Genomic DNA, 230686 nt, shown 5'->3' with positions numbered 1-230686 from the left:
TAATTTTATCGAAGATAAAATCTTTGCGCCTTAAAAAAGTATTTTTCTCATTAACTTGCGTCTTTGCGAAAAACCAACAAATAATTTAAAATAAATAGATATGAAGCAGAATATCGTAAAAACATTAGCATTAGGAACACTCCTCACATTCGGATTTTCCAATGCCCAAAACAAACCGAAAGTCGTCTTAGACAACTTTTTCAACAACGAAAAAAAGGAAAATAAAGAAACCAAAGTCCTTGAATCTTGGCATTACACGTGGAACGACTCTTCCAATGGCGGATTCTATTTGTTGGGCGAAATTTTCCAGAAACAAGGTGCAGAAATCAGTACTTTGACGACGGCTCCTTCCAAAAAAGACTTGAAAAACGCTAATATTTACATCATTGTTGATCCCGATATCGACAAAGAAGCGTACGGAGGAAAAGCGAATCTTATTGATGTCAATTCCATCAAAAACCTTACAGAATGGGTGAAAAAAGGCGGTGTTTTGGTTTTGATGAGCAACGACAATGGCAATTCTGAGTTTGAACATTTCAACAAATTAGCGGGAGAATTCGGGATTCATTTTAATGATGACAGTTACAACCGCGTTCAGAAAAGGGAATTTGAGCAGGGAAAAGTAATGGTTCCGGCTGGAAATGAGATTTTCTCCGAGCAAAAATTATATATGAAAGAAGTAAGTTCGATGGACGTAAAAGCTCCTGCCAAAGCCATTTTGACGGCAGAAGGCAAGAACATTGGAGCGATTGCAAAAGTTGGCAAAGGAACCGTTTTCGCATTGGGAGATCCGTGGTGCTACAACGAGTATATCGACGGCAAAAAACTTACCGAAGATTTTTCTAATTATGAAGGAACTGAAGAGTGGGTAAAGTGGTTGTTGAAGCAGGTTTCTAAAAAATAATTGAATTTATGCAATCGATTGAATTTATTATTTGGGCAGCTATGAACTTCGTTCGTAAATTTCGATAAAAGCCTTCGCTTTTTCTCATTTATGCCTTCCGCTCCCAATCTTTTTTGCAAAGAAATTTCAGTCTAAATAACTTAAAGAATACGCAAAAAAGGATTTCCGCTCAAGTCGGGCTGCGAGAGATTCAACGTTTCAGATATTATTGATAAAGTGTTTGTCATTCTGAACGAAATGAAATGTAGTGAAGAATCTCAAATAAACTAAGGAGATTCTTCCTTCGTCAGAATGACATTGTGAAAATATTAGTTTATAAAAGCATTTAGCCAAAACATAAAAATAATCAGATATTGGTATAGAATTATGAAAATCAAATATATCTTCATTACATCCGCCATTTTTCTTTCGCAAACATTCTTTGCCCAAAGACAAATGGAATACCTGAAAAGAGGAATTGTCGCAATTCCCGCCGAATCAGGCGTTTTTATAAGTTGGCGATTGTTAGGAGCGGAAGCTCAGAATACTCATTTTGATTTATATCGCACAGAAAATAATCAGACCAAAAAGCTGAACGAAAAACCTTTGCTCAACGAGACCAATTTTTTAGATAAAACCGCTGACAAAGGGAAGAATTACACTTATTTCGTAAAATCAAATACGCAACATCAGGACGTTGACCAAGATTTTGCAAAGTACACAGCGAATCAAAAATCTTATTTTTCAATTCCTTTAAAAACACCTGAAGGTTACACTCCGAATGACGCTTCAGTTGCCGATTTGGATGGCGACGGAGAATACGAAATCATCCTTCATCAAACCGGAAGATCCCACGACAACAGTCAGAAAGGAGAAACAGACCCGCCGATTATTCAGGCGTATAAAATGGATGGAACATTTTTGTGGGAAATTAATTTAGGCAAAAATATCAGGGAAGGAGCGCATTATACGCAGTTTTTGGTATATGATTTAGATCAAGATGGGAAAGCGGAAATCGTTATGAAAACCGCCGACGGAAGCAAAGACGGAAAAGGAAAATTCATTGGAGATCCAACTAAAAATTATGTCAACGAAAACGGAATGATTCTTTCCGGTCCGGAATTTCTAACGGTTTTTAATGGAGAAACAGGTGAAGAAATAAACACAGTCAATTATCAGGTTCCCAGATTTGCAGGCAGTTTAAATCCTACCAATGAAGAAATGACCGAAACTTGGGGCGATGCCAAAGGAAACCGTATCGACCGGTTTTTGGGAGCTGTTGCGTATCTCGACGGAAAAACGCCGAGTGTGATTATGTCGAGAGGCTATTACACAAGAACTGCGATTGCAGCCTGGGATTTTAAAGATAGAAAACTCAGTCTCCGTTGGCTTTTTGATACGGAAAGTTCGGAGGAAAACAAACAATACCGCGGGCAGGGGAATCATAATCTGAGCATTGCCGATGTTGATAATGACGGAAAAGATGAAATTATTTTTGGAGCGATGACGGTTGATGATGATGGAAAAGTGTTGAACAGTACAGGTTATGGTCACGGAGACGCTTTACACGTTGGAGATTTAGATCCATCCAATCCGGGATTGGAAATTTTTGATATTCAGGAGAGATTTGATGATGCAGGAGCCCATTTCAGGGATGGAAAAACGGGAAAAGTACTATGGAAATTACCTTCATTGGAATATAGTTCAAAAAGTAAGTTTCAGGGACCTGGAAGGGGGGTGTCTTTAAATATTGATCCCCGTTATGAAGGTTCGGAATGTTGGGCTGCAGGAGCCGGAGTGAAAGGTCTTTACGATGCTAAAGGAAATAAAATCGATGAAAAAAGTCCGGCCTGTAATATGGGAGCTTATTGGGACGGTGATTTTTTAAGCGAAATTTTAGACGGAACTGTTGTTTCGAAATGGGACTGGAAAAACTCGAAGTCAAATGTCATCTTTGATGCTAAAAAGTTTCAATGTGAATCGAATAACGGAACGAAGAAAAATCCGTCTTTGGTTGCCGACTTATTTGGAGACTGGCGTGAAGAAGTGATGTACAGAACCGCCGACAATCAGGAATTGAGAATTTTCAGTACGACTATTCCGACGAAACATCGATTGTATACTCTGATGCATAATCCACAGTATCGGCTGAGTATTGTCTGGCAAAATGTAGGATATAACCAACCGCCACATACGGATTATTATCTAGATGAATCGGTGAAAGAAATTCCGAAGCCAAATATTTATATAGTAAATCCCAAAAAATAAAATCATTTTATGAAAATCAAATTAATTATTCCGTTTGTTATATTGATTGTGCTTTTAGGAGTTTCATTTCAAAAGATTCAGGACAAACCTGTTTTGTATATTATCGGAGATTCTACTGTACAGAACGGTTCAGGAAAAGGTGCGGATTCACTTTGGGGATGGGGAAGTTTTATGGATTTGTTTTTAAATACGGATAAAATTGAAATTGAAAATCACGCAAAAGGCGGACGAAGCAGCCGAACTTTTTTAACGGAAGGAAGATGGGATTCCATTATGAAAACTATTAAAAAAGGTGATTATGTTTTGATGCAGTTCGGCCACAATGATGGAGGCGAATTGGCAGATACTTTAAGAGCAAGGGGAACTATTAAAGGTATCGGAGAAGAGTCTAAAGACATCTACAATCCGATCCGGAAAGTAAACGAAACGGTGTATACTTATGGGTATTACATGAGAAAATATGCAAATGAAGCTAAAGAGAAAGGAGCCATTCCAATTATTGTTTCACCGATTCCAAGAAATATTTTTGACAAAGACGGGAAAATAGAAAAAGATAAATATGGTGTTTGGGCAAAAGAAGTTGCAGAGCAAACCGGAGCCTATTTTATTGACCTGAATGAAATGGTTATTGAAAGATATCAGAAAATGGGACCGGAAAAAGTGAAAATTTTCTTTCCAAAAGATCATACGCATACCAATAAGGAAGGAGCAATCTTAAATGCAGAGTTGGTAACAAAAGGAATTAGGCAACTGAAAAAATGTGAATTAAAAAAATATATAAAATAAAATATTATGAAAAAACTATTAACGGCAAGCTTTTTTGTGATGATGATCGGAGGCTTCTCTTCGTGTTCCGCTCAAAAACAAAAAATGGCTCTTCCAAATAAAAAAGAAGTTTTGGAAGTTGCAGAACGTGCCAATCGATATTTTATGAACAAATGGCCTGATCCGGGAAAAGAGATTGTGGGAAAAAAAGTATGGCCGAGTAATCTCTGGACGCGTGCTGTTTATTATGAAGGATTAATAGCTTTATACAAAGTAGATCCTAAAAAAGAATATTATAACTATGCCATGGATTGGTCGCAAAAGCACAACTGGGATTTGATGCGCGGAACATATACACGAAATGCAGACCATCAGGCTTGTGGACAGACTTATATTGATCTTTATGAAATTGATGGGAAGAAAAACCCTGAAAGAATTAAAGCCGTAAAAGCTTCTATCGACAGTATGATTGCAACCAAGCAGGTTGATGACTGGTGGTGGATTGATGCTTTGCAAATGTCGATGCCTATTTTTACGAAGTTGGGAAGAATTACGGGTGACAAAAAGTATTTTGACAGAAATTATGAAATGTATGCCTTTACAAAATACAAGCATGGCGGAAATGGTTTGTACAATGCAAAAGATAAACTTTGGTGGAGGGATAAAAGTTTTGTACCACCCTATAAAGAGCCTAATGGGGAAGACTGCTACTGGAGCCGCGGTAATGGCTGGGTAGTAGCAGCATTAGCCCGTACTTTAGAAGATACGCCAAAATCTGATCCTCATTATAAGGAATATTTACAGGATTATAAAGATCTTTTATCAGCATTAGTTCCTCTTCAGAGAGAAGATGGTTTCTGGAATGTAAGTCTTCATGATCCAACCAATTTTGGTGGGAAAGAAACAACAGGAACGGCTTTATTTGTTTACGGAATGGCGCATGGGATTAACAAAGGTTTAATTGATAAAAAAACATATTTGCCTGTTCTGATCAAAGCATGGAACGCGATTGTAAAAGATTCTGTCCAGCCGAACGGATTTCTGGGTTGGGTTCAGGGAACCGGAAAAGAACCCAAAGACGGACAGCCTTTAGCTATAGACAAAGTTCCGGATTTTGAAGACTACGGATTGGGTTGTTTATTGCTTGCAGCTAGTGAAGTTTATAAATTGAAATAATACAATTACATGATTAATAAGGGTTTAATTAAAATTAAAGAAAATTTTAGTTAAGCCCTTATTTTTTTTGTATAAGATTAATATTCTCAACTCCAATTTTATCATTTCAGATGTGAAAATGGTAAAAGTATTTTGAAAATTTTTGCTTAAAAGAATGAAATTATTCACTCTTTATTCATTTAGTTAATGATTTATTGTATTGAAAACCTGTGTATTAAATAAGATTTAGGAATTCTGAAACGACCTTATTCAACTAATATAACAGAATTGATAAAAAATCTTAGTTTTATTACCGAAAAGAAAATAATAAAATCAGGTGCATGACACTACAAGATGCGCAATCGATTCCATAGTATTAATTTTCAAATTCAATCATAAGCTAAAAATATGAATGCATTATTAGGAGTTTTTTTCCATTTTTTAGGTGGGTTTTCGTCGGGGAGTTTTTATCTGCCCTATAAAAAAGTAAAAGGCTGGTCTTGGGAAACGTATTGGCTGATAGGAGGAATATTCTCTTGGATTATTGTACCACCACTGGCTGCTTTTATGACGATACCGAATTTTTGGGAGATCATCCAGAATGAAAGTTCATCAATATTGGGATTAACGTTTTTGTTCGGTGCTTTGTGGGGGATTGGAGGTTTTACTTATGGTTTAGGTGTCCGATATTTAGGCGTTGCATTAGGAAGCAGCATTATTTTGGGGCTATGTATGATTTTCGGGTCATTGGTTCCTTCTATTTATTATGAATTTTCTCCACAAGGAGGAAAAGATAATATAGGCTTAATGTTTTCCAATACATGGGGACAATTTGTTTTACTAGGGCTTCTGGTCTGCGTAGTAGGTATTATTATCAGTGGAAAAGCCGGAATGATGAAGGAAAAGGAATTGCAAACCGATTCTTTAGATCCTCACGGAACAGAAGTAAAAACAGAATATAAATTCGGATTAGGTTTATTGGTTTCTATTATTTCAGGAATTTTAAGTGCCTGTTTTAATTTTGGTCTGGAAGCCGGAAAACCAATGGCAATTATTGCTAACGATCTGTGGAAAGCTGCAAATCCGGGACAGGGAGAATTCCTTTTTCAGAATAATGTAACCTATGTTGTAGTGCTTTGGGGAGGAATGGCAACTAACCTGATTGGCTGTCTTTATCTTTCATTTAAAAATAAATCGTATACTGATTATAAGAAAAAAAATGTACCTGTTTTAGCAAATATTATCTTTTGTGCATTGGCAGGAACGATGTGGTTTCTACAGTTTTTCTTTTATGGTATGGGAGAAAGTAAAATGGGGAATGGTCCGAGTTCATGGATTTTACATATGGCATTTATCATCTTGATCGCTAATCTATGGGGCGTCATCATTAAAGAATGGAAAGGCGTTTCCAAAAAAACGATTTCTACCATTGTTATGGGGATGACTGTAATGTTTATTTCTATCTTAATTGTAGGATACGGGAATTCTTTGCGATAGATGGCTGGTAAATTTAATATACTTTTTATTATTCATATAGTTTCTGGGTTAGTTGATAACTCTTTTAAGGTACTGATTTTTCAGTACCTTTTTATGTAAGGAATAACTTTTCGGGGGGAGTACTACAGTTTTTGGTAATACTATTTCTTGCGAATTTTAAATTTAATTCAATGTAATGTGATTAAATTTTTAATATTTGTGATTAATGTTTGTGGTTTTCGTATTTATTTGAGTTAAAATATGAATATTTTGATGCAGGATATGGCAGGATGCCGGAATTTCTGTAACGATGTATTTTGGTAAGATAAAAATTGATATATGTCTATTAAAATCAAACAGAAGAATTTTAAGCCGCTTATTGCACCGCTATTTTTGCTGGCATCTGGCTTTGTATTCGGACAAAAGACAGTAAATGACACTGTAAAAAACAAGACTAAAGATATTGAAGAAGTTGTGGTGATCGGTTATGGTAAAGTGAAGAAATCAGACTTAACAGGATCAGTATCTTCAGTTTCAGCAAAAGACTTAGCAGCTACGCCGGCTATGAATGCTTTACAGGCATTACAGGGAAGAGCAGCCGGTTTGAATATTGTGACAGCGGGTGGAGCTCCGGGAGCAGGTGCCAACGTTACAGTAAGAGGAGGTTCTTCAATTACGCAAAGTTCGGATCCGCTTTATATTGTTGACGGTTTTCAGTTAGATAATGCATTAAATGTTATTAATCCAAATGATATTGAAAGTATTGACATTTTGAAAGGAGCTTCTGCAATTGCAATTTACGGAGCGCGCGGTTCTAACGGGATTATCGTGATTAAAACCAAGAACGGTAAAAAAGGAAGAACGGTGATTAACTACAATACGTTTATGTCCTTTGATATGCTTTCGAAAAAGCTTGATATGGTTTCCAATCCGGAGCAATATGTGAAATATCAGTACGAATTGGCGCAGCTTCAGTCAAAAGCATCACAATGGAGTAATGTTTTTGATAATGGTTTAGGAACAGATACACCGGGATTCTATTCCGGAGCATTCCAGAGAATTGCCAATCGTTACGGATCTGCAGCAGCAGTAGACTGGCAGGATAAAATGTTGGGAGGAACAGGAGTAACTCAAAGCCACAATGTAAATGTTTCTGCAGGAAACGATAAAACACAAGCATTCATCAGTTATAATTATAATAAGCAGGATGGTTTGCTTCAAAATTTCAGTGAAACAAGAAACTCACTTCGTGCCAACATCAATTCGGAACTGTATAAAGGAGTAAGAGTAGATTTCAACACTATGTTTACGAATAATTCTTTGAATGGAGGAGGGGCTTATTCAGGAATGAAAAAAATTCTTCTTCAGCCTATTAACGGAGGAACATTGTTTACAACGGACCAGCTATTCAACATTCAGACTTTTCCTGATTTTTCATCTTTAGATTCTGGATTTGATACAGAAAATCCATATATTGAAACCCAGGCATCAACTTCTAACAAACGTACCAGAACTTTCGTCGCTAATGCAGGTATTGAATTTGACTTCTTGAAAAACTTCACATGGAGAACTGCAGGGCAATATAGCTGGACAAACAGTAAAGCAACTTCGTTTTCAGACCGAAATTCCCGTGCCTACCTTACGGATCCTGTAAATACAGGAATTAACGGAAGCATTTCCAATGCAGAGTCATTCCGTTATCAGATCACCAATACTTTAAATTATAATAAAACTTTTGGCGAAAAACATAAAGTAAATGCTTTAATTGGAAATGAAATATGGTATGAAGAATCTGAGGGGAGCAGCATGAGACTGATTAAATTCCCTTATCCTAACTTTGGATTGGATGATATTTCAAATGCAACGGTCTCGGATAAAAATACAGACAGATCAAGCAATAGCTTACTTTCATATTTCGGACGTGTAAATTATAGCTATGACAACCGTTACTTAATTACAGGAACAATACGTGCCGATGGTTCTTCAAAATTTGCTAGAGATGTTCGTTGGGGATATTTTCCTTCCGTAGCGGGAGCATGGCGTGTTTCTCAGGAAAGCTTCTGGCAGGATCACAAAATCAATAACTTTATCAATGATTTTAAATTAAGAATTGAATACGGGGTAACGGGAAATAATGGGGTTTCCAATAATTTATGGAGAACCAATGTTTTACTAACAGATTATCCGATAAATAATACTCAGGGATATCCGGCTTATGTTACAAGTACAAACTGGGGAAATCCTACTCTTCAATGGGAAGAGCTGAGAACGACGAATATTGGGGTGGATCTTGCGTTTTTCAACAATAGAATTAAATTAACATCCGAATGGTACAATAATAACGTCAACAAAATGTTGCTGGAAAGTTTACTTCCGGTTTCTACAGGATACTCAAGACAATATCAGAATATCGGCTCCATGAGAAACAGAGGGATGGAATTTACGTTAAATACGGTGAACTTAAAATCAGAAAGTTTCAGATGGACAACAGATCTAAATATTTCTTTCAACAAATCACGTGTGCTTTCTCTTGAAGATGGACAATTGAATAAAACATTCAGTGTTGGAGGTAGCAGAACAGGGATGGTAACTTATTATGCAACTGTTGGGCAGGAGTTAGGAGATATGTATGGCTACGTTTACCAAGGAATTTATACAACTGATGATTTTATACAGAATGCTGATGGATCATTAACTTTAAAGCCCGGGGTTGTAAAACCTTCTTCCGGAACCCCAAAACCAGGTGATATGAAGTTTGCAGCAGATAATGCAGCCGGAGATCAGTTTACAAGAAAAATGCAGAAAATCGGAAATGGTACCCCTGATTTTATCGGAGGAATAAGCAATAACTTCTCCTACAAAGGTTTTGATCTGGGAATATTTATGAAATTTAGCGTTGGGAATGATATTTATAATGCTACAAAACAAAGTTTGAGCCCCTATGCCATGTTCCAGAATGTTCCTTCAGAATTCGGAAACAATTACTATCATTTAATTGATCCCAATACAGGACTGGCAACAACAAACTTGGTGAGATTAAAAGAACTTAATCCCGATGAAGGTTCCAGACTTTGGAGTTTAAGCAATACCAATACAGCGAATATCGCTTATCCGTCATCATATTATGTAGAAGACGGTTCATATTTGAGAATTGCTCAGATCACATTAGGATATTCTTTCCCTAAAGATTTTTTGAGCAAAGTAATGTTAACCAATGCCCGCATTTATTTTACAGTTAATAACGTAGCAACCATTACAGGATATTCAGGCTATGATCCTGAAGTTTCTGCAGCGAGTGGGGTGACAGTTACCCCTGGATATGACAGTTCTACTTATCCACGTTCAAGAAGTTATGTTCTTGGGCTTAATTTAACTTTCTAATATGTAATATTTAAATCATGAAAAAAATATATAATTCTCCCGGATTTTTAAAAAAAATAATCATATTTCCCTCGGTTTTTGTTGGGGCTCTATTGATGAATTCATGCAGCAATGATTTTCTGGATCAGCCTGCTTATAATTCTTTGGATACGGAATCGGTATTTAATAATATAGATACGGCAGAAATGTTTGTATTAGGCTGCTACAGAGGTTTGATTCCAACAGAAATGTATTATCAGCTGGGAGCCGGAGACACAGTTATTCACTCTTCTGAAGACGGTTCAACAAATAATTCAAAATATAATATTTGCAATTACCAATTTGATGCCTACACTCCCAATACAGTAACAGGAGTTTATTCTGCAATGTACGCCGTTATTGAAAGAACCAATATTGCCGTGAGCGGATTGAGCAAAATGGAAGCAAGTACAAAACGTGATGCTTTATTAGCAGAAGTTAAAGCGATTCGTGCATTTTGTTATTATAACTTAATCCGTGTTTACGGAGATGTTCCTTCAGTTTTTAAACCATTGGATGAGATGGATCCGAATGATCCAAGTACACTATACCCTAAACGCTCTTCACGCGATGAAATTTACGATCGTATCATTGGTGATCTCCAGGAAGCTGTGTCGTTAATGCCAAGTTTTGCACAAAGCGGATATTCTACTACAGAACGTTTAACTAAACAATCTGTTAATGCTTTATTGGCGAGAATAGCCTTATATGCGGCAGGATATTCTCTTCGTTGGGATCTTAATACAGGAAGTGGTGCAATGATGTCTCGTCGCAGCGATAATAATAGAGTTCAGCAGCTGTATCAGATTGCAGATAATGCCTGTGCAGCTATTATTAACGGAGGAACTAATTCTTTAGTTCAGGCCCAAAGTGGTAAAAGTGGCTTCGAGGCATTATGGTTCAATTTCTGCCAGAGAAAATTTTCAGTAACCAATCCGGAGATCATGTGGCAAATCGCTGAGTATGGAGCTAACACCAATTCTGCTTTTGGAGTATATGCTAATGAAGGCTCTCGTGGAGGAACCTATGGTTCCAGAAAAGCATTGCAATTTGTACTTCCTAGTTATTATTTGTCTTTTAATCAGGGAGATACGAGAAGGGATGTGTCTTGTACCTCATACAGTATATATTTCCTAAACAACGGTACGGCAAGTGATACCTGGGTAAATGCAGGAACTACATTCTCCTGCATCATGGCTGGTAAATTCAGAATGGGATGGTGTGTGGCACCTCAGGCGGCAGATGCACGTAACTTGAATATTCCTATTCTAAGATATGCAGATGTTTTATTGATGTATGCAGAAACACAAAACTACTTAAATGGGGGACCTACTGCGGCAGGAACAGCTGCTTTACAACAAGTGAGAACTCGTGCTGGAATAGGTTCACTGCCTATACCAAGCGGTCAGCAGGCATTTGAAAATGCAATTGTTCAGGAGCGTAAATGGGAATTTGCAGGAGAGTTTAATCTTCGTACAGATTTAATAAGAATGAATCGTTTGGCAAGTGAAATTGAAGCCACAAAACAGGCAATGAAAAACTTATCAAACAAAACAGGACCATATGCCAGTACTCCCGTTTACCGTTTGTATAAACTTGAAAAGAATGCGCAAGTGTATGGGGATCCATTTTTAGCTTTAAAATATATTGATATTACAAGTCCTTCAGAAATTGCAACAATTACAAATGTTCCAACAAGTTCTACAGGTTTCGATGCTTATCAGACTGCATTAAGAGCTATTGTAACAGCACATGGACAAACTACAACAATAAATGACAAATGGTATCCTACCAATATGTTCCAGGCTTATAACAGTACATTTAATACCAACGCTAAAAAAACGGCAGGTTTTATAGGCGGTTCTGCAGGACAGCTCCAGATAGGAAATATCATTTATACCAAACCAACAGGCTCGGCAGAAAATGGAGGAACCTATCCAAACTGGATCGAAGGTGGAGGAGACGGTCTTTTCTATGGATTTGTACAAAACAAAACAGAATTACTTCCTTTCGCCGCAGCATCTGCAGGTCATCCTTTGGTTGATAACCCCAATCTGACCCAGCTTCCTGGATATTAATCAATACCACATAGAAAATTTAAACATTAAGAGAATTCAGTTTTTCTTAATGTTTAAGTTTTAAAAATCAACAAATCATAAAATACGAATCATAATAATCCAATAATATTGATACAAAGTAAATTAAGCTAAAAAAAATCAAACGTTAATTTATCTTTAAAATCAGTATTTACCAGTATAGTACGGGATGCTGTAACAAATATTACCATCTACTTTTGGGTTATAATTTAGAAATATAAGAGACAAACAATGGAAAAAGTAAAAACATTCAAATACGTAGACTATCTATGGGATGAAAATAAGGCGGCGGCTTTAGGAGATGATCAAGTTGCTTTATTTTTATATCGTTCAAACATTCTGGGAGCTGATTTAAGAATCACGAATTATGGAGGAGGAAATACAAGTTGCAAAACCATAGAAAAAGACCCGCTAACTAATGAAAATGTTGAGGTAATGTGGGTGAAGGGTTCAGGCGGTGACATCGGAACTCTGACAAGAAAAGGAATTGCAGGTTTGTATACCGAAAGGCTACGAAACTTAAAAAATGTTTATCAGGGTTTAGCAGACGAAGACAGAATGGTAGGTCTATTCAACCATTGTATTTTTGATCTGGACAGCAAAGCGCCTTCTATTGATACACCTCTTCACGGACTTCTTCCATTCAAACATATTGATCATCTTCACCCGGATGCTTTAATTGCAGTAGCTGCAGCAAAAGACAGTGAGAAAATCACAAAAGAAATCTGGGGAGATACAATGGGATGGGTTCCTTGGCAACGTCCCGGTTTCGATTTAGGATTACAACTTGAAAAATGTTTAAATGATAATCCGGGGATCAGAGGAATCGTTTTAGGAAGCCACGGTTTGTTTACCTGGGGAGATACTTCTTATGAATGCTACATCAACAGCTTGGAAGTTATTGAAATGGCTTCTGAGTATATTGCCAAAAAAATTGAAGAAAACGGACAGGTTTTTGGTGGTCAGAAAGTAGAATCTCTTTCTCCGGTTGACCGTAAGATCAAAGCGGCTCAGATCATGCCATTGCTGCGTGGTTTGGCTTCTTCGGAAAACAGGATGGTAGGTCATTTTACAGACAGCGATACCGTTTTAGAATTTATTAACAGCAACGATTTGGATCGTTTGGCTCCATTGGGAACTTCATGTCCTGATCATTTTTTAAGAACGAAGATTCAGCCGTTGATTTTAAGTCTCTCTCCAAATGAAGATTTGACAGATTCAGCTGCAGTTTTAAATAAACTGACTCCTCTTTTCGAACAATACAGAGAAGAATACAAAGAATATTACGAAACGTGTAAACATCCGAACAGCCCTGCAATGCGCGATCCGAATCCGGTGATCATCATTTATCCTGGAGTGGGAATGTTCAGTTTCTCAAAAGATAAGCAGACAACGCGGGTTGCAAGTGAATTTTATGTAAACGCAATTAATGTAATGCGTGGTGCTGAAGCAATTTCAGAATACACATCTTTGCCAAGACAGGAAGCTTTCGACATCGAATATTGGCTGCTGGAAGAAGCTAAACTTCAGAGAATGCCAAAAGAAAAACCATTGTCAAGAAAAATCGCTGTTGTAACCGGAGCCGGAGGCGGAATCGGGCAGGCAATTGCTGATAAAATGGTTCAGGAAGGGGCAGTGGTAGTATTCACAGATTTAAATCAGGAAGTTTTGGATTCCGTAACGGCGAAATACAACAAAGATCAGGCTGTAGGGGTTCCGTGTGATGTAACGAACGAACAGGCAATCGCAAACGCCTTCAAAGAAACGGTTTTAGCTTTCGGTGGAGTAGATATCATCGTTCATTCCGCAGGTTTGGCAATTTCTAAATCATTAGAAGATACTACCACAAAGGACTGGGATTTATTAGAAGACGTTTTGGTTAAAGGCCAGTTTTTAATGATTAAAAATGGTGTTGAGATCATCAAAAAACAAGGTTTAGGAGGAGATATTGTCAATATTGCAAGTAAAAATGGTTTAGTTGCAGGGCCAAATAACGTGGCATACGGAACGGCAAAAGCGGCGCAACAACACATGACAAGATTATTGGCCGCAGAATTGGCGACTGATAAGATCAGAGTAAACGTTGTAAATCCGGACGGAGTTATCGTTGGAAGCAAAATCTGGGAAGGTTCTTGGGCAGAAGGCAGAGCAAAAGCAAACGGAATTTCTGTTGAAGAATTACCTGCATTTTATGCAAAAAGAAACTTATTAAATGAAATTATTCTTCCTGAAGATATCGCCAATGGAGTTTTTGCTTGTGTTGCCATTTTAGATAAGAGTACAGGAAACATCATCAATGTAGACGGCGGAATGGCAAATGCTTTCCCAAGATAAATTGCAAAACAGATAATTATTAAATTGCTGATTAATTTATGTTGAAAATAAATAAAATTAAACCATTAAGAATGATTTAGGAATTAATTAAGAGTAAGGATTTGCTGGCAAATTTAAGTAAGGATCTTAAGAAATTTATTTCTCTTAATTATCCTTAAAAACTTAAAAATCTTAATGGTTAAATTAATTTTAGTCTGTAATAAAATCTTCAGTTTAAAAATTTAAAAAATCAAATCATGATTATAGAAAAAGGAATACTTGAACAGTACAATAAAAATGAAGTTGAAAATTTTAATATAGATTTTGATTTTCTACAAAATAAACTAACAAAAACAGGAGTAAATGTTGCTGAAATCGTCAATAAGATTGCCGATTTTCAGGTAGCTATTCCGAGTTGGGCATTAGGAGCAGGAGGAACCCGTTTCGGAAGATTTTCTTACGGTGGCGAACCTGCAACTTTAGAACAAAAGCTTGATGATGTTGGATTAATTCATGCTTTAACGCATTCTGCAGGAGCCGTTTCATTGCATATTCCATGGGATATTCCGAGTGATGTGAAAGCAATCAAAGAAAAAGCCGCTTTTCACGGACTTGTTTTTGATGCGATGAATTCTAACACGTTCCAGGATCAGCCGGATGCAAAACATTCCTATAAATTTGGATCGTTAAATTCCGTAAATGAAGATTCAAGAGCGTATGCTGTGGAACATAATAAAGAAGTGATCAGAATTGGAAAAGAATTAGACTCAAAAAGCTTAACCGTTTGGTTAGCGGACGGAGCAAGTTTTCCGGGACAGTTGAATTTCCAGAATGCTTTGTCAAAAACAGAACAGAGTTTAAAAGAAATCTATGCAGGAATGCCGGAAGACTGGAAATTATTCATCGAATATAAGCCTTACGAGCCTAATTTCTATTCAACAACCATTCAGGATTGGGGAACGTCTTTCATGTTGGCGAATGCTTGCGGTGAAAGAGCATATACATTGGTAGATTTAGGGCATCATTTACCCAATTCAAACATTGAGCAAATTGTTGCGACATTGATGTATAAAGGAAAACTAGGAGGTTTCCATTTTAACGACAGTAAATATGGAGATGACGATTTAACGGTAGGATCTATCAAGCCTTATGCGTTATTCTTAATCTTTAACGAATTGGTATACGGAATCGAGAATAACCCTCAAAACCCTTACCCGGCTTGGATGATCGACGCAAGTCATAACATCAAAGATCCGTTGGAAGACCTGATCCAGTCTTTAGAAGCGATTTTAATTGCTTATGCGCAGGCACTTTTAGTAGATCAGAAAGCATTGAAAGATGCTCAATTGAATAATGACGTTGTTCGTGCGCAGGAGATTTTACAAAACGCGTACAGAACAGACGTTCGTCCGTTACTAAGAGCTGCAAGACTACAGACAGGTGCAGCACTGGATCCGATCGCAGTTTACAGAAACCTTAGAGTAAGGGAACATTTAATCTCTGAAAGAGGGCTGAATGTAAAAGCGACGGGATTATAATCTGTTTAAAATTGATAATTTGAACTTTCAGGTGCAATCGAAAGTTTTCAATTATATGTATCCTTATTTTTTTAATCATTAAGGTTGAAAGTGTTTAGATTATTGGGATTTTAGGTATAACGCCTCAGAAAATAGTGGATTTTTCTTAATAAATTTTAATATCTGAACACTCCTTAATGGTGTAAAATGAAATACACATGTAAAACCAATCTGAAAAGAAATTATTTCGTTTCATCATATACAATTTAATTCATCTCAGGAATGTCTAAAAAAAAGGTAACCATCGTATTTGATATTGGAAAGACCAATAAAAAATTCTTTTTATTTGATAAAAATTATAAAGAGGTCGTTCGCGAGTACACAGAACTGCCGCTCACAACAGATGAAGATGGCTATCCTACAGAAGACCTTGCTGCCTTACAAAACTGGATTAAAGATAATTTTAATGCCATTTTGGATGATGAAAATTATGAAGTAAAAGCCATAAATTTCTCTACCTATGGAGCAAGTTTTGTACATCTGGACCAGAAAGGAAATGTTCTGACACCATTGTACAATTATACCAAACCGATGGATCAGGAAATTCTTGATCTGTTTTACGAAAAACACGGCAGCAAACTGAAAATTGCCCGTGAAACGGCTTCTCCTCAGGCCGGAATGCTGAACTCTGGTTTGCAATTATTCTGGTTAAAATATAAACATCCTGAAGTATTTAAAAAGATCCGTTACAGTCTTCATTTACCTCAGTATTTATCCTATTTGTTTACCGGAATTTGTGTGTCGGAATTTACTTCCATAGGCTGCCACACCAATTTGTGGGATTATGACAAAGCCGATTATCATGACTGGGTATACGAAGAAGAAATCGATGCCTTATTGCCACCGATTGTACCGACTTCTGCGAGCATCAATACTTCTTACAGAAACAAGAAAATTAAAATAGGTGTTGGAATTCACGACAGTTCTTCAGCACTTTTACCTTATATTTTAAGTAAAAAAGAACCGTTTTTATTGCTTTCCACAGGAACCTGGAGCATTTCCTTAAATCCGTTTAATGATGAAAGCTTAACTGATGAAGACATCGAAAACAACTGTCTGAATTATATGCGGATAGATGGGAAACGGGTGAAAGCCTCCCGGTTTTTCATGGGAAATGAGTACAAAATTCAGGTTGAAAAACTATGTGCTCATTATGGAAAAGAATATGGTTTCCACAGAGAAGTTCAGTTCGATCAGGAGTTGTATCTTCGTTTAATGAAACACAAAGCGGTATATTTCCGTTTTGAAGGCATTATTTTAAAAAGAAAAATGATCAGCGCAACAGATTTAAATTCTTTTGCTACTTTTGAAGAAGCCTATCATCAATTAATGATCGAATTAATGGATTTACAGATTCATACCATTAAAAATGCGATTGGAAACTCAGAGATTAAAACCATTTATATTGATGGCGGATTCACCGATAATGATGTATTCATGAAGCTGATGTCTCACCATTTCCAGGATTATCATGTGATGTCTACGCATTCTCCTTTGGGTTCTGCACTGGGGGCTTCCATGGTGATTTCAAATAAGAAAATCGATGATACTTTTTTGCAGCAGCATTATCAGATGAAAGTACTTCAGCCTTTAATTCTTAATGTATAAAATATTTTAGTTGTTGGTTATCAGGTGATGGCAAAATCTCAAAAACTAACAACTATTAACAAACAATCAACAACTAATTATGTCATTTCCATTCGATACCCGTTACGCTTCTCTTGAATTATTGATTGAAAGAGCAAAAAAAAGAATGCCTCGTTTTGCCTTCGAATATCTGGATGGAGGCTGTAATGAAAACATCAACAGAGATCGTAATACAAGCGAATTGAGAGACGTTTTGCTTCGTCCTCGTTATTTGAATAATACGTATGCAGAAGCGAATATGGAAACCGAATTATTCGGGGTAAAATATTCGGCACCTTTCGGAATTTCTCCCGTTGGCTTGCAAGGTCTGATGTGGCCAAACGCTCCGGAAATTTTAGCAAAAGCAGCTTTTAAACATAATATTCCTTTTATTCTAAGTACCGTTACAACAAGCAGTATCGAAAGAATTGCAGAACTGACGGAAGGAAAAGCTTGGTATCAATTGTATCACCCGAGAGAAGAGTGGTTGAGAGATGATATTCTCGATCGTTGTGAAGCTTCCGGTTATGATGTATTGTGTGTGTTGTCGGATGTTCCTACTTTCGGATACAGAGCAAAAGAGATCAGAAATGGTTTGGCAATGCCTCCTCAATTGAATTTCAGAAATGTTTCTCAGGCGTTGGCAAAACCTCAATGGTGTTTGGAAATGCTTAAACACGGTGTTCCGAGTTTTAAAACTATGGAAAAATACATGGATAAAAACATGAATGTGAAACAATTGGGACAGTTCATGAACTCCACTTTTTCAGGTAGATTAAATTCAGATAGAATCAAAGCAATTCGTGATAAATGGAAAGGAAAATTGGTTATTAAAGGTGTTGCTTCTGATGAAGATGCAGAAGAAGCGGTACGTTTAGGATTTGATGGGATGATTATTTCCAATCATGGAGGAAGACAGCTTGATGCCGGTGAATCTACAATTGCTGTGGTAAAAGAAATCAGTGAAAAGTATAAAAATCAGATTAAAATTATGATGGACAGTGGAGTAAGAACCGGTCCTGATGTTGCCCGTGCTTTGAGTTGCGGTGCTGAATTTACCTTTATGGGAAGAACTTTTATGTATGCAGTCGGAGCTTTAGGAGATAAAGGGGGAGATCACATTATTGAAATGCTGAAAATGCAGTTCAGACAGGTGATGGAACAGGTATGTTGTGAAAAGCCGGAAGAGCTGCAAAACTTTAGAGTAAAAAAGTAATACAGTCTGTCATTCTGACGAAGGAAGAATCTTAAACTTTTTAAAGATTCTTTCTTCGTCAGAATGACAAAAACCACAAAGCTAACTTTGTGGTTTTTTATTTTTAGAATCTTGAGATTACTTTTTCTTTTCAGATTTCACCGCCTGTCTTGCCAACAATTTCCAGTCGTTCTTTACTTTAGCCCAAACTAATAAAATATCCAGTGTCACATCACCCGGAGCTTTTCCTTCATCAGCAGTCGTTGCATAAAAATGATGACGTACAATTGCCGTATTTCCAATAATATTTACCGTTTGATTCGTAATATCAATAGTTAAAAAATCAGATTTTTTGCTGACTAATTTTTCTACAAATTCTTTTGCATCATCAATATGACCTCCGGAATGGCCATAAGTTAATTCCGGTAGAATTAAAGATTCTAGCTCAGATTTTTCTCCACTGATCATGGCTAATCTTAATTTTTCAGCAACGGCATTCACTGCATCTTTATCATTGATTTTTTGCGCTGAAACGGTAATTGCCAATATAAAGCTTATGGCAAAAATTAATTTTTTAATCATAATTGAATATAGTTTTAAAGGTATTTATTGTTAGAGCATATTATGCAATCGATTGCGCTTTAGAATGAATTTATGTAAGGAATTACATTTTAAAGAGAATCCCTCTGAATAAATTTAAATACATTATTCACAGACTCCTTTTTATTTTTTAAGATCATGTACGCTGCAGATTCTCCCATCGCTTTAAAATCTGTTGTAATTACAGTAATTCCCAACAATTCTTTCAAAGGGGTTTCGTTGTAGGAAATAATTCCGATATCCTCGCCTAATTTTAAATTATTTTGTCTTACCTGCTTTACCAGATTCACCAAATCGCGTTCACGAATGATAATGAAAATATCTTTCTGTAATTCCATATCAGGATAGATTTCATCCAGAATTTCATAGTCCAGTTTAAAATCCCTGCAAAAATTCTCAAAACCACGTACAATACGGAAAGGATAGGGATGAATCGATTTATCAGGATATACCAAGATAATTTTTTCGTATTTCCTGATTTTATCCAGACCTTCCTTCAAAGCGTCATAAATATCATGTTCAAAGTCCTGAAAAATGGAGCCGTATTCCCCTGAAATATTAGGTTTGGTATTATCCAGTATCAGCAGTTTATTCTTCGGAATTTTTTCGATCATATTAATCACTTCCTGTGTGGAGCTCGTATGTTTTGACTGTTCATCGCGGAAGTGAGGCATGATGACATAATAATCAAAACCGCCAAGATTCTTCTTTAATGAATTGATAAAAAGCGTTTCATCACAATGGTAAATATACATCTCTACATTGCCTTTGGAACCGATTGCATTGACGAAATAATTATAGATCATCATTTTATAGGTACTCGGTTTGTTGATCAGAAAGAAGATATTGATGATATCATTTTTATTCACACGGGAAATGTAATATCCTTTGCCTTTTACAGATTCGATAATTTGCCTTTTCCTCAGCTCTTTGTAGGCTTTTTCTACTGTATCTCGTGAAAGAAAACAGGATTCACTAAGCTCATTGATGGAAGGGATTTTTTCTCCGATCTGGATCTCTCCGCCATCAATTCCATTCAGAATAGAGTCTACAATCTGCTTGTATTTCGGCACTCTTGAATGTTCATTAATGTAAATTTCGAATGTTTCTGCCATGGCTTTAAATAAAAGGAATTTAGCATCAAATTAAGAAATAACTCTAAAATTTGACTTACAATCATGGGAGACAAGTTACGAATTTTTTATAAGTTATTCTTTAGGTATGTTGAATTAATAACGATACAATTATTCAACTAAAATTAATGTAAGAAATATGTTTATTTAAGAAGGGAATCAATGGATTTTAATTATCAGTTTTAAACCTTTGAATTGATACAAATGAAAAAGCCTGCTCTTTTCAGAACAGACTTTGAACTATATGAATGTGAAAAAAATTAAGGCATTTTCTTAAAACCTTCTGCTTTTATTTTCCAGGAACCATCCTTTGGAAAGCCCGGAAATTCACCGGTAGAATTGTCCCAGCCTTCCAGCATCATTGCAACCGTGGTTAAAACGCCGCCGTTTCCGGGAAGATAAATTCTCAGTCTTCCATCCTGAAAATTATGTCCGTTTTTCAGATACATATTGGTTTGAATATCCATAAATAGAGCATCCAGAGCTTTGTTAGGAAGACCTAATCTTGCTGCCGTCATTGCCGTCATTGGGAAATCCCAACCCCATGTATGTTCCCAGTTCCATCTTTCCCAGACGATATCCAACGTATTTTTCATAATCTTTTTATCCAGTTTCGGAGATTCAGGGACCATTCCTAATGCACCCAAAACCGCAGGATGATCGGTCATCCATTTCGGAAATGTGAATGAATCTTTTGCGGATTCTGTAGATAAATAAACCCCGTCCTGAACCGGAAGCGGAGCCAGTTTTGAAATAATGTCATCCCATTTTTTATCTCTCGATTCACCCAATCTTTCTTTCCATTGCTGAGCGACTTTCAAAGCCCAATCCCAATATGCTACTTCGTAAGTCGGGTTATAAGTATCTTTCGCAGGAAAAACCTCCTGTGCTGGAATTACTCCTTTTCCTAAGTTATAACGATTTTTTTCTTTGTCATACGTGGCAAAATCAGCCATAAATTCTGCTGTTGCAAAAACCAGATCCTTATATTTTTCCAACACTTTTTTGTCTTTGTTATGACGGTACAAAAGTTCGGTCATGTAAATCAAATGCGGTTGTTCCCAGATCAGAAATGCGGCTACGGAAGACGGGCTTTCATTACCATCATTATCCGACATTTTAATCCAGCGAACTCCTTTGTAGCCTTGTCTTTCCGCTAATTTTTTAGCTTTATCAAATGACCTGAAATAATAATCCAATTGTTTTTCCAAAATTTCCGGTCTTCCCCACAAAGCAAAGTGAACGCCGTGCCACCAATGCATTTCGGTGTGTGGTTTTCCGTACCAGCTGTTAAATGTCAACCCTGTTTCCTGCGGTGGATTGCTTCCTCCACACTGAACCTTGGTTAAATATTCAGACAGAATAATTCTGCGTTCCAGTTCGTTGGCTCTTTTATCCGTACTTCCTTCAAAATCAACGGCTGCACCGCTTTCCCAGAAGTTTTTCCAACCTGAAATACTTTCTTTTTCAGCATCAGCAAATAAACTTTTACTTAATTTTTGATTTTTCTCTGAAAACTCCACAGTCAATTCAACCGTTTTGTTTGCTGAAGAAGGTTCGTAAACGAAATAATGTTTTCCTGCTTCACTTAATTTTCCATCGGTAAAATACATTTGCGTAAAATAATCCGCAGTCTGCAACTGATGCTCAATTAATCCCTGTGTTGAGTTTGATGAAACAATTCTTGTCGAATGTTTATCAGCGTTTCCGTAAAAAGCCGCTTCATCCAAAAACTGTCCGCTTGGATAAGGATATTTTACAAAAACTTTGAGTCTCTTCTGCTTTACCAAATCCGATTCGATTTTAACACCGATTTTATCTGAATTCTGGAAAGAAGCCGTCCAGACTTTTACAGGAGTTCCTTCCAAAGTAAATTCACTTGTAATAATTCCCGTCCACAAATCAATTTTCTGATTGATGTTTTGAATATCTGAAACCTGTGCTTTTTGACCGTTCTTTTTAATCAGTTCAATCCCAACATTTCCCAACTGCAAACGATGTTGATTGACTCTAAAATATTCAACGGCTTTTTTGTTACGTTCAGGTTCTTTAATTTGAACGCTGTACAACGCTTTTCGACCGTCATTATTAAAATCATAAGGTTTTAAAGTTTCCTCAAATTTATAATTTTCGGTATTCGGAAAACTGTTCCAGCCCCATTCTGACTGCGTTCCAAGAGAAATCCCATTCTTATAATATTCAGGAAATGACTGCATTCCGGTGATGTCAACAGTGTAGGCAAATTTTCCGTTTCCAACCGTTAAAGTTGATAAAGTATCTGCTTTTACATTAACGATATTATGTCGCTGAACGACTTTTTTACGGTCGATTTTCTGGGCATTCAGGGACGAAAACCCGATGCAGAAAAGACTTAGATATATTGCAATTTTTTTCATTTTTAAATTTTTATTTTATGTTTTCACGTTTGTCATTCTGAACATAAACTGAAGGTTTACGAACGTAGTTCAGAAGTGCAGTGAAGAATCTCAATTTTCTAATAGATTCCTCGTTCCTCGGAATGACAAATCGTCAGTTATATTTTTATTTACAATTATTTTAAAACCGTCGCACTTATCATTCCAATCACCACATCATTGCTCACGGCTGTTAATTTCACAGATTTCAATTCTTTATTTTGGTCAATCGGCAAATCCAGAATTGTTGCAGCCCCACCATCAACCTGACGGTCTGTAAATCCTTTGATGCTCGAATATTTACTCAAAGTTCCGCCTTTGTACAATTCTCCAGTCTTCAGTTTTACACGGTACGGAATTTTATCATCCGGAATCTCAAAAGCGAAATTATCATCAAACAAATCTTGCTCAATCGGCCACCAGTTCACAGGATTTTTCAGTTCCAATTCGGAAGTTGAATCATCAACATACTGAACGGTAATTTTCCCGTTAATGATTTGCGACTGCATAGGATTCGTAGAACCTGCCACCAGGAAATAGATTTTCTTTCCTTTACCTGAAACAGGGATTTCAACCGATTTCGGATAATTATCCCATTGACTTGTAAAAACAATATTTTTATCTGCTTTATCAATAAGGAAAGGAATTCCAAGGAAATCAACCTTCCCGTTTTTTCTTTTATTCATCAATCCGTTATCGTCGATTTGAGTCGTGATTAATGGATAACACCAGTTTCCGATTCCTTGCCAAGGAAGCTGCAGAGTAGGGACTTTCAATCTTGGTGAAAGATATTTCTGATTAAAAATCTCAGTGACTTTTTCATTATATTTTGAGGCTAATGAGATCGTGTTGAACTGACCTTGATTTTCAATTTTCCAGTCTGTAATTTCAATATTTTGTTTAATTTCATTGTATTCTAGTTCGATGGAGTTAGTTCCTTTGCTTAAATAATTAGGAGGAATTTCAATCGATACACTTTGATTTTTTTGAATATTGAAAGTTTTATTTAAACCATTAATATTCAATTTTCCATTAATTGGATTCGATGATTTAGATTGAATCTGCAGCTTTTTATTGGCCCATTTTGTTTCCAAAGGAAAACGGATATCTACATTTATAGGTTGCCACCAAGTCGTTCCGTTTTGCTCGATTTGTACGAAAAAAGTTCCTTTTCTTTCTTTGTCGTCTAAATTGATTGTGTGGTTAACCACCCCGTCTTCTCCCTTTGGTCGAATCCACCCCTCCAGAGGAGGGGAATTTTTAATTAGTCCTTGTGGGTCGTAAACCTGTTTTATTTTCTTTTTTGAATCAAAATTTAATTGGAGATTTTCAGAAATATAATTGATATAATCTGTTTGTTCGTTTTTCAATTTTTCTCCGGAATAATTGATTTCAATTTTAAAATTTTTTCCTTTCGGAGTTTCAAACTGAATAATTGGCTGTAAAATAGAATTAGGTTTAACTTTCCAATTCACATTTTTGCCATTTACTTGTACCGATTTGATATTAGGCTGATTAACAGGAATCTGCATTTCCAACGTTACAGGATTCTGATATTTTGATTTAAATAAATATTCCGTTTTTTTCGAACTTCTTTTAAACTGATATTCCCAATCCGGAAGTTTCAGTTCGGCAGAATTCCAGTCTTTTGGAAAACCAGGTTTGATGCTGATTTTATTTTCTAATAAATTCGGATTAACTCCGAAAAGTCCTTCTGTCAACGTTCTGGAAGCAACGCCAATAGGGTCTGCAAAATCTCTGTATAATTCTCCACGAAATGCATCGTAATGTGAAAGCTGTTCGAAATTCCCCGGACTAATGCCGTAATACATCGATTCAAACAGATTTCCTTTCCAAAGCTGGTAGGCATCTTCATTTCTTCCCGCTTGCCAATACGCCAAAGCGGTCTGTAAATTCTCCGCCAAAGCAACATTATTAATCGACCAGTCGTAAGGTTGCCAATTTGTGGTCGCTAAAGTAAAATAGTCTTTATTGTCCGCACCTTTTACCGTAATCGGAATTTTCGGTGTGTGATTATTGATGTATTGTAAATTCTGATAGTCCTCAAATTCATTCAAAATAAACGCGTCCGAAACGTGATAAATCGACCAGATTCCCGGCTTGTCGTGAACGATTTGATTACCTAAAGCATCTTTATATTCTGAAAAATAGCCTTTGTTTTTAATCCAAAGTTCGTTTTTCATTGCTTTTGAAATCGCATCAGCTTCCTTTTGGTAAGGTTGAGGATTTTCGCCAATGATTTTCGCCAGTTTCGCCATTTCACGGTTGGCTCTGTAATTATATGCCGAAGTATGCGTCACTTTTCCACCGGAATATTGAAGCGCATCGCTTGCCCAAATCGCTGCATACGCATCATACAAATCATCACGCTTGAAGTTTCGTTTTTCCCAATCCATATGACGAACCATCGTCGGCCACATTTTCTTTAGAAATTCTTTGTCTCCCGTATAATTGAAATGCGAAAATAGTTGGTCAAAAAACACCAGATTCATATCGTAATGATGTGGTTTGGTGTTGTCATTCGGGTTTCTGGAAATATATCCGCTTGAAAAAACCGAAGTTCCCATTTTCTCCGCACTTCTCGCCAAATGGAGCAAAGTATCCATTTCTACAGGCGCAGAATCGGGTTTCAAAACCTGCGAATTGGCATAACTTTCAAAATGTTCTTTCGCTCTGTCGTGCCAACTCAACGCATCAGCTGTGTAAGCGCCACGCCAAGCATTCAGTCGCATTCTCCAGGCAACAGCGCCGTGAAGAAAAGTCGGACTTTCCCAGATTCCGTCTGCGGCAACGGCTAAATTGGCTCCGAAATTATTTAAATCTGCATCCGGAGTTTTTAATTGAATTCTGTTGGTTAATGATATACGGGCTTTCTCCGCTTCATTGAAAATGCTTTTTAATTCTTCATCTGAAAAGTTTTTACCCGATTTTCCTTTCGCAACCTGAATAAAAATAGGTTGTTGTTGCGAAGAATAAGTAGCGTAAATAATCGGTGATTTGTCTATTTTATTTTGAGTAAAAGCAGGAAGGTTTTCCAATGTTTTTGCATCGGTCATCTGCAAAAAAGGAACATTTGAAAAGTTCCCGTTTACCATTTGAGTTTCCTTTTTTTTATTTAAATAATTCAACTGAAACTGGTTCTTTAAAGCCTGAAACTGATTATTCAGACAATACTCAGGTAACAGATAAAATCCGGATTCCGGGTCTGCACCAATGTCGCCGTTTCTGCTGAATGTCGTTCCGCTCGCTCCGCCGTAAATTGCATAGATTTTTGTTGACGAATCTATATTGACAGTTTCCATTTTCACCACCAAACCTTCTTCTTTAGCTTGAGCCAAAACGGTCAGTTTTAAAATTCCGGTCCCAAGAATTGGGTCTTTGATTTCATACAGCATCGAACCCGGTCGATAACGGGTTTCAATCTTATCAGCATTAATTAATTTTTTAATTGAATTTCCTTTCTGAATGATAAACTGAAGATTTCCGCCCATCCCCGGAAGATAGAGTGCAAATTCCGGCAAATCTCCCGCTTCAACTCTGGAAGCGCGGTTATCTCCGTATAATGCACGATTGAAACGATATTTTCCGTTGACCAATAAAAAATCACCTTTGTCTTCTTTATAATGCAATTCACGCTCGTTATTCTGCCAATGTTTCAACTGGGAATAAGAATGTGAAATTGCCGATAAAACGATCAGTCCGGCGAATAGGGTTTTTCTGCGCATTTTAATTCTCTAAAATAATTTTACGGGTCTTTTTAGTAATAATAGAACTAGATATATAAAATTGATAACTAATATATTTAAAGGCACTTCGACAGGCTCAGTGTGACATCTCTAATACTAACCGTTTTTATAATGTGGCAGTCTGAGTTTGTCGATGACTTTTAATAACCAGAATAATATGAATTAAAAATGTGTTTAATTTATATTAAGGTTTTAGCTCAGTTAATGGTTGTCCGTTAATGGTTACATTTTTTAATGTTACGTTTTTCAGATAATCCACTTTGTAAGGAATCTGAACGCCTACCATTTTAGCATTAATCATTGTGAAATCCGTTACCGGAGAAGATTCGTAGGCGTCAGAGAACACCGCGTATTTTCCGCCTTTGTCAACAGTTAAATTCTCAACCCAGATATTTCTGATGGTCGGAATGTGATTTCCCGGCTTTTCGTAATGCATATTGAAACGAACCGCAGCTTCTTTGTAAGCCCCAACTTTGGTGTTGTAGAAAAACACGTTTTCGATGATTCCACCACGGCTTGAGCTAGTTTTAATTCTTAAAGCTCTGTCAAGATTTTTACTGTCCATTATATTTCCGATGGCATAAATGTTTTTAGCACCTCCTGCAATCTCGCTTCCAATTACAACTCCTCCGTGACCGTCTTTCATTTCACAGTTTTCGATGATGTGATTTTCGGCAGGTCTTCCGATATCTCTTCCATCTTCGTCTCTTCCGGATTTGATAGCAATACAGTCATCTCCAGTATCAAAGTATGAATCTTTAATCCAGACATTTTTACAGGCTTCAGGGTCGAAACCGTCGTTGTTTGGTCCGTGACTGATGACTTTTACTCTTTCGATTAAAACATTTTCACACAAAACAGGATTCAGGTTCCACATTGGAGAATTTTTAACCAAAACGTCCGCCATATAGAAGTTTTTCGACTTGTAAGGCTGAACGAAATTGGGTCTTAAATACCATCCATCCCCGAAAATTCTTTCTCTTGCAGGCTTTCTCTGCGCCATATATTCGTGAAGTTTTGCACGGGCTGGATTTTGTCTTCCCGGACGGTTTTCGTTGTAACCATATTTTGTGGCACCACACCAAAACCACCAGTTGTCCAAATCAGCATTTCCATCCAAAGTTCCTTTTCCGGTAATGGCGATATTTTCTTCTTCGTAAGCATAGATTAAAGATGAATAATTCATGCATTCTATTCCCTCCCAACGGGTGAAAACGATAGGGTAGTCGTTGCTGTCCTGACTGAATAAAATGGTAGAACCGTCATTTAAATGAAGTTCGACATTGCTTTTCAGATAAATGGCGCCTGTTAAGAATACTCCTTTAGGAACGATCACTCTTCCTCCACCTTCTGCATTACATTTTTCAATCGCTTTTTTGAAAGCTTCCGTATTTTTTGTTTTTCCGTCGCCAATGGCTCCAAAATCAGTAATCAGGTAATCAACCTTTCTGAATTCCGGTTTTTTAATTTGCTTTTTTAAGGCTTTGATTTCCTTTAAAGGCTGTTTTGCTGAGGTCCAAGGCTTATACTGAGCCGGAATTTTAGCTGATAACAGAAAAACGATAAAGAATAAAATGTATTTTTTCATAATGTCTGACTTGAAAGAATGTACTTCAGATATTTTCCTTTATTTATCGCAATCTAAGATAATTGTCCTTAAAAATTATCCTGCACTGTCTGCATATTAAATTGACTGATCAATTTTGTAATCGATTGCATTGTTTCAAAGATAAATGAATTACAGGTATTCTTATCATAAAGATAAGTCTTAGTCTATTTAATAAATCTTAAACAGTATATGATGTTAAATATTGCTTTAAAACGATTATATGAAAAGGCTTCCCGAAAAATGGCTACCGTGTCTTGGCAGACCGTTGTGGCTGAGAGGACTCTCTAAAGATAAAGCGGAGATTGATGAATGGAACAAGAATCTTGCTCCGTCTACGGAATTAAGAACTTGGTTTCATCATGATCCGGATCTGTGGCTGGAGTTTTCAGAAAAATATCTGCAGGAGCTCCAAAGCAATGATGAGAACAAAAAGTTTCTCGAACACCATAAAAATCAGGAAAAAATCACATTGGTATACGCGGCAAAAGATGAAAAACACTGCCATCCTATTATCCTGAAACGTTACCTGGAATCTTTAAAATAGTTTTACTTTCTTGTTAAAGCAAAATAGATGACATAGACCCAGCTTAATAATCCGTGAATGATGGCCCACAAAATAGAACGGTTTCTGTCCCAGGAAGCAACTACAGCTATTACAGATCCTAATCCGATTCCGCCTTGAGTGATCGTAGTAGTTACGGAATCAGTATTCTCGGGAGTATTGGTTATTTGAGCGGATAAAAGAGTGATGCAGCAAATAAGGAATGCGAAACTTAGTACTTTTTTATTCATTGGTCTTTTTTGTGAAGTGCCAAAAGTAAGTAAAAAATTCAATGTTGGCTCAGGTTTTGAGTGCATTTATTTGAGTTTTTACTTTTTTTGAGCAATTTTATGGATTAAATATTAATTTTTTTTAATCAGACTAGGCTACATCCGCCTGAAAGCCTATATTTGCAGCCTAAAATTTTAAATACATGAAAGAACTAATTGAAAAAATCAACGCAGAATTCGAAACTTTTACAACTGAAGCTAACCAACAAGCTGAGAAAGGAAACAAGGCAGCTGGAACTAGAGCTCGTAAAGCAGCTTTGGAATTGAGCAAATTGTTCAAAGATTTCAGAAAAGTTTCTGTTGAAGAATCTAAAAAATAAAAATTTCTTTACCGGCTTATTTGAGCCGGTTTTTTATTCATGAATAATAAAACAATGAGCGGCTTAATCAATAAGCCGCTCATTGTTTTTTCTTTCTTTAATTTCCGATATTTTCACGCTGCAATAGTTTATAGTATCATACTCAGCTGCACTCTTTTTCTCGTCTCATCCACATCTGTTACTTTTACCTGGACATGCTGATGCAGTTTTACCACTTCGTTAACATCCGAAACAAAGCCGTCTTTCAGCTGGGAGATATGAACCAGTCCGCTTTCTTTAATTCCTAAATCTACGAAACAGCCGAAAGCCGTAATATTATTTACGATTCCCGGTAAGATCATTCCGGTTCTCAGATCTTTAATACTTTTAACATTCGGATCAAATTCAAAGACTTTGGCTGCTTTTCTCGGGTCTAACCCCGGTTTTTCAAGCTCTTTCAGAATGTCTTTAATACCCAGGATTCCAATATCTTCTGTAATATATTTTTCAGGATGTACTAAAGCAATCTTTTCTTTATTCGCAATAAGTTCATGTGTTTTAATTCCCAGATCTTTAGCCATTTTTTCAACAATTCCGTAGGCTTCAGGATGCACGGCAGAATTATCCAGCGGATTTTTAGCATTATGAATTCTCACAAATGCTGCCGCCTGCTGAAAGGCTTTTTCACCTAATCTAGGAACTTTTTTCAGCTGTTTTCTGTCTTCAAAAGCACCGTTTTCAGTACGATAGTTAACGATGTTTTCCGCCATCTTTTCTCCGATTCCCGAGACGTAACTTAATAATGACTTACTTGCTGTATTCAGGTTGATCCCCACAGAGTTTACGCATTTCATTACTGTAGAATCCAATTCGTTTTTCAGTTGAGTCTGGTCCACGTCGTGCTGATACTGTCCGACTCCGATAGATTTCGGATCAATCTTTACAAGCTCAGCCAGCGGATCAGCCAGTCTCCTCCCGATGGAAACAGAACCACGAACGGTCACATCATAAGTGGGGAATTCATCCCTTGCGATTTTACTTGCAGAATATACCGAGGCTCCGGCTTCTGAAACGACAAAAACCTGTAACGGCTTATCAAACGCAATTTTTTTAATAAAAAACTCGGTTTCACGGCTTGCAGTTCCGTTTCCGATCGAGATTGCTTCAATATTATAGGCGTTTACCATCGAACGGATCTTTTTCATCGCCATTCCACTTTCATTCTGGGGCGCGTGAGGATAAATGGTTTCATTATGAAGAAGATCTCCTTTTTCATCCAGACAGACTACCTTGCAGCCACTTTTATACCCCGGATCGATCGCCAGAATTCTTTTTTCTCCCAAAGGCGGAGCGAGTAGGAGCTGCGTTAAGTTTTCAGAGAAAATCTCAATCGCTTTTTTATCCGCTTTTTCTTTCGCTTCCTGTAGGGTTTCATTAGAAATAGCAGGTTCCAATAACCTTTTGTAGCTGTCTTTTATGGCTAATGAAATCTGTTCACCAGCTTCATTATTAGATTTGATAATAGCATTCTCAATAAAATCGATAGCTTCCTCTTTGTCGATTCCTACATTGGTCTTCACAAAACCTTCCGTTTCCGCTCTCAGCATAGCCAACAATCGGTGAGAAGGGGTTCTGCTGAGGTTTTCTTCCCATTCGAAGTACTGAGAGAATTTTTGAGCATCCTCTTCATCCTTTTTCGCTTTTACGACTTTTGAAGTTACCACAGCTTTTCTCTGGAACATCCGGCGAAGATTTTTTCTGACATACATATTTTCGTTGATCCATTCTGCCATGATGTCCCTCGCTCCCTGTAAAGCTTCCTCTTCAGAAGGAACCTGATCATTGATGTATTTTGAAGCTAAAAACAATACATCGTTGTTTTTCTGGCTCATGATGATTTTGGCTAAAGGTTCCAGTCCTTTTTCCTTTGCAGCATCGGCTTTGGTTTTCTTTCTTTTCTTAAAGGGCAGGTACAAATCTTCAAGCTCCTGAATATCGAAACTTTCTTCTATTCTTTGCTTCAGTTCGGGAGACAAGGCATTTTGTTCTTCAATAGATTTTAAAATGCTTTCCTTTCTTTTAAGAATTTCTTCAAACTGTTTGCTAAGCTTTGAAATCTGCTCGATCTGCGTTTCATCCAGATTTCCGGTCTTATCTTTCCGGTAACGCGAAATAAACGGAATGGTGCAGTCTTCTGCTAATAATTCTAAAGTGGCATTGATGTTTTTTTCAGGTATAGTAAGAATTTGCTGTATATAGCGTGTCGTGTTCATTTTAATTTTTTGAATGGCTAAAATACAGACTTTTTTATAAAAGAATAATGATCTTATAAACAAAAAAGCAGTACGAATGGTATTGTGTTCTGCTTAGCACAGGTTTTATTTTAACTATGCTTTTTTGTAATAATGTCGCCCTTGATAAACAATTTATTAAGAGTAAATTTTTCTGATTTCGTTTCCTAAAATTTATATTTTAAAATATTAAACACGACACGATTTGTCGCTGCACCATAATACCTTTGTTTTAGCGTTATCAGGGATAAATTAACACTAAAATAAGATGTTGAATTTCCGAAATATTTCAATACAAATCCTCTCCATATGAAGTAAAAATGATATTTTTGCAACGTTTTTAAATTAATAACAAATAAACTCAACATAAACACGAGATGAAAAAACTCTATATCGGTGCATACTTTCTATGCACAGTTCTGAGCCTATTCGCTCAGGAGGTCCTATGGCAGAAAGACATCAAATCCACCACTCAGGATTTTCTAAGCCAGGTGACTCCAACCGTAGACCTTCAATATTTAATTACCGGAAGCTCTATTCAATCACAGAAACTTTCGACAGAAAACAAGCAGAACAACGGCTACGATTTCCATTTAGTGAAACTCAATCAACAGGGCGAAGAAGTCTGGGAAAAATACTTTGCAGGTAAGAACCATGATTACCTTTCCGCGTCCCTTTCTACACAGGACGGAGGCTTTGTTCTGGCAGGAACCACTTACTCAGGCAAAGGCCTTGATAAAAAAGACGATTCCAAAGGAGGCTCCGATATCTGGCTCATCAGGATCAATGAATTCGGCGATGAAGTATGGCAGAAAACCATAGGCAGTATTTCCGATGAAGAAGCCAGAGCCGTCATTCAAACCACTGACTTAGGCTTCGTTGTCGCAGGAAATGTTCAAAACTCTGCGCAAGGTTATGGCTCCAAAGATGTTCTTGTTACCAAATTAGACAAGAACGGCAAAGAGCTTTCCCAACTCATTTTAGGCGGAAAAGGTTTGGATGAAATAGAAAAAATGATTCCCACCAGAGAGGGAGGAGTTTTATTAGGAATCTATTCCCGAAGTTCCGAGGTTCGTGGTTCGAGCTCCGGAACTACCACCCCGAATCCCGTATCCCGCTACCCAAAATCTACAAATAACTTCGGCGAAGGCGACTACTGGATCATTAAACTCAACAAAGACGGCAAAGTAGAATGGGAAAAGAACTATGGAGGAACAGGAGACGATCACTTAAGAACTTTAGCCATGACCACTTCAGGCTTTATCATCGGAGGCGAAAGCCGTTCCGAAAGATCAGGCAATAAAACCGTAGGCGTAGAAGAAGGTACCGACCTTTGGCTCATTTCCTTAAATGAAAAAGGCGAAGAAATCTGGCAGAAATCCTACAACTTTAAGAACAGAGATGTTTTAATGGGAATGCATGTGATCTTAGGACACAACGAAAGAGAAAAAAATAAAGACTTAACCAAAGGAATCTTACTCGGAGGCTATACCCAGGCAGAAGGCAGAATAGAAGCTGATGATGAAACCTTTTGGATGCTGTATGCAGATGAAAACGGCAATGAACAGTGGCGAAAACACGTAAAAGGAGAATCCAGAAAAAGAGAGGAAAGACTGGCAGACATTAAGCTGAACAGAGATGGTTCCATTATTCTGGCAGGAACCAGCGCGGAAGAACTAGGCAAGGAGAACTGGAAGATCGTAAAGCTGGGAGATCAGCAGGTAGATCAATTGATCGAGAAGCAGGATATCAAGATCTATCCGAATCCCGTATCGGATTATGCGTATGTAGAGATTGGTTTTGATTTCAAGGAAGCGGATATTGTGATGTATGATATGTCGGGAAGACAGCTTCAGAGTTTAAAAACCAAGAACAAGGTCACAAAGATCAATACACAGCCTTTGATTCAGGGTGCTTACCTTATTACGATAAAAACAGATACGAATAAAACTGCAAATGCGAAACTGATTAAGAAATAATGAAAAGAATGAGATCAATACAATTTTTAATACTCTTTTTTCTAGTGATTATCACGGGAAAAGGATATGCACAGATAGGAATAGGAGATGTAGTGACTACATCAGTAGCATCACCCTCTATGGCGGCCATGTCCCAATATACTGATGTTCCCATGTCGTTGTCTACAGGATATCCTGAGATAGGGGTGTCGCTTATGAGTGCCCCGGTTTCCGGTGGAATCAATTGGCCTATGAGCTTAAGCTATAATATAAGAGGTGTTGATAATCAGGAAACAGCAAGTGATGTAGGAAATGGATGGTCATTCTTCGGAGCGGGGGTTATTTATAAAAAAGTAATCAATTATCTGGATGAGTGTTATGATAATTCTGGAGCAACCTCTTATAAAAAGAATGAATTTGATGACCTGTATTATTATAATATTCCCGGTTTGTCAGGAAAATTTAAGATCAAACGAGATACGGTGAATAACACCTTTCAATTATTGAATCTTACGCCGAATCATGCCAGGATAGAATATGTGAGAAACAGCAATACCGCCACCTTTAAGGCAGACAGCTTTACAGTGACTTCGGACAATGGTTATAAATACATTTTTGATAAGACCGATCTGGGAAAGTATGATTGTGGAGACCTCTGGACTGGAAAAGAGTACAAGACGGCTTATTATCTTTCGAAAATCCTGAACCCGATCGGAGTAGAAATAGTGACCATGGAATATGATGAGAAAAAAAAGTATAAAGGAACAAGTACCACCAATCTGCTTTCTCTTCAGAATAAACTTAAAACCATTACCAGCAGAAACGGGCAGGTAGCATTCAGCTATACCTATGATGAGACGCTGGAGCCTACCGATGGAGAGGACGCCATAAGTGATCCTTATAGCCTACAGAAGATCAGCCTTAAAGATCCGGCGGGAAATGAGATATTTTCTTATGTTTTTAATTATACGATGGTTTCAAAAGGAGCAGAAGCATACAAGAAGCTGAGAGTCCTTAATTCGGTGGTGAAAAACGATAAGAACGGAACCTTACTGGAGAACAACCGCTTTTTGTATCAATCTTCTACAGGAGAAGGAATTCTTACCAAAATGATTTCGCCTACGGGAGGAATCACAGAATACAATTATGGAGGAGGTGAAATCTACCGTAATTTTAATGATCCTGCTTTCCTGGCATCGTTGGTGGGAACTAATTATATTACTTATCCGGAAATGCAGTATTGGGCCGGGATAGCTGATGGAACTATTGATACAACACAGAGCCTTTCATATCCTATTACGATTTCAGGAAATACCTCTGAAATGAAAAACTTCAGATTCATTCTTAATCTGGAAGAATATTTGTTCCCGGAACCTCTTCCCGGATTTCCTGTAAAACCCAATAATCTGAAAATTACCTTAAAAAGAGGAACTGAAGTTATTATTCCTACTATTACTGCTACCGGTGATTTCTATAATGAATATTTACTGAACAATTATCCGGGAATATATACCCTTGAAATTACTTCTACAGGAGGCGCTACCGGAACAGGAAGTTTTAATGCATCGGAAATAAAAGTTTATCCCGGTCCATTTAGAAATGCTGTTGATGCTCCGGGGCGAAGAATAAAAAATATCAAAACCTATAAAAACATTAATGATGCTTCTGCCTTCAGAACGGTTAATTACGAATATGATTCCTTTGATTTACCGAACAGTTCCAGCGGGTATTCATATTATAATGAACGGGACTCTGATAATGACCCCATATCAGATTATATTTTATACAAAAATGTAAAAGAATCTGAAACCGGAAAAGGTTCGGTACGCTATTCTTTCAAGACGCCCGATGATTACCCTAAACAGCAGAATGGAGGTACTGCATTGGAACCTGAATATTTCTGGCCATATTACAGCATTACAAAAGGGGGGCTTATATCTAAAAAAGAAGTCTATGATGAACAGAATGTGCTATTGACCACTGAGCTGTATGACTATGAGTTAGATACTTATTCTGATGAGGAATATAGCTTCACAGGAAGCTATAAAATTACTTCAAAGCCTTCATACATTAAGAAAAATACAGTAACCAACAAAGCATACTTCTCGAATAACGGAATGCTGGAATCAGGTTCTGAAACCTGGATCAGCCCTTCCAATATGAAGCCTTATTATGTGAAAAGTACGGCCGACGGAGATGTCTCTGAAAAATTGATCACATATGCCGTAGGACAACCCGGATATACCCATCTTGAAAATGCTTTTATGACGGGGATTCCTGTTATACAGGAAGAAAAGAAGAACGGAAAAACCCTTTCAAAATCCGTTACTAAATTTGAGAACTCTTCTCTGCTTCCGACCTCAATATGGGCAGCAAATATCCTCGACGGGAATATGAAACTCAAAGGAAGAATGGATGCCTATGACGATAAAGGAAATGCGGTTCAAATCTCTTCGGAAGTAGGAATTCCTACGGCTTTTATATATGGGTATAATAAGACCCAATTGATTGCTAAAGTAGTGGGAGCAAAATATGATGATATCAAAACCAATGCACTCGTTCTTGCTGCCGTAAACGCATCAGACAGTGATAATACCAACCCTTCAACGGAAAGTGCTCTTATTGCCGCACTGGAAAGCCTTCGTGCTGATTCTTCCATGGCAGGCTATCAGATCACAACCTATACCTATGATCCGTTGGTGGGGCTTACAACGATGACATCTCCAAATGGTCAGAGAGAAATCTACGAATATGACAGCGCAGGAAGGCTGAAAAAGGTGAAAGCTGTGGAAAAGAACAATGCCGGAAGTATCGTAGAGAAGACCCTGAAAGAATACCAATACCACTATAAACCTTAAAGGTTGGATCTTTTAAGTTATTTAAATGATAAAAGAATGAAAAAAATATTAAGCATATTGGGGATCTTATTTTTGATAACGGTCTCCGCTCAAAATAATCTTACTCCCACCGAAAACTATATATACAGTAAATCATGTCTGAATGGAGACTGCACCAAAGCGGCTGAAAGTGTACAGTATTTTGACAGTTTCGGAAAACCGTTTCAGACCATAAACATCAAATCAACCCCATCAGGAAAAGATGTGGTGCAGCATATCCCCTATGACAGCTTCGGGAGAAGTGTTGACAGCTGGATGCCTGTACCGGTGAATACTTCAGGAGGTGCTGTACAGGATACCAGTGCCGTAAAAAATACTGCGCTGTCGGTCTACGGAGACAGTCGCCCTTTTTCCCATACCGTATTGGAAAAGTCCCCCCTTGGCCGTCCGGTAAGCAGCATTTCGGTAGGACAGGACTGGCAAAACCATCCCGTAACGATGGGATATAATGCCAATAAAGCGAATGAAGTAAAGAAATATACGGTATCAACAAGCTGGATAGAAGGAAGAACAAAGGATGCATTATCCCAATCCGGATATTATCCTGCCAATACCCTGGTGAAAACTTCGGTAACCGATGAGGACGGAAATACAAGCATAGAATATAAAAACAAAGCGGGGCGGGTACTGCTTGTTAAAAAAGGAGCGGGAACTGCTGAGGAAACCGATACGTATTATGTATATAATGAGTACAACCAATTGGCTATGGTCATACCTCCATTGGCAGTCAATGCACCCATGAATCAGACGACTTATGATAATCTCTGTTATCAGTACCATTATGACGGCTGGAACCGCCTGGTTGAAAAAAAACTCCCGGGAAAAGGCTGGGAATATATGATCTATGATCAGCAGGACAGACTGATTATGAGCCAGGATGCTAATTTGCGGGCAGCTGACAATACATTTGGAGCCAAAGGCTGGTTAGTAACCAAATACGATAAGTGGGGAAGAATTGCTTATACAGGCTTTGTTGCCAGTACAGATTCCAGAGCAACCTTACAGAATAATGTGAGCAATCTGACGGTAAATGCTGAAAATAATGAGGCCAGAAGCACTACCTCCTTTATAGCGAACGGGCTAGAAGTATATTATACACAAAATGCTTTCCCTGCCGGAAATATGACGGTACTCACGGTGAACTACTATGATACCTATCCTTCCTACAGCTTTAATCCTGCAGCTCCGGCTTCCGTGTTCGGGCAGGAAATTATGACAGATACTCAAAATGCCCCGGTGAGCACCAGAGGATTACCGACTCTAAGTCTGGTAAAAAACATTGAAGATAACAGCTGGACGAAAAATTATGTGTACTATGATACCAAAGGCAGATCTGTGGCTACCTATTCCATCAATCATTTGGGTGGCTATACCAAAACGGAAATGGAACTGGATTTTGCCGGGATGATGCAGCAAACGAAAACCTATCATAAAAGATTAGCTGCAGATACGGAAAAAATAATTACCCAGTCTTTTGAATATGATGCGCAGAACCGTCTGAAAAAACAATGGCATACTATAAATGGTCTGTCAACCGAGCTATTGGCAGAGAATACCTATAATGAACTTTCCCAACTTGCCAACAAAAAAGTAGGAGCCTCTGTCATTCCGACGACAGGAGGAATCTCTTCTCCGTTACAGAGTATCGATTATACCTACAACGCTCGCGGGGCTATTACCAAAGTAAATGATCCTGCCAATCTGGGATTGCACTTGTTTGGCTATGAACTGAAAACCTTCAATCCCCAGAACACAGGAAGCAGTAGCGGAAAATACAACGGGAATATTACAGAAGTAGACTGGAAAACCTCTACCGATAATATCCTGAGAAGATACAGCTACCAGTATGATCCTTTGAACCGACTGAAAAAAGGTATATTCTCAGAGCCCGGCACGTCAGTACCCCAGAATGATTTTTACAATGAAATGGCGAGCTACGACCTGAACGGGAATATCACTTCGCTGCAAAGAAATGCTAAGGGAGGCTCCGGAATGAAAGAACAGATTGACAACCTGGTGTATACTTATGATGGCAATAAGCTTCAGACGGTGGTTGACGGATCAGGCAATTATGCCGGCTATCCGGATACTTCAGGAGCTGTAATCTCTTATGATGATAATGGCAATATGATCAGCCACACAGATAAAGGGGTTTTAAATATTAAGTACAATTACCTGAGCCTTCCGGGAGAAATAAAGTTCAGTGCTACCTATACCATCAGAAATTATACTACGGGAGAAGATGAGATAAGAAATGTAAGAACCAACTATACCTACCGTGCAGACGGAACTAAGCTTAGAAAGAAATATACGACTTTCTTCATCAAAAATGCTACCGAACGCACTACTACTACCGACTACTTAGAAGGTTTTCAATATACGGTTAATTATGCGGGAGCTGTTTCTTTAGACTTTGTTCCGACCTCGGAAGGCTATTATGATTTTAAAAATAATCGGTATATTTACAGCTATACAGACCATTTAGGAAATGTGCGTCTAAGCTATTTCAGAAATGTTAATGGCAGCGCAGAAGTTCATGAAGAAAACAATTATTATCCTTTTGGATTAAAGCATCAGGGCTATAACAGACTGGAAGGAAATCCTGCCTATAAATACCAATATAATGGTAAAGAACTACAAGAAGAAACCGGCTGGAATGACTATGGGGCAAGGATGTATATGCCTGATATCGGAAGATGGGGTGTGATCGATCCATTAACAGAACAGATGAGAAGGTATTCCCCTTATAATTATGCGTTTAATAATCCTATCAGCTATATAGACCCGGATGGTAGAAAATCAATGATTTACAGTGACGGAGGAGTTATGCGTTGGGAATTTGATCCTATGACTACTATATATGGTACTTCATGGTTTGAAGATTCCATAATTAAATATGGCAGTTTTGGAGGATCAGGCTTTTTAGCTCAAGGCTTCACTGGCGGTGGCGGAGATGGTTCGCAAGATACTGGTACTCCTGCGTCAGGTACTACCTATTCTGGACAAGAAGCATATGACGTCTTACAACAGATGTTAAATCCAACCTACGATTTCTCCCAATTTGATTTTTCTCAGCTCGACGATGATGTAACGATCGGAAAGAACGGCAGAGTGGTTTGTATAAATCCAAAAAATAGTTCCAATAGATTTTTTGATGAAATGGGCAAAGAATTGTTTTTTAATGATCCACAAGGTGTAAATAAGAATTGGATGACTCGAAAGTTTCAAATGGGAGAGCAAATATATTATCCTGTAAGCATAGAAGAGATGTATGGTGCAATTAATAGTGTCGGGTCTAATAGTGCAATAAAATTTCTTAGATATACATCAGGAACTGGAGCTGCTTATGGATTAATATGGAGTTCATCTACTATGGGTGAAGCTGATTTTTCGGCTCATTTTCTATCTCGTAAGATTGGAGAAGATGGAAGATATGTTAATCAAAATGACTCTTCTTATAATATTCGATTTGGTAATTCTAATAGAATGTTTAGCCTGATGGATGCTGGAAATGCAATGTGGGGGCTTTGGATGCGGTCTCTAGGTGTTACAAATCTAGAGATAAAGAAAGCGTCTAATTGGTACGAGAGAATTTATAATGGAGTTCCAGATACTGCTGCTGATCAAAGAGCTATGTTTTATTTTCTTAACATTTTAGATAAAAATAAATAATATGAAAAAAATATTTAAAAAACTTCTTGAGCCATATACTGTCTTAATATTATTTTTAGTATTTGTAATCAGTACAATTTTCTTTTTTGAAATGTTCGATTATAAATATAAAAAACTCAAAGCTTTAATGACATTACTTTATTTTGTACCAGGGTTATTATTTTTTATTATATCATCAATTTATAATTTGGTAATATATAAAAATAAAAACTTGGTAATTAAATTAATTATTTTGACCCCATTGATAATAATAAGTATTTATTTTATTTATCTCATCATATTATTATTCATTTCCTAATATTTTTTTTGGTAGTGTTTCAGAGTTAGTGAGCCTTTTTTGAAAATTAAATCCTTGATTTTCAATGTTAATTAAAAAAGATAATCTTAGAACAAGGGTAGGGTAATATCTGCTCTTGCTTATTTTTGAAGAAAAAATCATAGTTAATTGATTAAAGATCATTCCTGGTGTATCAGGGTTAGTGATGGATTAATTTGAGGTAATAATAAATGGCAGCGCAGAAGTTCTTGAAGAAAACAATTATTATCCTTTTGGATTAAAGCATCAGGGCTATAACGGACTGGAAGGAAATCCTGCTTACAAATACCAGTACAATGGTAAGGAACTACAGGAAGAAACCGGCTGGAATGACTACGGGGCAAGGATGTATATGCCTGATATCGGAAGATGGGGTGTGATCGATCCATTAACAGAACAGATGAGAAGGTATTCTCCTTATAATTATGCGTTTAATAATCCTATCAGCTATATAGATCCGGATGGAAGAAAATCGATGATCTACAGTGACGGAGGAGTAATGCGTTGGGAATTTGACCCAATTACTACTGTCAATGGAGTTTCATGGTTTGCTGATTATATCATTAAATTTAGTGGCTTTGGAGGTTCACAGATTTTGGCGCAAGGTTTTACAGGAGGCAGCGGTGATACTTCTAAGGACAAGAGTGATCCCCAGAAAGAAGAAGATCCTATGAAGATTTTATTGGGGATTATTACAGATTGGTTTGAAAAAGCAAAAGTGGATCCAGATGGGAAACCGGGGTCTGATAAAAATTCAATTCTTGAGCTTCTAAAACAAGTGCCTGAACTGCAACATCTTTATGAGACCAGTGGAAGCTTTGAAATAATTGTCGATTTAACAAAAGAAAAACCTGTAACTGCTCCATATAGTGCTAGGTCTAATACAGGAACAATTACTTTTGGCGCAGGTTCTTTTAAAAGTAATTTGCAACTAGGAATTGATATTATTCACGAAACATGGCATGCATGGGATATTTTAAAGGGCAATAATATTTCTATTTTTGAGTTCTCAAAACAGGTAGATTTTAATGAAAGAAGGAAAATTCATGATAATATCATGGAACTAAGAGGTTATGATTTTGAACTACGTTATGCTCCTAGAAGTATTAATAAGGAAGGGTTTAATATATATTTAAAATATTTTGAAGCAATCAGGTCTTATTTTTATCCGTCAGATCCTAATCAATTTATAAATAAATGGTAATATGAAATATTTAATTATTATATGTCTTGTGATTGGAAATACTTTATTCTCACAGGAAATTTCAAAGGACGAATATATAATCTATGCACAGGTATTAAATGAGTTAAATTTTCCTTCGGATAAATTTCACCTTGGACTTTCTAATAATGAAAAAGCAAGTCTTTTAATTAGTAAGGATCCTATTGAAAGTAAGATTGGTGAATTAAATTCAGAAAAAACATTTAACCTTTCCCGGCTTGATTCATGTATTTTGAAGTTTCGGCAAGACAGGTCTTTGAATTATCATAAAAAAGATAAATGGAAAGATTATAAGATAAAATTAACTTGTAGCGATATTTACTTTAAAAGTGATTCAGAGGCCTATGTCTATGGTATTGATGAATTTAGAGACTTAAAACCTATGCAATTCTTATTTAAAGCTACAAAAGAAAAAGATGGATACTGGCATTTTGAGGATTATACTTTCTATTACTAAAAGATAATTCGGATTATTTAAAAGTAGTTAGATGAAATATTTAATTATTATATGTCTTGTGATGGGCAATACTTTATTCTCACAGGAAATTTCAAAGGACGAATATAAAATTTATGCATAATTATTATATAAGCAAGGTTATTCTTCGGATAAATTTCACTTGGGACTTTCTAATAATGAAAAAGAAAGTCTTTTAGGAAGAAAAAACCCAATTGAAAGTAAGATTGGTGAGTTAAATTCAGAAAAAACATTTGACCATGCCCAACTTGATTCCTGTATTTTAAAGTTTCGGCAAGACAGGTCTTTGAATTATGATAAAATAGATAAATGGAAAGATTATAAGATGAAATTAACGTGCAGCAATATTTACTTTAAAAGTGATTCAGAGGCTTATATATATGGTATTGATGAATTTAGAGACTTAAAACCTAGGCAATTCTTATATAAAGCTACAAAAGACCCAGATGGCTATTGGTGTTTTGAAAACTATATGTTATATTATTAAGAGATAATCAAGATTATTTAAAAGTAATAATAATATGAAATATTTAATTATTATATGTCTTGTGATTGGAAATACTTTGTTCTCACAGGAAATTTCAAAGGACGAATATATAATCTATGCACAGGTATTAGATAGATTATCATTTCCTGTTAATCAATTTCACATGGGGTTATCCCCTAATGAAAAAGCAAGTCTTTTAATTAGTAAGGATCCAATTGAAAGTAAGATTGGTGAATTAAATTCAGAAAAAACATTTGACCATGCCCGACTTGATTCCTGTATTTTGAAGTTTCGGCAAGACAGGTCTTTGAATTATCATAAAAAAGATAAATGGAAAGATTCTAAAACTAGAATAATTTGTAGTAATATTTATTTTAAGAATGATAGAGAAGCTTACATTTATATTATTACTGAATATAAGGTTATTAATCCAATGCAGTTCTTATTTAAAGCTACAAAAGACCCAGATGGCTATTGGTGTTTTGAAAACTATATGTTATATTATTAAGAGATAATCAAGATTATTTAAAAGTAATAATAATATGAAATATTTAATTATTATATGTCTTGTGATTGGAAATACTTTATTCTCACAGGAAATTGGTAGTGTTTCAGAGTTAGTGATGGGCCTTTTTTGAAAGTTAAATCATTGATTTTCAATATCCATTAAAGAATATAATTTTAAAACAAGGGTAGGGTAATACCTGCTCTTGTTTATTTTTGAAGGAAAAAGCATATGTAAGTGACTGAAGATCATTCCTGGTGTATCAGAGTTAGTGATGGATTATTTGGGAAACAATAATATACCAAAATATACAGACCACTTAGGCAATGTTCGTTTAAGTTACTTTAAAAACACTACCAGTGGCAGCGCAGAAGTTCTTGAAGAAAACAATTATTATCCATTTGGATTAAAGCATCAGGGCTATAACGGACTGGAAGGAAATCCTGCTTACAAATACCAGTACAATGGCAAAGAATTACAGGAAGAAACAGGGTGGAATGACTATGGAGCTAGAATGTATATGGCAGATATCGGAAGATGGAGTGTGATCGATCCATTAACAGAACAGATGAGAAGGTATTCTCCTTATAACTATGCCTATAATAATCCGATCGCATTTATAGATCCGGATGGAAGGGAGCCTTTTAATGCTGTAGGCTATTATGGTTCAAATTCGGCATTTAATTGGGAGTTTGATCCCAGAACCAGTTTTTATGAAACTGTTTTTAATCCTGCTACAAGCACGAAAGGGCATTGCTCCGAACTTCATTACTAGACCAATGGCTTTATGGAGGAGGTGACGGTTCTAGGGATAAAGGATCGCCAGGAAAGCCTTTTATAGAAACACAAGCCTATAAAGATTTGATGGCAGCAGCATATTCTGGCGGTGAAGGAAGTCTTATAAATGAAAATGGGTGGTTGAAATGGTGGACTAACTTGGGAGATGAAGGTGAGGGAAATGTGGGAACTTTTAATTTGATGAAATTGAAAGGTAATGGGGATGTATCATGGAATGCTTATAAAGGTTGAGCGGACAAAAGTTCTATGGCCTTAGAGAGTATGTATAGTCTCGTAGCTGAACAGCGTTCAGCTCTTTACAATAGGGGCTATTGGATTGATAATTTAGGGAATCAACGAAGTGCTAATTATGCTGGGAGAACTAGAGGGTCTTTAATAGGTTTAAGAAGTGATTATCTTAGAACGACTGCTAAATTTACAAAATATGCAGATAGAGCAGGAATGGTAGGTAATATAATTTCAGCAGGAGAAGTTAGCTATGGAATATATGAAGACGGTTGGAAATTTGGAAAAAATGCACAAGTTGCAACAGCGGGAGCTATTTCTAATTATTGTAGTTATGAGTTTGATACTCATATTGGGAATATTTTTTATTATGAGTCCAATTAAATATACTAGTTTTGTTTACCGAAATGGACTGATTATATTCATAGTAGGAATTATAAGTATCATCCTTTCGCTGTTTTGTATTTATGAATTTTGTAGAAAATTATTTAATAAAAAAGCAATGTTTTCTATTAATAATAAAGGTATTTGGGATGGAGTTAATATTTTAGATTACCCCTTCATAAATTGGGAAAACGTCATAAGAATAGAAGAATGCAATGTCAATAATGTTCCTCACCTTAAAGTTTTAGTTAATAACCCAGAACAATATATTAATCAAAAAAAAGGCCTGAAAAAATGGGTTCTAAATTTTAATTTTAAAAAATATCAAACACCCATATTATTAAATAAAACTTATTTATCAGGTTCATTTGATGAGTTTAGGAAAATTATTTTAGATTCATATAATGAGTATAAATAATTAATACTCTAACTTAAGAGTTATTTTATAAAAATAGGGTATTACAAATACCCTATTTTCGTAATAAGTTGGTAGTGTTTCAAAGTTAGTGATGCACATTTTTCAAAAATTAAATCATTGATTTTCAATATCCATTAAAGAACATAATCTTAAAACAAGAGTGGGGAACACCTACTCTTGTTTATTTTTAAAGAAAAAACATACACAAATGATTGAAGATCATTCCTCGTGTATCAGAGTTAGTGATACAAAAATATGCTGTTCATGCTATTCAAAACATATTATTAAAAATGGGACTACAAGAACAGGAAAACAACAGTATTTCTGCAAAAACTGTCATAAAAGATTTATAGAATATTACACATATAATGCTTATCGGAGAACTACCAATTCAAATATTATTCAGCTGACAAAGGAAGGCTTAGGAATAAGAAGTACAGCAAGGATATTAAAAATTTCTCCAACAACCTTGCTTAAAAGAATTATCCGCATTGCCGGTAAGATTTATCAACCTAAAAACTATACTCATCAGCAGTATGAACTTGATGAAATGAGAATCTTTATCAGGAAAAAAGCAAATCCTCAATGGCTGGTGTATGCCATTAATAAAAATACCAAAACCATCGCAGCATTCTATATTGGAAAAAGAACAAACAAGACCCTAAATGCTGTTATAAAAACTGTAATGCATTCAAAGCCGCAAAAGATTTATACCGAATTATCAATATCTGATTCCAAAAGAAATTCATGATACTAAAAGATTTGGAACCAATTCCATAGAAAGAAAAAATTTAAGTATCAGAACCCACCTTAAAAGACTGAACAGAAAAACAATTTGCTTCAGTAGAAGTAGTGTAATACTTAGCTGTATTTTAAAAATATATTTCTGGTTATAATCATAAAGTTTCAAAAAAAAAGAGGCTGTCTCAAAAGTGTCATTCTGAACGAAATAAAATGTAGTGAAGAATCTCATGTATTTGGCTATCAATAAGATTATTCCTTCGTCAGAATGACAAAAAGCCAATTATTTGACTTTTGAGACAGCCTCTTTTCTCTTAACACTAGACTTTATTTCATCGTTTCGCTGTAGTATACAGGAGCGAAGTTTTTCTCATCAAATCCCATAATAATAACCTTGTAGCTTTTCGCGTTATCGTTATTGAAGAACTGCACGGTCGTCGGTTCTTTGGGTTGTACCTGCAGATAAGGATTCCAGTAAAGCGTACTTCTGAGATCCTGCGAAATGCTGTTGAAATTGTCATTCCCATAAATAGGGCTCACCAATGGGGTTTCTTTATCGAAGCCGTTCAGTGTTATTTGTTTCAGTTTTGAAGGGATGCTGGAATTGCTTACAGAGCCCGTAATGCCACCTCTTCGGGTATAGATGGCTATGGCGCCGCTTCCGCCAAATCCACCAGCGAAGAAATCTTTAATTACTTTTACCATGGCGATATCTGATGTGGAGATGGTATTTACCTGTGAAGGATCGATCCTCATTTCATCCAGGTAGATGTTTACCGTACTTCCTCTCATTTTCGGAACGTAATTTCCCATATCCATCTCCAGAGTCAGTCCGGCAACCCTTCCCTGCAGCCACTGCAGGATGTTCATAGATCCCTGTGCAGAATTATTGTTATCATTCACAAAATCAAAGATGGTTTCATTCGCTCCCTGGAATAAAGGACCACTTAGTTTTTCATTAAGCTCACGGGTTTTATCTTTTTTAGACTGGATCAGCTTTACTTCCTCAATCAGCGTTGCCTTCTCGTTGATGCTGTTTTGGGTGCTCTTGGTTACCATATACCTTTTGATTTCAGGGGCAGGCTGCTCTTCGCCGGTACGCTGTACCAGGTTATAAGTATGGGCAGGAAGATTTCCTTTTAAAGGAACAAAAGAAAAATCAGGCTGAAAAATAACCTGTACCTGCTCTTTGGGAATTTTGGGATCATTGAGCTGATAAGAAAACTTGATGGCCTCTTCAAAGATCAGACCTCTTAAAGAAAAGAAGCCTTTTGAATCTGTTTTAACCTGGTAGATTTTCATTCCTTTATCCGGCATGCTGAACAATAAATTCATATCCGTATCAGGAGCGGGTTTACCCTGGATGGTTACTTTTCCTTTATAAGAAATGTAAGGTTGAGGCTGGTAACTGATAATAGGGTAGGTTCCTGCCATGATGGTGGCCCAGTCAAATCTTTTCCATTTTTCGGTGATTAAAAGGGCATCCAATGCTTCAGAATTGTGATTGGGGGCAAAATATTGAGCCGGAGAATATATTTTTGAAGGAATATCACCGGTAAGCCATAAGGTGCTCAGTAAACTGTTTTCATCTTCCGGGTTTTCAGAATTCCCATCGAGAACCAGTACGGCATAACCTTCCTGATCAGGATTTTGTGCGATGGTGAAAGAATTGGAAGCTCTTGGGGATTCATTAAGGGATAAAGATTCAAGTGCCGGCTTTTTGATTTTTAACTGATCAGGCTGTACAAAACAAAGCCTTTGTGCGACTACATTTTCCTTGGCATCAAATACGGTAAGCTGCAATATACCATTGATGAGCTGGCTGGTAGGAATAGAATAGCTCTTTTCCAGTATTTTTTCTGAATTTACCTTGAAAACCAGCTGATTGTTGATCATGGCAATGACTTTATACAACGTTCCCGGAGCAATGTTTTTAGATGCTAAAGAGAATTTTATGGCATCATTACCGCTCGTTACTTTAAGGTGAATTCCGGAATCAGCAACAGGAGGTAAATCTATCGTTTGTTTATTCCCCTTTGAGTCAGTGACGATAAGCTGGTATTTTTTTCCGGTTTGTGGAGTGATTGAAAATGCTCCGACATTCTGGTCAAATCCTTTAAAAGAAGTTATTTTTACATCCGGTTTCTCAGCATTTACCACATAGCCGCTCCAGTCAGACGGAGTGAGGCCTTTAGACTGTAATCGGACAGCAAATTTGGTACTGATTCCGTCTATAAAAGTTCCGCTTTCCGGAAATGCAGCGGCAGTCCATTTCGAATCGGTATTGAGCACAAGTTTTTGGGGCGAAGAAGGATTATAGACAATGAAAGGTTTTACGGCCTGAAAGTCTTCATTGAAATTGGCCATCCAGGTGGTGTAGGCACGAACATAATAAATCCCTTCTTTCAGGCTTTCGGGTAAGGTAAAATTACCGCTGCCCTGCCCATTGATTAATGGGACAATTTTTTTGTCGATCTGTACTTTGTTGCTGTCGTACAGTTCTACAAACAAAGATGTGGAAATGTCTGAAATATCATAACCGTCGAAAACAAAAGACTTGAACCAAAGATTTTCTCCGGCGATAAAGCTGTTTTTATTAAATACCAGATGCACTTTTTCCTGCGGATATTTTTCTGAAAACAGTTCCAGCACTTTTTCTGCCTTATCCTGTGCCCGGAAACAGGTTGCTGCCACTATCATAAACAGAAAGGAGATGAGTTTTTTTGACATACCAACAAAAATATCTGTTTGAAATATTTAAGGATAAAAGTACGCGATTTGATGCTTTACTACAATGGCAATCAGTCTAAAGGATATTAAAATATTATTAAAAATGAGGTCAGTTTATAGGCGGTTAAGTATTTGAATGAGAAAAATAAACAGCATTGGTATCATTTATTGATGTATGTTAATAAAAGCAATGGAAGATGGACTTATCTTTGGGTCCTCAATAATTCAGGAAATGGAATACTTTCAGGATATTTCATTTTGCTTATATTTAGAACATAAACTTTTAAACAATAGAATAATATGAAAAAAATCAGTGTAATTGCATTAGTAGGAGTAGGATTGCTTTTGGCATCTTGTAACAAAAACAAATCAGCTGAAGCAGCAGCTACGGGAACGGAGCAGGCAGTAGCAGAAAGCAAAGGAGAAGTATTGGCAGTAGATACAGTAGCTTCTGTAGTGAACTGGAAAGCGTTCCACAAAGGAGGAATGGCTCCTCGTTGGGGAACTTTGACGGTAAAGTCCGGAGATCTTAGCATCGAAAACGGGAATGTAGCAGCTGGGAACTTTGTGATCGATATGAACTCTCTTAAAGTAGATCCGGCTTCAGTTACTGAAAAAGATAAAAAACCGGCTGACCTTGAAGCTCACTTGAAAAACCCTGACTTCTTCGATACAGCAAAAAATCCAACTTCTGACTTTAAAATCACCAGCGTAACAGATCTTAAAGAAGCACCGAAAGATGCTGTAGCAGGAGCTAACAAAACGGTAAGCGGAAACCTTACTCTATCCGGAAAAACAATGAACGTTACCTTCCCGGCTAAAGTAGACGTTGCAGAAGGTACTGCAGCTATCCAGGCTAAATTTACAGTAAACAGAGCAGACTGGGGAATCAAATTCGGAACTTCTGAAGCAGATCCTGCAGAATGGATGATCAGCAAAGACATCGAAATTGCAGTAGACGTGAAAGCTAAGAAATAATATTGTTAGACTATAAAATCTTTGAAGCTGTCTTTTTATAAGGCAGCTTTTTTTATGCTCCGAATCATCCTGAGACTGCCGTTTTTTTATTCCGGATCCGAAAATTCCGTCACATTCCCTACGTTAAAATCGGAGAAAAATATTTTATCCCAAACCGTTTTTCAAAAATATCTATAAAAAATAAAGGATTTTTAAGGGGCATTATTTAGAGGATTTGAAATTAAGGAGATCTAAAATGTTTCTAAAAACATCATGGATGGACAGATAATATGAAATGTTTTCTAAAATTTATTGATTAAACACGACATACTTTGTCGCTAGGCAGCTATACCTTTGTTTTATGATGATCATAAGCAAGTTCACTTTATGATAAGCTAATGAATTCCGGAAATACTTCATTATAAATCTAAATAGTGTGAACTAAAAACTATATTTTTGCAAAAATTTTAAGAACTATTAACAAAAATAAACACGAGATGAAAAAACTCTATATCGGTGCATACTTTCTATGCACAGTTCTGAGCCTATCCGCTCAGGAGGTCCTATGGCAGAAAGACATCAAATCCACCACTCAGGATTTTCTAAGCCAGGTGACTCCAACCGTAGACCTTCAATATTTAATTACCGGAAGCTCTATTCAATCACAGAAACTTTCGACAGAAAACAAGCAGAACAACGGCTACGATTTCCATTTAGTGAAACTCAATCAACAGGGCGAAGAAGTCTGGGAAAAATACTTTGCAGGTAAGAACCATGATTACCTTTCCGCGTCCCTTTCTACACAGGACGGAGGCTTTGTTCTGGCAGGAACCACTTACTCAGGCAAAGGCCTTGATAAAAAAGACGATTCCAAAGGAGGCTCCGATATCTGGCTCATCAGGATCAATGAATTCGGCGATGAAGTATGGCAGAAAACCATAGGCAGTATTTCCGATGAAGAAGCCAGAGCCGTCATTCAAAACCACTGACTTAGGCTTCGTTGTCGCAGGAAATGTTCAAAACTCTGCGCAAGGTTATGGCTCCAAAGATGTTCTTGTTACCAAATTAGACAAGAACGGCAAAGAGCTTTCCCAACTCATTTTAGGCGGAAAAGGTTTGGATGAAATAGAAAAAATGATTCCCACCAGAGAGGGAGGAGTTTTATTAGGAATCTATTCCCGAAGTTCCGAGGTTCGTGGTTCGAGCTCCGGAACTACCACCCCGAATCCCGTATCCCGCTACCCAAAATCTACAAATAACTTCGGCGAAGGCGACTACTGGATCATTAAACTCAACAAAGACGGCAAAGTAGAATGGGAAAAGAACTATGGAGGAACAGGAGACGATCACTTAAGAACTTTAGCCATGACCACTTCAGGCTTTATCATCGGAGGCGAAAGCCGTTCCGAAAGATCAGGCAATAAAACCGTAGGCGTAGAAGAAGGTACCGACCTTTGGCTCATTTCCTTAAATGAAAAAGGCGAAGAAATCTGGCAGAAATCCTACAACTTTAAGAACAGAGATGTTTTAATGGGAATGCATGTGATCTTAGGACACAACGAAAGAGAAAAAAATAAAGACTTAACCAAAGGAATCTTACTCGGAGGCTATACCCAGGCAGAAGGCAGAATAGAAGCTGATGATGAAACCTTTTGGATGCTGTATGCAGATGAAAACGGCAATGAACAGTGGCGAAAACACGTAAAAGGAGAATCCAGAAAAAGAGAGGAAAGACTGGCAGACATTAAGCTGAACAGAGATGGTTCCATTATTCTGGCAGGAACCAGCGCGGAAGAACTAGGCAAGGAGAACTGGAAGATCGTAAAGCTGGGAGATCAGCAGGTAGATCAATTGATCGAGAAGCAGGATATCAAGATCTATCCGAATCCCGTATCGGATTATGCGTATGTAGAGATTGGTTTTGATTTCAAGGAAGCGGATATTGTGATGTATGATATGTCGGGAAGACAGCTTCAGAGTTTAAAAACCAAGAACAAGGTCACAAAGATCAATACACAGCCTTTGATTCAGGGTGCTTACCTTATTACGATAAAAACAGATACGAATAAAACTGCAAATGCGAAACTGATTAAGAAATAATGAAAAGAATGAGATCAATACAATTTTTAATACTCTTTTTTCTAGTGATTATCACGGGAAAAGGATATGCACAGATAGGAATAGGAGATGTAGTGACTACATCAGTAGCATCACCCTCTATGGCGGCCATGTCCCAATATACTGATGTTCCCATGTCGTTGTCTACAGGATATCCTGAGATAGGGGTGTCGCTTATGAGTGCCCCGGTTTCCGGTGGAATCAATTGGCCTATGAGCTTAAGCTATAATATAAGAGGTGTTGATAATCAGGAAACAGCAAGTGATGTAGGAAATGGATGGTCATTCTTCGGAGCGGGGGTTATTTATAAAAAAGTAATCAATTATCTGGATGAGTGTTATGATAATTCTGGAGCAACCTCTTATAAAAAGAATGAATTTGATGACCTGTATTATTATAATATTCCCGGTTTGTCAGGAAAATTTAAGATCAAACGAGATACGGTGAATAACACCTTTCAATTATTGAATCTTACGCCGAATCATGCCAGGATAGAATATGTGAGAAACAGCAATACCGCCACCTTTAAGGCAGACAGCTTTACAGTGACTTCGGACAATGGTTATAAATACATTTTTGATAAGACCGATCTGGGAAAGTATGATTGTGGAGACCTCTGGACTGGAAAAGAGTACAAGACGGCTTATTATCTTTCGAAAATCCTGAACCCGATCGGAGTAGAAATAGTGACCATGGAATATGATGAGAAAAAAAAGTATAAAGGAACAAGTACCACCAATCTGCTTTCTCTTCAGAATAAACTTAAAACCATTACCAGCAGAAACGGGCAGGTAGCATTCAGCTATACCTATGATGAGACGCTGGAGCCTACCGATGGAGAGGACGCCATAAGTGATCCTTATAGCCTACAGAAGATCAGCCTTAAAGATCCGGCGGGAAATGAGATATTTTCTTATGTTTTTAATTATACGATGGTTTCAAAAGGAGCAGAAGCATACAAGAAGCTGAGAGTCCTTAATTCGGTGGTGAAAAACGATAAGAACGGAACCTTACTGGAGAACAACCGCTTTTTGTATCAATCTTCTACAGGAGAAGGAATTCTTACCAAAATGATTTCGCCTACGGGAGGAATCACAGAATACAATTATGGAGGAGGTGAAATCTACCGTAATTTTAATGATCCTGCTTTCCTGGCATCGTTGGTGGGAACTAATTATATTACTTATCCGGAAATGCAGTATTGGGCCGGGATAGCTGATGGAACTATTGATACAACACAGAGCCTTTCATATCCTATTACGATTTCAGGAAATACCTCTGAAATGAAAAACTTCAGATTCATTCTTAATCTGGAAGAATATTTGTTCCCGGAACCTCTTCCCGGATTTCCTGTAAAACCCAATAATCTGAAAATTACCTTAAAAAGAGGAACTGAAGTTATTATTCCTACTATTACTGCTACCGGTGATTTCTATAATGAATATTTACTGAACAATTATCCGGGAATATATACCCTTGAAATTACTTCTACAGGAGGCGCTACCGGAACAGGAAGTTTTAATGCATCGGAAATAAAAGTTTATCCCGGTCCATTTAGAAATGCTGTTGATGCTCCGGGGCGAAGAATAAAAAATATCAAAACCTATAAAAACATTAATGATGCTTCTGCCTTCAGAACGGTTAATTACGAATATGATTCCTTTGATTTACCGAACAGTTCCAGCGGGTATTCATATTATAATGAACGGGACTCTGATAATGACCCCATATCAGATTATATTTTATACAAAAATGTAAAAGAATCTGAAACCGGAAAAGGTTCGGTACGCTATTCTTTCAAGACGCCCGATGATTACCCTAAACAGCAGAATGGAGGTACTGCATTGGAACCTGAATATTTCTGGCCATATTACAGCATTACAAAAGGGGGGCTTATATCTAAAAAAGAAGTCTATGATGAACAGAATGTGCTATTGACCACTGAGCTGTATGACTATGAGTTAGATACTTATTCTGATGAGGAATATAGCTTCACAGGAAGCTATAAAATTACTTCAAAGCCTTCATACATTAAGAAAAATACAGTAACCAACAAAGCATACTTCTCGAATAACGGAATGCTGGAATCAGGTTCTGAAACCTGGATCAGCCCTTCCAATATGAAGCCTTATTATGTGAAAAGTACGGCCGACGGAGATGTCTCTGAAAAATTGATCACATATGCCGTAGGACAACCCGGATATACCCATCTTGAAAATGCTTTTATGACGGGGATTCCTGTTATACAGGAAGAAAAGAAGAACGGAAAAACCCTTTCAAAATCCGTTACTAAATTTGAGAACTCTTCTCTGCTTCCGACCTCAATATGGGCAGCAAATATCCTCGACGGGAATATGAAACTCAAAGGAAGAATGGATGCCTATGACGATAAAGGAAATGCGGTTCAAATCTCTTCGGAAGTAGGAATTCCTACGGCTTTTATATATGGGTATAATAAGACCCAATTGATTGCTAAAGTAGTGGGAGCAAAATATGATGATATCAAAACCAATGCACTCGTTCTTGCTGCCGTAAACGCATCAGACAGTGATAATACCAACCCTTCAACGGAAAGTGCTCTTATTGCCGCACTGGAAAGCCTTCGTGCTGATTCTTCCATGGCAGGCTATCAGATCACAACCTATACCTATGATCCGTTGGTGGGGCTTACAACGATGACATCTCCAAATGGTCAGAGAGAAATCTACGAATATGACAGCGCAGGAAGGCTGAAAAAGGTGAAAGCTGTGGAAAAGAACAATGCCGGAAGTATCGTAGAGAAGACCCTGAAAGAATACCAATACCACTATAAACCTTAAAGGTTGGATCTTTTAAGTTATTTAAATGATAAAAGAATGAAAAAAATATTAAGCATATTGGGGATCTTATTTTTGATAACGGTCTCCGCTCAAAATAATCTTACTCCCACCGAAAACTATATATACAGTAAATCATGTCTGAATGGAGACTGCACCAAAGCGGCTGAAAGTGTACAGTATTTTGACAGTTTCGGAAAACCGTTTCAGACCATAAACATCAAATCAACCCCATCAGGAAAAGATGTGGTGCAGCATATCCCCTATGACAGCTTCGGGAGAAGTGTTGACAGCTGGATGCCTGTACCGGTGAATACTTCAGGAGGTGCTGTACAGGATACCAGTGCCGTAAAAAATACTGCGCTGTCGGTCTACGGAGACAGTCGCCCTTTTTCCCATACCGTATTGGAAAAGTCCCCCCTTGGCCGTCCGGTAAGCAGCATTTCGGTAGGACAGGACTGGCAAAACCATCCCGTAACGATGGGATATAATGCCAATAAAGCGAATGAAGTAAAGAAATATACGGTATCAACAAGCTGGATAGAAGGAAGAACAAAGGATGCATTATCCCAATCCGGATATTATCCTGCCAATACCCTGGTGAAAACTTCGGTAACCGATGAGGACGGAAATACAAGCATAGAATATAAAAACAAAGCGGGGCGGGTACTGCTTGTTAAAAAAGGAGCGGGAACTGCTGAGGAAACCGATACGTATTATGTATATAATGAGTACAACCAATTGGCTATGGTCATACCTCCATTGGCAGTCAATGCACCCATGAATCAGACGACTTATGATAATCTCTGTTATCAGTACCATTATGACGGCTGGAACCGCCTGGTTGAAAAAAAACTCCCGGGAAAAGGCTGGGAATATATGATCTATGATCAGCAGGACAGACTGATTATGAGCCAGGATGCTAATTTGCGGGCAGCTGACAATACATTTGGAGCCAAAGGCTGGTTAGTAACCAAATACGATAAGTGGGGAAGAATTGCTTATACAGGCTTTGTTGCCAGTACAGATTCCAGAGCAACCTTACAGAATAATGTGAGCAATCTGACGGTAAATGCTGAAAATAATGAGGCCAGAAGCACTACCTCCTTTATAGCGAACGGGCTAGAAGTATATTATACACAAAATGCTTTCCCTGCCGGAAATATGACGGTACTCACGGTGAACTACTATGATACCTATCCTTCCTACAGCTTTAATCCTGCAGCTCCGGCTTCCGTGTTCGGGCAGGAAATTATGACAGATACTCAAAATGCCCCGGTGAGCACCAGAGGATTACCGACTCTAAGTCTGGTAAAAAACATTGAAGATAACAGCTGGACGAAAAATTATGTGTACTATGATACCAAAGGCAGATCTGTGGCTACCTATTCCATCAATCATTTGGGTGGCTATACCAAAACGGAAATGGAACTGGATTTTGCCGGGATGATGCAGCAAACGAAAACCTATCATAAAAGATTAGCTGCAGATACGGAAAAAATAATTACCCAGTCTTTTGAATATGATGCCCAGAACCGCCTGAAAAAACAGTGGCATACTGTAAATGGGCTGTCAGCGGAATTATTGGCAGAGAACACTTACAATGAACTTTCCCAGCTTATCAACAAAAAAGCAGGAGCCTCTGTCATTCCCGCAACAGGAGGAATCTCTTCTCCGTTACAGAGTATCGACTATACCTATAACGTTCGTGGCGCTGTTACCAAAGTAAATGATCCGGCCAATTTAGGACTGAAGCTTTTTGGCTATGGATTGAAATCGTTCAATCCTCAGAACACAGGAAGCGCTACCGGAAAATACAACGGAAATATTACCGAAGTAGACTGGAAAACTGCTACCGATAATATCCTGAGAAGATACAATTACCAGTATGATCATTTAAACCGCTTGAAAAAAGGAATATTCTCGGAACCCGGGACATCGGTTCCCCAGAATGATTTTTACAACGAAATGGCGAGCTACGACCTGAACGGAAATATCACTTCACTGCAAAGAAACACCAAAGGAGCTTCCGGGATAAAAGAGCAGATAGATGACCTTGTGTATACCTATGATGGGAATAAGCTTCAGACGGTGGTTGACGGATCAGGAAATTATGCCGGCTATCCGGATACTTCGGGAACTGTAATTTCGTATGATGATAATGGCAATATGACCAGTCAGGCGGATAAAGGTATTGTCAGCATCCTATACAATTACCTGGATCTTCCGGGAGAGATCAAATTCAATTCTACCTATACTGTCAGAAACGTTAATACAGGAGAAGATGAAGTAAGATATGTTAGAACCAATTACATCTATAGAGCAGATGGAACAAAGCTCAGGAAGAAATATACTGGTTATTTCAGCAAATTTAAATCTGAACGTACAACGACTACAGATTATTTAGACGGATTTCAGTACACGATTGATTATTTAGGAGCTGTTTCTCTAGACTTTGTTCCGACCTCCGAAGGCTATTACGATTTTAAAAATAATCGGTACATTTACAACTATGCCGACCATTTAGGAAATATACGTCTCAGCTATTTTAGAAATGGCACCAATGGCAGTGCCGAAGTTCTTGAAGAAAACAATTATTACCCGTTTGGATTAAAGCATCAGGGATATAACGGACTACAAGGAAACCCTGCTTACAAATACCAATACAATGGTAAAGAACTGCAGGAGGAGACAGGTTGGAATGACTACGGAGCAAGGATGTATATGCCTGATATCGGAAGATGGGGTGTGATCGATCCATTAACAGAACAGATGAGAAGGTATTCCCCTTATAATTATGCGTTTAATAATCCTATCAGCTATATAGACCCGGATGGTAGAAAATCAATGATTTATAGTGATGGAGGGGTCATGCGTTGGGATTTCGATCCTAATTCAACATTAACAGGGATTGCATGGTTCGAAGAATCTTTTAAATACCTTAGTTTTGGGGGATCTCAGATTTTGGCACAAGGGTTGTCAGGTGGTGGTGGATATGCTCAGGATGGAGAAAGCTCTGTACCAGGCGCAACTACATATTCTGGACAGGAGGCTTATGATGTATTACAGCAAATGTTAAATCCTACTTATGATTTCTCAAAGTTTGATTTTTCTCAATTTGGTGCAGATCCAATAGATAATAATAAATTTACTGAAAAAAGTAATCCGTTTGAATTTTCTATAAATAGTATGGATATTGTTTATGAACAAAAATATATTGGAACAAAATCTACAAAATGGGTAGATTACAAGCCAGATTCTTTTATTCTTGGACATTCTACCAATATTGCTACTGGTATTGTTTTGGGAAGCTTCATAAAAAGTCCAATTTCAAGTGGAATAGCAGGAGAATCTGTTGGATTATTTAACCAAACGGAGGTTCAGTATAAAGCTACATATGCATTATACCAGCAAAAATCATATTCAGCAAAAATCACATTTAATTTACTAGGAGAAATAACAAATATTAGTAATCTTCAAATCAAAACACAAATAAGCGGGTACTTAATGAACTTAGATCAGCGAATTTATTATCCTTTAGGAAAATCTTATATTGATGGAGGAAGTTTTAACAGACATAAAATTCAACAAAACTTTAAAAATTCCTTACCAAAAGTAGGAGGATATATATTTGACTATTAAATATAATAAAATGAAAAATAATATATATTACTATTTTTTAATTCTATTAATAGGATGTATCCTTATTTATAGAAATTTACATGACAATGACTCATTATATTTAATAGTTAGCACATTTTTTTTAATGATTTTATTATTTTATTTTACTTTAAAAAAAAATAATCTAAAATTAAATTTTGATATTATTACGAGTTATCAATTTATCCTTTTACTTACCATTAATAGAATAGTGGTTTCTCATATTTGGCTTAATAGTCTTTTAGTTGTATATATTTTGTTTTATTTTTTAATTGAATATAAAGCTTACAGAGATAAGACATTTACTCTAAAAACTACTGCTTTCTTTTATTCATTGAGTTTGCTGTTATTTTTAATTTGTGGCTTTTTTATAAAAGAAAAGGTTGTAATAATTAATTTTTTTAAAGATGGGACTATATTTTCCTTCTATAAAAATATAATAGCAAATATTTTGATTATTTCCTATTTACCATTATTGGCTAGAAATATTTTTATTGAAAGAAAAGTAAAATCTACTACAAATATTGAGAGTAAGTGATAATTATTGTAGTGTTTCAGAGTTAGTGATGCCCATTTTATAAAATTTAAATCATTTATCTTCAATATTTACTAAAAAGATAATTATGAAACAAGAGTGGGGTAAATCCCCGCTCTTGTTTATTTTGAAGAAAAAATATACGTAAATGACTGAAGATCATTTCTTGTGTATCAGAATTTGTGATACAAAAATATTTTGTTTATGTTATTTTAAATGGATTAATTAAATTTGATAATTTGAGGCTGGATGATCCAGATCAATAACCCTGCAAACTTAGGAAATGACTTCTTTGGATATGAAATAAGATATACCAATCCTCAATATACTTCACTTATTTCTTTCAAAATTTAAAAAGTTAAAATAGAAAGTATAATGATTGTAACTCTAAGATGTCTAGCCATTTTTTCATCAAATATAATTTTTTTAATACCAAACAATAAATTTAATTCCCTTACGTTTGAAATATAGCACAAAAACTTGATTCCTTTAATCTAAAAAAAACACAATATGAAAAAGAAATCAGGTACATCTATGTATGATGATGAAATGTTGAACACTATTTTGGCAGTCTTTGAAGAAATGGTAAACATTTTAAAGGAGAATCAGAACAATGATTCATTGTTCTATGACAGCGCCGATGTGAAAAGGCTTTTGAACATCAGTGACAGCACCTTATTCCGGATCAGGAAATCCCAACACATTCCCTATGTTAAAATCGGACGGAAAATCTTTTATCCCAAATCGTTTTTCATCAATACACTCAAAAAATAAGAATGTTTTTTGAACTGAAATTCTTTTATTTGAACCCCAAAAGGTTCAGGCTTTAGAGCTGTGTATAAAACCATTAAGAGACATAAAGCAATGAAGATAATTAAGAAATCTTCCGGCTTTATGTATTTGCCATTTCTTACTCTTTCTTAATTTCTTAATGGTTCAAAAAGATACTATGAAATTTTTTGCGACTCTATACAATTTTGCACCATTGTCATTCTGATACAGCCTGAAGGGATGCGAATGTAGTTCAAAGAATCTCATGATCGCTCAGATTCTTCATTTCACTTCTGAACTTTGTTCGTAACCCTTCAGTTTATATTCGGAATGACAGCGTCATCATCATGAAGAGAGCAGAACTAATATAAAAATTGTATATAATGACCAATTTTTTATTGGAATTACTAAAAGTATGAACTTAAGAGTTGCAAAAATCATCCATAAAATTAAAATCACCTCAATTTTGTATAGTAATCCTTCGGGTCTTCTTCGGAAGCTCTTCGGAAAAAGTACCGTTTTTCCGAAGCCGACCCGAAGGTGATCCGAAGAAGACCCGAAGAAGTGTGGGGCCATACCGGTCAAAATCGGTCAAAACTATCCAAAGCCGGTCATTATTTTCATAAGCGATTGAAAATGAGAATTTTTGGTATACCTTCGTCTCAGTTAACCCATAAAACACAAAAAAATGGCAAGAATAACAAAAGGAATCCTGGGTGGATTTTCAGGAAAAGTAGGAACAGTAGTAGGCGCCAACTGGCGCGGAAAAGACATCATCAGAAGTACTCCCAAACCCAGCAGCAGACCTCCAAGCGACAAACAGCTTGTACAGCAGACGAAGTTTAAGCTGGTGATCAGTTTTCTGCAGCCCGTTAAGAATATCCAGACGAAGTACTTCGGATCGGGAAGCGGTTCAAAATCAAGAATAAACCTGGCGGTTTCCTACACCATCAATGAAGCGGTACAGATGGTAGGAGACGTTGCCGAACTGGTATATAACAAAGTGCTGATCACAAAAGGCGACCTGGCAGGATTTCAGAACGTAACTGCAGCGCCGCAAGCCGGAAACGGAATCAGCCTGAACTGGGAAGATAATTCGGCACAGGGCAATGCAGATGCCACAGACCTGGCCAATGCAGTATGCTACTGCGAAGAGCTTGGAAGCTTCGAAATTTTCGAATCGGTAGCAGAAAGAAGTGTATTGACGGCAGATCTCACGCTTCCGGCCTATTATGCAGGAAAAGAAATTCAGCTCTGGGTCTTCTTTAATAACGCGAAAGAGACGGTTGCCTGCAACAGTGCCTATCTCGGAAGCCTGACTTTGATTTAAGTGTAATCTCTGCCCGAAAGGGTGGAGATTTTTTGAATATTTTCTGATTTTATAAATAAAAAATCCCTCGAATGAGGGATGTATTTTATGGATTGGGAATAATAGGAAAACAATAGCAGTTGCAGGCTGCGTCTTCTTCGGGACCACAAATACCTACAGCATCGCAAACATACATGTATCCTGGTCTGCAAATGCCGTCTCTATTATCTCCGCCCCTTACTTTTTTTAATTGATCTCTTGAAATTTTCTTTAAATGTTTCATGGATTTAATTTTAATTAGATCCTAAAGATAATATTATTTCCCTATTAAATGATTTAACATAAAAATAATTTCATTAATTTTATTTTGCTTTTAAAAGAAAGGAATTGATAACGATTAAAGAACTGCCTGAGTAGGAAAGGGGGTTACGGATAATCACCAACCAAAAGAATGGAATACTATCTGAAGTTTAAAAAATATTTAGACTTTCAATTATGATAACAGTCAATAAGCTATAAGGTTGAATTAAAATAATTTCTTTTTGTATTCTAATTCATATTGCTTATCAATTCAAATAAAAAAGGCGAGTTGCCCCGCCTTAAATGTTTTGTTGATGATTATTTATTGCTTTAAATGAATTCACGAAACACTTAGAAATAAAAATACCCCGCAGATAGGCGAGGTGCTAAATTTTTTCACAACGGAATAATCCTTATTGTGAATTGCTTTCGGTTACAAATCTAAAAATTATTTTTTTAACTGTTTTATGGTTTTCCGTAAAATATTTATTTTTTTTCTCTTTATTTTTATGCTTTATCAAAAACTGAAATAGCTATGACTAAAAATATACTTGGATTGGACTTGGGAACAAACTCAATTGGATGGGCATTAATCAAACAAGACTTTGAAAACAAACATGGCGAAATCCTTGGAATGGGAAGCCGGATTATTCCGATGGGAGCAGAATTGAGTAAGTTTGAACAAGGACAGGCTCAAACTAAAAATGCGAACAGGAGAATTGCCAGAGGAACTAGAAAACTTAATAAGAGATATAAGCAAAGAAGAAATAAGCTGATTTATATTTTACAACAGCTTAGTATGTTGCCTGATCAAATTAAGTTGATAAACAAATTTTCTGACCCCAATAGATTAGATAAAATTTCAATACTTCCAATTTCTAAAAATCAGCAACAGTTGACGGCTTTTGATTTAATAGAATTACGTGTAAAAGCCCTGACTGAGAAGATTGAATTACAAGAATTAGGTAAAATTATTTATAAATATAATCAACTTAGAGGGTATTCTGGAGGAAATTCGGAACCGGAAAAAGAAGATAATAACGATGATGAAAGTGAAGAAAAAGATAAAAGAAATGAGAGTTTTGTGGTTTTTTCTAAAGTTCTCTCATTAGGATTGCCAGAAGAGGTTATTATAAATAAGAAAAAACTAAATAAAAGAAAAATTACAATTGAAACTGAAGATGGAATTGTTGAAGCTGAAACTTTTTTAGATAGTTTAAAAGAAAATGATTCTTTAGAACTTCATGTTAATATTCGACGTGCCAAATCCGGAGATACAATTACCATCAAGCTTCCAAATAAAACAAGTTGGAGGAAGAAAATGGAAAATATTGAAAAACAATTAGTGGATAAATCAAAAGAAATAGGTAGGGAATATTTTATCTCAGAACTGTTATTTGATGTTCTTAGAGAAAACAAGTGGGCAAAAATTCGCAATAATGTGATTTTGCGTTCTAGATATGAATCGGAATTTGAAGCAGTTTGGAATGAGCAAGCTAAATATTATCCGTTTCTTGAAAGTTTAGAAAAGGATAAACTACAAAAAATATTAGAATTTATTTTTCCCGGACAAAAAGAAAGTCAGGAAAAACTAAGACAGACAGGATTTGAAAAGGGATTGAAATATGTAATTAAGAATCAGGTTGTTTTTTATCAAAGAGAATTAAAAGATCAATCGGATTTAATTTCTAACTGTCGTTTTGAACCTACAGAAAAAGTTGTTGCAAAAAACCATCCTATATTTCAGGAATATAAAATTTGGGAGCAAATAAACAAGTTGGTCATTAATACCAAAACGGAAAATGGCCTAAACCGAAAAGGCGAAATCAGATATAAATACATTGATAAACCAATTCCTACTGCTTTAAAAGAATGGTTGTATGAAGAATTACAGAGTAAAAAAGAATTTTCTTTTGGTCCTATTTTAGCTAAACTAAAAAAAGAATTTAACCTGAGAGAGAATATAGATTTTCTTAACGGTATGAATGCCAAAGACAAGTTGAAAGGAAATGATACAAAAGCAATATTGCAAAAAAACTTGGGTGAACTGTGGAATGTATTTGGTTTAGATGATGCGAAAAGACAGATTGAGCTTTGGGATATACTTTATAATGGAAAAGGTAATGAATATGATTTAACAAGTGACAGAACCTCTAAAATATTAGCTTTTATCGAAAAATATTCACCTGAATTAGAAAAGAAAGAGGTTGTTGCAATTAAAATTTCCAAAATAAAATTCAGTAGAAACTACTCGAATTTAAGTTTAAAGGCAATTGAAAATATTTTACCTTTAGTAAGAGTAGGGAAGTTTTTTGACAAAAAATTTTCAGATACATTAAATGATAAAATTATCAAGCTCTTGAATGAAAATGTGGAAGATCCTTTTGAAAAGTCTGCTCAGGAGTTTTTAGACAAAAACCAAGATGTTTTGTCGAATGGAGGAATTGTAAATGCTATTGCAACTATATTAGTTTATGATAAACATACAGCTAAAGAATATTCTAAAGATGAATTGATAAAAGAATTCACTCAGATTTCAAGATTAAAACAAGGAGAATTAAGAAATCCTTTAGCGGAGCAAATCATAAATGAAGCTTTGATCATTGTCAGAGAGATTTGGCAAAAATATGGCTTCAAGCCTGATGAAATAAGAGTAGAATTAGCAAGGGAACTTAAGAATAATGCAATCGAACGTGGTAAAATGTATTCGGCTAATTTAAAAAGTCAGAAACATAATGCAGAAATAAGAAATAAACTCATTGAGCTTAAACAAGAAATATCCATTGCAAATATTGAAAAATATAAATTATGGGATTCTCAGGAAAACTTGCAGGAAGCTTATCTCAAAAATTATAACGACCCTTCAAAATCTGAAATAGAAAAATTAAAACTTTGGGAATCTCAAGGCCATATATCGCCTTATACAGGGCAACCAATTCCTCTCTCGGAATTATTTAATCGTGAAAGATATGATGTTGATCACATCATTCCTCAATCAAGATATTTTGATGATTCTTTAGCAAATAAAATTATTTGTGAGAAATCTATAAATAACGAAAAAGGAAACAGAACTTCTATGGAGTATTTTGAAGCGGGTTCTGTAAATTATCAAATCTATACTAAAGAACAATTCATTGATCACGCCAACAGATATTTTTCAGGAAAGAAAAGAAAAAATCTTTTGGCAACATCTATTCCTGAAGATCCAATCCAGAGACAGATTAAAGATACACAGTATATTTCTATCCGAATCCGTGAAGAATTGAACAGAATTGTTGGTAATGAAAATGTTAAAACGACAACGGGAGGTGTGACGGATTATCTAAGAAATCATTGGGGCTTAACTGATAAGTTTAAAGTTCTATTGAAAGAACGATATGAAACTGTATTGCCAAAATTGGCGGAATTGGAATATGATAAATATAAGAGAGAAACAGAAAATAAAGCTAAAGAATACGAAAAGGCTGGAGTAGAATTTAATGAACCTATTCTGGATAAGGAAGTTTATATTCAAAAATTCAAAAGTGAATTTATTAGAAAGAAAAACAACAAACTGATTATAAAGGGTTGGAGTAAAAGAATAGATCATAGGCATCACGCAATGGATGCTCTCGTAATTGCTTGTACACAACCTGCACATATCAAAAGATTAAATGATCTTAATCAGGTTCTGAAAGAATGGTTAGATAAAAATAAAGACAAATTCTTTCCCGGTTTCACTGGTAGCCAAACTGAGTTGCTTGATGAAGTTTTGAATTTAGGACAAGAAAAGAGAAGAGAAATATTTAATCAACTGGAAAAATTCAGAGCCATTGAAATGCCTTGGAATGGCTTCCCTGAAGAAGCCGAGCAAAAAATAAAGGAAATAATCGTCTCCCATAAACCAAAAGATAAACTTTTGTTGCAATATGATATTAAAGGAATTAAGCAAATTAAATTAAAAGGACAATTACACGAAGGAACTTTGTACGGACTTTCTGATGGAAAAGAGGTATACAGAATCCCAATTAGTAAACTTGCAGGGAAAGCATTTGCAACTGAGAAAACAATAGAAAAGATTGTAAATCCATTTTTAAAGAAAATAATAGAGGAACACCTAAAATCTTATGGAAAAAAAGAAGAGGCTTTTTCAGCAGAAGGAATTTTAGATTTAAATAAGAAACTAGTGGAGCGAAAAGATGAACAAGGAAACCTAAAATCTCATCCACCTATTTCAACAATTAAAATTTACTATAAAGATCCAGCAAAATCCAAAAAGAAATCTGATGATGAAGATGATATTTCTTTACAAAAATTAGACAGACAAAAGTCTTTTAATAATTCTTTATATGTCAAAACAGGAGATAATTATCTGTTTGCAGTAATGGAAAAAGAAGTTTTCAATAAAAAGCTAAAAGAAAATAAAACAGAACGTCATTATGATCTGATTACTTTTTTTAATGCTGCCAATCTTTTAAAATCTGAATTCAATGCTTCGGATGACAAGAAAAATTTCAGTAAAGAGGAGGTATTTAAAAGATATTTTGAAGAAAAAAATCAAGCACGTTTACTCTTTACTTTAAAACAAGGCGATTTTGTATATCTGCCTCAAGATACAGAAGAAGTAATTTTTGATGAAATGAGCCCTTTATTTACTGACTATTGGAAAAACATATCAGAGAGAAGCAAAAATATTTATGTAGTACAGAAATTCAGTAAAAAGCAAATTTATTTTTTAAAACACACCATTGCTGATACGATTGCAAAAAAAGTAGAATTTGGTTCACAAGATTGCTACGAAAAAATTGGAGAAAAATCTATTAAAGAGTTTTGTTTTAAAATTAATTCAGACCGTTTAGGTAACATTTCAAAAGCATAAAAAATGATTACCCGTTCCATCTACATCGGCAATCCCGCTTATCTCAAACTCAAAGATGAGCAGATGAAAATCCTTTGTCCAGAAACCAAAACGGAAAAGGGGAGTGTTACTGTGGAAGATTTGGGACTTTTGATGCTGGATCATTATCAGATCACAATTTCACACAATCTGATCCAGAAAATGATGGGAAATAATGTGGTGGTTGTGAGTTGTGATGCGCATCATCTTCCACACGGAATTATGCTGCCGTTATATGGTCATACAGAACATTCGGATAGGGTAAAAGACCAGTTGGAAGCCAGCGAGCCGCTTAAAAAACAACTTTGGAAACTGACTGTAGAATGTAAGATTGAAAATCAGAAAAACGTTTTGATGAGGTTGGGAAATTATTATGAACCCATGATTGAATATCAAAGAAATGTAAAGTCTGGTGACGTGACCAACATGGAGGGGATTGCAGCTCAACATTATTGGAAATATTTGATTAGTCTTGATTTTCTAAGACAGCGTTTTGGAGATTCACCCAATCAGTTTTTTAATTTTGGATATGCTGTTCTGAGAAGTATTGTAGCGAGAGCTATCGTGGAAACGGGATTATTACCTGTTCTTGGTATTTTTCATAAAAATAAATACAATCCGTATTGCCTTGCAGATGATTTGATGGAGCCTTACCGTCCTTTTGTTGATTTGTTGGTCATGCAGTGGCTGAAAGTGAACCCCGAGACTGAAGAATTAACAAAAGAATTCAAAGCACATATTCTCCAGATTGCAACTAAAGATGTGCTTATTGATAATAAAACAAGGCCTCTATTGGTAGCTATAAAAACAACAGCTTCATCGTTGTATAAATGTTATACGGGAGAAAAACGGTTGATCTCTTATCCTGAACTGATATGAATGCCGAAAGGTTTAATGCATACCGAATTATGTGGGTTTTAGTATTATATGATCTTCCGACTGAGACTAAAGCGAACATGAAAGATGCGAACCGCTTTCGGAAAGCATTAATTGATGATGGTTTTACATTATTTCAGTTTTCCATGTATGTTCGCCACTGTCCGAGCCGTGAAAATGCTGAGGTTCATATTAAGAGAGTCAAATTTATGCTGCCTAAAGCGGGGAAAGTCGCCATTATGTGCATTACTGATAAGCAGTTTGGAGACATTGAAATCTTTTTTGCCAGAAATAAAGAAGAGCCACCACCGACCTTCCAACAGCTTGAATTATTCTGATTTTTTTAATCCTAAATAATAAATAAACCCACTGAATTACAGTGGGTTAAATTTTGAGGTTGTGTTGTATCTCAAAGATACGGTAAAATGAAAGCAATTCACAACACTCAATGATAGGAAGATAATCTTCCTTTTGTTGTGTTGTATCTCAAAGATACGGTAAAATGAAAGCAATTCACAACACTTGATGCATTAAATACCTGTGAACCGTTGTTGTGTTGTATCTCAAAGATACGGTAAAATGAAAGCAATTCACAACGCCATTGGTTATATGCTGCATCGATATAAGGTTGTGTTGTATCTCAAAGATACGGTAAAATGAAAGCAATTCACAACAAAATGATCTATTGTACCATGCAACACTCTGTTGTGTTGTATCTCAAAGATACGGTAAAATGAAAGCAATTCACAACTACCTGCATGATACAAGAACAATCTTACTGGTTGTGTTGTATCTCAAAGATACGGTAAAATGAAAGCAATTCACAACCGCGTTAATTCGATGTCATACAGCGCGTCGGTTGTGTTGTATCTCAAAGATACGGTAAAATGAAAGCAATTCACAACAAACAATGAAAACAGTTTCACAATATATTTGTTGTGTTGTATCTCAAAGATACGGTAAAATGAAAGCAATTCACAACCAAAGTCTTGATAATTCATTTTATCCTCTTGTTGTGTTGTATCTCAAAGATACGGTAAAATGAAAGCAATTCACAACGCAACAGTTGTAAGTGACAAAGGTTGTAAGGTTGTGTTGTATCTCAAAGATACGGTAAAATGAAAGCAATTCACAACTTTGATTATCAACTTGAAGATGTTGAGAATGTTGTGTTGTATCTCAAAGATACGGTAAAATGAAAGCAATTCACAACGCAATAGAAGCTAAAGATTTTTATTGGCAAGTTGTGTTGTATCTCAAAGATACGGTAAAATGAAAGCAATTCACAACAAGGTGCATCTGAAGGAGCCAAAACAGCTAGTTGTGTTGTATCTCAAAGATACGGTAAAATGAAAGCAATTCACAACTCAGGAAGCCAAGCCGTTTTTACATCCATGGTTGTGTTGTATCTCAAAGATACGGTAAAATGAAAGCAATTCACAACGCACCTTCTACTTCTAATAATGCCGAGGACGTTGTGTTGTATCTCAAAGATACGGTAAAATGAAAGCAATTCACAACCTAACGGTGTATCAGCTTTATTTCCTATTGGTTGTGTTGTATCTCAAAGATACGGTAAAATGAAAGCAATTCACAACACATTCGCATTTTCTCCAAACTTCATGATTGTTGTGTTGTATCTCAAAGATACGGTAAAATGAAAGCAATTCACAACAGAGATAGGAAACGACGGGATCGCAGGGGTGTTGTGTTGTATCTCAAAGATACGGTAAAATGAAAGCAATTCACAACAGATTTGCGAGCCCGTTAATTTTTTGGAATGTTGTGTTGTATCTCAAAGATACGGTAAAATGAAAGCAATTCACAACACTGTGTCGCTGTTCTTCCTTGGGGTTATTGTTGTGTTGTATCTCAAAGATACGGTAAAATGAAAGCAATTCACAACAGGTGCGGTAAGTTGCTGAACCATAACATCGTTGTGTTGTATCTCAAAGATACGGTAAAATGAAAGCAATTCACAACAACCATTGACGGTAGTGGTGTCAATGGGCGGTTGTGTTGTATCTCAAAGATACGGTAAAATGAAAGCAATTCACAACGCACCCGTCATATTATTGTATTTTTAGGTTGTTGTGTTGTATCTCAAAGATACGGTAAAATGAAAGCAATTCACAACGCTTCCCTTAATCTCTTCATTTGTTCTTTAGTTGTGTTGTATCTCAAAGATACGGTAAAATGAAAGCAATTCACAACATAAGTCTGCTGAATTACCCTCTGTCTATCGTTGTGTTGTATCTCAAAGATACGGTAAAATGAAAGCAATTCACAACCAAACAGCTATTGGTATATAGACGAGAGCAGTTGTGTTGTATCTCAAAGATACGGTAAAATGAAAGCAATTCACAACCAAACAGTTATTGGTATATAGACGAGAGCAGTTGTGTTGTATCTCAAAGATACGGTAAAATGAAAGCAATTCACAACCAAACAGCTATTGGTATATAGACGAGAGCAGTTGTGTTGTATCTCAAAGATACGGTAAAATGAAAGCAATTCACAACCAAACAGTTATTGGTATATAGACGAGAGCAGTTGTGTTGTATCTCAAAGATACGGTAAAATGAAAGCAATTCACAACAGTCAATGTAAACAATCCTGATTCATATTAGTTGTGTTGTATCTCAAAGATACGGTAAAATGAAAGCAATTCACAACCCTGCTGGTAATGTATTAGTAAAAGGTACTGTTGTGTTGTATCTCAAAGATACGGTAAAATGAAAGCAATTCACAACTCCCTTTATAGCATTATTCAAATTAATATCGTTGTGTTGTATCTCAAAGATACGGTAAAATGAAAGCAATTCACAACATAATTTATTATTATATTAACACTAAATTTGTTGTGTTGTATCTCAAAGATACGGTAAAATGAAAGCAATTCACAACAGATTTTAGACCTTCAAAATAATCAAATTGGTTGTGTTGTATCTCAAAGATACGGTAAAATGAAAGCAATTCACAACACACGCACACTTTCTCCATATTTCATGATTGTTGTGTTGTATCTCAAAGATACGGTAAAATGAAAGCAATTCACAACGAGTTGCACGATACTCTCCATCTAATGTTCGTTGTGTTGTATCTCAAAGATACGGTAAAATGAAAGCAATTCACAACACTAACACGCTGATAAATATACTGATCTATGTTGTGTTGTATCTCAAAGATACGGTAAAATGAAAGCAATTCACAACGCGCTCCGCCTCCGATAAGTTATAATATTCGTTGTGTTGTATCTCAAAGATACGGTAAAATGAAAGCAATTCACAACTAGTTACAATTTTGCCCGCACTATCCCAATGTTGTGTTGTATCTCAAAGATACGGTAAAATGAAAGCAATTCACAACTACAAATACAGCAATGAGATTACTGTTTTTGTTGTGTTGTATCTCAAAGATACGGTAAAATGAAAGCAATTCACAACTGTTTTAAAGTCAGGTAAAAATTCTAATTTGTTGTGTTGTATCTCAAAGATACGGTAAAATGAAAGCAATTCACAACTATAGTTATTATTTACCGTACTTTCTTTCGGTTGTGTTGTATCTCAAAGATACGGTAAAATGAAAGCAATTCACAACATTTATCTATTCCAGAAAAAGGCAAAAAATGTTGTGTTGTATCTCAAAGATACGGTAAAATGAAAGCAATTCACAACTTTTATCAAGTTGGGGAGCAAATGAATTATGTTGTGTTGTATCTCAAAGATACGGTAAAATGAAAGCAATTCACAACATATAATTTAAATACCCGAATCTTAATCCTGTTGTGTTGTATCTCAAAGATACGGTAAAATGAAAGCAATTCACAACTAAATCCTTTATGGGCTTAAAAAATGCAGAGTTGTGTTGTATCTCAAAGATACGGTAAAATGAAAGCAATTCACAACCGGTGTTGCCATTTTATTTAGGTGTTAAAAGTTGTGTTGTATCTCAAAGATACGGTAAAATGAAAGCAATTCACAACAAAGGTCCCCAGATTAAAAACTCTTCAACAGTTGTGTTGTATCTCAAAGATACGGTAAAATGAAAGCAATTCACAACATAGGAGTGCTTTCTTCATTCAGAAACGGAATTGTGTTGTATCTCAAAGATACGGTAAAATGAAAGCAATTCACAACAATTTGAGCCTTCATCATTTCTACCTGCAAGTTGTGTTGTATCTCAAAGATGAAAATAATTCATCACGAAATGAAATATTTTTATCAAAACCCTTTTTTCCTGAAAATATTTTTATACATTTATCTCTCAAACTAATCAAAAATAGATCATGAAAAAACTTAAAAAAGTTTCACGCAGTGAAATGAGATCCATTCAGGGAGGAATTGCTAAAGGAATGGTAAGATGTAAAAATCCACAAACATGCGTACTTCAGTGGGGATGGGGGACCGGTGATCCAAGCAGCTGCGGCTCTTTTGATATTGTCTGCGGAGATGCTCCACCACAGGATCCATGCGAAGTTATGATATGTGCATAAAGAAAAAAGAAGAGTGTTTTGTAACACTCTTTTTTTATTTAGATTTGCCGTAATGGTTTATGTACTGCTTATTAATTTTTTCAGCTTCGTTATTTTTGGATTAGACAAAAGAAAAGCTATCTTACATCAAAGAAGAATACCGGAAACTACATTGCTGGGGATTTCTTTCCTGGGCGGAAGTATCGGATCTATTATAGCGATGCTGATCTTCAGGCATAAGATTTCCAAGACTTCCTTTTTACTGAAATTCGGAGGTATTGTTTTAATTCAGGTGGCTTTGATTTACTTTTTTGAAAAAAAATATTGGGATTGGTCATAAAAACTTAATCCAGTATTGATAGTTTTTATTAAAAATAGGTGGATAATGAATTCAGGATTAGAGGCTTAGAAACAGGTTTTCTTTTAACCTTCTCATTATGAATTTGTTAATTAACAAAACTTATTAGTGAGTTTTTCATTAAAAATCACTATTTTTGCACCCGTAAAAATCTTTTATGCAAAACATTAGAAATATTGCGATTATCGCACACGTTGACCACGGTAAGACGACCTTGGTTGACAAAATCATCCACGCTACCAATATTTTCAGAGAAAATCAGGAGAGCGGGGAATTAATTATGGATAACAATGATCTTGAAAGAGAAAGAGGGATCACGATCTTATCCAAGAATATTTCTGTTACTTATAAAGACACGAAAATTAACGTAATCGATACACCTGGTCACGCCGATTTTGGTGGAGAAGTAGAAAGGGTATTGAAAATGGCTGATGGGGTTATCTTGTTGGTGGATGCGTTCGAAGGACCGATGCCACAGACAAGATTCGTACTTCAGAAAGCTTTGGAATTAGGATTAAGACCATTAGTGGTAATCAATAAAGTAGACAAGCCAAACTGTCGTCCGGACGAAGTTCACGATCAGGTATTTGACCTGTTCTTCAACCTGGATGCAACAGAAGAGCAGTTGGATTTCCCGACATTCTACGGTTCTTCAAAACAAGGTTGGTTCAATACTTCATTGGAACAGACTGAAGATATTTTACCGCTATTGGATGGTATTTTAGAATACGTTCCTGCACCGAAAGTAACGGAAGGTAACCTTCAGATGCAGATCACTTCTCTTGATTACTCTTCTTTCCTTGGAAGAATCGCGATCGGGAAAGTGACAAGAGGGGAGCTTAAGGAATCTCAGTGGATCGGTCTTGCACAGGCAGACGGAAAAGTGGTAAAAGGAAAAGTAAAGGAATTATACGTTTTCGAAGGATTAGGAAAGAAAAAAGTAACTGAAGTTCAGGCAGGGGATATCTGTGCTGTTGTAGGTTTCGATGCTTTCCAGATCGGAGATTCTTTCGTAGATCTTGAAAACCCTGAACCATTGCCAAGAACAGCGATTGATGAGCCTACGCTGAACATGACGTTCTCGATCAACAATTCACCTTTCTTCGGGAAAGACGGAAAATATGTAACGTCTAATCACCTGAAAGAAAGATTGACTAAGGAATTGGAGAAAAACTTAGCATTAAGAGTTCAGCAGACTGATGATGCGAATACATTCTTAGTATTCGGTAGAGGGATTCTTCACTTGTCAGTTCTGATCGAAACGATGAGAAGAGAAGGATATGAAATGACGATCGGACAGCCACAGGTAATCTTAAGAGAAATCGACGGAGTAAGCTGTGAGCCTTACGAATCTTTGGTTGTTGACGTTCCTGAAGAATATGCATCAAGAGTGATCGACTTGGCAACGCAGAGAAAAGGAGATCTTCACATCATGGAAACGAAAGGGGAGATGCAGCACATGGAATTCGAAATTCCTTCAAGAGGATTGATCGGATTGCGTTCTCAGATGTTGACGGCTACTGCAGGGGAAGCGATCATGGCACACCGTTTCACAGAATATAAGCCTTTCAAAGGGGCTATTCCTGGAAGAAACAATGGAGTATTGATCAGCAAAACTCAAGGTCCGGCTACAGAATATTCAATCAACAAACTACAGGACAGAGGTAAGTTCTTCGTAGATCCGGGAGAGGAAATCTATGCAGGAATGATCATCGGGGAGCAGAACAAGCCGGGAGATCTTGTGGTAAACATCGTGGAAGCAAAACAGCTGAACAACATGAGAGCTGCAGGTAAAGATAAAGATACGGGCGTAGCACCGAAAATCTTATTCTCTCTTGAAGAATGTATGGAATACATCCAGGGTGATGAGGCGATCGAGGTAACTCCGAACTTCATCCGTATGAGAAAGAAATTGCTTTCTGAAGAAGACAGAAAAAGAGTTGAAAGAGCTGCTAAAGCATAATCAATTTTTTACAGATAGATTAAAGCCTCGAACTTTTCGGGGCTTTTTTGTTATAGAATAGAAGAAAATGTTTATTTTTCATTTTCATTAACCGATATAATTAATGCAGTTTTTTAAACGATGAGAGGGAATCAATTAAAATTAATCTTATTACTGGTTTTTTTTGCTTCATGCAGCAGTTCTAAAACGTTGGCAGATACCACAAAACCCGTAAAAAATAAAAATACAGCACAACAGTCATCTCCAGCTTCAAAAGACTCTGCTATTGCCGCTAAAACGACAAAAATACCGGCGGAAGAAGTCTTTAAAACCAACCTTCCGGAAATCAAAAGAGAGTTCCGCGGAGCATGGATTGCCAGTGTAGCCAATATCAACTGGCCTTCCAAGACGAATCTGACCGTAGATCAGCAGAAAGCCGAAGCCATCAGTATGCTGGATATGCTGAAGGACAATAATTTTAATGCCGTTATCTTCCAGGTAAGACCTTCGGCGGATGCTTTATATACAAGTAATATTGAGCCGTGGTCATATTTTCTGACGGGAGAAACAGGAAAAGCTCCCTATCCTAACTATGATCCTTTACAGTTCTGGATTGAAGAAGCTCACAAAAGAGGACTGGAGCTTCATGTATGGCTGAATCCTTACCGTGCCCATCACGCGAATGGAGGCTCACCCAACGGTTTATCCATGGTGAATAAGCTTTCGGATATTGTGATACGGCTAAAGAACGGGATGTATTGGTTTGATCCTGCTGATCCTAAAACCCAGGGCCACGTTTCCAATGTGGTAAAAGACATTGTACAGCGGTATGATATTGATGCCGTTCATTTTGATGACTATTTCTATCCGTATGCCACGTACAACAGGGGTGCTGATTTTCCCGACCATAAAACCTGGAACGCCTATATAAGCAGTGGTGGGACATTATCAAGAGCCGACTGGAGAAGGGATAATGTCAATAAATTTGTAGAAAGGATCTATAAGGAAATCCATGCAGAAAAAAGCTACGTAAGATTCGGGATCAGTCCGTTCGGGATCTGGAAACCGGGTTATCCGGAAGGCATTACAGGATCTTCACAGTACGACGAGCTGTATGCCGATGCCAAACTATGGCTGAATAAAGGCTGGGTAGATTATTTTTCACCCCAACTGTACTGGACGATCGATGCTAAAGGTCAGGGCTTTGAAGCTTTATTAAACTGGTGGCAGTCTGAAAACACTATGAAGCGCCATCTCTGGCCGGGACTGAATACTGTTGAGGTGAGATCTTCTGACAGGCCGACAGAAATTAAAAACCAGATTGACATTTCACGACAGATCTTAAAAAATGATGCAGGAGAAATCCATTGGAGTATTGCCGGGCTTACAAAAAATGCCAATATGCTTCCAACCCTGAAAAACGGACCTTATAAAGAAAAAGCTTTGATTCCGAGAAGTCCGTGGCTGAATGCGGTTTCGTTGCAGACTCCCACCTTGTTTATGACCGATAACGGAACTTCTGTACAGGCTAACTGGAGTGTGAAAAATAGTAAAGACGTTTTCCAGTGGGTACTTTTTACCCAGTATAACGGAATCTGGGAAACCGAAATTCTGACGATGGATCAGCTTTCCAGAGAAATTCCTAAGTATAGAGAAGGAAAAACACTCAATGCCGTTGCCATTAAAGCGATAGACCGTTTAGGCAATGAAAGTGATTATTTGGCTAAAAAAATAAAGTGATGATCTAATCAGCATTACTAAAATAGCAGATCAGGCAAAACCGGTTCATGAGTGGACCGGTTTTTTATTTTAGAATAACTATAAATTATTGTTTTAAAATATTGTTTATCAGTATTTTGTGTTTTTAGGCGACTATGCATTATATAGGGTGAAGAAAGGATCGGAATCATTTTTGCATCATTCTTTACAATCACAAAAAATATGAGTTATGAATACCAACAGACTTTCACCCACGCTGGAACAGGCGTTGAGTGCGCAGATGAACAAAGAAATTCATGCATCACACGTTTTCTTATCCTACGGAATCTGGGCCGATGACAAAGGTTATCAGGGAATTGCCAATTTCCTTTACCGGCACGCTCAGGAAGAGAGAAATCATTCTATAAAATTCATGGAATACATTCTGAACAGGGGCGGGAAACCTAAAGTAGAGGCTATTCCGGCTCCTCCGGCTGATCCGGAATCATTATCGGCATGTTTCGACGGGGTATTTAAGCATGAAGTAGATAATACAACGGCCATCTACAAAATCGTTGACATGGCGCTGGAAGAAAAAGACTGGGCCACTTGGAATTTCATGCAGTGGTTCGTTCAGGAACAGATTGAAGAAGAAACACTGGCTCAGAACCTTATTGATAAATTAAAAATTGCCGGAGGTGACAGAGCGACTGATGAATCTTTATTTACACTCGACAGTGCCCTGGCTTCAGCACCGAATGATGTCCCTTTAGCTCAGGAAGCAACGGGAAATAATCCTTAGATAAAAAATAAACATTTTACAGTTTTAAAATCTGCCGGAATACCGGTGGATTTTTTTTATTATGAAACTCTCCATAATTTCATTATCTTTGCACGCTGAAAGTTGAAGGTAATGAATAATACATTCATTGTAGTAAACCTTAAACTTTAACCCTTAAACTTTGAATCTAACGTTATGAAATGTGGAATCGTAGGCTTACCGAATGTAGGTAAATCAACTCTTTTTAACTGCCTGAGCAACGCAAAAGCACAGTCGGCAAACTATCCTTTCTGTACTATCGAACCGAACTTAGGAACGGTTTCCGTACCGGATCAGCGATTGTTTGAACTGGAAAAAATAGTAAAACCTGAAAGAGTGTTGCCTGCTGTTGTGGAAATTGTAGATATCGCAGGGTTGGTAAAAGGAGCAAGTAAAGGGGAAGGGCTAGGAAACCAGTTTCTTGCCAATATCCGTGAATGTGAAGCGATCATCCATGTTTTAAGATGTTTTGACAACGGAAATATCGTTCACGTAGAAGGTTCGGTAGATCCGCTAAGAGATAAAGAAATTATTGATATTGAGCTTCAGTTAAAAGATCTGGAAACGGTAGGAAAAGCAGTGGAAAAAGCTAAGAAGTTCATCAAATCAGGGAAGAAAGAAGATATCCTGACGTACGAAACATTGCAGAATCTTCAAAAGCATCTTGAGGATGGTAAAAATGCCAGAGAATTTGCAACAGATGATTTAACGAAATCTATTATCGGTGAAGTTCAGTTGTTGACGAATAAGCCGGTTCTTTACGTTTGTAATGTAGATGAAAACTCTATTAAGAACGGAAATGAGTGGATCGGTAAAATTGAAGAGATGGCGAAAGCGGAAGGTGCTGAAATCGTTGTTCTTGCGGCTCAGATCGAAGCGGATATCAATGAACTGGAGACGTATGAGGAAAGAGAAATTTTCCTTGAGGAATTAGGTCTTACAGAACCGGGAGTAAACCGTTTGATCAGAAAAGCATACGATTTATTAAAACTTCAGACGTATTTTACAGCAGGAGTTAAAGAAGTAAGAGCCTGGACGATCGGACAGGGCTGGACAGCTCCTCAGGCGGCTGGTGTAATCCACACGGATTTTGAAAAAGGATTCATCCGTGCAGAAGTAATCAAGTATGATGACTATATGCAGTATGGTTCTGAAGCGAAAGTAAAAGAAGCCGGAAAACTTTCCGTAGAAGGTAAAGAATATATCGTGAAAGATGGCGACATCATGCACTTTAGATTCAACGTATAAGAAAATATTAAAGTTAGTTATAAATGAAAAGCGCTGCCAATGTATTTTGGGAGCGCTTTTTGCATTCCTGTAATAAAACTTTTAATGAGATGAAAATTTTATATTTTTTTGTTCTTGTATTCTGTATTTCGTGTTCTGTAAATAATACTGAAGGGAATTGTTTTATAGAAAAAGAAGAAAAGTCTGTATATGTTGAGCAGAAACCATATACGGTGAAGGAAATTCTTAATAAAAAGCCCGATTATCTTCAGGTTGTCGATCTGAAAGAATACAGAAGCTTTAAAAAGGACAGTACGGAATTCAAAGGTGGGTTTTCCGAAGAAAGGTGGAAAGCGAAAAAGGAAGAGTATAATGTTTTCAGTGAAAAGTTTCCGGACCATTTTTCTTATTCTGCAAAACAACAGGTTGGAAATGTTTTATATGCACTGGGAAGTAATACATTGGGATTTTGGCTGATGAAAATAGAAAATGACAAACCTTCCGCTTATTTTTTAGGATTAAGTTTTAGCCATTATTATATCAATAAGGTTCAGGAAACCCCAATTATTAAAGATGGATTTCTGCAGTTTGAAGGAAGCCTGGTGAAAATCATTAAGGTTCCCGGTTTGCCCGGTTATGATGATTATTCCGCTATGGAAGACGGAAAGCTATTCAGAATAAAATTGGATGATCTGATGAAAGACTCTGATCAGGATGGCTATAATGATATTTTTGAAGAGACTTTTGCCTTAAATCCCAACAATAAAGATACGGATGGTGACGGGATTAATGATTTTGAGGATATGAATCCGTTATTTACATCTGAAAAGAATAAGTTTTCAGAACTTTATGCTTCATTACTTCCTTCTTATTCCGAAGATGACGATTTAAAAAAACTTCATTATACATTTGAAGTATATGAGAGTGATTGCGATTATTTTCATCAGATCAATCCTGAAATAAGGGTGCTCTTTATCCCTGAAAAAGATCAGAAAAAAACATATTATACAAGAATAACGAATGTGACAGAAAATCATATTTCCAAAATGAAAAGAACCAGTTATGATCCTAACAGGGTTTATATTTCAGAGTCAGGAAGTAGCCATAAGAATGATTATGTGGCAGAATATAAAGATGGAAAGTGGAAGCTTGAAATCGTTGGAGGATATATTATATAGAGTTTAAAGAAGATTTAAATTCTAATTATATTTATTTTGTACATTTGATTTTTACAAATCGATAGTATGGAAAAAACAGCTCATACCTCATATACTTCTCTTGATGATTTCTATAGGGAAATGACCGATAAACTGGGAACGGACATCGAAACAATCTTTCCTAGAGGACTTCATAAAGATATCGGGCATTTTAACGTATTTGATATTGCCCAAACGATTGAAAAAATAAAGACAACCTCCGAAATGCCTTATAACAGGAGGAAATACTATAAGATAAGTCTCATCAGAGGACGTAACCGTGCGGAATATGCTGATAAAGTAATTCAGATTGAGAAGAATGCTTTGCTGTTTGCTACTCCCAAGGTCCCTTATCACTGGGTGCCTGAAGATCCGCATCAGTCGGGGAGCTTTTGCGTATTTACGGAAGATTTTTTTATCAAGGATAAATCTCATAATACCCTTGAAGATTTGCCGATTTTTCAGCCGGGAAATATTCCGCTGTTTGAAATTGATGATGAGCTGGCAGACGAGATAGAGCAGCTGTATGGCAGGATTAAAAAAGAGATAGAGTCGGATTATATCTTTAAATATGACCTGATCAGAAACTATGTGCTGGAGTTGATTCATTATGGACAGAAACTGCAGCCCGCTTCTAAACTTTCGACGTCAAATGATGCTTCACTTCGGGTGGTGTCATTATTTATCGAATTGCTGGAGAGACAGTTTCCTATTGAAAGTTCAGATCAGAGATTGCAGCTGAAAAGTGCAAAAGATTACGCAGACCGATTGTCGGTGCATGTGAATTACCTGAATAAAAAACTGAAGGAAAGTACAGGAAAGACGACAACGGAGATTATAGCTGAAAGAATTGTTCAGGAAGCCAAAATACTCTTAAAGCAGACCCAATGGAATGTTTCAGAAATTGCTTACGCATTAGGCTTTGAAGAAATAGCGCATTTTTCAAACTTCTTTAAAAAGAAAACTTCACTGGCACCATTAGAATTTCGCTCATGATTTGAATTTTGCAAATTTCAGTTTGATTCGAGCAAACACCTCAATGGAGAATTGTCAGAACTTTGTACCATCAAAAACAAACAAAAAATGGAAACAAGAACAAAAATCGCATTGGTAACCGGTGGAAGCCGTGGATTAGGGAAAAACTCAGCACTGAAAATTGCTCAGAAAGGACTGGATGTCATCATTACTTATAAAAGCAATAAGGAGGAAGCGGATAAAGTAGTCTCCGAAATCCAAGGGCTAGGAAGAAAAGCGATCGCTTATCAGCTGGATACAAAAGATATCAAAAGTTTTGATGCTTTTGTAAAACAGGTAGGAGATCATCTGGAAGAAAATACAGGCAGCAGAAATATAGATTTTCTGGTTAACAATGCAGGAACAGCATTATATGCACCAATTTCTGATGTTACAGAGGAACAGCTTGATGATGTGGTAGATATTCATTTCAAAGGTGTTTTTTTCCTGACTCAGAAGTTTTTACCTTTCATGAATAATGGCGGAGGAATTATTAATGTTTCTTCCGGACTGGCAAGATTTGCTTTGCCGGGATCTTCAGTTTACGGATCAATTAAGGCAGGAGTTGAAATGCTTACCAAATATATGGCGAAAGAATTGGGATCAAGAAAAATCAAAGCCAATGCTGTTGCTCCGGGTGCGATTGAAACGGACTTCGGTGGCGGAACAGTAAGGGATAATGAGCAGGCAAATGCAATGGTCGCAAACAATACAGCTTTAGGAAGAGCCGGCTTACCGGATGATATAGGTGGTGTAGTTGCTTTTTTATGTACAGAAGAGGCGGGATGGATCAACGCCCAAAGAATAGAAGTTTCGGGAGGAATGTTCTTTTAAAAAAATCAGGCGGTAGTTTTCTACCGCTTTTTTTATATCTTTATTAGGTTAGTTTAAAAACAGGACTATCATATTTCTTATGGTGAAAGAGTTTTTAGATCAGTTTCCCTATATTTTACTTACCCTGGAAGTAATCTATTTTGCCGCAGTCGTTTTTCTTGCTGGGAAAATTATCATGGATACCAAAACGACCAGTAAAACCTTAGCTTATTTATTGCTGATCATTTTTATTCCGGTGGTTGGGATTGTTATCTACTTTGTTTTTGGAGTCAACTATCGGAAAAACAAGTTTTATAATTTTAAATTTGAGATCAATGAGAAGATCTACCGGGATATTCGGAAGTATATTGAAAAGACTCATTTTGAATCATTAAAAAGAAGCGAAAACGAGCTGAAGGAATATAGTACCACTATCAATTTTCTTTACAATGCGGCGCATTCTCCCTTATCTTCAAAAAATGAAGTGGAAATACTTATAAATGGAGAAGAAAAATTTGCAAAGGTCTTTGATTGTATCCGAAAAGCAAAGCACCACATTCATCTGGAATATTATATTTACGAAAATGATGGGATAGGTAATCAGCTTGCGGAATTGTTGATTCTTAAAGCAAAAGAAGGCGTTGTCATCCGGTTTTTATATGATGCATTGGGAAGCGGCAAGATCGGCAAAAAGCTGATTGGTAAACTTAAAGATGCAAGCGTTGAGGTTTCCCCGGTAAATAAAATCACATTCAGGCTTCTGGCGAACAGGGTCAATTACAGAGATCACCGTAAGATTATTATCATTGACGGCAAAGAAGTATTTACAGGAGGAATCAATGTTTCTGATAAATATATTAACCCTAATACCCAACAATACTGGCGGGATATTCATCTTTATTTAAAAGGAAATTCAGCGTTTTATTTTCAGTTTCTCTTCCTTACCAACTGGGTTTTTGCTACAGAGAAAATTCCTGAAATCTCCAAAGACTATTTTGATTATCATGATGAATTTGAAGAGAGTAAGCTGGTTCAGGTTGCTGCAAGCGGTCCTGATACAAGTCCGGTGATTATGCTGAGTACAAATTCTGCCATTTTGTCTGCGAAAAAAAGAGTGTATATCGTTACTCCTTACTTTATTCCTATGGAAACCATTTTAAATGCAATAAAGCAGGTATCACAGGCAGGACTGGATGTAAGACTCATGGTTCCTGAAAAAGGGGATTCCGTTATCGTGAATTCTGCAGCTTATTCTTATTATGAAGGGCTGCTGGAGAATAAAGTCCGTATATTCTTTTATCAAAAAGGCTTTATTCATTCCAAAACCATGATTGTAGATGATGATTTTTCCAGCGTGGGAACAGCCAATATGGATGTAAGGAGCCAGGAGCTGAACTTTGAGGTCAATACCCTGATTTTTGACCAGGAAACGAATCAAAAACTGGAAACTGTATTTCTTGAAGACATGAAAGATTGTAGGGAAATTTCATTAGATGAGTGGAAAAAAAGGCCAAAGCATAAAGTGTTTTTTGAGCATCTGGCAAGGCTTCTTTCTCCACTTATGTAATGTGTTAAAGTTTGGCAAGATTTTCAAGGGCTTTCTCCAGTGTCTCCTGCTTCTTGGCAAAACATAACCTGATCACGTGATCATTTCTTTTGTTTTTATAAAAAGAAGAGAACGGAACACTTGCCACTTTATGGGTAATGGTAAGCTCACTGGCAAAATCGAAATCATTTTTATCGGAGATTTTATCATATTTCAAAGCTTGGAAATACGTTCCTTCACAATCTAAAAGCTCAAAGGAAGTCGTTGCTAATCCCTGTCTTAAAAAATCTCTCTTTTCCTGAAAAAACTGATTGAGCTGGTTGTAATGTTCGTCATTTTTCATATACTCGGCCAATGCCATCTGAATAGGGGTATTGACGGAAAAAACATTGAACTGATGAATCTTTCTGAATTCATCTGTTAGGTTTTTAGGTGCTGCACAATAACCGACTTTCCAGCCTGTAACGTGAAACAGTTTTCCGAACGAGGCTACCAAAAGGCTCCTTTCTTTTAATTCCGGATATTTACAGATGCTCAGATGCTGCTTTCCGTCAAAAACGATATTTTCATACACCTCATCGCTCAGGATAAGGATTGAGGTTCCTCTTACGATATTTATTAATTCCTGAATATCTTTTTCCTTTAAAATTCTTCCTGAAGGATTATTAGGGTTATTCAGAATGATCATCTTTGTTTTATCTGATACCAAATTCTTAACCGCAGTCCAGTCAATCTCATAATCAGGAGCTTTCATTTCGAAACGTTTTATAATTCCTCCGAAAAGCTCAACGGTAGGTTCGTAACAATCATAAGCAGGTTCAAAAATAATGACCTCATCCTCTTTTTTTACAAAAGTGGCAATGGCAGTAAAAATAGCCTGTGTTCCGCCAGAGGTGATGGTTATTTCAGTATCAGGATTATAAGTCGCCTGATGAGAATTTTCAATTTTTCTGGCAATTTCTTCCTTTAAACCGATCATTCCTCCCATAGGAGCATATTGATTAAATCCTTTTTTGATAAAATGATCTACATAGTTCAGAAGTTCAGCATCGGGCATAAAATCAGGGAATCCCTGAGATAAATTGATGGCTTCATTTTCATTGGCAAGCTGCGTCATCTGGCTGAATATGGTAGTCCCGATATTGGAAAGTTTAGACAAAGGAAGTTGTATCATTTAAAAAACAGATTTTGTTGATACCGAATTTAATAAATTATTTAAAATCTAAACCTATTTAATTAGATTTTGTGGATGTGTTTGTAGTTATACCAAAAAAATTATGTCGTTTCTCAATCTATTTTTTCCTTAGATATTTTAGTACAAAAAACAATATTAAACATTTGTTTAAAAAATATGACTTTTTGCTTTTAAATGTGTTCTGTGATACTTACATTTGTTATGCTAAAAATAATTTAAAACCAATGATCATGAAAATTAAGAAGATTGAGTTTCCGGCAGCATCCATTTTATCTCAGGGAAAAGAAAAGTTTGATTATGCGGATAGTTTTGAAGGAGAACTGGGAGGAAACGGACAGAATTTCGATATTACGCAAATAGGGAAAGCTTTTTTTACAAGCGGACCAAAGTGGGGAAAGAAAATGTTTGCTTTCAGAAACAAGGTGGTGAGATTGTTTGGGTTGAAAACAGGGGGAGAAACTGATGCCGTGAAAGAAACCGATAACTTTACCTGCGAAGTAGGAGAGCGTGTTGGTCTTTTTAAAATTTTTAGTAAAACAAGCAATGAGATTGTTATTGGTGAAGATGATAAACATCTGGATTTCAGGGTTTCTCTTTTATTTGATAAAAATCGGAGTGGGAAGGATGAAAACTCTCTCATGATTTCTACTGCGGTAAAATTCCATAACTGGCTTGGAGTATTGTACTTTTTACCGGTACGTCCTTTTCATAAACTGATTGTTCCGGCTATGCTGAAAAATATAATAGGTAAGCTGGAAAGTACAAAACAATAATTTCACAGGAGAAATGTTGATATTCCAATATTTGCTTTATTTTTTAATATGATTACGTGTACTTTTATACCGTTCCGATATTGGAAAGTTGGGATAAAGGAGGCTGAATCATGATCTTAAGTTTTTTAATCAGCTCAATTTAATTTATTTTAAAACCGAATGTAAAAAATGCTAATATTGTAGCGAATAACTTAAATTACTTTGAACACTATGATTAATCATGAAATAGATTATAAAATTTACGGGGAAGAAATGCAGTGCGTGGAAATTGAGCTGGATCCGAGAGAAAGCGTAATTGCAGAACCGGGGAGTTTTATGATGATGAAAGACGGAATACAAATGGAAACCTTATTCGGAGACGGAACGGAAAAAGGACTGATGGGAAAATTATTTTCTGCCGGAAAAAGGATGCTTACCGGAGAAAACCTTTTCATGACCGTATTTACCAACACTTCTTCAGATAAAAGACATGTAACTTTTGCTGCTCCATATACGGGAAAAATCATTCCTTTTGACCTGAGCAAACTCGGAGGTAAGGTGATCTGTCAGAAAGATAGTTTTCTTTGTGCAGCCAAAGGGGTTACCGTAGGAATTGAATTTCAGAAAAAGTTGGGAACGGGACTTTTCGGAGGGGAAGGATTTATCATGCAAAAGCTGGAAGGCGACGGGATGACCTTCGTACACAGTGGAGGACATGTAATTGAGAAAGAACTTCAGCCGGGAGAAATCCTTAAAATTGATACGGGATGTATCGTTGCCTTTACGCATACTGTAGATTATGATATTCAGTTTGTAGGCGGAATTAAAAATACGATTTTCGGCGGGGAAGGATTGTTTTTTGCACAGTTAAGAGGTCCCGGAAAGGTATGGATACAAACCTTACCTATTTCAAGGTTAGCCAGTAGAATTTTACAGTATGGAACCACTAAGAATAAGGAGCAGGGAAGTATTTTAGGAGGTTTGGGAAATCTGCTGGATGGAGATGGATTTTAATACAGAACTGAAAATGAAATAATGAAAGGGCTATTTTTTATAGTCCTTTTTCATTTTACAAATTTCCGCAAATGAAAGAAGATTGTCAGGTTTCACGGGACTTTAAAATAAAATCAAAGTTTGCTTCAGTTTTAAAGAGGAAATTTTTTAAATTTATACTGAATTGATATTTTTACAGATAAAATGAGGATAAGTATTTCCGAAAAAGAATCTTATTTTTTCGCATAATTTTATCCAATTGTGTATTTTTGTATGTTTGCTGAAATTACATATGTCACAAGAAATAAACCCAATCTATTCCGAAGATAATATCAGAACCCTCGATTGGCAGGAACACATACGTTTACGTCCCGGAATGTATATCGGGAAGCTGGGAGACGGATCTTCTGCTGATGACGGTATTTATATTTTACTTAAAGAAATTCTGGATAACTCGATTGATGAGTTCAGAATGAAATCCGGTAAAAGAATCGAAATAAAACTGGACGACGGTAAAGTTACTATTCGTGATTTTGGTCGTGGTATTCCGCTGGGAAAAGTAGTGGATGCGGTTTCCAAGATGAATACGGGAGGTAAGTATGACAGCAAAGCCTTTAAGAAATCTGTCGGACTGAACGGGGTCGGTACAAAAGCTGTCAATGCGTTATCAGATTATTTCCGGGTAAGATCTTTCCGTGACGGGAAAATGAAAGCTGCAGAATTTTCGAGAGGATTGATTACTGAAAATTTTGATGAAAAAGATACTTCAGACCGAAATGGTACGGAGATTTCTTTTATTCCCGATGGTGAAATCTTCCTTCATTTTAAATTCCGAAAAGAGTATATCGAAAGAATGCTCCGTAATTATGCATACCTGAATCCGGGACTTACCATTCTTTTCAACGGGGAAAAATTTTACTCTGAGAATGGACTTAAAGATCTATTGGACGAAGAGCTGGAAAATGAGACACTGTATCCGATTGTCCATTTAAAAGACCATGATATAGAAGTTGCCATTACGCACACCGATAAATCGCAGACGGAAACCTATTTTTCCTTTGTAAACGGACAAAATACCACGCAGGGAGGAACACATTTAAATGCCTTCCGTGAAGCGTATGTAAAAACGATTCGTGAGTTTTTTAATAAAAGCTTCGATGCATCAGACGTCAGAAAATCGATTGTTGCTGCGGTTTCCATCAACGTGGAAGAACCTGTTTTCGAATCTCAGACCAAAACAAAGTTGGGATCCAACGATATAGGACCTAATGGACCAACGGTAAGAACTTTTATTATTGATTTCCTGAAAAGTAAATTAGATAATTTCTTACATAAAAATCCGGAAGTTGCAGAAGCCATCCAAAGGAAAATCTTAATCTCTGAAAGAGAAAGAAAAGAGCTTTCAGGAATTCAGAAGCTGGCAAGAGAAAGAGCAAAAAAAGTATCGCTTCATAATAAGAAGCTTCGAGACTGCAGACAGCATTATAACGATCAGAAAGCAGAAAGAAAAGCCGAAACCCAGATATTTATTACCGAGGGAGATTCTGCATCAGGATCCATTACAAAATCCAGGGATGTGGAAACACAGGCTGTATTCTCCTTAAAAGGAAAACCTTTGAACTGCTATGGTCTTACTAAAAAGGTGGTTTACGAAAATGAGGAGTTTAATTTACTTCAGGCTGCTTTAAATATTGAAGAAAGTCTGGAAGATTTAAGATACAATCAGGTCATTATTGCCACCGATGCCGATGTCGATGGGATGCACATCAGATTGCTGATGATTACATTCTTCTTACAATTTTTCCCGGACATTATTAAAAACGGACATCTTTACATTCTGCAGACTCCATTGTTCAGAGTAAGGAATAAAAAAGAGACGAGATACTGCTACAGTGAGCAGGAAAGAGTAAAAGCGCTGAATGAATTGGGCAAAAATCCTGAGATTACTCGATTTAAAGGATTGGGAGAAATCTCTCCGGATGAATTTAAACACTTCATTGGGAAAGATATCAGACTGGAGCCCGTGGTGATAGGGAAAGACCAGACTATAGACCAGCTTTTAGAATTTTATATGGGGAAAAATACTCCCGACAGACAGTCTTTTATTTTAGAAAATCTGGTCGTGGAAGATCAGAATATTCAAATTAAAGAAGTTTTAGATTAAATTAGACAGTAGAAAAAATAGAACAGCTATATGAGAATAAGTAACCGCGGTAAAATTTCAATATATAATTTCATCAATATGATGCTGGTGTTGATTTTAGCAGGTGGTATATTTGCTTTCTTGCTAGAAGACAGATTCAATCTTTTGGGAGACTTTAGTTATCTGTTTATAGCAATTCCTGCCATAATGCTGGTTGCTTTTTATCTTATCGGAAGGCAGATTTTTGAATACGATAGCGACGGGGAAGCTTTGAATTTTAAGAACAGGAATATTGTTCCTTTTATCGACAAGCCACTTAGTGATGAGTTTCCAAAATATAAGCTGATCAGCTACGAAATTGTAGATATGTTCTTGATCAAAAGGCTGTATGTGAAAGTATCCAGCAAAAATACAGGCTCTACTATGCTCAAATACGAAATATCATACCTTTCTAAAAAAGAAATAAAAGATTTGAAATTCTCTTTAAATAAAGTAGTAACAACTAATAACGAGAAAAAAGAGTTAATTAAATGATGACAGAAGAGAACTCGCATGAAGGTGAGAGCCTGAAAAAAGTCTCCGGACTTTATAAAGATTGGTTTCTGGATTATGCTTCTTATGTAATCTTAGACCGGGCCATTCCATCGGTATATGATGGTTTCAAACCCGTTCAGAGAAGGATAATGCATTCCATGAGAGAGCTGGAAGACGGGCGTTACAACAAGGTTGCCAATATTGTAGGAAATACCATGAAATATCACCCTCACGGTGATGCTTCTATTACCGATGCCATGGTAGGAATCGGGCAAAAAGAATTACTGATAGACACTCAGGGAAACTGGGGGAATATCTATACCGGTGATTCTGCCGCTGCTGCAAGATATATTGAAGCCAGATTAACTCCTTTTGCCTTAGAAGTCGTTTTTAATCCTAAAACCACGGACTGGACGAAGTCTTACGACGGAAGAAATAACGAGCCCATAGATTTGCCCGTAAAGTTCCCATTGCTTCTTGCACAGGGTGTGGAAGGGATCGGGGTTGGACTTTCTACAAAAATTCTTCCCCATAACTTCAATGAGCTGATTAATGCTTCTGTTGCATATTTAAAAGGTAAAAAGTTTGAACTTTTTCCGGATTTTCTTACTGCAGGCTTTTTAGATGTTTCCGAATACAATGACGGCCAAAGAGGAGGAAAAGTGAGAGCCAGAGCCAGAATCAATCAGGTTGATAAACATACTCTGATGATCACAGAGCTTCCTTTCTCTAAAAATACGGGAGATCTGATCGATTCTATCTTAAAAGCGAACGAAAAAGGGAAAATCAAGATTAAAAAAATTGAAGATAATACTTCTGATAAAGTAGAAATCCTGATTCACCTTCACAATGATATGTCTCCTGATAAAACGATAGATGCGCTGTATGCATTTACGGACTGTCAGGTGACCATCTCTCCGAATGCCTGCGTTATTGTAGGAGATAAGCCAATGTTCTTAAGCGTTTCCGAGATTCTGAGGATGAATACCGATCATACCGTTTCTTTGCTTAAAAAAGAATTGGAGATCGAGCTTCATGAATTACAGGAAAGCTGGCATTTTTCGTCTCTGGAAAGAATCTTTATTGAAAACAGGATTTATCACGATATTGAAGAGGTTAAAAGCTGGGAAGAAGTTTTAAAGACAATTGATGAAGGATTAAAGCCTCATACCAAGCATCTTTTGAGAGCTGTTACGGAAGAGGATATTTTAAGATTAACGGAAATCAGGATCAAGAGAATTTCAAGATTCGACCTAGATAAATTTAAAGAAAATATCGCCGCTCTTGAAGGGAAAATAGAGCAGGTAAAACATCATTTGGAGCATCTTATTCCGTATGCAATTGAATATTTCCTGAATATTCAGAAGAAATACGGAAAAGACAGACAAAGAAAAACGGAATTAAGAATCTTCGATACCATTGATGCGACTAAAGTAGCAGTGGCTAATGAAAAATTCTACGCCAATTTCGAAGAAGGCTTCATCGGGACTTCCCTGAAGAAAGACCAGTATTTATTCGACTGTTCAGATATTGATGATATTATTACTTTCAGAAAAGACGGAAGTATGAAGGTGGTAAAAGTAGAAGCGAAAACATTTATCGGAAAAGATATTCTTCATGTAGCGGTATGGAAGAAAAACGATAAGAGAACCGTTTACAATATGATCTATCGTGAAGGAAGAGAAGGACCTTATTATATGAAACGTTTTTCGGTAACCGGAGTAACAAGAAATACGGACTATCCTTTAGCTTCAGATAAAAAAGGTTCAGAAACCCTTTATTTTTCTGCCAATCCAAATGGTGAAGCAGAGACTGTAACCGTGCTTTTAAAGCCGAATCCGAGAATCAGAAAAAATAAAATGGATATCGATTTCTCTGAATTAGCCATTAAAGGAAGAGATTCAAAAGGAAATCTGGTGACCAAATATTCGGTAAAGAAAGTAGACCTTAAAGAAGAAGGAGTTTCTACACTGGCTCCACGAAAAATTTGGTTTGATGAAACCGTAAGAAGGCTGAATGCGGATGCAAGAGGTACTTTGCTGGGAAGCTTTAAAGGCGATGATAAGATCTTAACCATCAATACCAACGGGGAAGCCAAACTGGTAAGCTTTGATCTCGGAAACCGTTTTGATGACGAGTATCTGATTCTTGAGAAATGGAAACCTCAGCAACCCGTAACGTGTATTTATTATGACGGGGAGAAAGAAATCTATTTTATTAAAAGATTCTTGCTGGAAAACAATACGAACCCACAGACTTTCATGCCTTCGGAACATCCGAAGTCTTTCATAGAAAGTATTATCGTTGCCAATAATGCTACTGCCGAAATTGTTTTTGCAAAAGATAAAGGAAAAGAACGCGATCCTGAAACGATAAATATTGATGAATTCATTGCTGTAAAAGGAATAAAAGCGATCGGAAATCAGTTTACTAAATTTAAAGTAAAATCAATCAATATTACGATTCCGGAGCCGGAAGAAGAGGAGCCGGAAGTGTATGAAGAACCGGAACGTTTTGAAGGGGACGATGAGGGAGGAACTATCGGAGATTTGTTCCAAAGTGAAGAGAATACAGAAAATTAAATGTTGAAAATATGATGAGTCCTATTGTTTTAGTTACTATTGCTGCGACTTGTATATATAGCTATGTTGGACTAAATAATCCGCAGTACTTTGAGAAATACAAGTTCAATGTTGGTGCAATTAAAAACAGAAAAGAATATATAAGATTAGTAACCTCAGGCTTTTTACATGCTGATTTTATGCATTTGTTTTTCAATATGCTTTCCTTATATTTATTTCAGGAAGCGGTTACCTTGTTTTTTGGAGATATAGGATTTTTAATCATCTATTTTGGATCTTTGCTTCTAGGAAATCTGTTTAGCTTATTGATTTATCAAAATCAGCCGTGGTATTCTGCAATTGGAGCTTCTGGAGCAGTTTCCGGAATTATTTTTGCCTCTATTGCTATGGCTCCGAACGAAATCAGCGTGAATTTTTTACCAGGATGGCTTTTCGGGACATTGTATTTCGGTTATTCAGTATATATGATGCTAAATCCTAAACAATGGGATAATCTGGGACACTCTGCACATTTGGGAGGTGCTTTTTTCGGATTGGTATATTCTGTTGCATTGCATCCTCAATTAGCGATGAGCAATTTGTTGTTCTTGGGAATTATGTCACTTCCTTTAATATATTTAGCCTATCAGATTTTTATTAAGAAAAAAATAAGGTAAAATATTATCTTTACTTAAAATATTAAGACCAATGGACACATCAGAGTTAAATCGTTTCGTCGTAATACTTATTTATGGTTCATTGGTCTTACTTTCTTTACTAAAGCTCAGTAACCCACTTAAAGTTAATAGAAAAGCGAATTTTTGGTTCGGAATATTTCTTTTTCTATGGTCAAGCTTCTGGTTGGATGAAACGCTGTCTTTGGTATTAAGATCAGAAATACAGATCCGTTCCATTTTTATGGTACAGTTTGTACAATTTTTAACGCCGGTTATCTTCTATTTTAGTGTATTGTTTTACACAAATCCTTCATTTAAATTTAAGCTTTCGGATGTTAAATATTTTATTCTGCCTTTTATTTTTTTAAGTATTCTTTTCCTTCAAAGGAAAAAAACTTTAGAAAGTGATTCTGCTTTTTTTGAATTTCTTGAGATTATTTATATCAGCTTAATTTTGATCCAGACCCTTTTTTATACCGGACTTTCTTATTTTACGATAAGGAAACATCAGAAAAAGATTCAGCAGTTTTCTGCCAATACGGAAGGAATTAATCTCAATTGGCTGGAATATATCATTCTGATCATCTTTGTTATTAATATAATTTATATTATTTACAATCTTTCTTATGATTCAACTTCACTGAATTTTTTTATTAATGCTGCTTTTTTATTGGTAATTTATTTCGTGGCATTCTATTCTTTAAAACAGAAAGAAATTTATCCTGTCGAAGAAAGGCAACGTGAAGAATTAATTTCCATTGATGAAAATGCTGAAACGGAAGGAGTAAAGAAAAAGCTGATTTCAGATGATGAACTGTTAAAGCTGAAAAACCAACTTGAAACATTGATGGATATTGAAAAGCCATATCTTGACAGTGAGCTTAACCTGATTCGCCTTTCCGAATTACTTTCTATATCCACCCATCATTTGTCTTATGTAATCAATACGGGGTTTCAAAAGAATTTTTTCCAGTATGTGAATGAATACCGGATTGAACATGCGAAGAAACTTTTGAAAGATAGTTCAAAAAATAAACTTTCTATTTTAGGCATTGCTTATGAATCCGGATTTAATTCAAAAACGTCCTTTAATACTACTTTTAAAAAATTGACTAATCAGACACCTTCTGAGTTTAAAAAATAGGTTCGGGTTTATAAGTTTTAACTTGTTTTGTTTTTAACTTGTTTAAAATCAGTTTTTTATTTTTGTGGTATGAAATGGTTCATTCATATAATTCGGAACATTAGCAGCACCTTTCCGGTCTACTTTTGTCTCAGAAAGTTTATATTATGAAAACAAAAGAATCATTTGCCGTAGTTACCGGAGCAAGTCAAGGTTTAGGAAGAGCGTTTACAGAAAGTCTGGCCAGAAGGAAGATCAATGTTATTCTTGTGAGTCTTCCCAATCAAAATTTAAAAGAAATAAGTCAAAAAATAGCCGAACTTTATCACATTAAAACCCATTATTATGAGGTTGATCTTTCTGTGAATGAAAATGTTTTAAAGTTGACAGAATGGATAAATAAGTCCTTTAATATTCATATTTTAATTAATAATGCAGGATTGGGCGGAACCAGAAAATTTTTAGATGTAACTTCGGACTATATTAATAATATTCTTCAGGTGAATGTTACTGCCACTTCATTGATTACCCATCAGCTTTTGCCTAATCTTCTGAAACAACCTCAATCTTATATTTTAAACGTTTCAAGTATGGCAGCTTTCTCGCCTATTGGTTTTAAAACAGTTTATCCGGCTTCAAAAACTTTTATCCATTCATTTTCAAGAGGTTTGAATGAAGAGCTCAAAAATACCAATGTGTTTGTAAGTGTTGTGAATCCGGGCGCGATGAAAACAAACCCTGATGTTGTTGAAAGAATTGAAAAACAAGGCTTTATCGGGAGGTTGACCCTATTAGATCCTGAAAAAGTTGCAGAATATTGCATCAGCCAGCTTTTTAAAAAAGATTCTGTAATTATGGTAAATCCTGTGAGCTGGCTTGTAATGAAAATATTGCCGATCTGGATTAAATTACCATTAATGACCAGCGCAATAAAACGGGAAATAAAAGCATGAAAAAAGTATTTGTTACAGGAATTACGGGGCTTTTAGGAGCCAATGTTGTTATTAAATTATTAGAAGATGGTCATTTTGTTATTGCTTTGGTGCGCAAGAAAAGCAACTATTTGGGTGAAAAAAATAAGAGTCTAAAACTTATTGAAGGAGATCTGTTTTCAGATTTCTCAGAATATTTAAAAGATGTAAACTTTATTATTCATATCGCCGCGGAGACAAAACAAAATTTGCTGCATTATGAAGATTATAGAAAAGTTAATTATGAAGCTGTTGTTCATTTACTCTCGCAAAGTGTAAATGCTGAAAAGTTTTTATTTGTAAGTACGGCAAATACTTTAGGATTCGGAAGTTTAGATGATTTGGGAACTGAAAATGATCGATGGAAATATCCTTTTAATGAATCTTTTTATGCTAAAAGTAAACTTGAAGCAGAAAATTTTCTTTTAGAGAATAATAAAACGAAAGTAATTATTGTAAATCCAACGTTTATGATTGGTGCCTATGATAATAAACCAAGTTCGGGAAAAATTATCTTTTGGGTTTGGAAAAAAAAGCTTGTTTTTTACCCAAAAGGTGGAAAAAATTTTGTGAATGCAGAAGATGCTGCTAAAGGAATTTGTAAAGCATTGGAAAAAGGAAAGCCAGGTGAAAAATACCTATTAGCCAATGAAAATTTGAAGTATAAGGATTTTTTTAAAATCGTCAATAATGTTACTGGCCAGCAATCGGTATTGCTTCCGATTCCGGACTTTATTTTAATTTTTTTTGGTTTTATAGGAGATTTTTTAAGGCTTATAAGAATTAAAACGAATTTAAGCTCGGCGAATATGAAAGCTCTTCGAATTGATAATTTTTATTCTAATCAGAAATCAATAAACGAACTTGGGGTTCATTATCAGCCTATTGAAAAAGGAATTACAGATGCTGTTGAATATTTTAAAAATACAATTAAGTAGTTCTTTCTGTTATTGTGAAATTTTTTCTAATGCATCCTGAAGGGTTGCAATAAAATTGATATGCTTAGTTTTATTACTTTCAAAAATGAAATCTTTTAGGCTTTTACTTTCATACTTATCAAAATCTCCAATTATAGTTAAATTAATACGATAATTAGAAAACTTCTGAAGGATCTCACCCGCAATTTTTGTTTTTAAATTAAAAAAATCAGAAGTGATATTTTTCTCATAAATAATTACCTGATCAAAGCCCTGATAGTAGATATTACCCAGAAGATCCAGCCCATCCTGAACAGAATTAATGATAATATTATCAGAAATTATTTCCGCTACTTTAGTAGTATTGATTTGATGTGTGTTAATCTCCATATCTTATTTCTTTCCAAAAATAAATCTGTCATTCTCTGACAAATCCTTTATAAGCAAAGCTTCTGAAAAGCCATTGCTGTAAAGTTCCAATGTTTCAGGACCTAATTTCTGATTAATTTCTAAAAACAATAATCCGTTGTTATTAAGATGCTTTTCTGCATCCTCTGCAATTTTCCGGTAAAAGATCAAAGCATCAGAAGTAGGGGAGAAAAGCGCCATTTTGGGCTCGAATTCTTTAACGGAATCAGCGATTTCATGCTCTTCTTCAATACCAATATAAGGCGGATTTGAAATTATGACATCAAACTCTTGTTCCAGATCAAAATTCAGATAATCACCATGAATGAAGTTGATTTCAAGCTGATGAAAATCTGCATTCTTTTTGGCCGTTTCCAAAGCTTTTTCAGAAAAATCAATAGAAGTAACTTCTGCCTGTGGAAAATATTTTTTCAGTACCAGAGGAATGATTCCGCTTCCTGTTCCGATATCCAGGATCTTTAACGTTCTTTTTGTCATTCCGAGGAATGAGGAATCTCGAAATTCTTCATTTCGCTCCGTTGCATTCAGCATGACATTGGTTTCCTGTATTTTTTGAATGGCAAATTCCAGCAGCTCTTCGGTTTCAGGTCTTGGAATCAGTACGTGCTCGTTCACGAAAAACTGCATTCCATAGAATTCGGTTTCTCCTACAATATGCTGATAAGGTTTACCGGTTTTTAATTCTGAAATAACCTGTAAAAGGCTTTGTTCATCCTGAATCAGTAATTCCTGATCGGAAAATCTTCTTTGATGAAAACTATCAAAGCCTACGATCTTCTGAATAAAAACAGAACATAAAAAAGCGCTTTCAGATTCTGTATAAAGCTCAGAAAGCTCTGCTTTAAAATGTCTTTTAAACTCTAAAATTGTCATTTATCTCGTAAAAACCAGTTTTGTATCTGTAGATTTTTCTTCATCAATCCTGTAGCCTTCATAATTGAATGCTTTTACATCATCCAATGTTTTAGCGTTAGTTTCAGCACAGAATTTTACTACTAAACCTCTTGCGTGTTTGGTATAAACAACGATCGTCTTTAGCTTTCCATCTTTTAATTCATAGAAATCAAAATCAATAACTTTATGGTTTAGTTTCTTTCTGTCAATTACTTTCCCATATTCGTTACTGCATAAATGAAGGAGAATCTCATTCTTTTTCATTTCCGTATTCAGCTGTTCCGTCACTTTTTCTCTCCAGAATTCATACAGGTTTTTATACTGATCAAATTCAAAAGGACGGCCCATTTCAAGTCTGTAAAGCATTACTTTGTCCGACGGTTTTAAAAGTCCGTAAAGCCCGGAAAGTATTCTGTAGTTTTTCTGTAAATAATCTACCGCATCTTTGTCGAGTGTTTTGGCGTCTAATCCTCTGTAAACTTCACCTGTAAATGCATACATCGCGGGAGCAGATTCTTTAGAACCGGGTTTTGTTTTCCATTTCTGGTTTCTTTCCCAATTCTCATCTGCCAGCTTGGGAGAAATCTCCATGAGTTCAGACAGATATTTGGGAGATTTTTGTTTTAAATAAGATTGTATATAAGCTGCTTCTTCAATGAATTTTGGAGTAGTAGCCCTCAACAGATCGGTTGAGTTTTCTACATTCATTAATTTAGCAGGAGATGTTATAATTTTCATAAAAAGTCAAAATTTAATTTCAAGTTCGGCATGAACTTTTGAATCTGGAATTACAATATTCCTTTTCCCTGACGGATAATTTCCGGCTCACCGGAAGTAAGATCCACAATGGTAGAAGCTACATTATCTCCATATCCGGAATCAATGACGATATCTACCAGATGATTATATTTTTCAGCAATCAATTCTGGATCGGTAGAATATTCAATAATTTCATCATCATCTCTAATGGAGGTAGATGCAATAGGGTGACCTAATTTTTCAACGATGAGTTGCGGAATAGAATGATCAGGAACACGGATCCCGATGGTTTTATGTCCTTTATAAGCTAAAGGTAAGCTTTTGTTAGCTTCCAGAATAAAGGTGAATGGTCCCGGAAGATGACTCTTTAAAAATCTGAATACTGAAGTATCAATAGGTCTTGTAAAGTCCGAAAGATGGCTTAGATCATTACAGATTATAGAGAATTGAGCTTTTTCCAGCTTAACTTTCTTCAGCTGGGCCAGCTTTTCCATGGCTTTGATGTCAAAAATATTACAGCCCAATGCATAAATTGTATCGGAAGGATAGATAATAAGTCCGCCATTATTCAGGGTTTTAATGACCTCATTAACAAGGTTTTCCTGTGGATTTTCCGGATAGATTCTTAATATTTTTGCCATATAACAAAGATACAAATTATAAAATAGTTTTCATAAAAATCCTTTATTTAAAAGAAAAATTAGGATTTTAAAAATATTGTCGTATATTTGCATCACAATATCGCGGGATGGAGCAGTAGGTAGCTCGTCGGGCTCATAACCCGAAGGTCATCGGTTCGAGTCCGGTTCCCGCTACTAAAATAAAAGAGAATTACAAACGTAATTCTCTTTTTTATTATTTCTATAGTTATTCTTTAGTGCATTATAAAAAAAAATCCCACTCTTTAAAAGTGGGATTCTTATTATTTTGCTAATTCAGCGTATGGTCTGAGTTTATAATCATCAGATTTTGGCTGTTCCAAGAATTCTTTTTTCTGAGTTCCTTTCATTCTCTGTGCTGCATCGCTTGCTGCGTAATAAGCATCACCCAGTTTTTTTGTAATTTCTGACGGAGTGAAATCTTTCTTTACATCACTGTCTACACCGATATATCCGTTTTTCTTTGTAACATAAGTGATATAATTGTTATAGTTAATAAATGTATTTCTTAAATACTGAGTGTGATACTGCATACATTTCTTTGCCTTCTTTGAAGAGTTATTCATGATACAGTTAGACATATTTCCGTTATATAGCCAGAATTCTGATTGTAAAATTGCATATTCTTTTCCCAGTGCAGTTTTTCCGTTGGTGTAAATGCTGCTGTCTCCTTCCTTATCCGCAATATTTTTAAGATGCTCAAGAACCAAAGGAACCGTGTTTTCTATTTTTGTTTTAGCTTCCCCTATCGCGCTGAAGTCTGCTGCAGGAGAATTCTTTTGTGCAGTCGCTACATTAAAAGCAAGCAGTAATAGTACAATCAATAAATTATATCTTTTCATGAGAAATTTTTAAGCCACTAAAATAAATATATTTTCTCAGTTTTAACAACTTCATTTTAATTTTATTTAATAAAATTTAACATGTTTTAAGGATTTTTAGTGTAATAAAGCATTTTTTGTGAAGAATGAATATATCGGAATATTTGTTTTTGTAAAAAATATGGAAATAAGTTTAAAATTATTGTTTTGATTATCAGGTATTTAATGTTTTAATTTATTCTATCACTAAAAAAATAGTTGTTCAAAAGGAATTTAATTCTATATTTGTATAACTAATTTGTTAGTGATATAGAATGACCTCTATATTATAAAAGTATTAAACATCGGGATATGAAAATTCAAACTCTTACGAAAGCTGAAGAACAGGTAATGCAATATGTATGGAAAATAGAAAAAGGATTTTTAAAAGACATTCTTGATCTTTTTCCAGAGCCCAAACCTCATACCAATACAGTTTCTACAATATTAAAAGTATTGAAGGATAAAGAATTTGTTGATTATAATGTAATCGGGAGACAACATGAGTATTTTCCTTTGGTGACTAAAGAGCAATATTCAGGAAAGACGATGAAAAGTCTTGTGAAAAATTATTTTAAAGGCTCTTATAAAAGTGCAGTTTCTTTTCTGGTAGAAAAAAATGAAATGAGCGTGGAAGACCTGGAAATGTTATTGAATGAGCTTAAAAAGAAAAGCTAATTAAAAGAGAGGTCTCTGTAACATTTTCAAAGGTTCAGTTGTCTTAAAAAGACAAAGCATTAGCGAAAAGAGCAGAGTATTAATCTCCATAAAAACATAAACAATGACAGCATTTATTATAGAACTATTTTTTCAGCTGTGGAATTGGTTGATCTCTATATTTTAGAGAACTGATCTGTGAGAAGCTGAAAAGCCATAATATTATTTGATTAAATAATTACCAAATCATGGAAGCATTATTTTACATTCTAAAAGTGATGATCTGTTCAGGGGTTTTACTGGGATATTATTATCTCTCGCTCAAGGACAAAACTTTTCACCATTACAATAGGTTTTACCTGTTGTTTTCGATACTGATTTCTTTACTGCTTCCATTGATAAGGCTTGAAGATTTTACCATTGAGGTCAATCAGAATATCTATATGCTGATCGATACAGTGCAGAACTTTAATCCTTCTGAAAACACAAATACCCATGAAAACTTATATTATACATTCACTTTTTCAGTTTTAGGAATCATTTCCGTGTATTTTTTAGGGAAATTCATTTATGGAACCTTTAAAATACATGCACTGAAAACTAAATTTGAAAGAGAAAACATAGAAGGGATCAACTTCTACCGCACCGATCTTACCGATGCTCCTTTTTCTTACTTTAAAAACCTTTTCTGGAAGAATTCCATTACACTGAATTCAGAAATAGGAAAGCAGATCTTAAAGCATGAAATGGTTCATATCGAACAGAAGCACACCTTTGATAAGATCATTTTAGAAATCATTACCTCGGTATTCTGGTTCAACCCATTCTACCATTTGATAAAAAGAGAAATTAATTTAATCCACGAATATCTGGCTGATAAAAAAGCCGTAAAACAATCGGACACCAGAGCATTTGCGCAGATGCTATTAGCAAGTCACTTTTCCGGAACAGAGTTACCTGCCACGAGTCCTTTTCTAAGTTCGAATTTAAAAAAACGATTAACAATGTTACAGAAATCACAGACAAAATTCGGTTATGCGCGAAGAATTTTAGCCTTACCGGTAGTATTCACAGTAGCTTTTGCCTATATGGTAAATGCTAAGAACAAAGAAATAGCCAAAACGAATCTTGAAATAGAGAAAGCAGTTTCTCAGATTAAAAAAGATACAATAAGACCTGATCATCATAAAAATGAATCGGTTAGAGTTTATAAAAAAACAAATGATGAGAAAAAAATTGCGGAATTGGGTAAAAAGATCGAAGAAAAAAGCAAAGCGCTTAAACAATTAAGGCCTGAAACTAAAGAATTCGATAAAAATGTAGAGGAAATAGCACAGCTTTCCGGAGAAATTGCAAAAATTACCAGCTCAGAAAATTTTGGAAAGTCATTGACCAGAATTAAAATTAATGGTAAAGAAATAAATGCTGATGAATACTTCAATTCGGATCAATGGAAAAATCAACTGAAGGATGTAAAAAATTTAAAAATTGAAATGCCGGATTTCCCGGAATTTGAAAAATCCGTATTTGTTGTTCCCGCGCCGCCAAATGCTCCTGATGTTCCACAGGTAAGAGTATTTAAGCATAATAATGTATTCAGGTATCCTGTTTATGGCAAAAAAGCTGAAAGAGAAATGAAGAGAGCCAGAAAACTAGCAGAAAAAGCAAGGGAAGCCGGTGAAAAAGCAAGAATTGAAAGTGAAAAAGCGAGATGGGAAGGAAACAAAACGAAATTAGAGGGCGAAAACAGAAAATATATTGCTTATGATTTTAACTATTCTAAACCAGAGGTTATTAAGATTACGGCAAATTCGATGGTAAGAAATCTTGACGGGAGTAATTTTAAAGCTTCAGGAGTGAGTAAAATTGATGGAGATGTTTCAAGAATTTACGTTAACGGAAAAGATGCGTTTAATGAAAATATGAAAATTATTATAGATGGTAAAGAATCCTCAAGAGAAGACCTGAAAGCATTAAAGTCTTCTCAGATAGAATCTATCAATGTAAAAAAGAATATGGAAAACGGAAAAATGGAAGGTGAAATTTCTATCAATACAAAAAATAAGAAAGACGAGCTATAATATTAATCATGGAAGCATTATTTTACATCTTAAAAGTGATGATCTGTTCAGGCGTTTTACTGGGATATTATTATCTCTCGCTCAAGGACAAAACTTTTCACCATTACAATAGGTTTTACCTGTTGTTTTCGATACTGATTTCTTTACTGCTTCCATTGATAAGGCTTGAAGATTTTACCATTGAGGTCAATCAGAATATCTATATGCTGATCGATACAGTGCAGAACTTTAGTCCTTCAGAAAACACAAATACCCATGAAAACTTATATTATACATTCGCTTTTTCAGTTTTAGGAATCATTTCCGTGTATTTTTTAGGGAAATTCATCTATGGAACCTTTAAAATACATGAACTGAAAACCCAATTTGAAAGAGAAAACATAGAAGGGATCAACTTCTACCGCACCGATCTTACCGATGCTCCTTTTTCTTACTTTAAGAACCTTTTCTGGAAGAATTCCATTATACTGAATTCAGAAATAGGAAAGCAGATCTTAAAACATGAAATGGTTCATATCGAACAAAAGCACACCTTTGATAAGATCATTTTAGAAATCATTACCTCGGTATTATGGTTCAACCCATTCTACCATTTGATAAAAAGAGAAATTAATTTAATCCACGAATATCTGGCTGATAAAAAAGCCGTGAAGCAATCGGACACCAGAGCATTTGCGCAGATGCTGTTAGCAAGTCACTTTTCCGGAACAGAGTTACCTGCCACAAGTCCGTTTCTAAGTTCGAATTTAAAAAAACGATTAACAATGTTACAGAAATCACAGACAAAATTCGGTTATGCGCGAAGAATTTTAGCCTTACCGGTAGTATTCACAGTTGCTTTTGCCTATATGGTAAATGCCAAAAACAAAGAGATAGCCAAAACGAATCTTGAAATAGAGAAAGCAGTTTCCCAGATTAAAAAAGATACCATAAGACCTGATTCTGGTGAAGATATAGACGATCTTTTAAATGAACAATTGAGAAAGGGAGATTTTTATAATGAAGCTTTGAAAGAAGACGAAGAAAGAATTAATAAAATTACCCAGAAAATTAGTGAAAAGAGTGAAGAAATTCAAAAACTGGTAAAGTCTAAAAAGACTAAGACACCGGAATTTGAAGCCAAAGAAAATGAAATTGAAGCTTTATCCAGACAAATTGATGAAATTGTAAACTCGGATAAGTATAAGAAAAACATGAAAGCTCTTGAAGATCATTATAATAATGCTGGAAAAATCATTGAATCACCAGAATTCAAAATGAAAATTGCTGAAGCAGAGAAGAAAGCTAAAGAAGCAGAAGCTATGGTCAACTCGCCTGAATTTAAAAGAAAGATAGAAGAAGCTGAAAAAGAGGCGAAAAAAGCAGAGGCTATGGTAAATTCTCCCGAGTTTAAGAGAAAAATAAAAAGGGTTGAAAAGGCTGCAAGAAAAGCAGAGAAGGAGGCGGAAAAAATAGGAGAGGCCACACAAAAAGAGCTGGAAACATTCTATAAAGATGCTGAGAAGAAAAGACAGGATGCCGTAAAAAAATCTGCTGAAGATAAACAGAAACTTACAAAAACGATAGAACTGAGCCGAAGAGAATATGCTTTTGATGAAAAGTTTCCTAAAAGCAGGGATTATGAAAAAAAGCCTTTGACTGAAACTGAAAAAGAGCTATTGAAAAAAGAAGCAAAAAAAATACAGGATTTGCATCAAAATACACCTAACAAAAACAATTTTGCGATCTTTAGAATAGATAATAGTTTAAATAAGATTGTTGATGTGCACGGAGCTGAAGTTAAAGCTGAAAATAATAAAAAATCTCCTGTAGGAAAAACTGCTTTATTTATGATTAGTGTTGATGTGCCTGAACTGTATGTCAATGGAAAAAAAGTAAGCAGAGAAGAATTTATGGCGTATCAAAGTGATCCAAAGGATATTAATTTGCCTGCGAATATCAAAGTTTTTAAAGTAGATCGTGTAGCAGGGAGCAACAATAGATCTTATGCTAAAAGAATGGAGATTATCACCTATTAATTTGTAAAAAATGAAAAAACTTTTAGTCTTTAGTTGTATCTTGATTGGAATGATTACCAGTGCTCAAACCAACAGATTCTTTTATGAATATAAGTTTATTCCTGATATCAATGATAAAACGGATATAAAAACGGAAATGATGTATCTGGATATAGATAAAAACGGATCTTCTTATTACAGCCGTGATAAATATATTGCTGATTCCACACAAAAGGCTGATCTGGAAAAGCAGATTAAGGCATTTTCAGGAAGTATAAACATCAATAAAAGAGAAAAACCAGGCCAGGTATCTTATAGAGTAACCAAGTCTTATCCTGATTTTAAAACTTATCTTTTCAGAAATATTTCCAGCGATTCTTATAAAATAAAAGAAGATAAAAAGCCTGAATGGAAAATACAGTCTGAAAAACAAAAAATTGGAGAATACACAGCTCAGAAAGCCACTACAAGTTTTGGCGGAAGAGAATGGATTGCCTGGTTTGCCAGTGATCTTCCTTTCCAGGACGGGCCGTATACTTTTTACGGATTACCGGGACTAATTGTTAAAATAGAAGATACAACAGGTTCTCATGTAATGACTCTGGTAGGGAATAAAGTCCTTCAAAGTAGTAAAACTGAGGATAAGGAGCTGAGCTTACCAGAAAATATCAAATTATTCGGTATGGGAGGCAAAGAAATTGAAGTGACGAAAGATCAGTTTAAAAAAGCATGGAAAGCATACGTAAATGATCCTACGAAAAATATGAGGGAAATGATGATGAAAAACGATGGCAATACGAAAATGGTTTTTAAAACAAAAACAGCTGACGGGAAAGAGATTTCAGATCCAAACCAGGTGTTCAGGGAAATGGAAAAAAGAACCAAAGAAGGTTTAGCAAAAAATAATAATCCTATCGAACCGGACCTAGTAAATTAAATACATATATTTTCTAATTGAAGCAGGAGTGATAAAATTTTCCTGCTTTTTCTTTATACAACAAACCAATCCAGTTTAATAAAAAAAATTATCTTTGAAAAAAAATCAATATGAAGAGAATTATTTTGGGAGTTTTTTCTTTTTTTAGTGTTTTCATGCTGGCTCAGAATCAGCGTTTTATTTATGAATACAAATTTGTAGCAGACTCTACGGACAGAAGTAAATCTGATCAGGAGATCATGTATCTGGATATCGCTAAAAAAGGATCAAAATTCTACAGCAGAAAAAGCTTTACTGCAGATTCAATAAGAGAAGACAGAATCGCAAAAAATATGCATGATTTTAGCGGAATAGATTACGGGAAAATATCTTTCACCGTTGAGAAATCATATCCTGATTATAAAGTTTTGTTTTTTAATCAATTAGAGGTGGATCATTATAAGGTAAATGACCAAAGAAAAATGGATTGGAAAATACTTCCTGAAAAAGAAAAAATTGGTGAGTTTAATGCCCAGAAAGCAAATGTAAGCTTTGCAGGCAGACAGTGGACTGCCTGGTTTGTGCCCGATCTTCCTATTCAGGATGGACCCTATAAATTTCACGGACTGCCGGGAATGATTATTAAAGTAGAGGATAAAACCCAATCTCACTCTTTTGTCCTGAAAGGCATTGCAAAAATTCCCGATAATCAGGAATGGAAAAGTGATGCAGAAAAGAAAATATTCGGAAACCTGTTTGAAGTAGATCCGGATAAATATAAAAAGCAGTTTTTTGATTACAGAAATAATCCTACCAAAGGGATGCGACAGATGATGTCTGGAAACACGAAAGTAACTATAGTAGACGAAAGCGGAAAGCCTCTGGACCCCGAAAAAATGTTTAGAGAACTGGAAAAGAAAGCGAAAGAAGAAAATGCAAAAAACAATAATGTTCTTGAATTATATTTACTCAGATAAAACAAAACGCGCGAAACTGAAAGTTTCGCGCGTTTTTTATCTTGAACTTAAAGAAAGATTCCTTAAGCTAATTTCTGAGAATCTGCAATAAACTGAGCCAATCCGCTGTCTGTTAACGGGTGTTTCAACAAGCTCAAGATCGGAGGCAGTGGAGAAGTGATTACATCTGCACCAATCTTCGCACAGTCGATAATATGCATAGAGTGACGGATAGAAGCTGCTAAAATTTCAGTTTCATACATATAATTATCAAAAATCAGTCTGATTTCCTGAATTAAATTTAATCCGTCAGTAGTAATATCATCTAATCTTCCCAAGAAAGGAGAAACATAAGTAGCCCCTGCTTTAGCTGCTAAAAGAGCCTGTCCCGGAGAGAAAATCAAAGTACAGTTCGTTTTGATACCTTTATCAGAAAAATATTTCAATGCTTTGATACCATCCTTAATCATCGGGATTTTTACCACGATATTCGGGTGGATTGCCGCCAATTCTTCCCCTTCTTTAATCATTTCCTCATACGTAGTCGAAAGAACTTCTGCAGAAATATCTCCGTCTACGATTTCACAGATTGCTTTGTAGTGATTTTTGATCGCTTCAGCTCCCTGAATACCTTCTTTTGCCATTAATGAAGGATTGGTAGTAACCCCGTCTAAAATTCCAAGGTCTTTAGCTTCCTTAATCTGATCTAAATTGGCTGTGTCAATAAAAAATTTCATTTGTTTTCTAGATTTATTGGTGCAAAGATAATGATTCCTTTGTGAGTGGAAAATTAATTTAGAACGAGATTGGGATTCCTGCTTCTGGTTTTTCTATTAAAAACTTAATGCAATTAATTTAAAGATAACATTAATTACTTAAAATTCCCTCAGCTTGGAGGGTGGCGAAAATTCAAAGAATTTTTGACGGGGTGGTTTAAAAATAATTAAATTTATAACAATGAAAAACCTCTTCACAGCAAAACTAGAAATCATCGGGATCAACCCTTTTGTTTTTATCCCTGAGGAAATTTTAAATGAAATTTTTGAAGCTTCCGGAAGAAATAAAAGTCCGATTCCGGTAAAAGGAACTGTAAACGGTAAAGAATACGCGCAGAATCTCATGAAATATCTTGGAGAATGGCGATTGTATATCAATATGATGATGCTCAAAGATTCTCCGAAAAGAATAGGGGAAATTATAGAAATCTCTGTTGAATACGATAATTTGGAGAGAACAATTTCCATTCATCCCCAATTGGAGAAAGCGATACGAGAAAATCCAGTTGCTTTAAAAAATTTTGAAAGTTTAATTCCTTCAAGGAAAACAGAGCTTATCCGCTATATCAATAATCTTAAAACTGAAATAAGTATTCAGAGAAATATAGAAAAGATTATAAAGCATTTGCATGGTGAAACTGATTTTTTCGGAAAGAAAATAAATTAAAAAGGTTCAGAAATTAATCTGAACCTTTTTAATTATCTATGAATTTAAAGCTTTATTCAATTTTACAGCATCCTCGTTAGTAGGGTCATACTGTAAGGATTTGGCAATATGCTCTTTTGCTTTATCTGGATTATTTTTCTGCTCAGAAAAGGCAAGATAAAAATAAGCATACGCTAGGTTTTTCTTATTCTGTTCAACCTCTTCCGGTTTTACTGTTGCTATATACTTTTCATAGGCAAGTTTTGCATTTACATCATCTTTTGCAGATTGATAAGCATAAGCCTGGCTATAATATGATGGTGCCCAATCCGGAAGTAAAACAGATATTTTTTTCCAGGTATCTATTGCATTGGTCCAATCTGAAGCTTCCTGATAAGCAGTGGCTAATTTTGCCAAGGCATTGGCATCTTTTGGATTAGCTTCAACTTGTTTTTTAAGACCATCAATAGTAGCATTGCCTGCATTTTGAACTGTTTTCTGAGGATCTGCCTGTTGTGTTGTCTGGGCGTTTGCCAAACCTAAACCTCCTGCGAATAATAAACCTAAAATCAGACTTTTTGCGTTCATTTTAATCATTTTCATAACATTATATTTTCGAATTGTGATACAGAAAGTTCAAGAATAATTCCATAAAAATCTAAATTTTAGAACCCTTAAGTTTTTTTAGAAAATATTAAGAGGATTAAATGTTTTTTTATCGAAATTTTTGATTCGGTGCGGTTTCAGTTATCTTTGTATTTGAACATTTAATCAATATTTTTATATGAATATCATATTGGCTTCCACTTCCACACTTTTCGGAGGAGAATATCTGGAGTATTTAAGAGAAGAATTAATTCAGTTATACAGCGGAATAGATGAAATAGTATTCATTCCTTTTGCGAGACCAAGCGGAATTTCTCATGATGATTATACGGCAAAAGCACGCTCCTTTTTTGAAACCAACAACATCAAAGTCAAGGGGCTTCATGAGTTTGAAGATAAAATAGAAGCTTTAAATAATGCACGAGGATATTTTACAGGAGGCGGAAACACTTTTTTGCTGGTAAAAACTTTGCATGAAGAAGGAATAATGTCTGTTCTAAAGCAGAATATTGAAAACGGAAAACCCTATTTGGGATGCAGTGCGGGAAGCAATATCGGCGGACAAAATATGAAAACTACGAATGATATGCCGATTGTTTATCCGCCAAGTTTTGATTGCATGGGATTGGTTCCTTTTAATTTGAATCCACATTATTTAGATCCGAATCCTGATTTGAAGCATAATGGGGAAACAAGAGAAACAAGAATCAAGGAATTTTTAACGCAGAATGACCTAAAAGTTGTGGGGCTTCGTGAAGGAAACTGGATCAGAAGAATGGGAGACAGGATTACTGTTGAAGGCAACGAATTGACCCGGATTTTTGAAAAAGGTAAAGATCCTTACGAGATTGAGGCGGGTGCTGAACTGTAATTTTATTTAATTATATTTGAATTAAATAATGTGGTTTTTGGATCACATTTTAAGGTAAAAGAATACTTCACTTCGTTCAGCATCTCATAAAAAGAAAATAAAACGCAATGAAAAAAACATTTGCAGTTCTTACTTTATCAACACAAATTATTTTTGCTCAAAATATATCAGAGAAATTGGATGCAGCTGCAAAGAATCTGATGAATTCTTCTGGAGCAATTGCTTCCAATCTGTCATTTTATGTATCGGATGAAGAAGGGAAACTCATTTATGAATATCAGGGAAATAAAGGCCTTTCTACGGCTTCTACCCAGAAAATATTTACAGCAGCTGCAGCTTTGGAAACATTAGGCAAAGATTACACCTATAAAACGACTTCGAGCTATTCAGGAAATATTTCAGGTGGTAATCTGAACGGAAATCTCTTTATCAGTTCTAATGGAGATCCTACCTTAGGAAGCTGGAGATATGAATCTTTTAAACCCGAAAACTTTAAAAAGAAACTGATTGAAGCTATAAAAAATACCGGAATTACAAAAATTTCAGGAGATTTGGTTATTGATGATTCTTATTTTGACCATCAGACGATTCCCGGAGGCTGGCCTTGGGATGATCTTGGGAATTATTACGGAGCCGGAGTATGGAGTGTGAACTGGAGAGAAAATCAGTTTGATGTGAATATCAATGGAACAGATTTTAAGAACTTTTCTTATCCTTTGGCCGGAATAAAGTGGCTGAATGATCTGAAAACCGGAGGGGATTCTGACCAGAGCCTGATGTTTACAGCGCCTTATTCCGATGTCGCTTTAATCAATGGGACTTTACCTGCAGGAAAAGTTACAACCGTTTCGGGCTCAGTACCGAATCCGCCTTTGCAGTTAGGAACAGAAGTAAAGCAATGGCTAAAAGAGTCGGGAATTGATTTTTCAGGAAAAGTAATTACCAATTCTCAGCTTGAAATTGAAGGAAAAGCAATACTATCTTCACCTAAAAATAATATTATTCTTACTTATCAATCACCTACATTAGATAAAATAGTGTATTGGTTTCTGAGAAAAAGTGTGAATATGTATGGTGAAACTTTAGTTAAAACATTAGGAAAAGAGAAAAAGGGTGATTCCAGCTTTAAAAGCGGAGTTGCCTATCTAAAAGAATTCTGGAAATCAAAGGGAATTAACGGAAATATGATCAATTTTGCCGATGGAAGCGGACTTTCTCCTCAAAATTATGTTTCTGCAAAAGCAGAAGTTCAGGCATTATTGTATACCAAAAAACAGCCTTGGTTTAATGCTTATTATGAAGGCTTTCCGGTTCAGGATAACGGTCTTAAGATGAAAAGCGGAACGATGAAGGATACCAAATCTTTTGCGGGTTTTCATACGGCTAAAGATGGAAAAAAATATGTATTTTCGATTATCATCAACAATTATCAGGGAAGCGGAAGTACAGAACTTCAAAAAATCCTGAATGTTTTAAAATAGCTTGCTTTGAAAAAGAAATCCATATTTTCCAGATTCAACAACTGGTTTATTTTTTCTCTTATGACGCTGGTCGTTGTGTCTATCGTTATAGCATCAACGTTGGTCGTTAATTATTTAAAGAAAGAAGAAGTAAAAAGGGTTGATATTTTGGTGAATGCTATCAAATTTCAACAGGAAGTGACCACTCCCAGTCTGGAGGTTCAGGAATTGCTTTTGACGATCTACAGTTCTAATACGACAATTCCGCTCATTATTTTGGATAATAATGACCAGCTTATAGAATACAAGAATTTACCTAAAGAGATCAATGATAAGCCCAACGAAATTATTGCTTTAGCCAAAAGAATGGAAAAAAAATATCCGGCCATTGAAATAAAAATTTTGCACGGAAATAATCAGTTTGTGTATTATGATAATTCAAGAATTCTTAATAATCTTCAGTATTTTCCTTTTTTATTAGGACTGTTTGTGCTGTCTTACTTCTTATTTTCTTTTTGGTTTCTGAGAACCATTAAGAAAACTGATGAAGGGTATCTTTGGGCTGGATTAGCAAAAGAAACGGCACATCAGATTGGGACGCCTCTTTCTTCAATGATTGGATGGATGGAAATTATGAAGCTCGAAAATCCTGAGTCTGAAGGTGTACACGAGATTGAAAAAGATATTGAACGCTTACGTACCATCTCGGAAAGATTTTCTAAAATAGGTTCTGTTCCGGAGCTTAATGATAAAAACTTGAATGAAACCATTCAGGAAAACTATGATTATCTGAAAACGAGGATTTCAAAAAAAATCAATTTTACGTTACATCAGCCTACTTATACTATTTTGGTTCCGCACAATAAAATACTGATGAGCTGGGTGATTGAGAATCTGGTGAAAAACGCGGTAGATGCAATGAAAGGACAAGGAAATTTGCTCATGACCGTTTTTGAAAGAAATAAGAATATTATCGTTGAAGTAAAAGACGACGGAAGCGGAATGACGAAGCAACAGGCAAGAAATGCCTTTAAGCCAGGATATTCTACCAAAAAACGTGGTTGGGGATTGGGATTGTCGTTAGCTAAAAGAGTGATTCAGGAATATCACAACGGAGATATTAAAATTGTTCAGACAGAAGTAGGAAAGGGAACTACGTTCAGAATTACGATCAGAAAAACTGAAGGGGAAAAAGTTTAAGTATTTATTATAACACCATAAGGAAATTTGTCATTCAGAAAGGTGCGAAGCAGATTGATGAATCTAAAAGATTCCTCGATTCCTCGGAATGACAGATTTTGGAAGGATATTTTATATTCTTTTTAATGAATTTCACCTTAGTATTCTTAAAATCTTAAGGCACCTTAATGGTTAAGTTAAACTACTTTATAAATAAAAAAGCGAGGAAATTTCCTCGCTTTTCGTTTATTTTTTACCGGTTAACCATTGGTTTTGCAGCTTTTGTTCTTCTGCAGTCGGACTAGATTTAAACTGAAGACTTTCCATCGTCATTTTGTCAAGAATAGCTTTTCCTTTCAGCTCCATTTTAGTATTGTTTCTTAAAATGGTTACTGTAACGTTTTGCCCTTCCTTGATGGTTTTAGAATAATCAATAAACGCCTGTACATTTTGGATATTGATTGTTTTGCCATCTAACGCAACAACTTCATCCGTAGCTTTGAAACCGATGCTTTTTGCAAATGGGGATAACGCCGAACTTTCATCAAAAACAAATGTATTATTCTTATCATTATACCCGGTTTGGTTAGGATCTTTGATAAACCAGAAAATAGGTGGAGTTTCCTGTTTTTTGATCTCTACACCCACCATACTCAGGTACTTTTCATACGGTGTAGGCTCGCTTCCTGCAATATATTTGTTGTAAAAATCTTTTACCTGTGGATAACCTGTAACCGCTACCAGTTCGTCAACAAGCTGATCATCTTTGAACGGTTTATTTTCTCCGAATCTTTGGGAAAGTTTGCGTATCATATCGCGGTAACCCATTTCTCCGTTGGATAATTTTCTTAATTCAATATCAAGACACATCGCAAGAAGGGCTCCTTTTTCATAAACATTCCTGTACTGGTCTTTATATTCATCCTTAAGAACATTTTTACTCATTACCGTAAAAGGCATTGTGTCGTTGTAGTTCTTAGAATTAGCAATTTTCTCGCTCATTCTCTGAAGGAATTCATTTTTGGTAATCAGTCCTTCCTGGATCTGGAATAGATTAGCAAAATACTCGGTTCCTCCTTCATACATCCATAAATGCTGAGACATTTTCGGGTCTGCATAATCAAAGTAGTGAATTTCCTCAGAATGGGTCTTTAAAGGATTTACCGTATGGAAAAATTCGTGGGAAACTACATCCGTAATAGTTTTATCGATTGCCTCTTTAGGCATCATTTCCGGCAATACAACACTGGTGGATTCATGGTGCTCCAATGCTCCGAAACCTTTAATTTGCGGTCCTTCTCCTCCTGAAAGGTAAAGCATGATCGCATATTTTTTATTGGTATTCATATCACCCAAAAATTTCTTCTGGGCAATGACCATTTTTTCTAAATTATCTTTAAAATCTGCCGCTTTGTATTTTCCCGTCGGAGAATAAACTCCTAGCACAAGATCCATTCCTCCTGCGTTGAATGTAATGTAGTCGGGTTTGGTATACATTAATGGAGAATCAGTTACTTTCGCATAATTGGCTAAGGTAAATGTATCCGTAGATTCAGACTTATCCTGATCTACCAAAGCTGTGGTTCCGTAAAAATCAGTTGGTTTCTGAATGATCAGCTGATAAGGCACATCCTGCATATTATCGATATATCCGATAAAACCGTGAGTGTTGATCAGATAAACTTTTCCTTCTTCAATATCAGTTCCTGAAGGAGAAAATACCGCTTTGTGCTTTGAAGTATCCATTTCATCATCAAAGCTGTCGTTGACCAGGTAAGTGACTTTGCTTAAGTTCTGAGCATTTTTAAGAGAGTAAGTATTGTCATTAACTTTTGTAAAAGCGATTTCTTTTCCTTTATTGTCAAAAAACTTGATCCCTTCTACAAATCTTCCGTAATCGTCTACAGAATAGGTTCCTGGTACGGTTTTAGGAAAATGGAATTTCACATCTCCCGATTTCATTTTCGGGAATTCCATCGTTACGGCAACTTTATCGTTTTTTACATTGACAAGATCAATGGTTGTCTTAATAGATTGGGCATTAAGCCAGAAAGTGGCTAAAATCCCTAAACTAAGTGCAATTTTTTTCATTGAGTTTAAATTATAGTTAAATAGTTGTTTTTTTATTGATTTTGTTACGAATTGATGTATTAAAGTTTTCTTAAAACTAAAATTAGGAATATCAAAAAAGAAGAGCAAACTTTCAATTTTGCTCTCTTGTATTCATTATCTATTAAGCTTTTACATAATTAATGTAGTAAGCATTATTGAATTCAACGGGAGTACCTTTCTTCAGTTTTATGGTCTGCCATTCTTCTGTCGGATTAATAACCTGCTCTCCATCAATTTTTACAGGAAGTTTGAAGTTTTTAACCACATTTGTATAACGGAATTTCAAGACATTGCCGTTTTGAGAATATTCCAGTGTCGGGATTTTTGTTGTTCTTAAATACTGGTTAAATATGCTTGAAAAATCCATTCCGGCTTTTTTTGAAATGTAATTTTCAATTTCTTCAGTAGTAACTGTTTTATGATAAAAGTCTTTATTTAAACCTCTTAAGATCTGTCTGAATTTTTCATCATTATCAATCACCTGGCGAATGGTATGGATCATACTTGCTCCCTTATAATACATATCTCCGCTTCCCTCATTTCTTACCCCGTATTTCCCGATGATCGGAATATCGTTTTCTATACTGGTTCGAATACCTACAGCATAGAGGTCTGCCGATTTTTTATCCATATATTTTTCGGTAAAAAGAACTTCGGAATACATCGTGAAACCTTCATGAACCCACATATCTGCCTGATCTTTTGCGGTAATATTATTGGCAAACCATTCGTGGCCGCTTTCGTGAATGATGATATAATCCCAGTTGAGTCCGACTCCCGTTCCCGAAAGATCATTTCCCAAATATCCGTTGAGGTACTGATTTCCATAAGCTACATTGCTTTGGTGCTCCATTCCCAAATACGGAGAATCTACCAGTTTGTAGGAATCCTCATAAAAAGGATAGGCCCCAAACCAATATTCAAAAGCGGAAAGCATAGGTTTCACCTGTTGGAATTGTTTTTTAGCCCTCTCCAAATTATAGTCCAAAACCCAGTAATCAAGATCAAGTTTTCCTTTTTCTCCGTTAAAAGTATCTTTAAAGTTTACATACTTTCCAATATTCGGAATGATAGAATAGGCATTGATTGGATTTTTTACTTCCCAGGTGTAAGTTGTTTTATCACCAATAGTTTTTGTATTAATTAATCTTCCATTTCCGACACCCACCAAATCTTTTGGAGTGATAATTTTCATCACAAAGCCGTTGTCAGGTTCATCGCTCCAGATATCTTTTGTAGGCAGCCAGATTGATGCACCGATTCCTTCATCAGCAACACTCATCCAGGGATTTCCGTTCTGGTCGTTTGTGAAAACCCAGCCTCCGTCCCACGGTGCGTGTTTAGCAATAGTTGGATTTCCGGAATAAGTGACATCAATTGTATATTTTTCTCCTTTCTTGAAACTTTTTTTTGCTTTAATCCAGATGAAATCACCTTCCTGTTTGTATTCTGAGATCGGGAAGCTTGCAGTTACCTTATCAGCCTTCATCGGTTGTTGTAGATCAATCTGAAAGGTCGGATTGGTAACGTCTTTAATAATTTCAAAACTGATCGTATTATTCCCTTTAATGCTTTTTTGAGTAAAATCAGGTTCAACAGATAAGTCATATTTCTTTACATCCCAAAAGTTTCGGAATATGGTATTGGAGCCTTTTAAAGTATCCTGTTTCGTGAAAGTTTTATCTTTCTCAAAGAATTGTCCAAATACAAGTCCCGAAGCAAATAAAAGGGTGTATGTCAGTTTTTTCATTTGAAATTAAATTAATGGATCAAAAATAAATAATTAATCGATTCTAAATTTAGGAAGTTTAAATTAATCGATTTCTTGATTAGACGGGAGAAGTGAAGTTTTGTTACTTTTTAACATATAAAAAATCCCGCAGATTGTTCTGCGGGAATATATTTAAGTGATCTTTAATCAGTTTTGAACTGCGGGAAGATTACCTTCACGCTTCTGAACTTTTTTATAAGTATAAGAGCACATCACAATACTAAATTCATATAATAATAATAGTGGCAATGCAGCCATCATCATACTTAAAACATCAGCTGGAGTAATAATTGCCGCTACCACCATAATTAAAACGATAGCATGTCTACGGTAGGTTTTCATAAACGTAGGAGTTAAAATCCCGATGGAAGTAAGGAAATAAATAAGGATCGGAAATAAGAAAATTACTCCCATTCCTAAAACAACCTGTAAAAATAGTGTCGTATAATCGCTCAGATCATATAGCGGAACGATTATATCTGAAATCTTAAAAATAACCCCAAAGTTAACCGCAAAAGGAAGAATTAAAAAATATCCGCATAAAACTCCTGTCATAAATAGAATCCAGACAGAATTGATGATAAAGATTGAGTTTTTTCTTTCTTTCGGATGCAAGGCAGGACTGATAAATCTCCAAAGTTCCCAGACAATATAAGGAAATGCTGCAACCATTCCTCCAAAAATAGAAACCGCCATCATGACATTAAACTGTTGATAAAGTTTACTTGCACGAACAGGGAAGTCTTTTGGAAGATGAATACTGTCTTCACCCAAAAGCATCTTGGAAAAGTGATTGACGATCTCGAACGTTGGAAAATCGTTTCTGGTAGGACCAAAAAAGATATGATCCATAATCCAATTGATGTTAAAGCCGACAACCAAAGCCGCAATGATAATCGAAATAATCGAGCGGATAAGGTGACCTCTTAATTCTCCAATATGCCCAAGGAAGGACATGTCTTTAGCATCACTCACAGAATAATATTTTTAAGGCTTCAAATTTATGAAATATTTAAAGAAGTTAAATGAATAGAAATTAGAAGTTAGTTTATTCCTTCATCCAACAATTTATGCAGATCAATAATTCCGAAATATTTTCCGTTTTCTGTTACTACAAGCTGTCCGATATTATTCTCTTTTAAAATTTTCATAGCATCTTTTGCCAAAGCAGTTCTTTCAATTGTTTTGGGTTGAGCAGACATGATGTCTTTTGCCTGTACTTTAGAAATATCATCCCCTTTCATTAACATTCTTCTTAAATCTCCGTCTGTGATCACTCCAATGATCTCATCTTCATTCGTTACAACTGTAATCCCGTGTCTTGAGCTGCTGATTGAAATAATGACATCTTTAATCGTATCATTTTCCGTAACCTGTGGTTTTTGTGAAGAAAGGAAATCATTCACCTTTGAAATCAGATTTTTACCTAAGCTTCCTCCCGGATGGAATTTTGCAAAATCATTCGCTCGGAAATCATTGATTTCCATTAATGAAACGGCTAAAGCATCTCCAAGAGCCATTTGTAATGTGGTGGAACTTGTAGGAGCCAGCTTGTTAGGACAAGCTTCCATATCTACATGAGTATTTAAGATAATATCGGAAGATTCTGCCAGTTTACTGTTTTTATTTCCCGTCATCCCGATCAGTGCAGAGGAATAATCTTTTAAGTAAGGAACAAGATTTACAATTTCAGGCGAGTTTCCGGATTGCGAAATACATAACACAACATCCTGCTTTTGAATTACTCCTAAATCTCCGTGAATGGCTTCCGAAGCATGAAGAAACTGTGAAGGAGTGCCCGTAGAATTTAAAGTGGCCACAATTTTATTTCCAACGTGCGCCGATTTTCCTATTCCTACTACAATTAATTTTCCCTGTGCAGAATGTATAATCTCTACAGCTTTTACAAAATCTTCGTCAAGTCTGTTTTTTAGTTTTTCAAGCTCTGAAATCTCTATTTCTAAAGTACTTTTTGCTATCGAAATGATATTGGCTTTTTCCATTTTACTTTTATAGGGCATACAAAAAATCTCTTAAAAAATGTTATATTTTAAAAAGAATATTTAATATAAATTTTATTTTTAATAAATTCGTTCACTTTTATTTTAAGCGAAAAATTCATAACTTTGGGTTAGATGCAAATTTAGCAATAGAAAATTAGATGAGCGCAAAAAAAGCCAATTTATCAGGCGAATTGAAAAAATATTTCGGGTTTTCTACTTTTAAAGGACAACAAGAGCAAATTATAGAAAACCTGTTGAATGGGAAGGATATATTTGTGTTGATGCCTACAGGAGGAGGAAAATCCTTATGTTATCAGCTTCCGGCACTTATTTCGGAAGGTACGGCAATAGTAGTTTCGCCGTTAATAGCGTTAATGAAAAACCAGGTAGATGCAGTGAACGGACTTTCATCTGATGATGGAGTAGCCCATGTTCTTAATTCATCTTTAAATAAGACACAGACCAAACAGGTCTTTGATGATATTAAAAGCGGTAAAACCAAACTTCTTTATGTCGCTCCTGAATCTTTAATTAAAGAGGATTATTTGGACTTTTTGAAAGAAGTGAAAATTTCTTTCTTTGCTATAGATGAAGCCCACTGTATCTCAGAATGGGGACATGATTTCAGACCGGAATACCGAAATTTGAAATCTATTATCGATAAAATTGCAGATGTTCCTGTAATTGCTTTAACTGCAACTGCAACGCCTAAAGTTCAGGATGATATCCAGAAGACTTTGGGAATGAGCAGCGCTTTGGTCTTTAAAGAAAGTTTCAACAGACCGAATCTTTACTATGAAGTACAACCCAAAGTAAATGTAGATAAGGAGATTGTTAAATTCATTAATCAGCACAAAGGAAAATCAGGAATTGTGTACTGTTTAAGCCGAAGAAAAGTGGAAGAATTTGCACAGCTTTTGCAGGTAAACGGAATCAATGCTTTGCCTTATCATGCTGGTCTTGATCAGAAAATAAGAGTCGCCAATCAGGATAAATTCCTGATGGAAGAAGTGGATGTGATTGTAGCGACAATTGCTTTTGGAATGGGAATCGATAAACCGGATGTTCGTTTTGTGATTCATTATGATTTTCCGAAATCTTTAGAAAGCTATTATCAGGAAACAGGACGTGCAGGAAGAGATGGAGGAGAAGGACATTGTCTGGCGTTCTATGATCCTAAAGATATTGAAAAGTTAGAAAAGTTTTTAGCTCAAAAGCCTGTTTCTGAACGAGAAATCGGGTTGCAGCTTCTGAATGAAGTGGTAGGTTATGCCGAAACTTCAATGAGCAGAAGACAATATATTCTGTATTATTTTGGTGAGAACTTTGATCCGGTTAATGGGGAAGGCGCCAAAATGTGTGATAATTCATCGAATCCTCCAAAGCTGAAAGATGCTACAGATGACTTGAAAAAAGTACTGGAGCTTATTAAAGATACCGGAGAGAAATTCAAAGCAAAGGATCTAATTTCTGTAATTGCTGGAAAAGAAACAGCAGTGACAAAATCATATAAATTGGAGCAGAGTTCTTATTTCGGTTTTGGAAAACAAGAAAAGGATAATCACTGGAAAACTATTCTACGACAGGCAACGGTTCAGAATTTTCTGCAAAAGGATATTGAAACCTATGGCGTTTTAAAGATTGCTGAAAAAGGGAGACTGGTATTAGAAGGTAAATTAGAACATTCATTCTTAATTGCTGAAGACCGGGAATTCGATTTGACTCAGGCTAAAGCGGAGAGTGATCAGATTCAACAGCAATCCGGAGGCGGGTTAGATCAGAATTTATTTACGTTATTAAAAGATTTAAGAAAAAAAGTAGCCAAAAAACACGGAATTCCTCCTTACACAGTATTCATGGATCCGAGCTTGGAAGATATGACGGTTCAATACCCAATTACGGTTGAAGAAATTACGAAAATTTATGGAGTCGGTGAAGGGAAAGCTAAAAAGTATGGTAAAGAATTCGCTGATTTTATCAGTAAATATGTAGAAGATAACAATATCGAACGTACTCAAGATATGGTATTGAAGCAGGTGGCTAATAAATCCAGTCATAAGGTTTTCATTATTCAGAGTACTGATAAAAAAATTGATCTTGAAGATATTGCAAGAGCCAAAAATCTTTCGATGGATGAATTGTTGAAAGAAATGGAACGTATTGTTTATCAGGGAACAAAATTGAACATCGATTATTATATTGAAGATAATTTTGATGAAGATATTGTAGACGGCTTCATGGAATTTATGAATGAATCCGAAAGTGACAGCATGAAGGTTTTGCTTGATGAATTCGGAGATGAGCTTTCTGATGAAGAAGTGAGAATGTTGAGAATAAAATTCATCAGCGACGTTGCTAATTAAAATGAAGAAATATTTAAAATATACGCTTTATATTATTCTTTTTTTAATAGGATCTTATATAATGATATTTTATGTTTTTAATTTTTTAGTAGCTTGGTATGTTCAGGGAAGAAAATAAAATAATATTAAAGAAACTCCTCTATAGAAGAGTTTCTTTTCTTTTAAAAACAAACCTTGGTATAAATAATATACATAAATTTTGTCATTCCGTAGGAATCTTAACATGGATCTTTTAATTCAATTCTTCTGATACTATATTGAGATTCCTACGGAATGACAAACTAACTAAATAAAAAAATTAAAAATCATTAATTATAAGTTAGAATCAAAGGTTACCAAAACTTTTTACTAATTTTACATTGATGAAAAAGATTTCTGTCATATTTATTCTGCCGGATTTGGAAACCGGGGGTGCAGAAAGAATCATTACCACCATTGCGAACCATCTTTCCAGGGATAAGTTCGAACCTAAAATATTGCTTTTACGCAAACAAGGTGGCTATCTTAATTTCCTTAAGAAAGATGTTGAAATTATTGATGTAGATACAGAAAGAATCCGACACTCATTAAAGCCGATTCTAAGAGAAATCTATCGTAGAAAGCCGGATATAGTATTTTCCGGTTTTGGAGAAGTAAATGCTTATTTATCGCTGTTTATCAAGCTTTTTCCGAGAACAAAATTTATTGCAAGAGAAACGAATGTGGTTTCCCATCATATTACCAGAAAAGAAATCAAATTCTTCTATAGCTTTTACAACAATTATCAACAAATCATTGCGCAGAGTGATGATATGAAGAAAGATCTGATCGATAATTTCAACGTTAGGGAAAAGAAAATCATTAAAATCAATAATCCTGTCGATTTTGATTTTATTGAAGGAAAGCTGGCTCTTTCAAATAGACCGGAGTGCTTTAAATATAATTACAAAAACGTTGTAGCGATCGGCAATTTATCGGAAAGAAAAGGCTTTGATAATCTGTTGAAAGTATTTTCAAGACTTAAAAATGAAAATATTTTATTACATATTTTGGGAGATGGGAAAGACCGGGAAATCCTGCATCAGATGAAAGAGTTTTTAGACTTAAAAAAAGTTATTTTTCATGGAAGACAGGAGAATCCCTACCAGTTTCTGAAGTTTGCGGATCTTTTTATCCTCTCTTCAAGATATGAAGGCTTTCCGAATGTTTTATTAGAAGCTGGTGCGTGTGGAACGTATTCTTTGGCTAATAATTGTCCCGGAGGAATCAATGAAATTATTCAGAACCGAATCAATGGTGAAGTTTCTGATATTGAAAATCATGATGATTTCTCACAGAAAATCGTTCAGATTTTACATGAAAGTTATGACAGCAGTTCCATTAAGAATTCTATTAAATCCAGATTTTCAAAAGAAATTATTATGGATAAATATGAGAAGGTTTTGCTGGATCTAATGAAATAGAAAGCTAGACTTGTCTCATGGAGTCTTATTTTCTTACATTTGATGCCATTAATCTTATCTAATCAATATTTCTAATGAATAAAATTCAGAAATTGGGTTGCTCTTGTGAAAAGCCTAACTCGAACTATACGGAATACAGAAGTTCTGAATTAGGTATAGATCATACTAACGGAAGATATGGAGAAGTAACGATTCAGCAATGTAAGCTTTGTCAAAGAATCTGGATTCATTATTTTGTGGAATATGAGCATTATTCTAAATCAGGAAGATGGTACAAAGGAATTGTTTCTAAAAAGGATAGACCAAACATTACCCCGGAAAATGCCGTAGAATATCTTGAAAGTCTTGAATGGTATGTGTATGGCGGTTCCTTTTTTGAGAGTATGGGAGAGTTTGGGCAAGGAAAACTGAATGTGTAACATTTTATAAATGTTTCGACTTCATGACATTCTAGTACTAACTGCTTTTAAAAAGTAACGTTGTCATGCTGAACCAAGTCGAAGCATTTTAGTTAACTTAACAATAACTTCAAAATTGACAAATCTCACTTTCTCACGTGGTAATTAATCGTTAAATTTGTAAGAAGTAAGAAAGTTAATAATAAACAAATTCATAAAATAACATGAGTCAATTCGATGTTACCGTAATCGGTTCTGGTCCTGGAGGTTATGTTGCCGCAATCCGTGCTGCACAATTAGGTTTCACAACAGCAATTATTGAAAAATATCCTACTTTAGGAGGAACTTGCCTTAATGTTGGGTGTATTCCGTCAAAAGCGCTTTTGGATAGCTCTGAACATTTTGAAAATGCAAAGCACAATTTCGCAAGTCACGGAATCATTATCAATGAGCCTCAGGCAGATATCGCAAGAATGATCGAGCGTAAAAATGAGGTGGTAAAACAAAATACAGACGGAATCAATTACCTGATGAACAAAAACAAAATCACTGTTTTTGAAGGAGTTGGAAGCTTCGAATCTGCAACTCAGATCAAAGTAACGAAAAACGACGGTTCTACTGAAACGATCGAATCTAAATATACCATCATTGCAACAGGTTCTAAACCATCTACTTTACCTTTCATCACTTTAGATAAAGAAAGAGTAATTACTTCTACAGAAGCTTTAAATCTTAAGGAAATTCCTAAGCATTTGGTAGTGATCGGTGGTGGAGTTATCGGTCTTGAATTAGGTTCTGTTTATTTAAGATTAGGAGCTCAGGTAACTGTGGTTGAGTTTATGGATAAAATCATCCCTGGAATGGATGGAGCTTTAAGTAAAGAATTAACTAAAGTTCTTAAAAAGCAAGGAATGAAATTCATGCTTTCTACAGCAGTTTCTGCAGTGGAAAGAAACGGAGATACTGTAAAAATTACTGCCAAAGATAAAAAAGGAGAAGAGGTAACTGTTGAAGGAGATTATTGTTTGGTTTCTGTAGGTAGAAAACCTTATACTGAAGGTCTTGGACTGGAGAAAGCGGGTGTTGAGCTTGACGAAAGAGGAAGAGTAAAGGTAAACGATCATCTTCAGACTAACGTTGCTAATATCTATGCGATCGGAGACGTTATCAAAGGAGCAATGTTGGCTCACAAAGCTGAAGAAGAAGGAGTTTTCGTTGCTGAAACATTGGCAGGACAAAAACCTCACATCAATTATAATTTAATTCCGGGAGTTGTTTATACTTGGCCTGAAGTTGCAGGGGTTGGTAAAACTGAAGAGCAAGTGAAAGAAGAGGGGGTAGCTTACAAGGTAGGATCTTTCCCTATGAGAGCTTTAGGAAGAAGCCGTGCAAGTGGCGATGTGGACGGTTTGGTTAAAATCATTGCAGATGAAAAAACGGATGAGGTTTTAGGAATGCACATTGTAGGAGCAAGAGCTGCAGACCTTATTGCAGAAGGAGTTATTGCAATGGAATTCCGTGCAAGTGCTGAAGATATTGCAAGAAGTTCTCACGCTCACCCGACTTATGCAGAAGCAATTAAAGAAGCTGCATTGGATGCTACAGCGAAAAGACCTATTCATATGTAATTGAAAAATAATCCTATTATACAAAAAGAGAAACCATAATTATGGTTTCTCTTTTTTTGGCATAAAAATGGAGATTGTAAATTAAAAAGATACTTATGAAAAATATTTTTATCGGTTTTATGTTTCTTATAGGAATTCATTCATTTGCACAAGAAGCAGGAAAAGTAGGGGAGCTTTTAAAAAACGAAGCCTCAAAAACAGAGATAGAATCTCCAAATACTAGAAGAAGTGAGGCTAGAATTAACAATAATTCAGGTTTTAGAAATCAGGACCAAAATAATGAATCTGGTTTTAAAAACTCAGGATATCAATGGAATGTAGATTATGGCTATTCTGAAGTTTTTCTTAGAATTCCGGAGCAGGGAATATTTAGTGTAGAATTAGGTGATCAGTTTATGGCTAACAATTCTGGAAAATTCAGATTTTTTGATCTGCCATCCGGAAGAATTCCGATTTCTATTTACGAAAACGGTTATTTATTATACAGAACCACTTTAAATGTCCGTAATAACAGCAGATTAGTCCTTGATTTTTTTACCAATAAAGGTTTGTATCTTTTAGATTCTTATCCTGTTCAAAATCAGTCTTACGGTTTTAATAACTGGAACGATGTCTGGAATAATCCTTATGGAAATCAGGGGAATAATTGGAATAATGGAGGGAATTATGCTAATGTTATGGATAACAGTTCTTTCGGCGATTTCCTTTCTATGCTTCAGAGAAATGCAAGATTTGACGATGACAGACTTTCCATGATAAGACAGCAGATGCGTACAACCATGTTTACATCCCAACAGATACAGGCTTTGGTAAAGGAAATGAGTTTTGATAAAAATAAATTGTCTTTGGCAAAATCTATATTTAATAATTGTGTTGACAAGCATAAATATTTTATAGTTTGTGATGCATTTGATTTTGAAAGTAGCAAACGGGAGTTGATGGATTTTGTAGCAAAATCTTAAATATTAATACCAACAAAAAAGAGAAGCTTAAAACCTCTCTTTTTTTGTTAATAAATGGTATAAGTAAAACTTAAGATTACTCTTTTGCCGCATCCTGAGGTTGATCTTCCGAAATAAAAATCCCTAAACCATATTTTTGATTTAAGTATCTTTTGATATCAGGACTGGAATTGGTAACCCATTCTATCATATAGATTTTACTGGTGTCAATATCTAATTTTTTATGATAATTATTAAGTGACTCTACGGTAATCTTATGTAGAAAGTCAAAATCTTCCGGGGTATGATTATTATAAACAAAATGTTCAGGCTCATATTTGGCAGCTAAAACTTTGTCACAGGAATCCTGAATATCACGATGGGTTTTAATGTAATACTCTCCAAAAGTTTTGTTTTTTGAATCCAGCTGATCCAAAAATTGATTGAAAACAAGCAAAGTATCTTGGTGAAGATTTATTTTTGAAATTACAGTATTTCGGAATTCATCGTTGATTTTTGGTGTTTTTGAGCAGGAAATGACTACGAGTGTAACGAAAAGAGTGGAAATAATTGATTTTGGTATTGTCATATTGATATTTTTATAAAACTAGTATTATTTTTCTTTACAAGTGTTATTTTTTTTTAAATTAACTTTTAAAACAGCTTATTGAAGATATCTGTAACACCTATGAATTATAAATAGATTAAAATACTCAAATTTCCGTACCTTTGTGAGCTAATTTTATCATACATGCAACCCGGAAAAACTCAGACTTTAAAAATTTCAGACAAAAACAATTCAGGATGGATCCTAACGGATGAATCTGGTGAAAAAGCTTTTTTACCTAAAATTTTTGTTCAGGATGAAAAAGAAATTGGTGATGAAATGGAGGTTTTCGTTTATCAGGACGACCATAAACTGAAAGCAACTACAGAAATTCCTCTGGCTGAAGTTGGAGAGTTTGCAGTAATGAGTTGTGTACAAAGTCTGCCAAGTGGCGCTTTTATGGATTGGGGAATCATCAAAGATTTGTTTATTCCTTACAAACAGCAAAAAACTAAAATTGTTGAAAGCAAAAGATATTTAGTTTACATTTATGTAGATGAAGATCTGGATTTAATTACAGGAACAACAAAATTCAAGAGAAACCCTCAGTATCAGGATTTGCCTTTTAAAAAAGGAGATAAGGTTGATCTGATCATGATGAATGAAAGTGAACTGGGCTGGAATGTGGTTATCAATAAAAAGTATATCGGATTAATCTACAGTTCGGATGTTTTCAAAAAATTATATCCTTTATCTGAAGAATCAGGATATATTAAAGAAATCAGGGAAGACGGAAAAATTGATGTTTCTTTACAGCCTCAGGGTTTTGAAAATATAGATGAGTTTAAAAAGAAAATTTTAGACAAATTAGAAGAAAACTATGGATTGCTTTATCTTTCGGATAAGTCTACTCCCGAAGAGATTAAAGAGGAGGTTCAGATGAGTAAAAAGAATTTCAAAAAGGCAATTGGAGGATTGTATAAAGATAAGATTATCGATATTGAAGAGGATAAAATTAAATTACTTTAATTTAATTTAATTTAATTTAATTATTTGTAATAGCCACAACTTTATCTGACAGTTAGGGGTTAAAAATAATTGTCAGTTATCCAATATTGTCCTTACTTCCACCTCCTTGCTCATACAATTCTTTAAATCTATAAAAACTGTCTCGGGAATATCCCATCACCTTACAGGCTTTGGATACGTTTCCTAAATGTTGTGCTAATTCAAGTACGCCTAACTTGTTTTTGATGATCTTTTGTTGTGTTGTCATAATACTTAATCTGTTTTAAAGTTATTTAATTTGATTATAACTGTCAGATTAAGTATTGACTAATTCAAATTAGTTATTGTAAAAATAAAAAAGCGAGCAGAAATTTCTGCTCGCTTTTTTGTTATTCCCTGTTCTTAATTAGTACCCAACCATTATAAATTCTACCATCGGAAACTTTTATGATATACCAGTACGTTCCTGTCGGAAGTTGATTTCCATTTTGTTTTCCATCCCATATTAAAGGTTTTTTAGTAATTGTTTCTTTGAAAACAAGAAGACCTTTCCGGTCATAAACACTTACTTCGGATCCTGAATAATTATCTAAGCCTGCGATTTTCCATTTATCATTATACCCATCTCCGTCTGGAGTAAAAGTATTGGGAATGTTAAAAATAGAGAAAGATTTTTGACCAATAACACATCCTTCTTTTGTTCTTACATACACAATATATTCTCCCATATTTAAGTTCGAGAAAATATTGGAATCTTGCCAGGATGAATTGTCGAGTGAATATTCAAAATTTCCTGTTGCTGAAAGAATGACGGTTGCTGTATTATTGGAGATATTAACCGAAACAATCTCAGGTAAAATTGTATAGCTTACCAAAGTATTGTCTGTATCCTGACATCCGAAATTATTAGTTACAGTGACTGAATAATTTCCAGGCGTAGAAACTGTTATTGTCTGGGTTGTTGCTCCGGTATTCCATACATAAGATGTATATCCACTTCCTGCATCTAAAACAATACTTTTCCCCTTACAGAAGTCTATTTTTTCAGGAAGATTCAGTCCAGGTTTAGGATTGAGTGTTATACTTAATCTTACAATTTTAAAGCATCCGTCCGGAGTGGAAACTTTTACAAAAACTGCATTCTGACCAATATTTAAAACATAGTTTAACGGATTTGAAATTACATTTCCTGCAGTATCTGTATAAGTAAATATATAAGCTGCAGGATTGGCAATAATGTTACCTTGATATGAAGTCAGATCTGCAACCATAGAATTTCCTATTGTGGTATTGCATAAAGTTACAGAATATGCATTTGCCGGGACGTTGTTGTTAGAAAGAGTCACAGAAATTGCCAGTTTTTCCGATTCACAATTATTCAATGTCTGCGTGACAAAATAGGTAGTACCATGAACAAGTGGAGTTGTTAATGGTAATATATTTCCGGCGGCATCGTAAAATTGTAAAGCAGTTCCGGAAACGATTAGGTTAGTTAATTTTGGAGCTGCTGAAGAACAAAAATCTTGAGCGGTATTTCCCGAAGGCTTCGGAGTTTCATTTATCGTTACCTGAATAGATACTTTATTACTCTCACATCCATTGATAGTTTGAGAAGCATAATAAGTTTGTCCATTTACTAAAGCTGTTGTTGGAGTTAAAATATTTCCAGCCGCATCATACCATTTTATATTTTGACCTGTAATTTGAAGGTCTGAAATTTTTGGATTGTTGGTTTTACAGAATATCTGTTGCGTATTTATGGTAGTTGGGGGTGCAGGAGCGGTTACAATTACAGTTTGATTTTGTGTTGTTGTATTTCCGTTTCCATCATTATAAATCCAATGAATGATATAAGTTCCGGGAAGAGAATATGACAATGGATCTGTTGTTGTTGCATTGATGGTTCCTACGCAATTATCCGTTGCGGTTGGGATAGTTGAAATTGTAGTGTGACAATCTCCCGTAATATCTGGGAGTGTTGTGGTATTTGGAATAGGAGGAATACTATCTCCAACGACTACGTTTACACTGAAAGTTCCGTCACAAGCTCCCGATCCTGTGATTTGACATGTGTAGGTTCCCGTATTAGCTATCGAAGCATTTGGAATTATTGGATTTTGCTGGTTAGACGTAAATCCGTTTGGACCTGTCCAACTGTACATTGTACCACCGGAAGCATTTAATTGTATGTTTGAATTGATACAAACGGGAGAGTTTGATGTTGCTGAAATTCCAGCAGCACAATCATAGAATTTTGCGAAATTATTATTTATCTGTGCACCTCCCAAAATGTATATATTATTTGCTCGAGCATAAATAGAATTGATTGTAAGATAGTAATAGGTACCCCAAGTTTGATTTCCTGTAGTGTTAAATTTAGTAAAAAAACCGGAATAATATCCTCCATTATTAGTGGGAAGGAAAGCGTTTGTTGTAGCTATATTGATATTGTTTGAGGTTCTTCCACCAAACAAAATATTATTATTGTCATCTATAGAAATACAATATGAAACATCATCATCAACGTTAATATTTGTTGTTGCTCCAAAATATGTACCCCAGATTTGCGTTCCATTTGGATTAAATTTTGTGAGGTATATGTCGTTTCCTGTTTGGCCTGTATAGGCAGGCTGATGAGTTCCTGAAGTTGCAATTTTTTCTTGTGCATTAGTATTACCTAATAAAATAATATTTCCATCTTGATCTATTTTCAAATCCGAAACTCTAGAAAAGCCTTCATTCATATTATGTAAAATTCCATACCAATTGCGTCCTCCATAATAAGTTCCCCATTGAAATTGAAAATTACTGTTTAATTTCCCTAAATATGTATTTCCTTCACCAATAATATTCTGCTGATGAGTTCCTGTTGTACCTGGTCCGCTAGTGTTATAATTTCTGTAGACATCTCCTGTTAAATATATATTACCTGAAGTATCCCGATCGATTTTTTTAATACCTTCTCTTAAATTGAAGTACGATCCGTAAAGCTGTTGGCCACTGGCAGAAAACTTAGCTATAAATGATGTTCCGTTTAAAATGTTTGAATTAGTAGGTATTTCAGCATTTGGAGTAGCGATGCCATCATTTCCTAAAGCTAAACCAGCTAATATTAAGTTTTCATTTGAATCTAAAACAATAGAGTTAATACTATCTCCATTATTTCCCCCGAAATACGTGCCCCAAATTCTAATTCCATTGTCATTGAATTTCATAATGAAACCATCAGTATTATCCATCGGATAATATTGGCTCACAAATGAAGAGTTAGTTTTGTGTGCACCTGGGGTTGTAATCGTGTTTGTTCCGTTTGTAGTATCTCTAGCATGACCAATTGCATAGATTTCATTATTTGAATTGACTACAATATCTTTTAGCATATTTGTACTGTCTCCATTATAATTATAATGATGATTTCCAATAAAAACACCCCATATTTTATTTCCTGAAGGATCAAACTTAGACACATAACCGTAGTTTTGTGAATAAGAATCCATAATCGTATAAGTATCTGTTGCAAAATTGTACTTTGCAATAGTAGTAAAACTGGTGTAAACTTCTTGGTTGTTATTTGCAAAAACCCTATAGTAGCTATTTGATTGGTAGACCCAATTGGGTAAATTTTTTATCCAAAGTGGAGTTGGGACGGGATCTATTATTAAAACTTTGTCATAATTATCTTTGCTTCCAATGAATCCATAAGTGTTGTCCTCAATCTGCCTGAATTTTATTTCTGTTTCTATCTTTGAGCTCGCATTAATTATCCAAGATTGAGGAATGTTTTCCTGCATTTCTCCAAAGCGGAGGTTCATTACAATTTTATCATCTTTTAGGTGGGTTTTTATACCATTAAATTTTAATTTAATGTCGGAAACTCTTCCTCCAGGACGAATAATAAAGTTATATTCAATTGGTTTCAATGTATCTTGTGGCTTGAAAAATACAAGATCAATATTGTTGTAAATATTTTTGTATGTAACTTTTTTATATCGATGAACATTAAGAACCCCTTCAGGTTTATCAGGAATTGTATAAAAATTTTCATAGTCAGGAGATTTTCCTTCGGCAATAATTTCAGAGTTATTATTTGAATGAAGTAATTCAATATCGACTCTGTGAAATTTGTATTTGAATTTTTTTTCTGATTCAGGTGTTGCTAATTTCAATTTTGCAGGATTATTTTGAGCGACCTCTTCTACTTGATATACATCATAAGAAAACCCGTTTTTCTTCAATTGAACATTTAAACCATTTGATAAAAATAAGTATTGAACATTTTTATTTTCCTTACCATCTTGATTTAAAATTTGTCCTTTATTTTCATAAAAATAATATTCATTATTCTTTTGAAGATTTTTCTGTCCAGACAAAAAAGCACAGCTAATTATTGAAAAAATAAATAAAATTTTTTTCATCATTACTAATTTTTTCGGCAAATATAATGAAACAGGACATTTGTATGGATGAATAAATCATTAATCGATGATTTGAGTTTCAAAATATGATGCAAATCATACAAATTTGTTTAATTTTTTTGTTTAACAATTTTGTCAAAACAAGTGATTGATTTATATTTGCACAAAATTGTTTAACAATAATGTCAAATCAAGCCAAAAAAGACCAAACACAAGAATTGATCAAAGAAACAACGAAGAATTTATTCTTTGTGAAAGGGAAGTTTTATACCACTACTCAGGAAATTGCTGATGCAGCTGGTGTTAACAGAACGCTTATTAATTATTATTTCCGTTCCAGAGATAATCTGATTCAGATCATTTTTGATGAAGCGCAAAAAGTAGAGAAGGAAAAATCTGAAATAATAATGAACTCTGATCTGCCTTTTAAAGAGAAAATAGGTCAGTTTATAGAAGGAAGTTTATCTACAAGTTTACAATATCCATATTTGGAAACCTATATCGTATCACAGATCAATAAAGGAAATTGTCACAAAAGAGATATTGAAGAGGATGAACTGAATAAATTATATAAAGATATAGAGCAGGAAATGGAGAAGGGGGCTATTGATAAAATGGAGCCCATTCAGTTTGTTCTCAATATGATTTCATTATTGGTTTTTCCAAGTGCTGTAAGGCCTTTACTAATGGAGAATTTAATGATCAGCAGTGAAGAATTTGATAAGATCATTTCAGTAAGAAAGGAGATAATTTTGAATATGTTATTTAAAAATTAAAAAATGTTAAAGTATTTTAAGAAATGATTCGTCCTTTAGAAATAAAAACATTGAAGATAGCAATTACATTAAAAAAATAAACGAGTATAAAATTATGAAAAGAAAGTGTATAACTGCAAATAAGCTAAAAATTGGGATAGCGGCTGCATGTATGATTTTCGGTTTTTCATCAGTATCTGCACAGCAGCAGATCTCTCTGCAGGAAGCCATAAAACAGGCTCTTCAGAACAAGACGGAGGCAAAAAAGGCTGCTTTACAGATCAAAAAGGCCGAATATAAGATTGATGAAGCCAAAGCCGGAGCTTTACCGCAGATAAGTGCTACGGCGGGGTTGACCTACAACCCCCTCATTCAGGAGTCATTGCTGGAATTTGGAGGAGAAAAGATTAGGGCTCAGCTCGGACAGCCATGGAATTCTACGGCTTCTGTACAACTTCAGCAGGCGATTTTTGATCAGAGAGTATTCACAGGGTTGAAAGCAGCAAAATCTACAAGAGAATTCTATATTCTGAATGCGCAGCTTACCAATGAGCAATTGATTGAAAATGTGGCAACAGCTTATTATCAGGTGTTTGTACAGGAAGAAAATCTTAAAACCATTGAGGCGAGTTATGCCAATACGGAGAGAGTAAGAAATGTAATCCAGAGTTTGGTAAAGAATGGATTAGCAAAGCCGATAGATTTGGATCGTACGAATGTGCAGCTGACTAATATTGGTTCGAATAAGCAGCAGTTGATCAATTCGGTGGAACTTTCAAAAAATGCTTTGAAATTTTACATGGGAATTCCAATTAGTACAGATATCGAACTGGAAGAAAAAACAATTGAGCCAAAACCTGAACTTATTGCGAGTGCTGTAAACCTTGATGAGCGTATGGAGCTTAAAGTTTTAAATAAGAACAGAGAGCTTTTGGTTTTCAATAAAAAAGCTACCGAGGCATACCTTTATCCTACAGTGAACTTAACGGCAAACTACGGTTGGGGAGCAAACGGGGGCAAATTTCCACTGACTAACGGTTTTAAAAACGGAGTTCTTTGGAGTGATTATTCTGCAATTGGTTTAAATGTAAGCATTCCTATTTTTACAGGAGGGGCTACAAAAGCTAAAATAAATCAGGCGGAAATTGATATTCAGGATTTAGATCAGGATATTCAGAATACGCAATTAAGTTTAAGCTTAGATTATAAGAATGCCATTTCAAATATGGAAAATGCGTTGATCAATATCGAAAGCATGAAGGATAACGTAGGATTGGCTGAAAGAGTTCAGAAAAATACACAATCTAATTATCAAAACGGATTGGCAACACTTACAGAATTGCTGGATGCTGAAAATGCACTGACTCAGGCTAAACAAAACTATGCAAACGCTTTGTTAGACTACAAACAAGCTGAGATAAAGCTGATAAAAGCAAAAGGAGAATTAAATACACTACAAAACTTATAATAAACGAAAATGAAAAAAACTTTAATATATATTATCGTCGCGGCGGTATTAATAGGGTTGGCAGCTTATAAAATTGCCAGTAATAAAGAAAAACAGACGCAGGAAGTAAAAGAAGTTGCTAAGCAGGTTGATAAGATCAATGTGAATGTAATAACAGCAGGTAGAGAAAATATTGATACGGATTATTCAGCGAACGGAACTTTTATTCCTAAGCAGGAAATGAACCAGTCTTCTGAAATTTCAGGACGTATTGTAAGTGTTTTGGTAAAAGAAGGATCAAGAGTTTCTGCAGGTCAGACATTGGCAACTATTAAAAGAGATGCGATTGAAGTAGATGTTACTCAGGCTCAAAACAATTTACAAAATGCGATTATTGATAACCAACGTTACGAAAATGCATATAAAACTGGTGGTGTTACAAAACAACAGCTTGATAACTCAAGATTACAGCTTAAAAATGCTCAGGCAGCAGTAAAAGCTCAGAGTGTTAAGGTAAATGATACCAACGTAAGAGCGGGAATCAGCGGTACCATCAACAAGAAAATGGTGGAGCCGGGAACTGTAGTATCTCCGGGAACTTCAATGTTTGAAATTGTAAACATCAATTCCCTTAAACTTTCTGTATTAGTAGATGAAAGTCAGGTTGGAAAAATTGCATTGGGCCAGGAAGTGGCTATTAATGTAAATGTTTTGCCTGGAGAATCTTTCAGCGGAAGAATTACGTTCATCGCTCCTAAAAGTGATGCTTCTTTAAATTTCCCTGTTGAAATTGAAGTTCAGAACAGAGGAAACCTTAAAGCGGGGATGTATGCAACAGCTACCTTTAAAACAAACCACGGTGCAGAAACTCAAAATATGTTAACCGTTCCGGCAGAAGCTTTCGTAAACGGAGTAAGTTCAGGACAGTTATTTGTTGTGAGCAATGGAACTGCTAAACTAATTAAAGTTCAAACCGGAAAAGTATACGGAGACAAAGTTCAGATCTTAAGCGGATTAAATGTTGGTGAACAAGTAATTACCAGCGGACAGATCAACCTTGATAACGGTTCAAAAATCAATATCGTAAAGTAAGAGAAGATGAAGTTAGCAGAAATATCCATTAAAAGACCATCGCTCGTTATCGTATTATTTACGATTCTGACATTGGGTGGTTTGTTGAGTTACTCTATGATGGGGTACGAGTTGATTCCGAAGTTTGAAACCAATATGGTGACGATTTCTACGGTTTATCCAGGTGCTTCGCCAAGCGAGGTGGAAACTTCGGTAACCAGAAAAATTGAAGATGCCGTTGGTTCTTTGGAAAACGTGAAGAAAGTAGAGTCATCTTCTTACGAAAGTTTATCCGTGATCTCCGTAACTTTGAACACAGGAGCCGATGTAAACTATGCGTTGAATGATGCGCAAAGAAAGGTAAATGCTATTTTAGCAGATCTTCCAGATGATGCAGATCCGCCTTCGTTGCAGAAATTCTCATTGGACGATCTACCAATCATGACCTTAAGTATCACCAGTGATAAGTTGAATAACAAAGATCTTTACGACCTTTTAGATAAAAAAATAGAGCCTATCTTTTCTCGTGTAAATGGTGTTGCAGAAGTTGATCTCGTAGGCGGACAGGAAAGAGAAATTCAAGTAAGTTTGGATGAAAAGAAGATGCAAGGCTATGGTCTTGCCATTGCAGATGTACAACAGGCGATTCTTTCTTCCAACCTAGATTTCCCGACAGGCGCCTTAAAGACCAGAACTTCTCGTTCTACTATCAGACTTTCTGGGAAATACAAAGATGTTGCAGAGATGAACAATCTTGTAGTTTCTAACAAAGACGGAGCGCAGGTTCGTTTGTCCGATATTGCAACGGTTTTTGATACTCAGAAAGATGTAGAAAAAGTAGCAAGATTCAACCAGAAGTCTACTATTTTGATGCAGATTAAAAAACAATCTGATGCCAATGCGGTTTCGGTTTCAGAATTGGTGCAGGAGACAATTGGTACGGTTCAGAACAGTTATAAAGCTCAAGGTGTTAAAATTAATATTGTAGATGATACAACAGAATTTACTTTAGAAGCTGCAAACCATGTAATATTCGATTTATTCTTGGCGATTATTTTGGTTGCTATAGTAATGTTATTGTTCCTTCACAACATCAGAAATGCCTTTATTGTAATGGTTTCGATTCCGGTGTCGTTGATTGCAACGGTAATCGGAATGTACCTGATGGGATATACCTTGAACTTGATGAGTTTATTAGGACTTTCGCTCGTGGTAGGTATCTTGGTGGATGATGCGATTGTAGTTTTGGAGAACGTTTACCGCCATATGGAGATGGGGAAAAGCAGAATCCGTGCGGCTTATGACGGAGCTTCAGAAATTGGATTTACCGTAACAGCAATTACATTGGTAATCGTGGTGGTATTCTTACCGATTGCGATGAGTTCAGGATTAGTGTCTAATATCTTGGCGCAGTTCTGTGTTACCGTCGTTATTGCGACGATGTTATCATTGTTGGCTTCCTTTACGATTATTCCTTGGTTATCATCAAGATTTGGTAAGTTGGTACATTTGACCGGGAAAAATCCATTTGAGAAATTTATCCTTTGGTTCGAAAAACAATTGGAGAAATTTACACACTGGATTAGTGGAATCTTGGAGTGGTGTTTGAAATCGACATTAAGAAGAATAATGACTGTTATTGTAACATTTATTATTTTGATTTCTTCCTTTATGTTGGTAGCATTTGGATTTATCGGAGGTGAATTCTTCCCAAAAATGGACAGAGGACAGTTTCTTGTTCAGATGGAATTACCAAAAGATGCTTCTGTAGAAAAAACCAACCAGGTAACATTGGCAGTTGAAAAATACCTTAGAAATGATAAGGATGTTGTAGATATGATTACAACAGTTGGTCAGCAGTCCACAGGTTTTGGTGGTGCGCAGGCTACTTTATATCAATCCGAGATTCAGGTAATTTTAGTGGATAAATCTGAACGTAACGAAAGTACAGATATCAAATCGGCTAAAATAAAAAGAGCTTTAGAAGAGAAATTCACAGGCGTTGAGTTCAAAACAGCACCAATCGGATTAATGGGAGCAGAAAACGCGCCAATCGAAATGGTGGTAACGGCTCAGGACAACGAAACTGCAAATAAAGAAGCGAATAGAATCCTAGAATTACTTAAAAAAGTGCCTGGTTCTGTAGATGCAGAATTATCCACCGACTCAGGAAGTCCGGAAGTTCAGGTAAATATCGATAGAGATAAAATGGCTTCTTTAGGCTTAAATCTTGCTAGTGTAGGACAGACTATGCAGACTGCATTCAGTGGAAATACAGATGGGAAATTCAGAGCAGGAGAATATGAATATGATATCAATATCCGTTTTGGTGATGCTAACAGACAATCTATTGATGATGTTAGAAACCTAATGTTCACCAATCCAAAAGGAGAACAAATCAGACTAAGTCAGTTTGCGGAAGTGAAAATGGGTTCTGGACCAAGTTTGCTGGAGCGTAGAGATAAAGCGCCTTCTGTGAAGGTGAAATCTAAAGTGGTCGGTCGTCCTGTGGGTGATGTTGCCAATGAATGGGCAGACCAGTTTATGAATAATGAAAAGACTAAACCTGCAGGTGTAACTTACATCTGGAGTAAGGATATGGAAAACCAGACGGAAGGTTTCGGTACTTTAGGAATTGCTTTGATGGCGGCTATTGTATTGGTTTATTTGGTAATGGTTTCTTTATATGACTCGTTTGTTTATCCATTTGTAGTATTATTCTCAATTCCACTGGCATTGATTGGGGTAATGGTGATCCTGGCAATTACAGGAAACTCATTAAACATCTTTACAATGCTCGGTATGATTATGTTGATTGGTTTGGTAGCGAAGAACGCGATTATGATTGTCGATTTTGCCAATATGAGAAAAGCGGCTGGAGCTAACACACACGACGCTTTGATTCAGGCTAACCATGCTCGTCTTCGTCCGATTTTGATGACAACAATTGCGATGATTTTCGGTATGATCCCTATTGCGATTGCAAAAGGAGCTGGAGCGGAGATGAACAACGGATTGGCTTGGGTAATCATCGGTGGTTTGACATCATCATTATTCCTTACGCTGATTATTGTACCGGTAGTATATTCATTGTTTGACTCTATTCTAAGAAGAATGGGTAAACATGAGAAAGTGGATTATGATGCTGAAATGAAAGCGGATTATGTACACAGAGAATTAAGTGAAGACGGATTTACTGCAAAGCATGTAGATTAATATAACACCTTTAATTAACCCAAAAAGCGTATCAGAAATGATACGCTTTTTTTTTTAGCCTGTTAAGGAAATAAAAATGTGAAACAATATAATTTAGTGAATGTTATTCTTTAAAGACTAACAAAAATAGATTTAAAACTTATATATATTCTTTTAAAATGATAGGATTTTGTATGCTTATAGATTGAATTAGCGAATGTTTAAAAAAGGGTATAGTGTACAAAAAAGCCAGATTTTTACCGAAATTTTCAGAAAAAACCTGACTCAAAATAAAACTATATAAAAAATTTTTATCCGTTTGAAATAAGAGATTATTTCAAGCTGACTACTTTGTTAAAAACTTTTCCGCTTTCCTCTACACTGATGATATAGTTATCAGCTGTTTCTGGATTTAAATCGAAGGTAACTTCAAGTTTCCCGTCGGTTGCAGATTTTGTCTTGTTATAATAAATGTTCCCTGAAAAATCAGATACAGAGATTTTTGCTGTATTCTTTAATCCTGATAAAAACAACTTCACTTTATTCCCGTTAACCTGAAATTCCGGCTTGGTAATTTCTGCAACAGGCTTTTTATCAATGATCACTTTTTTGTCTGCACTTACCTTGATTTTATATTTTTCTATTTTCCAGTCAGATTCAACCAGTAGATAATACACTCCTGCGTCGAGGTCTTTAAAGTTATAAGACTTTACCACGTTCCCATCTGAATTTAAATCTTCAGAAAATAACTCTCCAAATGTGTCATTGTATACAATTACAGATACATTCTTAGCGTTTGATAATTCAAACCTTACCGTTTCTGCTTCCGTTTTTCCAAATGAAAGAGAAAAGTCTCTGTCTTTACTCATCATACTCGCTGAAATAGATAAAAAACCTATCATTAAAGCCGAACTAAATACTTTTTTCATAATATTTATTTTTTCATTTGTTAGTACTGCAAATTTAGAACAGCCTTTCTTTCAGTTCTACTATACAATTTTCTTATTTATGTGTTATTTTAACCTTTAAATTGAATATTTAAATATTAATTGTTAATTTTGTGTATGATTTTATCCCGAGTGTTATGAAGCATTCCCATCCTGCCTTTGAAGCCGTAAAACCTAATATAGGAAGCAGTTTTACGAGTTTGAAATTTCTGAAAAACGAAAATATTAAGTCTCATATTTGGCACTATCATCCTGAAATTGAGCTTATTTTCGTGTGTGGTGGTTCAGGAAAAAGGCAAATCGGGAGTAATATTTCCTATTTTTCAGACGGTGATCTGGTTTTAATGGGAACTAACCTTCCACACTGCGGAATGACTAATGAAAATACCAATAATGATTATGAAATGGTAATCCAGTTTAAGCCTGATTTTTTAGGAGAAGAGATCTGGACTTTACCCGAAATGCAGAAAATTGCCGTTCTGCTGGAAAAGGCAAAAGCAGGAATTGTATTTTCTGAAAATATTAAAAAAGAAATAGGGCAGAAGATTGTAGAAATGCACGAGTCTTCTTCGCTGGATAAACTGATGAAGTTCCTGAAAATCCTGGAAGAACTGGCTTCTACCAATGAATACAGAATTTTAAATGCCGGAAAATATTATCTTCAGACCCAGGTGGAAGACAATGAGAGAATTAACCATATTTTCAATTTCGTGAAAGACCATTTTAAAGAACAGATTAGTCTGGAGCAGATTTCTGATCTTGCGAATATGAAAGTACCTTCTTTTTGCCGGTATTTTAAAAAGATCACCAACAAAACATTTACCCAGTTTGTGAATGAATATAGGATTACGCATTCATTAAAACTCCTTGCAGAACAGCCTTTAAGCATTACTGACGTCTGTTTTGAATCCGGTTTTAATAATTTCAGTTACTTTAATAAAACATTTAAAGAATACACCGGGAAAAGTCCTTCACAATACAGAAAAGAATTTAACTATCTGATTGATTAGGAATTTCATATTAAAAAAAAATAAAATTATATAACCTGATGATAATAAGGACTGAACCCATCTTTAAGATTTTAAAGTCTATATTTGTATAAGGTTTGAGAAATAAAGAAGAAGAAAAAGAATTTTATGAAGGATATAAAGCTCATTGTAACCGATATGGACGGGACATTTCTGAATTCAAAATATGAAGTAAGTCCGGATTTTCCAGAGGTATATGAAGAACTGAAAAAACGCGATATTCTTTTCGTTCCTGCAAGCGGGAGACAGATGTCGGGAATTACCAAATATTTTGGAGAGATCCAAAGCGAAATAGGTTTCATTGCTGAAAACGGCGGTTATGTAGTGTATAAAAATGAAGAGATTTTTGCTGATAAGCTCAGCCAGGAATCCATTGCCGATATTATTCGTACAATAAGAGCAATTCCCGAAGCAAGAGCGGTTTTAAGTGCAAAAGAAAACTCGTATTATGAAAGTTCCGATGAGGTATTCGTAGATTATTTTTCTAAATATTACATTCAGAATCAGAAAAAAGAAGATCTTACGCTGGAAGTTGATGATTCGGTTTTTAAAATTGCAGTCTATCATCCGGTAAGTGCCGAAGAATTTCTGTATCCCGCATTGAAAAAGTTTGAAGATGAAGATTTAGTAGTCGTAGTTTCGGGGAAAAACTGGCTGGATATTATGAATAAACACACCAACAAAGGAAATGCCATTGAAAAGCTGCAGAAATCTTTAAATATCCTTCCGGAGCAGACAATGGCTTTCGGTGACTATCTGAACGATATTGAAATGCTTAAGAATGCTCATTATTCCTACGCTATGGAAAATGCCCATCCTTCGGTAAAAGAAGTAGCCAGGTTTGAAGCCTGTTCCAACGACCGGTTTGGAGTATTGGAAACCATAAAAACGTATCTGAACGGAATGTAAACGTTCTAAAAAAGATAAAGAAAAACCGTATCTCATTGAGGTACGGTTTATTATTTATACTATGTTTTCAGAATTAATTCTGCATTACTTCACCTGCTTTTCTGTAAACAAAATTTCCATAGATATGTCTTCTTGCAAAACGGCTTGGTGAATCTGAATTGATCATCTTAATATAGGTATTTTTCGGAACACCCATGTATTCGTATGACACTCCATTCAGGTGAAGAACGGTAAGAATCGATTTTTCCAGATAAAAATCCTGGATATTGGATTTGGTAATCGTTTCTGTATATTCTTCTTTGTATTTTTCCTGCGTTTCCGGATTGATACTTACTAAAAAATGGTAAGCTTCAATCACAGATTTACTTTTTTCCTCAGCTTCCAGTTGTCCGGCTTCATCGTTGATGAATTTATCAGGATGCGTATCTTTCATCACATTTCTGTAGATGGTTTTCAGCTCTTTTAAAGTTACATTCTGATCAACTCCCAAAAGTTTTCTGTGCTCGCCAATTTTTTTCATATCTTCTATCCTTATTTTCGGGGTGCAAAATTAAGGAAATTAATTGGTAAAATTGTAAGTTTTTGATTATTAATTTGTTTTGGTTTGAATTATTTATCTTCTCCATGGAAGTATTCGTAAGCTAATCCTTCTAAATCTCCACTTTCAGAAATTAAATTATCATCTTCATCAAATATTTTAAAGCTTTCTTGTGAATTTCCGATGCTTACAGAGCCATCCAAACCTAGTAAAATGGTATAAAAACTATCTGTCAAAAGATTAGAAATTATATCTTTTAATTTTTTGGCTTGAATTTCATTTAAATTTAATTCTTCAATTTTTGTTGAAACAAGAGTTCTATATTCTGACTGATTGTCAAAACATAAATTGAGAATATTTTGTTTCTCTTGGTAGAAGTTTTTTACGAATTCTTTGGTGGTCATAACCTTAATTGGTTTCTTGAATTTTATTTAGGTAGCATAATAACCATAAAGTGATACCTGTCTTTACTTTTAAGCTTTTAACTTGATTTTCAGTCAAACCAACATCTTGCTGATGAAGATTGCATAAAATTGCATAACAATCACAAACGTATTGGATTTCATGGGCAGTAAATTCTTCTAAAAAACCAAATTTAAATTTAGAGATAAAATATTCTATTTTTTTTCTTCTTGGAACTTTAACTTCATTTACTGTAGCTTTTCCTGAATGATACTTTTTAAATTCTTTTTCGAATATTGGATTGTCTTTTATTTCATAATTCGAAGCCAATTTATCATCAATTAAAAACTCTAATATTGTACGAAGTGAAACTAAGCAATGTCTTAATTTGTCAGGATTATTCGACTCTAATGCATATGTAGCTCCTAACCACAAACCGTCTAAATTTTGTTCCTCTAAAAGTGGCAATAAATTTTTATCCAATAAAATTTCTTTTTCTTGTAAATCTATATCAGTTAAGTCATTAATTAAAGTTTCTTTTAGATTTTCAGTAGATTTTATATTTAATACCTCTAAGTCAGTTATAAAAGCAAATTGAACTTCTGGATTGTTTGAAAATTTCTCACCAACGGAACTAATTCTTCTTAATTGCTCAACAAATTCTGATGGAAATATTTTATTTAAATTAGGAATTGTAATATTAGGAAGTAAGAGTTCTGGAACTGTGATCTTTGGAATTATTGATTCCCATTTTTTTTGAATATCAATCAAAGGTTGCAAAGATCTTAATATATTATTAGTAGGAAATGCAATATTGTACATCCTCATTAGATTTGAATTTTGTTCAGAAATTCTTTTTAATTCATCAAAGTTATTCATGCGAAAGTTTTACTCAATTTACGTTTTTATAATTAAAAAAACAAAAGCAGGAGCCCAAAAGGCTCCCGAAAAAATGAATATCAATAATTTTAAAGCGTCTCCAAAGCAAACTCCTTACTCGCTTCTCTCGAAGCTTCCACCATGGCAATCAACGCCTTTTCCGTTTCATCCCAATGACGGGTTTTCAAACCACAATCAGGATTTACCCAAAGTTGCTGTGCTGGAATTACGGCTTGTGCTTTTTTCAACAGTTCCACCATTTCCTCTTTAGACGGAACTCTTGGTGAGTGAATGTCATAAACTCCCGGTCCGATTTCATTAGGATATTTGAAATCTGCAAATGCATTTAACAGTTCCATCTGGCTCCTGGAACATTCAATCGTAATTACATCGGCATCCATATCGGCGATATTTTGAATGATATCATTAAATTCAGAATAACACATATGGGTATGAATTTGTGTGGCATCTTCCACACCGCTTGCTGAAATTCTAAAGGCTTCAACCGCCCATTTCAGATAATTTTGCCAGTCAGATGTTCTTAATGGAAGTCCTTCACGAATCGCAGGTTCATCAATCTGGATAATCCTGATTCCTGCTTTTTCCAGGTCATTGACTTCATCACGAATCGCCAAGGCGATCTGTTTGCAGGTTAGTGAACGAGGTTGATCGTCACGTACGAAAGACCATTGAAGGATCGTTACAGGTCCTGTTAACATTCCTTTTACCCATTTTTTAGTTAAAGATTGAGCATATTCCGACCAATAAACAGTCATCGGATTTGGTCTGTATACATCTCCGAAAATCACCGGAGGTTTCACACAACGGCTTCCGTAGCTTTGAACCCAACCGTTTTGTGTAAACGCAAACCCAGCCAATTGTTCCCCGAAATATTCCACCATATCGTTTCGTTCAAATTCCCCGTGAACAAGCACATCGATTCCGATTTCTTCCTGCCAACGAATCGTTCTTTCGGTTTCCTGTTTCAATAAAGTATCATATTGTTCAGCATTCAATTCCCCTTTTTTGAATTTCGAACGCCAGTTTCTCACCTCTTTCGTCTGAGGAAAAGAACCGATAGTGGTTGTGGGAAATAGAGGAAGCTGCAGTACTTCCTGTTGTACTTCTTTTCTTATCGTAAATGGTGAATTTCTCTGTGCATCCTCTTTCGTTGTTACCTCGACACGGGTTTTCACATTCTGATTGTGAATTAATGCAGATGTTTTACGGTTTTCAATAGCTTTTTTATTTTCTGCTAAAATCTGCAACGTATTGTAATCCGGGTTTTCTGAAGCCAATTTCTTTAAATTGACAATCTCATAAACTTTCTGTTTCGAAAAAGCCATCCATTGTTTGATTTCGGGAGATAAAGTTTCTTCATTTTTCTCTGAATCCAGATCGAAAGGTGAATGTAACAAAGAACAGGACGGAGCGATAAAGATCCTATTTGATCCTATTTTTTGAACGGCTTTTTTAATGAACTGTAGCGAATGCTGAAAATCGTTTTTCCAAATGTTTCTGCCGTCTACAACGCCTAAAGAAAGGCCTAAATGATTAGGAATATTATCTAAAATTTCATCCAATTGTTCAGGACAACGAACCAGGTCAATGTGTAAAACATCTACAGGTAGGGAAGTGGTGAGTGAAAGATTGTCTTTTAAACCGTCAAAATAAGTTGCGACAATAAATGTAAGCTTAGGGAACTGTTTTTTGATTTCAGCATAAACAAACTGATAGGCTTCTTTTGCTTTTTCAGTTAAATCCAATGCTAAAAATGGTTCATCAAACTGAATGTATTCCGCACCGTGATTCTCCAGCTCCTTTAAAATCTGAATATAAACAGGAAGTAAGTTTTGAGCTAAATCCAATTTATCAAAACCTTCTTCTTTTTCTTTTCCCAGCAGTAAATACGTTAATAAACCAATAATAACAGGTTTTGCATTGAATCCAGCTTTTTTAGCACTGATGAATTCTTTGGTGATTTTATTGGAGAATAATTTAAATTCCTGGTTTTTCTGAAATTCAGGAACGATATAATGATAATTGGTATCAAACCATTTCGTCATTTCCATTGCGGTAATATCTAAACCGTCTTTCTGGAAACCTCTTGCCATTGCAAAATAAACGTCCAGTTCGGGCTTTTTTAAAGCAATTTCCTGATAACGTTGAGGAATGGCTCCAACCGTTAAGGTCATATCCAAAACGTGATCGTAATATGAGAAATCGTTACAGGGAATAAGGTCAATTCCCGCTTCCTGCTGAAGTTTCCAATTACTTTGAGTAATGGTTTTTCCAACCTCTAGAAGGTCGTCTAAATTGATTTTACCTGCCCAATATTGTTCACAGGCTTTTTTGAGTTCTCTGTTGCTACCAATACGCGGATAGCCAAGAAGGTGTGTTTGCATTTTCTTACAACTTTTAAATTAGATAATGGTTTTAAAAGTTCTTCGGATGCTTCGTAATGCTGAATTGGAAAGTAGTTTTGTGTTGAAAAATGATAATAAGGACTTAATTTTCTTGAATAAATGGAGCTTTTATTTTTTGACACAAAGTTTTAATGAAATCTTCTTTATAACTTAAGCGAGCAAAGAAGAATGAATTTTATTGATTGTAAAAAGCAGACGTTTATCCATACGCTTCATCAGCGATGAAGTTGCAATTCTTTGCTTCCTAAAAATAAGAAGTTACAACAACAAATCTTTGCGTTTAAAAATTTAAAACTCAACATTAAACTCAAACTCAAAAATATTTCCAAATATCATCTGCTTAACCAAAAACTCCAACCGCGAGAGCATTGTCAATTCGGAACAGGCAGGTCTCCTGACTTATAACAGTTATTGTCATCCTTCCCGTTTACACAGTGGATACACGTGGACAAAAACTTTTGATGTGTTACTTACAGTTGCGCGACAGTTCGTGATTCTCACACGATTCCCTATTAATTTACCTTAAGTAAAACCTTTTCCGTTTGATGAAGTATGTTAAAGAACAAAATAGGATTCAAAAATAGTAATTAAAGTATATTGATTGGATGTGTTTATTAAAATAAGATTTTTGTTCCAGTTTATATATTTTTAAAAGATTATTATTCTGTAAATTTGAAAATTGAACCCCAAAAAAGAATATTATTCTGTGGAAAGACTGGATGAAAAGGATCTTCAACTACTGAGAATCCTTCAAAAAAATGCAAAGCTAACCGTAAAAGAGCTTGCGAAAGAAGTAAACCTATCTGCTTCCCCTGTTTTTGAACGGATGAAAAGACTTGAGCAGGAAGGATATATTAAACATTATGCTGCCATTCTGGAAGCGGAAAAATTGAATCGTGGTTTTACCGTTTTTTGTCAGGTAAAACTGAAAATCCATGATCGTTCTGTCGGAAATCGATTTGTTGAAGATATTTTACAGATTGATGAAGTCGCAGAATGCTATAATATTTCCGGAGATTTTGATTTTTTACTGAAAGTTCAGGTAAGAGATATGAAGCACTATCAGGATTTTGTTTTTAATAAATTAGGCTCTGTAGATTCTATCGGAAGTACACACAGTACGTTTGTGATGGCAGAGGTGAAAAATATTCATGGGGTGAATATATAATTTATTTTTGATAAACTTTAAGAGGATGAGGATCTTCTTTATATAAGCTCAGAATTTCTTTTGCTTCTTCTTGGGTAAGAATTTTTAATTCCGAATTTTCTATTGCCTGATCGGATGGCATCATTGACCTAGAAAGTATAAGTTTAAAAGCTTCTTTTTTACGGGGTAGATCTACTTTTTCTTTTTTAATTTTTAAAAATCCTTCGTAGGCATTTGCCATTGTAAGCCAAATTGCTATTTCATTGTCTGGGTTTTGATCTCTTTTAAAATCATCGATTGTTTCCTCTAAAGTTGCAGGATAAACTTCTTGGAAGGTAGTTTGAATGATTTTAATTTTATCAAGCTGATTGGATGTTAAAGTATCATAAACAATTTCATTTCTTGTTATTTTATTAGGGTTCAAAGTAATAATTTCATTGTTTCCTTTTTTAGGTTGACAAGAAAGTATAAAAACTAATAATAGAACAGGGTATAGGATTTTCATGATTAAATTTTGGCAAAAATAGATAAAATTAAGAAAGGTAATTAAATTCAATTAGAATCAGGATCTTTTAAATACCACTTACCGGATTGGTAGGCTTTATAAAAAGCCTCTTTATTTATTTTATTTGCATTCATCTAAAATAGTATATTTGTAAAAACTATAAAGAAACAAAAAAGAATGCTTGTAATAGGAATTGCAGGAGGTACAGGATCCGGCAAAACTACGGTTGTTGATAAGATCATTCAGCAGCTTGATATCGAAGGAATGAATATCCTTTCACAGGATAATTACTATCATGATAATCATAATCTTACATTAACGGAAAGAGAAGCTTTAAATTATGATCATCCTAAATCCATCGATTTTGATTTGTTGATAAAACATGTGAAAGCTTTAAAAAACAATGAGCCGATCGAACAGCCAATCTATAGTTTTGTAACACACGGAAGAACCGGAGATCATGTGACTGTAGAGCCTAAAAATGTATTGGTTGTAGAAGGAATTTTGGTACTTACGAACAAAGAATTACTAAAAGAATTTGATTTAAAAGTATTTGTTCATGCAGATTCTGATGAAAGACTGATCAGAAGGATCAGGAGAGATACCCAGGAAAGAGGAAGAGACCTGAATGAAGTACTGCACCGTTATCAGACGACATTGAAGCCGATGCACCAGGAATTTATTGAGCCTTCAAAAAATGAAGCAGATCTTATCATCCCGAATATGAAGCAAAATTCCGTAGCGATTGATTTTTTAACTACTGTTATTAAAAATTCGTTGAGAAAACATTAAAAATGAAAGAAAACAAACTTATTAAAGACATCCAGCCTAAGTCTGAAACTTTTAAGCTTATTCAAAAATATGTTTTGAATAAATATACGCTTACCATTTGTTTGTTTCTGGTGTGGATGATTTTCTTTGATAAAACTTCGTTTTTGGTAATTAATGAACTGAATGGGGAAATTAACAAATACGAAGACCAGCTTCAATATTATAAAACCGAATACGAAAAAAATGACGCGTTTTATAAAAAATTGATGAATAATAAATCTGAAAAAGAAAAATACGCAAGAGAAAATTATTTTATGAAAAAACCGAATGAAGAGATCTTTATTTTGGTCGTAGATAGTACGAATATTGCGAAAAAATAATTTAAGAAGTGAATGGTGAATGAACAATTCGCTTTGCTTGTCAATTTTTCAATCTAAAAATCTAATAAAAAGAATGTCAGAATGTGTCAATTCATAATTCACTTGTGAAACAAAATTGATGATTGACAATTCACAAAATAATCCATAACCAATGTCAAATACAGCCTGGGAAAATCTAGTAAAAAAACAGCTTAAAACAGAAGATATTTATTCCGTTCTTACCAAGGAAAATTTGGAAGGGATCCAAGTGAAACCTTACTATGATTCGGTACAAAAACCCTTGGTAAACCTGCCGAAAATAGAAGAAAGTACCCATTTGGTAGCAAGATATCACGAAAGTCTGGAGCAAGATGTTTTTGCCTTTATTTTAGATCAAAATGTAGAAAATCTGGAACAGAAAACAATTTTTGTTAATAATGTTGATCTGGCAGGACATATCAGTCCGAAGGAGGAAGATCAGTACTTTTCTTTAATTGATGTATTTGATGAAAAAGAAGCTGTGATTAATGATCAGCTGGTAAAAGAATTGTTGGCAAAAGAATTTAAAAGAAACATTTGTGTAGATATCTCTCTTCATCAAAATGCCGGAGCAGCAATTTATCAACAATTGGGGATTGCTTTGGCAAAGACAAAGGAACTGGTTGAAGTATATGGACCTGAAATCCTAAATAAACTAATTTTCCGACTTGCCATCGGAGGAAACTATTTCTTTGAAATGGCAAAACTGAGAGCTTTTAAAATGGTTTTCAATCAGTTGTCAAAAGAATATGGCTTGGACGAAATTCCTTACATTTTCGCAGAAACTTCTTTGAGAAATAAAGCGGTTTCGGATAATGAAAATAACCTGATCCGTTCTACGCTGGAATTGGCTTCTGCAATGATCGGTGGAGCTGATGCGGTTTTCAGCAATAATTATCTGGTTGACCGAAGTACGGAAAATTCAGAAGAAATTTCTTTCAAACAACAGATTGTTTTAGCTTACGAAAGTATCATCAATGTCTTTGAAGATGCCGCAAACGGAAGTTATTACGTGGAAGATATTACACAGCAAATCGCTGAAAAGTCATGGGCTTTATTTGTAGAAATTGAAGAGGAAGGAGGTTATTTGGAGCTTTTAAAACAAGGTATCATTCAAAAGAAGATCTATAATCATGCTGTGGAAGAACAAAGATGGGTAGAAGAAGGTAAAATAAAACTGATTGGAGTCAATTTATACCCGAAATTAGAGGTTAAAAAGACAGTTGAGGAATTATATAACGAAACAAGTATTAAAGCTGTTCGTTGGGCTGAAATGTTTGAGTAATTTTGTTCCCACAGATTTCACAAATAGCACAGATTTTAGCTTAGCTAAATAAATTTTCTACAAATGAATGAAAATGAAATTAGTTTTTATATCAGAAAATCTATATTTTCTGTTTACAACGAACTTGGGCCTGGTTTATTAGAAAAAGTTTATGAAAAGGTATTGGTTCATGAGTTAGAAAGTAATGGTTTAAGTGTGAAAACCCAGGTTCATATTCCAATTGAATATAAAGGGATTGTGATAGATACAAGTTTTATTGCTGATATTATTGTAGAAAATAAAGTAATTATCGAAATAAAATCAATTCCAGAAATTAGTAATGTTCATCATAAACAATTATTAACCTATTTAAAGTTGACGGATTTTAAATTAGGAATACTAGTCAATTTTAATACAGATTATATTGACAAAAATATAATTAGAAAAATAAACGGAATTATTGATTAAAATGTTTAAAATCTGTGCTATTTGTGAAATCTGTGGGAAATAAATTATTATACTCTGATGTCCAAAAATACATCAATGCAAATCTAACTACAGATTTACATTCCTTATTATTGAAAAAATCTCCGTTTTCAGAGGTTTCGATGCAAGAAATCGTTCAGCAGATCAAAGGAAAACAGGTGGCACAGAAAAAGTTTCCGTTTTTATTAAAAGAAGGAATTATTTTTCCGCCACAACTTAATCTGGAACAGGCTTCTTCAGAAAAAACAGCAGTCTACAAATCTGAAATTTTAAAAGGTAAAAAGTTTATTGACCTTACAAGTGGTTTTGGGATTGATGCCTATTATTTATCTAAAAATTTTGATGAGGTTACGCTCGTTGAACAAAATGCCGAACTTTTGGAAATTGTTGAAAATAACTGGACTGTTTTAGGTAGAAAAGCAAGATTTATCAATCAAAAACTGGAAGATTTTCTTAATGAAAATGAAGAAAATTTTGATGTGATTTATCTGGATCCGGCCCGAAGAGATAATAATAAGAACAAAGTATTCTTATTAGAAGATCTGTCACCGGACATTCTTCAAATTCAGAAGAAATTACTTTCGATTTCTGAAAAGGTGGTTATAAAATTGTCTCCGCTTATCGATCTAAAATATCTGGTTTCTGTTTTACAGAATGTTTCAAGGATTGATATTATTGCATTGAAAAATGATGTAAAAGAGGTAGTTGTCTTTTTATCTAATAAAAATTCCGGAGAAATTCTTTGTAATTGTATGAATTTAGAAAGTGAAGAATCAGCTTTCATTTATAAATTTGGACAGGAAGAAAATGCTCATGCAGAATATGCTGAACCTGAAAAGTTTATCTATATTCCCAATAACTCAATTTTAAAAGCGGGAGTATTTAATTTGATTTCAGAAAAATTTAAAGTAAAAAAGCTTCATCCGAATACGCATCTTTATACTTCAAATGAAAAAGTGGAAGATTTCCCTGGAAGAATTTTAGAAGTTGAAGTATTTGATAGCAAACAGGTTAAAAAGAAAAGTCAGTTTAATATTATCTCAAAGAATTATCCTTTAAAACCGGAAGAGATCAAGAAAAAATACGGATTAAAAGACGGAGGAGATCACTATCTTATTTTTACACAATCCAAAAAAGGAAAAATAATACTAAAATCAGTATAAAAATGTTGCCGAAAAATATAGGATTTCTTAATTTTGGGCAATTAAAAATTTAAGTAGGTAATCGCTTGCTGTTAAAACAATTATTGCCAGCTGAAAATAATACGATTCCATATATCTTTAAAAAAAATAAAATTTGCATATGAAAAAATTAGTTATATGTTTAGCTATTGCAACTGTTGCTGTAAGCTGTAAAAAAGTAGCAGCTGGTGGAAATAAGAATACACTGAAACTTGAAGAAGGAGTTGAAAGATATTCAGACGATCCACAAGGAGAAGGTCATGGTCATGAGGCTGCTGCGGCTCATACGGAAGAAGCAACTGCGGAAAAGCATGAAGCAGAAGCTCCGAAAACCGATAGTGCGGCTACTCCTGCAAAACCAGCAGAAACTCAGGCTTCAAAAGCTGAACACTAATTAGTGGAACAATATAAAAAATGTCTTGCAGGAATGTAAGACATTTTTTTTGGATTAAACTTGGTAAAGATTTAATTCTCAGATTGAAATAAACCTGAGGAAAATTATATGTTTTTGTTTGTTCCTGCGGGGCAAATTTTTTACTTTTAACGAAATATTATTTTACAATGCAAGAGACATTAAATTACATCAACGAAAACAAACAACGTTTCGTTGATGAATTATTTGAGTTATTGAGAATCCCTTCTATTTCTGCAGATCCAGCGTATAAAGATGACGTTTTAAAATGTGCAGAGGTAGTGGCAACACATCTTAAAAATGCAGGAGCGGACAATGTAGAAGTTTGCCAGACAAAGGGATATCCTATTGTTTTCGGTGAAAAATTTTTAAATGAAGATTTACCAACAGTTTTGGTGTATGGGCATTATGATGTTCAGCCGGCAGATCCGTTAGAATTATGGACAAGACCACCTTTTGAACCGTATATTGAAAAAACTCCACTTCACCCAGAGGGAGCTATTTTTGCCAGAGGTTCTGCGGACGATAAAGGACAATTCTTCATGCATTTGAAAGCTTTTGAAGCAATGATGAAAACGAATGCTCTGCCTTGTAATGTTAAATTTATTTTGGAAGGAGAAGAAGAAGTGGGCTCTGTAAGTTTAGGAGATTTTGTTAATGAAAATAAAGAGAAATTATCTTGTGACTGTATTTTAATTTCGGATACTCATATTTACAGTAACGAACAACCTACTGTAACAACAGGATTAAGAGGATTAAGTTATGTAGAAGTAGAAATTGAAGGTCCTAACAGAGATTTACACTCAGGATTATACGGTGGAGCAGTTCCAAACCCGATTCATGTGCTTTCAAGAATGATTGCTAAGCTAATTGATGAAGATGGTCATATTACCATCGACGGATTCTACGATAATGTAGAAACGGTTTCCGATGCTGACAGAGCAGATATGAATAAACTGAAAGACAATCCAGAAGAATTCAAACAATCTATCGGATTAAATGGAGTGGAAGGTGAAAAAGGTTATACAACGCTTGAAAGAACATCTATCCGTCCAACTTTAGACTGCAATGGGATCTGGGGAGGTTATACAGGAGAAGGAGCTAAAACGGTAATTCCATCTAAAGCTTCTGCAAAAATATCTATGCGTTTAGTGCCGTATCAGACTCCGGAAGAGATTACTGAAAAATTCACAAAATATTTTGAAAAAATCGCTCCGGATAATGTAAAGGTTAAAGTTACACCACATCACGGAGGTATGCCTTACGTATTGCCAACAGATACCAAAGAATTCCTAGCGGCAAAACAAGCTATGGAATCTTCATTCGGAAAAGAAGTCCTTCCATACAGAGGAGGAGGAAGTATTCCTATTACGGCTATGTTTGAGCAGGTTTTAGGTGCTAAATCGGTCTTGATGGGATTTGGTTTAGATTCTGATGCGATCCATTCTCCAAATGAGCATTACGGACTCTTCAATTTCTATAAAGGGATTGAAAGTATTCCTTTGTTTTTTGAGAATTACGCGAAGTAGTTTCTTTTCACTTGAAAAATTTAATCCTTAAGAAAATTTCTTAAGGATTTTTCATTTTAAATAGAATTATTTTGTTTTATTGAAATTAATTTTTTATTTTTAGCATGTATTTAATTTAAAATGAAGATATTATGAGAAAAAAATTACTATTTAGCCTGTCATTATTGACATGCTTTGCAATGTCGGCACAAGTTTTAGAATCAGATAATTATAATTCTTATACTCTTGGGAATGTGTCTGCTTCTACATCAACAGCAGGACAAGGAGGTATGAATCTTTACAATGGAACAATCGCTAATTATCAAATTGTTGCAGGTGATGCAGCACATGCTAATTATTTACAAGTTACTGGGGGATCTGATGGAACTGCGACATCATCAAGATATGTTTATAAAACAGGATTGGCCGCGGCTTGGACAGCCAGAACATCTGGGAATAATACTATTAAAGGATCTTTTGAAGTTTATACAGGAACATCTACAAATAAACACCTTTCTGGTATGACTGTTTTTGGAGCAAGTGACGGGATTGTTGGAATTGCTTATAACTCCCAGACAAAAACAATTAATGGGAGAGCTTATTTGAATATTACTGCTGATCCTACTCAGAATGGATTTTATAATATTACTGGGTTGACAACCAATACTTATCCTGCCAATACTTGGGTTACGTTAGGATATAGCTATAATAAGACAACAGGAACAATTACCTATAATATCGCAGGAACGACTCTTACTTTATCTGTTACAGGAGCAACAACAGTATCTGGATTTGACCCTGCAGAGCTTGATGTTCATAGTTCCCCAACGAGGACTTCAACATCAGATCCTGCCAATACAGGACCAACAACGTTTGGTATCGATAATTATTCAGTAGAAGCTTCTAGCAATGCAACATTGGCAACAACTGATATTAAAAATACAAAATCTCCTATAATCGCAATAGGACCCAATCCGACTGCTGATTATTTAAATATTCTTACTGAGCAAAAAATCAATAAGATTGAAATTTTTGATATGTCTGGTAAAAAAATTAATTCTGAACTGCAAGGAAATAAAATTGATGTAAGGAATTTAAATGCTGGAAATTATATTATTAATATTGAGACTAAAGAAGGAAAAACTACAGATATTTTCATTAAAAAATAAGATGATAAATCTTACCTATAAAAAACGCTCCACGTGGGGCGTTTTTGTTATTTTTAAGAACTTAAACTAATAAAATATGGTAGAAAATAAAGTAGCTTATATAACAGGTGGAACCAAAGGAATTGGTTTCGGAATTGCAAAGATTTTACTTGAAAATGGTGTTTCGGTAGCTTTTTCCGGAAGGAAAAGAGATGATGTGGAAAAAGCTGAACAAGATTTAAGAAAGTTTTCTCAAAATGTTTTAGGAATCGTTTCGGACGTAAGAAGTCTTGAAAGTGAAGAGGAGGCAGTGAAATATATCAAAGAGAAATTTGGGAGATTAGATTTTGTAATTGCAAATGCAGGTTTAGGAATTTTTAAACCCGTAAATCAGCTTTCCGCTGAAGAATGGAAGGATATGATCGAAACGAATTTAACAGGCGTTTTCTATACCTTAAAAGCTTCTGTGGAAGAATTAAAAAAATCAGAAGGTTATTATATTACCATTTCAAGTTTGGCAGGAGCGAACTTCTTTGAAAATGGAGCAGGTTATAATGCTTCAAAATTTGGTGTTGTAGGCTTTACACAGGCAGCTATGATCGATTTAAGAAAGTATAATATCAAATCAACGGTAATTATGCCGGGATCGGTTGCAACCAACTTCAATGGAAATGTACCCTCAGAAAAAGATGCCTGGAAGATTCAGCCGGAAGATATGGGAAATCTTGTGTTGGATATTTTAAAAATGAATCCCAGAGTTTTACCAAGTAAGATAGAGTTTAGGGCAACAAAACCAGCCAATTAAAAACATCTAATGCGTTGAATAATAAATTACTAAGTATTATGCATGCATAATATATATTTTATTTATATTAGCGAAAATTAATTTAGTAAAATCTCAGTATAAAATGTTCTGAATTTTATACAATCAGAGAAACAATAAATATAAGTACACATGAAAATATTAGTTTGTATAAGTAGTGTTCCGGATACTACTTCCAAAATTAACTTCACAGCAGATAAATCTGCTTTCGACAAAAACGGAATTCAGTGGGTAATTAATCCATTAGATGAATTTGCGTTAACAAAAGCGATCAAACTTCAGGAGTCTCAAGGAGCTACAGTAACGGTAATTAACGTAGGTGATGCAGCTACAGAGCCGGTAGTAAGAAAAGCTTTGGCAATTGGAGCAAATGATGCGGTAAGAGTAAATTTAGACCCTAAAGACAGCTATTCTACAGCAAAAGAAATTGCTGCTGTGGCTCAAAACGGAGGATATGATCTAATTCTTTGCGGTAAAGAATCCATCGATTATAATGGGGGTTCTGTTCCGGGAATGGTAGCTCAGCTACTAAACCAGCCTTTTGTAAATGCATCTGTAGGTCTTGATGTAAACGGAAGTGAAGCTACTGCGGTAAGAGAAATTGAAGGAGGTAAAGAAACTATTTCTGTAAAATTACCTGCTGTAATCGCTGGTCAGAAAGGGTTAGTAGATGAAAAAGATCTGATCATTCCAAACATGAGAGGGATTATGTCTGCAAGAACAAAACCTTTGCAGGTCGTTGAACCTACTTCTTCTGAAGTGAAAGTTCAGGGAGTTTCTTATGACAGTGTTCCTCCGAGAGCTGCCGTGAAATTAGTTTCTCCTGATAATTTGGATGAATTGGTAAGATTACTTCACGAAGAAGCGAAAGTAATTTAATCTTTTTAATCATTAAATTTTTTAATCTTTTAATTTAAAAAAAATGGTAGTATTCGTATACGCAGAAAATATAAACGGAGTTTACAAGAAAGCGGCTTTTGAGGCAGTTGCTTATGCTAAAGCGATCGCAGATCAGGCTGGTGAAACAGTTACGGCGATCTCTGTAAATCCAACAGATTCTTCAGATTTATTATATAAATATGGAGCTTCAAATGTAATCAATATCAAAGATGAAGGGCTAAAAAGCTTCTCAGCTAAAGCTTATGCACAGGCTGTAAGTGAAGTAGCAAACGGAAATATCATCGTTTTCCCTCATACTACAGATGCTTCATCTATCGCTCCCATGTTGGCGATCATGAACGGACATTCTTTAATTACCAATGCGATTGCAGTTCCGGAAAGTCTTTCTCCTTTCCAGGTGAAAAGAAAATCTTTCTCAGGAAAGGGTTTTATGCATGCAAAAGCAGAAGGAACAGGAGTAATCGTTACGGTTTCTCAAAATGCATTCGGAGTTAAAGAAAATGCTGTTTCTGGTTCAGAAGAAGTGAAAAACTTATCTGTTGCCAATGAAGATACTAAAGTAATTTCTCACGAGCAAAGTTCAGGTAAATTAGACTTAAAAGAAGCTGAAATCGTGGTTTCTGCAGGTAGAGGATTAAAAGGTCCTGAAAACTGGGGAATGATCGAAGATTTGGCCAACGTTTTAGGTGCTGCAACAGCTTGTTCTAAGCCGGTTTCGGATATAGGATGGAGACCTCACACGGAACACGTAGGACAAACAGGTAAAGCGATTTCTCCAAATCTTTATATTGCAGTAGGTATCTCTGGAGCAATTCAGCATTTGGCTGGAGTTAACTCTTCTAAAACAATTGTAGTAATCAATAGTGATGCAGAAGCGCCGTTCTTCAAATCAGCTGACTACGGTGTAGTAGGAGATGCTTTCCAGATTATTCCTGCATTAACAGAGAAAATTAAAGCATTAAAAGGATAAAAAAGTGAATTGTCAATGGTCAATTCGCTGCATTTGTCAGTTTTTTAGTAAATTGATTCACTTGCGAAACCAAATTGACTTATGGAATAAAATTCACGACTTTCTAATGCTTATAACATAGATAAAAGCTCGGCTTCCGGGCTTTTATTTTTGTCTAAAAAGTGAAAACAACTATGAAAAATTAGTCTATATTTGTAGTTATGGATTATAAACAGCTAATTATTCGCGGAATATCGTACAGCCAGACCCAATCAGGTGCGTACGCATTATTATTGGAACATGAAGAAACACATATAAAATTACCTGTTGTTATAGGAAACTTCGAGGCACAATCCATTTCTCTTGGTCTGGAGAAAGACATTCATCCCCCCCGTCCTCTTACGCATGATTTATTCACAAAATTTATCGTTTCGGCTAATTATGAACTGGTCTCTGTGATCATTTACCAAATTGTAGACGGAGTCTTCTTTTCGAATATCAACTTTAAAAATAAAGCGACAGAAGAAGAATTGATCCTTGATGCAAGAACCTCTGACGCGGTTGCAATGGCGGTACGTTTTAATGCCCCTATTTTTACGACCCAACAGGTCCTGAATGAAGCCGGGATTCTTCTTGAATTAGAAGAAGTGGCTAAGGAAGAACAATCATTTTCCGAAACCGTTTCTACTGAAGATAATCTGAGATCGGTTTCTATGGAAGAACTTCAAAAATTGTTGGATGAAGCGGTAAAAGAAGAAGATTATGATACCGCTCTAGAGATTCAGGAAGAGATCAAGAGGAGAAAAAAGAAAATTGATTAAAAGAGATATTTTATACTGACTTATGAATTTAAAATTACGTCTGACCATCCTCAGCTTTTTACAGTTCTTCGTTTGGGGAGCGTGGCTGATTACGATGGCTAACTTCTGGTTTGGCACAAAACATTGGGACGGAGCACAGTTTGGGGCTGTTTTCGGGACCATGGGAATTGCTTCCATTTTTATGCCAACCATCACCGGAATTATTGCCGATCGATGGGTAAATGCAGAGAGAATTTTTTCGGCTTTACATATTCTTTACGGGATTGTGCTTTTCTTTTTGCCACACTCTGCAGATCCCAATTCTTTTTTCTCGGTAATGCTTATAGCAATGTGTTTTTATATGCCTACTATTGCTTTGGCAAACTCTATTTCTTATACTATTTTAAAGAACAGCTCTTTGGATGTTGTAAAAGATTTCCCGCCAATCCGTGTTTGGGGAACCATTGGATTTATTGTAGCCATGTGGATTACCAACCTTACAGGAAATAAAGCTACAGAAGGACAGTTTTACATTGCGGGTGGTGTTGCTATTTTCTTAGGAATTTATGCTTTAACCTTACCAAAATGTCCTCCTCAAAAACTAATTGATAAAAATGCACCTTTATCAGAACAATTGGGTTTAAATGCTTTTAAATTATTTAAAGATTATAAGACAGCATTATTTTTTTTGTTCTCTATGTTGTTGGGAGCAGCTTTACAGCTAACCAATGCTTATGGTGATGTTTTTCTGAGTGAATTTGAGCATTTCCCGAAATATGCAGATTCTTTCGTTGTTCAAAGATCAACGATCATTATGTCCATTTCTCAGGTTTCGGAAACCTTATTTATCCTGGCTATTCCTTTCTTTTTAAAGAAATTCGGAATTAAAATGGTAATGCTGATGTCTATGTTGGCCTGGGTATTGAGATTCGGATTTTTCGCTTACGGAATTCCGGAAGGATTTGGTTTAGGATTGATTATTCTTTCCTGTATTGTTTACGGAATGGCTTTCGATTTCTTTAATATTTCAGGATCCCTTTTCGTAGAAACGACTACCGATAAGAAGATACGTTCTTCTGCTCAGGGACTTTTCATGATGATGACCAATGGCTTTGGAGCTGTTTTCGGAAGTTATGCTGCAGGTTGGGCAATTGATAAATTTTTTACCCATAAATTTACGACAGCATCATCTTTATCATCCTATTTGGAAACAACACCGGATAATCCTACCTTTCTGGGAATACTGAAAAAGAGCTTTAATGCTGTTGTTAATCCTGACGGAACATTATCTTCTATTGTAATGGTAAAAGACTGGCACAATATATGGCTTTCTTTTGCTGCTTATGCTTTGATACTTGCCGTTTTATTTGCGGTTTTATTTAAACATAAACACAACCCTGAAGAATTAGCTGATGTAAAGCATTAATTATAGCATTGATAATTAATATATTAAATTGCACTTTCAAAAAAAGTGCAATTTTTTTGTTTTTATAGGCAACCATTTAAAAAATAGATTGTCTTATAGACAGAAACAGATACATGAAGAATTTAGAAGAGAATTTTAAACTGGCAAAAAAACAGGATCGGAGAGGGCAGAAAGCGCTTTACGAAATGTTCTCAGCGAAAATGTTGGCTATTTCAAATTCTTACGTCAATAATCTTCATGATGCAGAAGATATCTTAATGAATTCTTTTTTCATCTGCTTTTCAAAAATTGATGAATGTAGAGAATGTAAAAGCTTTCAATTCTGGCTGAGGAAAATTGTAGTCAATAATTCGATAAACTTCATCAGGAAAAATAAAAATATCCTTTACACAGATGTTGAAATAAATGCAATCGGGAATGTTGATGAAGATTGGGAAGAAATAGAAGAAATTAATATGGAGGAGATTTTTTCTAAAATGCCGGATGGATACAGACTGATCTTCAATTTATATGTGTTTGAAGAGAAAAAACATCATGAAATTGCAGAAATTCTCAATATTTCTGAAGGCACAAGCAAAAGCCAGTTGAGTAAATCTAAAAAATGGATTGCAGATTTTTTAAAACAAAAGAAAGATGGACAACAATATGCTAAATAAATTAAAATCCGACTACGAGGAGCTTGAAATTAAGCCTTCTTCCGATCTTTGGGAGAGATTGGAAGGAAAGTTGGAGGAAAAGCCTCAAATCGCATTAAAATCACCCTTCCAGTGGTGGAAATATGCGGCTGTTATTGTTGTCTTGATTTCTTTGGGAAGTTTGTTTTATTTTAACTTAGAACGTCCTTCTCAAATCGATGAAGTAAAGATTACTCAGAATATGTCAGCTATTCTGGAGCCTCAGGAAAAGCATAATGAGGGTTTAGTTTTAAATGAAAATCAAATACAAAAACCAATTTCTTCGGAAATAAAAAGAATTCATAGCCAATCCTATTTTCCTTCTGAAAGCATATCCGAAAAAGAGAAATTTCAAAGTTTAGCGGTAAAGGAAGAAGAAAACATAGTAGTTGAAGTTCCTTCAGTTTTAACTGAAAAACCGGAAAATAATTCTGAAAAACCTCTTATAGCCGATCGGAAAAAAGTTTCCTACATCAGCGCAGAAGATCTGCTTATCGGTAGAGAACTGGACAAGACAAGAGAAGAGAATTATAATGATCAGAGAAAATTTGGTGTGATTGATATGAGCAAAATAAAAATCAAAGGTCCAAATTCTCTTAAAATCCTTGGATTTACAGTGATTTCCGATTCCCTGAAAAATAAATAGAATAATCAGAAAAATAATATTGTTAAGTAAAATAGTTCCGGAATACCCCGGACGGAAGTAAAATATTGTCTAAAAATTAAAAATAACATGAAAACAAAAGTTGCTTTACTCTCAGCTGTGCTGGCATTTTCTTACGCCAAATCTCAGGAAACGCCTTATACAGATGTTCAAATGCGTAATTATTCCAAAAAAATTGACAGTATTATCGTCTCTGAAAAAGCAAAGATGAATGACGAGCTGGATGTATTAGACAAAACTTTTAAAGAGAATAAGCTTTCCGCAGAAGAAAAGCAGAAGCAGCGAACTGAAGTGGCAAAAAAATATGAACAGATCATTAATGAGAAGGTAGATGGGCAAAAAGTTGCTCTGGAAGAAGCAACCAAAGAGCTTGTGAAAAGTTCAGTGATGGGAAAAGGCAAAGTTTTTGATAGAGTAGGATTTACACAAAATAATGCTATTTTAAGCTTTAGAGACTATAAAAAAACGAAAAAAGAATTGTTGAAAGGAGATGACTTTAATATTTCTTTTGGTTTTACAAATCTTACAAAATCAGCGGGTTCTTTAGCATTGGGAAACAGCTCGGAAACTATGTTTGGAAGATCTACCTCCCTTGTTTTTGAATATCGTGCTACAAGACAGCTTGGGAAACTTACTTCACCTGTTTTTTACCGTATCGGGCTAGGTTTAAGAAATGATACTTACAAACTTGCAGACTCTAAAGTAGTTGTCCAGCAGAATCGGCAAATATTTTTAGAGGATTTTACTACCGGATATTTAAGAAATTCGAGAATTGCTAATAATTATATTACGGTTCCGGTTGACTTTGTTTTTGTTCTAAATCCGAAATATACAACTGAAAATAATGAAAAGATGCTGGATAATTCCAAAGGAAACTTTAGAATCTCAGCTGGAATTTATGGAGGAGTAAGATATTTGTCTCAAAGTCAGATTCTATATAAGAATTTTGAAGATCATAAAGTGAACTACAGAGAAAATATCAATGGTTCTGTGAATAACTTTTTATTTGGCGGAAAGTTGTCTTTAGGCTATGGTGCCCTAAATGTATTTATAAAGAAAGATTTTACTCCGATTTTTAATGAGAATGCCAAGATAAATAATAAATATGGCATTCAGATTGGATTAGAATTGCTTTATGTTAATTTTTAAGTTAACAAAATTTAATGTTTTTTATTACGAATTATTTAAATTTGTTTTAAAATTTTTATTATTAATAATTGATTGTCTATAAATAACACGTTTTTAAAACACACTGATTTTAAGTGTGTTTTTTTTTGTATTTTGGCACTTTAAGAAATATGAAAAATATTCAATTAGTAGGGTTAATTTTAGTGATTATTGGTAGTTTTTTGCCCCTAGTTCATGTTCCTGTGGTTGGAAATTGGAATTATTGGGATCTTAATCATTATTTGGCTATTATGTGCTGGATTTTATCAGCCTGTGCTATTTTTGGTATTGTAAATAATAATATCAAAATAGGAAGAATTTTTGGAATTCTGTTATTGCTGCTATTTTGTTTTACCTTATTTGCAATTAAGTTTCAGTCTAAAGAATACTTTAGTTTTTTACCCTTTAAATCCTGGGTAGAAACTTTTGCAGGTATCGTTAAATTAAGGTGGGGCTGGATAGTAGAATTTTTAGGAGCTTTCCTGATGATTTTAGTTAAAAGCAATGCTAAGAATTTGAATTAAATATAAAATACCGAAAGGTTAAAAATAAAATAAAATAAAAAATATAAAAATAAAAGTATAGACATGAAAGAGGTATTCATTGTTTCCGCAGTAAGAACTCCTATGGGAAGCTTTATGGGAAGCTTATCAACAGTTCCGGCTACAAAATTAGGATCTGTGGCTGTAAAAGGAGCACTAGATAAAATTGGTCTTGACCCGAAATTGGTTCAGGAAATCTATATGGGAAATGTGTTACAGGCAGGAGAAGGACAGGCTCCGGCTCGTCAGGTAGCTTTAGGAGCTGGGCTTTCTATTGAAACACCTTCTACTACAGTAAATAAAGTTTGTGCTTCAGGAATGAAAGCTGTTTCTATGGCTGCGCAGGCAATTAAAGCAGGAGATGCAGACATAATCGTTGCCGGAGGTATGGAAAATATGTCTTCAGTTCCTCACTACTATAATGCAAGAAATGCTACAAAATTAGGAGATGTGAAAATGTTGGACGGAATGGTTCTTGACGGACTTACAGACGTTTACAACAAAGTTCATATGGGAGTTTGTGCAGAGAAATGTGCTACTGACTATAATATTTCAAGAGAAGAGCAGGATAATTTTGCTATCGAGTCTTACAAAAGATCAGCAAAAGCTTGGAGCGAAGGAAAATTCGCAGAAGAAGTAGTTCCGGTTTCCATTCCTCAAAGAAAAGGAGAACCTGTTATTTTTGCTGAAGATGAAGAATATAAGGCTGTGAGTTTTGACAGAATTCCGACTCTTCCGACAGTTTTCAAAAAAGAAGAAGGTACGGTAACGGCAGCTAATGCGTCCACTCTTAATGACGGAGCTTCTGCTTTGATCCTTGTTTCTAAAGAAAAAATGGAAGAATTAGGTCTGAAGCCTTTGGCAAGAATCGTTTCTTATGCTGATGCGGCTCAGGCGCCTGAAGATTTCACGACTGCACCTTCAAAAGCATTACCAATTGCTCTTAAAAAAGCTGGATTAGAGCTTACGGATATAGATTTCTTCGAATTTAATGAAGCATTTTCTGTAGTAGGCTTGGCAAATAATAAAATTTTAGGATTAGACGCTTCTAAAGTAAATGTAAACGGAGGAGCAGTTGCTCTTGGTCACCCACTTGGAAGTTCAGGTTCTAGAATAATTGTTACTCTGATCAATGTTTTAAAACAAAATAACGCTAAATATGGTGCTGCAGCGATCTGTAATGGTGGTGGTGGTGCTTCGGCGATTGTTATTGAGAATATGTAATATTTATTTTAATCGTAGATAAAAATCCGGAAGTTATTTGCTTTCGGATTTTTGTTTTTATTAATGAAATACCACCTCAAAAGTGTTCGAATTTTAACCTAATAATAAAATTTCACCGAAAAAAAATAAAAACTCCCGAATATTCGGAGGTTTTGTTATTTTTGTGCTACTAATACTTTTTTGAAATGTCTGAAATTGAGAATCCACAACCTCAAATTATAAAGAATAATCCTAAAATAATGAAAGCCTGGGCTGTCTATGACTGGGCAAATTCAGTATATTCCTTAGTAATTACATCTGCAATATTTCCTATTTATTATACCATTCTTACCACTGCTTATAATAAAAAAGAATATGTTCCTGAAGCAAAGGAGATTCAGGAAATTCCGGTGAGAAATATGATCAAGATATTTGGAGAAGCCTACGAACCGGAAGCGGTTTTGAGCTTTTCTTATGCGATTTCATTTATTTTGGTTGTCCTTTTATCTCCATTCCTTTCCTCTTTAGCAGATACAATCGGAAATAAAAAATCCTTCCTTCAGTTTTTCTGTTATCTCGGAGCAACTTCCTGTATGGGGTTAGCAATGTTTACAGGTATGGAAAACGTATTTTTAGGATTACTTTTTAGCATTACAGCAAGTGTTGGTTTTTGGGGAAGTTTAGTATTTTACAATTCATTTTTACCCGATATAGCAACTCCGGAAAAACAAGATGCACTTTCTGCCAAAGGATATATTTACGGGTATATAGGTTCTGTTGTTTTGTTGATTATCTGTTTGGTATTGATCCAGATGGTTGCTAAAGGTCCGGAGCAGGCTAAAATCTACATAAGAGTCAGCTTTTTATTAACAGGAGCTTGGTGGTTTGGTTTCTCACAATACACCTTTAAACATTTACCTCAATTTGGGGATGTAAAAGAAAAACTTCCTAAAGATTTAGTGCTTTTAAATTATAAGAACATATTTAAAAAACACGAAGAACAAGGTGGCTTTTTTGAAGTATTAAAAGATAATCTCAGCTTTTATAAAGATATTGCCAAAGAAAGTTTTAAAGAATTATTTAGTGTTGGAAACAAACTGTTTTCAGATAGAGGGCTAAAGTTCTTCCTGTCCAGCTTTTTCTTTTACAGTGTAGGAATGCAGACTATTTTCCTGATGGCAGTGCCTTTCGGAAGTACAGTAATTTTCCCAAAAGAAGCAGATAAATACAAGTTGATTATTACCATTTTGGTCATTCAGATTATTGCAATCTTCGGTGCCTTTCTTTTCTCAAAATTATCTAAAAAGATAGGGAATAAAAATGTAATTACGATTGCAGTCATTATTTGGATTATCTGTTGTTTATCAGCTTACTCATTAAACAAGGAAAATCCGAACCTACAGCTTCAGTTTTATGGATTAGCTGGTTTAATCGGTCTGGTAATGGGTGGTCTTCAGGCAATGTCGAGATCTACCTATTCTAAACTTTTGCCGGAAAATTCTATGGAAAACACTACCTATTTTAGTTTTTATGATGTGCTTGAAAAGATAGCAATTATCTGCGGAATGCTTATTTTCAGTGTTTTCATTCAGAAGTTTCATAATATGCAATATGCTTTTATCACAATGTCGGCATTTTTTGCGGTAGGGATTATTTTTATTAGATTTTTAAAAGCTAAGATTTAATATAAAATGGCTTGAATTTTGTTAATATTCAGTAACTTTGCAGAAAGTTTTTAAAATTGCTTTAAAGAAATGACAAACCCTTTATTCTACGCAAAAATAATTTTGTTCGGTGAATACGGAATGATTGAAGATTCCCAAGGTTTGGTAGTACCTTACAGTTTTTATAAAGGAACTTTAAAATATTCTGACCTTTCGTCAGAGTTTGAAAAAAAATCGAACCATCATTTACAAAAATATTCAGATTATTTAGCAGATTTAAATCTTTCAGAAGATTTTAAACTTGATATTGATCGTTTTAAAACAGATATTTCTAACGGGCTTTTCTTTGATTCCAATATTCCACAAGGATATGGGGTAGGAAGTTCAGGAGCTTTAGTAGCTGCTATTTTTGAAAAATATTCTGTTAAAAAGCTTAATCCGGAGACAATTTCCAAAGAAATTTTAAAAAATCTGAAAGCAGTTTTCGGAGAAATGGAAAGCTATTTTCACGGTAAAAGTTCAGGGATGGATCCGTTGATCTGTTATATGAATCTTCCGATTCTTATCGAGAATAAAGAAAACTTAGATAAAGTAGCTATTCCTGATGGTCAGGTTGGAAAAGGAGCTATATTCCTTATAGATTCAGGAATTACTGGCGAAACAGGACCTATGATTCAGATTTTCTTTGAAAAAATGAAGGCCGAAGGTTTCCGTAAAACGTTGAAAGAAGAGTTTATTCGCTATAACAATGCCTGCATAGAGTCTTTCCTTAAAAAAGATATGAATCCGTTCTTTAGAAACCTTAAAAAGCTTTCTCACTGGGCTTACGAACATTTCCGTCCAATGATTCCCGAGAGTATTTTTAATATCTGGAAAAAAGGCCTGGATTCCAATGCCTACTACCTGAAACTTTGTGGAAGTGGCGGTGGAGGATATATTTTGGGCTTTACCCAAGATTATGAAAAAGCTGAAAAAATGCTTGATGGTTTCCAAAAAGAGGTGATTTACAGATTTTAAACAGCCTGGAATGAATTCTGAAAAAGAAACTTTCCAACAGAAAAAATATATTCAGAAATCTCTATTTTACAGATTTTCGCAATTCGTAGGCTTTCTTTTAGGAGCCCGCTTTTTTATTGCGGCCTTACTTACATTTGCCCTATACGTTTCCACGTTTTTCCTTTTTAATCAGGATGAAAACTTCAGAAAATTTGTCTTTGATTTTAAGGTTCATGGCATTATTTTCTGTACGGTACTCACCATTCTAGCAGGGGGAATCATTAATCAGTTCTATGATTTTGAAAAAGATCATATGGTAAAACCCTTCAGAACAAGAATCCAAAGCTTTATCAAGCAGAAGTACTTTTTGTATGCTTATCTGTTTTTAAGTATTCTTTCTTTGGGTGTGGCTTGGCTGATTTCGCATCGCGTATTTTTGTTTTTTGTTATCTACCAGTTCTTTATGTGGTTTTATAGCCATAAATTAAGTCGCATTTTAATTTTAAATAATCTCACTTTTGTAAGCCTTACTTTATACCCTTTCTTTGGAATGATGGTATATTACGGAACCTTTTCAAAGAAAGTCTTATTGATGGCTATTTTTCTGTTTCTTATTCTCTTATGTATTGATATTGTAAAAGATACATTAACGAAAAGAGTAGATAAGGTCTTTGATTATGTCACTATTCCCAATTATTTTACGAATAGGAACACTAAGATTATTATTATTTCATTACTGATCATCACGATGGCAGTTTCAATGAAACTGATTACCCGTACCGGGATTTCTGGCTTTATGGCTTATTATTTTACAGGAGGATTATTCATTATGATTCTATGTGTTTACCTTATTTTAAATTACTCTAGAAAAAGTAAATTCCTGACACTGAATATTTTGAGATTTTGGGTTTTTGTCGGAATTATTGCGATGCTGCTCAATGGCATAGAGAATAAATTATAGGAAAAAATTCTTTAAAAAACTAAGGTTTGCTTACCTTTGCAAAACCCTAAACTATATAATTGTAATGCCCATTTTTAACGATACTAAAGTTGCATTCGCAGATAAATCTGATGCACAGTTAAAGAAAGCGTATTGGATGTTCAAAATGATTGAACAGCCTTCACTGACTAAAGTAGGAACTTCTGTTCTTAATTTCACCGTTCATAATAATTTTCCTTTTGTTACCGGAATTGTAAAGAATACCTTATTTGAGCAATTTTGTGGCGGAGAGACCCGTGAAGAAAGTATGAAAGTTGTGAAACAGCTCTTTAAAAGAGGAGTTGGAAGTATCTTCGATTACTCTATTGAAGGGAAAGAAGATGAGGAAACTTTTGATGCAGTGTGTAATGAGATTAAAGATATCGTAAAATTTTCAGTAGGTAATCCGGCGATTCCTTTTATTGTTTTTAAGCCTACTGCCTTCGGAAGAATCGATTTGTATGAAGCTGTCGGTAAAAATGCAGAGCTTACATCTAGCCAGAAAGAAGAATGGGAAAGAGTCGTAAGAAGGTTTGATGAAGTATGTAAACTTTGCCACGAACATGATAAAAAAGTAATGGTAGATGCAGAAGAAACCTGGATGCAGGACGCTGCAGATCATCTTTGTGAAGAAATGATGGAAAAGTACAATCAGGAGAAACCAATTGTTTGGAATACAATCCAGATGTACAGAACCGGAAGACTGGAGTATATGGAAGAAAATCTTCAACGAGCAAGAGAAAAAGGGTATTTTATCGGATATAAAATTGTTCGTGGTGCTTACATGGAGAAAGAAAGAGCCAGAGCTGCCGAAAAAGGATATCCGGATCCGATCCAGCCTAATAAAGAATCTTCAGATAAGAATTATAATGCAGGAATTGATTTTGTGATGAATCATTTAGATAAGGTATCTGCTTTCTTTGGAACCCATAACGAGATTTCTTCTGAGCTGATCATGGACAAAATGAAGGCTAAAAATCTTGAAAATGGTAATCCTCATGTGTATTTTGGACAGCTTTACGGGATGAGTGATAATATTACCTTTTATTTGTCTGATAAAGGCTATAATGTAGCTAAATACCTTCCTTACGGACCTGTGAAAGATGTAGTTCCATATCTTACAAGAAGAGCCCAGGAAAATACTTCTGTTGCCGGACAAACCGGAAGAGAATTAGGTCTTATCAAAAAAGAACTGGAAAGAAGAAAAGGAAGATAATTTTCCTTGAATATAAAAAATAAAAAGTCTGATCATTTATGATCAGACTTTTTTATGGCTCAAAACTTTCAAATTTTCCATTTTCGTAAAAGAGAACAATTCGTTTTATCTTACTTTGTTGGTTTACAGGAACTTGGCTAATTATTTGTTGATGAGAATTTTCTAATCGCTGAGAATCGGATATTTTTTCCTGTGCTGTACTTTGGTGCGGTATAAACGATTCTCCAGGACTTTGTTTTGAAGGCCTGATTTCAGTTTCTTCCGAACCGAAATCTTCATTGTCATTAATCATCGTGAAAAGATCGGGAAGGGAGGTTGGCTTTAAAACTTCTTCAGCTTTTTCTTCAATAATTTCTTTGGCTTCGGGTAAATCGGATTTCAGCATTTGTCCTTCACCTGTAACGAGCCAGTCCCAAAGAATCTCAGGAAAGCGTGATTTTATTTTTATGATAAATTCCAAAGAGGGTTTGTTTCTTCCTGAGGTAATATGTGAAATAGAAGAACGCTGAACATCTATCTCGTCCGCAAATTCAGAAGGAGTAAAATTAGAATATTCTATAACCTTGGAAATTCTTTCGTTTAAACTCATAAAAAGAGGTTTTAAATAGAGTTACAAATGTAAAAATAAAGTTTACAAATGCAAAATACAAAAGTAAACAATTTTAAACTTATTGACAATACATTTGTAAACATAAATAAATACCTATTAAACAGTAGTTTACATTGTTTATAAAATTAAATTCTGATTTTTAATGAACAAATTTTCCCCAAAATTCACTTTTTTACATTTCACTTCAAGCAAAGGATGAGATAAATGCAATAATAATTATTTTGGTGATAATGGATCTGGTAAACTTCTTAATAACGTATTGTTAAAGGCTTTTTTAGACGATTATCCGTCTTTTAGGGTAGGTGAGTACTGTAAATACCTGATTACATTACTAAATTCAAATATAAAGCTCTGGAATTGATTTGTATTTTGTCCTTAAACAGCCATTATTAGCTGATTTTAACTTTTAAATTTAAACTAAATATCTATTTCCCGAATTGAATATTTTAAACAACTTACACTTCAGGAATAAAGTTTAAAAATGAGGAAGATTTTAAATTTCATAATAAAATTATTAACAATTTACATTTGTATAATTTAGTTATCAACACTATTTTCCACATTTTTACATGTTTAATAGAATTACGCCCAAATGTTGATAAACAGGATGAAATACACTTAAAGTAATATTAAAATATAGATTTAAATAAAAATCATAACTAATTGAATTTTAATAATATAAATACATTGAATTAAATTATCATTAATCCACAATTTTATCAACAGACATTCTGTCAATTTACAGTGTTTAACATGATTACAAATGTTAATTTTATTTTTCTCTTAAAAATAGCTAAATTTGACTCTTGTAAATTATTACATAATGAACTTTGAACAGATTTATCAGAAGAATCCTGATTTTCCTAATCGCTATATTTCCCCTGAAAAATTATTTTTTTACTTACAGGAGAATCTCAGCAATTATATTCAAGAAATTGGAAAGTCCTATTTAGGAAAGCCTATTTATAAATTAACTGTTGGTAACGGTAATATTGCTGTTCTGGCTTGGTCGCAAATGCACGGAAATGAATCGAACGCTACTCACGCAATGCTCGATTTACTCATAACTTTGGATAATCACCCTGAATTGAAAGAAGAAGTGTTTGGTAAAATCCAGCTTGATTTTATTTTTATGCTTAATCCGGACGGTTCTGAAAGATGGACAAGACTTAATGCTGCAGATATTGACTTAAACAGGGATTTTCATAATGAAGCAAGCACAGAGATTAAATTTCTGAAAAATGCGGTAGCTTCTAAAAAATACGACTATGCACTGAATCTTCATGAGCAGAGAACTATTTTTACTACAGACGGAATTCATCCTGCTACATTATCTTTTTTGGCTCCTTCTGAGGATGTGGAAAGAACTGTGACGGAAAATAGAAAAAAATGTATGGTGGTAATCGCTGATATTTATAATCACCTGAAAGAAATGATTCCTAACCAGATCGGCAGATATTCAGATGAATTTTACCCTACTTCTACGGGAGATAATTTCATTAAATCAGGAATGCCTACTATTTTGTTTGAAGGGGGACACTTTATAGATGATTATACCAGACAGGGTACGAGAAAATATTACACAATTGCATTGTATTATGCTTTAAAGGCAATAAGTGAGCTTAATTCTGGAACTGATGGATGGGAAGAATATCTTAATATTCCGGAAAATAGAGAAACGCATTACGACATTATTTACAGAAATGTAAAGCTGAATACTGAACACGAATGTATTTTGGATGTGGCAGTGCAATATAGAGAAATAAAAGAAGAAGGTAAAGATGAAATATCTTTTATCCCTTTTGTAATGGAAGTAGGAGATGTAAAACAGCGAAAAGGCTGGCTGGAAATAGACTGTACAGGAAAGAAATTTATTTCGGCGACTAAATATCCTAAACTGGATGAGGAAGTAAATTTTACAATAGAAGACTAAAAAAAGCGGAACAAACTGTTCCGCTTTTTTTTATATTACTGTCATTTCGACAATAGGAGAAATCTAAGATTCTTCACTTCATTCAGAATGACAAACTTTTATTAGTTTATAACCTTAATTCCGTTGGCTACAAATCTGATTTCTTCTTTTGGAGTTGTGATAGCATCGATCTCAGATTGAGGTCTTTTAGCGTCTTCCGCATAGTGTTTCTGCTCATCAACAGAAGTTACTTTTTTTTCAGCCGTTCCGTCCATAACCACTGTTTTACCCTTTAAAGCAGTAGGAACAAAGAATGCATAATCTTTCATTTTTACGAAAAACTTAGAATTGTCTTCGGTTTGGATTGTTAACCAGCATCCTTTTTTATCACAAACATCCGTTACTTTTCCTTTTATGGCAACGTTTTCTACTTTTTTCTCTTTTTTAAGCTTTTTGCTTAATTTATCTACAGAGATTGCTTTAGATTCTACATTGGAAGCTACACCACCTCCATAAGTATCACCTACAAGAGCATTTCCTGCCGGTGGACCTGATTTTTTTGATTCCTGTGCAAAAGCTAAAGAAGATGCACTTACTGCTACTGCAAATAATATCGCTTTGAATTTCATTTTTATATTTTTTCCAAAAGTACTAATAAAAATTGAATCCTACTTGCCAAAAAAGTTGATAAAAAACAGCCTTATTCTAAAATTTGAAACAAAACTCCAAATTCATTGCATATTTATTTATATTTGGAACCTATATTTCACTATGCAGAAAAAACTAAAACTTTGGGATGCCATTATGTTGGTAATGGGATCTATGATCGGAAGCGGAATTTTTATTGTAAGCGCTGATATGATGCGGAATTTGGGTTCCGGGTTCTGGCTGATTATCGTTTGGGTAATTACAGGAATTATGACCGTTGCTGCAGCAATCAGCTACGGAGAGCTTTCTGCACTCTATCCCAAAGCTGGCGGACAATATACCTATCTTAAAGAAATTTTTGGGAAAAAGATGGGCTTCTTGTACGGATGGGGATTGTTTACAGTAATTCAGACAGGGACTATTGCAGCAGTGGCAATGGCTTTTGGTAAATTTACAGCTTATTTGGTTCCCGCTTTAAATGATGCGGCACCTATTTTCCAGAGCGGAGAGTTTAAAATTACCTGGATTCAGATTTTGGCAATTGCGATCATTCTTTTGCTTACATATATCAATACAAGAGGGGTGGAAAGTGGAAAACTTTTGCAAAATATATTTACAGGATCAAAAATCATTGCTTTGGTAGGATTAATCGCTGCAGGTTTTATTCTGGTAGATATTTCGCACATGACTGAAAACTTCAGTTTTGGAACGAATTCTTTTAATAATCTTAAAAAAGACACACTTGGAAACTTTCTGAAAGAAGGATGGGAACCTATTGGAGGAATGACTTTAATGGGTGGAATTGCTGCGGCAATGGTTGGATCTGTATTCAGTTCTGTAGCTTGGGAAAGTGTAACTTTTGTTTCGGGAGAGATTGAAAATCCAAAGAAAAATGTGGTGAAATCAATGATCTACGGAACAACCGCTGTTATGATTCTATATATTGCTGTTAATTATGTATATCTAAATGCTTTGGACAGGGATTCAATTGCGTTTGCAGAAAATGACAGGGTAGCAGTTGCAGCTTCTCATTTTATTTTCGGAAGCGCAGGAACGGTAATTATTGCTGTGCTGGTAATGGTTTCGACTTTTGGCTGTAATAACGGGCTTATCTTAGCGGGAGCAAGGGTTTTCCAAACTATGGCTAAAGACGGAATGTTCTTTAAACAGGCTGAAAAAAACAATAAAAATGAAGTTCCGGCCAATGCTCTATGGATGCAGGGAATTTGGGCTTCTTTACTTTGCTTGAGCGGTCAGTATGGAAATCTTTTGGATATGATTTCTTTTGTGATTGTACTATTTTACATGATTACGGTCTTTGGAGTGATTTATTTAAGATACAAACAGCCCAATCTGGAAAGACCTTACAAAACATGGCTGTATCCAATCACGCCAATCATTTATTTATTAATTGGAACAGGGTTTTGTATTTTACTTTTAATTTATAAGCAGCAATACACTTGGCCTGGGTTCTTAATGGTCTTAATAGGACTTCCCGTGTATTATTTTATTAATCTCAATAAGAAAACAGAAAAAGAATAAATGAAAGCTGACCAATTTAAGAGGTCAGCTTTTTTTATAATGATCATTTTAAACTTAGTAATCCTCTATTTCGTGAAAAATGTTTAATTTGGTATTTCTTTTCAAGTAAACCAGAATTATGAAGTAAAACACAGAAGTTGAATCATGGACACACCAAATTACAGAATGCCTTTTGTTCCATCAACATTAATGACGGAAGGAGGAAGTATTGATACCTGCGATATGGGTGAAAGTATTGCCCATAACATTATGTTGTTGATCACCACCAAAAAAGGCGAAAACAGATATGATGAAAATTACGGAAACGATGTTTGGAATCTGGAATTCGATAATGGAGTTACCAGTGCTGTTTGGGAAAACGTTTTCATTAAGAGCCTGAAAAGGCAGATACAGGACTACGAACCCAGAATCGTACAGCCGCAAATTGAAGCTCATATTCAGTTTGTAGAGCATAATTACGACACGAAAGAGCACACGGAAATCAAGAAAAAAGTAAAAATAGCCATTAATGCGAAAATGGAAATGACGGGAGAACGATTCAGTTTTTCCACAGAATTATTTTTGAGCCCAATGTCTATTGATTAATTTTTAAAGGTAATCACGAATTATGAATTTAGATCAGAATATATATTCCAAAGAATCGGTAAAAGCAAGAATGTTGCAGAATGCAACTAAAGTCTGGGGATTAAAAAGTCCGCAGTCTTTAGATCCTTTTGTAAAATTATTAATTGATGCATTCAGCACTGAAATTTTTAAAGCCAACAACGAAATACAGACGGTAAACGCACGAATTTTAGAAAAACTTGCAAAACTTCTTACTCCGTCTATTTATACCCATCCGGTTCCTGCTCATGCAGTTGCCTTTACAAATCCTACGGAATCTACTGAAGTATTATTGGAGCATACAGAGTTCTTCTTCAGAAAACAGATGATTTCTACGGTAAAATCAGAGTCTGATAAGCAGATTAATATTCCTTTTACTCCGGTAGGAAATGTAAGGATTAATAAAGCACAAACTGCTGTCATGTTTGTAGGAAATACCTGTTATGGAATTGATGACAGACTTAATAAAGTTCCTATTGCAAGATTTCAGGGAAGGCCGGAAGATTACAGAAAAGTTACCATAGGGATTAATGTATCAAAATACAGCAGTGAGAAATTTCCAAAAAACCTTAGTATTTATTGCTCAAATCCTGCTTTTGAACATATCGATTTCGTATATAAGCTCCTGCCATATATTACCGTGACAAGTAACAACAATCCGTTGTTTGTTCGGGAAGGGCTGACTTATCTGAAAAATAACGAAGCGGATGGCTATGAGCAAATATTCAAAGAACAGTCTATCCAAAATAAAATTGTAGAAGATGTTAAAAGTATTTATCATCATAAATTCATAGAAGTAAAAGGGATTTCAGAAAGCTTATTTACTGAAGCTGGAAAACTTCCTGAAAATTTGGACTTCCTTGATTATAAAGAGGAAATCAACAAATATATCGAAGGTAAAAAGTTCTTATGGCTTACTTTTGAATTTCCGCCACAGTTCTCCGCTGAGATCTTAGATAACTTTTCGTTTGTACTCAATGCATTTCCAATCTATAACAGAGGTTGGAAGAAAACGGAGTATAGTCTTGATATTATGGGGAATAACATTCCTTTGGTGACAGATGACGGGGAACATTTCCTGTATGTAGATGAAGTTCAGGATGGTGACGGAAGAAGATATACAGAAATTCCGTTTACACCAAGCGATGATCTGAAGAAAGGACTCTATACTGTTAGAAAAGGAGGAATGGAGCGTTTTTCAAACAGAAATGCAGTCGATATGATTGCAAGTGTACTGGAGCTTACCAGAGACGAAATTGCAGCTTTTTCATTATTGAACAGAGATAATGTAAAAGGTATTCTGAGTGAAATGTCAGACAAAATGAAGTCTATGATTCAAAAAGTAAATAATGCTAAAAGAAGTATTAAACAAGAGCTCAACTACGTTATCATGGAGCCTGTTGATAAAACAGATCATACTTATGCTTCGTTTTGGGTAACACATTCTACTTTGGCCAATCATATGCGTCCCGGAACGGAACTTTCCAATCAGTTAAAATCTCAGATGCTGGTTCTTCTTACCGAAACGATAGGAGGAGCAGAAGAGCAAAAAGGAACAGACAGCATTCAGGCCTATAAATATGCTCTGACAACCAGGGATAAAATCATTTCTCTGGAAGATGTAAAAAACTATTGCAGAATGGTACTGAAAGATGAGTTGAAAGAAGTACGGGTAACACGGGGAACAATGATCAGCAATAAACCTAAAGAAGGCTTTGTACGTACGGTGGAAGTAGAGATCATTCCTCAAAACTATTCATTTTACGGAAGAATGTATTGGGAAAATATAGCCAATATGCTTAGAAACCGTATTATTTCAAAAGCAATAGACGGGATAGAATATTTGGTGAAAGTAAGCAATGAAGATTCTGATTTTGGAGATTATTAAATCTAAAACATACCTAATGAACCGGTGAATTTTTCACCGGTTTTTCTTTACCAATTAAATTAAAGAGAATTTTAAATTTGAAGTGAAAAAAATGTCTTTTTGTATTGAGTAACTAATATTTTTAACACAAAAAATTCCTAAAAAATCCGTAATTTTGCACATCGTGATTTTCAGGTAAAGTCACACCAAATTATGAGTAAATCAACAGAATATATAGAAGTTTACGGCGCACGCGAGCATAATCTTAAAAACATCAATGTAAAAATTCCACGTAACGAACTGGTAGTAATTACCGGGCTTTCGGGAAGCGGAAAATCTTCATTGGCTTTTGATACCATCTTTGCAGAAGGTCAGCGTCGCTATATCGAAACATTTTCTGCCTATGCAAGACAATTTCTAGGAGGTCTGGAACGTCCGGATGTTGATAAGATCGAAGGATTATCCCCAGTGATTGCTATTGAACAGAAAACAACCAATAAAAATCCACGCTCAACGGTAGGAACCGTTACAGAATTATACGACTTCCTGCGTCTTTTGTTTGCCAGAGTTTCAGATGCCTATTCACAGACCACAGGTAAGAAATTAGTAAGCTACACGGAAGATCAGATTCTTGATACGATCAAGGAAAACTATAAAGGTGAAAAGATCATGTTGATGGCTCCTGTTGTAAGAGCCAGAAAAGGACATTATCACGAACTTTTCGTACAAATGGCCAAGAAAGGGTACGGACAGGCGAGAATTGATGGAGAACTGACGGATATTGAATATGATTTAAAGCTTGACCGATATAAAACTCACGACATTGACATTGTAATCGACCGCTGGATTATTGGAGAATCAGCTTCTGAAAACAGAATGGAAAAATCGTTGCGTACAGCAATGGAAATGGGAGAAGGGCTGATCGGAATTCAAAAACTTGGAAGTACGGAAATTGAATATTTCTCTAAAAACCTAATGGATGCAGAAACAGGACATTCACTGGCTCTTCCGGAACCGAATACCTTTTCTTTTAACTCTCCGAAGGGAAGCTGTCCAAGCTGTAAAGGACTGGGAACAATTAAAAAAATCAATACCGATTATTTTGTTGAAAATCCGAAATTATCGATTAACCAAGGAGGTTTATTGCCTTTGGAAGATATTAAGTCTAACAAATGGGTTGTTTCCCAGATCAAAAATATCCTTGAAATTTTTGGCTTGGGGCTTACTACGCCATTTCAGGATATTCCCGAGGAAGCATTGGATTATATCTATAACGGCTGTCATAAAGAGTTTAATAAAGATCTCAAATACGCAGGAATTACCAAGAAGATCAAGATCAGTTTTGATGGGTTGATTCCTTTTATGGAGGAGATTATTGAAGAAAGAGAATCTTACGAAGCAATTTTACTGGAAAGACATTTCACTACGGAAGAAACCTGCCCCGAATGCAAAGGAACCCGTCTTCAGCCTTCAAGCTTAAGCTTTAAAATTGACGGAAAAAATATTGCGGAAGTCAATGCCTTAAGTTTATCAGACTTAAAAGAATGGTTAGCTGATGTTAAAGATAAATTCTCCGAGAAAAACGCGATTATTGCTCATGAAATCTTAAAAGAAATTGAAACCAGACTCCAGTTTTTGTTAGATGTTGGCCTTGATTATCTAAGTCTGAGCAGGAGCTCGAAAACGCTTTCGGGAGGAGAATCTCAAAGAATCCGTCTGGCAACACAGATTGGCTCTCAATTGGTGAATGTATTATATATTTTAGATGAACCAAGTATCGGATTACATCAGAGAGACAACGAAAGACTGATTAATTCCTTAAAAAACCTTCGTGATATCGGAAACTCTGTACTTGTGGTAGAACATGATAAAGACATGATTCTGGAAGCCGATGAGGTATTGGATATTGGTCCGAGAGCCGGAAAATTCGGAGGAGAGATTCTTTGGCAGGGGAAACCAAAAGATTTGCTGAAAGCAGATACTATTACCGCTCAATATATTAACGGAAAAAGAAAAATTGCCATTCCTGAAAAGAGAAGAGAAGGAAATGGTAAAAACATAGTTTTAAAAGGAGCTACAGGAAACAACCTTAAAAATGTAACGCTTGATATTCCTCTTGGAAAACTGGTTGTCGTTTCGGGGATTTCAGGAAGCGGAAAATCTTCTTTGATTAACGGAACTTTATATCCGATTCTTAACAAACACTTTTACAGAGCGGTTCAGGAACCTTTGCCTTACAAAAAAATCGAAGGCCTTGAACACATCGATAAAATCGTAGATGTAGACCAGACTCCTATTGGTAGAACGCCACGGTCAAATCCTGCGACGTACACAGGAATGTTTACGGATATCAGAAACCTTTTTGCAGAATTGCCTGAATCTAAAATCCGTGGTTACAAACCTGGAAGATTCTCTTTCAATGTGAAAGGCGGAAGATGCGAAACTTGTCAGGGAGGCGGTTTGAAGGTGATTGAAATGAATTTCTTACCCGATGTTTACGTTCATTGTGAGACTTGCAATGGGAAGCGTTTTAACAGGGAAACACTGGAAGTCCGTTACAAAGGAAAATCAATTTCCGATGTGCTAGATATGACAATCGATGAAGCGGTAGAATTTTTCCAGCCGATTCCTAAGATCTTTACGAAAGTGAAAACATTGCAGGATGTAGGTTTAGGCTATATTACCCTAGGACAGCAATCAACAACACTTTCAGGAGGGGAAGCTCAACGTATCAAGTTGGCAACAGAATTGGCAAAAAGACAGACCGGAAATACCTTATATATTCTTGATGAGCCGACAACAGGGCTTCATTTTGAGGATGTAAAAATCCTGATGGATGCCATTAACCAACTGGTGGAGCTAGGTAACTCTTTCATTATTATTGAACATAATATGGATGTTATTAAATTGGCCGATCATATTATCGACGTAGGTCCGGAAGGAGGAAAACACGGTGGGCAGATCGTTGCGCAGGGAACTCCGGAGGAGATTGTGAAGTCCAAGAAGAGCTTGACAGGAAAGTTTCTAAAACGAGAACTTGAATAATTATTTTTTATAAAATATATAGGGCTAAATCAAGTGAGATTTAGCCTTTTTTATATCCAATATTAACTTCCAATATTAAATTTTCAATTATTTTAAATTTTTATTGTATTGAAAATCAGTATTTTAATTTTTAATGTTAACTGAATGTTAACTGAATGTAAAATTAATATGAATTATTTTATATATCTTTGGTAAAGAAATAGTAAATAAGTTTAAAATAACATTTAAAATCAAAGAGTTATGAAAAATAAAATTCAAATATTGATCGCTTCTTTTCTAGTTTGTGGATTTATTACTGTATTAAGTTCTGCAAAAGCACAAGCAACAAACAATAATACCATACAGGAAGTTCAACTGAATAAAAATGATGCTTTCAGTGAGATCAGAAACTTGTTGATGGCAAATTTCGACTTCACCAATTCTGATTATAAGCAGGGAATTGTGAACTCGGAAGTAAAATTTGATATTGCAGAAAACGGTAAGATCGTAAACGTTCATTCTAAAGGAGATTGCAAAAATGTTAGCAAGGAAATTGAAAACGTGTTAAGCAAACTTTTGTATAGAGTAGACAGCAAAAAATTAAATGAAAATATGATTGCTTCTACGTATGTAATGCCTGTAAGAGTAGATATCAATAACAGATAATGCTTATAAATCTATCATAATGAAACCACACAAATTTTGTGTGGTTTTTGTTTTGAGGTGTAAATTGTGAAAACTTTAAAAAGAAATTTATAATAACTGGATATGATTTTCGTTTTATATTTAAGTTCACAAAATTAAAACGATATGAAAAATTTAAAGAAACTAACAAAAGCAGAACTAAAATCTGTGTACGGAGGAGAACCGAAACAATACTGTGTTTATTGCGAGAGGCTGAATAAAACAGTTTGCAGCACAGTTCCAATCGGGCAATGTCCTTAATCATCTAAACCGCTTTTTATAAAGCGGTTTTTTTATTTGTATATTAAATACAAGATCTGTTATTTGAAATTTTATTTTTTTCAATCAAAACAAAAAATCAATACATTTGATAGTATAAAAAACTATCGTGAATCCCATTTTAGATGTCGTTATCCGTTCGCTTTGCGTTTACCTCTTTATGGTAGTCGCTATTCGTTTGTTTGGTAAAAATCAGCTTTCCCAGCTTAATGCAGGGGATGTAGTTTTACTTCTGTTAATTTCAAATGCAGTTCAGAACGCAATGGTAGGCCCGGATACTTCTTTACAAGGAGGTTTGGTTGCGGCTCTGGTACTTTTTGCTGCTAATTTTATCTTAAAGAGATTAATGTTCAGGCATCCTTCATTTAAAACCTTTATGGAAGAAGACCCTGTGATTTTGATAAAAGATGGAGTGGTAATTCAGAAAGCTTTAGATGAGGTTAAGATCACAGAAGATGAATTGGAAGAAGCGATCAGGGAACATGGGGTTAACGGGATAAAAAATGTAAAACTATCCATATTGGAAGTAGATGGGAATATCAGTGTAATTTCCGAAGATGAAAAAGACAAGCAAACCCATTATTCCAGAATTAAAAGGAAAAATAAACGTAAATATCATTAAAACAAATGAACTACGAATTGAGAGAAATGCTTCCCAGTGACGAAGCAAGGGTATTGCAAATATTTCAGCAGGGTGTCGAAGGCGGAATAGCTACTTTTGAAACCACGGTTCCCACTGTTGAAGCATGGAATATGGATTATTTCAACGATTGCCGTTGGGTTCTGGAAAACGAAAACAATGAAGTTGTAGGATGGTGTGCTCTGAAGCCGGTTAGTAAAAGAGAGAGTTTTAAAGGAGTGGCAGAAGTAAGTATTTACTTTGAGAATAATTATCAGAGTAAAGGATTGGGTTCTGTTTTACTTAAAAAGATGATCTTAGACAGTGAGGAACATGGTTTCTGGACCTTGCAGACGAATATTTTCCCTGAAAATGAGGGAGCCTTAAAAGCTCATCAAAAAAATGGTTTCCGAATTGTTGGTGTGAGAAAAAAGATAGGTAAACTGAATAATGTTTGGAAAGATGTTGTTATGCTTGAAAGAAGAAGCGAAAATGTTTTTTAACAAAAAAAATAATAAACTTTCTTAAAATTTTCATAGAATTCAATAATAATGCATTATTGGCATTAGTCTTGCAAGTTTCGTATTGTAATTTGAAAATAACTTGCTATGAATTTTTTAACTAAAGTATTAGGATTTTTCTTAATCATTTTTTCTTTTGCTTTCTATCAGGCTTCGCCAATGCAGAGAGGACATGGACATGGGCATGGATACGGTCACGGTCCAAAGCATTCGAAACATTATTATTATGGTCCACCCAGACCTTACTATAGACCTGTTGTTTATCACCGACCTCCGAGACATCGTTATAAAAGATATTATTACGAACCTGTAAGACCAAGATATTATTCTCATAGGCCACATCGTGTTTATCATAGCAGACCTGTGATTATAGTGAAATTATAGAACAATAAAAGTGACTGTTTTTAAACAGTCATTTTTCTTTAAAAGATTGCGAGTAATCTCTTAAAGAAATGATGCGGCTTTTAAAACTTTGGCATCATGATTGATTATTTCCGATCTGGAAATTTGAAAAGTGAAAAAATGAAAGGATTAATTAAAATTGTCGGTGTTACAACAGTAATGCTCATGCTCACTTCTTGTGTAATTCATGAGCCTCATGGGAGAAGAATTCCTCCTGGACATGCAAAAAAAGTTTATATCTATGAAAAAAGAGGGAATGGACATTATAAGCATAGAGGAAATGGCCATAGGCATCATTAGATGAAAAAATAAAAAGCACTGAAACTTTTCAGTGCTTTTATTGTAATAGGATTAAAGTCTCGATTTTTTAGGGTTGAGAAAAGTATTGAAGATCATTACTTCCTGTCCGAATCTGGCTTCTATTCTTTCGGCAATGTTTTCCAATTCACTTTTCACGAAATCATCTCTTAATTCATCATTGTCAAATAGTAAAAGAAGATTATAATTTTTTCCCTCCTCAATGTAATCACTGTGTACATCAGAAAGGATATATTTATTGACATCCATTAAATTTTCCGTCATTAAAACCAAGGTTTCATCAATATAATTTTCCCATTCCTCAAGATGAGTTTTAGGGCAGTGGAAAGTTATACTCAGTATGCTCATATTTTTATGAATTTTTAAGATTCTGTGGATAAAATTTACTGCAAAAATCGGCAAATTTTTCGTAAATTAGCCCGTTAATAAAAATTCAAAAAGAATAATTTTCAGACATACAGCTAAGGGTCTGACTATCATTATAATAAAATTTGTTTATGCAAAAAGAAGGAGAAAGACTGATTCCTATCAACATTGTTGATGAAATGAAGTCGTCTTATATCGATTATTCGATGTCGGTTATCGTTTCAAGAGCGTTACCAGACGTAAGAGACGGCTTGAAGCCCGTTCATAGAAGAGTACTTTACGGTATGTATGGATTAGGGGTTTTTTCTAATCGAAAATATTTAAAATCTGCGAGAATTGTTGGGGATGTTTTGGGTAAATATCACCCGCATGGAGACTCTTCTGTATATGATGCGATGGTGAGAATGGCTCAGGACTGGAGCTTGCGTTATCCTCAGGTAGATGGACAGGGTAACTTTGGTTCTATGGATGGTGACCCACCGGCAGCAATGCGTTACACCGAAGCAAGATTGAAGAAAATCTCAGATGAGGTTCTTTCAGACCTAGACAAAGAAACTGTAGATTTTCAGAATAACTTCGACGACAGTTTACAGGAACCGACAGTTTTACCTTCAAAAATTCCTAACCTTTTAGTTAACGGAACTTCCGGCATTGCAGTAGGGATGGCAACAAATATGGCTCCTCATAACTTGACGGAGTCTGTAAATGCAATTTGTGCCTATATCGATAATAAAGAAATTACCATCGATGAACTAATGCAGCATATCATCGCTCCGGATTTTCCTACAGGTGGGATTATCTATGGTTATGATGGTGTAAGGGATGCTTTCCATACAGGTAGAGGTAGAGTAGTTCTTAGAGCTAAAGTTGCCTTCGAGGAAATCGGAAACAGAAATGCAATTATCGTAAACGAGGTTCCTTATCAGGTGAACAAGGCGGAAATGATTGCAAGAACAGCAGAACTCGTTAAAGAAGAAAAAATTCCAGGAATTTATGAAATCAGAGATGAGTCAGACAGAAGAGGTCTTCGTATTGTTTATGAGCTGAAAAATGATGCGATTCCAAATGTTGTTTTAAACTTATTATATAAATATACTGCGCTTCAGACTTCTTTCAGTGTTAATAATATTGCGTTGGTTCATGGTAGACCGGAGCAATTAAACCTAAAAGATATCATTCACCACTTTGTGGAGCACAGACATGAAGTTATCGTAAGAAGAACTCAGTTCGAGCTTAAAAAAGCAAAAGAAAGAGCTCATATCTTGGAAGGTTTCATGAAAGTGATCGGAACTCAGGATTCTCTGGACAGAGCAATTTCAATTATCCGTCACTCTGCAAATCCACAAGCTGCAAAAGAAGGATTGATAGAAGCATTTGAGCTTTCTGAAATTCAGGCTCAGGCGATTCTGGATTTACGTCTTGCCCGTTTAACAGGAATGGAGCTTGATAAGATCCGTGATGAATATGATGCAATTATGAAAGAAATTGCTGATTTGGAGGATATTTTAGCAAATGAGCCGAGAAGATTCCAGATCATTAAGGATGAATTAATTGAAATCAAAGAAAAATACGGCGACGAAAGAAGAACTGAAATCGACTATTCAGGAGGTGAAATGTCTATCGAGGATATTATTCCGAATGAATCTGTAGTTCTTACCATTTCTCACGCTGGTTATATTAAGAGAACTTCTCTTTCTGAATATAAAATTCAAAGCAGGGGTGGGGTAGGAAACAAAGCTGCGACAACGAGGGATTCTGACTTCTTAGAATACATTGTTTCTGCGACAAACCACCAATACATGTTGTTCTTTACGGAAAAAGGAAGATGTTATTGGTTAAGAGTATTTGAAATTCCTGAAGGTTCTAAAACGGCTAAAGGAAGAGCGGTACAAAACTTAATTAATATTGAACCGGATGACAAGATCAAAGCTTATATCAGAACCAACAACTTAAGAGACTCTGAATATGTTAATCAAATGAGTGTTGTAATGGTTACTAAAAACGGAACCATTAAGAAAACGTCGCTTGAAGCTTATTCCAGACCGAGAGTAAATGGGGTAAATGCCATCGAAATTAGAGATAATGACCAGTTGTTAGGGGCTTACTTAACAAACGGAACTTCTCAGATTATGATTGCTACGAAAAACGGTAAATGTATCCGTTTCCCTGAAGAAAAAGTAAGAGAAGTGGGTAGAGGTTCTATCGGAGTTCGTGGTATTGCCATGGAAGATGATGATGAGGCAATTGGTATGATAGTTGTGAATGATGTGGAGAAAGAAACGGTTCTTGTAGTATCTGAAAAAGGATACGGAAAGAGAACTGCTGTAGAAGATTACAGAATTACCAACAGAGGGGGAAAAGGAGTTATTACTCTGAATATTACCGAAAAAACAGGAAATCTGATTGCTATTCAGAACGTAACAGACGAAGACGGATTGATGATTATCAACAAATCCGGTGTTGCTATCAGAATGGGAATGGATGAAATGAGGGTAATGGGTAGAAATACACAAGGAGTAAGATTGATCAACCTTAAGAAAAATGACGAAATTGCAGCCATTGCAAAAGTAGAAATGGATAAAGATGTAGAAGAAGATTCTGAAGAAAATGAAGAAGGGGCAGAAACTGTAGCTGATAACCAGGAAAACAATACAGAAGTCCCTCAAGTAGAAAACGAAAGTACTACAGAGGAAACTGAGAATTCTGATTCGGAGGAATAAAATTGTACAATTATATAAAATAGTTATTATGAAGAAACTAATTTTAGGTATGGCTATCGTTGCGTCTTCTTTTGCATTTGGACAGAAAGAGGATGTAAATGCAAAGCTGCAGGCTGCTAATAAAACGGCAATGGATGCATATAATTCTAAAAATTATACTGTTGCAGCACCAAAATTTATGGAAGTGTATGAACTTTTGAAAAGTAACGGACAGGATGATAAGACTTATATGTATTATGCTGGTCTTAGTTATGCATTAGCAAACAGTTTAGATCCTGCAATAAAAATTTATACCGACTTAATTAACTCAGGATATACTGGTGTTCAGACGACTTATTCGGCAAAAGATAAAAAAACAGGAGAGGTTGTTCCTTTGGATAGAAATACCTGGGAATTAATGAAAAAAAATCCTGATTATTCTGATTTTAAAACAGAGCAGACTAAAAGCGTAGAACCGGATTTGTATGAAACTTTATCAACATTATTACTAAATGCTAAGAAAAATGATGAAGCTTTGGCAATCATTGAAAAAGGACTGGCAAAATATCCTAATAATACTAAATTAAAGGAATATCAGGGAACTGCATTATATGCATCAGGAAATACTGATAAATTTATGCAAAACCTAAAAGAACAGTTGGCTAAAAATCCTAATGATGGCACAAACTGGTATAATTTAGGAGTTTTGCAATCTAAAAATCCAGCTACTAAAAATGATGCTTTTGAATCATTTAAAAAAGCAATCGGACTAGCCGCTAACGATCCTAAATTATTGGGTAATGCATATCAGAATTTAGTATATACAACGATTGGTGATGATGATGCAGCAGTAAAAGAAATTAATGCGTTAAGAAAAACTAAGCCGGATGATGCAACTAAGTTGATTGAAGCTAGAAGAGCTAGATTTGATCAGGCGTTACCTCATGCTGAAAGCTGGTATAAAGCTCAACCTGAAAATTTAGATGCTATCTCTACACTGAAAGATATTTACAGTATCACTAAGAATCAGGCTAAGTATAATGAAATGAAAGCCAAGGAAGCTGAAATTCAAGCTAAACAACCTGCTAAATAATTAATCAGATACTTAAATTGAATAGAAAACCGGAACTGTTACAGTTTCGGTTTTATTTTTAGAAATAAACATTAGGCTACAGTAAAGTTTCAAGAAATTTTCAACTAACATTTTCCAATTATTCTCATCAAAAATCAATGTTAAAATTCTCTGTAATTCCGTATCTTTGAGAAAAATTTTTACAAAAATGATCGAGTGGAAAACCGTCAAAGAATACGATGATATTACATATAAAAAATGTAATGGCGTAGCCAGAATTGCTTTTAACAGACCGGAAGTTCGCAATGCATTCAGACCTAAAACAACTTCAGAATTATACGACGCCTTTTATGACGCTTCGGAAGATCCTTCAATAGGTGTTGTGTTGCTTTCAGGAGAAGGACCAAGTCCGAAAGATGGAGGTTGGGCTTTCTGCAGCGGCGGAGATCAAAAAGCAAGAGGGCATCAAGGATATGTGGGAGAAGACGGAAGACACCGATTGAATATTTTAGAGGTTCAACGATTGATTCGCTTTATGCCAAAAGCGGTTATTGCTGTTGTTCCGGGATGGGCAGTTGGTGGAGGTCATTCTCTTCATGTTGTTTGTGATCTTACATTGGCCAGTAAAGAACACGCTATTTTCAAACAAACCGATGCAGATGTTACAAGTTTTGACGGAGGTTATGGTTCTGCATATCTAGCAAAAATGGTAGGACAGAAAAAAGCCCGTGAAATTTTCTTTTTAGGGAGAAACTATTCTGCTCAGGAAGCTTTTGAAATGGGAATGGTAAATGCAGTAATTCCTCACGACGAATTAGAAGATACAGCTTACGAATGGGCGCAGGAAATTTTAGCAAAATCTCCAACATCAATCAGAATGCTGAAGTTTGCAATGAATCTTACTGATGACGGAATGGTTGGTCAGCAGGTTTTTGCTGGTGAAGCAACTCGTTTGGCATATATGACTGAAGAAGCAAAAGAAGGAAGAAACGCATTCCTGGAAAAAAGAAAGCCGGATTTCGGAAAAGACAAATGGATCTCTTAACATAAGTAATGAGTAATAGGTAATGAGCAATATTATCATTACCTATTACTCATTGCCCATTACTTATAAACTATGAATGATTGGATAAAAGCCGCAAGGCTGAGAACATTGCCGCTGTCACTTAGCGGAATTATAATGGGAGCTTTCATCGCAAAATGGAGACTTTATGGTGAAGGCGGAATTTGGGACTGGAAAATTTTTGCATTAGCATTGATTGTGACTTTGTTGTATCAGGTTCTTTCAAATTATGCAAATGATTATGGAGACGGTGTAAAAGGAACGGATACCCAAAGAGCTTCTGAAGCAGAAGCAAGAGCAGTGGCTTCAGGAAAAATTACTGCAAAACAAATGAAAAATGCGGTCATTCTCTTTTCTGTTTTATCTTTTGTAGCAACAGTTGCACTTTTATATGTAGCATTCTTTCCGAACTATATGAAAGAGTTTTATATTTTCATTGGTTTGGGAGTGGCCTGTATTTTAGCAGCGATAGGGTATACGGTTGGTAAAAGACCTTACGGATATATGGGATTGGGAGATATTTTTGTATTCATTTTCTTTGGATTGGTTTCTGTTTGTGGAAGTTATTTTTTGTTTACAAAATCATTCAGCTGGGATATGCTATTACCGGGAACGGCAATCGGAATGATGAGTATGGCTGTTTTGAACTTGAATAACATGAGAGATATCGAAAGCGATAAATTATCGGGTAAAAATAGCTTTGCATTAAGAATAGGATTTAAAAATGCAATGATTTATGAAATGATCTTGTTACAATTACCATTAATCCTGATTTTAATGTTTTTAGCAGTAAACGGATTTTTCCAGTCGCAGAACTATTACGTTTTTATTGTGATGATTCTTATGCTTCCGTTGATGAAACTGAGAAGACAGATCATGGCTGTAAAGAATCCGAAAGAGCTTGATCAGTTCCTGAAACATATTGGGATCATGACTTTTATGATAGCAATCCTTACAGCTTTAGGGCTTAATCTATTTCATTAAAATATAAAATAATGAGTTCTAATATCTATGTTGAAGCTCAAATGCTGATCAGAAAACCGATTGAAGACGTTTTCGAAGCATTTATCAATCCGGAAGTAACAACCAATTTTTGGTTTACAAAATCAACAGGAAAACTGGAAGAAGGAAAAGCGGCGACCTGGGAATGGGAAATGTACGGAGTAAAAACAAATGTTATCGTACATCAAATTGTTAAACATCAATTGATAAAAACAGTTTGGGGAGAACCTTCAACGAATGTAGATTATGAATTCAAAGAAATGGAAAAAGGAACTCTTGTGGTTATTAAAAGTTACGGATTTTCTCAGGAAGGAGAAGATTTGTTAAAAATTATCAACGACAATACAGGAGGTTTTACAACGGTTTTGGATGGATGCAAAGCTTATCTTGAACACGGAATTAATTTGAAATTAATTGAAGATAAATTTCCATCAAAATAATTGTAAATGAGAAATAGTTATAAAATTACTTCTTGGTTATCAATAATTATATCTGTTGGTTTCTTTTTATTATTACTTAAAGAATTAATATTTGGAGAATTATCTATATCAGAAATTGCAATATTACCTATCATTTTGGGGATAATTCTGATCATTGATTTTTTTATCTCTTTATGGGTATTAAAACAAAAGATAAAACCGAATATTTTTATTCAAATATTTCAAACTGTGATCATTATATATTGTTTGTACTTAATCTACTATTATAATAGTAATATGTCGGTAAAAGTAGATCAATTCATAACGCCATAAATTTTAAATAAATTAAAAATGAAAATACAATACTTAGGACAAAACTGTTTTCTGTTCACTTACAAGGACAAAACAATCTTGAGCGACCCATTCTACAACTACAAAAAAGCAGAATCAGGGTTTGATATTTCCGCTCAGAAAATCGATTATATTTTATTGACCCATGCTCATGGAGATCATATTGCAGATGTAGCAGAAGTATTACAGTTTCATCCGGAAGCAACTCTTATAGCTGTTCCTGAAATCTGCGGGTACTTCAAAAATGCAAAAAATACAGATGATGTGAACTTAGGGGGATCAGCAAAAATCGATGATCTTAAAATTTCTATGGTTCCGGCTCATCATACAAGTTCTTTCCCTGATGGAAGCTACGGAGGCGTTCCTGTAGGATATATTTTCAGACTTCCTGAAGGAAAAAATCTTTATCTGGCTGGAGATACAGGGGTAATGGCAGATATGGAGTTGTTCCCAAGACTATACGGGAACTTAGATCTTTCTATCCTTCCAATTGGTAGCCACTATACCATGTGCCCTAGAAAAGCAGCTTTTGCAGCAGCAGAATTATTAAAAACTCCAAAAGTAATCGGATGTCACTTTGATACTTTTCCTGCGATTGAAATTAATCATGAAAGCGCATTAAAGCATTTTGCTGACAAAAATGTAGAACTTGTTTTACCAAAATTAGGAGAGACGTTCGAATTTTAAATAAATTTTGAAAGGTAATTTGAAAATCAGAATGGAAATGTTGAAGTGTTTAGAAACAAAAAAAGATAATTTTCAAATTACCTCTCTTCAACTTAAACCAATAAAAAATGGCAAGCTACCTAAATCACACCGCTACGACCGATTACCTTTGCTGCGTTCCCACCCTGGAGGATTCTCAGGAGCTGGTTGTTTAGGACTTGCCGTTGCAAAGGTAGGAATATTTTATAAACTTCAAAACATTATTAAAGAAAAAATAGTTGAAAAAGTCCGTTGTTAAGGTTAAATAACTGAAATTTAGAACAATAATTTTTCAACTTTTTTCAAAAAAATTAGATATGACGAAAAGTCCATCAACATTAGGAATTATACTTTTTATCGCTACAATGGTTGTCTTTTTTGTAGTGTATCAATTTTTCTCAGGAATCAATTACTTTGATATTTCATTGAAAGCCAATGCTTTCGTTTTACCTATTTTATATGCTGGTGCTGCCTTTTGGTCTGTGAAATCTTATTGGAACACCCATAGAGAGGTAAGTTTTAAAGATGCATTCAAAAGAGCATTTGTTCCAATGTTCATTGGAGGGATTCTTTCTGTTTTTAGTATTTACACATTTTTAAATTTTGTAGATACAGATGCTAAAAAGCTTCTTAATTATCAATATGTAACAAGACAAAAAGCAGAACTTGATGCAGAATATACCTCTGCAAAAAAGATTTTAAAACATCAAAAAGATATTGATGAACTGGAGCAGAAATATAAAGAAGGCCTTCAGAGATTTAATCCGGAGGCTGTGAAAGGAAAAGATATGCTTACCGCAAGTCATTTTTCAGGATATTTTGCAGCAATTCTGATATTTTACGTAGTTTTGTCAGTGTTTTTCGGGGCGTTTTTCAGAACAAAAACCGTTCATACCGAAATACAAAATCAATAATTATTTTATTTAAAAATTAAATGAATTTATCTATAGTTATTCCGTTACTGAATGAAGAAGCTTCTTTGGAAGAGCTGTTTTCAAGGATTGATAACGTTTGCCGATCAAACAGTTTGTCCTATGAAATTTGGTTTGTAGATGACGGAAGTACAGATTTATCCTGGAGTATCATTGAAAATATGAAGGTTCAAAATCCACAGGTTCATGCTATAAAATTCTCTAAAAATTACGGAAAATCTCAGGCGTTACATGCTGCTTTTGAAAGAACCAATGGTGATGTAATTATCACAATGGATGCTGATTTACAGGATTTTCCGGAGGAGATTCCAGAATTGTATTCAATGGTTGTCAATGAAAATTACGACATAGTTTCCGGCTGGAAAAAGAAACGTTTTGATAATGTGATGACGAAAAACGTACCGTCAAAATTATTCAATGCGGCAGCCAGAAAAGTTTCTGGAGTTTATCTTCATGATTTCAACTGTGGATTAAAAGCGTATAAAAAACAAGTCGTAAAAACAATCGATGTATATGGAGACATGCACCGTTACATTCCGGTTTTAGCGGCTAATGCAGGTTTCAGAAGAATTACGGAAAAAGAGGTTCAGCATCAGGCAAGACCTTACGGAACTTCAAAATTTGGAACCGAAAGATTTATCAGAGGTTTCCTGGATCTGGTAACACTTTGGTTTGTAAGCCGCTTCGGTGGAAGACCCATGCATTTCTTCGGAGCAGTAGGAACCTTAATGTTTATTGTTGGTTTTCTTTCAGCACTTTGGTTGGGAATTTCAAAATTAATTGACGTTGCCAGAGGAATTTACGGACATTTAATCACTAATAATCCTTGGTTCTATATTGCTTTAACGATGATGCTTATGGGAACATTGCTTTTCGTAGCTGGATTTTTAGGAGAAATGATTATCAGAACCAACAGAGAACATAAGAATTATAATATTGATGAAGTGATTTAATTGATTGATGTTTAAAATGAAATTTTTTAAATTATCATTAATTGTAATTGCTGTTTTATTTTTATCTTCATGTAAGTCGAGAAACATTCTTGGATCATGGGAATTTATTGAAGTTTATGAAGGAATTGTAATCAATAATATTGATGCTTTACAGACAAAAGAAAATAACTCTGAAAAGGGAATGAGGATTTTGGTTTTTAATGATAATCAGACTTTTACATCGATGGATCTTAAAGGGGATTATCAAAAAACGAAAAACTTACTAAAGTTAAAGTATACCACTGATAAAGATACAGTTTTAATGAAGATTTCTTGTTTAGATAAAGATTATTTATTAATATCATCAATATCAGAAAGACCAACTTCATGGTTTTATAGGAAAATAAAAAATTAAAAGTGATGTATTAATTTGAAGAATGAGTAAAAAAAGTTGTTTGAACTGTGGTCATTCAATCTCCGGTGAGTTCTGTGCTCATTGCGGACAGAAAGCCGACACAGCAAGAATAACGATATATTCACTCATCAAAAATGATATTCTCGGATCAATTTGGCATGTTGAAACTAAATTTCTCCACACTTTAAAAAATATTTTATTCAGGCCGGGAACAACGGCAATGGATTACATTTCAGGAAAAAGAATCAGATACAACAATTTTATATCGTTGTTACTGATTCTTTTTGGTTTTAATGTTTTAACTTATCATTTTTATAGAAAATTTGCTCCTCCTGAAGAGCTTACGGATGATGTTCTGGATATGATGAATTTTATTTCAAAATATTCTAAGACCATCTTATTTGTAATTATTCCGATGCTTGCCTTTAATGCTTATTTTTTATTCAAAAGAATAAAATTAAATATTGCAGAGCATTTTATTATAGGAACAGTGAGTCTTTTAGGAATTTTAATCTTATTTTTGCTAAGTGATATAGTAAGTTTGATAGGTTTATGGAAACCTGTTGAAAAAATTTTTAATATCATTGATAAAATCTTATTCGGTCTTTCTATTCTTTTCCCGGCAATTACTTATTGGACTGCTTTTAAAAATTCATACTCAAAACCAGGATTACTGTGGAGAGTATCGGTTCTTTATGTTTTGATGGTACTGGAAGGAACTGTGATAAGTTTGATTTTATACGAAATATTTTAATTGAATATGAAAAATATATTGTACACATTGGCTTTGGTTGCTGTAGTTTCCTGTGGAAAAGTTTCTCCCAAAGGAAAAATTGAAAGGAAGGATGTGGATGTTTCAGAATTTGTAAATCTGGATTTGGAAGGAAAGTTTCGTGTCTTTTATGCAAGAGGAACTAAAAACTTTGTTGAAATAGAAACCTATCCCAATGTTGCCGATAATCTGGATGTTGATGTAAAAGATAAAACACTTTCTATTAAAGAAAAACGAGGAACAAAAGGTGTGGATTTCTATAATGTGACCATTTATTCAAAATATAATCTGGAAAAAGTTGCGATCTCAGATTCAGTAGAAATGAATATTTCAAGTGAAGTTAAGACTGATAATTTTAGATTAAATTTAAAAAATTACGCTACATTTATGGGTTCTGTCAATACAAGGAGAGCAGAAGTTGAGATGCAGAACCGAAGCAGGGCTAATTTCTTGGGACAAACCAGAAATGCAATGATAAAGATCTCTGATACAGCGAGTTTGATTGCTCCCTATTGGAAAATAGAGAATTTGAATATTGATTCTAAAAATGGAAATTATGCAGAAGTCAATGTAAAAGATTCATTAAAAGGACACATTCAGAATACTGCAAAATTTTTGTATTATAATGATCCGATCCGTGCTTTCAAAATTGATAAAGATACACGAGTAGAGAATAAGAAATTAGAGTAATTAATTACTGAGAGTAGCCGGAAATTTTGTCATTCTGAATGAAACGAAGTGAAATGAAGAATCTAAAAATATAAAAAACAGATTATACGTTTCTTAATGACAAAACAAAAAAGATTAAACAGGAACTTTACAAACTATATAAAGAACAAAATACAAATATGACAACATTAGAAAAAGCAAAACTTTGGTTAAGTGACACGTTCGATAAGGAAACAAGAGATGCTGTTCAATTGTTAATTGATGGCAATTCACCGGATCTGGAAGATTCATTTTACAGAGAGCTTGAGTTCGGAACAGGAGGAATGAGGGGGATTATGGGGGTTGGAACCAATCGTTTAAATAAATACACGTTAGGTCAAGCAACACAGGGACTTGCGAATTATATGTTAAAGCATTTTGAAGGAGAGGAAATCAAAGTGGCGATTGCTTATGATGTAAGAAATAATTCAAAAGAATTCGGAAAATTAGTAGCAGATGTTTTGACAGCAAACGGGATTAAGGTATTGCTGTTCAAAAATCACAGACCAACTCCGGAATTGTCTTTCACTGTACGAGATAAAAAATGCAACGGAGGAATTGTGTTGACAGCTTCTCACAATCCGCCTGAATATAATGGTTATAAAGTATATTGGAATGATGGTGCACAAATCGTTCCACCACACGATGAAGCAATCATTAATGAAGTATATTCTGTAAAATTTGAGGAAATTAAATTTAATGGAAATGATGATCTGATCGAATGGATCGGAGAGGAGCAGGATGATGTTTATATCGATGCCTGTATTGAAAACTCAACATATCAAAACGTTGGAAAAGAAAATTTAAATATAGTTTTCACCTCTATCCACGGAACAACGTATACAACGGTTCCAAAAGCATTGGAGAAAGCAGGTTTCAAAAAAATCGATTTGGTTAAGGAACAAATGATTCCGAGTGGAAATTTCCCTACAGTAGATTCTCCAAATCCGGAAGAACCGGCTGCATTAGAAATGGCAATGGATCTTGCTAAAATTACTAACGCAGATATCGTGATCGGAACGGATCCGGATGGTGACAGATTAGGTATTGCGGTTAGAAATTTGGATGGAGACATCGAATTGTTAAACGGAAACCAGACCAATACAATTCTTACCTATTACATTCTGAATGAATGGAAAAAGCAAGGAAAAATCACCGGAAAAGAATTCATCGGTTCCACGATCGTAACTTCTGATATTTTCTTTGATATTGCTCAAAAATTCGGAGTTGACTGTAAAGTTGGATTAACCGGGTTCAAATGGATTGGGAAAATGATCCGTGATTTCGAAGGAAAGGAAAAATTCATTTGCGGTGGTGAAGAAAGTTTCGGATTTATGACCGGAGATTTCGTTCGAGATAAAGATTCTTGCGGAAGTATCATTTTAGCGTGTGAAATTGCTGCCTGGTGTAAAGCCAACGGAAAAACAATGTACCAATATATGATCGAGATTTATCAGGAATTGGGAATGTATTACGAAGGATTGATCAACCTTGTAAGAAAAGGAAGAGACGGGGCAGAAGAAATTCAGAATATGATGAAGAATTTCCGTGAAAATCCTCCCAAAGAAATTGCAGGTTCATTGGTTGAAGAAGTGAAAGATTTCAAGGAACAAACAAATTTCGTTGTTTCATCCAATGAGAAAAAAGTAATGAACGACATTCCAAAATCAAATGTATTGATTTATTACACTCAGGACGGAACGAAAGTTTGTGTAAGACCTTCAGGAACAGAGCCGAAAATTAAATTTTATGTTTCTGTAAAGGATTCTGTTACTTCTGAAGCTGATTTTAAAGATAAATTAAAATCTTTGGAAGAGAAAATTAATCAGGTAAAAAAAGATTTACAACTAAGTTAAAATTAAATGTAGCAATGTATCAGTTAAGCATTATACCAATTATTGTTGCACAGTTACATTGCTAGTTATTACATTAAAATAATTAAATAAAAAATAAAGTGAAAGTTTCAAAATTAGCGGCGAACCTGATTGGTTCTGAAATTGTAAAAATTGGTAATGAAGTAAATGATTTAAAAGCGAAAGGAGCGGAGATTGCGAATCTTACGATTGGTGATTTGAATTCTAATATTTACCCGATCCCGGCAAAATTGAAGGAGGAAATTCAGAAAGCTTATCAGAATAATCTGACAAATTATCCGCCTGCAAACGGACTTTTATCTTTAAGAAAAGAAGTTTCCAAAGACTTAAAAACAAGATGGAATCTTGATTATTCACCTAACGATATTTTGATTACTGCCGGATCAAGACCATTGATCTATGCGGTTTACAAAACAATCGTTGATGAAGGGGATAAAGTGGTTTATCCTATACCATCTTGGAATAATAATCACTATGCTTATCTCACTTCGGCTAATGCTGTAGAAGTGAAGACGACTCCTGAAAATAATTTTCTTCCGACTGCGGATGATTTAAGACCTCATTTATCAGAAGCGGTTTTAGTAGCACTTTGTTCACCATTGAATCCTACGGGAACAATGTTCACAAAAGAACAGCTTTCTGAAATCTGTGAACTTATTTTAGAAGAAAACAAAAAAAGAGGAGAAGATGAAAAACCGTTATACTTGATGTATGACCAAATCTATTCTAACCTTACTTTTGGTGCAGAACATGTAGATCCAGTTTCTCTTTTCCCTGAAATGAGAGACTATACAATTTATATCGATGGTATTTCAAAATGCCTTGCTGCAACAGGAGTTCGTGTAGGATGGGGATTTGGTCCTTCTCATATTTTGGATAAAATGAAAGCTCTTCTAACGCACGTTGGAGCTTGGGCACCAAAACCAGAGCAGGAAGCGACTGCAAAATATTATGAAAACCCTGAAGAGGTAAATGCTTTTGTAGAAGATTTTAAAAATAAATTGGAAGCCAGCTTAAAAGTCCTTCACGGTGGAATCCAGGATTTAAAAGGAAAAGGTCTTGCTGTTGACAGTATTGAACCAATGGGTGCTCTTTACCTAACCATCAAATTGGATTATATCGGAAAAACAAAACCAGATGGAACAGTTATCGAGAATTCTTCTGATTTAGTATTTTATTTAATCAATGAAGCAGGTGTTGCTTTAGTTCCTTTCTCTGCTTTCGGAGAAGAGAAATCTGAGCCTTGGTTCAGAGCTTCTGTAGGAGGTTTGGCAACTGAAGAAATTTCTACAATGATGCCTAAATTGGAGAATGCTTTGAATGCTTTGAAATAACTTAAACTATGAAATACTTTAAAGAAAGTATAGTTATACTTCTCATAAGTATTATTGTAATTTCATGCAAAAAAGATGATTACGTGCTTTATCCTATCGATAAAGCATGTGATTCTATTACTATAAAACATACGTATTTTAATAGTTATAAATTTTCAAGCAAATACGGAACAGCCGATGCTAAAGTTATTAAAGATAAGGACAGTGTCAAAATTTTAGAACTGGATTTAGGACCAGATAAAAAATTGAATAAACTTATCATCAATAAAAATACATTTGCTGTATATCCCGGTTTAATAGATGGAAATGAATTTGTTGTTAAAAAAATCGGTGATCTCCCAAAGCCTATTTCAGATTCACAATGGGGATTATTAAAAAACTGTCGTTCAAAATTAGAAAGATTTAGAAATTTTGAGTTCGATAAAAGTTCTCAATTATTTAAATTTTATGGTTTAGGATATAAGTATGGATTTACATATAAGACAAAAGATTCTATTAATTATCAATTGTTTATGAAGACACTCAAAGCTTCTGATTTTGATAAATTCGATTATGATCCGGATTTTGTTTCTATTGAACTTAAGTTGGTTGCTAATAATATTATCAGAGCTAAATTCAATGGAATGAAACTTAAAAACAAGCCTGAAATAACTTTTTTCAATAGTGATTCTTCAGATCCTGAAATTGTTTATTTTTTTAAGTATAATAATAAATATTAATCCTGAATTCAATGAAAATAATAGCAGTCATTCCTGCACGCTATGAAGCAAGCCGTTTTCCTGCAAAACTCATGCAGATGTTAGGCGAAAAGACGGTGATCACCACAACGTATCAGAATGTGGTGGAAACAGGTTTATTTGATGAAGTTTTTGTAGCGACTGATTCAGATATTATTTTTGATGAAATTACGAAACATGGCGGAAAAGCTGTGATGACCGGTCAACATGAAACAGGAAGCGACCGGATTGCTGAAGCTGTACAGCATATTGACTGTGATATTGTTATCAATGTTCAGGGTGATGAACCGTTTTTGAAATTAGAACCTTTACAACAATTGATTGAAGTTTTCCGCAACGATGATAATCAGGAAATATCTTTGGCGTCATTAAAAATAAAGCTCACAGAAAAAGAAGAGATTGAAAACCCGAATAATGTGAAGGTTATTACCGATAACAATGGTTTTGCTCTATATTTTAGCCGCTCGGTGATTCCTTTTCACCGGGAAATTTCTTATAAGGTAGATTACTTTAAACATATTGGAGTGTATGCCTTCAGAAAACATGCTTTGATTCAGTTTTCAAAACTTGAAATGAAACCTTTGGAAATTTCTGAAAAAATAGAATGTATCCGTTATCTTGAATATGGTATGAAAATCAAGCTCATAGAAACCAATTTTATTGGAGTTGGGATTGACACTCCTGAAGATCTGGAAAAAGCGAGAAAATTAATTTGAAAATTTTTTAATTAGATAATTTGAAAATGTGCTGTAGAATTAGATTTTCAAATTGCTTCATTTCAAATTTTCAAATTAAAAAAGCCTTATATTTGAATTTATAAATAAAATTAATGAAGAAGTTACTTTTAGTTTTCATCCTGGCATTTTCACATTTCTCTTTGGCACAGACAGCAAAGGAAATTATAGATAAAAATATCGAATTGTCCGGAGGATTAACGAATTGGAAGCTGTTAAATTCAGTATTACTTCAGGGAAAAGTAATTTTAGGAATCAAAGATGAATATCCGATCAAAATTTATCAGCAACGTCCTAATCTTACTAAAACGGTTTTGACTATAAATAATAAAGATACCGCAATTGAAGGCTATGACGGAGTAAAAGGCTATGCGATGAATTATGCAACCAATAAGCTTCAGGAATATGCAGACTATAAACCGGAAAGTTTTGATAATGACTTTATAGACTGGGAAAATAAAGGTTTTGAAGCAAAATATGTAGGGAAGGAAAAAATAGGATATATATATTGTTATAAGGTCGAGTTAATTAAAAATGTGAATAGGAATATTTATTATTTCGACAGTAAAACTTATATGTTGTTGAGAGAAATAAAAAAAGATGAAACATTGGATTATTCTGACTATAAAAAAGTTGGGAATCTTGTGATGCCTTTCAGAATAGAATCTTCAAGTCCGAAAAAGGACGGAGATTATGTGATGTTATTGAATAAAATAGAGATCAATAAAGTATTTCCTGCCAATATTTTCAAATTTTAAATCAATATTAAAATGAAAAAAATTTTTTTATTACTGCTTTCTTTCGTAGCCTTTTTCAATAGCTGTGCTCAGAAAAAAAGTGAATCGTCTAAAGCAAAAACCAAAGAACTTATGGGAAAATCAATTTATGATTTTAAAGTTGATGCCTTGGAAGAAGGAAAACAAATCAACTTTGCAGATTTTAAAGGTAAAAAAATTCTTATTGTTAATACAGCTTCAGAATGTGGATTTACCCCACAATATGCTGATCTGGAAAAGGTATACGAAGAATATAAAGATAAAGTAGTGGTGGTTGGTTTTCCTGCCAATAATTTTGGAGGACAGGAACCGGGAACCAATCATGAAATCGGAGCTTTCTGCCAAAAAAATTATGGAGTAACTTTCCCTATGGCTGCAAAAGTTTCTGTAAAAGGGGATGATACAGCTCCTATCTTTAAATATTTAACAGAAAAAGAATTAAACGGAGTGAAAAACTCAACCATTCTTTGGAATTTCACTAAATTCTTAATTGATGAAAACGGTAAACTTATCGATTCCTTTGTAAGTACTACAAAACCTACGGATGAAGCGATTACGAAGTATTTTAAATAAATAGAAATTCAATTTTAATGAATTTTCAGGATCAATTTAAAGCCTGCATTATTGGTGGAGCAATTGGCGATGCTTGGGGAAGCAGTTATGAAAATGAAATTTTAGTTAACGATTCTGAAATTTATTATTGGGGTAAAAAGCCTTCAAAGCTGAGAAAATGGCAAATAACAGATGATACTCAACTTACACTTGCAACGTGTGAAACTTTAGCCAAAGGTAAATTTCATCCTGAAGCTTTACTTAACACATTTGTTGATTATTATAAAAATAATAAATTAACTGGTGTCGGAGCGTCCACACTTAAAGCTATTTTAGATAAAGAATCTGGCTATCACTGGAGCCAATGTGGGCGTACAAGTGAATTTGCCGCAGGAAACGGAGGAGCAATGAGAATTGCTCCTTTTGCCTTTTTTGAAAATATTACCAGAGAAGATATTTTTAACGCATGTAAAATTACTCATAGAAATGATGAAGCTTTTGTGGGGGCTCTGGCTGTCTACTCATCTTTAAAAGCTATTTTGAATTTTAACTGGATTGGAAATAATAACCTTTTCGATTTTATTATTCCTGAACTTCCTGACACCAATGTGAGAGATCGGTTAATTAAAATTAATGAACTCGGACCAAATGTTCAAATTTCCGAAATAGCAAAACTAGGAAATAACGGGTATGTTGTAAATTCTATTCCTTTTGCAATTTTCTGTTCAACTAAAGTTCTTGATTTGGGGCTAGAGGAAATGTTTCAACAAATTATTAATTCAGGTGGAGACACAGATACCAATGCTTCAATAGCTGGACAAATTGCTGGAGCTTTAATAGGATACAAAAACATATCTCAAGAATTGATTACAAAACTTAAGAATTTGAAAGAGTATAGCTGGATTGAAAAGATTATTGATGAAACAAAATTAATGATAAGCTAATATTTCTTAGTCATTGCTTTTTTCAGCAAAACAGGAAATGTTTCCCAGTTTAATACTAGAGTAACCATTGCTTTTTATCTTTGAGGATTTTACCATGGCTTTAGCTAAAATATCTGTAGGTAATGGTTTCTGACTTTCCAGTAAACCTAGTTTATTGGCAAATTTTATAATTCTGCTTCCTAAAACTTCTCCGACTCTGTCTGAATCCTTTCTTTCTAGCATTCCGGGTTTGAAAATAGTGATTTTATTAAAATGAAGTTGTTTTACGGCTTCTTCCAGTTCCCCTTTCATTTTAGAATAAAAGATCTTTGATTTCGGATTGGCACCATAAGCTGAAACCAAAATATAATCTTCCACATTATTTTCTTTGGCAGCTTTTGCAAATTCATATTGATAATCGTAATCGACTTTTCGCTGTGCTTCTTTGCTTCCGGCAGCTTTTAAAGTTGTTCCGAGGCAGGAAAACGCAACATCACCTTTTACAAGACCTTTCCATTCTTCAGGTTTTTCAAAATTCACGATATGAATATTGAGCTTATTGTTTTGAATATCAATGGGCTTTCTTACAAAAACATCTACTTCTTCAAAATCCTGATCATTAAGTAATTGATTAACCAGATCTTTTCCTGTAGCACCTGTAGCACCTATAACCAAAGCTTTCATAAAATATTGTTTTTTGTAGTGACGATGTTTCTTTTCTTAAATTTACTAAATTTGAAATAAAGTTTTACAAAAAATTACCATTGCCCACAAAATATGGATGCCAACGAAATTTTAGACTATTGTCTTGCCAAAAAAGGAGTTACAGAAAGTTTTCCTTTTGATAATGAAACTCTTGTGATGAAGGTAGGAATGAAAATGTTTTTGTTGATGGCTTTAGAAAAACAGCCTTTAGGTATCAATGTAAAAACAGATCCGGAATGGAGCGCCGAACTTCGTGAGCAATATCCACAAATTACAGGTGCATTTCATATGAATAAAACGCATTGGAATTCCGTGATGGTAGATGGGCTGAAAAGAGACCTGATTTTTAAAATGATTGACCAGTCATATGATCTGGTATTTAATTCTTTAACCAAGAAAATTCAAAACACAATAAATAACCTTTAAGAAAACTAAATTATAAACATGAGGAAAGTATTAATCTCCGCCGTGTATTTTATGTCAATCGGTGTATTTGCACAGTCGAAAGAACAGGTAAAAACATGGGATTTGTTATTGACGAATAAAAGACAGGAAGCGAGAAATTTTTATGATAAAAATTTACAACAAAATAAAACCAACGACTTAGAAAGTCTTTTTCTAGATGCTTTAATCGATGAAGAGCTTGGAGAAATGGTTTTTGATGAATCATTCGTAAAGAATTTTATTGCATTAAAATCCGAACCGGTTTATCTGTATCCGATATTTCGAAAAAAGTTTGTTTTGGGAGAAGGTACTGCTTCTTTAGATGACTATTCCTATTCAAAGATTGATCTTTTAGCCCAGTCTTCAGAATTTGCCAATGAATCTACGATTTTGGTATATAAGGCTATGCTGGACAGATTGAGAAATAACTATCAATCTGCGGATGAAATATTAGAAAAGATCCGAAGAATTAATAAATGGCAATATGCCGGAGTTTTCGAAAACCTTAATGGAAGTGGGCTTTACAATGAATATGATCCGGAAACTTATGCTAATAATGATAAGCTTTTCAATGCAAACAGTTTTGGAAATGTTGGATGGTATAACAGGAAGTTTCCTGAAAATGATGGTTTCAATTTCTTTTTAAATGAAACAGAGTATGGAAGGGGAATTGTTTATGCCCAATCTTTCATTGAAAACCCTTCTGAAAGAAAAATTTTGTTTGAAATTGATACCAATGCTGAATTTAGGATGTTCTTAAATGATTCCGAAGTTCTGTCGAGTACAAATGAAGGTCAAACCAATTTAGGCTCTCATACAGTAGAAGTCAACCTGCCTAAAGGAATGAACAGACTTCTTTTTAAGTTCGATGTAAAGAACATGGAAAATGGGTTCATGGTAATTCCTTTGGATACTAATTATCAGAGGATTTCCGATTTAAGATATTTTGATACCTATCAGAATTATCAAAAAACAAGTTTAGCCCAGTTACAACCTAGGGAATTGTCTTTACGATTTGAAACCTTTTTACAGGAAAAAATTAAACAGCATCCTGATAGCTTTTTCTATAAGTACCTTTTAGTTTCAGGATATTTAGGAAATTCTCAAAATGATCGGGCAAAGGAAATTATAGATGGTTTTGTAAAAAAGTATCCAAAATCTTCTTTAGTTCAAGGGCTTTTGATAAAATATTATGATAATACTGAAGAAAAAGAAAAAATTGTTGAGATTTTTAAAAATTTAGAGTTGGATGATTCCGACTATTATCTTATTTCCATCATTAAAATGATGGATGGTGATAAGATTGATAAAATGCCTATCAATGAATTGGAAAAGTACAGAGATATTCTGAATAAGGGTAAAGGAAAAAAAATGGCAGAGTTTTTTGATGTGCTCATTGGATTGAGGAACAGAGAGATGGATAAAGTTCAGGGGCACCTTACCAATCTTAAAAAGAATTTTGTAAATAATGAAAAGTTATTTACCATTTTCACGGTGCTGGAAGATATGGATAAAAAAGATCAGAGCGGTACGATCAATAAGCTGGAGGATTTTTATACTAAAAAGAGCAGTTTAGATGTGATGAATACTCTTTATTCTTATTATCAAAAAGCAAATAGAATTGAAGATCAGAAAAAATTATTGAAAAAATTCATAGAATTATATCCGGTTATTAATTCCTATAGAAATCAGTACATTGATCTTATAGATGAAGATGTTCAAAACCCGGAGCTGATTCAGGAAATTGAAAATGCACTTGGAAACTTTCCATATTCCTATACGATGCTTGCTGCAAAGGCCGAAGTTTTAGCTAAACAGAATAAAAAAGCAGAAGCAGTAAAATTTGCCAAGCTGTCTCTTTCTCATAATGCGGAAAATGAAGCAATGCACAAATTGGTGCGAGATCTTGATAATACTGAAGATGAAATAAGCAAGACAGCAACAAAGGATCTTTACAAAATAGCTTCTGAAAGAAAAAACAAATCTCCGAAAGGGAAAAAGGGAGTAACAACACTTTTGGATGAATACATTGTAAACGTTTATCCGGAAGGTGGTTTCAAAAAAAGAAGCACTTATCTCTATGAAATAACTTCTGAAAAAGGAATTGAAGAGATGAAAGAATATTACGTTAATTATTATGATGATGTTATAAAATCTGAAATCCTGAAACCAAACGGAAGTATTGTACCAGGAGAAAAATCTGAAGATCAGATTGTGTTTACCAATCTTGCAGTAGGAGATGTCGTTGTAATTCAGAAAGAAAGTCTGGAAAGAAGCGGAGGAAGATTTTATAAAGATTTTAATTTAAGTTCTTATTTTAATTCTGAATACCCAGTTGTAGAGTCTGTTTTTACTGTAATTACTCCGGAATCAATGAATTACCAGGTGAAAAGTAATAATAAAGAAGTTCCATCAACCAAGAAAAAAGTTGGAGATAAATTATTCCAAACATGGAAACTGACAGATCTACCGGAAATAAATCTTGATGAATATTTTGGACCGAGCTTTTATGATGCAACTATTTCTGTAACAGCGAACTCTATTAAAACATGGCAGGAAATTTCAAACTGGTATGCTGATTTAACGAGAAAAAGTCTGGTTTCTGATAAGGTTATTGATAAAGCCTTTAAAGAAATTTTCCCTACCGGAATTTCGGGGATGAATGATACCGAAAAAGCGGAGAAAATTTACAATTATATTGAGAAAAATGTAACGTACAGTTCGGTAGATTTTCGCCAAAGTGGATATATTCCTCAAAAGCCATCTAAAACATTGGTTACAAAATTAGGGGACTGTAAAGATCTTTCAACACTTTTTGTGATCCTTGGAAATCAGGCAGGATTAAAATCGAATCTTGTTTTGGTTCAGACTAATGATAATTCTGTTCAGCGATTGATTTTACCCAATTTAAGTTTTAATCATTGTATTGTAAAAGTAAATCTTGATGGGAAAGATACATTCTTGGAAATGACTGATAAATATTTGCCGTTTAATTCAGTGGTTAAAGGAAACTATAAAGCAAAAGGATTGGTCATTTATACGGACAAAGCTGCTGCAGGAAATACAGATTTAATTGATATCCCGATAGTTAATAATACAAAATCGACTTTCAAAACAATTAGTGAAGTTAATATTAACGGAGATCTTCAGAGCTTTTCAACAAAGCAGTTTGTAATGGGGCAAACGAAGAGTTATTATAATGATTTCTTTCAGGATTCTCAGACGGATGAGTACCGCAAAAAAAATATGGAGGAAGAATATGGAGAAGTTTTAGATAAGGTAATTAGCGTAAAATCTGTGAAATTAATTGAAGGAAAAGATCTTACCTCAAAACCTTTAGCTTTTGAAGTTGAATACAATATTAATGATAAGCCACAATCTGTTGGGAGTTTGAAAATCATGAAAATTCCTTTTGTGACAAAGCCTTTTACGAAAGACGTGGTAGCAACGGAAAACAGAACTTCCGATATTCAATACACTAAATATGAAAAACAAAATGATTATTTTGAAGAAGTTTATCTGAACATTCCTGAAGGCATGAAGTTTATTGAAATTCCTGAGAATAAAGCATTGGCATATAATGATTTTAAATACTCAATAAATTACAGCTTAGAAAAAAACAATAGATTGAAAATTACCAGAAAAGCAGATACTCCTTGGAATAATATTAAAAAAGAACAATATCCTGAATTTAAAAAATTTGTGGAAGATGTTATTAATATAGAGAACCAGATTCTGGGATATAAATAAAACCAAAAAGAAAATGCTTACAGATTTGTAAGCATTTTTTATTTTAAAATTCAAATTCCTCCGTCAATCTTTTATCCTCATCTAGTCTTTCAATCAATTTTTCTAGTCCTTCGAACTTTATTTCGTCGTGAAGAAAATCTCTGAATTTTACGGTAATTTTTTCATCATAAATATCACCTTCAAAATCGAGAATATAGACTTCGACGGTTAATTTTTCCCCATTCACTGTTGGATTGGTTCCAACACTCAGCATTCCTTTATATTGCTGACCTTTTACAAAGACTTCAACAATATAAGCACCTTTTTTCGGTAAAAGTTTAATGGATTCCGTTTCGATATTGGCAGTTGGATAACCAATCGTTCTTCCGATCTTTTTCCCGTGAACAACTGTTCCGGAAACAGAGTAGGAGTAACCCAGCATTTCATTAGCCTCTTTAATGTTTCCTGCTAAAAGTGCATTTCGCACCTTGGTAGAACTGATATTATTTTCATGAATATTAATTGCTTCCATTTGTTCAACTTCAAAATCAAGTTCTTTTGAAAGTTTTTGGAGCAATTCAAAGTTTCCGCTTTTGTTTTTTCCAAAAGAATGATCGTAACCAATTATTAGATATTTTACATTCAGTTTATCGATCAAGATCTGTCGAACAAATTCTTCTCCCGTTAAGTTTCTGAATTCTTCATCGAATTCTTTTAAGAAAAGATTATCAATTCCGTATTTTTCCATTAGTGATTTCTTTTCTTCCAGAGTATTCAGAAGCTTTAGATCTTCATTAGGATTAAAAACAAATCTCGGATGTGGCCAAAAAGTAAGGATTGCGGTTTCAAGATTGTTCTCAGAACCTATTTTTAGCAATTCATCAATAATACTTTTGTGCCCAAGATGTACCCCGTCAAACATACCTAAAGACAGTGCTAAAGGTTTTTGGGAAGTATAATCTGTGAAATTCTTGAAAACTTTCAAAACAGGAAAAATTTTGACTGCAAATATAAAGCCTTTAAAATTATCTGTTATTATATCGTAAGAGTTATTTTAAAGATATAATTTTTATGATATCTATTATATAAGTTTTATATTTATGAAATCTTAGTAATTTATACTATTTGTAAGAATTTACAAAAAATTAAATAGAAGAATCTGAATTTTAGATTCTCCGAAAAGCATGATAAAAATCTCTTTTTTACCAATTGTAGGTTTATGAAGAATCATTATATTTGCACCAAGAAAAAATTTAGCAATGGCAAACCAAATTAAAGGTAAAATTTCTCAAATTATTGGTCCGGTAATCGACGTTGTCTTCAGTGATGTGGAAGCAGTTCCAGCGATCTATGACGCGTTAGAAATTACAAAAGAAAACGGTGAAAAAGTAGTTTTAGAGGTAGAACAACATATTGGCGAAGATACAGTAAGATGTATCGCAATGGACGCTACTGACGGTCTTAAAAGAGGGCAGGATGTAATCGGATACGGAAATCCTATTACAATGCCAATCGGAGAGGCTGTAAACGGAAGACTATTCAACGTTGTTGGTGATGCTATCGACGGGCTTCAAGAGATTTCTAAGGATGGTGGTCTTCCTATTCACAGACCAGCTCCAAAATTTGATCAACTTTCAACTTCTGCAGAAGTTTTATTTACAGGTATTAAAGTGATCGACCTAGTTGAGCCTTACGCAAAAGGAGGTAAAATTGGATTGTTCGGTGGTGCCGGTGTAGGTAAAACAGTATTGATCCAGGAGTTGATTAACAATATTGCAAAAGGACACGGAGGTCTTTCAGTATTCGCCGGAGTAGGTGAAAGAACGAGAGAAGGAAATGACCTTTTGAGAGAGATGCTAGAATCTGGAATCATCAAGTATGGTGAAGATTTCATGCACTCTATGGAAAACGGAGGTTGGGATCTTTCTAAAGTAGATTTGGAAGCTATGAAAGATTCAAAAGCTGCATTCGTTTTCGGACAGATGAACGAGCCACCTGGTGCAAGAGCGAGAGTAGCACTTTCTGGTCTTACATTGGCTGAATATTACAGAGACGGTGGAGAAAGCGGACAAGGTAGAGACGTACTTTTCTTCGTAGACAACATCTTCCGTTTTACACAGGCTGGTTCTGAGGTATCTGCACTTCTTGGTCGTATGCCATCTGCGGTAGGTTACCAACCGACACTTGCTTCTGAAATGGGTGCGATGCAGGAAAGAATTACTTCAACTAAAAACGGTTCAATTACTTCAGTACAGGCGGTTTACGTACCTGCGGATGACTTAACTGACCCGGCTCCTGCAACTACGTTTGCTCACTTGGATGCAACTACGGTACTTGACAGAAAGATTGCTTCATTAGGTATTTATCCTGCGGTAGATCCATTGGCTTCTACTTCAAGAATCTTGGCTCCTGAAGTTATCGGTCACGATCACTATAACTGTGCTCAGAGAGTAAAAGAAATTCTTCAAAGATACAAAGCGCTTCAGGATATCATTGCGATCCTTGGTATGGAAGAACTTTCTGAAGAAGATAAAGCAGTGGTTTACCGTGCAAGAAAAGTTCAGAGATTCTTATCTCAGCCTTTCCACGTAGCTGAACAGTTTACAGGTATTCCAGGATCATTGGTAGATATCAAAGATACGATCAAAGGATTCAACATGATTATGGATGGTGAATTAGATCACTTACCGGAAGCTGCTTTCAACTTGAAAGGAACGATCGAGGAAGCTATCGAAGCTGGACAAAAAATGTTGGCTGAAAACGCTTAATAAATTAGACACAAGATTTTTAGACCTGAGATAAGAGACATTATTTGTCAAAAATCTTTTAATCTTCAATCTTTTAATCTTTTAATCTAAATTAAAATGAATATAAAAATTTTAACACCAGAATACGTAGTTTTTGAAGGAGAAGTAAACTCAGTATTGTTGCCTGGAAAAAATGGTGAGTTTCACATCATGAAAAACCACGCAGGAATTGTTTCTTCTTTAATTGGTGGTAAAGTAAAATTATATGCAAACTCAATTGATGAAGCATATGCCAAAAACTTTACTAAAGAAAACGATAAAGATTCTGTTTTTTCTTACCCAATCAAAAGCGGTGTTGTAGAATTTAATCATGATAAAGGAATTATCCTTTGTGAATAATTAAATGAAAAGCTAAATATATTTTCAAGAAAGTGTAACTTTGGTTACACTTTTTTTATGTCATGTAAAAAACTGATTTTATGAGGAAAAGTTTAATCATTTTATTTACAATTCTGGGCTTTTTCTTTAAAGCTCAGGAAATTAAAACTAAGAGAGGAATTATCAGTATTGATGGAGTTCATGTAGCTAAAGTTTCAAGCAAATCTAATGAATATACTTTTTTGGATCTGAAAGAAACCCCCATTTATACGATAGAATTTGTAGATAAAAGTGTTGTTGACTCTGTAAGAGATAGTTATATAAAATTAAACAGGGTTTATAACCGTGATAAGACGCTGGAACTTGATTATATTTCGCCCTCGGCATTTTCGGGTGAAGAAAAATCAGCAGTCTATACCTCAATTAAAGGACTGAAACTTATTGATAATAAGGGAATCAATATTAAAAATCTTGATGAACTTTTCAGTAATGCTCCTAAACGAAAGTTGGATACAAAGACTAAGGATGCTTATACCATAAGAAGTAAAATTGATAAACTGAATATTACGGTAAATAGTGTTGGGGAAATTTTAAGTAATGGAAAGCCAGTTGGTTACTTTACAAATTTACCTGTAAGCTTCGGATCAGAAGATACAGTTTCTGAAAAAACTTTTGTTGATATTGAAATCTATGATGCCAATAGCAAATATATCGGAAAATATATTACAACTACAAAACAAATTAAAACTGCCGGCGGAAAAATTTTTACACTTTACAGGCAAATGTCTGGCAGAGCATCCATTTTAAAATTTCCGACTTATAAAGCAATTGCTGAACGGATGGCCATTTTGGATCCGAACTTTATCAAAAATCAGGACAAAATAATTGTTGGTGAAGTTAAAAAAGATGGTGTTGAAAAATAAAATTACTTGTTGTTTAAGAATAAAAAATCCTGATTTTCAGGATTTTTTTATTTTTTAGAATTGAGATTAGGAGACAAATTTAAAATTATAAGCTCAGAATCACTCCATTTTCTTTCAATTGCTGCATCGGTTTTGAGAACCAGAATAATTCAAAATCTTTAAATTTTTCTTCAAAATTTTTCTTAAGTTGCTGAAGTGTAATGGTTTGGGACTGTCCTATAAAGTTTTCTTCAAGAATTCTTATCAGCCATTCTGCCTGTTCCTGATCCATATCAACGGTTACAATATTCGTTTTTAAGTGGAATGTAAGTTGCGTGTACGGGTAAATATATTTCTTTTTTGTTTTTACGCGATTCTCAGCGATTACATTTTTAGTTAGAAAAACAACTTTTGAGTTTCCTTTAAATTTAAAATCATTATTTTCAAGCAAACAGTCATGAATATAATCAGGGTGAATAGTTGTCTTTGGTATTTTAAAATCAAACCATTCCTGAAGAGGAAGCTCAAAATTAATTCCATGCATATAATTGAACAAAGATTTTTTCAGACCAAAACTAAATTTCCCATGATCGATTCCGGTTTTGTCTGTAAAATCAATATCGTTGTTGGCAAATAAAATTTCCTGTTTGATTGGAGTTACTCCAAATTCTTCCGGGTTTAATCCGACAGGTGAGTGAGCAGTCATGGCGAACTGATGCCAAAATCCACTTTGTAAAATTCCCATTTCAAATAACTGACGAACCATCTCCAAAGAGTCAACCGTTTCCTGTATGGTCTGAGTCGGGTAGCCATACATCAGATAAGCGTGAATCATAATTCCTGATTCAGTGAAATTTCTAGTAACTTGTGCAACCTGTTCTACGGATATTCCTTTATCAATTAATTTTAACAATCTGTCACTTGCGACTTCGAGTCCTCCGGAAACAGCAACGCATCCGGAAAGTTTTAAAAGAAAACATAAGTCTCGGGTAAAACTTTTTTCGAAACGAATATTAGTCCACCAGGTTACCACCATATTTCTTCTTAAAATTTCTAAAGCAACTTCACGCATCAAAGCGGGTGGTGCAGCTTCATCTACAAAATGGAATCCGGTTTCACCTGTTGTCCGGATCAGCTCTTCCATTCTGTCTACTAAAATTTTTGCAGAAATGGGTTCGTAAATTTTTATATAATCTAAAGAAATATCGCAGAAAGTACATTTTCCCCAATAGCAACCGTGAGCCATGGTCAGTTTATTCCATCTTCCGTCGCTCCATAAGCTATGCATCGGATTGGCAATTTCTATAACGGAAATGTACTTATCTAATTGTAAATCAGTATAATCGGGGGTTCCGATTTCTGATTGTTTATAATCGTGTCTTTTAGAATTATTTTTGTAAGTAACTTCTTTGTTTTCAATTAAAAAAGTTCTTTTATATTGAGGTTCTTCGCTTTGTTCAGGATGACAAATGTTTTCGTAGAGTAGTTCAAGAGGAACTTCACCATCATCTAAAGTGATAAAATCAAAAAATTCGAAAACCCTTTTATCCTTTACTTCACGCAATTCGGTATTGGGAAAACCTCCTCCCATTGCAATTTTTATATGTGGGTAATTTTCTTTAATGAACTTAGCACAACGAAAACCGGCATAGAGATTTCCGGGAAACGGTACTGAAAAACAAACTAATTTTGGCTGAGTTAATTCTAATTTTTCCTGAAGAATTTTTAACGTGAAATTATCAATAAAAGTTTGATTATCTGATAGTTTTGAATATAACGCGTCAAAAGAATTGGCACTTTTTCCTAATCTTTCGGCATACCTGCTGAAACCGAAATCTGAATCAACATTTTCGACAATATAATCTGATAAATCTTCTAAATATAAGGTAGCCAAATGTTTAGCTTTATCCTGAAGACCCATATTTCCGAAAGCAAATTCCATATCGTCAAGCTGATTAAATCTGGAAGCTTCAGGCAAAAAGTTCATGGAACAAATCTGTCTTGCCAAGGTTGGAGTCTTACCCTGTAAAAAAGAAATGACCTGATCGATGGTTTTTGAGTATTCATTTCTTAACGCAAAAATTCTTTGTGAATTTTCTGAAATAGTCTCAATATCAATTTCTTTGTCAAAAATTTTCTGAATTCCGTTTTTTGAAAATAAATTCAAAATTACTTCAATCCCCAAATCAATCTGATAGCTTGAAATATTTTTAGTGTTTAAAAAACCTTTAATATAAGCCGTCGCAGGATAAGGAGTATTAAGCTGGGTAAAAGGCGGAGTGATAAGAAGCAGATCTTTCAAGAGAAAATTTTTACAAATTTATTTTAAATAATTGAATTTTTATGAGTAGCGTAATTTGAATAATATTCTTTTATTTTTCAATTTCAATTGATTTTTTATTGTCCGAAATGACATTCAAAATAACACCTATTAAAATTAAAATGATTCCTAAGAACAGATTGAAAGTAAACTTTTCATGAAACATTAAAACACTAATCAGTACAGCAACTACCGGTTCCAAAGCTCCTAAAATTGCAGCTGGAGTTGAGCCAATATCTTTAATTGCATACACCAGACACAAACTTGAAATGACCGTGGTAAGGAAAGCAAAAATTAAAAAATTGAAAAATGTATTTACTGACGGAATAATAAATGATTCGTTTTCAAGAATTGCTTTCGCCATAAAAAATCCGGAAGTCAACAACATAGAATAAAATGATAGCTTAAATCCTGAAGCCTGTATATTGGATTTGTTTACGATGACAATGTACAATGCATAGAATATTGAGCTTAGCATTACAATTCCTAAACCTAGGTAATTGATTTCAAGACTATTCCCTTTTAAACAAAGTACAATAACTCCTGCAAAAGCTAAGAGTAGTGACCCTATGGAAAGCTTTGTCAATTTTTCTTTATAAAAGAAAAACATAATGAGCGCTACGATAACCGGATAGATAAACAAAACGGTTGATGCAATTCCCGGGGTAAGATAATCGTATCCTAAAAACAAAAATTCTGAGGAAAGCGCATAGCAAATTCCGAGAACTGTAAATATGAATAACTCTTTTTTGCTGATCAGAAAACTTTCTTTGGAATATAATAAATAGCCTCCGATCATTAAAGCTGAAAACAGAAATCTATAAAATAAAGTAACGTCTAAAGAAAAATGAGCATGCTTGATGGGGAGAATAAAAATAGGAAGCAATCCATAAGAAATTGCAGATATAATTCCCAAAACATAACCTCTCAGCTTCATTAATTATTTATTGTATAAATTCAGTTTTATAGAATATTATTTATAAAAAACCACTGAGGAAATTTCAGTGGTTTTTTTAATTTTTATTATTAAATCGGTTTGAAACTTAAACCTTGTTCTTCTAATAATTTTTGCTCCTGCTCTTTATAGTAACCACTTACTAGTTTGTCGTGAATTGCTTCAAACGCTGCAAGAGTTTCATTGATTTCCGCATCGGTGTGAGATGCTGTTGGAATTAATCTTAGTAGAATCATTCCTTTAGGTATTACAGGGTAAACCACTACAGATGTGAAGATTCCGTACTTCTCTCTCAAGTCTTTTACCAATAGAGTAGCTTCTACCGGAGTACCCTGCATCATTACAGGAGTTACACACGTATTGGTATCTCCAATGTTGAATCCTCTTTCTCTAAGCCCGTTTTGTAATTTGTTTACATTTTCCCAAAGCTTAGCTTTGATCTCAGGTCTTGTTCTCAAAAGCTCTAATCTTTTTAAACCTCCGATTACCATTGGCATCGTTAAAGATTTAGCGAAAATTTGAGATCTTAAATTGAATTTCAGATATCTGATGATTTCTTTATCTCCTGCAAGGAAAGCTCCGAAACCAGCCATAGACTTAGCAAAAGTTGAGAAGTAAACATCAATCTGATCCTGACAACCTTGCTCTTCTCCGGCTCCGGCTCCTGTTTTACCCAGTGTTCCGAAACCATGTGCATCATCCACCAAAAGTCTGAATTGGTATTTTGATTTCAGCTCGCAGATTTCTTTAAGTTTACCTTGTTGTCCTCTCATCCCGAAAACTCCTTCCGTAATAACAAGAATTCCCCCTCCGGTTTCCTGAGCTACTTTTGTTGCTCTCTGAAGGTTCTTTTCTAAACTTTCAATATTGTTGTGCTTGTAAGTAAATCTTTTACCTGCGTGAAGTCTGACTCCATCTACAATACAAGCGTGAGAATCAACATCATAAACGATTACGTCATTTCTTCCTACCAAAGCATCAATGGTAGAAACCATTCCCTGATAACCGAAGTTTAATAGATAAGCAGATTCTTTCTGAACAAAATCGGCCAATTCTCTTTCCAACTGTAAGTGTTGCTCAGTTTCTCCGGACATTGCTCTTGCTCCCATAGGATAGAACATTCCGAATTCTGCAGCAGCTTTTGCATCAGCTTCTAAAACTTCCGGATGATTACACATTCCTAAGTAGTCATTTGCACTCCAGAAAATTACTTCTCTTCCTTGGAACTGCATTCTAGGACCGATAGGACCTTCTAATCTTGGGAAAATAAAATAACCTTCTCCGTAGTCTGCAAATTGTCCAAGAGGTCCTGGATTTTCTTTTATTCTTTCAAAAATATCCAACATTTTATTAGCAATTTAAGTAAAAAAGCCTTTTGTGATTTTACAAAAAAGGCTTGATTTGTATAATAAATTTATTTCTTCTTATTTAATGAATTCTGTTTTGAAAACTTCATCATAATTATGAACACAGTTGTTGACGAATCCCTGTTCAGCCATCCATTTGTCACTATACACTTTGGTAATGTATCTTGAACCATGATCAGGATATATTAAAACAACGATATCGTTTTCAGAAAACTCATGAGATTGTGCATATTGCATTAATGCCTGAGTGACTGCTCCTGTAGTATAACCTCCCATAATTGCCTCTTTTAAAGCTATTTCACGGGTTCTGTAAGCAGACATTTCATCGTTTACTCTTACAAATTCATCTATTTTATCAAAAAGCAGGGCAGAAGGAATTAAATTTTTTCCCATTCCTTCGATTTGATAAGGGTGAACATCTTCTTTATGAATCTCACCTGTCTCATGATAGCTTTTGAGAATAGAACCATCGGCATCAACACCGATCACCTTGATATCAGGATTTTTCTCTTTCAAGAATTTTGCTGATCCCGATAAAGTTCCACCAGTTCCAGTGCAGGCAAAAAGGTGAGTGATCTTACCTCCTGTCTGCTCCCAAATTTCAGGTCCGGTAGTTTGGTAATGGGCATCAATATTTAGCTCATTAAAATACTGATTGATGTAAACTGAATTTGGTGTTTCTGAAGCGATTCTTTTAGCAACTTCATAATAAGATCTTGGATCATCTGCTGGAACATTGGCAGGACATATATAAACTGTAGCTCCAAGTGCTTTCAGATAAGCTATTTTTTCCGGCTTTGTCTTATCACTTACAGCAAGTATACATTTATATCCTTTAATGATGCAGACCATTGCAATAGAAAAACCTGTATTTCCGGAAGTAGTTTCTACAACTACAGAATCTTCTTTTAATAAGCCTTTTTTCTCAGCGTTTTCTATAATGTGAAGTGCAATTCTATCTTTAGTGGAATGTCCAGGATTATATGATTCTAACTTGGCATAAACGGTTGCAGGAATATCTTTTGTAACAGTATTAAGCTTCACCATAGGAGTGTTTCCTATTAGGCCAAGGATATTATCGTAAACATTACTCATTATTTGTTATTTTCAATAAAAATCTGACGGCAAAAATACAAAAAAATAAATAATTTTTAAACTTTTGTTGGGTTTCAAACTATTGATTAAATAAAAAAATATTTTTATTTTGTAATTTTTACTATAGAGACTTGGCAAATACTACGCCAAAATTTTTAAATTTTGTTAAAATCCCCATAGAATGATCTAAAAAACGCTATTTTCGCATAATTGATTTTATACTATGAAAAACTGGACTTTTAGGCAATGGAACACCCTTCTCGGATGGGTGATTTTTGTCATTGCATTTTTCACTTACCTTTCGACCATAGAGCCCAATTTTAGTTTTTGGGATTGTGGAGAGTATATTTCTTCGGCAGTAAAGCTGGAAGTAACACACGCACCGGGAGCAGCATTGTTCCAGATTGTGGGTGCTGTGGCAGCTATTTTTGCTTTTGGAAATGGTGAAAATTATTCAATTGTTATTAATGGAATGTCTGCATTATTCAGTGCATTTACAATTTTGTTTTTGTTCTGGACGATCACTCATTTGGTAAGAAGACTTCTAAACAAAGATTTTGAGGAAGTAACAAAACACCAGGAAATTTCCATACTTTTTGCAGGAGCTGTAGGTGCTTTGTGCTTTACTTTTTCAGATACATTCTGGTTTTCTGCTGTAGAAGGTGAAGTATATTCTATGGCTTCTATGTTTATTGCTTTACTGGTTTGGTTGATTACTAAATGGGAGAATGAATATAAAGATGCTGCCAGTGAAAGATGGATTATTCTTATTTTCTTTATCCTTGGTCTTTCTGTAGGAGTGCATATGATGTGTATGCTGGCAATTCCGGCAGTTTGTTTAGTGTATTATGCAAGAAACTATAAGTTTACCTGGAAGAATTTTATCTGGGCTAACTTAATTACTTTGGGAATTTTAATTATCGTTTTCAAAATTATTTTCCCATTGATCATGACAATGTTCGGAAGACTTGAGATCTTCTTTGTAAACGGATTAGGACTTCCTTTCCACTCAGGAACTATCGTTGCATTTATCTTAATGGTTGCCATTTGCTATTTCCTGATCAAATATGCGAGAAAATCAAAAAGAAATGTATTTCAAACCATCGCATTATCTATAGTATATATGATTATCGGATTTTCTTGCTGGATGGTGATTCCGATCAGAGCCAACGCAAATCCGCCAATGAACCTTAATGATCCTGATACGGCAATCGGTATGCTGGATTATTATAACAGGGAACAATATGGTGATTGGCCAACGATTTACGGACAAAACTATACTGCATTTTTAGATGCAAAAGGAATTGAGAAAAATGAGGACGGAAGCTTTAAAACTGTAAAAACAGGTGATATCTACGAAAAAGATGAAAAAACCGGAACATACAGAAAAACAGGAGACAGATTCAATTATGTTTTTAACAAGTCACATGTAAGTTTAATGCCGAGAATGTTTAGTGAAGACAAGCAGGTAATGTCTAACTATATTTCTATGTACGGTGCGCCTGATTTTACGTTCAACTATGACAATGCAGATATTGCTGATGATCCTCAGGCAAAACAGATTTTTGAAGAATTAAGAGCAAAATATGAAGACGGAACGATCACCGCATCAGATTATCTTAAAGTAAAGCCTTATGATCTGATTAATGTTCAGAAGCCTTCATTGGCTCAGAATATGGATTACTTTATTACTTTCCAGAACGGATATTATTTTGTAAGATATTTATTCTGGAATTTTGTAGGAAGACAGAATGACTTAGAAGGAAGCACTGAAAATACAAGAGGAAACTGGATTTCCGGAATCTCTTTTATTGATGATGCAATGTGGGGAAATCAGGAAGCAATGCCTGCAAAATATAAAAATGAAAGTACAGTTAAGTTCTTCTTCTTACCTTTAATTTTAGGGTTGATTGGATTCTTTTTCCAGTTAAACAGAGATTTTGGAAGATTCTATGCGATGCTTTCTATCTTTATCTTAATGAGTGTAGGGATTATTTTCTACACGGGAGTGAAACCTTTTGAGCCAAGGGAAAGAGATTATGCGATGGTAGGCTCATTCTATGTTTTTGCCATATGGATTGGTTTGGGGGCCGGAGCTATTCTTTGGCTGTTACAGTCTAAAGTAAAATCTAACGCGGCAAATATTGTTGCAGGTGTAGTATTATTAGGAGTTCCTTTTATGATGGGCTTCCAGAATTATAATGTACACAACAGACACAACAGGTATACTTCTTACGATTATGGATATTCAATTTTAAAGTCTTTACCTAAAAATGATATTTTATTCGTGTACGGAGACAATGATACCTATCCGGTTTGGGCGATTCAGGAGACGGAAAGATTCCGTGATGATGTGAAAGTGGTTAACTTTACGCTAGCATCCACTCCTTGGAATCTGGATCAGGTAAAAAGAAGAACGTACAATGCAGCAGGAATTCCGGGTATCCTTACTCATGATGATTACAGAGACGGTGTGAACGATCAGATCTACCTGATGAAGAAAGAAGATTGGGAAGGTGTTTTCTCAATGTTAAAACAGCAGGGAGCTCCGGAAACAGAATTCCAATCATTCAGAAAATACCTTACACAGGATTCTATAACATTGAAAGAAGCTCTTAACTTCATCAAAATGAAATCACCTGAAAAAGATGAATTGTTGAAAATGTATTTCGGAGAAGAGAAATATGAGAAATATAATATCCTTCCGGTAACCAAATTTATTTTGCCTGTCAATAAGGAAAATGCGGTAAAAGCAGGAATCATCAACGCATCAGATCTTCCAAATGTAGCGAATCAGATTATGATTGATTATAAAGCAAATACATTGTATAAGAGTAACCTGATAATGCTTGACGTTCTTGCGAACTTTGACTGGAAAAGACCGATAAGCTTCTCTTCAGGAGGAATCTATGACAGTGAGAATATTTTTTATCTTGATGAATATTTACAGTTTGACGGATTTAGCTATAGATTAATTCCGATTCATACACCTCCAACTGCAGATGGAGACTTAGGAAGAGTAGACGGAAATTCACTTTATAACGTAGTTAAAAATTACAGATGGGGTAATTTCAAAGATCTGAATACTCATTTTGATGAAACGGCTACTTCAAATATTATTGGTTACAGAAGCTCTGCAGGTAGAGCAGCTGCAGCATTGGCTTTAAGCGGTCAAAAAGCAAAAGCTCTGGAACTGCTGGATCTTGCTGCAAAAGAAATTCCTGCAGAAAAATACAATGACCCTCGTTCATTAAGCTCTATAGTATACGGATATGTTGTTGCAGGGCAGGAGCAAAAAGCATTGAAGCTGGCAGATGTGCTTAAAAAAGGAATCTTTGAAGAATACGAATATTACCTGAAGCTAAGTCCTCATGACCAGAAACTGATAGGCAGGGAAATGCGAAGCAAGCCTATGGAGTATGCACTGGTAGTTTCAGCGGTTACTGACGGATATAGAAAAACAGGACAAAAAGATAAAGCTTATAATTATCTGGTAAAATCAATAGAACCTATTGACAGCAGATTCAACAGATTTGTAGAAAACCTTAAAGAAATGGGTAAAGAAAAAGCAATGAGAGAATCTGAAAAAGTACAAAAGATAACACCGTTCTATCAGTATTTATTCGATGTAATGGAACCCTATGATTCCACTTATTCTAAAGAAAAAGAAGAACAGATTACCAACGCGATTATAAAAGCAACCCAATAATATTATTAAAACGGAACTTCGGTTCCGTTTTTTTATTTGTTGATATTCAGAAATTTTAAAATTATCTTTGTCTCAATTAAAAATACATAATGGCTGAATCTCAAAATAAGAACCTTCCCGTTTATGCTCTTTTCCTAGCAATTATTGTAAAATTATATTTTTTGCTTACCCATCATATTCAGGAAGACGCTTTTATTACCTGGAGAGTGGCACAAAATCTCATGGATTATGGAGTTATAGGTTTCAACGGGGCTACTAAAATTTCAGCTTCTACGACTCATCTATATGTTTTTGTATCCTTTTTTTTCAATCTTATTTTTGGGAAAGAAAACTTTATAGAGCCATTACTTATTTTTAATACCGTATTGTTTACAGTAGGAAGCTTGTTTCTTTCTCATCTGCTTTTTAAAAATCCTTGGCATAAAGCCATCTTTATTTTTCTTTTTGGGATTCTTCCCCCTTCTATAAAGATTTCCATTTTAGGAATGGAGTATGGAATCCTGTTCTTTTTAGAAATGGCTTTGCTGTATTATGGCTTTAAAAAAGAGAAAAAATGGGCTTTATTCATTTTACCGGCCCTAATTTTATTCACGAGAATAGATTCTGTTATTTTCTTAGGAATTGTTTTTCTGGTCGATACTTTTTGGAACCGTAAGATAAAATGGAGTTATGTTTTAGGAGGAATTTTAGGAACCGGTATCGCATTGGCTTTTAACTGGTTTTATTTCGGGGAGCTGATCAACAATACTATTGTAGCTAAGAAGTTACGCTATGACAATAATTTTACTTTTCAACAAAACTGGGATTACTTCAGGCTAAACTATGGTAACTTTTGGGGAATGCTTAAATTACCCGGAGATTTCAATCCTTTTACCATTATTGTAGCTGCTTTTGAAATTGTATGTTTCATCTTTATCATAAGACAGAAAGAGCAGCCACAAAGAAACAAATTCTTGTGGATGATTTTCATTTTTGCCTGGACGAAACAGATTATTTTTCTTTCTCAGAAAAGTCTGTTCGATTGGTACTATTGGGTTCCCCAGATTCTGCTTTTTGTTCCGGTTCTCATATTTGTATTGGAGCAGAAACAAAAAAGAAACCTTTGGCTGAGTGCCCTTATTGTTTTTTATATCCTTCCAATGTTAGCTTTTCAGACTGTACATTCTATTGCAACAGGAAACGGAGAATGGAACTACAGAAGATCGATTGGACTTTATCTGGATTTATATGAAAAAGATAAAAAACAATGGATTTTGCTTGAGCCTGCGGGTTATATCCCTTACTTCTCCGGACTAAAAACAATTGATGAAGTAGGGTTGGTTGATAAGCAGATTCAGGAAGAAATTAAGAAAGATAAAACGAATTACTGGATCAATACCGTAAAGAAAAGAAAACCTAAATACTTGCTTTCTTATAAAGATCTGTTTACCGAAAAAGATGCTGATTATTATAAAACACATTATAGGCTTTTAAAGGAATTCAGGATTAAAGATCATTTAAACAGCCAGAATAAAATTCTTGAAAAAATTTATCATTTAAAACCGTCCGGAACAGATTATAATTTATATGAAAAAATTAAATAATATAATCTCCGACTTAACGAATTAACAGTTTAACGAATTAAATAATCATGAAATACTGTGCTTTTCTCCGCGGAGTTAATGTAAAAGGAACCAATATGAAAATGGTAGAAGTTTGTCAGGTGTTTAAAGATGCCGGAATGAACGATGTGGCTTCTATTTTGGCTTCCGGAAATATTGTTTTTTCATCAGATAAAAAAGCCGATGAATTAAAGAAGATTCTGGAAAAAGCAATGTCTGATCATTTTTCTTATGAAGCTTATTTATTCATCAAATCCCAGGAAGAAATAGAAAACTTCTGGAACGGAAATCCTTTTGAAAAAAATGATGATCTTCATTCCTATACTTTTGTCGGAAACGATGGTGTTGAAAAAGTTCTGATGCAAGAATTTGAAAATGCCGCAAAAACAGACGATGAAGATGCTAAAATTGTAAATAATATCTTTTACTGGCAAGTTCCGAAAGGGAATACTTTAGATTCTACTTTTGGAAAGATTTTAGGAAAGAAAAGTTTGAAAGATCAGTTTACCAGCAGAAATATTAATACTTTTGAAAAGATTTTAAAGAAATTTTAATGCTAGCAGGTCTTATTTTCTTTTTGATGATGTTTGCCTTCGCAAACTTATTTTACTTTGTTTTTTCAAAAGCGTCAAATATATTAGAGCGTTTCGCAGCTTGTTTCGTGGGAGCTTTAGGAATTGCATTTATCGTTTCTCTTGCCACAGATTTTGATATGCTGAAAATAAATTTAATCAAATTTTCAGGCTATTATTTATTACTTTATCTGGTGCATTTATTTATAATTGAAGTTATTAAATTAAACAAATATTCTATTTATGTGATTTCTTTTTCGGCAATGGCTTTTTTTGTAACAATTTTTTATGATACGGTTATACAATCATTTATTCAATATTTTTGAAATAAATTTTGTAATTGATGAGAATAAAAAATGTTCTATAATATATTGTGCTAACTAAGCTAGGATCCAAAAGACTAAAACTATTGTCATCATAGTCCGTTAAAGCTTTCAAATAATTTCCGATTCTGAAACTTTCTCAGTATTTTTACTGAACTTTTTAATAAAAAATAAAATGATTCAGTATTTAGATAATATTCATCACAAAGATTCAAAAAACTTTTTCCTTATTGCCGGTCCTTGTATTATTGAAGGCGAAGATATGGCACTTAAAATTGCTGAAAAAGTGGTAGAATTGACTAATAAATATAATATTCCCTACATTTTTAAAGGAAGTTTCAAAAAAGCCAACAGAAGCAGAGTAGATTCTTTTACAACGATTGGTGAAGAAAAATCTTTGGAAATTCTTAAAAAAGTTGGAGAAACGTTCAATATTCCAACGACAACAGATATTCACGAGAACGAGCATGCTGCTTTGGCAGCTCAATATGTAGATGTTCTGCAGATCCCGGCTTTTTTAGTGCGTCAGACAGATCTTTTGGTGGCTGCCGCAAAAACCGGAAAATGTGTGAGCCTGAAAAAAGGGCAATTCCTTTCTCCGGAATCTATGAAATTTGCGGTTCAGAAAGTGACAGACTCTAATAATCCTCGAGTTGCAATCATTGAAAGAGGAAATTCTTTCGGATATACAGACCTGATCGTAGATTACAGAGGAATTCCTACCATGAGAGAATATGCTCCGGTTATCCTGGATGTTACCCATTCTTTACAACAGCCTAACCAAAGTTCGGGTGTTACCGGAGGAAGACCGGATCTTATCGAAACCATTGCAAAGGCAGGGATTGCAGTAGGTGCAGACGGAATTTTCATAGAAACCCATCCAACACCGGAAACCGCTTTATCTGATGGAGCCAATATGTTAAGACTTGATTTATTAGAAGATTTATTACAAAAACTGACAAGAATTAGAGAATCCATTTTGTAATTGTCAAAAAAATATTAATTTTAGAAATTCTAAAACATTTCTTTTGAAAAAACTAGTTTTACCATTGAGCTTAATGGCTCCTCTATTTGTATTTTCTCAGACCAAGAAAAAAGACACGACAACTAGAGTTACCAATATTGAAGAAGTCGTTTTCCAGAGGCAGACAGGAAAAACAACCGACCTTTCCGCTGTAAAAATATCAGCAAAAGACGCTCAGAATGTGGCGAGTATTTCAGGAGGGATTGAAGGGATTCTTAAAACCCTACCTTCCGTAAACTCCAATACAGAGCTTTCTTCCCAATATATGGTGCGTGGTGGAAACTATGATGAAAACCTTATCTACATTAATGATATTGAAATTTATCGCCCTTTTCTGATCAGAAATTCTCAGCAGGAAGGGATGAGTATTATTAATCCGGATATGGTTTCCACGGTTAATTTCTCAGCAGGAGGTTTTGAGGCGAGATATGGAGATAAAATGTCTTCAGCTCTGAATATTTACTACAGAGAACCCAAAAAGCTTGAGCTTTCAGGTGAAGCCAGTCTTATCGGAGGAAGATTGACAGCAGGTTTAGCTTCAAAGAATAAAAAACTGACGGCTTTATTTTCAGGAAGGTACAGAAATACCAATCTGGTATTGAATACTTTAAATGAAGATACAGATTTTAACCCTAGTTACTGGGACTTTCAGTCTTATATCAACTATCATATCAGCGATAAATTTTCACTTTCGTTCATAGGATATTATTCTAAAAATGATTATGAAATGGTTCCTAAGGCAAAAAGTGTAACCTTCGGGAGTCTTCAGCAGCCTATTACCGTTAATATTGGATATGCAGGAAGGGAAGAGGATATGTATAAAAATATGATGGGAACATTCTCTATGAACTACAAACCATCAGATAAATGGAGATTTACCTTAGACAGCTTTTCTTATCAGAACAGGGAAAAAGAATACTATACGATCCACTCTCAATACGAACTTCAGACTTTTGACCCATCAACGGGAGCTCCTGTTGTCTCCTATGATGTAGGAGGTCAGATTGAGAACGCAAGAAATGATCTTTTTGTAAGAACCTATGGAACCCAATTCCGGGCAAAATTTTCCCCGAATGTAAATTCAGATTTTGAGATTGGGTTTAAATATGAAAAAGAAAATCTGAAAGACCTTACCAGTGAATGGAAGCTGGTGGATTCCGCCGGATACAGTATTCCAAGACCTGCTAATATTCTTAACCCAAGAATGAATGAAGGAGATCTTGAGTTGTTTTACAGCATATCAGGAAAAAATCATATCGAGCCGACAAGATTGTCTGCTTATGCACAGTATTCTCAGAAATTCTATTGGGGAAGCAGTAAGGTATTTGTAAATGTGGGGGCGAGAGTTGCTAATTGGAGCTTTAATAAAGAGACTATTTTTTCTCCAAGATTCCAGTTTGCCATAAAGCCTGACTGGGATTCCGATATGTTGTTCAAAGTCAATGGAGGGATTTATTACCAGTCTCCTTTTTATAAAGAAATTAAGGACTTAGATGGTAATTTTAACGCTGATATAAAATCTCAGCGTTCGATACAGCTTGTATTAGCAAATGATTACGAATTTGAGATGTATGACCGACCATTTAAGCTGACTACAGAACTTTATTATAAGAAAATGGATAACCTTATCCCTTACTATATGGATAATGTCAGAATCCGTTATTCAGGTCAGAACAATGCTTCGGGCTATGCGTACGGAATTGATACCAGATTATATGGTGAATTTGTTCCAGGTATAGATTCTTGGTTGTCTGCGAGTTATGCAAGAGCCTATGAAAATATTGATGGCAGAGGAAATATTCCGAGACCTACAGATCAGAGATTTAGATTTGCCATGTTCTATCAGGATTATATGCCAAAATTTCCTTCCATGCGTGTAAATCTTACTCTTGTCTATGCAATGGGATTGCCAAACGGAGCTCCGGTATTTACGGACCCTTATCAATATCAGAATACACTTCCTTCCTATAAAAGGGTAGATCTTGGACTTTCTAAAGTATTTATCGATAGAAAAGACAATAAAAAAACATATGGTTTCTGGAGCAATTTCGAAGAGTTGACATTAGGCGTTCAGGTTTTCAACGCCTTTAATATTAACAATACAGTTGCCAATCAATGGATTACGGATTATAATTCCAATCTGATGTATCCGGTTCCGGTGCGCCTTACAGGAAGGTTCTTTAATGTTAAATTAGAATTTAAACTATAAATCAAAAGCTTCTGAATTATCAGGAGCTTTTTTCTTTTCTGAATTTTATAACAACTATACAAAATTCTATAACCTTTATGTTGAAGATATTTTTAACTTTGTCTCAATGAAAAAATTTCTGGCAATATTGTTTTCTGTTTTCTACTTCGGCTTTTCTTCCGGGGCAGTTTTCAGTGTACATTATTGTATGAAGGAATTGGCTTCTATAAGTCAGAAAGTTGATGATATCTGCAGTAAATGTGGAGTTAAAACCAAAAAAGACTGTTGCAAAACCGAAATCAAAGTTGTAAAAGTTGACGATTCTCAAAAATCAGATTTTCTTAAAATTGATTTCTTAAAGCAGGTGCCGGAAGTTCAATATCATGAATTTTTCTTTCCGGATCGATCTTTTTCGACAACGAAATTTACTCAGATTCAAATCAATGCACCACCGGAAAGCCGGTCGGTTCCTATCTATATCAGTCATTGTAATTTTAGAATTTAGAATTCGTCAGTCGTTTTGATACTCTTATCATGATGAACGACATGGCTTTGTCGCATGATGCGATTACAATTTTATCCTAAAAATTAATTCTAAAATTTAATACAATGAAAAAATATATCATTACAGCAGCATTATCTTTATTTTCAATCGTTTCCCTTTCAGCACAATCTAGAAAAGACGCTCAGGTTTCTAAGCTTTACCAGAATTATATTGCTATAAAATCAGCGTTGGCTTCAGATGATGCAGACAAGACCTCAAAAGCGGCTTCAGAATTCATTAAAACAGCTTCAGCGATTGATTACAAACAAGTTTCTGAAGGGAATTTAAATATCCTTAGAAAAGATGCTACTGCTATTTCAGAAGCAAGAAATATCAATACTCAAAGAGAAACCTTCTTCAACCTTTCCGATAATATGATTGCTCTTACAAAAGAGTTTAAATTATCTGAGAATCCTATCTACGTTCAATATTGCCCTATGGCAGACGGAAGCTGGTTGAGCGATGAAAAGAAAATCATGAATCCTTACTATGGGAGCTCAATGCTATCATGTGGAAGTGTGAAGTCAGAGATTAAATAATTAATCTAATTTTTTTAAAAATAACAAGTTGTATAGTTTTATTTAGAATTTACTTTAATTTCTAAAATAACTATACAGCTTATATAAAAGTTCGAAATATTATGAAAAAGCTGATACTATTTCTGATGCTTTTGTTCTCTGTTTTCTCTTTTGCACAAACTACGAAGACCTATTACACGTGTCCGATGCACCCTGAAGTGGTGTCTTCAAAACCGGGAGACTGTCCGAAATGCGGAATGAGATTGGTAAAAAAAACAGTGGTGGTAAAGCCGAAAGTAGTTGCAAAACCGCAGGTTAAACCTTTGCCGAAAACAGAAGCACAGCCAACGGAAATTAAAAATAAGACGAAAGCAAAGGTTGAGAATAAAGTTGACGTTAAAAAGGTAAAAAAAGCTGATAAAGTATATATCACAAAGCCAATTCAGAATAAAACTTTACCACAGCCAAAGGCTCAAACTCAACCTAAATCTGAATCTCAGTCTCAAAAATATACCTGTCCGATGCATCCGGAAGTGATCTCTGATAAACCCGGAAAGTGCCCGAAATGCGGAATGGATTTGGTAGAGATTGAAAATGGCCCAAAGTCGGAATCCTCTAAAAATGAACCTGAAAGTTCAGTTTTAAAGAGGAATCCAGAAAATGGAAAAGTTAGTTTTGGAGGGAGAACAGTGCGTTATGATCTCTATGTAAAAGATACGATTGTCAATTTCACAGGAAAAAATCGAAGAGCTATTGCCGTGAACGGAAAACTGCAGGCACCGACATTATATTTCACAGAAGGAGATACAGCAGAAATTTATCTTCATAATATGCTGAAAGAAAATACAGGTTTCCATTGGCATGGAGTGATTTTACCCAATGAACATGACGGAGTTCCCTATTTAACCACAAAACCGGTGCAACCGGGAGAAACACATTTGTATAAATTTAAAATCTCCCAAAACGGTACGTATTGGTATCATTCTCATGAAAGTCTGCAGGAGCAGATCGGAATGAACGGAATTCTGGTTTTTCAAAAAAGAGAAGGAGAGCCTAAAACAGAATATACAAAAGAAATTCCTGTCTTATTAGGGGATTGGAGTGATGATGATCCTATGCAGATCGCGAGACGGCTTCATATGGCCAATACGGATTGGTATGCCATTAAGAAAAATGCTGTACAAAGTTATTGGGAAGCCATAAAATCAGGAAACTTTGGAACAAAAGCTCTGAATGAATGGAAAAGAATGGAAGCAATGGATGTAAGTGATGTATATTATGACAAATTTCTTATCAACGGACAGCCCAGTTCTGAGTATTCTAACTTAAAAGCTGGAGATAAAGTTCGTTTGAGAGTTGCCAATGGAGGTTCTTCCACTTATTTCTGGCTGAATTATGGAGGCGGGAAAATAAAAGTGGTTGGAAATGATGGAAATGATGTAGTTCCTGTTGAAGTAGACCGCCTGATTGTCGGAGTTTCCGAAACCTATGACATTGAAGTGACGATTCCTGAGAATAAAAGCTTTGAATTTCGTGCGACTTCTGAAGACAGGGTTGGACATGCCTCGCTTTGGTTAGGTTCCGGAGAAAGAATTGAAGCTCCAAATTTACCTAGATTAAAGCTTTTTGAAGGGATGAAAATGATGAACGGAATGATGGAAATGAGCGGAAATATGAAGCCGATGAATATGACGATGAGCAACCAGATGATGGATATGAATGAAGTAATGTATCCGGAACTTCCTGAAAGCCAGAGAAAAATGACGATGAAGCATATGAACGAGATGATGGGAATTAAGACCAAAGAAAAAGAAAATGAAGATCAGTCAAATCATTTCGGAATGGATATGCAGGAAGAAAAATCGATTAAAAGACTCTCTTACAATATTTTGAAATCTCCTGAAAAAACAATTCTTCCGACAGAAAATGTTCGTGAACTGAAGTTTACACTGGAGGGAAATATGAACCATTATCTGTGGACTTTAGACAATAAGACGGTTACTGAAACAGATAAAATATTGGTTAAAAAAGGAGAAATTCTTAGAATTACGATGTATAATAATTCTATGATGCGACATCCGATGCACCTTCATGGCCACGATTTCAGGTTGATTAATTCAAAAGGAGAATATTCACCGCTTAAAAATGTAGTAGATATTATGCCGATGGAAACCAATACCATTGAGTTTGCAGCTAATCAGGATGGTGACTGGTTTTTTCACTGCCATATTTTATATCATATGATGGCAGGAATGGGGAGGATTTTCAGTTACGAAAATTCCAAGCCTAATCCGCAGCTTCCGAATACAAAATTAGCATGGAAAAGCTTTTTGAAAGATAACAGAATGATCAGTTCAATGGCTATGTTGGATCTTCAGTCGAATAAAATGCATGCAGAAACCATGACGATGTTCGGACCGAGATGGGCGAACCTTAATGAATTTCATTCCAACTGGGATTTTGATCATTTCGAAGGGAATGTAAAAGTCGGAAGGTTTTTAGGGAAATTCCAATGGGCATTACCTTATGCCGGTTTCAGGATTCAGAAAAACCATGAAATCATGGAAAGACAAATGGCGGAAGAAACGGGAATGGATTTTCATGGAAAGAAAAACTGGTTTGGTCAACAGAAAGCTTCTAAAAATAAAGCAAATTTTATCGTGGGGATGCAATATCTTTTGCCTATGTTGGTGACTGCTGATGCAAGTGTTGATCAAAACGGAAAAGTTTTACTGGAATTGAGTAGGGAAGACATTCCGCTTTCCAGAAGATTAAGAGGTAACTTTAGTCTAAACTCTGATGGAGAATTCACGACAGGGTTACGTTATATCTTGCAGAAATGGTTGTCTGTTTCCGGAAACTATGACAATGAAATGGGATGGGGAGCCGGAATTACTTTAACTTATTAATTATAAAAGAAACTCATTTTGAGTTTCTTTTATATATAAACTATTGATTTCGATTTAAATAAACTCTAAATCAAAATTTTCATCTTTAAAGTTTAAATTTATCTTTAAGCTACCATCTGATTTTTTTATTTCAAGTCTGTTATTTGTCTTTATTTTTGAATCATAACTATATTTATAATAAATACTTGGAAAAAATTCTTTATTTTTCGTAAGCTGAATAATCGGCTTATTGAATGAGCAAAGGAAGATATTATCTTTCAAAAATATAATATCAGCTTTTCTATAACTTATTTTTGATCCAAATTGTGAGTTTCCTTCAATTTCAGCTTCTATATTTGGAATTAAGATATATTTTCTATCCTTTATATATTGGAAAAAAAGCTTTCGTTTATATTTCAAGTAAAAATAAGTTGCGATATTGACGGTAATAAAAAATAGAAAAAATCCGCCAATGAAAAAAGATAAATTATTCATAAAATAAAAATAAAAAACGGAGTCTGAAAATCAAACTCCGCTAATAAATTCTTGCGTAAAATTATTTACCTAAATAAGATTTTAGAATCTTACTTCTGGTATTGTGTTTCAATCTCTTGATCGCTTTTTCCTTGATCTGACGAACTCTCTCTCTTGTAAGATCGAAAGTCTCACCGATTTCTTCTAAAGTCATCGGGTGTTTTCCGTTCAATCCAAAGTATAATCTTACCAAATCGGCCTCTCTTGGAGTCAAAGTATTCAATGCTCTTTCGATCTCAATTTGTAGAGATTCAAGCATTAGATCTTTATCCGGACTTGGAGATTCTCCAGAACGCAATACATCGTAAAGATTAGAATCTTCACCTTCTACCAAAGGTGCATCCATAGACAAGTGTCTACCGGAGTTTTTCATAGATTCCTTGATATCTTCCTCGCTCATGTCAAGAACTTCAGCCAATTCTTCCGGAGAAGGTGGTCTTTCATTTTCCTGCTCAAGGTGAGCGTATGCTTTGTTAATCTTGTTGATCGATCCGATTTTGTTCAATGGTAATCTTACAATTCTTGACTGTTCAGCTAAAGCCTGTAAAATTGATTGACGAATCCACCAAACCGCGTAAGAGATAAATTTGAAACCTCTTGTTTCATCATACCTTTTTGCCGCTTTCATAAGTCCTAAATTCCCTTCATTAATCAAATCGGGTAAAGAAAGACCCTGATTTTGGTACTGTTTAGAAACCGAAACTACGAAACGAAGGTTGGCTTTGATTAATTTTTCAAGTGCTGCTCTGTCGCCCGCACGGATTCTTTGTGCCAATTCTACTTCTTCGTCCGCAGTAATTAGTTCAACTTTACCAATTTCCTGCAAATACTTGTCTAATGAAGCAGTTTCCCTGTTGGTAACCTGCTTAGTGATTTTTAATTGTCTCATCTATTTTTTCCTCAAAAAAGAGTTACTATATATTATACGTATCAAGAGGTAAAAAGGTTACACCTATTTTAATTATTTTTTATTCAGTTCAATTGAAATTAGAAAATTAATTGTAAATTATGGCTCTCATGACGCAGAAAGGCGATTTTGTAATGTAAATAACTTCGGAGATTTGAAAAAATCATATCGGAAGTTTCAGTCAGTTTTTATTTTAGAGCTTTATCCCGCTTTCCGCACTCGCTATTTTTTTGTATCGGCGGCGGCTTTGCCGCCGCCGATACAAAAAAATGAGCTCAAACAATTGCTGCAATCGGGGCTAAGATGATGTAATTGTTTATTTGAATAAGAAGTAATTCAAATAAACTGCCGGCTTTCAACAAATAATATAAACTTATATCATTAGCATTTTAAAAATAAAAAAGCGAAACCCAGGTTCCGCTTTATAATGATATATTTTTCCAATTATTTTAAAAAAGATCATTCAAGAATTTCGCTAATCTTAAACCTCCGTACAGAAGCTGTCTTTCCATTGTATCATTGAATTTATACTGATAATCGTATGCCAGTTTTGAATCATTAGGAGTCTGGGCATAGATTTTATTGGCAATCTGGTGAGAATCGTACAACCAGTCTTCCACAGTTCCTGCCTGAATTTTTGCTACTTCATCCTTAGATTTAATATCCAATAATTTTGAATATTCCGTATAACTGTATTTTTGAGAATCTACCAATTTTCCGTCCCAAACCGAATGTAAATTTGTTTTTTCTCCAAAATAAGTGACGTTTATTTTATTTCCTCCTAAATCTTCAGCTCTTCCTACGTGTAAAGGCTGTGCCAGATCTCCCATGATATGAATAAGGAAAATTAAAGCAATTTTTCTGTCTTTTTCAGAAGTTTTTTCATCTTTAATCTGGCTTGATAATACTTTTACCTGAGTATATAAACTTGGTCCGGCCTGAGCTTCCAAATTTTTTTCAAAAGCTTTAAGATCTGTCTGTGGATCGATGTTTACGTAATGCCAAGCTGAAGCCTGCTTCCATGCACCCGTCGTGTCAGATTTAATAAAGTCAGGCCAGTTTGCCCAATAGGCAAGGCGTTCTTTTCCCATAATTTTTTTAATTTCCCTTCTTGCCTTTCCGGAAAGGTGATTTTCTGCAATTTCTGCAATAATTCTGTGTCCCGTCAATCCCCACGCATATGAATAAAGCGAAGATGCCATGAAAGCTAAAATCAGAATTTTAGAATAAATACTTTTCATTGTAAATAACATTTTCAGGGTGCAAAGATACGGCTCACTTTTCGAAGTAGAATTAAATATGAGATAATTCTTGTCTTTAAGGGTGTTAATAAAATTTAATCTAAATAAGTGTTTTGTTAATTTATTTCTTTATTTGTTTTGGAATAGCAGAAGAAATTTAAACTTAAATTTCGTTGTTTTTTTACCGTATTTTCACGGATATTTGTAGGGATAATACTTTTAATGGGATTAAATTAGTATTTTTAATGTGAAATTATTTGAAAATATTTTTTCAATACTACGAGATATAGTACCTTTACATGCCCAAAATCACAGGAAATACTATGTATGAGAATCATATTGTAGAAATGAATTACAATAAGCTGCAGACAGATTTCAAAGCTGAAGCTGTGGCCGTTAATCTATTAAAATACCATAGAGCTGTAAGTAACATCTTTATTGACCGACTGGGAATTAATGACAGAGCTTACCTTAAGGACATAAAAGGTATTTCAAGTCATTTTTTAGGTTTTGATGAAGAAGTTTTTACCATAGAGACGTACCGGGAAGGCATTTACGATTATCTTCCTGAAGGATTGTTTCATCCGCCTTCATTGGGAGCTTCCAGAAAAAATATAGAAACCGTTGTTAAAGAAATCCGGAAGCAGAAAAGGGTAGAAGAAGATGCAAGAAAGTTTTTCAAACCATTTGAACTGGAGATTTTCTTTACCGAAATCAGTGCACTGCTAAAGGAATTCGATTTTGATATTTCAAGTGATACTGATTCTTTGCTGGATACTATAAGTGAGCTTTGGCCTTTAATTAAGATGCTTGACAAACAAAATGCCTATATCTTCATCTATATTTTACCGTTTTTTCATCAGATCAGAGGGGATAAAAGATGGTTTGAGAGATGCATGACGGCTTTTCTTCAGATTCCGGTAGAAGTCACTTTTGCTCCGAATGTGATAGACAACATAGAGGAGAATGATGATTCCATGCTGCTTGGAAATTCAAGATTGGGAGTTACTTATATCCCGAGCGGAAGTCATATGGACGGACAAAGAAACTGGGTGGTGAATATCGGGCCTATTCCTTACTCCGATATGAAAAAGTTCATAGATGGCAGTCCGTTTAGAAAAGTTCTTCATACATTATACGATTACTTTTTACCGGTAAGTGTAGATATAAAAGAGAATTTCATCACAGAAAAACAGGAATATTCTTTTGCTCTGGAAGATGATGAAAGAAATGCAAACCGCCTTGGTTACTCCACCTTCCTCTAAAATATTTTATTATATTTACAGATACCAACTTCATATATTATTAATTGAAAAAAGACAAATGGAAATCTCTTCAGTAAAAGGTATATTTTTAAGATATATTTTGATGCCTTTGATTGCAGTAATCATGATGATTATTTTAGGAATAATCAGAAGAAATAAGCCTGCTATCAAAATAAAGACCATCATTATCTATGTTCTTCTGTGCAGTTTATGCATAGCAGTGCCCGGTTTTTTTGGTTTTGCCGGAAATACTTTTAATCCTTATTGGTATCTGATTGCTCAGATTATTTATCTTATTTTAGGGATTATCCATGTTAATCTTTTGGACAGATATTTTAAAAAGCATATTGATTCTTTATCTATGAGTATATTGTTTGAATCGGTGCTTTCTTTAACATGTATTGTATTCGGAGGTTATCTTTTTACCTTAATATTCAACTGGATAAGCAAGGGAACAGGCTATCCTGTAATGGCTGCAACAAGTGTATTCATCTTCCTTGTTCCGTTGGTATTTCATTATTGCTATGTTCAGTTTATCAGTATTCCTGTTGATATTTATAAAACCTGGAGATATTCGCCGGATCAGAAACTTCCGGATTTTGAAGGGGCGGACTTTGACAGATTGATGGTCCTGAATGTAGAATTAAGTAAAAATTTAGAAGAGTCCAATCGTTTCAGAATTAAAGCTAAAACCTTACCGACAGGTGTTACTTTCGGTGATTGGTTCTATAGAGTGGTGGATGATTATAACCACAAAAATCCGGGATCTATCATTCATCTTTCGGATAGTGAACAACAGCCTTACTACTGGATTTTTTACACCAAAAAATCATTTTTCAGTTTTAGAAAATATATCAATTTCGATCAGGATATTTCAGCAAATAGCATTTCAGAAAATGAAGTGGTCATTTGCAAAAGAGTAATTCAGCATGAAGAAGAAGGAATTGCTAAAAAATCATAACACACACAAATTTTAAAAGTATTTAATATGATACAGCCGATTAAACATTTTGCGATCAATTGGGTCGACGGAATGAAAGTTTCCCAGAGACATTTAAATGATCAGGATAATTTCTTAATTGATACCATCAGAGATTCCAATTCATTAGGGATTACCAATTATAATTACGGACTTTTACCTATTCCCAATGAATTTACGGACAAAACGATTTTTGATGTTCATAATACAGCAACAAATGATGTTCAGCTTGTTATAAAGCATTGTAGTGCGGTTACATTAGCCGGATACAGGGTAGAGCTTAATGACAGGAGAGTAAGTGTAAAGTCATTGGCAAAATCAATGAACGAGGAGCAGGCAGATGGAGAATATTATATTTTAATTTCAGTAAATCCTTTTGATAAAGTTCCTTTCGGAGATATTGATCCTGAAGAAATTCCACCGAGACATCCGAATGCTCAATCCAATTACCATATAGAATTACTTCCGGTAACTTCTCTAAACAGCAGTTATTCAGGAGGAAACTATCTGATTGTAGGGAAGGTTGACTTAAAAGGAAATATTGCCCAGGTAGATTCGAATTTTATTCCGCCTTGTACTTCGGTTCAGAGCCATCCTGCGTTGTTGAACTATTATAATGGTTTTGCAAAATCTATCGGTAATTTACAGCAATATGCCTTTAAAATTATTCAGAAAGCCTCTCATAAAAACCAGAATACAGCATTAGCACAAAATGTTAAATTTTTGTGTAATACGATGATAACGACTTTCGCGGATATGTATTTTCAGTTTAGAAATATCACGCCTTGGCAACCACCGGTATTTCTGATTGAATCTTTTGCAAAACTAGCACTGAATTTATATAACGCTACACAAGTTCTGGTTCCTGCAGAATTGGAAGAAATGCTGAATTATAGCTTAGAATGGAGTGAAATTGCACCTCATACTTTGTTAAATCAATTATCAATTGTTGCAGAAACAAACTATGATCACCACAATTGCGGTGAACCGTTATTGTATATTCAGCAGATGTTGAGAAGTTTGGAAATAATCTTCTCAAAATTAAGCGAACTGGATTATATTGGTCAGCGAAAAGAGAACATCATTGTCAACGAACAGGAAGTTTCTTCCAATACCAATCCGAAAAGAGGTTGGAGTGTTTTGGATTAATTATCATACTATTAATAAAAGTAAATCCCGGGCTTATAAATTCGGGATTTTTTATGTAAAATTGTTTTAAGAATATTTAAAAAAATATGAACATAGATATAATAAGACAGGACATCAGAGGATTATCAGACGGGAAAATATTTCTGAACAATGCAGGTTCTTCATTAATGCCAAGACAGGTTGTGGATACGATGATGGATTATTTAAAGCAGGAGGAACAATTCGGAGGATATGAAGTAGCCAATAAAAATGCTGAATTATTGGAAAGTTTTTATGATGAAACGGCTAAAATGATTAACTGCAAATCTTCAAATATTGCTTTTGCCACAAGTGCTACAGACGCTTATACAAAGGCATTATCCAGTATCATTTTTAAAGAAGGAGATGTGATCATTACAACGATTGACGATTATATTTCCAATCAGATTACATTTATTTCGCTGCAGAAAAAATTAAAATTAAAAATTATCAGAACAAAAAATCTTTCAGACCATGAACTTGATTTGGAAGATCTGGAAGAATTAATTAAAAAGTATACCCCTAAATTAGTTGCTGTTACTCATATTCCAACAAATTCAGGACTGATTCAGGATGTTGAAGGTGTCGGAAAAATCTGTAAAAAATATGGTATTTTGTATCTTGTTGATGCCTGTCAGTCTGTTGGACAGCTCTTTGTAGATGTTGAAAAGATTGGCTGTGATTTTCTGACGGCAACC

At 35.0% G+C, this 230686-nt stretch carries 186 protein-coding genes, 1 tRNA gene, 1 other RNA gene, 2 pseudogenes, 1 CRISPR repeat array and 1 riboswitch (1 of these 192 running past the window's edge); of the genes and pseudogenes, 147 read left to right on the top strand and 43 right to left on the bottom strand.

Going from position 1 to position 230686, the window contains the following annotated elements; translation table 11 throughout:
• Nucleotides 1–100 precede the first annotated feature (100 nt).
• The 11 genes from MKS83_RS04200 to MKS83_RS04150 all read left to right on the top strand — a co-directional run bounded on the left by MKS83_RS04200 (nucleotide 101) and on the right by MKS83_RS04150 (nucleotide 18774).
• On the top strand, nucleotides 101–904 hold the full coding sequence (locus MKS83_RS04200; RefSeq protein ID WP_240582098.1) for a DUF4350 domain-containing protein: 804 nt from the start codon (nucleotides 101–103) through the stop codon (nucleotides 902–904).
• A gap of 366 nt (nucleotides 905–1270) precedes the next feature.
• Nucleotides 1271–3151: a rhamnogalacturonan lyase gene (locus tag MKS83_RS04195; RefSeq protein ID WP_240582097.1), complete on the top strand. Its 1881-nt coding sequence runs from the start codon at nucleotides 1271–1273 to the stop codon at nucleotides 3149–3151.
• Between the two features lie 9 nt (nucleotides 3152–3160).
• The gene (locus tag MKS83_RS04190) at nucleotides 3161–3937 is read left to right on the top strand and encodes a rhamnogalacturonan acetylesterase (protein WP_240582096.1); all 777 of its coding nucleotides are present in this window, start codon (nucleotides 3161–3163) and stop codon (nucleotides 3935–3937) included.
• A gap of 6 nt (nucleotides 3938–3943) precedes the next feature.
• The gene (locus MKS83_RS04185) at nucleotides 3944–5092 is read left to right on the top strand and encodes a glycoside hydrolase family 88 protein (protein WP_240582095.1); all 1149 of its coding nucleotides are present in this window, start codon (nucleotides 3944–3946) and stop codon (nucleotides 5090–5092) included.
• Nucleotides 5093–5479: 387 nt separating this feature from the next.
• On the top strand, nucleotides 5480–6568 hold the full coding sequence (gene rhaT, locus MKS83_RS04180; RefSeq protein WP_240582094.1) for an L-rhamnose/proton symporter RhaT: 1089 nt from the start codon (nucleotides 5480–5482) through the stop codon (nucleotides 6566–6568).
• Nucleotides 6569–6886: 318 nt separating this feature from the next.
• The gene (locus tag MKS83_RS04175; protein ID WP_240582093.1) at nucleotides 6887–9928 is read left to right on the top strand and encodes a SusC/RagA family TonB-linked outer membrane protein; all 3042 of its coding nucleotides are present in this window, start codon (nucleotides 6887–6889) and stop codon (nucleotides 9926–9928) included.
• A gap of 17 nt (nucleotides 9929–9945) precedes the next feature.
• Nucleotides 9946–12024: a RagB/SusD family nutrient uptake outer membrane protein gene (locus MKS83_RS04170; protein ID WP_240582092.1), complete on the top strand. Its 2079-nt coding sequence runs from the start codon at nucleotides 9946–9948 to the stop codon at nucleotides 12022–12024.
• Nucleotides 12025–12273: 249 nt separating this feature from the next.
• On the top strand, nucleotides 12274–14376 hold the full coding sequence (locus MKS83_RS04165; RefSeq protein WP_240582091.1) for a bifunctional aldolase/short-chain dehydrogenase: 2103 nt from the start codon (nucleotides 12274–12276) through the stop codon (nucleotides 14374–14376).
• A gap of 236 nt (nucleotides 14377–14612) precedes the next feature.
• Nucleotides 14613–15893, top strand: a complete 1281-nt coding sequence (locus MKS83_RS04160; protein ID WP_240582090.1) for a sugar isomerase — start codon at nucleotides 14613–14615, stop codon at nucleotides 15891–15893.
• A 261-nt stretch (nucleotides 15894–16154) separates the two neighbouring features.
• Nucleotides 16155–17540, top strand: coding sequence for an FGGY-family carbohydrate kinase (locus tag MKS83_RS04155; protein ID WP_240582089.1), 1386 nt, complete (start codon nucleotides 16155–16157; stop codon nucleotides 17538–17540).
• 79 nt (nucleotides 17541–17619) lie between these two features.
• Nucleotides 17620–18774 (top strand): alpha-hydroxy acid oxidase, encoded by a 1155-nt coding sequence (locus tag MKS83_RS04150; RefSeq protein WP_240582088.1) that lies wholly within the window; start codon nucleotides 17620–17622, stop codon nucleotides 18772–18774.
• 117 nt (nucleotides 18775–18891) lie between these two features.
• Here MKS83_RS04150 and MKS83_RS04145 read toward each other — a convergent pair whose 3' ends face one another.
• The 5 genes from MKS83_RS04145 to MKS83_RS04125 form a co-directional block, all read right to left on the bottom strand.
• Nucleotides 18892–19335 (bottom strand): nuclear transport factor 2 family protein, encoded by a 444-nt coding sequence (locus tag MKS83_RS04145; protein WP_240582087.1) that lies wholly within the window; start codon nucleotides 19333–19335, stop codon nucleotides 18892–18894.
• A gap of 89 nt (nucleotides 19336–19424) precedes the next feature.
• The gene (locus MKS83_RS04140; protein WP_240582086.1) at nucleotides 19425–20468 is read right to left on the bottom strand and encodes a GntR family transcriptional regulator; all 1044 of its coding nucleotides are present in this window, start codon (nucleotides 20466–20468) and stop codon (nucleotides 19425–19427) included.
• A 278-nt stretch (nucleotides 20469–20746) separates the two neighbouring features.
• Nucleotides 20747–22882 (bottom strand): hypothetical protein, encoded by a 2136-nt coding sequence (locus MKS83_RS04135; RefSeq protein ID WP_240582085.1) that lies wholly within the window; start codon nucleotides 22880–22882, stop codon nucleotides 20747–20749.
• Between the two features lie 155 nt (nucleotides 22883–23037).
• The gene (locus MKS83_RS04130; RefSeq protein WP_240582084.1) at nucleotides 23038–26646 is read right to left on the bottom strand and encodes a DUF4450 domain-containing protein; all 3609 of its coding nucleotides are present in this window, start codon (nucleotides 26644–26646) and stop codon (nucleotides 23038–23040) included.
• A 205-nt stretch (nucleotides 26647–26851) separates the two neighbouring features.
• Nucleotides 26852–28255, bottom strand: coding sequence for a glycoside hydrolase family 28 protein (locus MKS83_RS04125; RefSeq protein ID WP_240582083.1), 1404 nt, complete (start codon nucleotides 28253–28255; stop codon nucleotides 26852–26854).
• A gap of 241 nt (nucleotides 28256–28496) precedes the next feature.
• Here MKS83_RS04125 and MKS83_RS04120 point away from each other — a divergent pair, with 241 nt between their 5' ends.
• Nucleotides 28497–28820 (top strand): DUF488 domain-containing protein, encoded by a 324-nt coding sequence (locus tag MKS83_RS04120; protein ID WP_240582082.1) that lies wholly within the window; start codon nucleotides 28497–28499, stop codon nucleotides 28818–28820.
• 2 nt (nucleotides 28821–28822) lie between these two features.
• Here MKS83_RS04120 and MKS83_RS04115 read toward each other — a convergent pair whose 3' ends face one another.
• Entirely contained in the window at nucleotides 28823–29068 is a 246-nt protein-coding gene (locus MKS83_RS04115; RefSeq protein ID WP_240582081.1) for a hypothetical protein, read from the bottom strand.
• A 182-nt stretch (nucleotides 29069–29250) separates the two neighbouring features.
• On the opposite strand from MKS83_RS04115, the gene MKS83_RS04110 reads away from it, so the two are divergent.
• Nucleotides 29251–29427: a histone H1 gene (locus MKS83_RS04110; protein WP_039369265.1), complete on the top strand. Its 177-nt coding sequence runs from the start codon at nucleotides 29251–29253 to the stop codon at nucleotides 29425–29427.
• A gap of 128 nt (nucleotides 29428–29555) precedes the next feature.
• Here the strand turns inward: MKS83_RS04110 and MKS83_RS04105 are convergent, their stop codons facing one another.
• The gene (locus tag MKS83_RS04105; RefSeq protein ID WP_240582080.1) at nucleotides 29556–31679 is read right to left on the bottom strand and encodes a Tex family protein; all 2124 of its coding nucleotides are present in this window, start codon (nucleotides 31677–31679) and stop codon (nucleotides 29556–29558) included.
• Between the two features lie 395 nt (nucleotides 31680–32074).
• On the opposite strand from MKS83_RS04105, the gene MKS83_RS04100 reads away from it, so the two are divergent.
• The 13 genes and pseudogenes from MKS83_RS04100 (at nucleotide 32075) to MKS83_RS22285 (ending at nucleotide 45950) form a co-directional block, all read left to right on the top strand.
• Nucleotides 32075–33676, top strand: a complete 1602-nt coding sequence (locus MKS83_RS04100; protein WP_240582079.1) for a T9SS type A sorting domain-containing protein — start codon at nucleotides 32075–32077, stop codon at nucleotides 33674–33676.
• Nucleotides 33677–33684: 8 nt separating this feature from the next.
• Complete coding sequence (locus tag MKS83_RS04095) at nucleotides 33685–36513, top strand: hypothetical protein (protein WP_240582068.1); 2829 nt, start codon at nucleotides 33685–33687, stop codon at nucleotides 36511–36513.
• A 36-nt stretch (nucleotides 36514–36549) separates the two neighbouring features.
• Nucleotides 36550–40224, top strand: a complete 3675-nt coding sequence (locus MKS83_RS04090) for an RHS repeat domain-containing protein (RefSeq protein ID WP_240582078.1) — start codon at nucleotides 36550–36552, stop codon at nucleotides 40222–40224.
• A 506-nt stretch (nucleotides 40225–40730) separates the two neighbouring features.
• Nucleotides 40731–41009: pseudogene (locus MKS83_RS04085) on the top strand (RHS repeat-associated core domain-containing protein); the annotation flags it as partial.
• 736 nt (nucleotides 41010–41745) lie between these two features.
• Entirely contained in the window at nucleotides 41746–42219 is a 474-nt protein-coding gene (locus MKS83_RS04080; RefSeq protein ID WP_240582077.1) for a hypothetical protein, read from the top strand.
• 160 nt (nucleotides 42220–42379) lie between these two features.
• A complete protein-coding gene (locus MKS83_RS04075; protein ID WP_240582076.1) occupies nucleotides 42380–42724 on the top strand; it encodes a hypothetical protein in 345 nt (114 codons plus the stop codon).
• A gap of 34 nt (nucleotides 42725–42758) precedes the next feature.
• The gene (locus MKS83_RS04070; RefSeq protein ID WP_240582075.1) at nucleotides 42759–43232 is read left to right on the top strand and encodes a hypothetical protein; all 474 of its coding nucleotides are present in this window, start codon (nucleotides 42759–42761) and stop codon (nucleotides 43230–43232) included.
• 271 nt (nucleotides 43233–43503) lie between these two features.
• Nucleotides 43504–44004, top strand: coding sequence for an RHS repeat domain-containing protein (locus tag MKS83_RS04065; RefSeq protein WP_410679373.1), 501 nt, complete (start codon nucleotides 43504–43506; stop codon nucleotides 44002–44004).
• The gene (locus MKS83_RS04060) at nucleotides 43983–44258 is read left to right on the top strand and encodes a hypothetical protein (protein WP_240582074.1); all 276 of its coding nucleotides are present in this window, start codon (nucleotides 43983–43985) and stop codon (nucleotides 44256–44258) included. The genes MKS83_RS04065 and MKS83_RS04060 overlap by 22 nt, the downstream gene beginning before the upstream one ends.
• 15 nt (nucleotides 44259–44273) lie before the next feature.
• Nucleotides 44274–44636: a hypothetical protein gene (locus MKS83_RS04055; protein ID WP_240582073.1), complete on the top strand. Its 363-nt coding sequence runs from the start codon at nucleotides 44274–44276 to the stop codon at nucleotides 44634–44636.
• On the top strand, nucleotides 44542–45054 hold the full coding sequence (locus MKS83_RS22265) for an STM3941 family protein (RefSeq protein ID WP_317224475.1): 513 nt from the start codon (nucleotides 44542–44544) through the stop codon (nucleotides 45052–45054). Before MKS83_RS04055 ends, MKS83_RS22265 begins: the two co-directional genes overlap by 95 nt.
• Before the next feature lie 208 nt (nucleotides 45055–45262).
• Nucleotides 45263–45805, top strand: a complete 543-nt coding sequence (locus MKS83_RS04045) for an IS1 family transposase (RefSeq protein ID WP_410679371.1) — start codon at nucleotides 45263–45265, stop codon at nucleotides 45803–45805.
• Complete coding sequence (locus tag MKS83_RS22285; RefSeq protein ID WP_410679594.1) at nucleotides 45744–45950, top strand: IS1 family transposase; 207 nt, start codon at nucleotides 45744–45746, stop codon at nucleotides 45948–45950. The genes MKS83_RS04045 and MKS83_RS22285 overlap by 62 nt, the downstream gene beginning before the upstream one ends.
• A 172-nt stretch (nucleotides 45951–46122) precedes the next feature.
• On the opposite strand, the gene MKS83_RS04040 is transcribed toward MKS83_RS22285, so the two are convergent.
• Nucleotides 46123–48525 carry a hypothetical protein gene (locus MKS83_RS04040; RefSeq protein WP_240582071.1) on the bottom strand — a complete coding sequence of 801 codons (2403 nt, stop codon included), beginning with the start codon at nucleotides 48523–48525 and terminating at the stop codon, nucleotides 46123–46125.
• A gap of 300 nt (nucleotides 48526–48825) precedes the next feature.
• On the opposite strand from MKS83_RS04040, the gene MKS83_RS04035 reads away from it, so the two are divergent.
• The 8 genes from MKS83_RS04035 (at nucleotide 48826) to MKS83_RS04000 (ending at nucleotide 60712) form a co-directional block, all read left to right on the top strand.
• A complete protein-coding gene (locus tag MKS83_RS04035) occupies nucleotides 48826–49503 on the top strand; it encodes a YceI family protein (protein WP_100375852.1) in 678 nt (225 codons plus the stop codon).
• Between the two features lie 476 nt (nucleotides 49504–49979).
• The gene (locus MKS83_RS04030; protein WP_240582070.1) at nucleotides 49980–50471 is read left to right on the top strand and encodes a hypothetical protein; all 492 of its coding nucleotides are present in this window, start codon (nucleotides 49980–49982) and stop codon (nucleotides 50469–50471) included.
• Complete coding sequence (locus tag MKS83_RS04025) at nucleotides 50437–51582, top strand: T9SS type A sorting domain-containing protein (protein WP_240582069.1); 1146 nt, start codon at nucleotides 50437–50439, stop codon at nucleotides 51580–51582. The genes MKS83_RS04030 and MKS83_RS04025 overlap by 35 nt, the downstream gene beginning before the upstream one ends.
• An 8-nt stretch (nucleotides 51583–51590) precedes the next feature.
• Complete coding sequence (locus MKS83_RS04020; RefSeq protein WP_240582068.1) at nucleotides 51591–54419, top strand: hypothetical protein; 2829 nt, start codon at nucleotides 51591–51593, stop codon at nucleotides 54417–54419.
• A 36-nt stretch (nucleotides 54420–54455) separates the two neighbouring features.
• Nucleotides 54456–58058, top strand: a complete 3603-nt coding sequence (locus tag MKS83_RS04015; RefSeq protein WP_240582067.1) for a DUF6443 domain-containing protein — start codon at nucleotides 54456–54458, stop codon at nucleotides 58056–58058.
• 10 nt (nucleotides 58059–58068) lie between these two features.
• Nucleotides 58069–58614, top strand: a complete 546-nt coding sequence (locus MKS83_RS04010; RefSeq protein WP_240582066.1) for a hypothetical protein — start codon at nucleotides 58069–58071, stop codon at nucleotides 58612–58614.
• A gap of 507 nt (nucleotides 58615–59121) precedes the next feature.
• A complete protein-coding gene (locus MKS83_RS04005; protein ID WP_240582065.1) occupies nucleotides 59122–59385 on the top strand; it encodes a helix-turn-helix domain-containing protein in 264 nt (87 codons plus the stop codon).
• A 685-nt stretch (nucleotides 59386–60070) separates the two neighbouring features.
• Entirely contained in the window at nucleotides 60071–60712 is a 642-nt protein-coding gene (locus tag MKS83_RS04000; RefSeq protein ID WP_240582064.1) for a DUF6266 family protein, read from the top strand.
• A gap of 85 nt (nucleotides 60713–60797) precedes the next feature.
• Here MKS83_RS04000 and MKS83_RS03995 read toward each other — a convergent pair whose 3' ends face one another.
• Nucleotides 60798–60974 (bottom strand): bacteriocin-like protein, encoded by a 177-nt coding sequence (locus MKS83_RS03995; protein ID WP_240582063.1) that lies wholly within the window; start codon nucleotides 60972–60974, stop codon nucleotides 60798–60800.
• A 552-nt stretch (nucleotides 60975–61526) separates the two neighbouring features.
• Here MKS83_RS03995 and cas9 point away from each other — a divergent pair.
• The 13 genes from cas9 to cls all read left to right on the top strand — a co-directional run bounded on the left by cas9 (nucleotide 61527) and on the right by cls (nucleotide 81852).
• A complete protein-coding gene (cas9, locus tag MKS83_RS03990; protein WP_240582062.1) occupies nucleotides 61527–65849 on the top strand; it encodes a type II CRISPR RNA-guided endonuclease Cas9 in 4323 nt (1440 codons plus the stop codon).
• Between the two features lie 3 nt (nucleotides 65850–65852).
• Nucleotides 65853–66746: a type II CRISPR-associated endonuclease Cas1 gene (cas1, locus tag MKS83_RS03985; protein ID WP_240582061.1), complete on the top strand. Its 894-nt coding sequence runs from the start codon at nucleotides 65853–65855 to the stop codon at nucleotides 66744–66746.
• On the top strand, nucleotides 66743–67081 hold the full coding sequence (gene cas2, locus MKS83_RS03980) for a CRISPR-associated endonuclease Cas2 (protein ID WP_007842732.1): 339 nt from the start codon (nucleotides 66743–66745) through the stop codon (nucleotides 67079–67081). Before cas1 ends, cas2 begins: the two co-directional genes overlap by 4 nt.
• 58 nt (nucleotides 67082–67139) lie before the next feature.
• Nucleotides 67140–70882: a CRISPR direct-repeat array (repeat unit 47 nt; unit sequence GTTGTGTTGTATCTCAAAGATACGGTAAAATGAAAGCAATTCACAAC).
• A gap of 149 nt (nucleotides 70883–71031) precedes the next feature.
• Nucleotides 71032–71238 (top strand): bacteriocin-like protein, encoded by a 207-nt coding sequence (locus MKS83_RS03975; protein ID WP_100375835.1) that lies wholly within the window; start codon nucleotides 71032–71034, stop codon nucleotides 71236–71238.
• A 52-nt stretch (nucleotides 71239–71290) separates the two neighbouring features.
• Nucleotides 71291–71557: a DUF1294 domain-containing protein gene (locus MKS83_RS03970; RefSeq protein ID WP_240582059.1), complete on the top strand. Its 267-nt coding sequence runs from the start codon at nucleotides 71291–71293 to the stop codon at nucleotides 71555–71557.
• 175 nt (nucleotides 71558–71732) lie between these two features.
• Nucleotides 71733–73538, top strand: a complete 1806-nt coding sequence (gene typA, locus MKS83_RS03965; RefSeq protein WP_100375833.1) for a translational GTPase TypA — start codon at nucleotides 71733–71735, stop codon at nucleotides 73536–73538.
• 120 nt (nucleotides 73539–73658) lie between these two features.
• The gene (locus MKS83_RS03960; RefSeq protein WP_240582058.1) at nucleotides 73659–75257 is read left to right on the top strand and encodes a glycoside hydrolase family 10 protein; all 1599 of its coding nucleotides are present in this window, start codon (nucleotides 73659–73661) and stop codon (nucleotides 75255–75257) included.
• Between the two features lie 208 nt (nucleotides 75258–75465).
• Nucleotides 75466–76017 carry a ferritin gene (locus tag MKS83_RS03955; protein ID WP_240582057.1) on the top strand — a complete coding sequence of 184 codons (552 nt, stop codon included), beginning with the start codon at nucleotides 75466–75468 and terminating at the stop codon, nucleotides 76015–76017.
• A 174-nt stretch (nucleotides 76018–76191) separates the two neighbouring features.
• Nucleotides 76192–77283, top strand: coding sequence for a redox-regulated ATPase YchF (ychF, locus tag MKS83_RS03950; RefSeq protein WP_100375830.1), 1092 nt, complete (start codon nucleotides 76192–76194; stop codon nucleotides 77281–77283).
• Between the two features lie 89 nt (nucleotides 77284–77372).
• On the top strand, nucleotides 77373–78440 hold the full coding sequence (locus MKS83_RS03945) for a hypothetical protein (RefSeq protein WP_240582056.1): 1068 nt from the start codon (nucleotides 77373–77375) through the stop codon (nucleotides 78438–78440).
• A gap of 66 nt (nucleotides 78441–78506) precedes the next feature.
• Entirely contained in the window at nucleotides 78507–79454 is a 948-nt protein-coding gene (locus MKS83_RS03940) for a helix-turn-helix domain-containing protein (protein ID WP_240582055.1), read from the top strand.
• Nucleotides 79455–79541: 87 nt separating this feature from the next.
• Nucleotides 79542–80306: an SDR family NAD(P)-dependent oxidoreductase gene (locus MKS83_RS03935; RefSeq protein WP_240582054.1), complete on the top strand. Its 765-nt coding sequence runs from the start codon at nucleotides 79542–79544 to the stop codon at nucleotides 80304–80306.
• A 79-nt stretch (nucleotides 80307–80385) separates the two neighbouring features.
• Entirely contained in the window at nucleotides 80386–81852 is a 1467-nt protein-coding gene (gene cls / locus MKS83_RS03930) for a cardiolipin synthase (protein ID WP_240582053.1), read from the top strand.
• Between the two features lie 4 nt (nucleotides 81853–81856).
• Here cls and MKS83_RS03925 read toward each other — a convergent pair whose 3' ends face one another.
• Complete coding sequence (locus MKS83_RS03925) at nucleotides 81857–83005, bottom strand: methionine aminotransferase (protein ID WP_240582052.1); 1149 nt, start codon at nucleotides 83003–83005, stop codon at nucleotides 81857–81859.
• Between the two features lie 251 nt (nucleotides 83006–83256).
• On the opposite strand from MKS83_RS03925, the gene MKS83_RS03920 reads away from it, so the two are divergent.
• From MKS83_RS03920 to MKS83_RS03880, 9 genes are all read left to right on the top strand, one after another.
• Complete coding sequence (locus MKS83_RS03920; RefSeq protein ID WP_240582051.1) at nucleotides 83257–83799, top strand: DUF2867 domain-containing protein; 543 nt, start codon at nucleotides 83257–83259, stop codon at nucleotides 83797–83799.
• 210 nt (nucleotides 83800–84009) lie between these two features.
• Nucleotides 84010–84792 carry a TIGR00266 family protein gene (locus tag MKS83_RS03915; RefSeq protein WP_240582050.1) on the top strand — a complete coding sequence of 261 codons (783 nt, stop codon included), beginning with the start codon at nucleotides 84010–84012 and terminating at the stop codon, nucleotides 84790–84792.
• Nucleotides 84793–85063: 271 nt separating this feature from the next.
• The gene (locus tag MKS83_RS03910) at nucleotides 85064–86935 is read left to right on the top strand and encodes a DNA topoisomerase IV subunit B (RefSeq protein ID WP_240582049.1); all 1872 of its coding nucleotides are present in this window, start codon (nucleotides 85064–85066) and stop codon (nucleotides 86933–86935) included.
• Nucleotides 86936–86965: 30 nt separating this feature from the next.
• Nucleotides 86966–87448, top strand: coding sequence for a hypothetical protein (locus MKS83_RS03905; protein ID WP_240582048.1), 483 nt, complete (start codon nucleotides 86966–86968; stop codon nucleotides 87446–87448).
• Complete coding sequence (locus MKS83_RS03900; RefSeq protein WP_240582047.1) at nucleotides 87445–90030, top strand: DNA gyrase/topoisomerase IV subunit A; 2586 nt, start codon at nucleotides 87445–87447, stop codon at nucleotides 90028–90030. The genes MKS83_RS03905 and MKS83_RS03900 overlap by 4 nt, the downstream gene beginning before the upstream one ends.
• 14 nt (nucleotides 90031–90044) lie before the next feature.
• On the top strand, nucleotides 90045–90686 hold the full coding sequence (locus tag MKS83_RS03895) for a rhomboid family intramembrane serine protease (protein ID WP_100375819.1): 642 nt from the start codon (nucleotides 90045–90047) through the stop codon (nucleotides 90684–90686).
• A 31-nt stretch (nucleotides 90687–90717) separates the two neighbouring features.
• Nucleotides 90718–91830 carry a helix-turn-helix domain-containing protein gene (locus MKS83_RS03890; RefSeq protein ID WP_240582046.1) on the top strand — a complete coding sequence of 371 codons (1113 nt, stop codon included), beginning with the start codon at nucleotides 90718–90720 and terminating at the stop codon, nucleotides 91828–91830.
• A gap of 146 nt (nucleotides 91831–91976) precedes the next feature.
• Nucleotides 91977–92762 carry an SDR family NAD(P)-dependent oxidoreductase gene (locus MKS83_RS03885; RefSeq protein ID WP_240582045.1) on the top strand — a complete coding sequence of 262 codons (786 nt, stop codon included), beginning with the start codon at nucleotides 91977–91979 and terminating at the stop codon, nucleotides 92760–92762.
• A complete protein-coding gene (locus MKS83_RS03880) occupies nucleotides 92759–93718 on the top strand; it encodes an NAD-dependent epimerase/dehydratase family protein (RefSeq protein ID WP_240582044.1) in 960 nt (319 codons plus the stop codon). Before MKS83_RS03885 ends, MKS83_RS03880 begins: the two co-directional genes overlap by 4 nt.
• A 9-nt stretch (nucleotides 93719–93727) precedes the next feature.
• On the opposite strand, the gene MKS83_RS03875 is transcribed toward MKS83_RS03880, so the two are convergent.
• Genes MKS83_RS03875 through MKS83_RS03860 form a run of 4 tightly spaced genes read right to left on the bottom strand, consistent with a single transcriptional unit; the run spans nucleotide 93728 to nucleotide 96420 of the window.
• Complete coding sequence (locus MKS83_RS03875) at nucleotides 93728–94087, bottom strand: DUF4180 domain-containing protein (RefSeq protein WP_240582043.1); 360 nt, start codon at nucleotides 94085–94087, stop codon at nucleotides 93728–93730.
• 3 nt (nucleotides 94088–94090) lie between these two features.
• Entirely contained in the window at nucleotides 94091–94999 is a 909-nt protein-coding gene (gene prmC, locus MKS83_RS03870) for a peptide chain release factor N(5)-glutamine methyltransferase (protein WP_240582042.1), read from the bottom strand.
• A complete protein-coding gene (gene yaaA / locus MKS83_RS03865; protein ID WP_240582041.1) occupies nucleotides 95000–95758 on the bottom strand; it encodes a peroxide stress protein YaaA in 759 nt (252 codons plus the stop codon).
• Nucleotides 95759–95808: 50 nt separating this feature from the next.
• Nucleotides 95809–96420, bottom strand: coding sequence for an L-threonylcarbamoyladenylate synthase (locus MKS83_RS03860; protein WP_240582040.1), 612 nt, complete (start codon nucleotides 96418–96420; stop codon nucleotides 95809–95811).
• Between the two features lie 101 nt (nucleotides 96421–96521).
• On the opposite strand from MKS83_RS03860, the gene MKS83_RS03855 reads away from it, so the two are divergent.
• Nucleotides 96522–96594: transfer RNA gene (locus tag MKS83_RS03855), tRNA-Met, on the top strand.
• 107 nt (nucleotides 96595–96701) lie between these two features.
• Here the strand turns inward: MKS83_RS03855 and MKS83_RS03850 are convergent.
• Nucleotides 96702–97280: a hypothetical protein gene (locus tag MKS83_RS03850; RefSeq protein ID WP_240582039.1), complete on the bottom strand. Its 579-nt coding sequence runs from the start codon at nucleotides 97278–97280 to the stop codon at nucleotides 96702–96704.
• A gap of 330 nt (nucleotides 97281–97610) precedes the next feature.
• On the opposite strand from MKS83_RS03850, the gene MKS83_RS03845 reads away from it, so the two are divergent.
• From MKS83_RS03845 to MKS83_RS03825, 5 genes are all read left to right on the top strand, one after another.
• Nucleotides 97611–97976 carry a BlaI/MecI/CopY family transcriptional regulator gene (locus tag MKS83_RS03845; protein WP_039369404.1) on the top strand — a complete coding sequence of 122 codons (366 nt, stop codon included), beginning with the start codon at nucleotides 97611–97613 and terminating at the stop codon, nucleotides 97974–97976.
• Between the two features lie 227 nt (nucleotides 97977–98203).
• Nucleotides 98204–100036, top strand: a complete 1833-nt coding sequence (locus tag MKS83_RS03840; RefSeq protein ID WP_240582038.1) for a M56 family metallopeptidase — start codon at nucleotides 98204–98206, stop codon at nucleotides 100034–100036.
• 8 nt (nucleotides 100037–100044) lie between these two features.
• Entirely contained in the window at nucleotides 100045–102054 is a 2010-nt protein-coding gene (locus MKS83_RS03835) for a M56 family metallopeptidase (RefSeq protein ID WP_240582037.1), read from the top strand.
• Between the two features lie 10 nt (nucleotides 102055–102064).
• Nucleotides 102065–102970, top strand: a complete 906-nt coding sequence (locus MKS83_RS03830; protein WP_240582036.1) for a GLPGLI family protein — start codon at nucleotides 102065–102067, stop codon at nucleotides 102968–102970.
• Between the two features lie 110 nt (nucleotides 102971–103080).
• The gene (locus MKS83_RS03825; RefSeq protein ID WP_240582035.1) at nucleotides 103081–103926 is read left to right on the top strand and encodes a GLPGLI family protein; all 846 of its coding nucleotides are present in this window, start codon (nucleotides 103081–103083) and stop codon (nucleotides 103924–103926) included.
• A gap of 62 nt (nucleotides 103927–103988) precedes the next feature.
• Here the strand turns inward: MKS83_RS03825 and fsa are convergent, their stop codons facing one another.
• A complete protein-coding gene (fsa, locus tag MKS83_RS03820; protein WP_240582034.1) occupies nucleotides 103989–104642 on the bottom strand; it encodes a fructose-6-phosphate aldolase in 654 nt (217 codons plus the stop codon).
• 220 nt (nucleotides 104643–104862) lie between these two features.
• Here fsa and MKS83_RS03815 point away from each other — a divergent pair, with 220 nt between their 5' ends.
• Nucleotides 104863–105348, top strand: coding sequence for a YdeI/OmpD-associated family protein (locus tag MKS83_RS03815; RefSeq protein WP_240582033.1), 486 nt, complete (start codon nucleotides 104863–104865; stop codon nucleotides 105346–105348).
• Between the two features lie 36 nt (nucleotides 105349–105384).
• Here the strand turns inward: MKS83_RS03815 and MKS83_RS03810 are convergent, their stop codons facing one another.
• A complete protein-coding gene (locus MKS83_RS03810; RefSeq protein ID WP_240582032.1) occupies nucleotides 105385–105930 on the bottom strand; it encodes a hypothetical protein in 546 nt (181 codons plus the stop codon).
• Nucleotides 105931–106111: 181 nt separating this feature from the next.
• On the opposite strand from MKS83_RS03810, the gene pepE reads away from it, so the two are divergent.
• The 3 genes from pepE to MKS83_RS03795 all read left to right on the top strand — a co-directional run bounded on the left by pepE (nucleotide 106112) and on the right by MKS83_RS03795 (nucleotide 109464).
• Nucleotides 106112–106804, top strand: coding sequence for a dipeptidase PepE (pepE, locus tag MKS83_RS03805; protein ID WP_240582031.1), 693 nt, complete (start codon nucleotides 106112–106114; stop codon nucleotides 106802–106804).
• A gap of 107 nt (nucleotides 106805–106911) precedes the next feature.
• A complete protein-coding gene (gene dacB / locus MKS83_RS03800; protein ID WP_240582030.1) occupies nucleotides 106912–108285 on the top strand; it encodes a D-alanyl-D-alanine carboxypeptidase/D-alanyl-D-alanine-endopeptidase in 1374 nt (457 codons plus the stop codon).
• Between the two features lie 6 nt (nucleotides 108286–108291).
• On the top strand, nucleotides 108292–109464 hold the full coding sequence (locus MKS83_RS03795) for a sensor histidine kinase (protein ID WP_228424236.1): 1173 nt from the start codon (nucleotides 108292–108294) through the stop codon (nucleotides 109462–109464).
• Between the two features lie 225 nt (nucleotides 109465–109689).
• Here MKS83_RS03795 and MKS83_RS03790 read toward each other — a convergent pair whose 3' ends face one another.
• The 4 genes from MKS83_RS03790 to MKS83_RS03775 form a co-directional block, all read right to left on the bottom strand.
• The gene (locus MKS83_RS03790; protein WP_240582029.1) at nucleotides 109690–111534 is read right to left on the bottom strand and encodes a peptidase M61; all 1845 of its coding nucleotides are present in this window, start codon (nucleotides 111532–111534) and stop codon (nucleotides 109690–109692) included.
• 142 nt (nucleotides 111535–111676) lie between these two features.
• Nucleotides 111677–113305 carry a M1 family metallopeptidase gene (locus MKS83_RS03785; RefSeq protein WP_240582028.1) on the bottom strand — a complete coding sequence of 543 codons (1629 nt, stop codon included), beginning with the start codon at nucleotides 113303–113305 and terminating at the stop codon, nucleotides 111677–111679.
• Nucleotides 113306–113473: 168 nt separating this feature from the next.
• Nucleotides 113474–114301, bottom strand: coding sequence for a twin-arginine translocase subunit TatC (gene tatC, locus MKS83_RS03780; RefSeq protein ID WP_240582027.1), 828 nt, complete (start codon nucleotides 114299–114301; stop codon nucleotides 113474–113476).
• Between the two features lie 68 nt (nucleotides 114302–114369).
• On the bottom strand, nucleotides 114370–115329 hold the full coding sequence (locus MKS83_RS03775) for an SIS domain-containing protein (protein WP_240583165.1): 960 nt from the start codon (nucleotides 115327–115329) through the stop codon (nucleotides 114370–114372).
• Nucleotides 115330–115487: 158 nt separating this feature from the next.
• On the opposite strand from MKS83_RS03775, the gene recQ reads away from it, so the two are divergent.
• The 5 genes from recQ to MKS83_RS03750 all read left to right on the top strand — a co-directional run bounded on the left by recQ (nucleotide 115488) and on the right by MKS83_RS03750 (nucleotide 122122).
• Nucleotides 115488–117692: a DNA helicase RecQ gene (gene recQ, locus MKS83_RS03770; protein ID WP_240582026.1), complete on the top strand. Its 2205-nt coding sequence runs from the start codon at nucleotides 115488–115490 to the stop codon at nucleotides 117690–117692.
• Between the two features lie 362 nt (nucleotides 117693–118054).
• Nucleotides 118055–119134: a glycosyltransferase gene (locus MKS83_RS03765; protein ID WP_240582025.1), complete on the top strand. Its 1080-nt coding sequence runs from the start codon at nucleotides 118055–118057 to the stop codon at nucleotides 119132–119134.
• Nucleotides 119135–119208: 74 nt separating this feature from the next.
• Nucleotides 119209–119553 (top strand): hypothetical protein, encoded by a 345-nt coding sequence (locus tag MKS83_RS03760; protein WP_100375796.1) that lies wholly within the window; start codon nucleotides 119209–119211, stop codon nucleotides 119551–119553.
• Between the two features lie 203 nt (nucleotides 119554–119756).
• Entirely contained in the window at nucleotides 119757–121160 is a 1404-nt protein-coding gene (gene lpdA, locus MKS83_RS03755; protein WP_240582024.1) for a dihydrolipoyl dehydrogenase, read from the top strand.
• 95 nt (nucleotides 121161–121255) lie between these two features.
• Nucleotides 121256–122122 (top strand): DUF4476 domain-containing protein, encoded by an 867-nt coding sequence (locus MKS83_RS03750; RefSeq protein WP_240582023.1) that lies wholly within the window; start codon nucleotides 121256–121258, stop codon nucleotides 122120–122122.
• A 76-nt stretch (nucleotides 122123–122198) separates the two neighbouring features.
• On the opposite strand, the gene MKS83_RS03745 is transcribed toward MKS83_RS03750, so the two are convergent.
• Entirely contained in the window at nucleotides 122199–122690 is a 492-nt protein-coding gene (locus tag MKS83_RS03745) for a hypothetical protein (protein ID WP_240582022.1), read from the bottom strand.
• Between the two features lie 162 nt (nucleotides 122691–122852).
• On the opposite strand from MKS83_RS03745, the gene MKS83_RS03740 reads away from it, so the two are divergent.
• Complete coding sequence (locus tag MKS83_RS03740; protein ID WP_240582021.1) at nucleotides 122853–123677, top strand: S1 RNA-binding domain-containing protein; 825 nt, start codon at nucleotides 122853–122855, stop codon at nucleotides 123675–123677.
• Between the two features lie 100 nt (nucleotides 123678–123777).
• On the opposite strand, the pseudogene MKS83_RS03735 reads toward MKS83_RS03740, so the two are convergent.
• Both MKS83_RS03735 and MKS83_RS03730 read right to left on the bottom strand, forming a co-directional pair.
• Nucleotides 123778–123924: pseudogene (locus MKS83_RS03735) on the bottom strand (helix-turn-helix domain-containing protein); the annotation flags it as partial.
• Nucleotides 123925–124045: 121 nt separating this feature from the next.
• Nucleotides 124046–128074, bottom strand: coding sequence for a T9SS type B sorting domain-containing protein (locus MKS83_RS03730; protein ID WP_240582020.1), 4029 nt, complete (start codon nucleotides 128072–128074; stop codon nucleotides 124046–124048).
• A 179-nt stretch (nucleotides 128075–128253) separates the two neighbouring features.
• Here MKS83_RS03730 and MKS83_RS03725 point away from each other — a divergent pair, with 179 nt between their 5' ends.
• From MKS83_RS03725 to MKS83_RS03710, 4 genes are all read left to right on the top strand, one after another.
• On the top strand, nucleotides 128254–128847 hold the full coding sequence (locus MKS83_RS03725) for a TetR/AcrR family transcriptional regulator (RefSeq protein WP_240582019.1): 594 nt from the start codon (nucleotides 128254–128256) through the stop codon (nucleotides 128845–128847).
• 94 nt (nucleotides 128848–128941) lie between these two features.
• On the top strand, nucleotides 128942–130294 hold the full coding sequence (locus MKS83_RS03720; RefSeq protein WP_240582018.1) for a TolC family protein: 1353 nt from the start codon (nucleotides 128942–128944) through the stop codon (nucleotides 130292–130294).
• A 9-nt stretch (nucleotides 130295–130303) separates the two neighbouring features.
• Nucleotides 130304–131365, top strand: coding sequence for an efflux RND transporter periplasmic adaptor subunit (locus MKS83_RS03715; RefSeq protein WP_240582017.1), 1062 nt, complete (start codon nucleotides 130304–130306; stop codon nucleotides 131363–131365).
• A gap of 6 nt (nucleotides 131366–131371) precedes the next feature.
• Nucleotides 131372–134560: an efflux RND transporter permease subunit gene (locus MKS83_RS03710; protein WP_240582016.1), complete on the top strand. Its 3189-nt coding sequence runs from the start codon at nucleotides 131372–131374 to the stop codon at nucleotides 134558–134560.
• A gap of 311 nt (nucleotides 134561–134871) precedes the next feature.
• Here MKS83_RS03710 and MKS83_RS03705 read toward each other — a convergent pair whose 3' ends face one another.
• A complete protein-coding gene (locus MKS83_RS03705; protein WP_240582015.1) occupies nucleotides 134872–135468 on the bottom strand; it encodes a hypothetical protein in 597 nt (198 codons plus the stop codon).
• Nucleotides 135469–135623: 155 nt separating this feature from the next.
• On the opposite strand from MKS83_RS03705, the gene MKS83_RS03700 reads away from it, so the two are divergent.
• Together MKS83_RS03700 and MKS83_RS03695 are read left to right on the top strand one after the other, a co-directional pair.
• Nucleotides 135624–136496, top strand: a complete 873-nt coding sequence (locus MKS83_RS03700) for an AraC family transcriptional regulator (protein ID WP_240583164.1) — start codon at nucleotides 135624–135626, stop codon at nucleotides 136494–136496.
• A gap of 126 nt (nucleotides 136497–136622) precedes the next feature.
• Nucleotides 136623–137423 carry a Cof-type HAD-IIB family hydrolase gene (locus tag MKS83_RS03695; protein WP_240582014.1) on the top strand — a complete coding sequence of 267 codons (801 nt, stop codon included), beginning with the start codon at nucleotides 136623–136625 and terminating at the stop codon, nucleotides 137421–137423.
• A 73-nt stretch (nucleotides 137424–137496) separates the two neighbouring features.
• Here MKS83_RS03695 and MKS83_RS03690 read toward each other — a convergent pair whose 3' ends face one another.
• From MKS83_RS03690 to metE, 4 genes are all read right to left on the bottom strand, one after another.
• Complete coding sequence (locus tag MKS83_RS03690; protein ID WP_240582013.1) at nucleotides 137497–137943, bottom strand: KTSC domain-containing protein; 447 nt, start codon at nucleotides 137941–137943, stop codon at nucleotides 137497–137499.
• An 89-nt stretch (nucleotides 137944–138032) separates the two neighbouring features.
• Entirely contained in the window at nucleotides 138033–138365 is a 333-nt protein-coding gene (locus tag MKS83_RS03685; protein ID WP_240582012.1) for a hypothetical protein, read from the bottom strand.
• Nucleotides 138366–138369: 4 nt separating this feature from the next.
• Nucleotides 138370–139242, bottom strand: a complete 873-nt coding sequence (locus MKS83_RS03680) for a hypothetical protein (protein ID WP_240582011.1) — start codon at nucleotides 139240–139242, stop codon at nucleotides 138370–138372.
• A gap of 89 nt (nucleotides 139243–139331) precedes the next feature.
• Entirely contained in the window at nucleotides 139332–141647 is a 2316-nt protein-coding gene (gene metE, locus MKS83_RS03675) for a 5-methyltetrahydropteroyltriglutamate--homocysteine S-methyltransferase (protein ID WP_240582010.1), read from the bottom strand.
• A 387-nt stretch (nucleotides 141648–142034) separates the two neighbouring features.
• Nucleotides 142035–142220: riboswitch (cobalamin riboswitch) on the bottom strand.
• Between the two features lie 154 nt (nucleotides 142221–142374).
• On the opposite strand from metE, the gene MKS83_RS03670 reads away from it, so the two are divergent.
• Nucleotides 142375–142836 (top strand): Lrp/AsnC family transcriptional regulator, encoded by a 462-nt coding sequence (locus MKS83_RS03670; protein ID WP_100376994.1) that lies wholly within the window; start codon nucleotides 142375–142377, stop codon nucleotides 142834–142836.
• A 1-nt stretch (nucleotide 142837) separates the two neighbouring features.
• Here MKS83_RS03670 and MKS83_RS03665 read toward each other — a convergent pair whose 3' ends face one another.
• Nucleotides 142838–143320 (bottom strand): hypothetical protein, encoded by a 483-nt coding sequence (locus MKS83_RS03665; RefSeq protein WP_240582009.1) that lies wholly within the window; start codon nucleotides 143318–143320, stop codon nucleotides 142838–142840.
• Between the two features lie 177 nt (nucleotides 143321–143497).
• On the opposite strand from MKS83_RS03665, the gene udk reads away from it, so the two are divergent.
• The 22 genes from udk to MKS83_RS03555 all read left to right on the top strand — a co-directional run bounded on the left by udk (nucleotide 143498) and on the right by MKS83_RS03555 (nucleotide 164491).
• Nucleotides 143498–144112: a uridine kinase gene (gene udk / locus MKS83_RS03660; RefSeq protein WP_100375783.1), complete on the top strand. Its 615-nt coding sequence runs from the start codon at nucleotides 143498–143500 to the stop codon at nucleotides 144110–144112.
• 2 nt (nucleotides 144113–144114) lie between these two features.
• The gene (locus MKS83_RS03655; RefSeq protein ID WP_100375782.1) at nucleotides 144115–144471 is read left to right on the top strand and encodes an FtsB family cell division protein; all 357 of its coding nucleotides are present in this window, start codon (nucleotides 144115–144117) and stop codon (nucleotides 144469–144471) included.
• Nucleotides 144472–144622: 151 nt separating this feature from the next.
• Entirely contained in the window at nucleotides 144623–145774 is a 1152-nt protein-coding gene (locus MKS83_RS03650) for a methylmalonyl-CoA mutase family protein (RefSeq protein WP_240582008.1), read from the top strand.
• A gap of 63 nt (nucleotides 145775–145837) precedes the next feature.
• On the top strand, nucleotides 145838–146221 hold the full coding sequence (locus MKS83_RS03645; RefSeq protein WP_100375780.1) for a GxxExxY protein: 384 nt from the start codon (nucleotides 145838–145840) through the stop codon (nucleotides 146219–146221).
• 14 nt (nucleotides 146222–146235) lie between these two features.
• Nucleotides 146236–147402, top strand: coding sequence for a class I SAM-dependent methyltransferase (locus tag MKS83_RS03640; RefSeq protein WP_240582007.1), 1167 nt, complete (start codon nucleotides 146236–146238; stop codon nucleotides 147400–147402).
• 139 nt (nucleotides 147403–147541) lie between these two features.
• Entirely contained in the window at nucleotides 147542–147814 is a 273-nt protein-coding gene (locus tag MKS83_RS03635; protein ID WP_240582006.1) for a hypothetical protein, read from the top strand.
• Between the two features lie 167 nt (nucleotides 147815–147981).
• Entirely contained in the window at nucleotides 147982–149361 is a 1380-nt protein-coding gene (locus MKS83_RS03630; protein ID WP_240582005.1) for a dipeptidase, read from the top strand.
• Nucleotides 149362–149492: 131 nt separating this feature from the next.
• On the top strand, nucleotides 149493–150509 hold the full coding sequence (locus MKS83_RS03625) for a T9SS type A sorting domain-containing protein (RefSeq protein WP_240582004.1): 1017 nt from the start codon (nucleotides 149493–149495) through the stop codon (nucleotides 150507–150509).
• Nucleotides 150510–150585: 76 nt separating this feature from the next.
• Complete coding sequence (locus MKS83_RS03620) at nucleotides 150586–151293, top strand: SDR family oxidoreductase (protein ID WP_240582003.1); 708 nt, start codon at nucleotides 150586–150588, stop codon at nucleotides 151291–151293.
• A 150-nt stretch (nucleotides 151294–151443) separates the two neighbouring features.
• Nucleotides 151444–152190, top strand: coding sequence for an electron transfer flavoprotein subunit beta/FixA family protein (locus MKS83_RS03615; protein ID WP_100375774.1), 747 nt, complete (start codon nucleotides 151444–151446; stop codon nucleotides 152188–152190).
• 43 nt (nucleotides 152191–152233) lie between these two features.
• The gene (locus tag MKS83_RS03610; protein ID WP_240582002.1) at nucleotides 152234–153181 is read left to right on the top strand and encodes an electron transfer flavoprotein subunit alpha/FixB family protein; all 948 of its coding nucleotides are present in this window, start codon (nucleotides 152234–152236) and stop codon (nucleotides 153179–153181) included.
• Nucleotides 153182–153381: 200 nt separating this feature from the next.
• Nucleotides 153382–153981 (top strand): bifunctional nuclease family protein, encoded by a 600-nt coding sequence (locus tag MKS83_RS03605; RefSeq protein WP_240582001.1) that lies wholly within the window; start codon nucleotides 153382–153384, stop codon nucleotides 153979–153981.
• Between the two features lie 22 nt (nucleotides 153982–154003).
• A complete protein-coding gene (locus MKS83_RS03600) occupies nucleotides 154004–155386 on the top strand; it encodes a nucleoside permease (protein ID WP_100375771.1) in 1383 nt (460 codons plus the stop codon).
• Nucleotides 155387–155499: 113 nt separating this feature from the next.
• Nucleotides 155500–156042, top strand: coding sequence for an RNA polymerase sigma factor (locus tag MKS83_RS03595; RefSeq protein ID WP_240582000.1), 543 nt, complete (start codon nucleotides 155500–155502; stop codon nucleotides 156040–156042).
• Entirely contained in the window at nucleotides 156020–156706 is a 687-nt protein-coding gene (locus MKS83_RS03590) for a hypothetical protein (RefSeq protein WP_240581999.1), read from the top strand. The genes MKS83_RS03595 and MKS83_RS03590 overlap by 23 nt, the downstream gene beginning before the upstream one ends.
• Nucleotides 156707–156793: 87 nt before the next feature.
• Nucleotides 156794–157873: a hypothetical protein gene (locus tag MKS83_RS03585; protein ID WP_240581998.1), complete on the top strand. Its 1080-nt coding sequence runs from the start codon at nucleotides 156794–156796 to the stop codon at nucleotides 157871–157873.
• A gap of 149 nt (nucleotides 157874–158022) precedes the next feature.
• Nucleotides 158023–158415, top strand: a complete 393-nt coding sequence (locus tag MKS83_RS03580; RefSeq protein ID WP_240581997.1) for a hypothetical protein — start codon at nucleotides 158023–158025, stop codon at nucleotides 158413–158415.
• Between the two features lie 63 nt (nucleotides 158416–158478).
• Nucleotides 158479–159657 carry an acetyl-CoA C-acyltransferase gene (locus tag MKS83_RS03575; protein ID WP_240581996.1) on the top strand — a complete coding sequence of 393 codons (1179 nt, stop codon included), beginning with the start codon at nucleotides 158479–158481 and terminating at the stop codon, nucleotides 159655–159657.
• Between the two features lie 185 nt (nucleotides 159658–159842).
• Nucleotides 159843–161321, top strand: a complete 1479-nt coding sequence (locus MKS83_RS03570) for an MFS transporter (RefSeq protein WP_100375765.1) — start codon at nucleotides 159843–159845, stop codon at nucleotides 161319–161321.
• Nucleotides 161322–161390: 69 nt separating this feature from the next.
• Nucleotides 161391–162317: a mevalonate kinase gene (locus tag MKS83_RS03565; RefSeq protein ID WP_240581995.1), complete on the top strand. Its 927-nt coding sequence runs from the start codon at nucleotides 161391–161393 to the stop codon at nucleotides 162315–162317.
• 10 nt (nucleotides 162318–162327) lie between these two features.
• On the top strand, nucleotides 162328–163257 hold the full coding sequence (locus tag MKS83_RS03560) for a UbiA family prenyltransferase (protein WP_240581994.1): 930 nt from the start codon (nucleotides 162328–162330) through the stop codon (nucleotides 163255–163257).
• 64 nt (nucleotides 163258–163321) lie between these two features.
• Complete coding sequence (locus MKS83_RS03555) at nucleotides 163322–164491, top strand: proline dehydrogenase family protein (RefSeq protein ID WP_240581993.1); 1170 nt, start codon at nucleotides 163322–163324, stop codon at nucleotides 164489–164491.
• Between the two features lie 52 nt (nucleotides 164492–164543).
• On the opposite strand, the gene MKS83_RS03550 is transcribed toward MKS83_RS03555, so the two are convergent.
• On the bottom strand, nucleotides 164544–165080 hold the full coding sequence (locus MKS83_RS03550; RefSeq protein WP_240581992.1) for a helix-turn-helix transcriptional regulator: 537 nt from the start codon (nucleotides 165078–165080) through the stop codon (nucleotides 164544–164546).
• Nucleotides 165081–165924: 844 nt separating this feature from the next.
• On the opposite strand from MKS83_RS03550, the gene MKS83_RS03545 reads away from it, so the two are divergent.
• Nucleotides 165925–167034 (top strand): M14 family zinc carboxypeptidase, encoded by a 1110-nt coding sequence (locus MKS83_RS03545; RefSeq protein ID WP_240581991.1) that lies wholly within the window; start codon nucleotides 165925–165927, stop codon nucleotides 167032–167034.
• 101 nt (nucleotides 167035–167135) lie between these two features.
• Here MKS83_RS03545 and MKS83_RS03540 read toward each other — a convergent pair whose 3' ends face one another.
• Complete coding sequence (locus tag MKS83_RS03540) at nucleotides 167136–167642, bottom strand: DUF4920 domain-containing protein (RefSeq protein ID WP_240581990.1); 507 nt, start codon at nucleotides 167640–167642, stop codon at nucleotides 167136–167138.
• A 142-nt stretch (nucleotides 167643–167784) separates the two neighbouring features.
• Here MKS83_RS03540 and MKS83_RS03535 point away from each other — a divergent pair, with 142 nt between their 5' ends.
• The 10 genes from MKS83_RS03535 to MKS83_RS03490 all read left to right on the top strand — a co-directional run bounded on the left by MKS83_RS03535 (nucleotide 167785) and on the right by MKS83_RS03490 (nucleotide 177502).
• Nucleotides 167785–169203 (top strand): APC family permease, encoded by a 1419-nt coding sequence (locus tag MKS83_RS03535; RefSeq protein WP_240581989.1) that lies wholly within the window; start codon nucleotides 167785–167787, stop codon nucleotides 169201–169203.
• 144 nt (nucleotides 169204–169347) lie between these two features.
• Entirely contained in the window at nucleotides 169348–169788 is a 441-nt protein-coding gene (locus tag MKS83_RS03530; RefSeq protein ID WP_100375757.1) for a GPW/gp25 family protein, read from the top strand.
• Between the two features lie 22 nt (nucleotides 169789–169810).
• Nucleotides 169811–171694 carry a type VI secretion system baseplate subunit TssF gene (locus MKS83_RS03525; RefSeq protein ID WP_240581988.1) on the top strand — a complete coding sequence of 628 codons (1884 nt, stop codon included), beginning with the start codon at nucleotides 169811–169813 and terminating at the stop codon, nucleotides 171692–171694.
• Between the two features lie 192 nt (nucleotides 171695–171886).
• Complete coding sequence (gene uvrA / locus MKS83_RS03520; RefSeq protein ID WP_240581987.1) at nucleotides 171887–174718, top strand: excinuclease ABC subunit UvrA; 2832 nt, start codon at nucleotides 171887–171889, stop codon at nucleotides 174716–174718.
• Nucleotides 174719–174958: 240 nt separating this feature from the next.
• The gene (locus MKS83_RS03515; RefSeq protein ID WP_240581986.1) at nucleotides 174959–175363 is read left to right on the top strand and encodes a hypothetical protein; all 405 of its coding nucleotides are present in this window, start codon (nucleotides 174959–174961) and stop codon (nucleotides 175361–175363) included.
• A 144-nt stretch (nucleotides 175364–175507) separates the two neighbouring features.
• A complete protein-coding gene (locus MKS83_RS03510; RefSeq protein WP_240581985.1) occupies nucleotides 175508–175642 on the top strand; it encodes a bacteriocin-like protein in 135 nt (44 codons plus the stop codon).
• Nucleotides 175643–175769: 127 nt separating this feature from the next.
• On the top strand, nucleotides 175770–176282 hold the full coding sequence (locus tag MKS83_RS03505; RefSeq protein ID WP_100375752.1) for a DUF421 domain-containing protein: 513 nt from the start codon (nucleotides 175770–175772) through the stop codon (nucleotides 176280–176282).
• A gap of 5 nt (nucleotides 176283–176287) precedes the next feature.
• Nucleotides 176288–176782, top strand: a complete 495-nt coding sequence (locus MKS83_RS03500) for a GNAT family N-acetyltransferase (protein ID WP_240581984.1) — start codon at nucleotides 176288–176290, stop codon at nucleotides 176780–176782.
• A gap of 105 nt (nucleotides 176783–176887) precedes the next feature.
• The gene (locus MKS83_RS03495; RefSeq protein WP_240581983.1) at nucleotides 176888–177184 is read left to right on the top strand and encodes a hypothetical protein; all 297 of its coding nucleotides are present in this window, start codon (nucleotides 176888–176890) and stop codon (nucleotides 177182–177184) included.
• 96 nt (nucleotides 177185–177280) lie between these two features.
• Nucleotides 177281–177502 carry a hypothetical protein gene (locus tag MKS83_RS03490; protein WP_240581982.1) on the top strand — a complete coding sequence of 74 codons (222 nt, stop codon included), beginning with the start codon at nucleotides 177281–177283 and terminating at the stop codon, nucleotides 177500–177502.
• Nucleotides 177503–177553: 51 nt separating this feature from the next.
• On the opposite strand, the gene MKS83_RS03485 is transcribed toward MKS83_RS03490, so the two are convergent.
• A complete protein-coding gene (locus MKS83_RS03485) occupies nucleotides 177554–177868 on the bottom strand; it encodes a DUF4286 family protein (RefSeq protein ID WP_100376992.1) in 315 nt (104 codons plus the stop codon).
• A 149-nt stretch (nucleotides 177869–178017) separates the two neighbouring features.
• On the opposite strand from MKS83_RS03485, the gene gyrA reads away from it, so the two are divergent.
• The 6 genes from gyrA to MKS83_RS03455 all read left to right on the top strand — a co-directional run bounded on the left by gyrA (nucleotide 178018) and on the right by MKS83_RS03455 (nucleotide 185179).
• Complete coding sequence (gyrA, locus tag MKS83_RS03480; protein WP_240581981.1) at nucleotides 178018–180606, top strand: DNA gyrase subunit A; 2589 nt, start codon at nucleotides 178018–178020, stop codon at nucleotides 180604–180606.
• Nucleotides 180607–180634: 28 nt separating this feature from the next.
• Nucleotides 180635–181678, top strand: coding sequence for a tetratricopeptide repeat protein (locus tag MKS83_RS03475; protein ID WP_240581980.1), 1044 nt, complete (start codon nucleotides 180635–180637; stop codon nucleotides 181676–181678).
• A gap of 187 nt (nucleotides 181679–181865) precedes the next feature.
• Nucleotides 181866–182702 carry a 1,4-dihydroxy-2-naphthoyl-CoA synthase gene (locus MKS83_RS03470; protein WP_100375747.1) on the top strand — a complete coding sequence of 279 codons (837 nt, stop codon included), beginning with the start codon at nucleotides 181866–181868 and terminating at the stop codon, nucleotides 182700–182702.
• Between the two features lie 72 nt (nucleotides 182703–182774).
• Entirely contained in the window at nucleotides 182775–183704 is a 930-nt protein-coding gene (menA, locus tag MKS83_RS03465; protein WP_240581979.1) for a 1,4-dihydroxy-2-naphthoate octaprenyltransferase, read from the top strand.
• Nucleotides 183705–183715: 11 nt separating this feature from the next.
• On the top strand, nucleotides 183716–184162 hold the full coding sequence (locus MKS83_RS03460) for an SRPBCC family protein (protein ID WP_240581978.1): 447 nt from the start codon (nucleotides 183716–183718) through the stop codon (nucleotides 184160–184162).
• Nucleotides 184163–184492: 330 nt separating this feature from the next.
• The gene (locus MKS83_RS03455) at nucleotides 184493–185179 is read left to right on the top strand and encodes a metal-dependent hydrolase (protein ID WP_100375742.1); all 687 of its coding nucleotides are present in this window, start codon (nucleotides 184493–184495) and stop codon (nucleotides 185177–185179) included.
• 105 nt (nucleotides 185180–185284) lie between these two features.
• Here the strand turns inward: MKS83_RS03455 and ffs are convergent.
• Nucleotides 185285–185382: signal recognition particle sRNA small type (gene ffs, locus MKS83_RS03450), an RNA gene on the bottom strand.
• 132 nt (nucleotides 185383–185514) lie between these two features.
• Here ffs and MKS83_RS03445 point away from each other — a divergent pair.
• The 12 genes from MKS83_RS03445 (at nucleotide 185515) to MKS83_RS03390 (ending at nucleotide 195907) form a co-directional block, all read left to right on the top strand.
• Complete coding sequence (locus tag MKS83_RS03445; RefSeq protein WP_240581977.1) at nucleotides 185515–186111, top strand: DUF4199 domain-containing protein; 597 nt, start codon at nucleotides 185515–185517, stop codon at nucleotides 186109–186111.
• A 20-nt stretch (nucleotides 186112–186131) separates the two neighbouring features.
• A complete protein-coding gene (locus MKS83_RS03440) occupies nucleotides 186132–187082 on the top strand; it encodes a glycosyltransferase family 2 protein (protein WP_240581976.1) in 951 nt (316 codons plus the stop codon).
• Nucleotides 187083–187098: 16 nt separating this feature from the next.
• A complete protein-coding gene (locus MKS83_RS03435; RefSeq protein ID WP_240581975.1) occupies nucleotides 187099–187476 on the top strand; it encodes a hypothetical protein in 378 nt (125 codons plus the stop codon).
• 22 nt (nucleotides 187477–187498) lie between these two features.
• Nucleotides 187499–188230: a DUF3667 domain-containing protein gene (locus MKS83_RS03430; RefSeq protein ID WP_240581974.1), complete on the top strand. Its 732-nt coding sequence runs from the start codon at nucleotides 187499–187501 to the stop codon at nucleotides 188228–188230.
• Between the two features lie 6 nt (nucleotides 188231–188236).
• Nucleotides 188237–188938 carry a GIN domain-containing protein gene (locus MKS83_RS03425; protein WP_240581973.1) on the top strand — a complete coding sequence of 234 codons (702 nt, stop codon included), beginning with the start codon at nucleotides 188237–188239 and terminating at the stop codon, nucleotides 188936–188938.
• Between the two features lie 158 nt (nucleotides 188939–189096).
• Entirely contained in the window at nucleotides 189097–190812 is a 1716-nt protein-coding gene (locus MKS83_RS03420; RefSeq protein WP_240581972.1) for a phospho-sugar mutase, read from the top strand.
• A gap of 98 nt (nucleotides 190813–190910) precedes the next feature.
• Nucleotides 190911–192164 carry a pyridoxal phosphate-dependent aminotransferase gene (locus tag MKS83_RS03415; protein ID WP_240581971.1) on the top strand — a complete coding sequence of 418 codons (1254 nt, stop codon included), beginning with the start codon at nucleotides 190911–190913 and terminating at the stop codon, nucleotides 192162–192164.
• An 8-nt stretch (nucleotides 192165–192172) separates the two neighbouring features.
• Nucleotides 192173–192883 (top strand): hypothetical protein, encoded by a 711-nt coding sequence (locus MKS83_RS03410; protein WP_240581970.1) that lies wholly within the window; start codon nucleotides 192173–192175, stop codon nucleotides 192881–192883.
• Between the two features lie 11 nt (nucleotides 192884–192894).
• Nucleotides 192895–193617 (top strand): 3-deoxy-manno-octulosonate cytidylyltransferase, encoded by a 723-nt coding sequence (gene kdsB / locus MKS83_RS03405; RefSeq protein WP_240581969.1) that lies wholly within the window; start codon nucleotides 192895–192897, stop codon nucleotides 193615–193617.
• 113 nt (nucleotides 193618–193730) lie between these two features.
• The gene (locus MKS83_RS03400) at nucleotides 193731–194393 is read left to right on the top strand and encodes a histidine kinase (protein ID WP_240581968.1); all 663 of its coding nucleotides are present in this window, start codon (nucleotides 193731–193733) and stop codon (nucleotides 194391–194393) included.
• A 12-nt stretch (nucleotides 194394–194405) separates the two neighbouring features.
• A complete protein-coding gene (locus MKS83_RS03395; protein ID WP_100375731.1) occupies nucleotides 194406–194984 on the top strand; it encodes a glutathione peroxidase in 579 nt (192 codons plus the stop codon).
• A 17-nt stretch (nucleotides 194985–195001) separates the two neighbouring features.
• Nucleotides 195002–195907 (top strand): ADP-ribosylglycohydrolase family protein, encoded by a 906-nt coding sequence (locus tag MKS83_RS03390; RefSeq protein WP_240581967.1) that lies wholly within the window; start codon nucleotides 195002–195004, stop codon nucleotides 195905–195907.
• A 6-nt stretch (nucleotides 195908–195913) separates the two neighbouring features.
• Here the strand turns inward: MKS83_RS03390 and MKS83_RS03385 are convergent, their stop codons facing one another.
• Nucleotides 195914–196570: an NAD(P)H-binding protein gene (locus tag MKS83_RS03385; RefSeq protein WP_240581966.1), complete on the bottom strand. Its 657-nt coding sequence runs from the start codon at nucleotides 196568–196570 to the stop codon at nucleotides 195914–195916.
• Between the two features lie 93 nt (nucleotides 196571–196663).
• Between MKS83_RS03385 and MKS83_RS03380 the strand changes: the two genes are divergently transcribed.
• Nucleotides 196664–197017, top strand: coding sequence for an MmcQ/YjbR family DNA-binding protein (locus MKS83_RS03380; protein WP_240581965.1), 354 nt, complete (start codon nucleotides 196664–196666; stop codon nucleotides 197015–197017).
• A gap of 18 nt (nucleotides 197018–197035) precedes the next feature.
• Nucleotides 197036–200785, top strand: a complete 3750-nt coding sequence (locus tag MKS83_RS03375; protein ID WP_240581964.1) for a DUF3857 domain-containing protein — start codon at nucleotides 197036–197038, stop codon at nucleotides 200783–200785.
• Between the two features lie 43 nt (nucleotides 200786–200828).
• On the opposite strand, the gene MKS83_RS03370 is transcribed toward MKS83_RS03375, so the two are convergent.
• The gene (locus MKS83_RS03370) at nucleotides 200829–201749 is read right to left on the bottom strand and encodes a bifunctional riboflavin kinase/FAD synthetase (RefSeq protein WP_240581963.1); all 921 of its coding nucleotides are present in this window, start codon (nucleotides 201747–201749) and stop codon (nucleotides 200829–200831) included.
• A gap of 274 nt (nucleotides 201750–202023) precedes the next feature.
• On the opposite strand from MKS83_RS03370, the gene atpD reads away from it, so the two are divergent.
• The 3 genes from atpD to MKS83_RS03355 all read left to right on the top strand — a co-directional run bounded on the left by atpD (nucleotide 202024) and on the right by MKS83_RS03355 (nucleotide 204812).
• Nucleotides 202024–203532 (top strand): F0F1 ATP synthase subunit beta, encoded by a 1509-nt coding sequence (gene atpD / locus MKS83_RS03365; protein ID WP_100375726.1) that lies wholly within the window; start codon nucleotides 202024–202026, stop codon nucleotides 203530–203532.
• Between the two features lie 96 nt (nucleotides 203533–203628).
• Entirely contained in the window at nucleotides 203629–203910 is a 282-nt protein-coding gene (locus MKS83_RS03360; protein WP_039372283.1) for a FoF1 ATP synthase subunit delta/epsilon, read from the top strand.
• A gap of 80 nt (nucleotides 203911–203990) precedes the next feature.
• Nucleotides 203991–204812, top strand: a complete 822-nt coding sequence (locus tag MKS83_RS03355; protein ID WP_240581962.1) for a hypothetical protein — start codon at nucleotides 203991–203993, stop codon at nucleotides 204810–204812.
• Nucleotides 204813–204897: 85 nt separating this feature from the next.
• Here MKS83_RS03355 and MKS83_RS03350 read toward each other — a convergent pair whose 3' ends face one another.
• The 4 genes from MKS83_RS03350 to MKS83_RS03335 all read right to left on the bottom strand — a co-directional run bounded on the left by MKS83_RS03350 (nucleotide 204898) and on the right by MKS83_RS03335 (nucleotide 210528).
• A complete protein-coding gene (locus MKS83_RS03350) occupies nucleotides 204898–207093 on the bottom strand; it encodes a B12-binding domain-containing radical SAM protein (protein ID WP_240581961.1) in 2196 nt (731 codons plus the stop codon).
• 70 nt (nucleotides 207094–207163) lie between these two features.
• Nucleotides 207164–208048 (bottom strand): DMT family transporter, encoded by an 885-nt coding sequence (locus MKS83_RS03345; RefSeq protein ID WP_240581960.1) that lies wholly within the window; start codon nucleotides 208046–208048, stop codon nucleotides 207164–207166.
• Nucleotides 208049–208137: 89 nt separating this feature from the next.
• A complete protein-coding gene (locus MKS83_RS03340; protein WP_240583227.1) occupies nucleotides 208138–209409 on the bottom strand; it encodes an aminotransferase class I/II-fold pyridoxal phosphate-dependent enzyme in 1272 nt (423 codons plus the stop codon).
• 81 nt (nucleotides 209410–209490) lie between these two features.
• Nucleotides 209491–210528: a PLP-dependent cysteine synthase family protein gene (locus MKS83_RS03335; RefSeq protein WP_240581959.1), complete on the bottom strand. Its 1038-nt coding sequence runs from the start codon at nucleotides 210526–210528 to the stop codon at nucleotides 209491–209493.
• A gap of 223 nt (nucleotides 210529–210751) precedes the next feature.
• On the opposite strand from MKS83_RS03335, the gene MKS83_RS03330 reads away from it, so the two are divergent.
• From MKS83_RS03330 to MKS83_RS03295, 8 genes are all read left to right on the top strand, one after another.
• The gene (locus MKS83_RS03330; RefSeq protein ID WP_240581958.1) at nucleotides 210752–214237 is read left to right on the top strand and encodes a protein O-mannosyl-transferase family; all 3486 of its coding nucleotides are present in this window, start codon (nucleotides 210752–210754) and stop codon (nucleotides 214235–214237) included.
• Nucleotides 214238–214326: 89 nt separating this feature from the next.
• Entirely contained in the window at nucleotides 214327–215820 is a 1494-nt protein-coding gene (locus tag MKS83_RS03325) for a hypothetical protein (RefSeq protein ID WP_240581957.1), read from the top strand.
• A gap of 47 nt (nucleotides 215821–215867) precedes the next feature.
• Nucleotides 215868–216392, top strand: coding sequence for a DUF1697 domain-containing protein (locus MKS83_RS03320; protein ID WP_240581956.1), 525 nt, complete (start codon nucleotides 215868–215870; stop codon nucleotides 216390–216392).
• Between the two features lie 516 nt (nucleotides 216393–216908).
• On the top strand, nucleotides 216909–217718 hold the full coding sequence (gene kdsA / locus MKS83_RS03315) for a 3-deoxy-8-phosphooctulonate synthase (RefSeq protein WP_240581955.1): 810 nt from the start codon (nucleotides 216909–216911) through the stop codon (nucleotides 217716–217718).
• 43 nt (nucleotides 217719–217761) lie between these two features.
• A complete protein-coding gene (locus MKS83_RS03310) occupies nucleotides 217762–219966 on the top strand; it encodes a TonB-dependent receptor plug domain-containing protein (RefSeq protein ID WP_240581954.1) in 2205 nt (734 codons plus the stop codon).
• A 106-nt stretch (nucleotides 219967–220072) separates the two neighbouring features.
• A complete protein-coding gene (locus MKS83_RS03305) occupies nucleotides 220073–220450 on the top strand; it encodes an HYC_CC_PP family protein (RefSeq protein ID WP_240581953.1) in 378 nt (125 codons plus the stop codon).
• Nucleotides 220451–220554: 104 nt separating this feature from the next.
• Entirely contained in the window at nucleotides 220555–221028 is a 474-nt protein-coding gene (locus tag MKS83_RS03300; RefSeq protein WP_240581952.1) for a DUF3347 domain-containing protein, read from the top strand.
• Between the two features lie 101 nt (nucleotides 221029–221129).
• Nucleotides 221130–223916, top strand: coding sequence for a multicopper oxidase domain-containing protein (locus tag MKS83_RS03295; RefSeq protein ID WP_240581951.1), 2787 nt, complete (start codon nucleotides 221130–221132; stop codon nucleotides 223914–223916).
• Nucleotides 223917–223970: 54 nt separating this feature from the next.
• Here MKS83_RS03295 and MKS83_RS03290 read toward each other — a convergent pair whose 3' ends face one another.
• From MKS83_RS03290 to MKS83_RS03280, 3 genes are all read right to left on the bottom strand, one after another.
• The gene (locus MKS83_RS03290; RefSeq protein WP_240581950.1) at nucleotides 223971–224390 is read right to left on the bottom strand and encodes a hypothetical protein; all 420 of its coding nucleotides are present in this window, start codon (nucleotides 224388–224390) and stop codon (nucleotides 223971–223973) included.
• A gap of 61 nt (nucleotides 224391–224451) precedes the next feature.
• Nucleotides 224452–225318 (bottom strand): RNA polymerase sigma factor RpoD/SigA, encoded by an 867-nt coding sequence (locus MKS83_RS03285; protein WP_002979276.1) that lies wholly within the window; start codon nucleotides 225316–225318, stop codon nucleotides 224452–224454.
• Nucleotides 225319–225785: 467 nt separating this feature from the next.
• Nucleotides 225786–226577, bottom strand: a complete 792-nt coding sequence (locus MKS83_RS03280; RefSeq protein ID WP_240581949.1) for a S1/P1 nuclease — start codon at nucleotides 226575–226577, stop codon at nucleotides 225786–225788.
• A 299-nt stretch (nucleotides 226578–226876) separates the two neighbouring features.
• Between MKS83_RS03280 and MKS83_RS03275 the strand changes: the two genes are divergently transcribed.
• The 4 genes from MKS83_RS03275 to MKS83_RS03260 all read left to right on the top strand — a co-directional run.
• Nucleotides 226877–227842 (top strand): type VI secretion system baseplate subunit TssG, encoded by a 966-nt coding sequence (locus tag MKS83_RS03275; RefSeq protein WP_240581948.1) that lies wholly within the window; start codon nucleotides 226877–226879, stop codon nucleotides 227840–227842.
• A 58-nt stretch (nucleotides 227843–227900) separates the two neighbouring features.
• Entirely contained in the window at nucleotides 227901–228803 is a 903-nt protein-coding gene (locus tag MKS83_RS03270) for a TssN family type VI secretion system protein (RefSeq protein WP_240581947.1), read from the top strand.
• Nucleotides 228804–228830: 27 nt separating this feature from the next.
• Nucleotides 228831–229970: a hypothetical protein gene (locus MKS83_RS03265; RefSeq protein ID WP_100375710.1), complete on the top strand. Its 1140-nt coding sequence runs from the start codon at nucleotides 228831–228833 to the stop codon at nucleotides 229968–229970.
• Between the two features lie 86 nt (nucleotides 229971–230056).
• On the top strand, nucleotides 230057–230686 hold the 5' portion of the coding sequence (locus tag MKS83_RS03260) for an aminotransferase class V-fold PLP-dependent enzyme (RefSeq protein WP_240581946.1). 549 nt of this gene lie beyond the right edge of the window; 630 of the gene's 1179 nt are visible here — the first part of the coding sequence; it begins with the start codon at nucleotides 230057–230059; its stop codon lies beyond the right edge, outside the window.

The sequence above is a fragment of the Chryseobacterium sp. Y16C genome, from assembly GCF_022488405.1.
GTDB classification, from domain to species: domain Bacteria; phylum Bacteroidota; class Bacteroidia; order Flavobacteriales; family Weeksellaceae; genus Chryseobacterium; species Chryseobacterium geocarposphaerae.
Note: the sequence above shows the minus strand (reverse complement) of the source record. Positions and strands in the feature narration are given on the sequence as shown.

What these genes read in the sequence shown, in the direction of transcription:
- MKS83_RS03635 (WP_240582006.1), top strand. Translation starts at nt 147,542, where the DNA reads ATGAAAAAATTAGTTATATGTTTAGCTATTGCAACTGTTGCTGTAAGC.
- MKS83_RS03905 (WP_240582048.1), top strand. Translation starts at nt 86,966, where the DNA reads ATGAGAATAAGTAACCGCGGTAAAATTTCAATATATAATTTCATCAAT.
- MKS83_RS03285 (WP_002979276.1), bottom strand. Translation starts at nt 225,318, where the DNA reads ATGAGACAATTAAAAATCACTAAGCAGGTTACCAACAGGGAAACTGCT.
- MKS83_RS04130 (WP_240582084.1), bottom strand. Translation starts at nt 26,646, where the DNA reads ATGCGCAGAAAAACCCTATTCGCCGGACTGATCGTTTTATCGGCAATT.
- MKS83_RS03925 (WP_240582052.1), bottom strand. Translation starts at nt 83,005, where the DNA reads ATGATACAACTTCCTTTGTCTAAACTTTCCAATATCGGGACTACCATA.
- MKS83_RS03620 (WP_240582003.1), top strand. Translation starts at nt 150,586, where the DNA reads ATGGTAGAAAATAAAGTAGCTTATATAACAGGTGGAACCAAAGGAATT.
- MKS83_RS03455 (WP_100375742.1), top strand. Translation starts at nt 184,493, where the DNA reads ATGAAAATACAATACTTAGGACAAAACTGTTTTCTGTTCACTTACAAG.
- MKS83_RS03895 (WP_100375819.1), top strand. Translation starts at nt 90,045, where the DNA reads ATGAGTCCTATTGTTTTAGTTACTATTGCTGCGACTTGTATATATAGC.
- MKS83_RS03495 (WP_240581983.1), top strand. Translation starts at nt 176,888, where the DNA reads ATGAATTTTTTAACTAAAGTATTAGGATTTTTCTTAATCATTTTTTCT.
- MKS83_RS04040 (WP_240582071.1), bottom strand. Translation starts at nt 48,525, where the DNA reads ATGTCAAAAAAACTCATCTCCTTTCTGTTTATGATAGTGGCAGCAACC.
- MKS83_RS04015 (WP_240582067.1), top strand. Translation starts at nt 54,456, where the DNA reads ATGAAAAAAATATTAAGCATATTGGGGATCTTATTTTTGATAACGGTC.
- MKS83_RS03715 (WP_240582017.1), top strand. Translation starts at nt 130,304, where the DNA reads ATGAAAAAAACTTTAATATATATTATCGTCGCGGCGGTATTAATAGGG.
- MKS83_RS04035 (WP_100375852.1), top strand. Translation starts at nt 48,826, where the DNA reads ATGAAAAAAATCAGTGTAATTGCATTAGTAGGAGTAGGATTGCTTTTG.
- MKS83_RS03750 (WP_240582023.1), top strand. Translation starts at nt 121,256, where the DNA reads ATGAAAAATATTTTTATCGGTTTTATGTTTCTTATAGGAATTCATTCA.
- MKS83_RS03295 (WP_240581951.1), top strand. Translation starts at nt 221,130, where the DNA reads ATGAAAAAGCTGATACTATTTCTGATGCTTTTGTTCTCTGTTTTCTCT.
- MKS83_RS03565 (WP_240581995.1), top strand. Translation starts at nt 161,391, where the DNA reads ATGACAAACCCTTTATTCTACGCAAAAATAATTTTGTTCGGTGAATAC.
- MKS83_RS03955 (WP_240582057.1), top strand. Translation starts at nt 75,466, where the DNA reads ATGAATACCAACAGACTTTCACCCACGCTGGAACAGGCGTTGAGTGCG.
- MKS83_RS04045 (WP_410679371.1), top strand. Translation starts at nt 45,263, where the DNA reads ATGATTGAAGATCATTCCTCGTGTATCAGAGTTAGTGATACAAAAATA.
- MKS83_RS03400 (WP_240581968.1), top strand. Translation starts at nt 193,731, where the DNA reads ATGAAGAAGTTACTTTTAGTTTTCATCCTGGCATTTTCACATTTCTCT.
- MKS83_RS03435 (WP_240581975.1), top strand. Translation starts at nt 187,099, where the DNA reads ATGAAATTTTTTAAATTATCATTAATTGTAATTGCTGTTTTATTTTTA.
- MKS83_RS03815 (WP_240582033.1), top strand. Translation starts at nt 104,863, where the DNA reads ATGAAAAACCTCTTCACAGCAAAACTAGAAATCATCGGGATCAACCCT.
- MKS83_RS03430 (WP_240581974.1), top strand. Translation starts at nt 187,499, where the DNA reads ATGAGTAAAAAAAGTTGTTTGAACTGTGGTCATTCAATCTCCGGTGAG.
- MKS83_RS03690 (WP_240582013.1), bottom strand. Translation starts at nt 137,943, where the DNA reads ATGAAAAAAATTGGCGAGCACAGAAAACTTTTGGGAGTTGATCAGAAT.
- MKS83_RS04115 (WP_240582081.1), bottom strand. Translation starts at nt 29,068, where the DNA reads ATGAATAAAAAAGTACTAAGTTTCGCATTCCTTATTTGCTGCATCACT.
- MKS83_RS03530 (WP_100375757.1), top strand. Translation starts at nt 169,348, where the DNA reads ATGGACACACCAAATTACAGAATGCCTTTTGTTCCATCAACATTAATG.
- MKS83_RS03900 (WP_240582047.1), top strand. Translation starts at nt 87,445, where the DNA reads ATGATGACAGAAGAGAACTCGCATGAAGGTGAGAGCCTGAAAAAAGTC.
- MKS83_RS03560 (WP_240581994.1), top strand. Translation starts at nt 162,328, where the DNA reads ATGAATTCTGAAAAAGAAACTTTCCAACAGAAAAAATATATTCAGAAA.
- MKS83_RS03725 (WP_240582019.1), top strand. Translation starts at nt 128,254, where the DNA reads ATGTCAAATCAAGCCAAAAAAGACCAAACACAAGAATTGATCAAAGAA.
- MKS83_RS03390 (WP_240581967.1), top strand. Translation starts at nt 195,002, where the DNA reads ATGAATTTTCAGGATCAATTTAAAGCCTGCATTATTGGTGGAGCAATT.
- MKS83_RS04080 (WP_240582077.1), top strand. Translation starts at nt 41,746, where the DNA reads ATGAAATATTTAATTATTATATGTCTTGTGATTGGAAATACTTTATTC.
- MKS83_RS03320 (WP_240581956.1), top strand. Translation starts at nt 215,868, where the DNA reads ATGAAATACTGTGCTTTTCTCCGCGGAGTTAATGTAAAAGGAACCAAT.
- MKS83_RS03765 (WP_240582025.1), top strand. Translation starts at nt 118,055, where the DNA reads ATGAAAAAGATTTCTGTCATATTTATTCTGCCGGATTTGGAAACCGGG.
- menA (WP_240581979.1), top strand. Translation starts at nt 182,775, where the DNA reads ATGAATGATTGGATAAAAGCCGCAAGGCTGAGAACATTGCCGCTGTCA.
- MKS83_RS03785 (WP_240582028.1), bottom strand. Translation starts at nt 113,305, where the DNA reads ATGAAAAAACTGACATACACCCTTTTATTTGCTTCGGGACTTGTATTT.
- MKS83_RS03330 (WP_240581958.1), top strand. Translation starts at nt 210,752, where the DNA reads ATGAAAAACTGGACTTTTAGGCAATGGAACACCCTTCTCGGATGGGTG.
- MKS83_RS03410 (WP_240581970.1), top strand. Translation starts at nt 192,173, where the DNA reads ATGAAATACTTTAAAGAAAGTATAGTTATACTTCTCATAAGTATTATT.
- MKS83_RS03570 (WP_100375765.1), top strand. Translation starts at nt 159,843, where the DNA reads ATGTCTGAAATTGAGAATCCACAACCTCAAATTATAAAGAATAATCCT.
- MKS83_RS03835 (WP_240582037.1), top strand. Translation starts at nt 100,045, where the DNA reads ATGGAAGCATTATTTTACATCTTAAAAGTGATGATCTGTTCAGGCGTT.
- MKS83_RS03305 (WP_240581953.1), top strand. Translation starts at nt 220,073, where the DNA reads ATGAAAAAATTTCTGGCAATATTGTTTTCTGTTTTCTACTTCGGCTTT.
- MKS83_RS03535 (WP_240581989.1), top strand. Translation starts at nt 167,785, where the DNA reads ATGCAGAAAAAACTAAAACTTTGGGATGCCATTATGTTGGTAATGGGA.
- MKS83_RS03475 (WP_240581980.1), top strand. Translation starts at nt 180,635, where the DNA reads ATGAAGAAACTAATTTTAGGTATGGCTATCGTTGCGTCTTCTTTTGCA.
- udk (WP_100375783.1), top strand. Translation starts at nt 143,498, where the DNA reads ATGCTTGTAATAGGAATTGCAGGAGGTACAGGATCCGGCAAAACTACG.
- MKS83_RS03645 (WP_100375780.1), top strand. Translation starts at nt 145,838, where the DNA reads ATGAATGAAAATGAAATTAGTTTTTATATCAGAAAATCTATATTTTCT.
- prmC (WP_240582042.1), bottom strand. Translation starts at nt 94,999, where the DNA reads ATGACAATTTTAGAGTTTAAAAGACATTTTAAAGCAGAGCTTTCTGAG.
- MKS83_RS03460 (WP_240581978.1), top strand. Translation starts at nt 183,716, where the DNA reads ATGAGTTCTAATATCTATGTTGAAGCTCAAATGCTGATCAGAAAACCG.
- MKS83_RS03335 (WP_240581959.1), bottom strand. Translation starts at nt 210,528, where the DNA reads ATGAGTAATGTTTACGATAATATCCTTGGCCTAATAGGAAACACTCCT.
- fsa (WP_240582034.1), bottom strand. Translation starts at nt 104,642, where the DNA reads ATGAAATTTTTTATTGACACAGCCAATTTAGATCAGATTAAGGAAGCT.
- MKS83_RS03325 (WP_240581957.1), top strand. Translation starts at nt 214,327, where the DNA reads ATGGCTGAATCTCAAAATAAGAACCTTCCCGTTTATGCTCTTTTCCTA.
- MKS83_RS03380 (WP_240581965.1), top strand. Translation starts at nt 196,664, where the DNA reads ATGGATGCCAACGAAATTTTAGACTATTGTCTTGCCAAAAAAGGAGTT.
- kdsB (WP_240581969.1), top strand. Translation starts at nt 192,895, where the DNA reads ATGAAAATAATAGCAGTCATTCCTGCACGCTATGAAGCAAGCCGTTTT.
- MKS83_RS03730 (WP_240582020.1), bottom strand. Translation starts at nt 128,074, where the DNA reads ATGATGAAAAAAATTTTATTTATTTTTTCAATAATTAGCTGTGCTTTT.
- MKS83_RS03740 (WP_240582021.1), top strand. Translation starts at nt 122,853, where the DNA reads ATGCAACCCGGAAAAACTCAGACTTTAAAAATTTCAGACAAAAACAAT.
- gyrA (WP_240581981.1), top strand. Translation starts at nt 178,018, where the DNA reads ATGCAAAAAGAAGGAGAAAGACTGATTCCTATCAACATTGTTGATGAA.
- MKS83_RS04140 (WP_240582086.1), bottom strand. Translation starts at nt 20,468, where the DNA reads ATGGCAGAAACATTCGAAATTTACATTAATGAACATTCAAGAGTGCCG.
- MKS83_RS04055 (WP_240582073.1), top strand. Translation starts at nt 44,274, where the DNA reads ATGGCCTTAGAGAGTATGTATAGTCTCGTAGCTGAACAGCGTTCAGCT.
- MKS83_RS04170 (WP_240582092.1), top strand. Translation starts at nt 9,946, where the DNA reads ATGAAAAAAATATATAATTCTCCCGGATTTTTAAAAAAAATAATCATA.
- MKS83_RS03650 (WP_240582008.1), top strand. Translation starts at nt 144,623, where the DNA reads ATGTCAAATACAGCCTGGGAAAATCTAGTAAAAAAACAGCTTAAAACA.
- MKS83_RS03935 (WP_240582054.1), top strand. Translation starts at nt 79,542, where the DNA reads ATGGAAACAAGAACAAAAATCGCATTGGTAACCGGTGGAAGCCGTGGA.
- MKS83_RS22265 (WP_317224475.1), top strand. Translation starts at nt 44,542, where the DNA reads ATGCACAAGTTGCAACAGCGGGAGCTATTTCTAATTATTGTAGTTATG.
- MKS83_RS03975 (WP_100375835.1), top strand. Translation starts at nt 71,032, where the DNA reads ATGAAAAAACTTAAAAAAGTTTCACGCAGTGAAATGAGATCCATTCAG.
- MKS83_RS04175 (WP_240582093.1), top strand. Translation starts at nt 6,887, where the DNA reads ATGTCTATTAAAATCAAACAGAAGAATTTTAAGCCGCTTATTGCACCG.
- MKS83_RS04125 (WP_240582083.1), bottom strand. Translation starts at nt 28,255, where the DNA reads ATGAAAAAATACATTTTATTCTTTATCGTTTTTCTGTTATCAGCTAAA.
- MKS83_RS03615 (WP_100375774.1), top strand. Translation starts at nt 151,444, where the DNA reads ATGAAAATATTAGTTTGTATAAGTAGTGTTCCGGATACTACTTCCAAA.
- MKS83_RS03880 (WP_240582044.1), top strand. Translation starts at nt 92,759, where the DNA reads ATGAAAAAAGTATTTGTTACAGGAATTACGGGGCTTTTAGGAGCCAAT.
- MKS83_RS03345 (WP_240581960.1), bottom strand. Translation starts at nt 208,048, where the DNA reads ATGAAGCTGAGAGGTTATGTTTTGGGAATTATATCTGCAATTTCTTAT.
- MKS83_RS03490 (WP_240581982.1), top strand. Translation starts at nt 177,281, where the DNA reads ATGATTGATTATTTCCGATCTGGAAATTTGAAAAGTGAAAAAATGAAA.
- MKS83_RS04200 (WP_240582098.1), top strand. Translation starts at nt 101, where the DNA reads ATGAAGCAGAATATCGTAAAAACATTAGCATTAGGAACACTCCTCACA.
- MKS83_RS04120 (WP_240582082.1), top strand. Translation starts at nt 28,497, where the DNA reads ATGAAAAGGCTTCCCGAAAAATGGCTACCGTGTCTTGGCAGACCGTTG.
- MKS83_RS03830 (WP_240582036.1), top strand. Translation starts at nt 102,065, where the DNA reads ATGAAAAAACTTTTAGTCTTTAGTTGTATCTTGATTGGAATGATTACC.
- MKS83_RS04190 (WP_240582096.1), top strand. Translation starts at nt 3,161, where the DNA reads ATGAAAATCAAATTAATTATTCCGTTTGTTATATTGATTGTGCTTTTA.
- MKS83_RS03845 (WP_039369404.1), top strand. Translation starts at nt 97,611, where the DNA reads ATGAAAATTCAAACTCTTACGAAAGCTGAAGAACAGGTAATGCAATAT.
- MKS83_RS03385 (WP_240581966.1), bottom strand. Translation starts at nt 196,570, where the DNA reads ATGAAAGCTTTGGTTATAGGTGCTACAGGTGCTACAGGAAAAGATCTG.
- MKS83_RS03920 (WP_240582051.1), top strand. Translation starts at nt 83,257, where the DNA reads ATGAAAATTAAGAAGATTGAGTTTCCGGCAGCATCCATTTTATCTCAG.
- MKS83_RS04095 (WP_240582068.1), top strand. Translation starts at nt 33,685, where the DNA reads ATGAGATCAATACAATTTTTAATACTCTTTTTTCTAGTGATTATCACG.
- yaaA (WP_240582041.1), bottom strand. Translation starts at nt 95,758, where the DNA reads ATGAAAATTATAACATCTCCTGCTAAATTAATGAATGTAGAAAACTCA.
- MKS83_RS03500 (WP_240581984.1), top strand. Translation starts at nt 176,288, where the DNA reads ATGAACTACGAATTGAGAGAAATGCTTCCCAGTGACGAAGCAAGGGTA.
- MKS83_RS03425 (WP_240581973.1), top strand. Translation starts at nt 188,237, where the DNA reads ATGAAAAATATATTGTACACATTGGCTTTGGTTGCTGTAGTTTCCTGT.
- MKS83_RS03995 (WP_240582063.1), bottom strand. Translation starts at nt 60,974, where the DNA reads ATGAAACATTTAAAGAAAATTTCAAGAGATCAATTAAAAAAAGTAAGG.
- MKS83_RS03270 (WP_240581947.1), top strand. Translation starts at nt 227,901, where the DNA reads ATGGAAATCTCTTCAGTAAAAGGTATATTTTTAAGATATATTTTGATG.
- MKS83_RS04110 (WP_039369265.1), top strand. Translation starts at nt 29,251, where the DNA reads ATGAAAGAACTAATTGAAAAAATCAACGCAGAATTCGAAACTTTTACA.
- MKS83_RS04195 (WP_240582097.1), top strand. Translation starts at nt 1,271, where the DNA reads ATGAAAATCAAATATATCTTCATTACATCCGCCATTTTTCTTTCGCAA.
- MKS83_RS03790 (WP_240582029.1), bottom strand. Translation starts at nt 111,534, where the DNA reads ATGAAAAAAATTGCACTTAGTTTAGGGATTTTAGCCACTTTCTGGCTT.
- kdsA (WP_240581955.1), top strand. Translation starts at nt 216,909, where the DNA reads ATGATTCAGTATTTAGATAATATTCATCACAAAGATTCAAAAAACTTT.
- MKS83_RS03600 (WP_100375771.1), top strand. Translation starts at nt 154,004, where the DNA reads ATGAATTTAAAATTACGTCTGACCATCCTCAGCTTTTTACAGTTCTTC.
- MKS83_RS03860 (WP_240582040.1), bottom strand. Translation starts at nt 96,420, where the DNA reads ATGGCAAAAATATTAAGAATCTATCCGGAAAATCCACAGGAAAACCTT.
- MKS83_RS03470 (WP_100375747.1), top strand. Translation starts at nt 181,866, where the DNA reads ATGATCGAGTGGAAAACCGTCAAAGAATACGATGATATTACATATAAA.
- cls (WP_240582053.1), top strand. Translation starts at nt 80,386, where the DNA reads ATGGTGAAAGAGTTTTTAGATCAGTTTCCCTATATTTTACTTACCCTG.
- MKS83_RS03625 (WP_240582004.1), top strand. Translation starts at nt 149,493, where the DNA reads ATGAGAAAAAAATTACTATTTAGCCTGTCATTATTGACATGCTTTGCA.
- MKS83_RS03545 (WP_240581991.1), top strand. Translation starts at nt 165,925, where the DNA reads ATGAACTTTGAACAGATTTATCAGAAGAATCCTGATTTTCCTAATCGC.
- metE (WP_240582010.1), bottom strand. Translation starts at nt 141,647, where the DNA reads ATGCAAACACACCTTCTTGGCTATCCGCGTATTGGTAGCAACAGAGAA.
- MKS83_RS03540 (WP_240581990.1), bottom strand. Translation starts at nt 167,642, where the DNA reads ATGAAATTCAAAGCGATATTATTTGCAGTAGCAGTAAGTGCATCTTCT.
- cas2 (WP_007842732.1), top strand. Translation starts at nt 66,743, where the DNA reads ATGAATGCCGAAAGGTTTAATGCATACCGAATTATGTGGGTTTTAGTA.
- MKS83_RS03885 (WP_240582045.1), top strand. Translation starts at nt 91,977, where the DNA reads ATGAAAACAAAAGAATCATTTGCCGTAGTTACCGGAGCAAGTCAAGGT.
- MKS83_RS03875 (WP_240582043.1), bottom strand. Translation starts at nt 94,087, where the DNA reads ATGGAGATTAACACACATCAAATCAATACTACTAAAGTAGCGGAAATA.
- MKS83_RS04145 (WP_240582087.1), bottom strand. Translation starts at nt 19,335, where the DNA reads ATGATTAAAAAATTAATTTTTGCCATAAGCTTTATATTGGCAATTACC.
- MKS83_RS03595 (WP_240582000.1), top strand. Translation starts at nt 155,500, where the DNA reads ATGAAGAATTTAGAAGAGAATTTTAAACTGGCAAAAAAACAGGATCGG.
- MKS83_RS03355 (WP_240581962.1), top strand. Translation starts at nt 203,991, where the DNA reads ATGAGGAAAAGTTTAATCATTTTATTTACAATTCTGGGCTTTTTCTTT.
- MKS83_RS03700 (WP_240583164.1), top strand. Translation starts at nt 135,624, where the DNA reads ATGAAGCATTCCCATCCTGCCTTTGAAGCCGTAAAACCTAATATAGGA.
- MKS83_RS04025 (WP_240582069.1), top strand. Translation starts at nt 50,437, where the DNA reads ATGAAGAAGCCAGAGCCGTCATTCAAAACCACTGACTTAGGCTTCGTT.
- MKS83_RS04165 (WP_240582091.1), top strand. Translation starts at nt 12,274, where the DNA reads ATGGAAAAAGTAAAAACATTCAAATACGTAGACTATCTATGGGATGAA.
- MKS83_RS03445 (WP_240581977.1), top strand. Translation starts at nt 185,515, where the DNA reads ATGACGAAAAGTCCATCAACATTAGGAATTATACTTTTTATCGCTACA.
- lpdA (WP_240582024.1), top strand. Translation starts at nt 119,757, where the DNA reads ATGAGTCAATTCGATGTTACCGTAATCGGTTCTGGTCCTGGAGGTTAT.
- MKS83_RS04150 (WP_240582088.1), top strand. Translation starts at nt 17,620, where the DNA reads ATGTCATTTCCATTCGATACCCGTTACGCTTCTCTTGAATTATTGATT.
- MKS83_RS04030 (WP_240582070.1), top strand. Translation starts at nt 49,980, where the DNA reads ATGAAAAAACTCTATATCGGTGCATACTTTCTATGCACAGTTCTGAGC.
- MKS83_RS03940 (WP_240582055.1), top strand. Translation starts at nt 78,507, where the DNA reads ATGGAAAAAACAGCTCATACCTCATATACTTCTCTTGATGATTTCTAT.
- MKS83_RS03945 (WP_240582056.1), top strand. Translation starts at nt 77,373, where the DNA reads ATGAAAATTTTATATTTTTTTGTTCTTGTATTCTGTATTTCGTGTTCT.
- MKS83_RS03265 (WP_100375710.1), top strand. Translation starts at nt 228,831, where the DNA reads ATGATACAGCCGATTAAACATTTTGCGATCAATTGGGTCGACGGAATG.
- MKS83_RS03710 (WP_240582016.1), top strand. Translation starts at nt 131,372, where the DNA reads ATGAAGTTAGCAGAAATATCCATTAAAAGACCATCGCTCGTTATCGTA.
- MKS83_RS03485 (WP_100376992.1), bottom strand. Translation starts at nt 177,868, where the DNA reads ATGAGCATACTGAGTATAACTTTCCACTGCCCTAAAACTCATCTTGAG.
- MKS83_RS03280 (WP_240581949.1), bottom strand. Translation starts at nt 226,577, where the DNA reads ATGAAAAGTATTTATTCTAAAATTCTGATTTTAGCTTTCATGGCATCT.
- MKS83_RS03510 (WP_240581985.1), top strand. Translation starts at nt 175,508, where the DNA reads ATGAAAAATTTAAAGAAACTAACAAAAGCAGAACTAAAATCTGTGTAC.
- MKS83_RS03515 (WP_240581986.1), top strand. Translation starts at nt 174,959, where the DNA reads ATGAAAAATAAAATTCAAATATTGATCGCTTCTTTTCTAGTTTGTGGA.
- MKS83_RS03695 (WP_240582014.1), top strand. Translation starts at nt 136,623, where the DNA reads ATGAAGGATATAAAGCTCATTGTAACCGATATGGACGGGACATTTCTG.
- atpD (WP_100375726.1), top strand. Translation starts at nt 202,024, where the DNA reads ATGGCAAACCAAATTAAAGGTAAAATTTCTCAAATTATTGGTCCGGTA.
- pepE (WP_240582031.1), top strand. Translation starts at nt 106,112, where the DNA reads ATGAATATCATATTGGCTTCCACTTCCACACTTTTCGGAGGAGAATAT.
- MKS83_RS03440 (WP_240581976.1), top strand. Translation starts at nt 186,132, where the DNA reads ATGAATTTATCTATAGTTATTCCGTTACTGAATGAAGAAGCTTCTTTG.
- cas9 (WP_240582062.1), top strand. Translation starts at nt 61,527, where the DNA reads ATGACTAAAAATATACTTGGATTGGACTTGGGAACAAACTCAATTGGA.
- MKS83_RS03685 (WP_240582012.1), bottom strand. Translation starts at nt 138,365, where the DNA reads ATGACCACCAAAGAATTCGTAAAAAACTTCTACCAAGAGAAACAAAAT.
- MKS83_RS03585 (WP_240581998.1), top strand. Translation starts at nt 156,794, where the DNA reads ATGAAAACAAAAGTTGCTTTACTCTCAGCTGTGCTGGCATTTTCTTAC.
- MKS83_RS03840 (WP_240582038.1), top strand. Translation starts at nt 98,204, where the DNA reads ATGGAAGCATTATTTTACATTCTAAAAGTGATGATCTGTTCAGGGGTT.
- MKS83_RS03680 (WP_240582011.1), bottom strand. Translation starts at nt 139,242, where the DNA reads ATGAATAACTTTGATGAATTAAAAAGAATTTCTGAACAAAATTCAAAT.
- MKS83_RS03655 (WP_100375782.1), top strand. Translation starts at nt 144,115, where the DNA reads ATGAAAGAAAACAAACTTATTAAAGACATCCAGCCTAAGTCTGAAACT.
- MKS83_RS03960 (WP_240582058.1), top strand. Translation starts at nt 73,659, where the DNA reads ATGAGAGGGAATCAATTAAAATTAATCTTATTACTGGTTTTTTTTGCT.
- MKS83_RS03395 (WP_100375731.1), top strand. Translation starts at nt 194,406, where the DNA reads ATGAAAAAAATTTTTTTATTACTGCTTTCTTTCGTAGCCTTTTTCAAT.
- MKS83_RS03890 (WP_240582046.1), top strand. Translation starts at nt 90,718, where the DNA reads ATGGACACATCAGAGTTAAATCGTTTCGTCGTAATACTTATTTATGGT.
- MKS83_RS04090 (WP_240582078.1), top strand. Translation starts at nt 36,550, where the DNA reads ATGAAAAAAATATTAAGCATATTGGGGATCTTATTTTTGATAACGGTC.
- MKS83_RS03850 (WP_240582039.1), bottom strand. Translation starts at nt 97,280, where the DNA reads ATGAAAAGATATAATTTATTGATTGTACTATTACTGCTTGCTTTTAAT.
- MKS83_RS03610 (WP_240582002.1), top strand. Translation starts at nt 152,234, where the DNA reads ATGGTAGTATTCGTATACGCAGAAAATATAAACGGAGTTTACAAGAAA.
- MKS83_RS04005 (WP_240582065.1), top strand. Translation starts at nt 59,122, where the DNA reads ATGAAAAAGAAATCAGGTACATCTATGTATGATGATGAAATGTTGAAC.
- MKS83_RS03580 (WP_240581997.1), top strand. Translation starts at nt 158,023, where the DNA reads ATGAAAAATATTCAATTAGTAGGGTTAATTTTAGTGATTATTGGTAGT.
- MKS83_RS03665 (WP_240582009.1), bottom strand. Translation starts at nt 143,320, where the DNA reads ATGAAAATCCTATACCCTGTTCTATTATTAGTTTTTATACTTTCTTGT.
- MKS83_RS03970 (WP_240582059.1), top strand. Translation starts at nt 71,291, where the DNA reads ATGGTTTATGTACTGCTTATTAATTTTTTCAGCTTCGTTATTTTTGGA.
- MKS83_RS04100 (WP_240582079.1), top strand. Translation starts at nt 32,075, where the DNA reads ATGAAAAAACTCTATATCGGTGCATACTTTCTATGCACAGTTCTGAGC.
- MKS83_RS04155 (WP_240582089.1), top strand. Translation starts at nt 16,155, where the DNA reads ATGTCTAAAAAAAAGGTAACCATCGTATTTGATATTGGAAAGACCAAT.
- MKS83_RS04010 (WP_240582066.1), top strand. Translation starts at nt 58,069, where the DNA reads ATGAAAAATAATATATATTACTATTTTTTAATTCTATTAATAGGATGT.
- MKS83_RS03360 (WP_039372283.1), top strand. Translation starts at nt 203,629, where the DNA reads ATGAATATAAAAATTTTAACACCAGAATACGTAGTTTTTGAAGGAGAA.
- MKS83_RS04065 (WP_410679373.1), top strand. Translation starts at nt 43,504, where the DNA reads ATGGATTATTTGGGAAACAATAATATACCAAAATATACAGACCACTTA.
- dacB (WP_240582030.1), top strand. Translation starts at nt 106,912, where the DNA reads ATGAAAAAAACATTTGCAGTTCTTACTTTATCAACACAAATTATTTTT.
- MKS83_RS04070 (WP_240582075.1), top strand. Translation starts at nt 42,759, where the DNA reads ATGAAATATTTAATTATTATATGTCTTGTGATTGGAAATACTTTGTTC.
- MKS83_RS03910 (WP_240582049.1), top strand. Translation starts at nt 85,064, where the DNA reads ATGTCACAAGAAATAAACCCAATCTATTCCGAAGATAATATCAGAACC.
- MKS83_RS03575 (WP_240581996.1), top strand. Translation starts at nt 158,479, where the DNA reads ATGAAAGAGGTATTCATTGTTTCCGCAGTAAGAACTCCTATGGGAAGC.
- MKS83_RS03375 (WP_240581964.1), top strand. Translation starts at nt 197,036, where the DNA reads ATGAGGAAAGTATTAATCTCCGCCGTGTATTTTATGTCAATCGGTGTA.
- rhaT (WP_240582094.1), top strand. Translation starts at nt 5,480, where the DNA reads ATGAATGCATTATTAGGAGTTTTTTTCCATTTTTTAGGTGGGTTTTCG.
- MKS83_RS03825 (WP_240582035.1), top strand. Translation starts at nt 103,081, where the DNA reads ATGAAGAGAATTATTTTGGGAGTTTTTTCTTTTTTTAGTGTTTTCATG.
- MKS83_RS03525 (WP_240581988.1), top strand. Translation starts at nt 169,811, where the DNA reads ATGAATTTAGATCAGAATATATATTCCAAAGAATCGGTAAAAGCAAGA.
- MKS83_RS03720 (WP_240582018.1), top strand. Translation starts at nt 128,942, where the DNA reads ATGAAAAGAAAGTGTATAACTGCAAATAAGCTAAAAATTGGGATAGCG.
- MKS83_RS04020 (WP_240582068.1), top strand. Translation starts at nt 51,591, where the DNA reads ATGAGATCAATACAATTTTTAATACTCTTTTTTCTAGTGATTATCACG.
- MKS83_RS03630 (WP_240582005.1), top strand. Translation starts at nt 147,982, where the DNA reads ATGCAAGAGACATTAAATTACATCAACGAAAACAAACAACGTTTCGTT.
- MKS83_RS03760 (WP_100375796.1), top strand. Translation starts at nt 119,209, where the DNA reads ATGAATAAAATTCAGAAATTGGGTTGCTCTTGTGAAAAGCCTAACTCG.
- typA (WP_100375833.1), top strand. Translation starts at nt 71,733, where the DNA reads ATGCAAAACATTAGAAATATTGCGATTATCGCACACGTTGACCACGGT.
- MKS83_RS04185 (WP_240582095.1), top strand. Translation starts at nt 3,944, where the DNA reads ATGAAAAAACTATTAACGGCAAGCTTTTTTGTGATGATGATCGGAGGC.
- MKS83_RS03555 (WP_240581993.1), top strand. Translation starts at nt 163,322, where the DNA reads ATGCCCATTTTTAACGATACTAAAGTTGCATTCGCAGATAAATCTGAT.
- uvrA (WP_240581987.1), top strand. Translation starts at nt 171,887, where the DNA reads ATGAGTAAATCAACAGAATATATAGAAGTTTACGGCGCACGCGAGCAT.
- recQ (WP_240582026.1), top strand. Translation starts at nt 115,488, where the DNA reads ATGAGCGCAAAAAAAGCCAATTTATCAGGCGAATTGAAAAAATATTTC.
- MKS83_RS03290 (WP_240581950.1), bottom strand. Translation starts at nt 224,390, where the DNA reads ATGAATAATTTATCTTTTTTCATTGGCGGATTTTTTCTATTTTTTATT.
- MKS83_RS04135 (WP_240582085.1), bottom strand. Translation starts at nt 22,882, where the DNA reads ATGAAAAAAATTGCAATATATCTAAGTCTTTTCTGCATCGGGTTTTCG.
- MKS83_RS03915 (WP_240582050.1), top strand. Translation starts at nt 84,010, where the DNA reads ATGATTAATCATGAAATAGATTATAAAATTTACGGGGAAGAAATGCAG.
- MKS83_RS03420 (WP_240581972.1), top strand. Translation starts at nt 189,097, where the DNA reads ATGACAACATTAGAAAAAGCAAAACTTTGGTTAAGTGACACGTTCGAT.
- MKS83_RS03810 (WP_240582032.1), bottom strand. Translation starts at nt 105,930, where the DNA reads ATGAAAATGATTAAAATGAACGCAAAAAGTCTGATTTTAGGTTTATTA.
- MKS83_RS03550 (WP_240581992.1), bottom strand. Translation starts at nt 165,080, where the DNA reads ATGAGTTTAAACGAAAGAATTTCCAAGGTTATAGAATATTCTAATTTT.
- cas1 (WP_240582061.1), top strand. Translation starts at nt 65,853, where the DNA reads ATGATTACCCGTTCCATCTACATCGGCAATCCCGCTTATCTCAAACTC.
- MKS83_RS04160 (WP_240582090.1), top strand. Translation starts at nt 14,613, where the DNA reads ATGATTATAGAAAAAGGAATACTTGAACAGTACAATAAAAATGAAGTT.
- MKS83_RS03745 (WP_240582022.1), bottom strand. Translation starts at nt 122,690, where the DNA reads ATGACAATACCAAAATCAATTATTTCCACTCTTTTCGTTACACTCGTA.
- MKS83_RS03275 (WP_240581948.1), top strand. Translation starts at nt 226,877, where the DNA reads ATGCCCAAAATCACAGGAAATACTATGTATGAGAATCATATTGTAGAA.
- MKS83_RS03705 (WP_240582015.1), bottom strand. Translation starts at nt 135,468, where the DNA reads ATGAAAAAAGTATTTAGTTCGGCTTTAATGATAGGTTTTTTATCTATT.
- ychF (WP_100375830.1), top strand. Translation starts at nt 76,192, where the DNA reads ATGAAATGTGGAATCGTAGGCTTACCGAATGTAGGTAAATCAACTCTT.
- MKS83_RS03775 (WP_240583165.1), bottom strand. Translation starts at nt 115,329, where the DNA reads ATGGAAAAAGCCAATATCATTTCGATAGCAAAAAGTACTTTAGAAATA.
- MKS83_RS03605 (WP_240582001.1), top strand. Translation starts at nt 153,382, where the DNA reads ATGGATTATAAACAGCTAATTATTCGCGGAATATCGTACAGCCAGACC.
- MKS83_RS03300 (WP_240581952.1), top strand. Translation starts at nt 220,555, where the DNA reads ATGAAAAAATATATCATTACAGCAGCATTATCTTTATTTTCAATCGTT.
- MKS83_RS04105 (WP_240582080.1), bottom strand. Translation starts at nt 31,679, where the DNA reads ATGAACACGACACGCTATATACAGCAAATTCTTACTATACCTGAAAAA.
- MKS83_RS04000 (WP_240582064.1), top strand. Translation starts at nt 60,071, where the DNA reads ATGGCAAGAATAACAAAAGGAATCCTGGGTGGATTTTCAGGAAAAGTA.
- MKS83_RS03590 (WP_240581999.1), top strand. Translation starts at nt 156,020, where the DNA reads ATGGACAACAATATGCTAAATAAATTAAAATCCGACTACGAGGAGCTT.